The 169,242-nt window shown below is 41.8% G+C and carries 154 protein-coding genes, 1 riboswitch and 3 other annotated features; of the genes, 39 read left to right on the forward strand and 115 right to left on the reverse strand.

The genetic code is table 11. The annotated features are described in order from the left end of the window. Positions 1-587 precede the first annotated feature (587 nt). The 3 genes from B5Y67_RS13210 to B5Y67_RS13220 all read right to left on the reverse strand — a co-directional run bounded on the left by B5Y67_RS13210 (position 588) and on the right by B5Y67_RS13220 (position 3,666). Positions 588-1,286: a DUF1385 domain-containing protein gene (locus B5Y67_RS13210; RefSeq protein ID WP_088226906.1), complete on the reverse strand. Its 699-nt coding sequence runs from the start codon at positions 1,284-1,286 to the stop codon at positions 588-590. 64 nt (positions 1,287-1,350) lie between these two features. Further along, the gene (locus tag B5Y67_RS13215) at positions 1,351-2,475 is read right to left on the reverse strand and encodes a glycosyl hydrolase family 18 protein (RefSeq protein WP_088226907.1); all 1,125 of its coding nucleotides are present in this window, start codon (positions 2,473-2,475) and stop codon (positions 1,351-1,353) included. Between the two features lie 285 nt (positions 2,476-2,760). Continuing rightward, the gene (locus B5Y67_RS13220) at positions 2,761-3,666 is read right to left on the reverse strand and encodes a DUF1848 domain-containing protein (protein WP_242975968.1); all 906 of its coding nucleotides are present in this window, start codon (positions 3,664-3,666) and stop codon (positions 2,761-2,763) included. A gap of 237 nt (positions 3,667-3,903) precedes the next feature. On the opposite strand from B5Y67_RS13220, the gene B5Y67_RS13225 reads away from it, so the two are divergent. After that, entirely contained in the window at positions 3,904-4,818 is a 915-nt protein-coding gene (locus tag B5Y67_RS13225) for an RluA family pseudouridine synthase (protein WP_088226908.1), read from the forward strand. A gap of 12 nt (positions 4,819-4,830) precedes the next feature. Here B5Y67_RS13225 and B5Y67_RS13230 read toward each other — a convergent pair whose 3' ends face one another. From B5Y67_RS13230 to B5Y67_RS13240, 4 genes are all read right to left on the reverse strand, one after another. Further along, on the reverse strand, positions 4,831-5,190 hold the full coding sequence (locus B5Y67_RS13230; protein ID WP_088226909.1) for a PilZ domain-containing protein: 360 nt from the start codon (positions 5,188-5,190) through the stop codon (positions 4,831-4,833). A gap of 275 nt (positions 5,191-5,465) precedes the next feature. After that, positions 5,466-5,594 carry a hypothetical protein gene (locus B5Y67_RS26220; protein ID WP_282432779.1) on the reverse strand — a complete coding sequence of 43 codons (129 nt, stop codon included), beginning with the start codon at positions 5,592-5,594 and terminating at the stop codon, positions 5,466-5,468. 89 nt (positions 5,595-5,683) lie between these two features. Further along, positions 5,684-6,481, reverse strand: coding sequence for an HD domain-containing protein (locus B5Y67_RS13235; RefSeq protein ID WP_088226910.1), 798 nt, complete (start codon positions 6,479-6,481; stop codon positions 5,684-5,686). A gap of 255 nt (positions 6,482-6,736) precedes the next feature. Then, positions 6,737-7,090, reverse strand: coding sequence for a helix-turn-helix domain-containing protein (locus B5Y67_RS13240; RefSeq protein ID WP_088226911.1), 354 nt, complete (start codon positions 7,088-7,090; stop codon positions 6,737-6,739). Between the two features lie 270 nt (positions 7,091-7,360). Here B5Y67_RS13240 and B5Y67_RS13245 point away from each other — a divergent pair, with 270 nt between their 5' ends. Continuing rightward, positions 7,361-7,555, forward strand: a complete 195-nt coding sequence (locus B5Y67_RS13245; protein ID WP_088226912.1) for a DUF1858 domain-containing protein — start codon at positions 7,361-7,363, stop codon at positions 7,553-7,555. A gap of 92 nt (positions 7,556-7,647) precedes the next feature. On the opposite strand, the gene B5Y67_RS13250 is transcribed toward B5Y67_RS13245, so the two are convergent. After that, positions 7,648-8,037, reverse strand: a complete 390-nt coding sequence (locus B5Y67_RS13250; RefSeq protein WP_088226913.1) for a hemerythrin family protein — start codon at positions 8,035-8,037, stop codon at positions 7,648-7,650. Between the two features lie 621 nt (positions 8,038-8,658). Between B5Y67_RS13250 and B5Y67_RS13255 the strand changes: the two genes are divergently transcribed. After that, complete coding sequence (locus B5Y67_RS13255; RefSeq protein ID WP_088227044.1) at positions 8,659-9,036, forward strand: BlaI/MecI/CopY family transcriptional regulator; 378 nt, start codon at positions 8,659-8,661, stop codon at positions 9,034-9,036. A gap of 17 nt (positions 9,037-9,053) precedes the next feature. Then, positions 9,054-10,730, forward strand: a complete 1,677-nt coding sequence (locus B5Y67_RS13260) for a M56 family metallopeptidase (protein WP_088226914.1) — start codon at positions 9,054-9,056, stop codon at positions 10,728-10,730. A 74-nt stretch (positions 10,731-10,804) separates the two neighbouring features. Here B5Y67_RS13260 and B5Y67_RS13265 read toward each other — a convergent pair whose 3' ends face one another. Beyond that, positions 10,805-11,161, reverse strand: a complete 357-nt coding sequence (locus B5Y67_RS13265) for a helix-turn-helix domain-containing protein (RefSeq protein ID WP_088226915.1) — start codon at positions 11,159-11,161, stop codon at positions 10,805-10,807. A 202-nt stretch (positions 11,162-11,363) separates the two neighbouring features. On the opposite strand from B5Y67_RS13265, the gene B5Y67_RS13270 reads away from it, so the two are divergent. Further along, positions 11,364-11,939, forward strand: a complete 576-nt coding sequence (locus tag B5Y67_RS13270) for a flavodoxin family protein (protein ID WP_088226916.1) — start codon at positions 11,364-11,366, stop codon at positions 11,937-11,939. A 360-nt stretch (positions 11,940-12,299) separates the two neighbouring features. Here the strand turns inward: B5Y67_RS13270 and B5Y67_RS13275 are convergent, their stop codons facing one another. Then, complete coding sequence (locus B5Y67_RS13275) at positions 12,300-13,247, reverse strand: 2-dehydropantoate 2-reductase (protein WP_088226917.1); 948 nt, start codon at positions 13,245-13,247, stop codon at positions 12,300-12,302. Positions 13,248-13,427: 180 nt separating this feature from the next. After that, the gene (locus B5Y67_RS13280; protein WP_088226918.1) at positions 13,428-14,507 is read right to left on the reverse strand and encodes a cytochrome c3 family protein; all 1,080 of its coding nucleotides are present in this window, start codon (positions 14,505-14,507) and stop codon (positions 13,428-13,430) included. 189 nt (positions 14,508-14,696) lie between these two features. On the opposite strand from B5Y67_RS13280, the gene B5Y67_RS13285 reads away from it, so the two are divergent. Beyond that, positions 14,697-15,227: a NapC/NirT family cytochrome c gene (locus tag B5Y67_RS13285; protein ID WP_088226919.1), complete on the forward strand. Its 531-nt coding sequence runs from the start codon at positions 14,697-14,699 to the stop codon at positions 15,225-15,227. A gap of 216 nt (positions 15,228-15,443) precedes the next feature. Here the strand turns inward: B5Y67_RS13285 and B5Y67_RS13290 are convergent, their stop codons facing one another. The 5 genes from B5Y67_RS13290 to B5Y67_RS13310 form a co-directional block, all read right to left on the reverse strand. After that, positions 15,444-16,406, reverse strand: coding sequence for a LysR family transcriptional regulator (locus tag B5Y67_RS13290; RefSeq protein ID WP_088226920.1), 963 nt, complete (start codon positions 16,404-16,406; stop codon positions 15,444-15,446). Between the two features lie 468 nt (positions 16,407-16,874). Beyond that, complete coding sequence (locus tag B5Y67_RS13295) at positions 16,875-18,398, reverse strand: 2-isopropylmalate synthase (RefSeq protein WP_088226921.1); 1,524 nt, start codon at positions 18,396-18,398, stop codon at positions 16,875-16,877. A 40-nt stretch (positions 18,399-18,438) separates the two neighbouring features. Then, positions 18,439-18,718, reverse strand: a binding site (T-box leader). 204 nt (positions 18,719-18,922) lie between these two features. Beyond that, positions 18,923-19,609, reverse strand: a complete 687-nt coding sequence (locus tag B5Y67_RS13300; RefSeq protein ID WP_088226922.1) for a response regulator transcription factor — start codon at positions 19,607-19,609, stop codon at positions 18,923-18,925. Next, positions 19,606-20,814 (reverse strand): HAMP domain-containing sensor histidine kinase, encoded by a 1,209-nt coding sequence (locus B5Y67_RS13305; RefSeq protein ID WP_088226923.1) that lies wholly within the window; start codon positions 20,812-20,814, stop codon positions 19,606-19,608. Before B5Y67_RS13305 ends, B5Y67_RS13300 begins: the two co-directional genes overlap by 4 nt. A 149-nt stretch (positions 20,815-20,963) precedes the next feature. Continuing rightward, on the reverse strand, positions 20,964-21,656 hold the full coding sequence (locus B5Y67_RS13310) for a hypothetical protein (protein WP_170932692.1): 693 nt from the start codon (positions 21,654-21,656) through the stop codon (positions 20,964-20,966). Between the two features lie 321 nt (positions 21,657-21,977). Between B5Y67_RS13310 and B5Y67_RS13315 the strand changes: the two genes are divergently transcribed. Continuing rightward, a complete protein-coding gene (locus B5Y67_RS13315; protein WP_088227045.1) occupies positions 21,978-22,508 on the forward strand; it encodes a hypothetical protein in 531 nt (176 codons plus the stop codon). A gap of 70 nt (positions 22,509-22,578) precedes the next feature. On the opposite strand, the gene B5Y67_RS13320 is transcribed toward B5Y67_RS13315, so the two are convergent. The 3 genes from B5Y67_RS13320 to B5Y67_RS13330 form a co-directional block, all read right to left on the reverse strand. Next, entirely contained in the window at positions 22,579-22,920 is a 342-nt protein-coding gene (locus B5Y67_RS13320; protein WP_088226925.1) for an HIT family protein, read from the reverse strand. Positions 22,921-23,031: 111 nt separating this feature from the next. Next, the gene (locus tag B5Y67_RS13325) at positions 23,032-23,559 is read right to left on the reverse strand and encodes a nitroreductase family protein (RefSeq protein ID WP_088226926.1); all 528 of its coding nucleotides are present in this window, start codon (positions 23,557-23,559) and stop codon (positions 23,032-23,034) included. Positions 23,560-23,703: 144 nt separating this feature from the next. Then, positions 23,704-24,840 carry a bifunctional 3-deoxy-7-phosphoheptulonate synthase/chorismate mutase gene (locus B5Y67_RS13330; protein WP_088226927.1) on the reverse strand — a complete coding sequence of 379 codons (1,137 nt, stop codon included), beginning with the start codon at positions 24,838-24,840 and terminating at the stop codon, positions 23,704-23,706. Between the two features lie 181 nt (positions 24,841-25,021). Then, positions 25,022-25,273 (reverse strand) — a binding site (T-box leader). Between the two features lie 216 nt (positions 25,274-25,489). On the opposite strand from B5Y67_RS13330, the gene B5Y67_RS13335 reads away from it, so the two are divergent. Continuing rightward, positions 25,490-25,681: a hypothetical protein gene (locus B5Y67_RS13335; protein WP_088226928.1), complete on the forward strand. Its 192-nt coding sequence runs from the start codon at positions 25,490-25,492 to the stop codon at positions 25,679-25,681. Between the two features lie 4 nt (positions 25,682-25,685). On the opposite strand, the gene mutY is transcribed toward B5Y67_RS13335, so the two are convergent. From mutY to B5Y67_RS13350, 3 genes are all read right to left on the reverse strand, one after another. Beyond that, positions 25,686-26,912, reverse strand: coding sequence for an A/G-specific adenine glycosylase (mutY, locus tag B5Y67_RS13340; protein ID WP_088226929.1), 1,227 nt, complete (start codon positions 26,910-26,912; stop codon positions 25,686-25,688). An 11-nt stretch (positions 26,913-26,923) separates the two neighbouring features. Continuing rightward, entirely contained in the window at positions 26,924-27,349 is a 426-nt protein-coding gene (locus B5Y67_RS13345) for a hypothetical protein (RefSeq protein ID WP_088226930.1), read from the reverse strand. 188 nt (positions 27,350-27,537) lie between these two features. Further along, positions 27,538-29,937, reverse strand: a complete 2,400-nt coding sequence (locus B5Y67_RS13350; protein WP_088226931.1) for an ATP-dependent DNA helicase — start codon at positions 29,935-29,937, stop codon at positions 27,538-27,540. 262 nt (positions 29,938-30,199) lie between these two features. Here B5Y67_RS13350 and B5Y67_RS13355 point away from each other — a divergent pair, with 262 nt between their 5' ends. Genes B5Y67_RS13355 through B5Y67_RS13365 form a run of 3 tightly spaced genes read left to right on the forward strand, consistent with a single transcriptional unit; the run spans position 30,200 to position 33,604 of the window. After that, complete coding sequence (locus B5Y67_RS13355) at positions 30,200-31,399, forward strand: heparan-alpha-glucosaminide N-acetyltransferase domain-containing protein (protein ID WP_242975969.1); 1,200 nt, start codon at positions 30,200-30,202, stop codon at positions 31,397-31,399. 46 nt (positions 31,400-31,445) lie between these two features. Continuing rightward, positions 31,446-32,324: a phosphatase PAP2 family protein gene (locus B5Y67_RS13360; protein ID WP_088226932.1), complete on the forward strand. Its 879-nt coding sequence runs from the start codon at positions 31,446-31,448 to the stop codon at positions 32,322-32,324. Positions 32,325-32,383: 59 nt separating this feature from the next. Further along, the gene (locus B5Y67_RS13365) at positions 32,384-33,604 is read left to right on the forward strand and encodes a DUF438 domain-containing protein (RefSeq protein ID WP_088226933.1); all 1,221 of its coding nucleotides are present in this window, start codon (positions 32,384-32,386) and stop codon (positions 33,602-33,604) included. 58 nt (positions 33,605-33,662) lie between these two features. Here the strand turns inward: B5Y67_RS13365 and B5Y67_RS13370 are convergent, their stop codons facing one another. The 4 genes from B5Y67_RS13370 to B5Y67_RS13385 all read right to left on the reverse strand — a co-directional run bounded on the left by B5Y67_RS13370 (position 33,663) and on the right by B5Y67_RS13385 (position 39,700). Continuing rightward, positions 33,663-35,303 (reverse strand): long-chain fatty acid--CoA ligase, encoded by a 1,641-nt coding sequence (locus B5Y67_RS13370; RefSeq protein ID WP_088226934.1) that lies wholly within the window; start codon positions 35,301-35,303, stop codon positions 33,663-33,665. 461 nt (positions 35,304-35,764) lie between these two features. Continuing rightward, positions 35,765-37,075, reverse strand: coding sequence for a DUF362 domain-containing protein (locus B5Y67_RS13375; protein WP_088226935.1), 1,311 nt, complete (start codon positions 37,073-37,075; stop codon positions 35,765-35,767). Between the two features lie 33 nt (positions 37,076-37,108). Further along, positions 37,109-38,149 (reverse strand): MBL fold metallo-hydrolase, encoded by a 1,041-nt coding sequence (locus B5Y67_RS13380; RefSeq protein WP_242975970.1) that lies wholly within the window; start codon positions 38,147-38,149, stop codon positions 37,109-37,111. Between the two features lie 150 nt (positions 38,150-38,299). Further along, positions 38,300-39,700 carry a sigma 54-interacting transcriptional regulator gene (locus B5Y67_RS13385; RefSeq protein ID WP_088226936.1) on the reverse strand — a complete coding sequence of 467 codons (1,401 nt, stop codon included), beginning with the start codon at positions 39,698-39,700 and terminating at the stop codon, positions 38,300-38,302. 358 nt (positions 39,701-40,058) lie between these two features. Between B5Y67_RS13385 and B5Y67_RS13390 the strand changes: the two genes are divergently transcribed. Continuing rightward, complete coding sequence (locus B5Y67_RS13390) at positions 40,059-40,922, forward strand: hypothetical protein (protein ID WP_088226937.1); 864 nt, start codon at positions 40,059-40,061, stop codon at positions 40,920-40,922. Between the two features lie 277 nt (positions 40,923-41,199). On the opposite strand, the gene B5Y67_RS13395 is transcribed toward B5Y67_RS13390, so the two are convergent. The 9 genes from B5Y67_RS13395 to B5Y67_RS13435 form a co-directional block, all read right to left on the reverse strand. Continuing rightward, on the reverse strand, positions 41,200-41,988 hold the full coding sequence (locus tag B5Y67_RS13395; protein WP_088226938.1) for an enoyl-CoA hydratase/isomerase family protein: 789 nt from the start codon (positions 41,986-41,988) through the stop codon (positions 41,200-41,202). 67 nt (positions 41,989-42,055) lie between these two features. Next, on the reverse strand, positions 42,056-42,814 hold the full coding sequence (locus tag B5Y67_RS13400) for an alpha/beta hydrolase (RefSeq protein WP_088226939.1): 759 nt from the start codon (positions 42,812-42,814) through the stop codon (positions 42,056-42,058). A gap of 113 nt (positions 42,815-42,927) precedes the next feature. Then, the gene (locus B5Y67_RS13405; RefSeq protein WP_088226940.1) at positions 42,928-44,400 is read right to left on the reverse strand and encodes a 4-hydroxyphenylacetate 3-hydroxylase N-terminal domain-containing protein; all 1,473 of its coding nucleotides are present in this window, start codon (positions 44,398-44,400) and stop codon (positions 42,928-42,930) included. A 244-nt stretch (positions 44,401-44,644) separates the two neighbouring features. Then, the gene (locus B5Y67_RS13410) at positions 44,645-45,046 is read right to left on the reverse strand and encodes a MaoC/PaaZ C-terminal domain-containing protein (RefSeq protein WP_088226941.1); all 402 of its coding nucleotides are present in this window, start codon (positions 45,044-45,046) and stop codon (positions 44,645-44,647) included. Further along, positions 45,043-45,441 carry a MaoC family dehydratase N-terminal domain-containing protein gene (locus B5Y67_RS13415; protein ID WP_088226942.1) on the reverse strand — a complete coding sequence of 133 codons (399 nt, stop codon included), beginning with the start codon at positions 45,439-45,441 and terminating at the stop codon, positions 45,043-45,045. The genes B5Y67_RS13410 and B5Y67_RS13415 overlap by 4 nt, the downstream gene beginning before the upstream one ends. Positions 45,442-45,483: 42 nt before the next feature. Then, positions 45,484-45,681, reverse strand: a complete 198-nt coding sequence (locus tag B5Y67_RS13420; protein ID WP_088226943.1) for a hypothetical protein — start codon at positions 45,679-45,681, stop codon at positions 45,484-45,486. 19 nt (positions 45,682-45,700) lie between these two features. After that, positions 45,701-46,288, reverse strand: coding sequence for a hypothetical protein (locus B5Y67_RS13425; protein ID WP_088226944.1), 588 nt, complete (start codon positions 46,286-46,288; stop codon positions 45,701-45,703). 38 nt (positions 46,289-46,326) lie between these two features. After that, positions 46,327-46,623 (reverse strand): 4Fe-4S dicluster domain-containing protein, encoded by a 297-nt coding sequence (locus B5Y67_RS13430; protein WP_088226945.1) that lies wholly within the window; start codon positions 46,621-46,623, stop codon positions 46,327-46,329. Positions 46,624-46,636: 13 nt separating this feature from the next. Then, a complete protein-coding gene (locus tag B5Y67_RS13435) occupies positions 46,637-47,470 on the reverse strand; it encodes a 4Fe-4S binding protein (protein WP_088226946.1) in 834 nt (277 codons plus the stop codon). A gap of 329 nt (positions 47,471-47,799) precedes the next feature. Between B5Y67_RS13435 and B5Y67_RS13440 the strand changes: the two genes are divergently transcribed. Genes B5Y67_RS13440 through B5Y67_RS13450 form a run of 3 tightly spaced genes read left to right on the forward strand, consistent with a single transcriptional unit; the run spans position 47,800 to position 49,558 of the window. Continuing rightward, positions 47,800-48,372 carry a sigma-70 family RNA polymerase sigma factor gene (locus B5Y67_RS13440; RefSeq protein WP_088226947.1) on the forward strand — a complete coding sequence of 191 codons (573 nt, stop codon included), beginning with the start codon at positions 47,800-47,802 and terminating at the stop codon, positions 48,370-48,372. Beyond that, entirely contained in the window at positions 48,347-48,856 is a 510-nt protein-coding gene (locus tag B5Y67_RS13445; RefSeq protein WP_088226948.1) for a hypothetical protein, read from the forward strand. The genes B5Y67_RS13440 and B5Y67_RS13445 overlap by 26 nt, the downstream gene beginning before the upstream one ends. A gap of 21 nt (positions 48,857-48,877) precedes the next feature. Beyond that, positions 48,878-49,558, forward strand: coding sequence for a hypothetical protein (locus B5Y67_RS13450; protein WP_088226949.1), 681 nt, complete (start codon positions 48,878-48,880; stop codon positions 49,556-49,558). Positions 49,559-49,692: 134 nt separating this feature from the next. Here B5Y67_RS13450 and B5Y67_RS13455 read toward each other — a convergent pair whose 3' ends face one another. After that, a complete protein-coding gene (locus B5Y67_RS13455; protein ID WP_088226950.1) occupies positions 49,693-50,280 on the reverse strand; it encodes a hypothetical protein in 588 nt (195 codons plus the stop codon). 530 nt (positions 50,281-50,810) lie between these two features. Further along, on the reverse strand, positions 50,811-51,653 hold the full coding sequence (locus tag B5Y67_RS13465; protein WP_088226952.1) for a DegV family protein: 843 nt from the start codon (positions 51,651-51,653) through the stop codon (positions 50,811-50,813). 384 nt (positions 51,654-52,037) lie between these two features. Between B5Y67_RS13465 and B5Y67_RS13470 the strand changes: the two genes are divergently transcribed. From B5Y67_RS13470 to mglC, 3 genes are all read left to right on the forward strand, one after another. Further along, complete coding sequence (locus tag B5Y67_RS13470) at positions 52,038-53,078, forward strand: galactose ABC transporter substrate-binding protein (RefSeq protein WP_088226953.1); 1,041 nt, start codon at positions 52,038-52,040, stop codon at positions 53,076-53,078. Positions 53,079-53,235: 157 nt separating this feature from the next. After that, on the forward strand, positions 53,236-54,753 hold the full coding sequence (locus tag B5Y67_RS13475) for a sugar ABC transporter ATP-binding protein (protein WP_088226954.1): 1,518 nt from the start codon (positions 53,236-53,238) through the stop codon (positions 54,751-54,753). A gap of 14 nt (positions 54,754-54,767) precedes the next feature. Next, positions 54,768-55,793 carry a galactose/methyl galactoside ABC transporter permease MglC gene (mglC, locus tag B5Y67_RS13480; RefSeq protein WP_088226955.1) on the forward strand — a complete coding sequence of 342 codons (1,026 nt, stop codon included), beginning with the start codon at positions 54,768-54,770 and terminating at the stop codon, positions 55,791-55,793. Between the two features lie 331 nt (positions 55,794-56,124). On the opposite strand, the gene B5Y67_RS13485 is transcribed toward mglC, so the two are convergent. The 12 genes from B5Y67_RS13485 to B5Y67_RS13540 form a co-directional block, all read right to left on the reverse strand. Further along, a complete protein-coding gene (locus B5Y67_RS13485; RefSeq protein ID WP_088226956.1) occupies positions 56,125-57,363 on the reverse strand; it encodes an ROK family transcriptional regulator in 1,239 nt (412 codons plus the stop codon). Positions 57,364-57,395: 32 nt separating this feature from the next. After that, positions 57,396-58,499, reverse strand: coding sequence for a M24 family metallopeptidase (locus B5Y67_RS13490; RefSeq protein WP_088226957.1), 1,104 nt, complete (start codon positions 58,497-58,499; stop codon positions 57,396-57,398). Continuing rightward, complete coding sequence (gene galE / locus B5Y67_RS13495) at positions 58,496-59,482, reverse strand: UDP-glucose 4-epimerase GalE (protein ID WP_088226958.1); 987 nt, start codon at positions 59,480-59,482, stop codon at positions 58,496-58,498. Before galE ends, B5Y67_RS13490 begins: the two co-directional genes overlap by 4 nt. 13 nt (positions 59,483-59,495) lie before the next feature. Beyond that, complete coding sequence (locus B5Y67_RS13500; protein WP_088226959.1) at positions 59,496-60,656, reverse strand: galactokinase; 1,161 nt, start codon at positions 60,654-60,656, stop codon at positions 59,496-59,498. Beyond that, positions 60,647-61,639 (reverse strand): galactose-1-phosphate uridylyltransferase, encoded by a 993-nt coding sequence (gene galT / locus B5Y67_RS13505; RefSeq protein ID WP_088226960.1) that lies wholly within the window; start codon positions 61,637-61,639, stop codon positions 60,647-60,649. Before galT ends, B5Y67_RS13500 begins: the two co-directional genes overlap by 10 nt. A gap of 242 nt (positions 61,640-61,881) precedes the next feature. Further along, positions 61,882-62,217, reverse strand: coding sequence for a MazG-like family protein (locus B5Y67_RS13510; protein WP_088226961.1), 336 nt, complete (start codon positions 62,215-62,217; stop codon positions 61,882-61,884). A gap of 153 nt (positions 62,218-62,370) precedes the next feature. Next, positions 62,371-64,653, reverse strand: a complete 2,283-nt coding sequence (locus tag B5Y67_RS13515; RefSeq protein WP_088227048.1) for a molybdopterin cofactor-binding domain-containing protein — start codon at positions 64,651-64,653, stop codon at positions 62,371-62,373. A 15-nt stretch (positions 64,654-64,668) separates the two neighbouring features. Further along, positions 64,669-65,118: a 2Fe-2S iron-sulfur cluster-binding protein gene (locus B5Y67_RS13520; protein ID WP_088226962.1), complete on the reverse strand. Its 450-nt coding sequence runs from the start codon at positions 65,116-65,118 to the stop codon at positions 64,669-64,671. Beyond that, a complete protein-coding gene (locus B5Y67_RS13525; protein WP_088226963.1) occupies positions 65,103-65,906 on the reverse strand; it encodes an FAD binding domain-containing protein in 804 nt (267 codons plus the stop codon). Before B5Y67_RS13525 ends, B5Y67_RS13520 begins: the two co-directional genes overlap by 16 nt. A gap of 156 nt (positions 65,907-66,062) precedes the next feature. Beyond that, positions 66,063-66,164: riboswitch (purine riboswitch) on the reverse strand. A 138-nt stretch (positions 66,165-66,302) separates the two neighbouring features. Beyond that, positions 66,303-66,965, reverse strand: coding sequence for an SdpI family protein (locus tag B5Y67_RS13530; RefSeq protein WP_088226964.1), 663 nt, complete (start codon positions 66,963-66,965; stop codon positions 66,303-66,305). Then, positions 66,952-67,242 (reverse strand): autorepressor SdpR family transcription factor, encoded by a 291-nt coding sequence (locus B5Y67_RS13535; RefSeq protein ID WP_088226965.1) that lies wholly within the window; start codon positions 67,240-67,242, stop codon positions 66,952-66,954. The genes B5Y67_RS13530 and B5Y67_RS13535 overlap by 14 nt, the downstream gene beginning before the upstream one ends. Before the next feature lie 229 nt (positions 67,243-67,471). Next, positions 67,472-67,741 carry a hypothetical protein gene (locus B5Y67_RS13540; protein ID WP_088226966.1) on the reverse strand — a complete coding sequence of 90 codons (270 nt, stop codon included), beginning with the start codon at positions 67,739-67,741 and terminating at the stop codon, positions 67,472-67,474. A gap of 286 nt (positions 67,742-68,027) precedes the next feature. Here B5Y67_RS13540 and B5Y67_RS13545 point away from each other — a divergent pair, with 286 nt between their 5' ends. After that, positions 68,028-68,435 (forward strand): hypothetical protein, encoded by a 408-nt coding sequence (locus tag B5Y67_RS13545; RefSeq protein WP_088226967.1) that lies wholly within the window; start codon positions 68,028-68,030, stop codon positions 68,433-68,435. A gap of 40 nt (positions 68,436-68,475) precedes the next feature. Here the strand turns inward: B5Y67_RS13545 and B5Y67_RS13550 are convergent, their stop codons facing one another. Beyond that, on the reverse strand, positions 68,476-68,940 hold the full coding sequence (locus B5Y67_RS13550; protein ID WP_088226968.1) for a MarR family winged helix-turn-helix transcriptional regulator: 465 nt from the start codon (positions 68,938-68,940) through the stop codon (positions 68,476-68,478). Positions 68,941-69,215: 275 nt separating this feature from the next. Here B5Y67_RS13550 and B5Y67_RS13555 point away from each other — a divergent pair, with 275 nt between their 5' ends. After that, positions 69,216-70,217 (forward strand): methyl-accepting chemotaxis protein, encoded by a 1,002-nt coding sequence (locus B5Y67_RS13555; RefSeq protein ID WP_088226969.1) that lies wholly within the window; start codon positions 69,216-69,218, stop codon positions 70,215-70,217. Here the strand turns inward: B5Y67_RS13555 and B5Y67_RS13560 are convergent. The 8 genes from B5Y67_RS13560 to B5Y67_RS13595 all read right to left on the reverse strand — a co-directional run bounded on the left by B5Y67_RS13560 (position 70,212) and on the right by B5Y67_RS13595 (position 78,661). Continuing rightward, positions 70,212-71,807, reverse strand: a complete 1,596-nt coding sequence (locus B5Y67_RS13560; RefSeq protein WP_088226970.1) for an ASKHA domain-containing protein — start codon at positions 71,805-71,807, stop codon at positions 70,212-70,214. The two genes, B5Y67_RS13555 and B5Y67_RS13560, sit on opposite strands and share 6 nt — an antisense overlap. A 178-nt stretch (positions 71,808-71,985) precedes the next feature. Continuing rightward, positions 71,986-72,762, reverse strand: a complete 777-nt coding sequence (locus tag B5Y67_RS13565; protein ID WP_088226971.1) for an NRDE family protein — start codon at positions 72,760-72,762, stop codon at positions 71,986-71,988. Positions 72,763-72,802: 40 nt separating this feature from the next. Further along, positions 72,803-73,675 (reverse strand): GNAT family N-acetyltransferase, encoded by an 873-nt coding sequence (locus B5Y67_RS13570; protein WP_088226972.1) that lies wholly within the window; start codon positions 73,673-73,675, stop codon positions 72,803-72,805. Between the two features lie 227 nt (positions 73,676-73,902). After that, the gene (locus tag B5Y67_RS13575) at positions 73,903-75,198 is read right to left on the reverse strand and encodes a phenylacetate--CoA ligase (RefSeq protein ID WP_088226973.1); all 1,296 of its coding nucleotides are present in this window, start codon (positions 75,196-75,198) and stop codon (positions 73,903-73,905) included. Between the two features lie 379 nt (positions 75,199-75,577). Then, positions 75,578-76,489: a uroporphyrinogen decarboxylase family protein gene (locus tag B5Y67_RS13580; protein WP_088226974.1), complete on the reverse strand. Its 912-nt coding sequence runs from the start codon at positions 76,487-76,489 to the stop codon at positions 75,578-75,580. Positions 76,490-76,615: 126 nt separating this feature from the next. Further along, complete coding sequence (locus B5Y67_RS13585; RefSeq protein WP_088226975.1) at positions 76,616-77,236, reverse strand: DsbA family oxidoreductase; 621 nt, start codon at positions 77,234-77,236, stop codon at positions 76,616-76,618. A 62-nt stretch (positions 77,237-77,298) separates the two neighbouring features. Continuing rightward, on the reverse strand, positions 77,299-77,928 hold the full coding sequence (locus B5Y67_RS13590; RefSeq protein ID WP_088226976.1) for a hypothetical protein: 630 nt from the start codon (positions 77,926-77,928) through the stop codon (positions 77,299-77,301). 202 nt (positions 77,929-78,130) lie between these two features. Then, positions 78,131-78,661, reverse strand: a complete 531-nt coding sequence (locus B5Y67_RS13595; protein ID WP_088226977.1) for a hypothetical protein — start codon at positions 78,659-78,661, stop codon at positions 78,131-78,133. A 439-nt stretch (positions 78,662-79,100) separates the two neighbouring features. Here B5Y67_RS13595 and aspD point away from each other — a divergent pair, with 439 nt between their 5' ends. Beyond that, on the forward strand, positions 79,101-80,747 hold the full coding sequence (gene aspD / locus B5Y67_RS13600; RefSeq protein WP_170932693.1) for an aspartate 4-decarboxylase: 1,647 nt from the start codon (positions 79,101-79,103) through the stop codon (positions 80,745-80,747). Positions 80,748-80,895: 148 nt separating this feature from the next. Here aspD and B5Y67_RS13605 read toward each other — a convergent pair whose 3' ends face one another. Then, positions 80,896-82,029 (reverse strand): bifunctional 3-deoxy-7-phosphoheptulonate synthase/chorismate mutase, encoded by a 1,134-nt coding sequence (locus B5Y67_RS13605; RefSeq protein ID WP_088227050.1) that lies wholly within the window; start codon positions 82,027-82,029, stop codon positions 80,896-80,898. Between the two features lie 113 nt (positions 82,030-82,142). Continuing rightward, positions 82,143-82,390: a binding site (T-box leader), on the reverse strand. 129 nt (positions 82,391-82,519) lie between these two features. Further along, a complete protein-coding gene (locus B5Y67_RS13610; protein WP_242975971.1) occupies positions 82,520-83,137 on the reverse strand; it encodes an SGNH/GDSL hydrolase family protein in 618 nt (205 codons plus the stop codon). 362 nt (positions 83,138-83,499) lie between these two features. On the opposite strand from B5Y67_RS13610, the gene B5Y67_RS13615 reads away from it, so the two are divergent. After that, entirely contained in the window at positions 83,500-84,189 is a 690-nt protein-coding gene (locus B5Y67_RS13615) for an ElyC/SanA/YdcF family protein (protein ID WP_088227052.1), read from the forward strand. A 16-nt stretch (positions 84,190-84,205) separates the two neighbouring features. After that, positions 84,206-84,847, forward strand: a complete 642-nt coding sequence (locus B5Y67_RS13620) for an HAD family hydrolase (protein WP_088226978.1) — start codon at positions 84,206-84,208, stop codon at positions 84,845-84,847. 221 nt (positions 84,848-85,068) lie between these two features. Here the strand turns inward: B5Y67_RS13620 and B5Y67_RS13625 are convergent, their stop codons facing one another. Genes B5Y67_RS13625 through glgB form a run of 6 tightly spaced genes read right to left on the reverse strand, consistent with a single transcriptional unit; the run spans position 85,069 to position 96,862 of the window. Further along, the gene (locus tag B5Y67_RS13625) at positions 85,069-88,593 is read right to left on the reverse strand and encodes a bifunctional glycogen debranching protein GlgX/4-alpha-glucanotransferase (protein WP_088226979.1); all 3,525 of its coding nucleotides are present in this window, start codon (positions 88,591-88,593) and stop codon (positions 85,069-85,071) included. A gap of 55 nt (positions 88,594-88,648) precedes the next feature. Then, positions 88,649-90,091 carry a glycogen synthase GlgA gene (gene glgA, locus B5Y67_RS13630; RefSeq protein WP_088226980.1) on the reverse strand — a complete coding sequence of 481 codons (1,443 nt, stop codon included), beginning with the start codon at positions 90,089-90,091 and terminating at the stop codon, positions 88,649-88,651. 21 nt (positions 90,092-90,112) lie between these two features. Next, positions 90,113-91,249, reverse strand: a complete 1,137-nt coding sequence (glgD, locus tag B5Y67_RS13635; protein WP_088226981.1) for a glucose-1-phosphate adenylyltransferase subunit GlgD — start codon at positions 91,247-91,249, stop codon at positions 90,113-90,115. 24 nt (positions 91,250-91,273) lie between these two features. Further along, a complete protein-coding gene (locus tag B5Y67_RS13640; protein ID WP_088226982.1) occupies positions 91,274-92,467 on the reverse strand; it encodes a glucose-1-phosphate adenylyltransferase in 1,194 nt (397 codons plus the stop codon). Positions 92,468-92,510: 43 nt separating this feature from the next. After that, positions 92,511-94,958, reverse strand: coding sequence for a glycogen/starch/alpha-glucan phosphorylase (locus tag B5Y67_RS13645; protein ID WP_088226983.1), 2,448 nt, complete (start codon positions 94,956-94,958; stop codon positions 92,511-92,513). After that, the gene (glgB, locus tag B5Y67_RS13650; RefSeq protein WP_088226984.1) at positions 94,892-96,862 is read right to left on the reverse strand and encodes a 1,4-alpha-glucan branching protein GlgB; all 1,971 of its coding nucleotides are present in this window, start codon (positions 96,860-96,862) and stop codon (positions 94,892-94,894) included. The genes B5Y67_RS13645 and glgB overlap by 67 nt, the downstream gene beginning before the upstream one ends. A gap of 645 nt (positions 96,863-97,507) precedes the next feature. Between glgB and B5Y67_RS13655 the strand changes: the two genes are divergently transcribed. Next, positions 97,508-98,596 carry a trypsin-like peptidase domain-containing protein gene (locus B5Y67_RS13655; protein ID WP_242975974.1) on the forward strand — a complete coding sequence of 363 codons (1,089 nt, stop codon included), beginning with the start codon at positions 97,508-97,510 and terminating at the stop codon, positions 98,594-98,596. A 127-nt stretch (positions 98,597-98,723) separates the two neighbouring features. Here B5Y67_RS13655 and B5Y67_RS13660 read toward each other — a convergent pair whose 3' ends face one another. Next, complete coding sequence (locus B5Y67_RS13660) at positions 98,724-100,259, reverse strand: L,D-transpeptidase (protein WP_088226986.1); 1,536 nt, start codon at positions 100,257-100,259, stop codon at positions 98,724-98,726. A 153-nt stretch (positions 100,260-100,412) separates the two neighbouring features. Here B5Y67_RS13660 and B5Y67_RS13665 point away from each other — a divergent pair, with 153 nt between their 5' ends. The 7 genes from B5Y67_RS13665 to B5Y67_RS13695 all read left to right on the forward strand — a co-directional run bounded on the left by B5Y67_RS13665 (position 100,413) and on the right by B5Y67_RS13695 (position 107,122). Further along, on the forward strand, positions 100,413-101,165 hold the full coding sequence (locus tag B5Y67_RS13665) for an ATP-binding cassette domain-containing protein (RefSeq protein ID WP_088226987.1): 753 nt from the start codon (positions 100,413-100,415) through the stop codon (positions 101,163-101,165). Next, positions 101,146-102,066, forward strand: a complete 921-nt coding sequence (locus tag B5Y67_RS13670) for a SufD family Fe-S cluster assembly protein (RefSeq protein WP_088226988.1) — start codon at positions 101,146-101,148, stop codon at positions 102,064-102,066. The genes B5Y67_RS13665 and B5Y67_RS13670 overlap by 20 nt, the downstream gene beginning before the upstream one ends. Positions 102,067-102,498: 432 nt before the next feature. Beyond that, on the forward strand, positions 102,499-103,743 hold the full coding sequence (locus tag B5Y67_RS13675; protein WP_088226989.1) for an ABC transporter substrate-binding protein: 1,245 nt from the start codon (positions 102,499-102,501) through the stop codon (positions 103,741-103,743). A gap of 70 nt (positions 103,744-103,813) precedes the next feature. Next, complete coding sequence (locus B5Y67_RS13680) at positions 103,814-104,692, forward strand: branched-chain amino acid ABC transporter permease (RefSeq protein WP_088226990.1); 879 nt, start codon at positions 103,814-103,816, stop codon at positions 104,690-104,692. Positions 104,693-104,707: 15 nt separating this feature from the next. Continuing rightward, positions 104,708-105,706: a branched-chain amino acid ABC transporter permease gene (locus B5Y67_RS13685; protein ID WP_088226991.1), complete on the forward strand. Its 999-nt coding sequence runs from the start codon at positions 104,708-104,710 to the stop codon at positions 105,704-105,706. After that, positions 105,693-106,436 (forward strand): ABC transporter ATP-binding protein, encoded by a 744-nt coding sequence (locus B5Y67_RS13690; RefSeq protein WP_088226992.1) that lies wholly within the window; start codon positions 105,693-105,695, stop codon positions 106,434-106,436. The genes B5Y67_RS13685 and B5Y67_RS13690 overlap by 14 nt, the downstream gene beginning before the upstream one ends. After that, entirely contained in the window at positions 106,430-107,122 is a 693-nt protein-coding gene (locus B5Y67_RS13695) for an ABC transporter ATP-binding protein (protein WP_088226993.1), read from the forward strand. The genes B5Y67_RS13690 and B5Y67_RS13695 overlap by 7 nt, the downstream gene beginning before the upstream one ends. A 142-nt stretch (positions 107,123-107,264) precedes the next feature. On the opposite strand, the gene B5Y67_RS13700 is transcribed toward B5Y67_RS13695, so the two are convergent. After that, positions 107,265-108,560 carry a (Fe-S)-binding protein gene (locus B5Y67_RS13700; RefSeq protein ID WP_088226994.1) on the reverse strand — a complete coding sequence of 432 codons (1,296 nt, stop codon included), beginning with the start codon at positions 108,558-108,560 and terminating at the stop codon, positions 107,265-107,267. A gap of 4 nt (positions 108,561-108,564) precedes the next feature. Next, positions 108,565-109,953 (reverse strand): FAD-linked oxidase C-terminal domain-containing protein, encoded by a 1,389-nt coding sequence (locus B5Y67_RS13705; protein WP_088226995.1) that lies wholly within the window; start codon positions 109,951-109,953, stop codon positions 108,565-108,567. Between the two features lie 239 nt (positions 109,954-110,192). On the opposite strand from B5Y67_RS13705, the gene cax reads away from it, so the two are divergent. After that, on the forward strand, positions 110,193-111,227 hold the full coding sequence (cax, locus tag B5Y67_RS13710; RefSeq protein ID WP_088226996.1) for a calcium/proton exchanger: 1,035 nt from the start codon (positions 110,193-110,195) through the stop codon (positions 111,225-111,227). A gap of 28 nt (positions 111,228-111,255) precedes the next feature. Further along, positions 111,256-111,663, forward strand: a complete 408-nt coding sequence (locus B5Y67_RS13715; protein WP_170932694.1) for a DUF202 domain-containing protein — start codon at positions 111,256-111,258, stop codon at positions 111,661-111,663. 640 nt (positions 111,664-112,303) lie between these two features. On the opposite strand, the gene B5Y67_RS13720 is transcribed toward B5Y67_RS13715, so the two are convergent. The 3 genes from B5Y67_RS13720 to B5Y67_RS13730 form a co-directional block, all read right to left on the reverse strand. Next, positions 112,304-112,531, reverse strand: a complete 228-nt coding sequence (locus B5Y67_RS13720) for a glutaredoxin family protein (protein ID WP_088226997.1) — start codon at positions 112,529-112,531, stop codon at positions 112,304-112,306. Positions 112,532-112,735: 204 nt separating this feature from the next. Beyond that, positions 112,736-113,401 carry a response regulator transcription factor gene (locus B5Y67_RS13725; protein ID WP_088226998.1) on the reverse strand — a complete coding sequence of 222 codons (666 nt, stop codon included), beginning with the start codon at positions 113,399-113,401 and terminating at the stop codon, positions 112,736-112,738. A 24-nt stretch (positions 113,402-113,425) separates the two neighbouring features. Continuing rightward, positions 113,426-114,586 (reverse strand): sensor histidine kinase, encoded by a 1,161-nt coding sequence (locus B5Y67_RS13730; protein ID WP_088226999.1) that lies wholly within the window; start codon positions 114,584-114,586, stop codon positions 113,426-113,428. Between the two features lie 422 nt (positions 114,587-115,008). Between B5Y67_RS13730 and B5Y67_RS13735 the strand changes: the two genes are divergently transcribed. Next, the gene (locus B5Y67_RS13735; protein ID WP_088227000.1) at positions 115,009-115,512 is read left to right on the forward strand and encodes a CcdC protein domain-containing protein; all 504 of its coding nucleotides are present in this window, start codon (positions 115,009-115,011) and stop codon (positions 115,510-115,512) included. A 639-nt stretch (positions 115,513-116,151) separates the two neighbouring features. Continuing rightward, entirely contained in the window at positions 116,152-117,147 is a 996-nt protein-coding gene (locus B5Y67_RS13740; RefSeq protein WP_088227001.1) for a D-glycerate dehydrogenase, read from the forward strand. A 223-nt stretch (positions 117,148-117,370) separates the two neighbouring features. Here B5Y67_RS13740 and B5Y67_RS13745 read toward each other — a convergent pair whose 3' ends face one another. Then, positions 117,371-118,723, reverse strand: coding sequence for an MFS transporter (locus tag B5Y67_RS13745; RefSeq protein WP_088227002.1), 1,353 nt, complete (start codon positions 118,721-118,723; stop codon positions 117,371-117,373). A 179-nt stretch (positions 118,724-118,902) separates the two neighbouring features. On the opposite strand from B5Y67_RS13745, the gene B5Y67_RS13750 reads away from it, so the two are divergent. Further along, positions 118,903-119,445: a transcription repressor NadR gene (locus B5Y67_RS13750; protein ID WP_088227003.1), complete on the forward strand. Its 543-nt coding sequence runs from the start codon at positions 118,903-118,905 to the stop codon at positions 119,443-119,445. Positions 119,446-119,646: 201 nt separating this feature from the next. Here the strand turns inward: B5Y67_RS13750 and hprK are convergent, their stop codons facing one another. From hprK to B5Y67_RS13820, 14 genes are all read right to left on the reverse strand, one after another. Continuing rightward, a complete protein-coding gene (gene hprK / locus B5Y67_RS13755; protein WP_088227004.1) occupies positions 119,647-120,513 on the reverse strand; it encodes an HPr(Ser) kinase/phosphatase in 867 nt (288 codons plus the stop codon). Positions 120,514-120,559: 46 nt separating this feature from the next. Then, complete coding sequence (ptsP, locus tag B5Y67_RS13760) at positions 120,560-122,257, reverse strand: phosphoenolpyruvate--protein phosphotransferase (protein ID WP_088227005.1); 1,698 nt, start codon at positions 122,255-122,257, stop codon at positions 120,560-120,562. 9 nt (positions 122,258-122,266) lie between these two features. Beyond that, on the reverse strand, positions 122,267-122,539 hold the full coding sequence (locus tag B5Y67_RS13765) for an HPr family phosphocarrier protein (RefSeq protein WP_242975972.1): 273 nt from the start codon (positions 122,537-122,539) through the stop codon (positions 122,267-122,269). After that, complete coding sequence (locus B5Y67_RS13770) at positions 122,539-123,798, reverse strand: zinc-binding dehydrogenase (RefSeq protein WP_088227007.1); 1,260 nt, start codon at positions 123,796-123,798, stop codon at positions 122,539-122,541. The genes B5Y67_RS13765 and B5Y67_RS13770 overlap by 1 nt, the downstream gene beginning before the upstream one ends. Positions 123,799-123,889: 91 nt before the next feature. Beyond that, the gene (gene pfkB / locus B5Y67_RS13775) at positions 123,890-124,822 is read right to left on the reverse strand and encodes a 1-phosphofructokinase (RefSeq protein ID WP_088227008.1); all 933 of its coding nucleotides are present in this window, start codon (positions 124,820-124,822) and stop codon (positions 123,890-123,892) included. Continuing rightward, complete coding sequence (locus B5Y67_RS13780) at positions 124,823-125,263, reverse strand: PTS sugar transporter subunit IIA (protein ID WP_088227009.1); 441 nt, start codon at positions 125,261-125,263, stop codon at positions 124,823-124,825. Then, positions 125,260-127,305 carry a PRD domain-containing protein gene (locus B5Y67_RS13785; protein ID WP_088227010.1) on the reverse strand — a complete coding sequence of 682 codons (2,046 nt, stop codon included), beginning with the start codon at positions 127,303-127,305 and terminating at the stop codon, positions 125,260-125,262. The genes B5Y67_RS13780 and B5Y67_RS13785 overlap by 4 nt, the downstream gene beginning before the upstream one ends. A gap of 11 nt (positions 127,306-127,316) precedes the next feature. Further along, positions 127,317-128,735 carry a PTS mannitol transporter subunit IICB gene (locus B5Y67_RS13790; RefSeq protein ID WP_088227011.1) on the reverse strand — a complete coding sequence of 473 codons (1,419 nt, stop codon included), beginning with the start codon at positions 128,733-128,735 and terminating at the stop codon, positions 127,317-127,319. 339 nt (positions 128,736-129,074) lie between these two features. Next, complete coding sequence (locus tag B5Y67_RS13795; protein WP_088227012.1) at positions 129,075-130,256, reverse strand: DegT/DnrJ/EryC1/StrS aminotransferase family protein; 1,182 nt, start codon at positions 130,254-130,256, stop codon at positions 129,075-129,077. Between the two features lie 119 nt (positions 130,257-130,375). Then, positions 130,376-131,494 (reverse strand): DegT/DnrJ/EryC1/StrS family aminotransferase, encoded by a 1,119-nt coding sequence (locus B5Y67_RS13800; RefSeq protein ID WP_088227013.1) that lies wholly within the window; start codon positions 131,492-131,494, stop codon positions 130,376-130,378. A gap of 33 nt (positions 131,495-131,527) precedes the next feature. Then, entirely contained in the window at positions 131,528-132,301 is a 774-nt protein-coding gene (locus B5Y67_RS13805) for a DeoR/GlpR family DNA-binding transcription regulator (RefSeq protein ID WP_088227014.1), read from the reverse strand. A 126-nt stretch (positions 132,302-132,427) separates the two neighbouring features. Beyond that, positions 132,428-133,831, reverse strand: a complete 1,404-nt coding sequence (locus B5Y67_RS13810; RefSeq protein ID WP_088227015.1) for an FMN-binding glutamate synthase family protein — start codon at positions 133,829-133,831, stop codon at positions 132,428-132,430. A gap of 44 nt (positions 133,832-133,875) precedes the next feature. Beyond that, positions 133,876-135,267 (reverse strand): cbb3-type cytochrome c oxidase subunit I, encoded by a 1,392-nt coding sequence (locus tag B5Y67_RS13815; protein ID WP_088227016.1) that lies wholly within the window; start codon positions 135,265-135,267, stop codon positions 133,876-133,878. After that, on the reverse strand, positions 135,264-135,653 hold the full coding sequence (locus B5Y67_RS13820) for a c-type cytochrome (protein WP_348982304.1): 390 nt from the start codon (positions 135,651-135,653) through the stop codon (positions 135,264-135,266). The genes B5Y67_RS13815 and B5Y67_RS13820 overlap by 4 nt, the downstream gene beginning before the upstream one ends. A gap of 244 nt (positions 135,654-135,897) precedes the next feature. On the opposite strand from B5Y67_RS13820, the gene B5Y67_RS13825 reads away from it, so the two are divergent. Both B5Y67_RS13825 and B5Y67_RS13830 read left to right on the forward strand, forming a co-directional pair. Beyond that, positions 135,898-137,073 carry a pyridoxal phosphate-dependent aminotransferase gene (locus B5Y67_RS13825; protein ID WP_088227018.1) on the forward strand — a complete coding sequence of 392 codons (1,176 nt, stop codon included), beginning with the start codon at positions 135,898-135,900 and terminating at the stop codon, positions 137,071-137,073. A 330-nt stretch (positions 137,074-137,403) separates the two neighbouring features. Then, complete coding sequence (locus B5Y67_RS13830) at positions 137,404-138,702, forward strand: aminotransferase class I/II-fold pyridoxal phosphate-dependent enzyme (protein ID WP_088227019.1); 1,299 nt, start codon at positions 137,404-137,406, stop codon at positions 138,700-138,702. A 296-nt stretch (positions 138,703-138,998) separates the two neighbouring features. Here B5Y67_RS13830 and B5Y67_RS13835 read toward each other — a convergent pair whose 3' ends face one another. From B5Y67_RS13835 to B5Y67_RS13950, 24 genes are all read right to left on the reverse strand, one after another. Next, positions 138,999-139,907 (reverse strand): hypothetical protein, encoded by a 909-nt coding sequence (locus B5Y67_RS13835; RefSeq protein ID WP_242975973.1) that lies wholly within the window; start codon positions 139,905-139,907, stop codon positions 138,999-139,001. A 673-nt stretch (positions 139,908-140,580) separates the two neighbouring features. After that, a complete protein-coding gene (locus B5Y67_RS13840; RefSeq protein ID WP_088227020.1) occupies positions 140,581-142,203 on the reverse strand; it encodes a diguanylate cyclase in 1,623 nt (540 codons plus the stop codon). A gap of 52 nt (positions 142,204-142,255) precedes the next feature. After that, entirely contained in the window at positions 142,256-142,630 is a 375-nt protein-coding gene (locus tag B5Y67_RS13845) for a DUF1987 domain-containing protein (protein ID WP_088227021.1), read from the reverse strand. Positions 142,631-142,643: 13 nt separating this feature from the next. After that, positions 142,644-143,216 (reverse strand): SiaB family protein kinase, encoded by a 573-nt coding sequence (locus tag B5Y67_RS13850; RefSeq protein ID WP_140419097.1) that lies wholly within the window; start codon positions 143,214-143,216, stop codon positions 142,644-142,646. Between the two features lie 3 nt (positions 143,217-143,219). Next, positions 143,220-145,043, reverse strand: a complete 1,824-nt coding sequence (locus B5Y67_RS13855; RefSeq protein WP_088227023.1) for a SpoIIE family protein phosphatase — start codon at positions 145,041-145,043, stop codon at positions 143,220-143,222. A 240-nt stretch (positions 145,044-145,283) separates the two neighbouring features. Continuing rightward, positions 145,284-145,604 carry a hypothetical protein gene (locus tag B5Y67_RS13860; RefSeq protein WP_088227024.1) on the reverse strand — a complete coding sequence of 107 codons (321 nt, stop codon included), beginning with the start codon at positions 145,602-145,604 and terminating at the stop codon, positions 145,284-145,286. 225 nt (positions 145,605-145,829) lie between these two features. Then, positions 145,830-146,795 (reverse strand): MBL fold metallo-hydrolase, encoded by a 966-nt coding sequence (locus B5Y67_RS13865; RefSeq protein ID WP_088227025.1) that lies wholly within the window; start codon positions 146,793-146,795, stop codon positions 145,830-145,832. 231 nt (positions 146,796-147,026) lie between these two features. Continuing rightward, entirely contained in the window at positions 147,027-148,721 is a 1,695-nt protein-coding gene (locus B5Y67_RS13870; protein WP_088227055.1) for a M3 family oligoendopeptidase, read from the reverse strand. A 163-nt stretch (positions 148,722-148,884) separates the two neighbouring features. Beyond that, positions 148,885-149,439, reverse strand: coding sequence for a GNAT family N-acetyltransferase (locus tag B5Y67_RS13875; RefSeq protein WP_170932695.1), 555 nt, complete (start codon positions 149,437-149,439; stop codon positions 148,885-148,887). 85 nt (positions 149,440-149,524) lie between these two features. Continuing rightward, entirely contained in the window at positions 149,525-149,953 is a 429-nt protein-coding gene (locus B5Y67_RS13880; protein ID WP_088227026.1) for a thioesterase family protein, read from the reverse strand. A 136-nt stretch (positions 149,954-150,089) separates the two neighbouring features. Continuing rightward, positions 150,090-150,755, reverse strand: coding sequence for a CoA pyrophosphatase (locus B5Y67_RS13885; RefSeq protein ID WP_088227027.1), 666 nt, complete (start codon positions 150,753-150,755; stop codon positions 150,090-150,092). A 198-nt stretch (positions 150,756-150,953) separates the two neighbouring features. Continuing rightward, positions 150,954-151,241, reverse strand: a complete 288-nt coding sequence (locus B5Y67_RS13890) for a hypothetical protein (protein ID WP_088227028.1) — start codon at positions 151,239-151,241, stop codon at positions 150,954-150,956. 328 nt (positions 151,242-151,569) lie between these two features. Next, positions 151,570-152,241 carry a bifunctional phosphoribosyl-AMP cyclohydrolase/phosphoribosyl-ATP diphosphatase HisIE gene (hisIE, locus tag B5Y67_RS13895; RefSeq protein ID WP_088227029.1) on the reverse strand — a complete coding sequence of 224 codons (672 nt, stop codon included), beginning with the start codon at positions 152,239-152,241 and terminating at the stop codon, positions 151,570-151,572. 594 nt (positions 152,242-152,835) lie between these two features. Beyond that, positions 152,836-153,600, reverse strand: a complete 765-nt coding sequence (gene hisF, locus B5Y67_RS13900) for an imidazole glycerol phosphate synthase subunit HisF (protein ID WP_088227030.1) — start codon at positions 153,598-153,600, stop codon at positions 152,836-152,838. A gap of 1 nt (position 153,601) precedes the next feature. Beyond that, the gene (gene hisA / locus B5Y67_RS13905; protein ID WP_088227057.1) at positions 153,602-154,369 is read right to left on the reverse strand and encodes a 1-(5-phosphoribosyl)-5-[(5-phosphoribosylamino)methylideneamino]imidazole-4-carboxamide isomerase; all 768 of its coding nucleotides are present in this window, start codon (positions 154,367-154,369) and stop codon (positions 153,602-153,604) included. Continuing rightward, positions 154,347-154,976: an imidazole glycerol phosphate synthase subunit HisH gene (gene hisH, locus B5Y67_RS13910; RefSeq protein WP_088227031.1), complete on the reverse strand. Its 630-nt coding sequence runs from the start codon at positions 154,974-154,976 to the stop codon at positions 154,347-154,349. Before hisH ends, hisA begins: the two co-directional genes overlap by 23 nt. Positions 154,977-155,010: 34 nt before the next feature. Beyond that, positions 155,011-155,595 carry an imidazoleglycerol-phosphate dehydratase HisB gene (hisB, locus tag B5Y67_RS13915; protein WP_088227032.1) on the reverse strand — a complete coding sequence of 195 codons (585 nt, stop codon included), beginning with the start codon at positions 155,593-155,595 and terminating at the stop codon, positions 155,011-155,013. A 42-nt stretch (positions 155,596-155,637) separates the two neighbouring features. After that, the gene (gene hisC, locus B5Y67_RS13920; RefSeq protein ID WP_088227058.1) at positions 155,638-156,702 is read right to left on the reverse strand and encodes a histidinol-phosphate transaminase; all 1,065 of its coding nucleotides are present in this window, start codon (positions 156,700-156,702) and stop codon (positions 155,638-155,640) included. A 52-nt stretch (positions 156,703-156,754) separates the two neighbouring features. Beyond that, positions 156,755-158,047 (reverse strand): histidinol dehydrogenase, encoded by a 1,293-nt coding sequence (hisD, locus tag B5Y67_RS13925; RefSeq protein ID WP_088227033.1) that lies wholly within the window; start codon positions 158,045-158,047, stop codon positions 156,755-156,757. Between the two features lie 93 nt (positions 158,048-158,140). Next, positions 158,141-158,830: an ATP phosphoribosyltransferase gene (gene hisG / locus B5Y67_RS13930; RefSeq protein ID WP_088227034.1), complete on the reverse strand. Its 690-nt coding sequence runs from the start codon at positions 158,828-158,830 to the stop codon at positions 158,141-158,143. Positions 158,831-159,112: 282 nt separating this feature from the next. Continuing rightward, entirely contained in the window at positions 159,113-160,192 is a 1,080-nt protein-coding gene (locus tag B5Y67_RS13935; protein WP_088227035.1) for a 6-phosphofructokinase, read from the reverse strand. Continuing rightward, complete coding sequence (gene hisZ / locus B5Y67_RS13940) at positions 160,189-161,358, reverse strand: ATP phosphoribosyltransferase regulatory subunit (protein WP_088227036.1); 1,170 nt, start codon at positions 161,356-161,358, stop codon at positions 160,189-160,191. The genes B5Y67_RS13935 and hisZ overlap by 4 nt, the downstream gene beginning before the upstream one ends. Before the next feature lie 64 nt (positions 161,359-161,422). After that, positions 161,423-161,725 (reverse strand): YerC/YecD family TrpR-related protein, encoded by a 303-nt coding sequence (locus B5Y67_RS13945; RefSeq protein WP_088227037.1) that lies wholly within the window; start codon positions 161,723-161,725, stop codon positions 161,423-161,425. Positions 161,726-161,836: 111 nt separating this feature from the next. Beyond that, positions 161,837-163,777: a PAS domain S-box protein gene (locus B5Y67_RS13950; RefSeq protein WP_088227038.1), complete on the reverse strand. Its 1,941-nt coding sequence runs from the start codon at positions 163,775-163,777 to the stop codon at positions 161,837-161,839. Positions 163,778-164,300: 523 nt separating this feature from the next. Between B5Y67_RS13950 and B5Y67_RS13955 the strand changes: the two genes are divergently transcribed. Then, on the forward strand, positions 164,301-165,005 hold the full coding sequence (locus tag B5Y67_RS13955) for a hypothetical protein (RefSeq protein WP_088227039.1): 705 nt from the start codon (positions 164,301-164,303) through the stop codon (positions 165,003-165,005). Here B5Y67_RS13955 and B5Y67_RS13960 read toward each other — a convergent pair whose 3' ends face one another. From B5Y67_RS13960 to B5Y67_RS13975, 4 genes are all read right to left on the reverse strand, one after another. Then, the gene (locus B5Y67_RS13960) at positions 165,006-165,938 is read right to left on the reverse strand and encodes an HD domain-containing protein (RefSeq protein WP_088227040.1); all 933 of its coding nucleotides are present in this window, start codon (positions 165,936-165,938) and stop codon (positions 165,006-165,008) included. It abuts the gene before it with no gap. A 71-nt stretch (positions 165,939-166,009) separates the two neighbouring features. Further along, a complete protein-coding gene (locus B5Y67_RS13965; RefSeq protein WP_088227041.1) occupies positions 166,010-166,972 on the reverse strand; it encodes a WYL domain-containing protein in 963 nt (320 codons plus the stop codon). Beyond that, positions 166,959-168,155, reverse strand: coding sequence for a WYL domain-containing protein (locus B5Y67_RS13970; RefSeq protein WP_088227042.1), 1,197 nt, complete (start codon positions 168,153-168,155; stop codon positions 166,959-166,961). The genes B5Y67_RS13965 and B5Y67_RS13970 overlap by 14 nt, the downstream gene beginning before the upstream one ends. 473 nt (positions 168,156-168,628) lie before the next feature. Beyond that, a partial coding sequence (locus B5Y67_RS13975; protein WP_282432740.1) for a proton-conducting transporter membrane subunit occupies positions 168,629-169,242 on the reverse strand: 614 nt, incomplete at its 5' end.

Here is a 169,242-nt window from a genome sequence, read left to right on the forward strand (position 1 = left end):
AAACTCTCCAAAAAAGTTATCTCACTTCTTTAAAGAAGATGATATCTGCTCATGATTTCATGATTCTTTTGAAACTCTTGCGAGTTTCTCTCATTGGCTGTCCTTGTTGTTTAGTTTTCAAAGACCACGGAATTTCATCCTAACATTCTCTCTTAATACTGTCAACAACTATTTTCTTCAAGCAACAGGTTTGAGAGGATTTAAAAGGCGCTGTTCTCGAGCGCTTTGTTATAATACCACTTCTTCCTTAACTATGTCAACACTTTTTNGAGGATTTAAAAGGCGCTGTTCTCGAGCGCTTTGTTATAATACCACTTCTTCCTTAACTATGTCAACACTTTTTATTACTCTTTTTTCTTTTATCCAATCGTAAGACTCCCATTTCTACAAGTCAGATTGGTTCCCATCCCTTGCTTCGGTGGGGGTAAAGTCCATCCTTCAGCGCGATAACATTTGTTATGGGCCAGCACTTTCGTCACCGAAGCCCCGATGTTCAGCTTTTGCCGAACGAGTTCACTTTGTTATTTTGTATAAAGGCGGCTGACGCATGCTTATCATAGCCGATACGTATTTCACATATGATGCTGCTAACTGTATTCCATTGCCTTAGTCAAGGTAGCCGTGGACAATAGTATTTGTTCATCAGTCGGCTCAACGGTTACGATATATTTTTGGATCATCCCAGCAACAAACTTTACTGGCCTTAGACGAAATTTACGAAAACCCCGGTTAAATATCTCGTAACTGATTGCTAATGCTATCATTATTAACGGCAATGCTAAATTTGTAAAGGACAGCAAGAGGACAATTGGAATTGCAAGGACAGCCAAATTGGTTCCGCAATGTTCACTAATTCGACTGGCTCCTCGCACAGATTTTAATGAGAGTTCGCCACCGCTTACATAAATATTATAAGCTTTATGTTCTGCTCCATGGAACTGCCACAACCGTCTCAAGGAAACTACCAAAATAAGAAAAACAAAACAATAAGCAGCAATATTTTTCCATCCCGAATTAAAACCCCAAAAATCAGTTACCGGAAAGAGCCAATCCCATGGTATAACAAGAAATAAAATAACACACAGGAATAGCTTTATATCTAATTTTAGCAAAGAAGAAATACCGCGTACGAAAGAAATTTTGTCCATTAGCATAAAAATTCGAATTCCAGGTAATCGACGTACACGTATGGAAATCATTCCTTTTGACAATCTTCCGCGAACAACATGCGTATTTGTGGCAAAAGTGACTCCATTTATATGTGCCCGACCTCCTATAACCCCCAAAATCTCACCCTCATTTTACAACTCTCAGTGTGCTCAGAGAACTACTAAGATGATTTACATAGAATTAGCCGGAGCTATACTTTTTTAAAACTTCCGTCCATAATGTTGGATCTTCAATGCCTAATCGCCAAATAGCGACACCGTGCAGTTGGCTTTTTTGAGCAAGTCCAAGTTTCGCTGTAAGACTGCGAACATCTTCTAAATAAACTTCATGGCGTACATTACCAATTGTATAAGCAAAATGCGGAACCTGTTGATACTTATCGTACAAAATATTTACGTTTTGATTTTTAGCCAGACTAATGGCCTTATCATATGTTAAATAACTAGGTATAGTTGGTCTGTTAGAAGCCCAATCACTGGCATATACCGGTAATCCCATAATAATTTTTTCATTGGGGATTTTACCGGTTGCAAAGTCAACTACCCTATTAACCCATCCTTGAGAAGCTATCGGGCCTTGCGTTGTTCCTATACCATGTTCTTCATAGGTCATGAGTACAACTTGATCAGCTGCTTGACCAATTGAAGCGTAGTCAAATGCCCCTGACCATAAGTCGTTTGGAATATCTTGATATTTGGCAGGAATTGAGACATTAAGAATTTTATTTTTGGCTTTAAGGGAAGTATGTAACTCATCTAAAAATGCAGAGTAATTTTTCCGATCAGTAGCCAGAATCTTTTCGATATCAATGGCTACTCCGTCCCAATTATCATTAGTCGTGAGAAGGATAAGATTATTTATAAATTTTGAGCGAGTTGCTTTATTCGCCAAAACTTGATGGGCCAATTGGGAATTGAAGCCGTTAGCATCCATATTATGCACTAAAGCAAAGACTTTCGCTCCACCTTTTTGTGCTCTTTCTTTGAGATTTAAATCGACATTGCCCGCAGGTTTAACTAAACCTGATCCAGCAAAAGTATACCAAAAAAAAGCTACTTCATCGAGATGATTAATCTCGTTAACCAACGATTCTTTTGCTCGCTGCGAATCTGTATAAAAGCCTAAAACCACATGGCTGCCCGAATCTGACGTCTCCTGACGTGAAGCTTCAGCCTTCGGAGGTTGGTCCTCTCTAACCTCTGAGGACGGCGATATTTGAGGCACATTCTTAGAGCCTGTGCAACCAATGAGTGTCTGACAGAGAATTAAAATACTTATCATTATTAAAGCCAGGTACCTTTTCATCTGTTTGCTCCTTTGTCATATTTCGATATCTGGCTTTATCTTTCCCTCTCTCATATTTCATATGTAATTATTCGAGAGATTAAGAAAACAGGCTAAATACAATTTCTGGCCAATCGTAAGACTCCCACTTGTAGAAGTGAGAGTAGTTCCCATACCTTGTTTCGGTGGAGGTAGAGTCCATCCTTCAGCGCGATGGCATTTGTTATGGGCTAGGCGCTTTCGGCGAAAGTGTCCACGGCACTTTCGTCAGCGAATCCCCGAGTTCACTGATGTCAAAAAGCTCTCTCATGGAGAAGTTTCATATCTGTCGATAAGAGAAGGGGAATCTATATCATGACGCTGCTTTTGTCCTGATTTTATAGTTCCGGCATAGCAGTATGCACAGTCATAGAGACATGTATCGTAAATTCCTATGTCTTTACTTGGAATACAACCACATTCCGAGCGTTGAGATTTGTCCTTGATATTAGTTATCGCAAGGCCAAATACACGTCGAATATATTGATCATCAACACATTTTCCAGGTAAAATATTGTAGGGTTCCAAGTCAACAGTTTCGGCACAGCTGTATATTTCCATGCCGTTATCCCGGGCGAGCTCTGAGAATGCCTTCATTAATTCACCAATTTTAAAGTAATTTAATTCGTTACTTGGGATGACATTTATATTTTGGCCCTTAAGTTTCTTAAATTTGTATGTCGCCTTCCGATATTCATCAACAAGACTAATTACGACTCTCTTTGTTTTTCCTTTTAATAAGGCAGCGATTTGGGTAAATCGTTTTAAATGATAATTATAATCGGTAATATTGCTGATGAGAACAGGGTCATACCTCCAAATTACTTTTTCAGCCCCGATCATTGAAGCCAACTCTGAAAATGTCTCAATGGAAGTTTTTAATTGAGGAATATTAGGTTCAAGCTGAGGAGGGTATCCGTTAACGGTATATTGAAAATAATACTTAAATCCTCTTGCGTCTAATTCCACTATATGCTTCATTAGGGGACGAGGATTTTTGGTCCAGAATACGATTACATCAACATCTTGAGGCAGCAAAGATACTCTGCTTACTTGGCGGCGATTAAAAGGATTAAACACTGTGCAATATCCTTTTCGAATCCTATTCACAAACCATTGCGTATAAAATGCCGGGATATCTGTCCTTCGGCTAGCACTGATAATAATAGTCATCACTCCTATCCTGAAAAAACTGTAGATGTCAGAGGAAGAGAGCTTCACCCACAAAAGTAAACTTATCGCTTGTTTTTATATCTTCTCTTATGCTTATTATTCTTAAGGTAATAACCAATAATATGGTATTATTGATTGCAAAGATTCTCTATGATTGTGAATTAACGGTTTTCCCTAATCTATCAACAATTCATTCTTTTGATTTTCAAATAATTATTACGGATTGGAACTGGTGATATGAAAACGTATCTTTCCTACACGGTAACCGATGTTCATCAAGGCCTTACAGTTGAAGCTTATTTAAAACAAGTTCTGAACTATTCGGGCAGAACAATTCAGAAATTAACCCGAAAAAAGGGCATTTTATTGAATAAAAAAAACGCCTTTCTACAAAAGAACGTTAACTCAGGAGATGTCTTAAACATTCTCTCCCTCGAAGATACAACCTTCGGAGTAGAACCTGAGCAAGGTCCAATCGAAATATTGTATGAGGACAACTATTTAATTGTCTTGAATAAACCCTCCGGCCTATTGGTTCATCCAACTGGGCAAACTTCTCACGGTACCTTAAGCAACCACCTTGCTTATCATTATCAGCAGCATGGAACAGTTTGCACTATTCGCCCAATACATCGCTTAGATCGAGAAACCTCAGGCTGTGTCCTTTTTGCCAAAGATAGACGTACCCAAGCATACTTAGAGAAGCTTCTAAAAGAAGGAAAAATCAAACGAACTTACCATGCTGTAGTAATCGGAATTATTGATCCTCCAAATGGTACAATCAACCTGCCGATCGGTACTCATCCTGCCAAGCCAAACCGACGGGTTGTAACGGAAGCCGGAGATCCGGCGATTACCCATTATCATGAGATTTGCACCTCTTCAGGAGTCTCTCATTTAGAACTAGCACTCGAAACCGGCAGGACTCATCAAATAAGGGTTCATCTGAGCTATTTAGGTCACCCAATTGTCGGGGACAGAATGTACGGAAAACGTTCAGACCTCATATCCGGACAAGCATTACATGCCGTTTCGTTATCCTTCCCCCATCCCTTTGAACAGCGGGTTATCTCCCTGGAGGCTCCTTACCCCTCAAGTTATTTGCGAGTCCTTAAAGCTTATTCTTTAGGCTCGGAACACAATGATCATTAACCGATTTAGTAGTTAAATCCGCGCAAGAAATCTATTCTCCATTTTATAGATATGCCTGCTGAGTTTTCCGGTAATGTTGTTTATTCGCATTCCATATTTATAATTATTTTGATCTTTTATTATCCATAAAATCATAGCCGAAATTGATTTATATACTTTGTCCTCCAGAGTGATATCAAATTCGAGAAAAGCACCTTCTTTAAATTCTACTTCGGTCGTAATACACAAGCCTTCTCTGGAAATATTCGCAACCTTTATTTCTAAAGCTAATTCATAAACAGTTATTTTTCCTTCAGAGATATATTTTGAGCAATAAATTTCCGTACTGTACGGCAACCTTGAACTATTGCGCAACTCAGGTTTAGCAGACATTATCGGAAAACTCCCCTACACTTTATACCATTAAAAGGCAGACTTCTCTCTAATACACCATTTATTTATTCTTTGAACCTATACTTGACTAACTACCAATATTTGCCGAATGATCTCCGCCTTCCAGATAATCTTCTTCAATTATAATTATACCGAAAACGAGTAAACTGGGATACTCCGTTATTTAAGAGTATTCGTGGAATAGAAATCACTTAGAGCGAGACACCCGCCCAAAATCATATCTAGGCGGGTGTCTCTATATGACAGCAGTTTGTTTAAAGCTTTTCCTGAGGATTATTGGTAGCACTCGTGGGAACTTTCTTCTTATCGTTATCTGAATTGGGACGATTATCATTTAAATTAGCAGCATGAGTTCTCGATTTATCTGTTTTCTTATTTCCCATAAATATATTTCCCCTTTCCGCATCGAAATCCTGCGTGATTTAGGGTTCCCAATTTGAAAAACATGATGCACATCAGAGCAACAATTATTTTAGAACTGTTTATTAGCAGCTACTTTTTGCAAAAGCCTTTGCTCTATGTACCTGAAAACTTGCAGAGTATCCTGAGTAGTCGGAATAAATTCCTTAAGTCTTTCAAAATATTGTTTGCGTCGAGCGGTTTTCAAAGCAATTGGGAATGTTAGATCCAAGAGCCAGGACAATCGAACCAGCTTAATATCTAGGGGGTATTTTACAATCGAATAGGAAATTTGTTCTCCACTTAAAATGCCTTTAATGATATCTAAAGAATATCGTTGATCTTCATGGTCCTTCTCTATGGCTAGATATGGGGTTTTCCCCGGATTCTCGTAAAAATTAATGATCTGATCAAAAATGTCCAATTTGTCAGCATCTCGAATCATTTGGCAGAACTTCAAAGTAGTTCCGCAAATAGTTCCTCGAATTACTCTCTGATTATGGTTGACTATGGATTCATTAATAATTTTTATTTCCGATTCGTTTACTCTGCCAGTTAATATCTGTTCCCGTTCTAAAATAGACACACCCAAAATCGCATGATCTTCACTTAAATGATCCTTAAACGTATGATATCTCGCGTATTGTTCAAAACGACCGACATCATGAAAAAGTCCAATCACTTCAGCTAACTTCATTTGATCGGTATCATGCCGAAGATCTGCCCCTATCATTAACATATTTTCCCTAACTCTTTGGGAATGATCTTTTTTATATTGAAGATTAGCTTGGATTTCTAAGTCCCTTGAAGTATAACGATTTGTAAAGTTCTCAAACCAGGAAGTTAAATACAAGACCTCACTTTGAGTCATCGCAAATACTCCTTTAATACTCTTTTGGATTTTTCTAAAGCCATTAATTCAGTGAACTCGTTCAGCTAAAGCTGAACACCGGAGCTTCGGTGACGAAAGTGTCCTGTGGATACTTTCGTCGAAAGCGCCTAGCCCATAACAAATGCTATCGCGCTGAAGGTTGGACTCTACCCCCACCGAAGCAAGGTATGGGAACCACTCCCACTTGAAGAAGTGGGAGTCTTACGATTGGATAAATTTATATCTTGATATGACTTATTCTTTTCTTATTGGCTCCTGAATCTGCAAATCTTTTTGCAGTCCGACCCATTTAATCGACCACTTTTGCAACTCGTTAAACACAGGGATAAGGTCTTCACCTTTAGAGCTTAAGCTATACTCAATACGAACTGGCATTTCAGGATAAACCTCTCGACAAATGATTCCTTCACTCTCTAATTCCTTTAAACGTTCCGTTAACACTTTTCCGCTGACATTGGGTATTAGTTCAGTCAAATCTTTGAAGCGTTTCGGCCCTGTTTGTAAAACTCGAATAATTAATCCTGTCCACCGTTTTCCGATTAATTCAAAGGCAGATTCAAATTTTGGGCAAAGATGACAATCTTCCATGGTAGGGTACCCTCCGTTTCTGCTTTGATTATAGTTTAGCACATTCACTTACTTGACGGTAGTCATTGACTTATAGTATCATGCTTACATAAGGTAATTAATTGTTCTTTCGTTATAAAATTCCTTACCTTATCGGAACCTTAACAAATTATAATAAGCAGGTGAGGTGCAAATCTGGATTAATCTACCGTTTAAATTAAGAAATGATTCAATTAAAATCCAGGCATATTAAAAAGGGAAATGAAAATTAGATGAGGAGTTGATCGTCTTATGATTACTGGAGATATGTCAATCACTGAAATTGTTGAAAAGTACCCAAAAACTGCAGATATACTTCTAAGCTATGGCATGCATTGTTTTGGGTGCATGGCTGCACGTTTTGAAAATCTAGAGCAAGGTGCCTTGGCACACGGCATTGATGTTCCCCGTTTACTCAAAGACCTTAACGAAGCAGTTAAAAATTAAATACTTTTGCTATTGTTTTTCTTAGGAATTTTAATTATTAGAGCCTTCCGCTGCATAGCTGGAAGGCTCTTTTGCATAACTCTATCTTTGTTTTAAGCTCCAATAAGCATATCCTTTTTTAATATATGTTCGAGCACCCAGTCGAAGACGAAGGTTAGAATTCCTCTAATATGTTTGTCTTGGTCTCTATCGAGACTCTCGAGATCTATTTCTTCAATTTTTTTAATAAAGTCGTCATGCTCAACTTTTTGGCTAAAATATCTTGGATACTTTAGCTCAATCATGTAATCTTCTTCCGCTTGAAAATGATATTTTGTATAATCCTTTAATTCTCGGATAATGGCAACAATTCTATCATACTTGTCAACATATAGATAATTTTCGAGTAAATCATATATTTTATTTCCTATCTCAAATAGATGCCTATGTTGCTCATCAATCTGTTCAACTCCGATAGAATACTCCTCTTTCCATTCCAACATTTGAAATCAAACCTTTCTTAAACTAATTCTTAAATTGAAGGATCTTTTTATACCTAATTATACCATAAAGTGCGATCAGTCATATTGTTATTACAAATTATTTTTAGTTTTAGTAAAAAATACACAAATAAGAAAACTAAGTGAGTGAACTAGTTCAGCTAAAGCTGAACATCGGGCTTCGGTAACGAAAGTGTCCAGTGGACACTTTCGCCGAAAGCGCCTAGCCCATAACAAATACTATCGCGCTGAAGGATGGACTCTCCCCTTACCTGAAGCAAGGTATGGGAACCACTCCCACTTGTACAAGCGGACAAAAAAATACCGGCTGCTGCCGGCTAAACAAATATCGAAATTCTGTCAACGATTTTTCAAGGTAATATAGAGGGGCTCGAAGTGTTCTTTTTCTCCGACCGCTTCTTCATTTTCTCCTTGTTTTTAGGACTTTTATCCCCCATTTTAAAACCTCCCATCCTATATTTACCATAGTATTACTATTACAACCATTTTCCATACATCATGCAGGTTATAGATAAAAAATTATAGGAACAATTATCCATTTGACTTATCCTTCCTACAAGTGTAATCTTACTTTGGACTACATCTGTAGGAAGGAGCCTCATGATGAAACATACTGCATGTAAAATATCTGAAGCAGAATGGCAAGTAATGAAAGTACTCTGGGAAAAATCACCGTTAACCGCGACTCAAATTATCGGCTGCCTGAAACCGGAGACCCAATGGAACCCGAAAACTATTCATACCCTGATTGCTCGATTAGTAAAAAAAGAAGCCCTGGCTGTAAATAAAGATAGGAATTTATTTCAATACTATCCCTTAGTATCGAAGGAAGAATGCATGCGCGAAGAAACGAAGTCCTTTCTTCACAAAGTCTACGACGGTTCAATCCATCTACTGGTTGCAAACTTCGTCAAAAATGAGAGCCTATCTCCTCAAGAAATTGATAGGCTTCGCAAACTGCTTGATGAAAAAATCAATTAAGAGATGGGAGTGAGAACGTGCTTATAGCTGAACTTTTTCGTTTACTTGTCACCTTGTCTCTAAGCGGCAGTATTATGGCTTTAGGTCTGTTGTTAATCAAGTTTTTATTCAGGCAAAAGCTAAATGCTAACGTCCATTATTTACTCTGGTTTGTTTTAGTTCTAAGGCTTATTGTACCTTTCTCACCTCAAAGCTCTCTAAGTATCTTAAATTATATTCCCCACTCCACATCAACATCTGATTTAAGCCAAACATTTAGTCAAACGATTCACACACTCGCTCCGCCGCCGAAAGAGAACAGTTCCCCCCCTAAATCTTCATTAACAACTCCTTTGACAAGTAATAATAACCTCAATTCCACAGTTTCTTCGCCAGGCAAAACTGAAGTTGCCAATTCGCCCCTAGCTTATCTGTGGCTAACCGGTGCTGTCCTCATATTATTCTATATCTTTGTGATAAATCGATGGTTATTAGTCAAAATCAAAAAACTACCTGCCTGCGAGAATCAGGAGATCCTTAACATTCTTAAAGAATGCAATACACGCCTCAATATAACATCGAAAATAACGGTTGTTTGCGATACTGGTTTTAAATCACCGGCACTTTTCGGCTGGAGAAACCCTAAAATTATTATTTCTCAGCACATTATTGACAAATTATCTTCAGAAGAACTAAACTTTGTCTTTTTACATGAACTGAGTCATCTAAAAAGACGTGACCTTTTAGTCAATACCTTTGTTACTCTGCTTCAAGTTGTTTACTGGTTTAACCCTCTGATTTGGTACGCACTGCATCAAATGAAACGGGATTGCGAAATTGCTTGTGATGCCACTGCTCTTGCCGCTATTAAACCAGAGGAACATAAAAAATATGCCCAAACAATTATCGAACTGATACAACTCATGTCTGAGCCCTTCTGGATTCCTGGTACGATTGGATTTGTCAATAAATTCAACACAAGGAGGATTATCATGATTTCGTCATTTAGAAAAAGCAGTCTAAAATGGACCGCTGCCGCTCTGGCCATGACACTTATCGTAGGATGTTCAAGCCTGACCACTCCCTTAAAGCCAGCAGGAAACACTCAGAGTCAAGGCACTACCTCTGCAACGAACAATCAGCAAAATACCAGTACTGAAACTCAAACTTCAACTCCGACTCCGAATACTTCAACACCACCTGCTTCTTCCCAAACCACTCCTTCTCTTAATGCCGATTTGTCAAGTAAGGCCCTATTGCTCAATATGATGCAGCTGGCTCGCCAAGGAAAAATCCTTAATAGTGATTTCCCTGTAAAAACCACGACCATTGAAGATATCGAGAAAGTATTGGGACCCGCTGACTCAACTAATTATGTAGGTGCTGCTAAAGGACGCTACGCTACCTTCTCAAGTCATAAACTTGTTTTTGGCATTAACAAAGGTGAGCAAATTTTTGAGGCAAGATCCTTTGACAATCGATTATCAAGTCTATCTCTCAAAAGTGTCAAAGCAGTTTTAGGAACACCCGCCTATGATACAAACTACAATAGCCAAGAAATTATCGGCTATACAGCTAGTTCTGATTTCAAAATTGAAATGGTATTTCCGCAGCCGACGGCAAGCAACCCTAACCCCATAATGGATCACTATTCTGTTCTTTATCCACGAGGAACTGTAAACTATATGGCCGACGACCCCGGCAGGCAATGGTAATATAATATCGAAAATACTAAGAGGGGGCCAATGCAAAACGAGCTGAATGGTTCGCAAGCATTGGCCTCTTATTTTTATTCAATCTCTTTGCTTTCTTCCACCTGCTCAGATTCACTGGCGTAATTTAATCCCCATTTACAGAGGGTATCAAGAATGGGCAGAAGACTTTTTCCTGCATCCGTAAGGGAATATTCAACTTTTGGAGGTATTTGAGTATAAATAAATCTCTTGACTAATCCACAGTCTTCTAATTCTCTAAGCTGCTGCGTCAGCATCTTGGGTGTAATATTAGGTAATATTTTTCTCATTTCATTATATCTTAAGGTTTTATCGCCTAAATGCCAAAGTATTAATGCTTTCCATTTTCCTCCAATAAGCGCTAGTGTCAATTCCATAGAACATTGATACTCATTATTCTTGAACTTAATCATATTTCAAACTCCCCTTAGAAATTACTTCTGACCTAAGTTTGACTTCATTGAGCCTGTTTTTACATTAACAAAACCTATATACCAATTTAAGTATATAATCAGATACTATAACACATAAAAGTACGTACTTGTTAACCGAGTACATATTGTTTATTATTATACCAGTTTAGATTTTAAAAATATAGAATGGGAGCGTTAGATTATGAAAGTTGTTGCATTTAATGGCAGCCCTCGAGTTAATGGCAATACTGCACAAAGCCTTAAAATGGTCTTGGCTGAATTAGAGAAAGAGGGAATCGAGACTGAAATCGTTCAATTAGGGGGACGTAAGGTCTTTGGTTGTCTGGCCTGTGGCCAATGTGGAAATAATCAAGATAACCGCTGTGCCCGTAAGGACGATGAGATGAATACATTTATCGAAAAAATAGAACAAGCAGATGGGGTAATTATTGGTTCACCCACCTACTTTAGTAATGTGAGTACAGAAGTAAAAGCTCTTATCGACCGCTGCGGATATGTCGCGAAAGCCAATGGAGGGGCATTGTTAAGAGGAAAAGTCGGAACTGCAGTGGTTTCCGTCCGCAGAGCAGGATCGACCTTTACATACTCTGCCATTAACTTCTTTTTCGGTATAGCTGAAATGATTATCTGTTCTTCCAGCTACTGGAATATGACGTTATCTCGTGATCCGGGGGATGTCCAAAAGGACGAGGAAGGGATTCAGACTTTCCAAGTTCTTGGTCAGAATATGGCGAAGCTTTTAAAACAAGTTCGTTAAGAAACCTAGTACTCCCTAAGTGAACTCGTTCGGCTAAAGCGGAACACCGGGACTTCGCTGACGAAAGTGTCCTGTGGACGCTTTCGCCGAAAGCGCCTAGCCCATAACGAGCGCTAATCGCGCTGAAGGATGGAATCTACCCCGAAGCATGATATGGGAATTATTCCCATTTTTAGAAGTGGAAGTCCTACGATTGGATAAGGAGCTGTGTGAAAACTCAAGTCTAAAAATCCGAAGTGAGTAGCAGATAGCTAAAGGCGTTCTCGCTTAACTAGTATGACAGTGGAGCGAGAACGCCTTTATTGATTGATTAGGCAAGCGAAAGTGGGACTCAATGAGGTTGTCTTATATTGCAGATATTTATCGATGATAATTAAAATGTTCTTTAGCCATTACCATAGAAACAATAACTTCATTAACTGGAACAGGTATACCTGACTCTCGAGCGAGTTTTACCACGGCACCACTCAGGTATTCAATTTCTGTCCGGCGGCCACTTTGAATGTCTTGTAGCATTGAGGCATGATGAGCGGATGTCGGTGGTATCAAATTAGCATAGAAGTTTTCTAAGTAGCTTTGGGCATCAGGCCAAAAGGTTTCAATATGTCTAGCAGCCAAGACGTCAAAAATTTCTCGAATAATCTTATTTATAAGATCCCGAGTAAAGGGTTCATCAGCCAATTGACCATAACTCACTTCAAAAATGGCACCAAGAGAGTTAAGGGCTGAGTTATAAATAATTTTCCCCCAAATATATTTCATAATTTCATGAGAGGCCTTAGTGGGGATACCCGCTTTGTTAAAAATTACTGCATACTCTTCTAATAGCTCGTAAGATATAAGATTTTTCGGTGACCCCAAAACTACATCATCAGCTATTACTGTAACCATAGATTCTCCCGCGGCAACCAGCTCTGCCCCAAAAATTACTCGGCCCAAGAGAATTTTATCTTCAGAAATATAATTTGCTGCGGATTCAAAATTTCCATAACCGTTTTGGAGGAGAAACACATGAGTCTTTTCACCTACAAAACGAGAAATATCTTGAGCAATTTCTTCTGTAGAAAAAGATTTTACAGTAACAATAATCATGTCAAATTGATCACTAACGAGTTCTGAGATCTCGGAGACAACACAATTAAGTTCTGCCCTATGTTCTCCCCAAATGCCTGTAACCATAACACCGTCACGTCTAATCCTATTTATAGCTGCAGGTCTTCCTACTCCTGTCACTTCGTGTCCTGCCAGACTTAAAAAACAAGAATAAACAGTTCCTAACGCACCCAAACCAATCACTAATACCTTCACACTTGTTCCCCCCTGAAAAACAATTGTCCATATCGTTTCTCCTATAACGTATCATACTCTGTCTTATATGGAAAGCAATCGAGCAAAAAGCATGTAGAGGGGCGTAGTATGAGGGGGAGTGGAATAATTAAAAGGCTTGACCATATTGAAGGTCAAGCCTTTATTATCAGGGAAGGATTTTTACTTCGCCAGATCAGGTAATGCTTTCTTAATCATGTTAAGCACGGTAGGATCTGTGATTTCTACGTTCTTAGTCGTTGGATTGACTTTTGTAGCAGACTCGGGAACAGCAGTAAAGCTGTGGTCAGCAGTTATATGGCCGTGAGGGTCAGATTTGTTTTGCCACATAATCGTGTTAACGTCATAATTTTTACCCGCATGGCAAGTGGCGCAAATTTCATTTGGATTTGGATTCTTTAATAATCCGCCCTTGGCGTCTGGAGCGTGTGGTATGTGACAAGTCAGACATCCGTTAATCATGCCGGTCGTGTTATGCTTACTGAAAGTATAGTCACGTGTACCATAGTGGTTTGTTGTAATGATAGCCCCTGGGGTAGCTCCGGCTGTGGTATCCTTAGTCGGATCGCTCTGATGACACTTCAGGCAAGTTTGAGATGTTGGCAGCGGCATCGTTGCTTTCCTCTGATCATCTGATGTAGCAGCAATATGCGCACTACCGGGACCATGACATGATTCGCAGGTAATTGTTAAATCTGGTGAACCGGCTTTCCCCATGCCGGGACTATGGCATTCGAGGCAACTGTAATCTTCAGCAGACCAGTTCTGAGTTCCTTTTACTAAACCTGCACTTTGGATCTTATACGTTCCGTCCGGGTTTTTCGAAACACGTCCAACTCGATAGAACTGTTTAGCAAAACCAGCTGTTTTAGGAATTTCAGCAATTACGTAAGTATCCATTTGTACTCCGATGGCTTTGCTTAAATCAATTGAGGTAGATTTTGCATCATTGGCTGCACCATCATAAACAGTAACTGTCCCATACGTTTTGTCGAATTTGTAGGCCGACAGTGGTTTAAAGGATTGATGATGGGGCGTCTTATCATAATTTGCCTTCTTATGACATGATTGACAAGTTTGTTCGCCCACATAGGTTAGATTGGTACTCGCCGTTTGTGTTACATTGGGTGTCGAAGTTTGTGGTGTTGGCGCGGGTGCAGGTGTCTGGGTATTGCAGGCTGCTACGAGAGTGATAATGACTAATGTCAAAATTGATAAAACAAAAATTCTAAGCCGACGCACTAAAAATTACCTCCTTCACTGGTTCCTTAAACATCCATAGTTTACCGAAAAAAGATTCTTTTATACTCCACCGAAACGAATGTTTCCTTCAATTGCATTACATATTTTTCGAGAGTTTCTGCAACAATAAGACCGAATAATGAAGTAACAAAGGCAAACAAAAAGGTTTTCAAAAAGGGGATGATGACGATGGCACCGAACGAAGGGCAACCAGCCAAAGCCAGCAAGGCCCAAAGAACTGTGCTTATTGGATTACTTGTACTTGTAGTATTACTCGTTGGAGCATATGCAGGGATGCATTATACATCCCGTCCACAATTTTGTACTTCTTGCCATGAAATCGCCCCTCAAGTTGCTTCTTGGGAAAAGGGGCCTCACAAAACTGTAGAGTGCCTGAATTGTCATGCTGCACCAGGAAATATAGGCTACATAGTTCGTAAGGTGAGTAGTTACAAAGAACTGTATCTCCATTTTACTCATCAGGTTCCGTCTCAAATTCAATGGACCCCCCATATCGACGCTTGCTTATATTGTCATAGCGGAAAAGATAGCGCCTACCCAAATGCAAAAAACATAACTCTAGCCCCTGGTTCTGCACCGAATGCCCCGCCAATCAGCCACCAGCCCATGATTTCGGGTAATGTTAACTGTATATCGTGTCACGGAAATGTTGGTCATGGACCATCATCAGCCTCAACATCTTCTACTCCATCTCAGTAACTGAAACTATTGAATCCCTCTGGTTCACTTTACCCAGGCCAGAGGGATTCTTATTTAGAGAAACCATACTTAAATACCTAAAAAATTTCAAATATAAAAGCCTTCTTGTTTATTTAAGAAGGCTTTGTCCGTATCTCGTTATTCTTTTATAAAAGAATCATTAGTGAAAGAGATCATTAGTGCTATGCAACTTATCTTTCTATTATTCAATCACTTTTACTTGGCATTAAGTCCTAATTTATTATTGTCCTCTAACTCATTATAATCTTTACTTAATATTTCTGATAGTAATTCGCGATCATGAAGCAAATCAGTTAAGCGGCGTTCATCTTTTGTTTGGGTTGAATGAGCATTGGTCAAAATGCTTAGAGGACGATAAACTGGGGCATCCTGGATTTTCAAGGTCTTAAAAATTCTTTGATCATAATCTTTTCGAACGGTCAAGGACGAAATGATTGTAATACCTAATCCTGCGGCAACGACTTGTTTGATAGCCATAGTACTTCCTAACTCCATGGTGATATTTAACTGAGCAGGATCAAGCCCTCTCTCTTTAATTGCATTTTCCATGACTTTCCGTGTCCCAGAACCAACCTCTCTGGCAACCAACCGCTCATAGGGCAGTTCTGAGAGAGCAATACTTTTTCTTGTTGCCCAGGGGTGAAAATATGGTAAAACGACAACCAGTTCATCTTCCCAAAAGCTCTCCACGTTAAGATCCTTATGATGCGGAGCAGGCCCTTCAATTAAGCCAATATGAATTTTCTTTTCCAAAACATCTTGAGTTATAGAGCCGGTATTTGCAATTTTTACTTTAAAATCAACTCCAGGGTGAGTTCTAAACAAAAAGGCTAAGATATTGGGAAGAATATATTCCCCAATAGTTAAAGTTGCACCGAGAGTAATGAGTCTTCTTTGGTCTTTAGCCAAAGCACAAATCTGTTCCCTGGCATTTGCTAAAATCCCTAAGACACTCCGTACATGTTTATAAAATATTTCACCTTCTTTGGTTAAGGTAACGCCTTTATTAGTTCGATCAAAAAAACGAGCCCCATAATGGTTTTCTAGATTTTGAATCTGCAAACTAATACTAGGCTGACTCATATGAAGGTTTTTAGAGGACAAAGTTATATTTTTTGTTTCGGCCACTTCTTTAAATACAAGAAAGTGTTGTTCCATGGTGCAGTATCTCCCTTCATGATCCCTGAGTTCATTATATCAATTCATTTCGCTGAACTTCTTATTTTTCCTTCCCTCAATCCCGAAATATTAGGAGGAATTATCTTTAAACGTAAAAAGAGACAATCAAAACCTTGGTTTAGACTGTCTCTTTTGAGATTCTTCAGCAAATAAATGGCGAAGACTTTCATTTTATTTGTAAAACTTGACGTTATGAATTATATCTGATCTTTCTAAAGTACCTTAGCTCCTATAGTGAACTCGTTCAGATAAAGCTGAATATCGGGGCTTCAGATACAATAATGTCCAGTGGACATTATTGCCGAGCCGCCTTTCCCAATAGGAATACTTAGCGGCGAAGGAGGACTCTACCCCACCTGAAGTTAACGAAGGACTCACCCCCACTTATAGAAGTGGGGGTCTTAAAAACTGGATAAAGCTTCAATCACAAATAATTTTCAAATTATACTATATAGCAATAGAAGACGCTGCTGCAGGAGTTCTTTTAACTAAAGCATTAATATAGGCTTTGGCACTAGCTTCTATTACGTCTGTGGAAAATCCTTTGCCGACGACTGAATGCCCATCCTCGTAACGCAATTTGATAGTAGCCTCACCAAGCGCTTCGCTGCTTCGCGTAACTGATTTAACGTCATAGTATTCGAGTGTTGCTTTATTGCCTGTTATCCTGTCTATGGTATTAAAAAGAGCGTTAACAGGGCCATTGCCGCAGGCAGCATCAGTGGTTACTTTTCCTGCAAACTCCAAAGTTACTGTAGCCGTTGCCATTCCGACACCTGAGGTCGCAATAGACATACTATGAAAAACAATGCTGTTCTCCTTGTCATCTGAATCACCCATTAAAACATAGAGATCTTGATCAAAAATTTCTTTTTTCTGATCCGCTAAAAGTAAGAACCTCTGATAAACATCATCTAATTGTGCCCCTTCCACTTTATAGCCTAGTTCCTCAAGCCGAAATTGCAAAGCATGTCTTCCAGACCGGGCTGTCAGATTAATATTATTCTTAGGAACCCCAATAGTTTCAGGTTGGATAATTTCATAGGTTTCCCTGTCTTTCAAGACTCCATCTTGGTGAATACCTGAAGCATGATTAAAAGCATTTGCCCCAACTATTGCTTTATGGTCTGGAATCGTCACTCCGGTTATCCGAGAAACCAATCTGCTCGTCGCGGAAATTTCGCGGTGATTAATGCTGCTTTCTACACCGTATCCATCGCGCTGAGTAAAAATAGCCATTATAACTTCTTCTAATGAGGTATTCCCGGCTCGTTCTCCAATTCCATTTATGGTTCCTTCAACTTGACGTGCACCTGCTTTGATTCCTGCCAGAGAATTAGCTGTAGCCATTCCTAAATCATTATGACAATGGACACTAACGATTGCTTGATCAATATTTTTAACATTTTGGATGACAAAACTTATGAGGTCGCCATATTCCCAAGGACTTGCATACCCCACAGTATCTGGCAGGTTGACCACAGTTGCTCCTGCAGAAATTACAGCTTCAATAACTTTGGCCAAAAATGCCGGTTCACCGCGAAAAGCATCTTCAGCATAAAATTCGACATCACTGACATATTTTTTGGCGTATTTAACCGCGGAAACCGCCTGCTCAATGACTCGATCAGGGGTTAGGTTTAACTTTTTGGCCATATGAACAGGAGAAACTCCGATTCCGGTATGAATTCTCGGATATTCCGCTTTGCGCAAGGCATCGGCGCAGATGTCAATATCCTGGGCTACCGCTCGAGTTAAACCACAGATTGTAACTCCTTTTATCTCTTGAGCCATTGTTTGAACAGATTCAAAGTCTCCCGGAGAAGAGGCCGGAAAACCGGCTTCAATAATATCAACACCAAGTTTTACTAACTGGTGCCCAATTTCAAGTTTTTCCTTTACATTAAGGGTTATTCCTAGAGATTGCTCTCCATCACGAAGCGTCGTATCAAAAACATATAATTTTTTCATTAACAAAGACCTCCTTAAAATAATCAAACCCTTCGTCTCTAATTGAGACGAAGGGTTAATTCGCGGTACCACTCAAGTTGACAACATAAGTTGCCTTCTCTGCCAGATACGGGACCTTTTCGAGGTTTTTAACATGACTTCGATGATCCGATATCCTCTTCCTTGTAACGGTGGAAGATCCGTCCGAGCCTACTTTAACAATCAATTTCGGTCGGCTACTCGAGGAAGAGTTCTAATTCTATCCCAAAACTGCCTTGCACCATCCGGCAGCTCGCTGACATGGAAATCTGAATTGTAATAGTTCCTCTCATCGTCGTTTTAGCATTTTTTATTATATTGACACTACTTCATATAAATGTCAAGACTTTTTTAGAATTCTACTCAAAAAAATCGTCTGATCTATAACAATTCTCTTTGCTTTAAGGCCAAGATTCCTTAATTTAAGCTTTTAAAATGTTTCCAATTCAAAGAGAAGTGAACTCATTCAGCAAGGTATGGGAACCACTAACCCTTCTGCCAAAATATCAGCCATTAAAGCGATATCCCGCACCCCATAAAGTTTCTATATATTCAGGATTAGACGGGTCTCTTTCTATCTTTTTTCTGATCTTCTGTATGTGAACAGAAACGGTGGCAGTATCTCCAAAGTATGTATCCCCCCAAATCGTAGCGAGGATATGTTCTTTACTGAAAACAATGTTGGGATTCGCGGCAAAAAAAACCAAAAGCTCATATTCTGTGGTCGTTAGCAAAACCTCTTTGCCATTAACAAAAACTTTATGGGAAGCCGTATTTATTTCCAATCCTCGATGGTTTATCACTTCAGGAGCAACTATTTTACCCTTGAGCCGTTCATATCTTGCTATATGCGATTTAACCCTTGCCGCCAGTTCGGCAGGACTAAAAGGTTTCGTTAAATAATCATCGGCTCCAAACCCCAGCCCTCTGATTTTATCGATATCTTCATTTTTCGCAGATACAATAATTACCGGGATCTCATACTTTTCGCGTATTTCCTTGGTAATCTGGTAGCCATCTTTACTGGGCAGCATTAGATCAACGATAATTACATCGTATCGCCCGGTTAGAGCATTTTTTAAGCCCTGAATGCCATCTTGAACGATTTCAGCGTCATAACCATTTAAGAGAAGATAATCTCGTTCAAGTTCCGCAATATTCAAATCATCTTCAATAATTAATATCCGTTTCATTCTTTGCCTCCTTCTTTCGTTTTCTTCATTATCGGAAATTCTAGCGAAAAACAGGTGCCTTTCTGTTCAATGCTGGAAACGGTAATCGAACCTCCATGAGCCTGGATAAGCTCCTTGGCAATGGCGAGGCCAAGCCCAGTACTCATTAAGTCTTTCGTACGCTCGTTATCTATTCTGTAAAATCGATTAAAGATATAGGGAAGTTTATCTCCAGGAATTCCCGGTCCATTATCTTCAATGTCGATTGCAATAACGTTATCATTTCTTTTCATAGTAATACCAATGGCTAAATCTTTTTTCGAACCATATTTAACGGCATTTCCGATGATGTTTTTAAAGGCCTGATTTATTCGTTTCCTATCGAGATTAAGATCACAGTCATCTTCCATCTTGTTCTGATAGTAAAAATCGATGTTTCTTTCTTCTATCTCGAATTTAAATTCTTCCATTAGATCTTCCATAAATGCCCGAATTGGAATAACTTCAAAGTTAAACTCTAATTTTTGCATATCCAATTTGGAAAACAAAAAGAGATCATCGATCAGCTTATCGATATAAACGGTGTTTTGATATATCGTCCTAAGATATTTATCGACTTTCTCCGGTGAATTGCCAAAGCCATCCAATATTGCTTCGAGATATCCTTGGACAGAGGTAATAGGAGTCTTAAGGTCATGGGATATATTGGCGATTAAAGTCTTACGGTTCTCTTCATACTCCTGCTTCATTTTCTCACCGGCTTGCAGTTTGAGAGCCATGTCATTAAATGAATCCACTAATAACCCGATAAAACCTAGATCACAAGTCTTATCGCTCTCAACTTGAACATTATAATTTCCTTGAGCAATTTCTTCTACTCCGTTTTGCAGTTTACGAATAGGTCTAAAAATTCTCTGTTCTAATCTCCTAAGGAAAGAGAACTGTAAAATTTCCTTCACGACGATAAATACTGCAAAAAAAAGACTAATTGAACGTATTCCCAGCCATTTAAAAAGCAAATAGAGGATGATCAAGTTAAAGATGATACTCATAGGCCGAAAAAAGCGCAGAGACCTATGATCTTGAATGAATTGCCGGTGTTTTTTCTGGAATTCCTGCTGCTGCAGCAGCCCTCCATGCTGCTTATAAAAATCCATATGACGTTGCTGAAATTCCTGATGCTTTTTTAGATGTACTATCTTATGCTTCTTAATAATTAACGACATACGTTTCAGTAGGCTCCTAAGCACTTAAATCACCGTTTTCTTCCGTTTTGTAACAGGATACCTCAGATTCGTGTCCATGATACTGAGAATCAGGGCCCAAAACAATTCAATTGTTCTGTGCCCTGAATGTTCGCAGCTTGATTGGAGTATTAAGACAGCAGCAATTCTGCTGTAAGCTGAAGATTATGCAGCTCATCCGTTTCTTGAATTTGCTTACCCTTGACGGTTAACAAAGTTCGTTCTATTTCTTTTGCATTATTGATCCAGAGGTTAAATTGAAAGTCAGAGTCTTGAAGAGCAAAAAACTCGTTCATTAAAGCATGATGCTGATGATGCTCAGAGTGCCTGTGTTGACTTATTCTTTCTTGAAAAACCTTTTTCATTTCTTCAGGAAGCTCTTTTAAGCTTAGAGAAAGCTTAAAAGATTGATCCTCGTTCTCTTCCACCTTAATCTGATTAATAACATTAAGGATATAGGCTAACCTAGTTAACTTTCCACGAATTCCTATGCTTCTGAGGCCCTCCTGATCTTCAATACCACATCCGCCTTGATGATAAAAATGGTGATGATGATGTTTCATAAAACCATGACGCATATGTCCATGACACTCCGGAATCGTGAACTCCGTTTGGCTTTCATGTTTGAACTTCTTGCCATTATAGTCCAGTTCCGAATTAATTTTTACTTTTGTCTCTCCGCTGGATAAGTTTTTTTCAAACTCATTCTTAAAATCGACTATTTTTGTTTGATCTTTTGTCCCTACCACTTTTAACGTCCCGTTTATAACCTCCTTATCTTTCATGGTATTAATTACATCGTACAAAAGTTTAAATCCGCTCATCAAAATGACCTCCTTGTTTCTTAACTACAGTGGTCATTATAATTGAAGGCTTTAAACTCCCCTTTAAGCAATTATAAAAATTCTATAAAAACCCCAGAAATTTTCTAAGAAGAAAATACACATCTAAAGCAATAAGAAACTATAATCGGTGATTTTCAACAAAACCAACTATATTCATCAAACAATCTGTCCATGCTATTGGGTTCCAATTCAAAAGAATGCAAAAAGAGGCTTTTGGGAACAACTATTTGGGAACTACTAGTAAGATAACTATTTTTAAGATTAATTAAAGGGATCGAGGCGTTTTTAACAGTGACAATCATGAACATGTTATTAAACACCGAAGCGTTAATCATCGTTTCCCAATTAGGGTCTAATAATTTATTCATTACAAAAGTCTATGAACAGGATCACTTCTTTCATAATCCCAATCCTGCCCTGAATCAAAATCAAATTGCAGAGTATTTATCCTGCTCTAAGTGTTTTCCGCAACGAGTTAAAGAAATACGCGAGATGTTTATAGGCTGGGCAAGAATTAACAGAGAAGAAACTATTAAACTTATAGGGATCCATAATCAAGATCCTAAAATTTTGTTCATACAGTTTTCCCACGGCCAGCGATATTTTGTTTATCGGCGCGATCTTGAAGTGTTTCGGGAGACGGTGCTTGAGGAATTATTCAGCAAAAAAGATCGATTCAGATTGCGCCCATTAAATCAGAAGGATCAAGAGTACCTAATTACTAACCTTAAATTTAATGACAAAGCTAAGAAAGCGATTAGCTTCTACCCCCAGAAACGACTGGGTTATTCTTTAGTAAGAAAATCAAGGAAACCCTTGTTTTGCTCTTAGATCTTACTGGCATGGCATAGTTTGCTTTTTGAATCTAGTGGATCTACTAGATTGACTGTAAGTTTATTACTTACTGAATACGTTTAAGAACATCATTATCCCCCAGATAGCGAGGAATAACGTGAAGATGCATGTGAAAAACAGACTGACCGGCTACAGCTTCAATATTCACCATTATGTTATAACCATCAGGATGATACTCCCCATCCAGTTTCCCCTTCACCTGTTTTAACAGTTCCCCCATTGCTGCCATTTCCTCAGCACTGGCTTCAAAAATATTCCTCATATGACGCTTGGAAATAATTAAAGTATGTCCTTTGCTAACCGGATTTCTGTCGTAAATAACTCTAAAGTAATTGTTTTCCATAATTGTGGCTTCCGAAGGCAATCCACAGAATACACAATCCATCATAACTCTCCCCCTTACCATCTATCTCTATTTTACATCTTCATTCTTTCATAGAATTGCTGTCTGAATCCATTTAGCAATATTTTAGTATAAAATGCAGGCTTCGATAAGCTTCTATAAATGAACTCCATAAGTATTTGAATATACATTTTCATAATTAATATCTTCCTCTTTATAGGGAGATTTTGACTCTGCAGGGTATCCAAGAGCCATAATGATGGGCACCTTTAACTTTTCGGGAATTGCCAATATCCCACGCACATAGTCTTCTGCCGCTTCAGTGTCCGTACGTTGTCGTTTCCTAAGTTGAATCCAACATGATCCTAAGCCTAAAGATTCCGCCGTTAAATGGAGAATAGTGGCAGCAATAGCAGCGTCTTCGACCCAGACATCGCTTCGTTCAGGATCAGCCAGTATCACCACGGCTAAAGCCGCGCCCTTTAAATGCCCGGCCCCTTTCTTAGCTGATGCTAATTGGGACAATAACTTCGGATCGTCGACCACCAAGAATTGACAAGGTTTAAAGCCCCGGGAGGAGGGGCTAAGTAAAGCCGCTTGTAACAGGATTTTAACAGTTTCCGAATCTATCTTTGTTTCTGTATATTTTCTAATACTGCGCCGCTTATATAATAGATCTAACATCTTAATTACCCCTTTCTTATTTTCAAGCATTTGTAAAAATTTCATGACCCAATAATTAAGAATACCCTTATTAAGGGGAAAAAATCAATATTTAAAGGAAAAGAGACCTTCTCACCTTAACGGCGAAGAAGATCTCCATAACCTTTACTTGCCTCCTATCGGACAGAGGGATTCCAGTTGATCATCCCCAGTAAGTTTAGTCTTGATTTGGGATTGTACCGAAAACTCAAACACATAGGAATATATCCTTTTTACAAATTCGGGAGAAAGCTGCAATTCTTCTGCCAGAGGAACTAAGCGTTGGAGGATATCTCTTTCACGGCCAACATCCTTAACTTTATCCAGTCGTTTTTGGTCACCAATCTTTCTGACGATCTGCATTCGTTTAGAAAGACGTTCCACAATCGTATGATCGATGAGATCAATTTCAGAGCGCAAGGTTTCTAAAGTTTCCCTCGTTTCTCTACCAACAAAATTTCTTCCTACAGATTGAGCAACGAGCTCCAAGTCTTGAGCTAAGGTCATAAATTGCTCTGGGGTAAGAGACTGAGGTCCATCACTCATGGCCTCCTCCGGATTAGGATGCATTTCGATAAGCAAACCATCGGCACCGCTTGCCACTGCCGCTTTGGACAAGGAGGCGATTAAATCACGTCTTCCTGCTGCATGGCTGGGATCGACGATTACGGGGAGATGGGACAGTTCTTTGGCAGCTCCAACAGCGCTTAAATCCAGAGTATTTCTTGTACTAGGTTCAAACGTTCGGATTCCGCGCTCACATAGGATGACTTGAGAATTACCCGCCGCCATGATATATTCGGCAGCCAACAGCCATTCTTCTATAGTCGCAGACAATCCGCGTTTAAGAATAATCGGCTTATTTACTTTGCCTGCTAATTTTAAGAGTTCGAAATTTTGCATGTTACGAGCGCCAATTTGCAACAAATCAACTTTATCGGCGACCATTTCCAAACTTCTGAGATCAATAACTTCGGTAACACATAAAAGGCCTTCTTCTCTTGCGGCCTGTACCAGATAGTTGACTCCTTCAAGCCCCAGCCCCTGAAAACTATAGGGAGATGTGCGCGGTTTGAATACGCCGCCACGCAAAATTTTTCCTCCCGAACGTCGGACTGAGGCAGCGGCTTTCCCCATTTGGATACTCGATTCTACAGCACAAGGACCGCCTATGAGAACAATTTCTTTGCCGCCTAGACAAACGTCACCAACCTTAATAACACTTTTCTTGGACTTATCACCAGCTAATTTTAAGTCTTTCATATTAATTCCTCCTTGCAGTTTAAATAAAAAAAGTCCACGGTTCATCCCACTAGGGACGAAAGCCGTGGACTTCCGCGTTACCACCCAATTTGACCAAAATGGTCCTCTCAAAAAGGTACTGTCTTCAAACGCGACTTTGTTGAGTTCTGGGGGTTCAGCAAAATAAAAAGTTTCTCATCCCTGACGGGACGAGAAACATTATCTCGTGTTACCACCCAACTTTTGGCTATAAAGCCACTCGACAAGGTACGGGAATGATATCCGATACCCTCTTCCAGTTAACGGGGAAGAACCGTCCTAGCCTACTTTTTTTGTTCAGCCGGAAGCTCAGGAGGGAACTTCAGCTATTATCACACATAGAAGAGCTTGCAGTCATGACCCTTCCTCCCTGAACGATAATATATAGCCTACTTTTCTCCGTCTTTGCTTTTAAGGATTTAATTAATAGTATTATAACAGAAGCGTGATGTTTGTCAACTGTGTATATTAGAAAATTATTCGTTATTGACCTTTGTATAGCATGATCCCTTAAAGGAAAAAATAAAGAAATCTTAAGTCTATTTTAAGGTTAATGTTGTAAATTTACAGTGTACCACCGCAAATCTCTTTATAAATACCATACTGCCGTTAGTGGAAAGGAGTTTTGAATATGCGTTTTTCAATAGGGTTATTGGATTCACTTTTTGGAGAGAAGATTATTCTCCAAGGACCTGATGAAAAAGGAAATATCGTTAAATGCAAGGTTTCTAAAAAATGGCTTGAAAGAGCACAATTAGGGGACAGCTCGCTTTCGACGCAGGATTCACCGAACGATGACAATTGTTCAGCGTCAATGATTTAATTCCTTAAACACTGGTATGATTATTATCTTTTAAGAGTTCACGAAAGATTCCTCGAAATGCCACGGGAAGAGGAATAGCACTTATCTTATTAAGTGAAACCCAACACCTGTTTTCTCCAAGCAGGTGTTGTTTGTGTTCAGTTTCGTGTTGTTCACGTACCAACATCGGCAAAGATGGGTGCTGAGTCCCGGGAGTTTCGTTTATATCAAAAACAATCCAGAAAATTTTCCAACGCCGATGACTGAAATTATACCATAAGGGGCCCTGAAGAGAGACAGCTTGGGCCAACCTTTTGGCAACATCTTTATCAAAGGAGCGATCGTTGACCGCTTCATAATAAAGATGAAACAATTCATTTTGAGAAAAGGACAGCAAAAAATCCTTTTGGCGGTTTTCCTGCAAAATTTCCACACCAGGAAGTTCCCAGAGACTCGCCAGTAAACCATCAGACGGACGCTTTTGCAGGTATACCTCATCCCCTCTCCTCATTACAAACGTTAAACGTGTCACCTCTTGACGCTGAGCTTTAGGCCTTTTTACAGGGTAAAGAAGAACATTTTCCCCTTTTCTTCCAAGGCATAGTTTAAATAAGGGGCATTCACCGCAGCTTGGCCTTTTGGAAGTACATACCATAGCCCCAAGTTCCATCAAAGCTTGATTAAAATCCCCCGGATCAGATGTTGCTTGCCAAAGAGTAATAGACCGATCAAATCGGCGATAACTTTTGACGGATTCTATGGACTCTGGCCAAGCCAATAAACGGGACATTACTCTCAACACATTACCATCAATAGCTGAAACCTTCTCACCAAAGGCAATACTGGCTACAGCTCCGGCAGTATACTTTCCAATGCCAGGCACTTTCAAAAGTTGTTCATAATTGTCGGGCATTTCACCCTCTCTTTGAGTGAGGAGATATTGAGCTCCCTCCCACATCCGTTTAGCTCTTGAATAATAGCCTAATCCTCTCCATTCCGTCAGGACCTCTTCAAAGCTGGCCTCACCCAGTTTTTTCAAATTAGGAAAGCGTTGGAGAAATCGTTCGAAATAAGGAATTACTGTTTTTACCTGCGTTTGCTGCAGCATCACTTCAGACACCCAGATCACATAAGGATCTTTTGTCTTACGCCAAGGCAAATCTCTTTTTGTTGTATAAAACCAAGGCAATAAATACTCGGCTATACTAAAATCTGTTAAATTATCTTGCATCATAGTTCTTTCTGCTTCCATTTCTAATGTTCCTAGATGTTAATCAGGATTAATCCGGCGATGCACAAAAAAGCTCCCAAAAGTTTATACAACGAAAACCCTTCCTGAAAGAACAGTATACCAATAGGGATAAGGATAACGGCCAGAATAATGTTGGCAACTAATGAGCCAAGCCCAATATCCCAACCGACACGATAAGCAATCAAATACCCTACCTCTAGCCCAACAATCGCAATTCCTAATGCAAAGCTCGTCCAATTCAATTTTGAAAACGACTCCAGAAATCCCTTATCGGATTTATAGATGAAGCCTGCTGCGACCGTTAATAAAACAGCAGTTGTATAGGTGATCAGCAGCGCTGAAAAAGGGTTGACATTCTGAGGGGTAGTTTTTTGAGCTAAATTATAAACGACATTTGATAGGACAATAAGAACTATAGGAAATATATATTCCAACATAACTAAGCCTCATTTCCATACTAAAATGTTAATTTACGGTACATCCCTTAATTAGCGTTCTTTAAGGAGTGAACTCGTTCAGCTACAGCTGAACATCGGGGCCACTCCCACTTGTAGAAGTGGGAGTCTCACGATTAGATAAACCTTTAATCCTACAACTTATCTCAAATCCTAACAATTGATTTCAATTATAACGTTTCATTGTCCTTTTCAGGAACCATTGGAGGCCAAAAGTTCTCGATTGATTGTTGAATAGCCTGAATATCGGTCATGTATCGAATATTCTTCCATTCGGATGGGAGCAATCTTTTGTACTTCAGCTGAGCAAAACGTTCATCAATCAATACGACGACGCCTCTATCCTCTTCCGTACGGATAACTCGGCCGACTGCCTGCAGCACTTTGTTGATTCCGGGATATATATAAGAAAATTCAAAGCCTTCATGACTTACTTTTTCATAATAGTCGCGTATTATCTCTCGTTCAAATCCAACCTGGGGCAGGCCAACTCCCACTACTATGGCGCCAGAGAGACGGTCACCCATTAAATCTATACCTTCGCCGAAGATTCCGCCCATCAAGGCAAAGCCTATCAGTGTTTCTTGGGGATGTTCACTAAAATTTGCCAAAAATTCCTCCCGTTCCTCCTCCGGCATTCCTAACCTTTGCTGAATTACCTTAACTAAAGGATTTTGCGCTTGAAATCTCAGATAGACCTCTTGCAAATAGTCATAAGAAGGAAAGAAAACAAGATAGTTCCCCTCTTTAGGCAAGGTGACAGCGGCGATGGTTTCAGCAATTTGTTCATAACTAAAAGCTCGCTGCCGATACTTGGTAGAGATGCTTTTATGAATCATTACGTGCAAATTCTCAGCAGGAAAGGGTGACGATAATCTCAATTTGAACGAGGTCTCCTCTCCGCCCAAAACATTCATAAAATAATCCATCGGGCTCAGAGTGGCTGAAAATAAAATTGAGGTCCTTCCTCTTTCTAAGGCTTCTCTCAAACGAACAGATGGGTCGAGGCAAAACAGCTTAATTCTTAAATCTCCCTGAGATTGCAGACAGGTGACGTAATGTGAGTCAAAACTTTCTGCAGTTCTAAGGAAGGTCAGGGCCTGAAAATAAAGATCCAAAAGCTGTTCCTGCCATCCATGCGTTTGATCTTTATATTTCAGAAATAGTTCAACCGCTTTGACAAAATGCCGTAAAACCTTAATTAAATCACTAGGCAGCTCCTTTTCAACGCTCTCACCTTTCGAATTATCAGCCAAGCAAGCTTTTTTTTCTTTAATTAAAGCCATGTTAACTCGTGCTAAACTTTTGGACAGTTTCGGATCATCCACTTTGGTAAGTCGTTTAAGCTCGAGCCAATTTTCCTTCCTTATCTCTGCCGAGAACATCTCCCGAGCACGCTCCACTAAATTATGGGCCTCATCGACTAAAAAGGTATAATCCCCTCCGTCAAGAAAAAATCGTTTCAAATAAACCCGAGGATCGAACACATAGTTATAGTCTCCTATAACCACATCAGCCCAAGTTGCCATTTCTAAAGAAAATTCGAAAGGACAGATGGAATGCTTACGGGCATAATCCTCAAGCACTTGGCGAGACCAGGATTCTTCAGCAAAAATATCTTCCGCCGCCCCACGAAGGCGGTCGTAGTAGCCTTTGGCAAAAGGGCATTCCTCCGGCAGACACGAAGATTCCGGCAGAAAACACACCTTCTTTTTAGCAGTGAGCGTAAGCCGTTTAATTTTTAATCCTCGGGCCTGTAAATCCGTCAAAGCCTTTTCCGCCACAGTTCGTGTAATTGTTTTGGCAGTCAGATAAAAAATCCGAACCGTTAAACCTTCCCCCATCGCTTTGATGGCAGGGAATAAAGTACCCATAGTTTTGCCGATGCCGGTGGGAGCTTGGGCAAAAAGTATCTTGCCGGATTTAATCGTCTGATAAACGCCCACGGCCAACTCCCTCTGTCCCTTCCGATAGGCACTAAAAGGAAATTGCAGTTCCTGAATACTTAAATTCCGAAGACTATACCAATCTTGGAGCCGGCAAGCCCAAACAAGATATTTCTCTCCCAAATTAATAAAGAACTCCGATAGTTGTTCAAAAGCAAAGGATCTGTTAAATTTTCTTATTTCAGCAGTGTCAAGCTGATAATAAGTAAGCTGGACTTCCATCGTTTCTAAGCCTTCCTTGGCAGCGTACATAAAGGCATAACACTGCGCTTGAGCCCAATGCATGTCGCTTATTGATTCATCAATTAAGGTTAAATCCATAGCCGTTGTTTTTATTTCGTCGACGCAAACTCCAGATTCCTTTTTCAGGATCCCATCCGCTCTCCCCTTTACTTCCAGGCAGATATCTTCTTCGACACCTCTGATGATCTGCTTCACCTTAGGAACATAAAGATAGGACAGCGTTACTTCTGGCTGGTAGTCCGTGCCGCTTTGCCTTTGAACGAACTGATGTGCTTTTATGCCATCTTGAGTCCGAGCAGCCCCAATCGCAGCCGGCTTCAAGTCTCCCTTCTTAAGTACGAATTCAACTAATTCTCGTACAGATACTTTTACAATCTTCAATCTAATAATCCTTCCAAATAAATAAAACTACTGCCACACCCTAAGGTTATTATAATCCTCAGCCCTAAATATAACCTTCTCCTCTGAAATTCGACGAAGGCTTTTTGAATCCTTTAAAGAGCAAAAGTTCCCAGTTCTCAAAAGCATTTTATCTTCACCAATTCTTGATAACTTGTTCATTGTTTACGTAAATTTTCAATTTTATTGGGTAGTATAATTGATAGCCGGAGGCCTTGAGGAAAAACGAAATGAGATGATAATTATGAGGCTACGGTTTTTAGATCGCACACGCGGCTTAATTATGCTTTTTATGGCCCTAGATCATGCTTTATATTTTTGGAGCAGTGGACGAGTAAATAATGAAGGATTGCCACTCCTCATGAACGGGATTGTAACATTTAATCCCATAGGAAGTGCAAGTCTTCTTGGATTACTCGTAATGTTCTTATCCAGCCTATGTGCTCCCGGGTTTCTTTTTATAGCCGGATATGTTTTAGCCCTTTCTGTAAAAAAGCGACAAACCTTGGGCGCTTCAAATTGGAGTATTGACAAATATCTGCTGAAACGGGGACTTGTTCTTATAGGACTACAGCTTTTTATTGCTTCCCCGGCTTTCAATCTTCCTCTATTTGTTCAAGCACAATCGTTATTCTCCGTCCTTACGCCGGGAACCTTTTTCTCCTTTAGTGTCTTATCCGCCATCGGTCTGGGGTTTATTGTTCTTGTGGCGGGTCGCAGAATTTCACCTTGGAAACTCTTTAGCTTAACCGGCTTGCTCTATATATTGAGTCAGCTATTTTTGCCAGCAGTTGTAAGAAACTTTCCTTTCCATCAAACGCTCTATAAAGCCCTTCAGACTATTTTGCTTCTTCCCGTACCATTCTCTTCAACCTTATTAGTGAATAATAATTTCCCCTTGATTCCTTGGCTTCTGCCAATGATCCTGGGATGGTTGTACGGACAGACTTATCAAGAAGAACGAGGCCTGACTTATGAGGCAAAAAGGTTTGCGTTGTCGGGTTTATGCAGTTTAACTCTTTTCTTTGTTTTACGCTTTCTGGGAGTGGGTGATTATCTTCGTCCCGACGGGACTTTGCAGGGCTTCTTCGGACTTTCCAAATACCCGCCAAGTATCACCTTTTTCCTTCTCTACCTTGGGCTTGTCTTCTTGTTGGGTTATTTCTTTTTCAGATTGTCTCAGACTTCTAAGTTAGGTCAGGTATTGGAAAAGTTCGGACAATCACCACTTTTCTTTTATAACGCTCACCTCTGGCTTTATGCCGCAATACCGACAGCTCTGGCCCGTTTTAATTGCCTTTCTCTCTTAGCGGGAGTTGTGATCTGGATTCTGGGTATTGTAATCCTTTACCCGCTCAATCTTAAATACCAAGCATGGAGAGTAGCGCATAAATCTCATTATTTAACCAAAACTTATTCAGTCGGAACCCGACTGCACTGGTAAACTTGGCAATTTCACCATAAGTTTGGGAAAGGACTGATTCATACCCATGATTTCTTCAATGGATCTAAGAACAACGCGTTGGGTTAACTGGTCAAAAAAAAACCTTTTGCGTTTCTGTTTAGTGGCTGTCATACTGTTCGTTTTCATTGCCCCCAATCGTCCTGCCCATTATTCCTATCTTTTGTTAGTCGGAGCTTTCTGGAATATTGAACCTGATCGTTTGTCTGTTTCTTGGCAGCGGTTTTTGGTTATCGGTATACCTTTAGTGTTGTTCCCGATTCTGATGTGGCAATATTTCCCTCCTGTTTGGAATGACATTGTCTATTGGCAACTGGGAACTCGCGTACATCTGTTGGACTTAGATGCTTTCTTTAAGTCGATTCCCGGAAATAACGGCTGGATTTTTCGAGTTCTTAAAACCCCATGGCTGACAAGCTATTTCCGCTGGATTTACGCTAATGGTTTCACGCTTCCTGTACTCATTCCAATTTATCGCTCCTTTTGGGCTAAAGACTCTTTAAAAATGATTCGCTACAGCTTGTCGGCCCATGTTTTACAGTTTCTCTTAATTTTTCCTTTCTATTTAACAATTCACGTTAATGAAGTTTGGTATGTCTTAGGACAGCCTGACGGCATGGCCCGTAACCTTTCAGCAGCAGACGCCGCCGTCGTGGTAGTAAATTGTTTTCCTTCAATGCACACCTCAATAGCGTTTGCCATGCTGCTCTTAGCTTGGAGAGAAAAGGATAAACTCTTTCGTTGGATTTGGACGTTGTTTTGCCTTTCGATCATCTACTCAACACTCTATCTGGAAATTCATTGGATTACTGATGTCATTGCAGGCATTCTTTTAGCTCTAAGTACGGTTAAATTAGGAGATTGGCTTATCCTAAAAGTCGGCCTGCGGTGGAAGAAGAATGCATGAAAACCTCTCAATCGTCACAACCTTAAAGAGATAAGGTTTAAGGCGAAAGGAGAGATACGATGAGCGAACTCATAGGAAATCATCAACAACGGCGAGAAACCCTCAAGCAAATCATCCGTGACATTCACCAGAATAAAAATCCCCAGGAACTGAAAGAGAGGTTTCGTGAGCTCCTATCTGACGTTGGCGCAACAGAGATCGCTGCTTTAGAACAGGAGCTTATCCAGGAAGGCTTACCGGAAAAGGAAATTCAAAGCCTCTGTGATGTTCATGTATCTGTCTTTGAGGACAGTCTTGACCAACAACCGAAATCTCAAGAACAAGGCGGCCATCCCATTCAAACCTTTCGCCAAGAAAACCATGCTATTGCAGGCGTAATTCAAGAGCTGCGGCCCCTTCTGGAACAACTTCTTGATTCAACCCAAGGAACTATTCCCGAAGAAGGTCTGAATAAATGGCAAGTCCTTCACCGCCAATTGCTTGAACTTGAAAAGCATTACAGTCGTAAAGAGAATATTCTTTTTGCTTATCTCGAAAAGCATGGGGTAAGCGGGCCCCCTAAAGTAATGTGGGGAATCCATGACGAAATCAGGGCTCAACTTAAACAGATTTCCCAAAATCTTTTAGACCGTTTGCCCGATAAACAGTCTTTGCTGGAATTAATTCAGACTACCGCTTTGCCTGTTTTAAAAGCTATCGAAGATATGATCTACAAGGAAGAGAATATTTTATTTCCGATGAGTATGGAAACCTTAACTGAGTCGGAATGGGCTGCAGTAGCAGAACAGAGCGGGGAGATCGGCTATACGCTGATTCAGCCGGACAAAGGTTGGGTTTCATCCGCTCCTCCTGAACCAACCGTTGCGTCCCATCAGCTTCTTTCGTTTCCAACTGGCGGGTTGTCTTTAGAACAAATAAGTCTTATTTTTAACCACCTGCCGGTAGATATCACCTTTGTGGATGAATTTGATATCGTTCGCTATTTCTCCTTGGGGAAAGAACGTATTTTTCAACGCAGTAAAGCGATTATTGGCCGAAATGTTAAAGATTGTCATCCGCCGGATAGTGTGCACATTGTTAACAAAATTGTTCAAGATTTTAAAAGCGGCCAGCGCGATACCGCTGAATTCTGGATACATATGAATAACAAGTATGTTTACATACAATATTTCGCTTTACGGGATGAAAAAGGCGCCTACCGTGGTACTATTGAAGTCACCCAAGATATCCAGAAGTTACAACATATCCAGGGAGAAAAACGGATTTATTCCGAGGAATAACGCCCAAACAACGGACGAGGAATGCTCTTTACGTGCTTTCCTGTCCGTTGTTTAAAGCTTAACTCGTCACCGCCGTTTGCAGTTTAGCTGTTTCTTCCTCGACAAGCTGACGCCGTAATACTTTTCCTACGATACTTCTGGGCAATTCCGTTCTAAACTCGATAAGGCGCGGTACCTTGTAGGACGCCATCTTGTTTCTGCAAAACGAGATAAATTCCTCTTCAGTTCCTTCAATGTCTTCGTGCAGCACTATATAGGCTTTGGTAGTTTCCCCTCGGTAGGAGTCCGGAATTCCTGCAACAACGACTTCTTTCACCTTGGGATGCTCATAAAGCACTTCTTCAATGTCACGGGGGTAAATATTAAACCCTCCCGCAATAATCATATCCTTCTTCCGATCAATTATATAGAAATAACCATCTTCGTCCATTTTAGCAATATCACCGGTATACAACCAGCCTTCCCGCAGGGTCTCTTTTGTTTCCTCAGGTTTATTCCAGTATCCGCTCATAACCTGAGGGCCTCTAACACATAGTTCACCGATCTCCCCCACCGGAAGTGGTCTTGTTCCAGTTTCCAGATCCATAATAACGCAATCTGTGTCAGGAAAGGGGATTCCTATAGAGCCTTTGCGTGTAGGACGGTCCAATGGATTGCTATGGGTTACCGGTGAGGCTTCGGAGAGTCCATACCCTTCAATAAGATTTCCAGCTCCCTGGGTTACTTTGCTGAATTTTTGAGCAACTTCTAAAGGCAGAGGAGCTGAACCGCTGTTACAGACTTTGATTGCCGCTAAGTTTTCCCGATAATCAGCAATTCGAGGATGATTGTTTATAGCCATAAAAATCGTTGGTGCCCCAGGGAAAAGGGTCGGTTTATGATTTTTAATAACTTCCAGAACTTTATCTATTTCAAAGCGAGGCAATAGTATTTGTGTCGATGCACTCGCCACAGCATAATTTACACAGTTAGTCATTCCATAAACATGAAACACAGGTAAAATGGTTAATATTCGTTCCTCCCCGTATTTTAAATCGAAAGACCAAGCTATGTTTTGAATAGTATTGCAGATTAAATTGCGATGGGTAAGCATGACGCCTTTAGATATGCCTGTTGTTCCGCCTGTATATTGTAAAACTGCCAGATCCTTAACCGGATTTATTTCGATAACGTCCGAAATCAAGTCATTCCTAATCAGTACATCATAAGAATATATGTCTTGTGTCTGTTTAACAGAAGCGAGAAAATTAAAGGCTATGACTCGTTGTAATGTTGTTTCGTGGTAAATGTTTTGGACTCTTGGATACAGAGGTTCAAACACGATAATTGTTGTGGCTCCAGAATCATTAATTTGATAGGCCAGTTCACGTTCCACGTACATCGGATTTGTTTGTACGACTATCGCACCTAGTTTAAGCAACGCATAAAAACTAACAACCCATTGCGGACAATTAGGGCCCATCAGAGCAACTCGTTCACCTTTTCTTACCCCCAGATCGAATAATCCTTTAGCTAAACGGTTTACTTGATCTCCAAACTCTCTATAAGTTATCTTTTGATCCTCAAAAATCATAGCTAAAGTATCAGGGCTTTTGCTCACTGCATCATCAAGTAATTGGCCAAGTGTTATTTCAGGGTACTCAAGGCTTCGCTTTGTATAAGAAGGATAGCTTTTAAACCAAGGCTTTTCATGTAGCATGATTACTTAACCTCCTTTATAACCAATCCGAGGCTATTTACAATCTCAAAGGATCTCCCCTCAACAACTAAAAACAGTCCTGTTCTTTTCAGAACATTCACAATTATTCGTCTATTGTTTTGCTTTGCAATAACCGTGCCAGTTATTAAACAATTATTCTATCCTTCTTCTCATCTTTTCTCAGCCGAATAATCAGAAGATCTACTTCTAAAGAATCCAACCTTTACGGAGTAGTTAAAAATTCACAAGTAATTGTTACAATATCGCAACATATCGACCAACTAATTGTATACATAATATACAGATCTTAATTCTGAACCGAGTTACAAAAATCCCAAACCTGAATTGCTAAAAAAAGAGCCCGAAAGGCATTGATAACGTCCTTTCGGGCTCTTTTGCACTAACAGCTCCTCTATCGTTAGGTAACACTATTAGATGTTCACTAATTATTTCACAAAGTATTACTCAATAGACCAATCAGAAAGCTGATAATTCGCGTCGTTTTTGTAACGATCCATTAAATAATGGCGAAAGCGAACATATTCCTTATACTCACATTCAATTCCTTCTCGGGCAAGAGTATCAACAAATTTATTAAGATCAGGCGGGCATCCCCAAAGCGGAATTACCTTATTAATATTCGGATTATCTTTATTCAGGTGACAAGCACATTTGCCGAAAAGGATAGACTTTTCAAATCCCGGTGATGCCAATTGCTTCTTTCCGGAAACCACTTCAACATTAGGAAACGGCCGACCTTTATAGGCTGAAGAAAAGAGAATCAACATCGGATTGTATTGCACGGAACATCCTGTACACAACGTGCTGTCGTATTTGCGAATTGCTAAACCTGTAATACCTCGTTTTTTAAATCCTGCCGGTCCGGTATCTTCTTGTGACCACTCCCAATCATACTCTACATATTCCCGATGATTTTCAAGGGCTTCTCCTTTTATATCGTAATCAGCTAGATCCATGCTGTACCCATGGCGGTTCGCATAAATACTTAAATGTTCAACTTCATTTACGGGATAACCGAGAATAGCCGCACCCACCAGATCACAGGCAAAGGGATCACGCGAAGATATGAGCAAATTTTTGCGGAAGGCTCTTCCTGTAGGGCCTGGTCCTTTCTCAAGAGTGTATAGACCGTCAATAACCGTCAGAGCTACAGGAAGTTTTTCTATGATACGGGGAAACATGAGGCTGAGTTCCTGATTATCAATACCATGGCATAGCTGTTTTGACTTTCTATGAAGACATCCTTTTAAATTTTTAATCCCCAGAGAAACTTTAGCTTGATTGTGCGTTTTTAATACAGGTACGTTAATAATTTTATCTGCTTCTAAAGCTTGTTTAGCTATATCCAGCTTTAAGCCTTCTCCATAGTCAATCGTTTCAAAAGCTTCTAGATTAAAATCTGCAAGCTTTACCCCATATCTTTGCACCAACTTTTGATAGCCCAAGGCTTCGAAAACAGCTTCACTCTTAGGATTAAATACGGGCAGAGCACCTTCGCCAATTGTCAGTTTACTGAACCCGTGCTCAACAAGAACACGAACTAAAGCTTCGATCACAATACTTGTCGTTACGACACCGAAAGGAGGAAATGGCAAGTCAAAATCCCAGCTGACAATATTAGGCTTAATTAAAATCACATCATTGGTATCCAAGTCCGCTAGGCCATCACACAAATTTATACTTTCAAGAAGTGACTCATAAACATCCTTTACTTTGACAATCGATACGGTGGGTTTATCTTGTTTATCCATTTAACTCCCTCAATTCATAATAGAGTAAAATCCTCAGGCATAGGCCTTATATTTACCATTAGGATTCATAATAACCCTTCCTTGCTTGGCTAAACGCTGCAGATGCTTTTCTAACATTGTCTGCTCAAAAAATCGATATACTTTTTGGGGTTCAGGGTAGCGTTTAAAAATAATCTTCTTGTCCAGAAGATCTGTCATTCCTCTTGGAACTTGTAGATGTTTAAGAATAGTTTCGTCTCGTTGATTAATCATTTCAGCATAACTCTTTAGTCTCTCAGTAATATTGTCGGAAATAATTCCTTCATGACTGGTTACTATCACTTTAGGTTTTAAGTCGATTAGTCGATTAATGGAATCAACAAATTCCTCGAGATCAGAGAGCACATTGCCATACCAAGGGCCAAAAGGTGAAAGATCTATGTCCCCTGAAAATAAAAGGCTTGAGTGAGGCTCAAGGAGTGCAATATGCCCCTGGGTGTGGCCCGGCGTATGAATAACCTTTAAGGAAATCTCTCCAAACCTCAAGACCTCACCGTCTTTAAGTTCTCTATGCACAATTTGATTTGCCGGCCCGCCTGGAAAGTAATCAGGATTGGGAAAAGCGGAAAGTTCGCCATAACCCGAATAAGCCATAAATTTATTGAGAGAACGAATTGGTGGAGCATCGTAAGCATGTGCCCAAATCTCGGCCTCTGGAAAATACTTATTTCCATAAGCATGATCCAAATGAAAATGAGTGTTTATGATGATATCGATCCTGCCTTTTTCCAAAATCTTTTTACGCCGGCTTGGTCCAAAGCCAGTATCAACCAGAACCCTTTTGTCCCCATCAATCAAGAGACCATTACTGTATGGAAACCGTCCCCCTTGCTCACCTGAAACAAAATATAACTGGGGCAGTAAATTAACAAACATCACTTCATTCATACTAATCGCAGTTCTCGCCTTTAGCAGCAGCATTAATACTCTCTGCCGAAGAAAAAGTGCCTGCTTATCCTCCTTAAAAATAGTATCGTTTTTCGTTGCCTCACAAGGGGATACTTTATTTACTAAATATTGCAAGATACGTGCCAATTGCGACTCAAGCAAAAATCTATAAAGAAACCAAACTCTTTAATATCGAGTTTGGATTGTGTATGAATTTTATACAGTTTTCGAAGTACAAAGGTATTGAAAGCGCACATTCTAAAGCTAAAGCGTAAAACTTTGAGGCCACTCCTATAGCTATTCCTCAATACCATACCTGCGTAATTTGTCATAAAAGGCCCGTCTCGAAATTCCTAAGACTTCCATAGTCTTCGTTCGATTATTGTTATTGTTAGCCAGAGCAGAGGCTATAAGTTCCTTTTCCACTCTCGCTACAATTTCTTTTAAGTTATAAGTCTTATCTTTTAAATCAGCGGGTTGATTATTCATAGGGATAATATTGGCAGGTAAGTGGTGAATTTCAATGGTAGACCCATTGCACACAATGCTTGCATGTTCCAGAACATTTTGAAGTTCGCGAATATTGCCAGGCCAGTTATAATTTTGAAAGATTCTTAATACCTGAGGAGCCAAGCTTAACTCATGCCCAGCCTCCCGCGAAAACTGATCAAGGAATGTTTGGGTCAACGCTATTAAATCATCTTTTCGTTCACGCAGTGGGTTAAGATTCAGAGGAACAATATTTAAGCGGTAATAAAGATCTTTCCGAAAAGTTTTTTCGGCAATCATCGTTTCTAAGTCACGATTAGTTGCTGCTATTACTCGTATGTCAACCTTAATCGTCGCTGATCCGCCGACTCTTTCGAATTCCTTTTCTTGTAGAACTCTAAGCAATTTGGCTTGCATTGTTAAGCTCATATCTCCAATTTCATCCAAAAAAATTGTCCCGCTGTGAGCTAGTTCAAATTTCCCGAGTTTGCCCCCCTTTTTGGCACCCGTATATGCTCCTTCTTCATATCCAAACAATTCGCTTTCTATTAAGCTCTCCGGTATTGCTGCGCAATTTACTTTTATTAGAGGTTTGTTTTTACGACGGCTAGCGTTATGAACTGCTTTGGCCAGTACTTCCTTTCCCACACCGCTCTCCCCGCGAATCAAGACCGTACTGTCCGTTCGAGCTACCTTCGCTGCCAATATTAAGGTTTCTTTCACATTACGGTTTTGCCCAACATATTCCTTAAACGACAACGGCAGTTGTTCCCATTGGTCCAACTGCTCTTTTAAATAATCTGCAACGCCCTTTGTTTGCTGCAATTCACGGTTAAGCTCAAGTTCTTCGGTAACATTTTTGAACGTTGAAATGCATCCGATAATTTGTTTCCCCTTATACAAGGGAAACGCGCTGCCTATAACATCGATGCCTAGAGATTTCAAATGCTCTGAGCCTTTTATAGATTTTCCACTGTGAAGAGCTTTAATAGCTGCAGAATCGGGTTCAATTTTGTCCAGTCTGCGGCCCAGGACTTTTTCCACAGGAACCCCTAGGATTCTGGCATAGGCTTCATTGACATAGACAATTGTTGTGTGGGAATCAATAACCAATACCACGTCATGAATATTATCGAGGATTTTGAACAACAGTTCTTGATCCCAACGTGGAAAATCGATTGTAGTGACAGCATGAATTCCTGCACTCATGAAATTCCCCCATTTTTGTATCATTTGTAAACATTATACTAAAGGTAAGCAAGCGAAGTAAAGACTAATACCAAAATATTTTAAACATTCTAACTATTGTGGGCTAGCTGCCCGTGCCTCTCCAAATAGGATATATGTATTCTATTCCTGATAACAGGATAGAGCGAAGACTGAGATTATCAGTATTACTATCTCAGACTAAAATTCGAAAGTTAAGAGTTTTGATTTAGAAATGGCTTTGGATTTCTTGGATTTATTTGACAAATTAGAATAGATATTGTTTACTCCAAAAACTGATCCATTAATCTGGAAATGCCGATATTAGAATTGACACCTATTTCTTTAGGAGGAAAAGTATATGTCTATCGATAGTTTGCAATCTTATCCACCACTTTCTTATGACCAAACAAGTACTTTGTTACAGCGCAACAAACTTGATACTACTTCAACGATTGATCAAAGTGATATCTCTCACGAAAAATTCTTAGAAGGTTTTCATATTAACCCAGACAAGGTCGACTTATCCTTGTCAGCCAAAAGCTCAAATGGGATAACCTTAAATTTGCTGGATGACAGCCCTAACATCATTGATAGTAGTAATTTCGAATCTTTTTTAAACAATATGCAGAGTTTAAGTAAGGATCAAATTTCTCAACTTCAAAGCGCATTAAGTGCTGCATCTGAAACGATGGACAACAGCCAAACGGTTGGCGGTACTTATGGTATGCGCATCAGTCAAACGAATTTGGAATTCAAATACATATCAGAAAACCTAATACCGGAACAATATCAACAACAATTTAATTCATTCGTAGATAATTACACGAATCAATTGTCAACGAATTACGTAAACCTTTTAAAAGGTTTCGCAGATCAACTTGCCAATACAACCGACCCCGTACTTATTAATACTGGTTGGAAGGATAAAGGAACAAAGATGCAAGATGATTTGGAGAATGGTTCCTATTCTTTCCAAACGTCGGAAAATCAGTATCAAAGTCTATTTAATAGCGTTAATGTCACAGATTCCGACACCTTAAAAGATCAATTAGATTCTGTGTATAAAACCATATTATCAAATTACATACCTGATTCTGACGGTGCTTCTCGATCAGATCTTGTAAATGAGATAAAATATCTTTCTAATAGTTGGAATACATTTATGAATGCTGTCGGTGACCAAAAAAATAAACTTACTACATCTGTCGATCTTCACGCTTAGCTTAGCCTAGCCTAGCTTAGCTTAGCTTTACTTTACTTTACTTCGCTTTGCTCGGTTTGGCTATCTCAGCTCAACTCAACTCAACTTAAACTTAACCTAACCAATCTGAATTAACATAACATATCTAAAAAGAATCTTGGATCGATGAATCGCCCAAAGATTCTTTTTATTTTGCCGCAATTTGTAATCATAGTCTTCTTCTTTTAAAAAACTTAACTTAGACAACTAATGCACTGTTGTGACGAATAATGTACATCGACCAGTGAAATGATAAAGATCAGTTACCTGTGAAACTGGGTTTTCTTTTATCGAAAAATGCAGAGATTGCCTCTTTAATATCCTTTGTCCCGCAGCAATAGGTTGATTGGGCTTGTTCAAATAAGAGACCTGCAGCCACACTGCTTTCTTCAGCAAGATTAATGCCTTTTTTGGCAAAAGCAATACTGGAAGGAGGAAATCCAGACATTTTCTCAGCAAGGCGGATGGTAACCTCACGCAGTTTTTCAACAGGAACAACTTTCTCCACAAGCCCAATTTGCAGCGCCTCATGAGCCCCTATCTCCTCACAAGCCATTATAAGTCTCTTAGCCTGCCCTGTTCCAACAAGTTTTGTTAAGCGCGTTGTCCCTCCCATATCGGGGGATAACCCCAGTTTGACCTCTGGTAAACTTAATTTAAGGTTTTCTGCTGCAATTCTAATGTCACATCCTAACATTAATTCTACTGCCGAACCAAAACAAAATCCTTGCACCCCAATCACTACCGGTATTGAAAGGGTTTGCCAGAAACCATATAGTCCTTGTAACCATGTTAAAGCTGCTTTCACTTTTTCCGAACTAACTTCCTGAAGAAAATTCAGATCGATCCCCGCGGAAAAGTTGTCACCATTGGCAACAATGGCTAAAGCCCGCAAGTCCTCCATAGTTAGAATTTCCTGTTGCAGGGCTCCCAGTTCCTTAAGAAAATCATCTCCTACGACATTTAGTTTTTCCGCATTATCTAAAATAATAGCTCCACAATAATCTTGTCTTTCAAATTTAATTATCTCTCCATATTTTCTCCCCATTATGCGTCCGGTATTATAACCAGACTTTCACCTCTTATTCTTTTATAGTTGAAAGAATTAACAACTTTTATACTCTTAAATTCTCAAGAAAATTCCGGATTGCCGCGTTGACTTCAGTTGCTTTTTCTTGCATACACATATGTCCTGCTTCCTTGATAATTCTTAAGTTCGTATTGGTCAGCTTATCGGCCAAAAATTGAGAGTATTTCACCGGGGTCATCACGTCTTCCTCTCCGACGAGAATTAAAGTGGGAACTTGAATTTTTTCTACGTCATCTATTCGATTAAAGGTATTGCAAGCCTGAAAATCAGCCCAAAATACGTTTGCCGGAATCTTCTGCAGTTCTTTCATCTCCTTAGCTTTTTCCTCATCTGACGTTGCGGAACCATATAAATGATCGACATTCTTAAACGGAAACATTCCCGAAGCAGCAGCATCTAAGATCCCTTGGCCTACTCTCAGCCTTGCTCCGGTTCCAAGGAGAATAAGCCCAGTCACTTTTCCCGGATAGCGTAAAGTAAACTCCTGAGCAATTGCTCCCCCCATGGAATGCCCCGCTAAGGAAAATTTTTCAATACCTAAAGTTTGGACAAAATCATTTAGAAAATCAGCCATTGATGAAATATCTGCCAGCAAACTGCCGCCGGACTTCCCATGCCCGGGCAGATCCAGGGCAATCAGGTTTCCTTGCTTTTGTAATCCAGAGATTTGCTTTGACCAGCTTTGGCTTGAGCCTCCAGCACCGTGAATTACAATGAGAGGCAAAAAATCTCCGCCGGTAGACTCATAGAAGATATTTATTCCTTTAACTGATGCATAAGGCATTTAATCAACTCCTCTCAATTGGATATTGTCTATTTTTAACAATTGTAACAAATATTTTAGCTAAAACAAGAGATTCTCCCCTAACTTTTCGCCAGGGGAGCTCTTCTTTGCCTTTATTTCTTCCTCGGTGACATTCCGGCGATCTCACGAACAATGTCCTTCTTAGACTCCAAATCGTATTGAGTGGTAATGGCGATCTGCTCCATGATAGGAGACCCTCCTCCGTGATAAGCACCATATTGCGAAGTGCCTGCATAACCCGAAAGCCCAAAATCGATGAAATTAAGCCAGAATTTAATTTGATCCTCAATAGGAATTTTCGGGTTGCGATTTAAGTATTTCTCCAGTAGAGCCTTTGTTTCCGGATTCATCAAATCTTTTTCAAACGGGAAGGTTGCCGGCATTCCACCTGCTATATTACATAAGATTTCCTGTTCATGAAACACCGCCTCACCAGTTAGACAGCGGCCAACATTGGCATAGATTGAATTTGGGATGTAACTCCCTGGTCCATAAGGAACCATTCCCATACCGGGCATGTAAACCTCTGGTTTAGCCAAAGCCGAAGCCGTGTACCCGGCTGCATAGCCAAGTTCACCTGTCATGATTAATCTGGAAAGCATTTCGCGTACGTGATGCGTCTTGCCAATACCATTAATGTCTGCTGCCAGGCCTGCCATGCCAATAACGTAATCTAATGCTGCCGGTTTACAGCCTGAATAAGAATGACGATGAAATAGGGCAAAAAGCAAGGCCGCAATACCCCCGTGTTGAATCTCTCCGCACAGAAAAACCCGCTCCCAAGGAATAAAACAATCATCAAAAATAATGTAGGAGTCTGTATACCCTGTTTCAATTCCTTTTTGAAAAAAATCTCGTTTACGATTCAGATGATAATGAACAACTTGCTTAATCCCCTCATAATCTGAAGGCACCGCAAAACACACGGCATAAGATTCTTCACCTTTTTGCAGAGCTCTGTTCGGAACAACTAAGATTTCATCCGAAATTGAGGCTTCTGAAATATGAACCTTTGAGCCGCGAACTATGATCCCATCACTGCGTTCTTCCACAACATGAACATACATGTCGGGATCGATTTGTTCCGCTGGGCGCTTGAGCCGTTCTCCTTTGACATCAGTCTGCGCGCAGCTTGCCACAAGGTCTTCACTCTGGAACATTTCCAGCCACTTGAGGAAATTATCATGATAGGCTGTTTTCGCTTTAGGTGATTTTTGAGCCTCATAAGAAACAGCGTTGATGGCGTTGGCTGCATCAATTCCCATACAACGTTGAATACATCCTCCAACCTTATTGCATAACAAACGAGTCATATCTTGTTTTTTATGCAGATCTTCGGTATTTTGATGAATATGGTTAAAACGGTTAATAGTTTCCCCAGTAATATGGGAGGTTGCCGTACAAAGGTCTTTGCTGACAGGATCCCAAGCAGCATCAAAGGTCAACCCCATTACATTCAGAGCGCCTTCTTGGCGCGGATCAAGCCTGTCAATTTTTTCTCCGTTCGAATAGAGATTTCTGTCCATTTTGCTTAGCCTTTCTAAATACTGAGCTCTTGTTCTCATCTGGTTTTCCTCCTTCAAATCAAAATCAGGAATTTTAACGAAAATCTCTTATATCAATATCTATTTGCAAAATACATGCCAGCATATATTTTTATAAAAACGCCCCCTTAAGGGTGGTTAACACTCTTAGGGGGGATATAAAATGTATGGAATTCATACACCAGACAATTATCAACCAGTAACTGTAAAAATAACTTTCTCCAGTTACTGCTTCCTTTTAGAATTACTCTAGACTCTGTTTTAATTAATTTACTGTTATATGTGCTAAGCCCGACAATACTCTTTCGTCACGCTCATTAAAGGCCGCTAAATCACAGACTAAAACCTTTTCCGAACGTGCCCTTATAAAACCGGAGCACAAGATAGTATCTCTTGGACGCACCATTTGTTCAAAACGAACATCGATTTTCGAAATTATTCCTTCATCTCCAATCCAATCCGTCAGCATTGCCGCCATTTGGGCCATTAATAGCATGCCATGGGCGATGACCCCTCCAAGACCGGCTTGACGAGCATAATTGTCATCTAAGTGGATAGGATTAAAATCCCCGGAAGCTTCGGCATACTGACGGATTTGCATGGGAGTGGGTATCCACTTACGCACAGGCAGCCTTTCTGATACCTGACGATCAGACAAACGTTTCATTGAGCTTCCTCCTTTACCGGTGCAATAATTATAGAACTACTGGAAAAGACTAATTCTCCGGTTAAGTCATACCCAATCGTCTCAAGCACAATAAACGTCATTTTCCCGAGTTTACCGCTTCGATCATAAATATCTTTAACTCGTTTTTTATAGGAAATAGCTTCGCCAATTCGAAGTTGACGATAATAGGTTATTTTTTGTTCACCGTGAATCATCCCGACAATGGGCAATTCAACTCCAGCGATGGAAGCGTGCAACAGTGTACCTACGAATGTTGGCGGAACTCGATCATTATAAGGAACTCCCGTAGCCTCGGCAAAACGGCGCACTTCTTCGGGCTTAATCTTTACTACAACCGACTCACTCTCTCTGCCAATTAATTCTTTTCTTAGCAAAAGCCTTCTACCTTCCTTCTTACGATCGATACTCCCGGCAATTTAAAGACTTAATTTTTGTCTCAAGTCAATCAGTTTGTTCTGAACCGCCATTAACTTGGGATCTAATACATTTGCCATCAGATACTCATTTAAGGCCTCTGAGAAATTCCCCAATGACTCTTGATAAATCCCCTCTCCGTAATGCCTCAAAGCTAAACTTTCCGGATCAATGTCATCGTGGTTATGCCCAATATGCAACTTGAATACCCCCCTTTATTCACTGCGGCAGATAGGTAAACTCACAAATCCCCATATTGTCATTAGTGCAAGTTATATCTAATGTTATTCCGGTTTTTTCGGCTGCAGTTTTACTTGCAGCCAAACAAAACAGGCCACAATTTTTAACTCCTTTCTCAGCAAGAAGTTTGCTTAAACTGCAGTCGTAACTGCGCACTTTCAATGTCCTGGTGGTTGCCTCCGTGACCGTCCAGGCATCTCGGGGACGCAGCGTAAGTATTCCCAATTCAATGTACCTCTCAAATACATGGGGAAAACGTATACCGGTTTGTTGGGCAACTTTTTCAATCATCGCAGCAGTCCGATCCTGAAATCTTTCAGAATCGGCTTCTCTGATTAAAATAGTCATAAATTTTGTTCCTTGAATAGACAAGGACTCTTCTCCGGCGTTAGTTATTTGATTAAGCATATTTTCCATCGAAAAATCTTTATTAACTTTATAAATCAATTCCTTAGGCATATCATAAACATAGTCTTGTCCCGGGTTTATCTTCAAACGTCGATTAGGTGCCACCTCGAAACTGGGGTTACCCTTGATTTTTTGCAAGGCCTTAAAATCCAAAGCCATACCATACTCCCTCCATCCTGAAATAGCTTAATGTACAACTAACGTTCTTTTAATTGAGCTGCTCGTTCTTCCCGAAACTTACGGGCTAATTGTTCACGAGGGACAAAGTTAAGCTGAACAGCATTTGCAGGGCATACCTTTACACAATCACCGCAACCAGAACACTTGTCATAATAGCGGCCAAAAATTTTATACTCCCGAGAATCGCTTTCCTGACCTTTCCATACTTTTGTAGGCCCACAGACAAAAACAACAGAAGGGCAGACACTTAAACACTTGCGACAATTTAAGGGATCTCGACATAAGGCATAGTCAATATTTATTTGAGCAATCATTTAACTCCCTCCATTACCAATTTTCTGCTAATCCGGGCATACTTTGCCGATCAAGCAATTGTATAGCACCGCTTGGGCAGGCAGTCACACAAAGCCCGCATCCAAAACATTGGTCCAAATCGATATAAGCTTTACTTGTATAAACTTCCAGGTTTAGAGCTTTAAATTGGCAACGCCCTAAACAGCTTTTACATCCCGTGCATTTTTCCCGATCAACCTTGGCTACAAAATGCCCCTTTAATAAAAACTTAAAGTCGTAGTCTATTCTATTCCGAACTGCTACACAACCCGGATATTCACATTGGCATAATCCGCCAATGTAGGGCGTACCAAAAACGTCAACAGTTTGAACACGTCCTTCTTTGTGATTCATCATTGCCCATTCTTTTGCTTCAGCGGGAGTAACAAATTCTACACCACCTCGATAGGTTTCAGGCCAGCGCTCCCATTTATACATACCGGGGCCTATCCCCATACAGGTAAAGTTTTCTTCATCAGGCATACCTCGTTGTACACGGCGACACCCACAAGTCATTTTAGCCAAAGGGTAGGCCGTATCTAAAATCTGCAAATATTCGTCCAAGGTAACTACCTGTCCAAAATGTGTTTGATAAGCCTGCTCCAAAGCTTCCCGCTTAATTTCATTTTCCCATTCTCTGTCTCCACTGATCCTCGCTTTCACTAATTCAGCCACCACACCTGCTCCCATTCCCGCAGCTTGGGGGTCTGCATCTGCCCCTGCAGCCTCTTTACCTTCTTTGCGAATTTTATAAAGGCGGCGAGCGAAATTTTCTGGATTAAGATACCACTTCCCGCCCTTACCATATTTTTCACATACCCAACACATTTAGAAATCCTCCTTTTCGCTTAAACTACACATTTCCTCCCCAGTCAATCGAATTAACCATCTACAATGGGATTGTTTGCAATTTATATGCCAACAGTTTAGCTTCACCAAATGACTTAAACTCTTTATTGGCAAGGCCATAAACATCTGTTCGAGAATTATTTGTTTTATTCAGGTACACTATGTTTACTTGCTAAACACATTTCGTTTAAATCATACCCCTATCACTTCTGGTCACGGGCTGTCCGTTCTTTTAAAATTTTTTTCTGATTGTTGACGTATATCTGAGCTTTAGAACGTCTAATCAGTAGTAAGGCGGTGATAAATATTTGCAGGATAACGAATTAATTACCGGCATTCTGAACGGAAATGCAGGGCTATTTGCAGATCTCGTTGAACGTTATCAAACAGGAGTATACCGGACCGCTTATTACTACACTCAAAGCGTTGAGGAGGCCCAGGACATCACTCAGGAAATTTTCCTCAAAGCCTTTAACAGCCTTCCCAGATTCAAACAAAGCTCGGCTTTTTCTACATGGCTTTACCGAATCGCCGTTAACCATTGCCTTGATTGGTCTCGAAAAAAAAAGCCGCTCTTTATAGAGCCAGCTTCTTTAGAAAGTCGCTTTGATAAAAGTGTAGGTCCGGAAGAAATACTTCTTCGCCAGGAATCTTCCGTAGAGATTCAGGCAGCGGTTAGAAGTTTACAGGAGATCTACAGAACTGTACTTATTCTATACTACTTCCAAGACTTTAGTCCCCAGCAGATCGCAGATATATTGGATACCTCAAAAAGAACTATTGAAACCCGCTTGTTCCGAGCCCGCAAAATGCTGAAAGAAAAATTAAGGCTCTCAGTATTAGGAGGTGATGGTCATGACTTGTTATCTGAACAAGGATGATTGGCACAGTTATTATCAGAAAAGTTTAGATAGGCAAACGCTTGATGAGATGAACAGCCACCTGGCCCAGTGCTCTGAATGTCAAAATACTCTTTGGCAAATTCAAGAAACTGCCAAACTTTTAGCAAAGGGAAGAATCAATCTCAACCCTCCACCGGACCTCAAGCTCAACATCATGGAGGCCATTAATAGAAGCAGATATCAAGCAGACTCTAACAAAGAACCTCCTCAAAAAGAAACGGCCTCATCCCATCATTTTGAACTAAGAAATTGGGGCTTCAGTATGATGGCAGCTGGATTTCTTCTTTTCGCCTTGAACCTATCGTCCTTATCTCCCAATTTGATGACCACTCAAGTTACTCAATTAGATAGTGGATTTAGTAAGCAAATAATACTTCCTTTTACCAGAATGAATCAGCTGGCCCACACTCTTCTTATAAAAATAGATGTTTTAACAGACTCTCAAATTAAAAGAAACCAATAACCCGAAGGAGGCCTAATCTTAATGAAATGTAAATATCACCCTACTGCAGAAGCCCAAGCTCTTTGTGAAAAATGCAGAAACCCCATATGTTCAGAGTGTACTCTTCAAATAGATGGCAAAAACCTCTGCTATCACTGTATTCAAACAAATCTCTTCTCCGAATTGCCGCAAGAACACAAGTCATCCTTTACCGAGAAATTTTTATTTTTCTGTACAAGTCTGATTCCTGGTGCGGCGCATATGCAAATGGGGCTCATGCGGCGCGGTTTGCAGCTAATGATCCTCGCCTTGGGAGTAATCGTCATAGCAACTTATATTGATTTAGAGCTTTTTATCCCCTTGATTCTCATACCTACTTGGTTCTTTAGTTTCTTTGAAAGTCATAGTCTAAAACGAAGAAGAGCGGAAGGTCAATTACTGCTTGATCAAGATCTCTTTGAGCAGCAGATGTTTGATTACTCGCTGCTGTTTAAGAACCGCCGCATCTTAGGAATCATTATCACAGTCCTTGGGTTTCTTAGTCTCTTGCAAATTATAGAAAGATCTGATTTTGTACGTTTATTATTTAGGAATTGGAGTTATTACTATATGTTTAAAAGCAGCCTAATCCCCATTTTGCTTATCCTCTCCGGTATCTATCTCATTGTTAAAGCAAGGCAAAGCCATAAGACAAGTACTAATAACATCTCTAACGATCAATGACCATAGAGCCACATTCATGTCTTCACACTCTTACCCTATTTTTTGGCAATTCAGGATGGCCTAAAAATTGGACCTGGTTAACTATCTATCCCAAGAAAGTTAGCCAGGTCCCTCATTTTATTTACTAATATATTTCACCCTAATTTTGAGCTTAATTTAGGGTACAATCGTTTAGTACACTCTGGACAAATATCATGGGTAAACTCTGCTTCAGAGTGAGCTTCGATGTAAGTTTCAACGCGGTTCCAATAACCTTTATCATCCCGAATCTTTTTACAAGAGGCACAAATCGGGATTAAACCTTGCAATTCGCTGATCAAAGAGATGTCTTCGATAATAATCACAACGAAAGACTGATGCTTGTATTTGAATGGTGAAGCGCTTACAAATACTGAAGTTATTTCCCCCGAAAGAAACTCTAATTTACCCTTTGAACGCAGGGTTTTTCCCACCTTAACGGCTTCTAAGGCGATATTTCGGGTAAGGCACGATTGACAGAAGGGACCAAATCCACATCCTTTTTGATCATCTAGATGATGAATACATCCCAAAACCTCACCACAGCGTTGGCCCTGATAATCTCTTTGCTCTAACGTACAATTGGACAATGCCGCTTGGTTCATCGCATGTACTTCTAAATTTGAATCTAATACTAAGGCCAACTGAGGAATTGCATCAAAGAAGACTCGAGAAAACCCTTTATTCGCCAACAAATTTACCACAATGCATCTCTCCTTTCACAGCCCTTAAACTACTTCCAACCAACATTGAGAGATAATTTTAAAATATTCGACTAATTATCATATTTTCCTATTGATATTTCACGATAACAGAAAAAATTATCCACTTATTCTCTTCAAGCCTCATTTGCTTTAAGCCATTAGGATGAGCGCTGTCAGAAGTGAACCCGTTCAGCTAAAGCTGAACATCGGGGCTTCCCACTTGTAGAAGCGAAAACCTTACGATTGAATAAAAAAAACTCCGTTTCAGGAGTTATAGGCTAAAGTTCGCCGGAACTCTGCAACAGAGAGATTTAGAGCTGTCTTATTTAATTCTGCGCAATTTTGTTTGTCTTTTCAAAGGATATATTTTTGCGGCTTTCTTGACCTTTTTTCTTTCTGCTCGACGACGCGAATATCTCGACCAACAAGCAAAAAGCAAAACAATTCCTATCGCGATTGCCAACTCTATATACTTCATAGTCATCACCTTTAAGATGAAATCTTCATCAGTATTAATGCCTAATTCTTGACTAATCAAACTGAACAGCCGCACCTATTGTTCCCGGTCCGGTATGGACACCGACAACAGATCCAACCTGTGTGAAAACCGTTGTTTGAAGTTGACATACATTTTCTAAGGCTTCTTTTAGGTAATGGCCAGCTTGTTCAGCCGCTCCATGCGCAACAGCCAGTCGGATTTGTTTTCTCCCCTTCGCTAAATCCTGAAAAGCTTGGACAACACACTCAAGAGATTTTTTCTGGCTGTGGGCCTTAGCATAAGTATGATAGACTCCATCGTCTCCCACTCGAATAATCGGCTTTAGGTTTAAAAGAGATCCCATAAAGCCTTGGACTCTGCCAATTCTACCACCTTTTTGCAGATATTCTAAGGTATTTAACGTAAAAAGTGTTTCGATATTTTTCCTGACTTTCTCCAGATTATTAACAATCCACCCAGTATCATATCCATCTTTGATGTTTCGTGCAGCCTCGATTAACATTAAACCCATACCGAGACTAATGGTTTTGGAGTCTACGAGATGTATCTTTTCTCTGAACTTTTCTTTAGCCAGGTTCGCCACGTTAAATGTCCCGCTTAAAGCAGAAGAGATGTGTATGGAAATAATCTCTTGATATTCTTCCAGTAACCTACTATACATTCGTCGAAATACTTCGGGTGACGGTTGAGAGGTTTGGGGAAGCTTTTCTTCTATAGTTAAGCGCCGATAAAACTCATCGCTGGAAAGTTCATCATCTAAAAACTCCTGATCACCAAAGTTAACCTTCAAGGGGATGACGTGAATGTCATACTCTTTAGTTAGTTCCTCGGTCAGGTCGGCCGTACTGTCAGTGACCAGTGCGATCCTCTTCATTTAAAATCCTCCGTCTATTTTATTATTATTCTTTTCAAGATATCACTTAATTCGCCTTATCGTCACTATTCTCCTTCAACGGGATATGCATTTTATTTAATTATTTAATACTGTTTTCCGCAAACAAGAACGTTTTTGGCCTTCTTAGCTTAGGAGTGAGAGGCAAACACTATGGTTATAACTAACTTGGTTAATTTAACGAACTAATAATGTTTAGAGAGAGCTTAATTTTGAGAGGTTTTTGGCCCGATGTCCCTTTTTGAGCTTACCTAATTGCCTAAATAAAGTCCTTGACTACTCAGAATAGAGAACACTATAATAGACTTAAGAAATTAAATTTACTAAGTCAATTTTGTGAAAAAACTAATTAAAGGGAGGATTCTAATGAAAAAACTTCTTCCAGCGATGCTCGCCGGAGCCATGCTCTTTTTAGCCGGCTGCGGTGCAGGCTCAACCCCAACGACAAGTTCAAGTTCATCAGGCACCTCAGACAAACAGCCCACGATCGGTGTCGCTATCTACAAGTTTGATGACACGTTCATGACTGGTGTCCGGAATGCCATTTCCAATGCTGCTCAAGGGAAAGCCACTGTTGACATCGTAGATAGTCAAAACTCCCAGCCAACGCAAAATGATAAAGTAGACCTCTTTATAAATAAGAAAGTCAATGCTCTAGCAATAAATCCTGTGGACCTCACCGCTGCCGGGGTTATTATCGATAAGGCTAAAGCCGCAAACACACCTGTTGTCTTTTTTAATCGCGAACCTCAGACTAATGATATGAACAAATGGGACAAAGTATATTATGTTGGTGCCAAAGCCGAAGAATCCGGCATCATGCAAGGACAAATTCTCGTAGATTATTGGAAGGCCCATCCGGAAATGGACAAAAACAAGGACGGAGTGATGGATATTGTTATGCTCCAGGGTGAACCTGGACACCAAGATGCCATTGCCCGTAGCAAATATTCGGTAAAAGCGATCGAAGATGCCGGAATCAAAGTGAACATACTTGCTCAGGACACCGCAATGTGGGATCGTTCTAAAGCTCAGGACAAAATGGCTGCTTTCTTAGGTTCTCAAGGAGATAAAATCGAAGCCGTTCTTGCTAATAACGATGACATGGCTTTAGGTGCTATTGAAGCATTGAAAGCCAAAGGTTACTTCACAAATAATAAATATATGCCGGTCGTCGGTGTCGATGCAACAGCTCCCGGCCTGCAGGCACTGAAAGATGGAACTCTTTTAGGAACTGTTTTAAATGATGCCAAGAATCAAGGCGCGGCGACCCTTAACCTGGCAGCTGCCCTCGCTAAAGGATTGACTCCCAGCAAAGAAAATACAGGATACGATATTACTGACGGCAAATATGTGTGGGTTCCTTACAAAAAAATTACCAAGGCTAATATGGCAGACGCCCAATAATGCTCTTCTCCGAAAACCATTGGGCTCAATTATTCCATTGTATAAAGCAAGGGGGCAATGTTTCACGATTCCCCCTTGCTTCTTTAGATTTTCCATCTACAAAACTACGTTATATATCCATATATCTTTGGGAAGGACGGATCACAGGAGGGTAAAAATGCCTGAAAATGAATTCTTACTGCAAATGAAAAATATTTCCAAAGAGTTTCCCGGCGTTAAGGCGCTCGACAATGTCACCCTGCAAGTTCGCCCCGGAACGGTACACTCCCTAATGGGTGAAAACGGTGCCGGAAAATCAACTCTGATGAAATGTTTGTTTGGGATCTATAAGCCGGACGCAGGAGAAATCCTCTTAAACGGAAAAACCATTGAAATTGAAAATTCCAGAGTTGCTCTCGATCATGGAATCTCGATGATTCATCAAGAACTTCATCCTGTACCCCGCAGAAGTGTGATGGAGAATCTCTGGCTCGGCCGTTTTCCCCTCACCAAGATAGGACCCCTGAAGTTAATAGATGATAAGCGAATGTACGAAGACTCAATGGCCATATTTAAAGACCTGGAAATGGATTTGGACCCCCACGTGCTTGTGGGCTCTTTATCCGTCTCCAAAATTCAATCAATTGAGATCGCTAAAGCAGTATCCAATCAAGCAAAAGTGATTGTCATGGATGAACCCACTTCCTCATTAACCGGAAATGAGGTAGAACAACTCTTTAAGATTATCCGTTCTTTGAAGAAAAGAGGAGTTTCTATCATCTACATTTCTCATAAAATCGAAGAAATCCTGGAGATTTCTGATGAAGTAACGATTATGCGTGATGGTCAGCGTATTGGCTCTTGGCCTGCCTCCGAGTTAACGACTAATCTTATTATTTCCAAAATGGTGGGACGGGATTTAGCTCAGCGATATCCTGAACGTCATCATGCCCCGGGAGAAACAGTACTGCGTGTTGAAGGCCTAACATCACCCTTTCCCAAAGGATTCAAAGATGTGTCCTTCGATTTACGTCAAGGAGAAATCTTAGGCATTGGAGGGCTTGTCGGAGCTCAACGCACAGAATTGATCGAAGCCCTATTTGGCTTAAGAACGGTCTCTTCCGGAAAGATCTTTGTCAAAGGAAAACACATAAAAATAAAATCACCTATCGATGCCAAAAAACACAAAATTGCCTTACTTACGGAAGAGCGGCGGTCAACTGGAATTTTCCCCGTTCTTCCAATTGTAGAAAATACAGTGATGGCCAACATGAATCGGTATATCAGTCCCTATTTTTTGCTAAAGCAACAAGCGATGAGCCAGGACGTCCAGCATAGTATTGACCAGATGCGCATAAAAACTCCCTCTGCGAAGACGCAAATCAAGAACCTCTCAGGAGGAAATCAGCAAAAAGTATTGATCGCAAGATGGCTCCTAACTGAACCGGAAATTCTCATGCTTGACGAACCGACACGGGGAATTGACGTTGGTGCTAAGTTCGAAATCTATTCTATTATTACTGAATTAGTCCAACAAGGGAAAAGCATCATCATGATTTCTTCAGAGATGCCTGAACTTATCGGCATGTCAGACAGAATTATGGTCATGTGCGAAGGCCGAATGTCCGGTATTTTGGAAGGAGAAAACAAAACTGAAGAAGACATCATGCACCTCGCAACAAAGTTTATGGTTTGACTGGAGGTCTGTAAATGACGACAAAGGATGTCAGTTCAAAGAAAATTGGTAGTTTCTTTTTTCAGTATGCAATTTATTTTGTCCTTGTGATTCTTATTCTAGGTATTACGGTCATTGATCCAAGCTTCCTGTCCCTCAGCAGCTTTAGAGATATTTTATTACAGTCCTCCACCCGTGCAATTATTGCTTTAGGTGCGGCTTTTGTTCTAATCACAGGGGGAGTTGATCTTTCAGCCGGGCGCATGGTGGGATTTGCTGCTGTTTTGTCCGCTTCGATGCTGCAAATCCAAGAATATTCTCACCGCTTTTACCCCGGGATGCCTAATCTGCCTTTATTAGTACCTGTTTTAATTGCTATCTTTGCCGGACTTCTTGTTGGTATAATTAACGGCGCTATTATTGCATGGTTTAGCGTCCCTCCCTTCATTGCCACCTTAGGTTCAATGGTTGCTGTGTATGGACTAAACTCCCTTTACTTTGATATGAAACCCAACCAATCCCAGCCCATCGGTGGTTTAAGACAGGATTTTACCACCAACTTGGGAAGCGGTTATATTGGAACCGGCGTTTACTCGATCCCCTACATTGTTATCATAGCCCTCATCGTTGCCTTAATTGTGTGGATCATCTTCAACAAAACTCGTCTTGGCAAAAGCATGTATGCCATAGGCGGAAATATTCAAGCTGCTATTGTTTCCGGCATTAACGTCAAACGAGTCTTGCTCTATGTTTATGCCATCGCCGGAGCCCTTTATGGCTTGGCTGGAGTCATGGAAGCCGCCAGAACAGGCGGCGCCACGAATAATTACGGAAATATGTATGAGTTAGATGCCATTGCTGCCTGTGTTGTGGGCGGAGTATCTACTGCCGGCGGGATAGGTACTGTACCTGGAGTCCTCGTAGGAGTTCTTATTTTTGGAGTCATCAACTACGGGCTTACCTATATCGGAGTTAGCCCCTACTGGCAGCTCATTATTAAAGGCTTGATCATCATAGCTGCTGTTGCCTTTGACATACGAAAGTATCTAACAAAAAAATAATACTTAAGGTTCTTAGTGACAAGCTGGTTAATTAAGTTGGTAAACTCGTTCAGCTAAAGCCGCACATCGGGACTTCGGTGACGGAAGTGTCCTGTGGACACTTCCGCCGAAAGCGCCTAGCCCATAACAAATGCTACCGCGCTGAAGGATGGACTCTTACCCACCAAAACAAGGTATAGAACCACTCCTACTTGTAGAAGTGAGAGTCTTACGATTGGATAAAGAGAGTAAAATTGATAAGAGGCCGTTGCACACGAATTATTAGTCCGTGAAGCAATGGCCTCTTGTGATAATTCCATATTTATTTCCCATCAACATATTAGCTATTAACCTAGTAATTCACAGCATCTCCCAGACCTGTAGGCGTAAACAGTTTGTATAAGACCAGAGTGAAAGCCCCTATTGGAATCGAGTTGCTCCCTAACTCTGAGATAGCAATCTTCACGGTATTGGCTGGTTTGGTCAAAGCTCTTTTTTCAAGAGTATCAATCAAAGGATTAAGCAGATAATGTTCCGCTCTGGATACCCCTCCGCTCAGTATGATCAATGCAGGATTTAATAAATTAATAAGATTGGCAAGCCCAATACCCAAATAACGTCCAGTATCCCCTAACACTTCGGCAGCTACAAGATCACCATATCGGGCCGCCTTGCAGAGCATTTCACCACTAATCTCATCTAAATCCCCCTGAACCCACTCTTCCAGAATTGACTCTTTTCCTAAGCGAATGGCTTGCTGAGCTCTTCGAGCCAAGGCAGCACCGCCAACCAAAGTTTCCAAACAACCATAATTTCCACAGCTGCATTTCGGCCCGTTACTGTCAATAGTGGTATGCCCAATTTCTCCAGCCGTAAAGGAGGAACCCCGATAAAGCTTATTATCAATAATAATACCCGCTCCAACTCCAGTTCCAATATGCACACAAATAAAATTCTGAATACCCAGGCCCTTGCCGAACCAGCTTTCTCCTAAAGCTTGAGCCCGCACATCGTTTTCCACTTCTACCGGCAGCTGAAATCGATTTTCCAAGAATGATTTAATCGGGAGATTGCGTAAATTCAGATGAGGGGCAAACAAAGAAAGACCCTGCTCAGGATCTACCAATCCGTGCATACCAACCCCGATACCCAAGAATGATTCTTTCTGCCGATGAGTATTGTCCATAACATTCTGCACCGCTTTTTCCAGGGTCTGAAGAAACTGTTCGCGAGTTTGATTTGCCGCATACCTGGTTTCAAACTCTTCGATAATATGACCATCAAGGTTTGCTGTCACTGCCTTTAAACGTTTTGCTCCAGCGTAAACTCCGATAACATAAAAGGCAGAGGAATTTATCCTAAGCAAAATAGGTTTCCGCCCTCCCGTAGATTCACCTAGAGTCCCCTCAATAACGAGCTTAGACTCAATTAACTCACTCACGAGATTGGTCACTGTCGGGGGAGTTAACTTTGTCAGCTTGGCAATTCTGGCTCGAGAGATAGGACCATACTGCCTGACAACATTGAGAATCGTTGATTTATTCAGGGACTTCATTCCTTGAAAACTTCCAACAGGAATTGATTTACTCACTTTATCCTCCCCTCCTTTTCTCAATCTGTTTTCTAGCGAATGAGGATATCCGGCCGTTCATAGAGTTTTCCGTTTTTTTCAATCTGGAGATAATTCCATGTTCCTGTATGAGTTAAAAACTCGTTCCCATGGTCAGTAACCAGGAGAGTATCTTCGGACTTCAAACCCTTTAGCGATGGATTCCAGGCAAACGCTTGATCACAATGTACTACCCCCGGGGACTCTAAGTTTGCTAAAAACTCCCGAGAAGCATATCCCGTCGGCCCGCCTTGATGAAGATAACGCCAATCACCCGCATAACCCCATTGTTCATAGGCTTCAATGCCCTGTCGAAATACTTCTCTGATCGGCACTCCCGGCCTCGTAGCCAGATTAAAGGCCAGATCAATTTCCGCTAAGACCTTTCTTGTCTTCTGCAAGTCCTGCCCAAGAGCTCCAAAATGAACAAAGCGAGTTGCATTAGCGACTAAGCCCCATTTTTCTCCGCAAAGGACGAGCATGGCATATCGTTCCAGCTTTTTCTCTGTTGGAAGGGGATGGCGATAGGAAAAAATACGCTGATCGGCAGCCACTAGTAGAACGGGAGTCTGGATACCAAAGCCGGCAACTTTGGCAATAAGCGCTGAATAAATTTCAAATTCAGTCATACCCGGCATAATCTCTCGGCAAGTTTCTTCCAGCGCTTTAGCAACTCTCAAGGATAACCAACGGTAACGATCGATCTCATCCGACTCTAAAACAAAGCTTAGTTCAGCTAGTTCCCTGGCGATATTCCGGCCCTGGATATTAGCCAAAGATTCAGCGGGAACATCCATACCTATTGCCTTTCCCTGGCACAACTTGCCGATCGTCTCTTCCGTTCCCTCATACCACTCCGAAGTGATCCACTCCCAAGGGAACTCGGCTAATTCTTCTTCCAGCAAACGAGCGTGCTCCATCTTAGTAGTTATACAATAAACCGTATCTTTAAATATCAGGACATCGGCTGCACCAAGTTCCGTAGAGGTAACAATGAAGTTTCTTTTCCCATTCGTCAGCCAGGAAAAGCTTCGGCGCTGACGAAGAAGAACTCCATCTAAGTTCATTGCCGACATAAGAGTGCGGATTTTTGCCAACTTCCGGGCAACCCTTTTCATTTTCCATACCCCTTCGGATGATTTTTATGCCAATTCCAAGCGGTTTGTAAAATATGCTCCAAACTATTGAATTGCGGTTTCCACTCCAGCTCTTGTTGAGCCTTTTTTGATGAAGCAATGAGTACGGCAGGGTCTCCTGCCCGCCGCGGTGCGATTTTTAGGGGAATCGGATGTCCCGTTACCTCTCGGGCTTTTTCTACGACCTGCTTGACGGAAAAGCCCTCCCCATTGCCTAAATTATAAATAGCGCTTTCGTCAGTTCGTCTGAGCTTTTGCAGCGCTAACCAGTGAGCATTGGCCAGGTCAGAAACGTGGATATAATCGCGAATACAGGTTCCATCAGCTGTAGGATAATCATCGCCAAAAACAGCCAGTTGTTCTCGCTGCCCTAGAGCCACCTGTAAAATAATCGGGATCAAATGGCTTTCCGGTTGATGATCTTCCCCAATATGCCCGTTGGGATGAGCGCCTGCCGCATTAAAATATCTTAAGGCGACAAACTCAACCCCATAGGCTTGGTCACACCATTTCAACATCTTTTCAATAGCTAATTTGGTCTCACCATAGGGATTGGTGGGTTCTTTGCGGTCTGTTTCGCGAATAGGGATCGATTCCGGCTCTCCATAGGTGGCTGCAGTAGAAGAAAAGACAATCCTTTTAACTCCATGTTTAACCATTCCTGCCAAAAGATTTTGAGCAGTAATCACATTATTATCATAATATTTCAGGGGATCTTGAACGCTTTCCCCAACTAAGGAATCAGCCGCAAAGTGAATTACAGCCTCAACCTTATTCTCGGAAAATACCCGATCAAGGAGTTGCTGATCACGAATGTCCCCTTCATAAAACTTACCGGTCATGACAGCCTCACGGTGCCCCTTCTGAAGATTATCAAGGACAATGACCTCTTCACCTTTTGCCAAAAATTCCACAACGGTATGGCTTCCAATATAGCCAGCCCCGCCGGTTACTAATATTGACATCTTTCAACCTCCTTTAAAGTTCCCGTGCGCCATCACCGCAATCACAGACATAAAACTCCGGTATCAAACCTGTTCTGGCGCTATAGTTCTTGGTAACCTGAAATTTGAAATCCTTAACAGCACCCTGATGAACCAAGCTTACAGTGCACCCGCCAAAGCCGGCCCCAGTCATTCTCGTCCCGATACACCCCGGAACTTTTCTTGCCTCTTCAAACAGAGCGTCCAATTCCGCTCCCGTCACTTCAAAAAAATCTCGCAGTGATACGTGAGACTGAATCATAAGCTTGCCGAATTCTGTGAGGTCCCCCATTTGCAGAGCTTGGGCGGAAGCTATCGTTCTAGCATTTTCTCGGACAATATGTTCCAGACGTTTTTTAACTTTGAAAGATTCTATTGCTTCCCGAACAGCTTTCCATTGTTCCGTTGTCAGATTTCCTAAGGAACTAAATTCAGGAAGAAGCATTTGAAGTTTCTTAATTCCTTCCTCACATTCCAGCCTTCTTTGATTATAGTTCGATTCGGTCAGGCTGCGTTGTTTCTTGGAATTCGTGATCACCAGCTGATAATCTCCTAAGGACAAAGGAACATATCGATACTCTAAGGTATCGCATTTTAAGAGAATAGCCTGTCCGGCTTTCCCCATGCCCGAAGCAAACTGATCCATAATGCCGCAATTTACTCCCACGAATTGATTCTCGGCACGTTGTGCCAGCTGAGTCAAATCAATTAAAGCACATTCCAAGCCTTCAACAGCTTTTACCGCTATGGCCGTTGCCATTTCAAGGGATGCCGAGGAGGATAATCCGGCTCCTTTAGGTATATTCCCTGCAAATAAAATATCGCAGCCGGATAATTTGATCCCCAATTTCTTGAATTCTGCCAAAACACCTTTAGGATAGTTTGCCCAGCTATCTTGCCGATTAATAATCTCGTCGGCATTGAATTCGACCTTTTCCGGAAAGCTCGTCGAGGCCAGACGAAACATTCCATCTTGTCTGTGCCGTACTACCGCCCAAGTACCATAGGCCAAAGCAGCAGGCAAGACATAACCGCCCGTAAAATCCGTGTGTTCTCCGATCAAGTTCACTCGGCCCGGTGCAAAGAATATCCGGCAATCATTACCGGCACTGCCAAACTGGTGACTAAAGTTTTGGAGTAAGGTACTTAAGGACATTTGCCGGCACACCCTTCTTTTTGCAGATACGCTTGAAAGACCCTACGCAAATGTTCTGACGTTTCCTCAACAGATTGAGGATTCGCCGGGGCCCAAGCCCCCATTTCTGAAGAGGCATAATATTTTATTTTTCCTGCATCTCTCAAGGGTGTATAAAACTCAATATGAAAGTGATAAAATTCCCGAGCGGCGGAATCATGTACAGGGCGCTGATGAATTACCATCATATAGGGGAATAGGCGATTGAACAATGTATCCATAGCCCCGGTCATATATTTTAGCATCTCGGCCAGACTTCGCTTTTCCCCTCGGGAAAAATCGCTCAAAGCAGTTTTATGGCTTTTGCTGACAATAAATAAACCGTAGGGATAATCGGTAAAGAAGGGAATATAGGCGAGGAAATGTTCATTTTCATAGATAATACGCTTTTTAAAAGCTAATTCAGCGTTATTCAGATCGCAAATCAAACATGATCCCTTCGCAGTATGATACCTGCGGCAGTTTTCCAATTCCGTTCGAATCTTAAGTGGAATCCATGAATAAGCATAGATCTGTCCATGCGGGTGAGGCATCGTCACACCACATTCTTCACCCCGGTTTTCAAAGATCATAATATATTGATGGTTTGCTTCTTGGCTTAAAGCTACGAATCGCTCTGTCCATAAATCAATCAGCTTTTCGATATGTTCCAATGAAAGCTCCGGCAATGTTGTTGTATGATTAGGCGAATAGAGAATTACCTCACATTTTCCTAAGGCTTTTTCTGTCCGAAACAGGGAAGTCGCCACCGGATCCGGCTCCGGCGGGTCTGCCATTAAAGCAGGAAAATCGTTATCATATTTCAAAACATCATAGTGTTCCGGAACTCTACCTGACCCCGGACAAAAGGGACATTCCCCCCTCGGCATGTTCGGCCTGTTTTGTCTGTTTGACGCTACCATTGTCCAGTCCCCTAACAAGGGATTATAACGCAATTCAGTCATTACCAAACTCCCTTATTCACAAAAACTAAAACTATCTTCTGCCAGCCATTTCTTTTATTATAATATATTAAATTAAATTAATTAAGTAATTTGTCCAAAATATAACGCCAAAAGTCAATAAATTAAAAGGATACCAGATTAATCCCGTTAATCCGCGAAAACTTTCTTTTACTTCCAGTTATTGCTACGCGATCAAAAAATAAGCGAGAGAGCCTGAGGAAGATACTCCCCGAAGCTTCTCGCTAATCACAATAGCCCTTATGCCGCAGCTTCATGATATGCTCTTGCAAAATAGTCTCCAAATTGATTCCATATTGTTCCTCAAGAACAAACATCATGGTAACAGCAGTTTGAGCCACATCAACCAACTCACGAGCTACTCGTTGCATGGCTTCCTCTTCTTCGAGACGTTGTCGTTCACCGCTTAGTCCTCTGAATTTACCAATTGCTTGGGCAAGTTCTCCAGATTCCTCCATAATCTTTAACGCCGTACTCTCCAAAGAGGGGCTCAAGCGATTCAAGCGCGGCAGGGTCACAGTTTTGGTGGCACATTGTTCTTTCCCCGATTTATGATCCATTTCACTCTCGCACCTCCCCGCCATCAATCCCTTTGTTAATTATTATACCATTCTTCTGGAATGAACGCATTAGCTCTACCTAAGGTTCTTTGTCGACAGCAAATTATCATGTCATTTGCTGTCGAAGCAAAGCAATTTCAGACATAATTACTCTTACTGCTGTTTCAGCATTTCTAAAAAGACCTTCTCCGGAGTAACAGGCAAATGATGAACTTGAACTCCGACTGCATTATATACTGCATTGACGATCGCTGGAGACGGTGTATTAGCCACAACCTCTCCAATAGACTTCGCTCCGAAGGGACCTGACGGTTCATAACTTTCTTCAAAAGCAATGCGAACGTTTCCGACGTCTTGGCGGCAGGGAATCTTATATTGCATAAAGGTATTCGTCTCCATTTTGCCCAAGTTACTGTATCGAACTTCTTCGAAAAGAGCCATACCTATTCCTTGGACAATTCCTCCCTCAGCTTGAATTCGAGCCAAGTTAGGATTAATCATCGTCCCGCAATCCACAACGGCAACATAGTCGATTAAATCAACTTTGCCTGTTTCCACATCTACTTCCACTTCTGCAAATCCTGCCACATAAGGAGGCGGAGAAATTTGACTGCCATGGGTTGCCATTGCTGCCAACTGAAGATTTCCCATCCCTAAAATCGTTTGTTCGGCAATTTTAGCGAGACTGATCTCTCCCTCTCCGCCAATCCTGCGCACAGAAAGTTCTTCAAAAATAACGTCCTCTTTAGAAACTCCCAAAAACTTAGCGCCTTGAGCTAAAATTTTACCTTTTAACTCTTCCGCAGCTTTAATAACCGCAGTGCCGGCTAAATAGGTTGTGCTTGAGGCATAGGAACCGGGATCAAAAGGAGAAGTGTCCGTATCCCCCGCACTGACGTAAATCTTGTCCAGAGGGACTTCTAAAACTTCAGCTGCCATTTGACTCAAGATCGTATCGCAGCCAGTTCCCATATCCGTTGCCCCAATAAGCAGGGCGAAGTTTCCATCATCAGTTAGGCGTATCTCAGCGGAAGCCGTGCCGATATTGGCTATTCCTGAGCCCTGCATAGTGATAGCCATACCAACTCCCCTGATCTTTGCTCCGCTCATCGTTTGGCGCGGAAATTTTTCCTTCCAGCCGACCATCTCTCGACCTTTTTTAATACAGCGGTCTAAGGCCGTGCTGCCAAGCTGAACCCCATGACCAGTCAGAAAGGTCTCGCCCTTTTGGCTGATATTCTTCAGGCGAATCTCCGTCGGATCTATGGCTAGACGTTCCGCGAGCTTATTAACCGCTGATTCTAAAGCGAAGGTTCCCTGTGTAGCACCATATCCCCGGAAAGCTCCGGCCGGCATTTTATTGGTGTAGACAGCGTTTCCCCGAATCCGAACAGCTTTCGTTTTATTGTACAGCGGCAGCGTATATTCCCCCACACAGCTTAAAACAGTAGAAGCATGCTCTCCATAAGCTCCAGTATCCGATAAAACTTCAAGATCAATTGCTCGAATAAATCCATCAGCATCAGCTCCCAGTCTTACTTTAATTCTCATGGCATGACGGCTGGTCGTACAACTAAAGGTTTCCTGGCGATCATAGATAATCATGGCCGGTTTGCCCGTTCTTAAAGTAACTAAAGCAGCAAAAACATCTCCGGCTCCCGTCTGCTTGCCCCCGAACCCGCCTCCGATTCTCGGCTTAATAACCCGAATCTTAGCTGCCGGAATCTGCAGGGCTCGTGCCAATTGTCTCTTTATATGAAAAGGTACCTGGGTGGAGCTGACCACCACTAACCTCCCCATATGATCCTGATAGGTAAAGGATCGATAGGTTTCCATCATGGCGTGGGCCTGGGCCTGAGGATAATAGACATCTTCTACAATGAACTCACAGTCTTTTAGGACTTTTTCGACATCTCCCACGGCTTGTTCATGGGAAGAAACGATATTCTGTTCTTTATGCAAACCGATATCAAAATTACAGGTTAAATCCTCTTCGAAGTGAACCACTGAAGGATGGCCTATGGCCTTCTCAAAATCCAAAACCGGCTCCAGCACCTCATACTCAACGTTGATCAGCTTCATTGCTTTCAGAGCTGTTTTTTCATCCACCGCAGCAATAATGGCAACTTCATCGCCGACATAACGAACAACATTCTCCAGAATCAAGCGGTCATAGGGTGAAGGTTCAGGGTAAGACTGTCCGGCTAAAGTGAAGCGCTCCTTGGGTACATCTTTATAAGTAAGAATGCACTCTACGCCCTCAACCAACTCTGCTTTCGACGTATCAATACTTATAATCTTGGCAAAAGCATGGGGACTCCTGAGAATTTTCAGGACCAGGGCCTGGGGCATGGCTAGATCCTCTGTATAAGCAGGTTTGCCCATAGCTATTGACAGACCATCAATTTTCGGAATACTGTGACCGACGTTCCTCAAACTTACCTCTTGCACTTACGCCACCCCCAGATAGGTTTTGACTGCTCGGAGCTGCCCCATATAGCCGGTACAGCGGCACAAGTTTCCGGTTAAATAGTGAATAATTTCATCTTCCGTAGGGTTGTCCAGCTCATTTTTCATAGCCAAAACATTCATAATAAACCCGGGACTGCAAAATCCGCATTGTTCTGCCCCTTCAGCGGTGAGTATATGGGCAAACTCCTCTGCAGCCTGAGCAACTCCTTCAATAGTTGTGATCTTTTTACCATGCGCCCGCATTGATAAAATAGAACAAGATAAAACCGGTTTGCCGTCCATCCAGACCGTACATAATCCGCAGCAGCTTGTATCACAAGCTTTCTTGACACTAAGAAACCCGTGTGCACGAAGAGTATCCGCTAAAAACTCGTCTTTTTCAATATCCCAAGTTACCGATTTATCATTAACGATTAATTCGATTTGCATTGTAAAACCTCCATAATCCCTCGTTTAACCAACACTTGGCAAAGAGCTTTACGATAACCGGCTGTTCCTCGGGTATTGGTTCCAAAGGATAACTCATCTGCAGCGATTTTTGCGGCCGCTTCTAATTCCTCAGCGCTTAAATGTCCTTGGCTTAAGGCTCTCGAAGCAGTTTCTGCAATCACTGCTCTTCCCGGTCTTGCCCCAACTGCAATGGTCCATTGATGATCAAGACTTGAAACGGCCACATTCAAAACTGCAAAATCACTGGCTGATTTTCTGAAACTGGAAAAAGCGGCTGATCTTTGGCTTTTCTCAATTCTGAGTTGAACTAAAATATCTTTTTCATAAGGCTTTTGTAAAAAATCTTGCAGGGGCATTCTGCCGCCATTATATAATTCGACCTCGGTGTCCAAGACTAACAAGGCTGTAAGGAGGTCGGAGAAACCGTATCTCGAATAGACCGAAGCCCCCACAGTAACACCATTTCTGAACTGTACGCCAATAATATTCCTTACCGATTGGGAAAGGATGCCGCCAAAGGCGTCTCTTGAAAGGGCATTTGTTTCCAGATCTCTGAGGGTCGCCATAGCTCCGATTGCAATAAACCCATTGTCTTCCCTTATATAATCAAGGTTCAGTCTTGAAAGATCGATGCCGGTTCCAATCCGCTTTTTACTCATCTTTAAAAAGGCACAACCGCCAAGAATCGTATTATTTTTTCTCTTCGCAAGAATCTCAAAGGCTTCCTCTAACTTATCTGGTTGTGCCATATCAAGTACTGTAAACACCTTGTCAGTCCCCCCTCGATCATTTACCATCTAACAATTTGCAAAACAAAACTCAGGTGAGCGATTTCAACTCAAATTCACTGAGAGAAACCTCGCCCGCCTGAGCTTAAAGCCAACGACTAATAACACTTGCCCTTCATCAAGACAATGCATCCGTTTGCCAGGTATTTCGCTCATAGTCGGACCATTTACGGCAGTCCGGTAGAAACTTGCAGACCCTATCTCTGCGACTATATGAACATATTTAATTATCACAAGGGCTATTCTACTAAAATTTTCGCAGCAGGTCAATATGTATTTCGAACGATCCCACAAAATCAGCAAGAATCGTTCGATCTTTGTTGGCGCTCATTGTAACTAGGCCACCGTAATGTTTCACTGTCTCAACCAACTATTTTAGTTATGAATACCTAACCTATGATAGACTAAATAAGAGTATCCAATGGGTACTAAAGCAATAATAGCTAAAATAAGAATAAAACCACGCCCATTGAAGGTTATCCCGGCAAGAGCCAAAAGGATGTTCAGAATTCCGCCAAAAACCCACAGTGGTGCCGCCAATCTATGTGTTTTTCGCCATACTTCTTCGTTGGCGAGAGTCCAAGGAGTTCTGATACCTACAAAATAATTATGCTTAAATCTGCCCATAACATTCCCTAATAAGATGAAGAGCAGTGATACCATAACCTGAATCAAAACCGGTTGATTCATAACCCTACCTGAGGCGATTAATAAGGTAATTAATTGCATCCCCAGAAAAAAAACAACAAGTAAATATTTGAGAAACTGATAGGTCGATTCAAAGGCACGATAATTTTTTCGTTTGGGGTCTATAAAAGGCAAGGCCACAAACATAATGTACAACGCTAAAATAATTACAGGAATTCCAAAGGTCCCAAACAATTTGCTGCCATAACCATTAACCTGGCCTTGGGCATTCCAGTGGATTGGAACTCTGTTCGGAAGTGATGGATAGAAATAAATACCCATAGCAAAGCCCAAAACAATCAGGATCAGGATCGGCCAATCTTTTTTTAACAAACTGCTAACGTTCTTCATCGTTGTTTCCTCCTTCATTGACATGACCGGCATTAAAAAACCAATTAACAACTTCTTGAAAAACTGTCGTATTTAATGAATAGTAAATGTTTTGCCCCTTACGTTCATCCGTCACTAACTGGGCCTGTTTTAAAGTACTAAGATGATGTGAAATGCTGGGTTTCGTCATATTAAATTGGTCCGCGATTTCACCTGCAGTCATATCATGTTCTTTGAGCAGCAAAATTATCTTCCGCCTTGTGGGATCTGCCAGTGCTTTAAATGGTAGGTTAAGCATTCCATCGCGCTCCTTCAATAAACCCCTTAGATATTTAGATAATTATCTAACTGTTGAAATGTATTATACTCTTTTATAAAAAAATGAAAAGGCTTTTTTCCCAATTACAAAAAAATAACGATATTGCTTGCATCACCCCGGATACAAGCAATATCGTTAGTCACTTCCCTGCGCAACTTTGTCAGCTTAACCGCCTTTTCAAGGGATAAATCACTCTGCTGGGTGAGAGTTAGAGCAAGCAGCCGAGTAAAAGCCGCTGAATCTTTAAATATTTCGCCTCAGCCTCATCCTCATCGCTAAACCATTCAATCCCCTTTTCAGCCGACTTAATGTTGTAAGTATGTATTAAACCATCAGCAAGTACCTCTTTACCCCAGGCCACGAAAAACTGGGCCGGTGAATTTACCGGATTCACACCTGTGCCAAAATATACAGACATCCCGTCTATTTCTGTGCTTTCCAAAATATTCGCCTTTGTTGTGCCACAAGGATTTCCCATAATTCTCCCTCCCCATATATTAGATTTGGACAAACGACTTAAATCTAAATACCCTTAAATACTGTTTAAAGAATGCTTAGCTGCCGCTTGAAGACACTGTCTTCTTACTTATCAGTATCTGGCGAAAAGCGGCAGATTAGTTGCACATAAGCATCTTTTTTATGATAGAATTTAGAGAAAAACTAGGCCTGTACTTGATTCTAAACGAGAGTGTTTATTCTCTAGCCTTAACCGCTTAATTAAGTAGGAATAATATGCTCTCGCATTTATTATAAGGGGGATTTAAATGTTTACTCAGGCTTACACACCTGAACAATCTGCCTTTGGCAAACTCGAAAACGGCCGCGATGTCTTAATTCTCTACGTTAAAGAATTCAAGGAAACGATTAGAGCCATAAATAAAGCCGGTTTATCAAATTATACATATCATTGGTTTGCGACAGAACACCAAGACTCTTACGTTCTTCAAATGGTATATACTGATGACTTACACATTGCCATACGTTTTAATACCCAACATTTTAAATTAGTTGCCCAGCTGATGGAACCTAAGGATGTAATTCTGACCGCCACCCCCCTATCCGAACTCATGGAAAATGCTCAAAAAAATTCCTATAACTTTCTGGAATTCAAGGATGTTCTGACATTCAGCCGGTTATCCTTTACGGTCCCCACTCCCGAGCATCCCAATTAAGCTTTGACGCTGCTATTTACGAAGAAGCCATATTTCTTTTTTAGATTGACATATTGTACTCTTGTAAATTCGCCAATAACTCCTGATGGGTTTCCAGCAGACCTTGGATTTTTTCTGCAGATATATTTTCTAAAGCTGACTGCATCGCTTTATAAGATGAAGCATTCTGACAAGATTTCTGTGCTAAATTTAACCCTTCCGGCGTAAGGGTTAAATTAATCTCCCGACGATCATTTTCACTTGTTTTTCTCGTAATAAGTTCAGCCTTAACAAGTTCTTCGACATTGACACTGACTGTGCTTTTAGACATTTGCAATTTTTCAGTGACCGCTTTAAGAGTGGCACTAGGCGTGGTATAGATCGTATTGATAATTCCCATTTGCTGGATCGTTAAACCCAAGCTCGAAGCATTTTGCTGAGTGAAGCTGACGAGTTTTTTACTGATTACCATAAACGATTGAACAACCTCGGCAGCGAGTTTAACCTTGCTACTAGAATTATCCATAAGGCACCTCCGTATAAAATAGTTCATCTGAAAATAGTCCTTTGCTGAACCATTTTATACAGAGGCTTTTTATTTGTCAATGATTCTTCCTCACCTCAATTAACTTTAACAAGTGTCTTATGCTAAAACATCAACTCACTAAATATTATTAATCTCAATAGTTAAAAGAAATGCTTTGCAAAATTTCTCATCTGTCATATAATAAATTTTAACGTGGCAACGAAGCCTACCTGATTCTTTCCAGGTAGGCTATTTTTTTTGTGAGGTGTTTCAGCATGTCCAGCAACAATCTAAGTATCGATACTTCTGTTTTACTTAACGAACTGAAAGAAGCCAACCTGGAAATGAGCCAAGTTATTGATTCCATACGCCAAATCGCCCAACACACGAACCTTCTGTCTCTTAATTCGGCAATCGAAGCGGCACGAGCAGGCGAAGCCGGACGAGGGTTTAGCGTCGTTGCCGATGAAATTAAAAAACTTGCCACCCGAAGCTTAACATCTACGAAAGAAAGTACGACGATTATCCAAAACATTCAATCCAAAGCCAATGAAGTCATGGCTGTCCGAACGGCGGATGTAGCTTATGATACAATCGATAAAATTGATCGAAACCTTTTTGAACGCAATTGTGATGCTCAGGCATGGGCCACATTTGACAAGGTAAAAAACTGCTTGAGTTCCACCGGGACCGACCAGACAACCGTAACTAATGATCTTTTAAAAAAACTTGTTGATATCTATGAAGTCTATCTCGATTTATATGTGCTTAATACAGAAGGTAAAGTCGTTGCAGCCGGTGTTCATCATGAACTTATCGGAGAAGATATGTCCGATAAAGACTGGTTTAAAGACGCTAGATCCGCAGACGCCATCTCAGTAAGTGATCTTTATTTTTCTCAAGTCAGCAAGCTGCATACTGTCGCTTATACCTGTCCTATTCGCAGTGAGGAAAATCAATTGTTAGGCTATTTCTCCACAAGATTTAATTGGAATTTCATCTACGACATTATCGATTCTGCCCGTATCGGTAAGAACGGGGATATTTTCATTATCAACAAAGATGGTTATGTCATCGCCTGCCGGAGCCGCAAAGGAATCCTTACCGATAATTTAAAACAACTTAAGGCGGCCCAGTTTGCCATAAAAGGAGAAACCTACGGCTACATTTTTGATCAGGATGCAAGAGGAACAAAAATTTATGGTTACGCTCATACTCGCGGTTATAACGCCTATAAAGGCAAAAATTGGTCAGCCATCGTTAGTGAAACCTTATAGTACATCCATAGAGGAATTAAGTCGGCTTTCCAATTTCTTTCTAACGCTCGGATAGCGGTCTAGCTCCGTATGGGGAAGAAATTTGCTGCTTACGAATTTTTCCATAAAGGACGAATTAGCATTTAGTTCAAAATAAGTCACCTTAGAGGCAATAGCCTCAGCCTCATTACGCTTTGTGCGAGAGATCAGGACCTGCCGGGCAGCCTCACCTGAACTGTTGCCCAAACGGATAATGGAAGTTCGGGGGAGATCCGGATAAAGACCAATCGTAACAGCTGATTCTACCGGCAAGTATTGTCCGAAGGCTCCCGCGGCATAAAAATTGCCAATATCCTGCCAAGGACAGCCTACATTTTCCAGCAAAAGATCTGTCGCCGCGTTGACAGCTCCTTTGGTTGCCACAAAGTTATTAATATCAATCTGATTAACAACAACGTCCTTACCCATAGCTGTCTCTCCGGCAGGAACAATGACAAACTCCTCTCTGCCCTCAGTAAAGCGAGCTGTCCGGTCAATTATCCCGTTTAAAAAAAGCTCTGCTAAAATATCCACTAAACCTGAACCGCAAATTCCCCGCGCCGGTTTTCCACCAATGGTTGTATAGTGAACTCTTCCGCTCTCTCCATTGATTACCACATGATCGACTGCTCCAGGCTCGGCCCGCATACCAAACGTGGTCACCCCGCCCTCTAAGGCCGGTCCGGCTGCTCCTGCACAGGCCACAAGCCATTCCTCATTGCCCATAACTATTTCTCCATTAGTACCAATATCCACAAACAGGGAAACATCAGATTTCCTGTGCATGCCGCTGACTAAAACCCCGCCAATTACATCTCCGCCTAAGTAACTGCCAATACTAGGCAGACAATAAATCGGCGCTAAGGGATGGATCTCCAGGCCAAGCTCACCCGCAGGGATTAAACCTGGATTATTAACAATAGGCGTATAGGGAGCACGGCAAATCGAAGCGGGGTCGAGGCCAAGCAAAAGATGAATCATTGTAGTATTAGCTCCAATAGCTGCTGCAGTTATCTGACAGGGCTTTAGAGAGGAAGAACAGACAGATCTAATTAAGCGATTAAGAGTATCTAATACTAGGGCTTGCAAACGTTTTATACCACCAGGCTCAGCTGCCTGACGGATGCGGCTTAAAATATCCTCACCCAGGCTTATCTGACCGTTGTAATCTGCAGCATGCCCTAAAATATCTCCGTTACATAAGTTAATTAAGTAAACAACCACTGTCGTTGTTCCAATGTCTACGGCTAAACCAAATTGCTCCTGAGTCCTATTCCCTGGTTCTATATCGATAAGCTCCCAGCCTAAACCTTTTTCGGCCAAGGTAGCCGTTATTTGCCATTCTGAACTACGGCAGAGATTTGGAATTTTACTCATTAAAGCCAAAGGGATACACACTGGGTTAAAATTGTTTTCTAATTGCTGACGTACTTGATCCACATCAGCACGGTTATTCAAAGAACTTGGAGGAACAAGCGATAAAAATACCTTCCGGGAAAGTGGTTCAAGGTAAGTAAGAGTTGTCTGAACTTGATCAGCCAGAATAACTGGGGTATCTTGTTGGTTTGACATTAGATCAAAACCTTTCTTACTAACAATTTTGAATTTTCTCCAAAATACTCTTGTTTCTCTCCTACCAGTATACCATTTTTAAATAAGGATATGGAAAATATTCCTATTATTTATCGATCTGAATACTATATTTGTGGACTTGATGACAATTACTTCAAACTACAATAATTCATAGTTGTTATGTGTCTAATTTGAACTGATAAATGACTTCACTCCAAGACTTACTATTTCCGTAAAAGCTTCTTTCTTGAAAAAACATGTTTTGTTTTCGGTCAAGAAGGAGCACAGTAGAAGATCTGGTTCCATAATCCTTTCCTGCAATAAAAATTGGCGAAAGCATCTTTTCACGATCATGACTTATCCCTGTATCGGGCAACTCTTCGTCTTGAGCCGGGTTGGTGTCGGCAAGGATTTCAAAAAGACGCTCCGAAGCAATCACTCCTTCACGGTTTAATTCCAAATAATTAACCAAGGCATCTTTACTTTTGCGAACTTTCGGCCAGGGTGTATCCAAAAAATGATTGCTGAGGCCATAATATCCAGGTTTTAGGTCTTGAACTACAGGGCCTTGGTTACTGAAATACATTAAACATGAAAGATCCCCTACAAGAAGATTAAAGGGATTATATAAAGACTGGGTATGGTTAACGTTTTCCAGATATCTCTGAGGCGGCTCCTCAGACCTCAGGAAATCCCTGACAAGAAATCCCCTGGATCTTGGATTCCTGATTTGTGAGGCAGGGTCGCGAAAATTTGTCAAAGCAGCAAAACGTCCTGCTCTGGTAATCCCCATCCAAGTCCCCATCATTTCCAGATCCTGCCCGGCCAAAATCTTGGATTCGGGTTCCCAAAAATTCGCAGCCGCTGTCGGACGATAATAGAATTCATCCCTATTGGCCGCAAGAACAAGATGATAGTCGGGAAGAATGTCATAGGCAAAAATTATAAGGCACACTGTTAGTTTACCTCCGTTCTATTCTTCCTTAAAACTCTGGTCAGCAAAACTCGGCAACTTGCTTGCGATAAAAGTCATAGGCAAGCTCTATTCGAAAACCCATCCTTTGGTAAAGCCTAAAAGCACGATCATTTTTGCTGTCTACCTCAAGAGTTACTTGCTGCTTACCCTGGTTCCACAAGTTTTCCAGAATGAGCTCCAGGAGTTCTTCGCCATAACCATTACCCCTATATTCCTGCAGAATCCCCAAACCAAAAATCGAGGCTTCTTCAACAGTCAAATGATTCACTGAAGCTATTCCCATAGGTTTATCATCAACAGTGACTAGATATTGCTCTCGGGTTTTCGAATTAAGGCGATTCTGGATTAGACTCTTCGTATCATCATAATTGTCTTCAAATATCTCTCTGCTGAGCTGAACAAGTATTTCTAAGTCCTGAAGAGTAGCTTTAGCAAGAGACAATCGCTGCTTTCCCGGATTTAATTGTCCGCCTATGGCCAAACTCATATAGTATTCTGTATGTTCATATCTAGCTTTCAAATGATTAAGAACATCGTTACCTGAGTCTGAAGGTCTTTCACAGACAAAAAGAACTCCCGGGATGTTGTGGCTGCGTAATTCTTCAACAGCCTGTTCCAACAAAGCAGTAAAATAGCCATTCTGCCGGTACTCCGGTCTCGTCATTGCTGAAATTTCGACTTCCAAATGACTTGGCATGAACATCGATAACATGCTAATTAATGTTTGGCGCTCATAAAGAAGAAAAATGCCGGGGATTGCTTGGTTAAAATTTAGAGAAGTATCTAAAAAAACACTTCCCTTCAGCTGGTCATAATCGTTGCAAATAGTTTCAAGTTCTAAAACCCGGCTCATAACTGGCTCGTTTAAACTGTGATATTTTTTGATAATCATACATTCTCCTTATAATCATTCTCTAGGTAAAGAATACAATCTTTTTCTCTAATCATTATAAGGTTTTTATAGATATATGAGCAAGAATAGATCTAGCTGCTAAATGGGATCAAAACAAAGAAGCATACCAATGTATAACGAATTGATATGCTTCTTTAGTAAAGTTATTTTTCTACGTATCTAACGTAAACCGAAACAATATGATCTTTAATTAACCAATATGGATACTAATTCCGATAATCGAAGACCCTTTTGGCCTTTCCGGCACTTCGTTCAAGAGTTCCCGGCTGAACAACTTTTAAACGTACATTAATGGAAAGCACACCGTGCAATTTCTGCCGAATGTAAGCCGAAAAATCTTCAAGTTTTGAATAAGGTTCAAGCAAATCTTCCCGAGTCAACTCAACAACGACTTCAAGTTCATCCAAAAAATTATGTTTATAAATATTAATGATATAGTGAGGACTGATGCCCTCTATAGTCATCAAGACACTTTCTATCTGAGACGGAAAAACGTTAACCCCGCGAATAATCAACATATCATCCGTTCGGCCCACAACTTTGCGCATCCGGGCAGTACTTCGGCCGCACTGACAAGGCTCTTGGATGACACGCGAAATGTCTTTTGTTCGAAAACGTATTACAGGAAAGGCTTCCTTAGTTAAAGAGGTAAAAACCAATTCCCCTTCTTGACCCGGCTCGAGAACTTCACCGGTTTTAGGGTTTATTGTCTCAACAATGAAGTGATCTTCTGCAATATGATGCCCGCATTTGAACTCACATTCTCCGGCTACTCCCGGCCCCATGACCTCACTAAGTCCATAATTGTCAGAAGCCGATATGTGAAGTCTGGTTTCAATCTCCCTGCGCATTTCCTCTGTCCATGGTTCGCCTCCGAATAGGCCTATCCTCAGCTTTAAAGCAGAGATATCAATGCCCATCTTTTCTGCCACCTCGGCAATATACAGAGAGTAACTTGGCGTGGAAATTAGAACAGTCGTGCCAAAATCCTGCATGAGCATAAGTTGACGTTCCGTATTCCCGCCCGAAACTGGAACTACAAGAGCGCCCGCCCTTTCCAAACCATAATGCAGCCCAAATCCGCCGGTGAATAGACCATAGTTAAAGGCGATCTGAGCTACATCGTCGGAGGTAACTCCCGCCATAGTGACCATTCGTGCGGTAAGGTCGGTCCAGGTCTTCAGATCATTGGCTGTATATCCTACAACAACAGGCCGTCCCGTGGTACCGGAAGAAGCATGCACACGAATGATATCCTTACGAGGAACAGCAAAAAGTCCAAAGGGATAGTTATCTCTTAAATCAACCTTAGTGGTAAAAGGTAAGTGCTTTAGGTCATCTAAGGCTTTAATAGCCTCAGGCTTAATTCCCAATTCATCAAATTTCGCCCGATAATGCGGAACATTATTGTAAACCCTATTCACTGTCCACTTCAGACGTTCCAATTGCAGTTCTTTAAGCTGACGTCGGTTCATGCATTCTTGCTCTTTGTTCCAGATCACAAAATAACCAACCTTTCTGCTTATCTTAGAGAATTCCTGTTAAAAACAAAAAAAGCTACCTCAGAAGGATAGCTTACTAACAGCGCTGAATACCCCATGTTCAACCATCCTCCAATACTAATTATCCAACATTCTCCCCTGGTTCTCTTCATGACATTCTACCTTACTACACCTGTGAAAGGATCACAGAACTTCTACATCACTATTCTACCCAACTTTGTACCTATTGTCCATCCTTCAGCGCGATAGCATTTGTTATGGGCTAGGCGCTTTCGGGGAAAGTGTCCACAAGACACTTTCGTCACCGAAATCCCGATGTTCAGCTTTAGCGTAAGCGAGTTCACTTCTATCCTTTCGCCAGCATCGACACCAAGGGTATCTAAGAGTTATGTAAGTTCATCACTCGAGTGCTTTGATAGGTATTTACAAATTGATAAACTTCAAGAACATTTTGGGGAGTTTGAGCGCTTCCAAGGATACCGGCACTGCTGCCGAAGATGTATCCCCCTCCTTTGGATGTCACCTCTAACAAATTATAGGCTCTCTCTATTCTCTTCTCCTCTTCAAACCATCCTAGATCATAACCACCCATGAGGCAGACCCGATTTTCCGTTGCCTTTCTGACCTCAGATATCTCCTCTAATGATTGAAAGTCAAGAGAATGCAGCCCATTTATTCCTAAATCTATAATATCGTGTAATACCTTTCTTAAGTCTCCATCCGCATGGAAGAAAACCGGAGCTTTTTCACGTTGTATCATTTTAACCTGTTCTCTGAGACCAGGAAAAAAATTCAGGCGCAGAGCAGCCGGTGACACAAATGTCCCTCCATTATAGGCAATATCATCCGCTATGATAATTCCATGAGCGCCGAGTGCTAAGGCATCTAATCCCAATTCGAGGTTTGTCGCTGTCACCTGTTGGACGAGTTCCGGAATTATCGGATCCCCTTGAGCAATGGCTAACAGATAATTGGTAAAGGATGAAAAAAGTTTAGCCGTTCCCTGGAACGGGCCATCAATAAGGGCAAAAATAAAAAAATCCGTTTCGTCTCTCCAACGTTTTAATTCTGCCCAAACTCGGGCTTGGTTTCCTGATTCATTTTCCAAGCCAAAAGCCACAGCATCGAGTCCACAGCGTTCACAAGCCTCCACCCTGTCTTCAAAACTCACATCATTCCTAAGGCCCAGTAACTTAGCCACAAAATTGTCATCGAGATTAAACTCTCCATTGGGAACACGATCCACGTCTGCAAAGTTTATTGCCGCCAAAATTCGTTCAACTTTTGTCACATGGTTACATCCTCTCAAGCTAAACTTCAAGGCTGCAAAAAATTCTCTTGCAGCCTCGTTTTTTCGTTGCAGCCTTTTTTGATTGTCGCTCACATCTGAACATGACAATAGGCAAATTTATAGTATTTATTCTTTGAGTTTCAAATCCAGGGAAAGCCCATCAGAGGTTAATTTTGTGCCAAAAACAAGTTTCTCCAAATCCTCGTAACTTTGAACCCCAAAAGCAGTCCCGCCTTCAGCAACAAAATACGGAACCCCAGGGATTCTCAAGTCTTGAGCTTCCTCTAAATCTTGCAAAACCGCCGGTTCATAATCCTTCGAGAGCAATGCTTTCCGAAATTGTTCCGGATCAAGTCCGGCTTCTCCGGCCAAATCTGCTAATACCTCGAGATCATTAATGTCTTTCTGTTGTTGAAATTGGGCCGCAAACACAATGTTATGATACTGATCTCCCTTCCCATGCTCTTCCGCATACTTTGCACCTTGCAAAGCCAACCGGGAATGCTTGCTTTTATCATTAAATACCATCTTTATGCCATATTTGCGTCCCATAGCTTCAATGCCCGCCTTCGCCCGTTCCAGATACTCAGGCGGTTTAGGCGGAATTTCCACTCCCTCCGGCCTTAATTCGAAGGACTTCCATTCTACTTCCAAATTTTTATCCTTGGCCAACTGGTCAAGGGGGACTTTCCCAATCATACAAAAGGGTCACAAGAAATCCGAAAAAACAGTAATTTTGTTGGCCATTATTTAATCTCCTTTTAGTTCAAGAATATTGGCAAACCATATTATCCTTTATTACTGACACTTTATAGTTCAGTATAAAAAGGCATCTGCTCTCCGGTCAATGCCGCAATTTTCCAGAGATAATCATTGCCCATATTCTCCCGCTTATCTTCTTGAAATCCTTTGCCTTTGAAGAGGGCTAAAGTACTGCGATTAGCGGCATAACCAGATAAATACCTGGCGCCTTGTTCTTTGGCAAAAACTCTTAAATTATTAAGTACTTGATCAATCAATTCATCGCTGAGAATATCAAAATCTTCATTTTTGACGAGAACAATATCATTGATAAAGACTTCTTGCTTATTGAGTTTGGAAATATGCAGAGTGATCAACTTATCTTCATAACCTAAACTATCTTCCCAAAGAATTTGTGGTAATTCTACGCCAATTAAATCACCAAGTTCAGGCTTCCCTTTATTAGACTCATAATATTCATGCAGCAGTTCAACTAATCCCAAGCTATAAGCCCTTGCTTGCACAGAGATATTATATTGAGCAGGATACTTCGTCTTGATCTCCTCATCACGAAACACCTTAAGCCCAGGATTCCTGCCAATTTCTAAGGTTATCTTATCCAGCGGAAAGATACTGTTAATCTGCTCCTGCGAAGGACTCCACTCTTCAGAATAAATATGCCTTGGTTTTAGTGACATTTAAATTTCACGCCTTTCAATTATGATAACTTACGGGATAGTTAAAACGGAGTTAGTTAAGGTCCTTAAAATTTGGCTTATTCTCAACTATTTTTGCTAAAGTAATTCGGTATTGCCCTAATAATTCCTTCCTTTTTTGCAAAAGAAGTTTAATCGCAGAAACAAACGAACTGGAGGTAGTATGTCCAGTTCGTTATCGTTTCTAAATATGCGCTAAAATTAGCAGACCAAAGATACAAGAGATTACTCTATGGCTCATTCTACAAGTTTTCATACTAATGATCTTATGCCTGTACATTATGCCCGTGAGCAATACGAGAATCATCCCTGCCAGAGCAACAATACCGCTGAAAACATTATTCATTCTTGACGGCAGATTAACCAGATAAAAAGCACTGTGCCCAAGGCCAAAGGTAAAAGCTAACCATCCCAGAGTGACATGTGCTTCTCTCAAGCCCTTTATTGTTGAGCCGTTCACCCAAACTAAACTTCCAGGTTCTCTTTGTTTCCCACGAATTATCCTCTTTTTCAAGAACCAGAGCAAAACAGAACCCATCGTGAAAAACAAGGAGAAAAATCCCATGAGATTCCAAAACCCTCTTTGCGTCCTAAATGACCAATCGGCTATCCCATGATAGGAAACCCAAAATGATATCGCCGTTAGAAATCCACATATTAATACGTAAATGATCGTAGGCGGGAATTTTGTTCGGCCATATGTAAATCCGTCCATTTTTTTGCACCTCCGGAAACCATTATACTCATGGTTTCTTAAAAGAAGTTTAAGAAGATAAGACTAACTTGTTAAGATTTTTTAATTTACTGGCTCAGAGCAACTTAATTTCATTTCAGTTCGTCCATCTTCGACAGCCACAATAATAGCATTACCCTTGTTGAGTATTTTTCATCATCAGCTGATAGTGCTGCGTAACGGCATGTGGGTCTTCCCTGGGAAATAAATTTCCCATTCATCGGTGGTGCCGCTATGCGGCATAAAAGTCTGAGAGTACAAAAAGGTGTATAAATGCCTTAGTTAGCGCGCAGAGTACCTTTAGAATCAAATAATGACCCTAATCTTTATCTGCTAAATCCACTTGGAGAATATCTATATCTAATAAACAAAAGTAAAACTTAAAGCAAAATCAAAACTAATTCTATGACAAATGGAAGGAATGATAACTATTAATAACGATCAGACCCGTCGAGAACTGGAAATCGAGTACGAAAACCTCAGTCCCTTCGAACTCAAAAACAAATTAATCGCTCTCGCCGATAAACATCACGACACAAGTTTATGGGCGATGCTTAACGCGGGAAGGGGAAACCCGAATTGGATTGCCGCTACTCCCCGGGAAGCGTTCTTTAGCTTAGGGCATTTTGCCATCGAAGAAACCCGCAATACCTGGAAAGACAAGGACCTCGCCGGTATGCCTCATAAAGAGGGAATTGCTCTGCGCTTCAAAAACTATCTTAAGAAACATCCTGAGGCACCTGGAGTTAAACTGCTGGAAAATGTCCTCACTTATGGAACTCAAACGATGGGCTTTGAGCCCGACCCTTGGATCCACGAACTGGTCGATGGTATTGTCGGAGATAATTATCCCGTACCGGATCGTATGCTCAGACACCTTGAACAGGTGGTTCACAATTACCTTATCCAGGAAATGTGTGACGGGACTCCCCCCGCCGGTCGCTATGATTTATTTGCCGTTGAGGGCGGTACGGCCGCCATGTGTTATATCTTTGACTCCTTAATAGCCAACAAACTACTGTCAAAGGGAGACAAAATTGCCCTCATGGTCCCAACATTTACCCCCTACTTAGAGATACCGCATTTATCACGTTATCAATTTGAAGTAATAAAAATAAACGCCACGGAGATGGATGAAGAAGGCAACCATCTGTGGCAGTATCCAAATTCCGAACTTGATCAGTTGAAAGATCCTCATGTTAAAGCTCTTTTTACAGTAAACCCAAGCAACCCGCCGTCAGTGGCTCTCAAGACCGAATCCAAAGACTATCTGACAGAAATTGTCCGACTGCATAATCCTAATTTGATGATTATTACCGATGATGTCTACGGCACCTTTGTTAATGGTTTTCGTTCACTGATGGCAGACTTACCCTTTAATACTCTGGGAGTTTACTCGTTTTCCAAGTATTTCGGGGCAACAGGCTGGCGTTTAGGGGTTATCGCCTTGCACCAGGACAATGTCTACGATCACCTACTGCACGAACTTCCTCACACTAAAATCGAGGAACTCGCCGAACGTTATGAGAGCGTATCATTATATCCAAGTAAAATTCGCTTTATTGATCGTATGGTCGCCGATAGCCGGCAAGTAGCACTTAACCATACAGCAGGCTTATCCACCCCGCAACAAGTTCAAATGGGCCTTTTCGCGCTGTTCTGCTTACTTGACCATGAAAATCGTTATAAAAAATTGACCCAGGAAATTTGCCGCCGTCGCCAAAAATTGTTGTTTGAGGGCTTTGATCGTTCCTTGCCCGATGATCCATACAACGCTGCCTATTACAGTCAAATTGACTTAGCAATTTGGGCTAAACAAAACTATGGCGACGAATTCGTGAAGTACCTGCAAACCATCTATGAACCCACAGACATTCTCTTCCGGCTGGCTGAAGAATCTTCAATTGTCCTCTTAAACGGCGGCGGGTTTGGCGGTCCCGAATGGTCAATCCGAACCTCTTTAGCAAATTTAAATGATGAGGCCTACTGCGAAATCGGAACAACGGTTAAAAAGACCTTTGAAAAGTACGCCAGCGCCTGGAGAGGGCAAAAAGATAAAAAGTCCTAGTACCTAGTTTTAGGTAATCCACAGTGACGTCTTCTTTCCTCTTGCCGGCTGCAGCAGCACGCTTTACTAAGGCTTAGTTCAGAAACTAAACTAAGCCTTCTCTCTTACGCTGATATAAAAATTTATCACTTTCTCAACCTAGACTACACTATTTACTCCCCAGATTATAGAAGGATGAGTCAATTTTTTCATCCTGCAATTTGCTTTTTATCTGAGTTTGAACGCCATACTCGAAAATTAAGGGGTAAATCTTCTTAATTAAGTCTGAAGGCAGATTTAGCTCTTCAGCCAAAGTCATTAAACGCTGGATTATCTCTTTTTCTCTGCTAACATCCTTCACTCGATCCAGCCGTTTCTGATCGCTTAATTTCCTGACGATTTGCATACGTTCCGCTAAACCTTCAATTATATCGCGATCAATCTTATCGATCTGGGAACGCAGCGCTTCAAGCGAATCACCTGTTCCCATGTCAAAAGCTCTCCTGACCGATCGGGCAACCCCGCCCAATTCTCGAGCCAAACCCAAAAATTGTTCCGGCGTAAGTGACTGAGGTCCATCACTTACAGCTTCATCAGGGTTAGGATGCATTTCTATCAGCAACCCATCTGCTCCCGCAGCAATAGCAGCTTTTGCTAAGGAAGAAATTAAGTCCCTTCTCCCTGCAGCATGACTCGGGTCAACAATGACCGGAAGGTGAGAGAGTTCTTTAGCCACTCCTACGGCACTTACATCTAAGGTATTCCTCGTACTGGGTTCAAAGGTCCGAATACCACGTTCACAGAGAATCACACGGGGATTACCCGCTGATAAAATATATTCCGCTGCCAGCAGCCATTCCTCAATCGTTGCCGATAAGCCCCGTTTAAGAATAATTGGTTTATCAACCTTGCCGGCTAATTTAAGAAGTTCGAAATTCTGCATATTGCGAGCGCCTATTTGCAGCAAATCAACCTTATCAACCACTAAATCCAAACTTCGTGTGTCAACGACTTCAGTGACACAGAGTAAACCATACTCTTTAGCGGCCTGGACCATGTAGTTGACGCCTTCCAAGCCTAATCCTTGGAAACTATATGGTGAGGTACGAGGTTTAAATACTCCGCCACGCAGAATTTTCCCTCCTGCTTTTTTTACAGATGCAGCAGATTCCTGCATCTGAATACTTGATTCAACGGCACACGGTCCGCCCATCAAGATAATTTCCTCTCCGCCTATTTTTACTCCGTCCACCTCAATGATGCTTCGTTCCGAGTCAAGTCCTGCTAATTTCAAGTCTTTCATCATCATTTTCCTCCCTCAAATTTAAAATTTGCGGGTAATTTCTCTGCACGTCTCAGACAGCGTATAATCTCTGAGACCGAGAGTGGACTCAAAAATAATACGCCTGCCCTAATAATAAGGACAGACGTTAATCTGCGGTACCACCTTAATTGATGCACAAATTCATGCATCCTCTTATGCAGAGTGCCATCACACCCTTCGCCTTATAACGCTGGCTTAGCGTCGGAAACTACTACGGCTAATGCCGATTCGCTTCGCCCTCAGGGGCCCATTTACTCGCTCCAATACCTGTCAAGTTTCCACCGTACTCGACTCTCTGAGAGGTTGGTGTGCGCTTTTACTTCCCCATCAACGGTTTATACAATCATAGCACTCCAATCATTAAATTTCAAATTAATTTTTTGTAAATTTCTAGATAAATTTCCCGGCTTCTTTGATGATCTTACTTTAGTTATACCACCAAAGCAAGGAAATATAAGGATACCCCAGATTAAATTATTTTCCACTTCTTCCACGTTTGGGAAGCAATTTCTCCCATAAACATATATCCCTTTTTACTTGGATGGACTTCATCAACAAAAAGTTCAGCAGCTTGACCCCTATTGATTCTAAGACGAAAAGGAGAATAAAAATCAATCACGAAGATTGATTTTTCGGCTGCATACTCAACCAACCATTTTCGATAGTCCACTAAAAAGCGTTCTTCTTCAGGTAACAATGAGGGGGTTGGCAAACCTAATATAGGGATAATGTTCTTCCTTTGACTCGATTCAATCATGCGCCTAAAATTCTCGCTTACTTGATCCAGACTTACTTCCTCATAGGCATCGTTTGCCCCCCCAAGGACAATGACATGAGTGGGCATGAACGCTAGTACATCTTGTTCAAAACGTTCGAGCATCCCTTTGGTGAAATCCCCATTAATACCCTGATTTATTACCTCGCATTTTAATTCCCCAGCCAGATATTCAACCCAGGATTCCTGACGGCTGAAAGGATAACCTTCAGTAATCGAATCGCCAATAGCAACAAGTTTCATGTCCTTATACCTCATTTCTGAACCAATCCCGCTTGTAAAAGCGGGAGTCTTACGATTGGATAAATGCAACCGCCATATCCCCCTATAATCCTTAAGAATAATTGTACTATCCAAATATGTAACTATCAATATTTTACAGAGTTCCTTTAAACCCTGCCTTAAATTCCGCGAGTTGATCAAGGATATTGAAGTGAAGCAAGAAATTCCCGTTGTCGGCTTTCTGTAAGAGATAATACTTGCTCGATTATTAATTTACTATGGAAGATATCTATGAATTAATAGTAATAGATTAATAAAGGAAAATAGTGTAAAGTAAAAGTGATACATAAGTGCTGTAAAAAGGTTTCTGAAGAAATTTCCTGATACATTGGCGACATACTAAGGGGAGTTATGATATTATGTCAAGTTCGAGAGAAAAAGGATTGTTCAATATGAAAAAAGTCAAATTACTAAGAGTCCGTCTGGCTAAATTTGTCAGCCTCTTTCTTGTCATTCTAGTGCTTTTAGGGAGCACGGCTCTGGCTGTAAACAAGTATGTCGAGAAGGTCGGCTCGAACTACATCCTTAACCTAAAAGATATTCCTTCTGTAGATGCCATTCTTGTTTTAGGCGCATATGTTGCTCCAGACGGAACTCCGTCACCTATGCTTGGTGACCGTCTAACAGAAGGATATGAACTTTACGAACAAGGCAAAGCGCCTAAGCTATTAGTCAGCGGTGACCATGGGCGGAAAAATTATGATGAAGTCAATGCTATGAAGAGCTATCTGATGAATAAAGGCGTATCAAGCCGGGACATTTTTATGGATCATGCAGGTTTTAGTACCTACGAAAGCATTTATCGCGCCCGGGATATTTTTGAAGTTCACAAGGTAATCATCGTAACCCAGGAATATCATCTCATGCGCGCAGTTTTTCTCGCTCGGGAAATGGGACTTGAAGCCTATGGAGTGGCTTCCGACAAGCACGATTACGGACAAGTTATGACCGCTTACAACCTCAGAGAAATTGCTGCTCGGAACAAAGATTTTCTTTGGGTCAAAGTATTTAAACCTAAACCAACGTTTTTAGGCGACACAATACCCGTTTTTGGCAACGGCGATGCAACGGATGATAAATAACGAAAGGAGTCTGGCGATGCAACTTAAAGGATTCATTTTTGATTTAGACGGGACCTTGCTCAATACGCTGCCCGTTTGCTATACAGGTTTCCGCAAGGTCCTTTTAAAATATTTAGGCCGCGAATATTCCGATCAGGAAATCGCCGCCCTGTTTGGGCCTTCAGAAGAAGGGGTTTTTAAAAAAGTTCTTCCTGATAGATGGAAGGAAGGCCTCCAGAATTATCTGGAAGAATACGATCAAGCCCACACTGAATTTGCCAAGCCTTTCCCCGGGATAGAGGATACCCTGGAATTGCTTTTGCAGCGGGGAATTAAGCTGGCTATCGTTTCCGGCAAAGGTCCCGGAAGTATGTCTATCTCCTTAAAACATTCAGGTCTGGGCCGATATTTCGAGTTAGTAATTACCGGATCAGAGCAGGGTGCGGATAAACCTAAACACATTCAGGAGATTCTCCAAGCCTGGGACTTTTCGCCTTTTGAAGTTGCTTATATTGGTGATACGGCTTATGATATCATCGCTGCTAAAAATGTCGGTACATTCTCGGTCGGAGCAGTCTGGGCTAATACAGCTCAGATCCAGCGAGTGATGGAGTTAAAGCCATCTATCTGTTTCACAAATGTAGACTCTTTTAGACAATGGATCGAGCAATTAACGTAGTGAACTCGTTCAGCTAAAGCTGAACATCGGGGCTTCGGTGACGAAAGCGCCTAGTCCATAACAAATGCTATCGCGCTGAAGGATGGGCTCTACCCCCACCGAAGCAAGGCATGTGAACCGCTCCCACTCGTAGAAGTGGGAGTCTGACGGCCGGATCAAACAGGAACATGCTGGAAAATCTTTTATCCAGTCATGTTCCTGTTTGATTTTATTATCGAGGCTTACCTTTGGGCATTTCTGGCTAAAGACCGAAGCCAGGTCTTCACCTCTATTGTCAGCAAATTTTTATTTAATGCCCAGTTCCAATTCCCCTCAATAGTCCCAGGGACATTCATTCTGGCTTTCGAATCAAGTCCCAAAACATCTTGCATTGGGGTGATAACCCAAGCCGCCTGACTCATATATAACTTTTCAATAAGCTTACGGCACTCTCTTTTTAGCTCTTCCTCCCGGAATTTCTCATTTTCCAATTCCTGATTGCAGACAGATTCCTCACCGTTGCTAATCATCGTTGACTTGTACCATCCCAACAAAGTATCGTTGTCGTGAGTACCAGAGTAGTAAACAATATTCATGTCACCCTCGGAGTCAATGTCCTCAAGGGAAGTGAATTGGAGCACCTTCATGCCTGGAAACCCAAAAATCCTTTTTAATATGTTGACTTCCGTTGTTATAATCCCTAAGTCCTCTGCTATCAAAGGCAGCTCTCCGAATCTCTCCGCCAGACTCTCGAAAAACCGCTTGCCAGGTCCCTTCATCCATTGGCCATGAATTGCTGTTTCTTCCTTAACGTCAATCTCCCAAGAGGATTCAAAGCCGCGGAAGTGATCAAGACGCACATAATCAAAAAGCCGAAGGGCGAGTTCTATTCTTTTTTTCCACCAAACATAATCCTGAGCTGCCAAAGCATCCCAATCATAGACGGGATTTCCCCATAATTGACCGGTCTCACTAAAATAATCGGGAGGAACGCCCGCCACTTTTGTAGGAAACCCACGCTCATCTAACTTGAAGAGTTTGCGGTTTACCCAGACATCGCAGCTATCGCCGGCAACAAATAGGGGAATATCCCCAATTAATCTTATATGCTTAGCTGCCGCATATTCCTTCAGAGACCGCCACTGGAAATAAAACGTATACTGGACAAAACGCTGAAATTCTATGTCTTCTTCGAGCAGCTGAAAATACTCCGCAAGTTTCACTGGATTGCGGCAAGCTATTTCTGGTTCCCATTCATACCATGCCGTACCTGGAAAATATGCCTTTAATGCACGGTAGAGAGCGTAATCATCCAGCCATTCCCGGTTATCCCTTAGAAACCTGACATAGTTCTGATGAGAAAGATACTTAGAGTCCAGCCCATAGTATTCCGGGGCAGTTTTTTGAACCTGAACTCTAAAGGCCTTAAAGGCTTCACGGAGACAAGATTCTTTAAACCTTCCCGGAGATTGCAGGCCTTGAGAAAAAGTTTTAAACGCTGACTCCTGCAGGAGCCCCTCCCGGATCAAAAATTCCAGACTGATCAACCTAGAGTTTCCGGCGAAAGCAGAATCACTTTGATAGGGAGAATCCCCTAAGCCTACCGGATTTAACGGCAGGACCTGCCATAACGATTGCCCTGTATCCACTAAAAAATCAATAAAGCCATAAGCCTCTGCTCCAAAATCTCCGCTTCCGCTGCCAAAATCAGAGGGCAAAGAACTTATAGACATTAAAACCCCGCAAGCACGACAAAAATCATGCTGGGGAAAAGACAACCGGTTCTGTTTCTTTAACAGAACTAACGCGGATAAAGGAGCCAGTTTTATGATCTGAGGATTTTTAGCCGCTTCTCCGTCGAGAGTCTCACCGCTGAGTAAATTGATGCAAGAAAGGTTCAATTTATAATCAGCTGAAGAATTAAGATCTAAGGCTATCTCCCTTGACTGTATAAGGCTGCGATTAACCATAACTGTAATTTCCTCGTCTCTCCAGAACCGTCGAAATCCATAAATATCCGGTTCCAGAAAGAAGGAATGAAAATCACCGGCTTGAAAAACCTCATATTCGCGGCGCAAGCCGATAACCTTTTTATACCAAGTCAAGATTTCTTTGTCTTCTTGGCCCCAAGGAAATGTCCCGCGATTGTAAGGATCGCTATATCCTTCCATTCCGGCTTCGTCTCCGTAGTAAATACAAGGAACACCCGGGAAGGTCATTTGAATTAGGGCGAGAAGTTTCAATCTCTGTACCGCCAGCCGCCGAGCTCCTGCCGCAAGCTTATAGGTGCGTTTTTGGGTTTCTGTTAATGTCTCTTCGGGAGGAGCCTCTCCTAAAAGAGTCAGGATACGTTCGCGGTCATGGCTTCCGAGAAGGTTCATCGCACCACTAAAATTCTCCCAGGGGTAGTTTTCCAACAAACTCATCACACGCTGATGCACCATGCCAGAACTGAGTTTGCCGATAATATAGTTGAGAACAATATCCCGAAAAGGATAATTCATCGTTGCATCCAACTCATAACCCCAAAAATACTGGCGCCATTGACCATAGCTCTGTTTATTTGAGGCATCTTCCCATACTTCTCCGATGAGGACTGCCTCGGGATTAATATTTCTCATCAATTGCTTAAATTCCCGGATAAATTCATCCGGCAGCTCATCCGCAACATCGAGCCTCCAACCGGCAATCCCTTTTTTCATCCACTTCTGAAGGACCCCGCTGTCGGCGTCAAAGATAAAGTTTTGATAAGAAGGTTCCAATTCATTCACTTCCGGCAGCGCGTCAACATTCCACCAGCCCTTATAGTCCTTGCTGTTGTCCTTAAATCGATACCACTTATAATAAGGGGAATCTTCAGATTGATAAGCACCCAAATTTGGGTAATTGCCATAGCGATTGAAGTAGATACTGTCACTCCCTGTATGGCTGAACACGCCATCTAAGATGAGTGAAATACCATATTTCTTTGCTTCGAGGACTAGCTGCTCAAAGAGTTCTTCATCTCCGTACATAGGATCAATCCTATGATAATCGGCTGTATCGTATTTATGATTACTCGGTGCATCAAATAGCGGATTAAAGTAAATAACGCTGATACCCAATTCCTGAAGATAAGGCAACTTTTTTATAACGCCTAACAAGCTGCCGCCAAAAAAGTCCCAATAAGTTACTCTGCCCTCTTCGTCTTTGACATAGATAGGAGGCTCATACCAATTGGCATGTATTAGGGCATTTTTTCTGGGATAGGGAGGAAAGCCTTCGTCATGGGCCTGGTAAAAACGGTCGACGTAAATCTGATACATGATGCCTTTTTGGTACCACTCAGGAACTTTCAGGGGATGATAAACCGTCACTTGATAAGAAGGGGGCTCGTGATCTTCAAGCTGACCCTCGCCTCCCAATCTTCGGGAATTGCCATAAAAGTAACAATGGCCTCCGACGAAAAACTTAAAATAATACCAAATAAGTCCAGGTACACCGGGAACCTCATATTCTGTTTCAAATACTACCCTTTGTTCAGAACTCTCTAAAGCACCGGCAGCAGGAAATAACCTTTCGCCGCCCTGTTCCAAAATCTCAACAGATTTTACATCCATCAGGATTAAGCGTTCCTGTTCCTTCTCCCAAACTCTAAAGAAACAGTCCTCAACAGGCATAACCGAACATATTTCCAGGCGTAAAAGAATTGTCTGCCCACAGGTTACAGCTCCAAAAGGGGCGCGAAAGTATAACTTATGGGAGTTGTGATAGGCGAAAAGTTCCATTTCGACTCTCCTAGGAAGATTTTTAGAATTCTTTCACCTAAGGCCTTAAATAAGTTTAGGCTTTTAACCTAATAAGAGACTCGTATAGATTAAGATAGGCAGAGGCTGAAGATTTCCAACTGAAATCACACGTCATGGCGCTTTTTTGCAATCGGGCCCAAGCAGTTCTATCGGAGTCATAGATTTTTACTGCCCGCTGGACGGCAAACAGTAATTCATGAGCATTATAATTGGCAAAACTAAAGCCGTTGCCTTCACCCGTATATTCATTAAAGGGAATCACTGTATCCTTTAATCCTCCTGTTTCACGAACGATGGGAATTGTTCCATAATGCATGGCAATCATTTGTGATATACCACAAGGTTCAAAAAGTGACGGCATTAATAAAATGTCGATTCCAGCATAGATTTTGTGAGCAAATTGATCATTGAATTCTCTTCTGAAGACAAACTTATCAGGATATTTCTCGGCAAATGTTTGCAATTTCTCTTCATAAAGTTTATCCCCCGTCCCAAGGATAACCAGTTGCACGTCAAGCATCAGGATTTCCTCCATAATAAAGCAGAGAAGATCCAGCCCTTTCTGGTCAACTAGACGGCTTACCATCCCCAGAAGCGGTAAATTTCCCCTTTCGGGGAGTCCTAAGCAATGCTGCAAATCCTTTTTATTCAGGTCCTTAGCTTTAGGAGAAGAACCATAAGGGAAGGAAATCAGAGAATCTGTGTAAGGATCATAAACCTGATAATCAATACCGTTGAGAATACCAAGCAATGAATCTTTGCGTTTTTGAATAATCCCTTCCAATCTCTCTCCATAAAAAGAATATTGAATTTCCCGTGCATAGGTCGGACTTACTGTTGTAATCCGGTCGGCATAAAGCAGTCCTGCTTTCATGAAATTAACCTTACCATTAAACTCTAACTTTTCCTCTGTAAAATACTTTTCATTAAGACCAATAATATCTGTTAAAACTTCTTTAGGGAAAACGCCTTGATATTTAAGATTGTGAATCGTAAATACCGTCTTAAGTGAATAATATAGGGGTTCTTTAACATAAAATTCCTTTTGCAGCAAGGGAATAAGAGCCGTATGCCAGTCATGACAATGAATGATATCAGGCTTAAATTCCGGCAGATGAGTCAGACTTTCCAACACAGCACGTGAAAAGAAAGCATATTGTTCTGCCTCATCGTATTCTCCATAAATGTTACTGCGCTTAAAATAATACTCATTGTCAATAAAGTAGAAACGGACTCCCTTATAGATTAATTCTTCAAGGCCGCAATATTGTCTGCGCCATGCTAAAGGAACGTAAAAATGATTAATATGCTGGAACTGTTTGCGAAAATCTTCGGGGATATTACTATACTTTGGCATAATGACACGTACGTCGGCGCCTTTTCTTTGCAAGGCACTGGGCAGCGAACCTCCTACTTCACCCAAGCCACCGGATTTGACAAAGGGATCTGCCTCAGCAATAGCAAAAACGATTTTCATAGTACCCCTCTTTTCTCAAGCCTAGACCAAAGACCCTTTAAGGACGACCAAGGGAGAATTTTTATTTCCTTTTAATATATTTCCTGGATAAACTTGAACAAATTTATCCAGGATGACATGATCTAATCTTGAACCACTGGAAACTTTACATTTCTGCATGATAATACTGTTGCTTATGCTTGCTCCGGCTTCAACAATTACTTCGCGTGATAAGATTGAATTACGGACCTCTCCTTCAATAATACATCCACTGGAAATTATTGAATTTGCTGTGATTGCTTGATTGCCATGCTTCGTAGGAGGATTGTCCACAATTTTAGTGTGAATTCGATCATGTCCCATTAGTACTTCCCGGCAAATTATCGGATCAAGTAATTCCATGCTCCGATCAAAGTAATCTTTAACCGAATTTATGACTCCGAAATAGCCGGTAAAAGGAACTCCAATAATTTTTAAGGTGCGAATATTTTCTCGTATTGCTTCGATTAGATTTATAGCTTCAATTGAGCGATATCCATCGACAATTTCCAGAAGCAGCGTTCGCCGAATAATCAACATATCTAAGAAATAGTTCTGCTTTCGCGGACAAGCTATTGTTGAGTTCGTGTCGCTCACATCCAGGATGTCAAGAACATCTTGATTATCAGAGATAACAAGACGTTCTTTTCCCTTCATAGCGGAAAGATCTGTACTCTCTTTATATATCAACGTTACATCGGCTTTCTCATTCCTATGGCTTTCCAAAGCTTCATTATAATTTATATTAAAAATATGATTACATCCGCTGATAATTATATTTTCGGACAAGTCCTTCTGCAGATATTCAATATTCAGCTGTAAGTCTTTAAGCCGAAATTTTCCGTTTTCCCCGGATAGTCCGTGAATGGCTCCAGGTAAAATAAACAATCCTCCTGACTTACGATCCAAAAACCAATCTTTTCCTGCCCCCAAATGATCCAGAATCGACCTATAATGGCGGGGGGTAATTAACCCGATTGTCCATAATCCGGAATTAACCATACTTGATAGAGCAAAATCCAAAATTCTATAACGTCCTCCGAAGGGGACCGCCGCGATCGACCTCTCGGAGGTTAACCCTCTGAGACTAAGGCTATCAGAACCATTATTTCCAAATAGGATTCCAATGGCATTTTGCATCTGCTACCCTCCCCTCGGCAAATTTTAGCGGGTTGAATACAGATTACTGCCCGCATATATGACAGAGCCTTTTCCAAGTACGTAATGATCCTCTATGACTGTAATTCCTGCCTGGCGCACAACAGAATCCTCTTCGATTCCTATTGAACAATAACTCATTATTTTGGCATTTTCACCAACAATTGTTTTATTAATTTTTGCATGACCACTGACCCTGGCATTTGGCAATAAAATAGAATTTTTTATACTGGCCCCTTCCCCGACATAGGCTCCGGGAGCTAAAACTGAATAGCTGACATCTCCTAACACCACACAACCATTACTGATAAGACTGTTATTAATTCTTGCTTTCGGGCCAATATACTGCGGCGGCAAAATATCTTCATTGGAGAAAACCCTTTGAGCAGGGTCAAAGAGATTAATGGCCTCATCTCCCTTCAGAAATTCCATATTGGCATTGTAGTAACTTTCGATGGTGCCCACATCTCTCCAATAGCCTTGAAACTTATAGGCATACAATTTTCTTCCTAATTCAATTTGTTTAGGGATAATATTTTTTCCGAAATCATTTTCGGATACTTGATCCTGTTCATCCTCAAGCAAGGCTTGCTTGAGAATTGGCCAGTTGAAAATATAGATTCCCATAGATGCCAGATTGCTATCAGGATTCGCAATTTTTTCAGTAAACTTTATGATCCTGCCTTCTTCATTAAGAGACACGATACCAAAACGCGAAACTTCCTCCCAGGGAACTTCAATCGTGGAAATTGTAATTTCCGATCCTTTTTCCTTATGATAATTGAGCATAGAGAGATAATTCATTTTATAAATATGATCTCCTGAGATAATAAGCACATAGTCCGGATCAAAAAAGTCAATAAATTTTAAATTTTGGAAAATTGCATTGGCAGTTCCTTTATACCAACTTAATTCATGCTCCCCCACGAAGGGAGGCAAGATATGGACACCACCGAAAGGGTTGTCAAGATTCCAGGCAGAACCCAGGCCGATATACGAATTAAGCAGGAAGGGCTTATATTGAGTGAGAACCCCTACAGTATTGATGTTGGAATTTGCGCAATTACTTAAACTAAAATCAATAATTCGGTACTTGCCACAAAAAGAGACTGCGGGTTTAGCAATATTACGCGTCAAACTCCCTAATCTACTCCCCTGCCCTCCAGCCAAAAGCATTGCAATACACTCTTGCTTATGCATATTTTCACCTTTCTCTCTGCTTCCTGCATTTACGAATTGTCTGTTAATGCTTATTTTTAAAATGGGAGTTGATAGGGCGAAAACTAGTTTTCCAGATCTGATCGGCGTACTCTCTGATGGTACGATCACTTGAGAAAACACCCGACTTGGCAATATTAACCAGCGACATTTCTGTCCAACGTTTGCGATCAGAGTAGGCAGATTGAAGCTGCTTATATACTTCAAGGTAATCCGCAAAATCCCTTAAAACAAAATAGTCATCATTATAAAGCAAAAGAGAATCAAAGATAACCCTAAATTCTTCGCCGGCTGTTTCAAAAAAACCGTTGACCAGTTGATCAACACAACATCTTAGATCCTGATTAGCATAATAGAGATCTAAAGACTTATAGCCGCCTTCACTGGAATAGTGTAAAACTTCGTCTGCCGATAAGCCGAAAATAAAAAGATTGTTTTCGCCTACCGCTTCCTTAATCTCTACATTTGCACCATCTAATGTGCCGATCGTAATTGCGCCATTCATCATAAATTTCATATTCCCTGTTCCTGAAGCCTCTTTGCTCGCCGTAGAAATTTGTTCACTGACATCGGCAGCAGGGTATATTAGTTCACCTAAAGAAACATTGAAATTTTCTATAAAAATGACCTTAAGTTTGTCACGAACCCTTGGCTCCTTGCGAATTTTTTCGGCCAGGGTATTTATGAGTTTAATTATAGTTTTAGCATAATGATAGCCCGGGGCCGCTTTACCTCCGAAAATAAAAGTATGGGAACCGAGCACAGAATTTGGATCTTCCTGAACCTGATTAAATAAATGCATTATTTTCAAAATGTTAAGAAGCTGCCGTTTATAGGCATGGATCCGTTTAACATGGACGTCAAACATCGAGAAGCAATCAAGTTCAATTCCTTGGGTTTTTTTAATGTATTGAAGCAACTGCATTTTATTATGATATTTTGCCTTGGCAACCTTCTCCAAGAAACCTGCATCCTTCTGATAAATCAGAAGGTTTTCCAATTCCTCAGCGTTCTTCTTCCAGGTCGGGCCAATAGCCTCAGTAATTAGATCTGACAATACCGGATTCGCTGTTAAGAGAAATCTCCGATGATTGACACCATTTGTCTTGTTATTAAACTTATAGCTGAAAATCCGATAATAGTCTTTAAATACCTGTTGTTTGAGAATTTTGGTGTGTAACGAAGCAACTCCGTTAACAGAAGAACTGCCAATAACCGCCAGGTTAGCCATCTGAATATTATCGTCCTTGATTATCTGGGTATTCTGGATAATCCTTCGATCATCGAAGAATCTTTTAGCGCTGCGTTCCTTAAATCGTCGATCAATTTCTTCGATAATCATAAAAATTCTTGGCAAAATATGTTTAAATAATGTTACCGGCCACTTTTCTAAGGCTTCCGGCATAATGGTATGGTTGGTGAAGGAGATGGAATTTACGGTAATGTTCCAAGCCTGATCCCATCCCAAACCCTCCTCATCGATCAAAATCCGCATTAATTCCGGGATACACAACACCGGATGAGTGTCATTGATGTGAATTGACACCCAGCGAGAAAATTCAGCCAAGGATAGATTTCGTTTTTTAAAGCTTCTCATAATCGACCCTAATCCCGCTGCCACAAAAAAGTATTCCTGTTTCAGTCTTAATTCTTTTCCTGAACGGCTGCTGTCATCGGGATAAAGAATATAGGAAATCGCCTCAACGCTGGATCTTAAACTAACGGCCTGATCGAAATCCCCCCGGTTAAACGAAGCAAGATCCAACTCATTGCTTAAAGGTTCAGCGCTCCATAGTCTGAGATTATTGATATTCAAAGGATTATCGTAGCTTATGACAGGAATATCATAGGGAACCGCCAAAACAGGTTCATAGTGTTCGTGGTAAAACACTAATTTCTCCTTAACAACTTCTGTACGAACATGACCTTTAAATTTAACGACAATACTCTTTTCAGCTCTGCGAATCTCCCAGGGATAATCATTTTTCAACCAATTATCCGCCACTTCTGTTTGAAAACCGTTTCTGATCTTTTGTTCAAACAACCCGTATTTATAGCGAATACCGTTGCCATGGCCTGCTATTCCCCCAAAAGCCATAGAATCTAAAAAACACGCTGCCAATCTTCCCAGACCACCGTTTCCAAGTCCGGGGTCTGCTTCCTGCTCAAGCAAATCGTCAAGATCAATGTGCAATTCGGCTAAACCTTCTCTAACCAATTCTTCGACGCCCATATTGACCAAATAATAACGGAGAAGTTTGCCGATTAGAAACTCCATGGAAAAATAATAAACTTGTTTGGTGTACAGTGTGGAATTCTTAGTTAACGCTCTATTAAAGCTTATTGTTTCTTTTAACATCAAAACCAACGTTTTGTATTTGTCCCATAAGGAACTTTCATCTAGAGTTATACCTTCTGTTTCACTGATCTTGGTAAGGTATGCCAGTTTGAAATTATCTTTGTTGGTAAACATGCAACGCCCCCCCGCCTTAATTTGTATTTATACTGAGGTTTTAATATGATAGTTGCTAACGGAGGAACTTTAATTCTTAAAGAGAAAATCCTGCCATGCCATTGAATCCTCTCAGTAACCTTTGGGGCAGTATTCAAACAGTTTGAACCGCCAAAAATTTCCTGATCTGAATTAAACAATTCTTGATAGATCCCTCTGCGGGGAACCCCTAGGCGAAAATTCCCATAGGCAACAGGCTGAAAATTGATAACTATAATAAGAAAGTCCTTGGGATCTTTCCCCCGGCGACAGAAAATCAAGATACTTTGGTTCCTGTTATCCGCATCGATCCATTCAAAGCCTGACCATTCCTGGTCATTTTCCCAGAAAGCCTTTTCACGCTGATAAAGTTTATTGAAGTGTTTAATATACTCCTGAAACTTTTTGTGCATCTCATAATCTAAAAGCAGCCAATCCAGTTCTGCATCATAGCGCCACTCTATGAACTGAGCCAACTCACCTCCCATAAACATTAACTTCTTTCCTGGATGTCCCATTTGGTAACTTATTAAATTTCTTAAACCAGCAAATTTCTGCCAATAATCACCGGACATTTTATCAAGAAGGGACTGTTTCCCATGAACTACTTCGTCATGAGAAAGAGGCAAAATAAAATTCTCGGAAAAAGCATAGGTTAAGGAAAAGTTTAACAAGTTATGGTGATCTTTACGGCAGGCGAATTCATACTGCATATAACGCAAGGTGTCGTTCATCCAACCCATATTCCATTTGAAGTTATAGCCTAAGCCATTGACATAGGTCGGATAGGACACTAAGGGCCAATCGGTCGACTCTTCGGCAGCCATGAGGACCCCGGGAAAGTTATGAAACACAACCTCATTTAACCTCTGCATAAAAGCGATTGCTTCCAGATTTTCTCGTCCCCCCTGACTGTTGCGTTCCCAGCCTTTATCCGGTTTTTCAAAATCGAGATAAAGCATACTGCTAACCCCGTCGATTCGAAGTCCATCAATATGAAACTTATCAAACCAAAAAACTGCATTCGAAATAAGAAAACTCCAGACTTCAGGTTTCGAAAAATCAAAGGTATAAGTCCCCCATTTTCCATGTTCATCTTTTTCATAAACCGAGGACCCATTAAATTTACCCAAACCATGACCGTCCTTGCAAAAATGTCCGGGCACCCAGTCCAAAATCACTCCAATCCCTGCTTGATGACAGCAATCAACAAAACGCATAAAGTCATAAGGTGTTCCAAAGCGACTTGTGCAGGAATAATATCCAGTGATTTGATAACCCCAGGAACCGTCATAGGGATGCTCCATCAATGGCATAAATTCAATGTGGGTATAGCCCATCTTCAAAATGTAACGTATCAGTTCATCAGTAAAGTCCAGCCAATGATAAAAACCACCATCCCTTTTTCGGTGCCAGGAACCGGCATGAACTTCATAGATCAGCAGAGGTTTATCCTGTGGATGACTCTTTACCCGGCGCGATATCCAATGTTGATCCCGCCAATGATATCCCTCCAGAGAGTATATTTTCGAGGCAGTTAACGGCCTGAGTTCAGAACAAAAGGCAAAAGGGTCTGATTTCAGGAACATTTCGTCATTCTTAGTCAGAATTGCGAATTTATATAACCCTGTCAGTTTCTTGGGAATAAAAAGTGTCCATACACCGGTGTCTCCGGTTTCAATCATTCTATTCTGCTTTGTCTGCCAATCGTTAAAATCCCCAACAACAGAAACTGCCTTAGCGTCCGGTACCCAAACTGCAAAGTAGGTCCCAAGCATCCCATTATCCTCAATAATATGGGCTCCGAACTTTGAATAAGCCTTATAAAACTCTCCCCGATTAAATAAATAGATTTCCTCTGAATTTAGTAAAGCTAAGTGTTTCATAGATCACAACCTATCAGTCTCATTGTCTATTATCTACATAAGATGTATTCCGTAAGTTGAAAAATAGTAGTGACTTTCTAATGTGGAAATAATCTCAAAAATCTAAATATTGCTCTTACCTTAAGCCTAATATTGTTAAAAATGGATGTCTATAGAAAGACTAAATTTTAACAATTCATTCTTTAAATCATTAGCACAACATTAAAAAGCAGGCTGAAAACCATCTCGTTTTTAGCCTGCTTTTGCTTTTTACCTCATTGTTAATACGCCTCTTCACACATTCTCAACTTAAACTCCAAAAAAACTTCACATTTTGTACCATTTTGCTTCACAACTTTGAGTTATCCTTGAGAAGTACTCAGAAGAAACTTTGTATCATCGAACCAAAATAGAGGACTATCACTTTAGGGCGATCTCAGACGATATAATTTCAATTCTAATAGGAGGCATTCAACCATGGATGAAGAAATTCGCTTAACAACGACAGATGAGACAGAACAGGCACAACCTGAGAAACAGCCTGGCGAAAGCTCAATTCTTAATCAAGATTTTAACTCGTACCAGAATTTTAATTCACAATTTACTCCACCTCCACCCAAGAAAAAATCGACCAAAAAATTTGTTGCTACGGCTGGTCTTTGTGTTATGAGTGCCATCATTGGAGCTCTCTCAGCCGTAGCCGTCGTTCCGGCAATTTACCCCACAAACGCCCTATCAACTACTGCTGCCGCCAAGACAACAAGCTCTATAGCCCAAGTTTCTACTTCTTCCGCCTCTGCTTCCAGTCAAACGAATTTTCCCGTTGCTGAAATCGCCAAAGAGGTTGGTCCAGCTGTGGTCGGAGTTTCAAATTTTCAATCCACTCAAAATGTCTTCGGCGGCAGTTCGAACCTCCAGGAAGCCGGCAGCGGTTCAGGCTTCATTATCGATGCCCAAAAGGGATATATCGTTACCAATAATCACGTCATTGACGGCGCTCAGAAAATCACAGTCAGCTTAAGCGATGGCCGCAATCTTGACGCCAAGGTTGTAGGCGCTGATCCGCGCACAGACCTGGCTGTTTTACAGATATCAGATACTAAGAACTTAACGGCAGTCAAGCTTGGAGATTCCAGCAAGCTTCAAGTCGGAGAACCCGTAGTTGCCATCGGGAATCCCGGGGGCGCTGAATTTGCCCGTTCTGTAACAACAGGTGTTGTTTCGGCGACCGACCGCACCCTTGACATCCAAGGAGAATCCAGCTTCAATCTTATTCAAACAGATGCGGCGATCAACCCCGGAAACAGCGGCGGACCGCTTGTCGATTACCAAGGGAACGTTATAGGCATTAATTCTGCTAAATATGCTGAATCCGGCTTTGAAGGAATGGGCTTCTCAATCCCTATTTCAGATGCTCTGCCGACAATACAACAATTGATTAAAACTGGTGTAGCAACACATCCCGCTCTTTTAGTAACAACAAACGACCAATATCTCTCTTACGCCCAAGACAACAACCTCCCTCTTGGAGCCTATATTTCCGCTGTAACTCCCAATGGCCCTGCCGATAAAGCTGGAATCGTCAAAGGAGATGTCATTACAAAGATCAATAATGCTCAAGTTCAAAGCTCTTCTGACCTTGTTCACGATCTCTATCAATATTCTGTCGGAAGCAAAATATCAATAACTTTCGTTCGCGATGGAAAAACAAAAACTGTTCAGGCAACTCTTGGTGAAATTTCCTCAAATCAATAGTGAAATCATTCAGCTAAAGCTGAACATCGGGATAAATCAATGAGTTTACTCCGCGATAAGGCCTGGCAAGGAGCCGTGTTTCACGAACTTTTTATTCAAGAAACATCGGCTCCTTGACTTTTTGCCCTTACCCACCCCAGTGATAAAATGTTGGACTCTCTTCTTTGGAATAGTCTGACTGTCCATTAGGGCCCAAACAAAGAGCTGGAGGATTGTTCGGAGTCTTGGGCAGATTTGGGTTCTTGAAAATATTGACATTAGTATACAATGGAGTTAAGGTATAAAGGTCTTCCATTTGAGGATCATTTAAGCGAATACAACCTAAGGACACATCCTGACCAATACTTTCGGGAGAGTTTGTGCCATGAATGGCAAAGCTTGGATTTGACAATTCCATAGCCCTTGTTCCATAAACATTGTCGGCCTTAGGAACCCCTTTGTCCGGGTTGGCGATTCTTTTGGAAATCCATAAATTCCCTTCTGGTGTTAGGTTGTTTTTGCCTAGAGCTACAGTGTAGCTTCGCATTGTCTTATCTCCTGACATAACCATGAGCTCATGATTTTGCTTATTAATGTTAATCTGTATCGGCGCAAAGGGAAAATCGATACCCTTAGGAATAGCTGGCTTTAGTGCTTGGCTTACTGCGGAAATTAAATCCGTTTCAGATGAGACCCCTGAAGGTAAAAAAAGCCACCCCGCATCTCCTGACGGAGAGGTTGTGACGTCATTCTCCAAGTTATAAGGATTTAAGGGAAGTTCTGATAAATAATTTTGGGGAAAGGCCTTAGTCAACATCGTTAAATCCTTGGGCATATATCCATTGTGCTTAACAAATTGATACAAGGCACTTCTTACTACCGTAGTTGCCTGCCACAATTGATAGTTTTCCTCATCCCCTGCAGAGGAAATACTATCTATAGGATATATGTAAACTTCGATTTCTTTATCTTCACTCCCCCAATAAGCCATTCCCACATCCCGCTGATCTTCATCTTTAGCGACCACTAATTTGCCGGCAGTGGGATTTTTTTCGTAATCTTGTTTTAAAGTTTCCATCAGTTGATTTACGAGGAGCTGTTTTGTGATTGTTCCTTTAACCTGTATGGTTATTGGTATTAAGTCTGTTTGGGGAGTGGCCGCCGGTTTTTCCTCGAAAACTTCATAGGGTAACATATAAGTATAGCGATGGTTCTCCAAATACGTTGTCGAAGACCGATAACAAATTAAAAAAGCTATCAAAATTAAGAGGGCGATAATCACTGTCAAGAAAACATAAATTAGGGTTCTATTCTTTGGTATTAGTTTTTTCTTCACTGAACTTAGTCTTTTATCCGTCGAATGGATTTCTTCCTGTATTCTCAAAATCTCTGTCCGAGCCTTAAAATATCCCTTTCCCAAAGATCTCTGCATTAAATCTGAGGCCTCTTTTATCCCCTTTCGGTAGACTGCAAAGCAGCCTTCATTTCTAGTTCTTAGAAATTTTTCGAGACTTTTTTTAGCATTTCCCTCAATTTCCAGAGCTACATGATACATAGCCTCTGCATCTTCCGGTTTCCTCTTTAAGAGCTTTTGCCAAAATAATGGATCACTCTTAGCCAAAAAGTAACCATGAGAAATTGGTATCAGGTTGTCCTTTATTTTAAACTGAGAGATACTTTCCAAAAAATGCTCCCCCCTTATTCCTAAGTTATTTAAACTTATTCAGGGGCTTGTACAATAAGAACATAGTTTATTTTGAAAATAATTAGGTTACCCCTACAATATAATGTCGGATTATGTTATTGTTGAATCTAGATGAACTAAGGAGGAATAGCAATGCTTGAAATCCAGAACGTTTCTCTGGGCCTCAATGAGGACAAAGGGGTCGAGATCCTCAAAGAGATTAATTTGAAGTTTTTAGAAAAAAAGATATATGTCATAACAGGACCCAATGGTGGGGGCAAATCATCTTTAGCTAAACTAATCATGGGAGTTTATAATCCCACGGCAGGAAAAATTCTACTTGATGGACAAGATATAACGAACTTAAGTATTACGGACAGAGCCCGTTTGGGAATAGGATATGCCTTTCAAAATCCGCCTCGCTTTAAAGGAATAAAAGTAAAAGAACTTCTCAAAATGGCCGCATCCCATAACCCTGACCCGGTTAATATCTGCGATCTGCTCTATGACGTGGGGCTATGTGCACAGGATTATCTCAATCGGGATGTGGACAGCAGTCTTTCCGGCGGTGAAATGAAGCGAATCGAAATAGCTACAGTACTTGCTCGTAATCTCAAGCTGGCAGTGTTTGATGAACCGGAAGCAGGCATTGATTTGTGGAGTTTTCAAAAACTGGCAGAAACTTTCAAAAACATCCATTTAAAATACGATACTACTATTGTGATTATTTCTCATCAAGAACGCATCATGGAGTTGGCTGATGAAATTATTTTGATGTCTAATGGAATGATTAGTGACCAATCAGAACGAGACACAATTTTGGCCAGAATTCTTAATAATGATGCTTGTCTTTGCGGTTCAAACTGCGCGAAAGGAGTTAATCAAAATGCTCAATGCGCTGGATAAGATAATGCTGGAAAAAGTAGCAGACCTTCATGAAATACCACAAGGAGCTTTTAATATTCGCAAGAATGGAGCCGGGGTTCAGCGAAATACGACCGCCAATATTGATATTGTTACGAAGGCTGATAAATCAGGCATTGATGTGATTGTCAAACCTTATACTAAAGGAGAAAGTGTTCACATTCCCGTAATCGTAACGGAGGAAGCCATCAATGACGTTGTCTATAATACCTTTGAAATCGGGGAATATTCCGATGTTTTAGTCGTTGCCGGCTGTGGAATTCATAATTCCGGAAGTCACAAATCGCAGCACGACGGGATCCATAACTTTTATGTTCGCCGGGGCGCAAAACTTAAATATGTTGAAAAGCACTATGGCCAAGGGGAAGGAACAGGTGAACGGGTTCTTAATCCCAAAACCATTATTGAGGCCGAAGAAGGTGCCGTCGTCGAACTTGAAATGATTCAGATCAAAGGAATTGACCATACCAAAAGAGACACTGAGATTAGACTTATGGATAATGCCAAGCTTGTGATTACTGAACGTCTTCTAACATACAAAGATCAGGATGCGGAATCAAACATAACCGTTGAATTAATTGGAGCAGATTCTTCAGCCCAAATCATTTCCCGTTCTGTTGCCCAGGACAACTCGAAACAAGAGTTCTTTTTTGACCTGGTTGGACGGAATAAAGGCCGAGGGCACATTCAATGCGACGCCATTATTATGCATAATGCTCAAGTTCATTCCACGCCCAAAATATCTGCCCGTCACAGTGAAGCACAGCTGATTCACGAAGCAGCTATTGGGCGTATCGAATCAGAACAATTAATCAAGTTAATGTCCTTGGGATTCTCCGAATCCGAGGCTGAAGATACTATCCTCAATGGATTTTTGAAATAGTAAAGCTTTAACAAATCATCCAGCAGTTTCAGTTGTTCAAAGGTTAATACTTTGAAGAGGATTTTGGTCTACGGACTCTTCGGGGTCTGCAGTTATATTTTGAAACATAAAAAAAAGGGGGGTGCACTGCGAACTACTTAAGTTCGCAGCGCACCCCCCTTTTTTTATCCTTATATGTACGAATGAACTTAGCATATGGTTTGACGAAAATTGTATTACTACACATTAAAAAAGTATTGTCTGTTCCAAACTCAGCTGTTATAATCTTAACATGCTCTATACAATCTAAACATAATAACTTAATAATTCTTCGGATTGAATCCGAAGGACTTATAAACAGAAAGGAAGCATGGTAGAACGGCAAAAGCACTTTTTTGATTCCTGTTTGTTTCTGAAAAACAGCAACGTAAGAATGAGGATGGAGGAAATAGTATGGTTAGAATGGTAGGCAGAATCAAATCCAGCAGTTTAATGCGCATAGGATCTTTGCTTCTGACAACAGCATTATTGGTGACCGGATGTGGAAACAGTCCAACGACAACATCCGGCAAAAAAGCTATTAAAGTAGGTATCGTGGATACATATACCGGCGGTGCCGCAGTTTATGCCCAGGATTCTTTAGATGGCTTCAAATTAGCAGCCAAAGAAATTGCCGCTAAAGGCGGTCCGGAGATCGACATCGTAACCCGCGACGATGAGTTTAAACCTGACAAAGCGACAAGCTGGGCTAAAGAACTGGTCATGCGTGATCAAGTTGATTTCTTGGCCGGAACCACAAATAGCGCAGGATCTTTGGCTGTTTCTCAATACGCTAAAGAAAACAAAGTACCGTTTATTGATTGGGGCGGGATGAGTGACAAAGTCACTGGGGCAGCCGGTCACCGCTACGTCTTTAGCACCATACCCAATACCGCAATTATTGGCAAAGCCGGAGCCGTCCAGATCTCCAAAACACCTTATAAAAAGATTTGGCTCGCCGGCAGCGATTACGAATATGGTCACTCAGTTATTGATAACCTCTGGTCAAATTTGAAAAAAATTGAACCTGATGTCCAAAAAACCGGAGAAACTTGGTGGCAAGTTGGGGAAACAGATTTCACTCCCTACATCAACGCCATTCGCAGTAAGAAACCTGATCTTCTCGTAGTCGGCACCGGAGGGGCAGACATGGTAGCCTTTATGAAAGCCGTAAAGGCAACCGGTTTAGCACAGGAAATACCGGTCTGGGTTCACACCAGTATCGACCCAGCTACTTTGAGACCATTAGGAGATCAGGCTCCCACGGGAGTATTAGGAACAAATCCTTATCTCTCCAGTTATCCGGACACCGCAGCCAACAAAGCCTTTGTGAGTGCTTTCAAAAAGGAATATAATCGTGAACCTGCTGCTTTCGCATTATACGGTTATATGGCAGGTCAATTCCTGGGACAAGCCATTGAAAAAGCCGGAAGTACGGATAAAGAAAAGATCATCGACGCCTTGGAAGGTTTATCGATTGACACCCCCGTTGGTAAAGCCACGCTGCGTAAAGAAGATCACCAGGTTGCCATTCCTATGATCTATGGAGCCGTTGGCAAAACGGACGGGAAAATCGCTCCCACAGACCTCCACACGCTCAGCCCGGATGAAATAATGCCTTCTATAGATGATATTCAAAAGGCAAGAGCGAAAAAATAAACAACCAATTTCATGGGTGGTACCGCAAGGTACCGCCCATTTCTCAACCTAAAAGACAGGAGATAAACAGATGGATATAGCAACACTCTCAAGTCAATTGTTAATAGGCCTCAGCAGAGGGATGATTTTCTTTATCGTCGCTGCGGGACTAACTCTTATCTTTGGAGTCCTGAGGATTACAAATTTCGCCCACGGATCGCTTTATATGCTGGGAGCTTTTGCAGCTTACTCAGTTTCAACATCTTTAGGTCATGGCCATTATGGCTTCTGGTTGGCTTTGCTGGTCGCTCCCATTGCCGTAATGATTTTAAGTCTTATTATCGAACGCGGTTTGCTGCGTTTCATCTATAACCGAGATCACTTAACGCAAATGCTCTTAACCTACTCCCTCGTACTCATTACCGGAGATGCGGTTAAAATCATTTGGGGATCAGAATATAAATCCATAAATATCCCCGAAGGGCTCAGAGGTTCCATTTCGATCTGGGGAGCTTCTCTGCCTTTATACAATGCCTTCCTGCTCCTCATCGGACCCCTTGTAGCACTCGGATTATGGCTCTTTTTATCCAAAACTCATCTGGGCAAAATATGCCGTGCAACAGCAACTGACCGTGAAATGGTAGACATTCTAGGCATCAACAGCACTCGAGTCTTTGCTTTAGTTTTTGCCCTGGGAGGTTGGCTTGCCGGATTAGGAGGAACTTTAATCGCTCCCACAACAACAGTTTCTATGGGGATGGACGCGAATATTCTCATCTACGCCTTTTTGATTGTGGTTATCGGCGGATTGGGCAACATTTGGGGAGCCCTGATCAGTTCAATCATCATCGGAATGGGAGAAGCCATCGGTGTACTTCTCATTCCCAGCGTCTCAATTATACTGCCCTATATGATTGCAGGTATTTTGCTTATTTTTAGACCCTCAGGTTTATTAAAATCTGTCTGGTAAGAAAGGAAACCAAGTATGTCAGTAAATACTGAATCTTCATTAAAAACTACAAACAGAAAAATTCATAACTTATTGGGCTTGGGATTGGCTCTGATCGGAATCCTTATTCTCCTGATTGTTCCAACCCTCATCCCGCCCTATTATAGTTACCTCTTAGCCACTATCTTCACAACGGCCTTGCTGGCAACAAGCTTAAATCTGGTTTTAGGCTACGGGGGACTGCTTCATTTACATCATGGGGTATTTTACGGGATCGGTGCTTATACCGTTGCCATTATACTGACCAAAACCTCTTGGCCTTTTGCCTTGGCAGTCATTCTCGGGCCTATACTTTCAGCTGCTCTTGCTTTTGTGATCGGCTGGTTTTGTGTCCGTCTGCGGGGGCTGTATTTTGGCATGCTCACGTTAGCTTTAGGACAATTAGTTTGGGCTATAGTTTACCGGTGGAATGCCCTGACGAATGGTGATAATGGCATTCATGCCATTCCTGTCCCAGACTTCCTGACGTCTATCAGCTCTGTTTATTATACAACTCTTTTAGTTCTTCTCGTCTCTCTGCTCATTCTCTCCAAAATCACGAAATCTCCATTTGGCCTTACTTTACTGGCAGCTCGCGACAATCCGGTACGCTCTGAAAGTTTAGGAATCAACGTTAAACAACACCGTCTGATCGCCTTTGTTATTGCAGGCTTTTTTGCCGGTGTTGCTGGGGTACTATTTGTTCTCCTGGAACGTTCCGTAGCTCCGTCCCTCTTATTCTGGAATAAATCCGCCGAAATCTTAATTATGTGCCTAATGGGCGGCCTGACGGTCTTCTTAGGACCAACCTTAGGAGCGGCCATCTTAGTTCTTCTCTCGATGATCGTAGGACTTTACACTGAATATTGGCTTCTTGTCCTTGGCCTCCTTTTATTAATTCTCGTACTTTTCTTACCTCAGGGGATTCTAGGTTACATTTGCGAAAAGATAAAAGGGCGACGTCAGAGAGGAGGAAGTTTAGATGCTTCAAATTGAGCAGCTTAAAAAATCCTTCGAGGGATATCAGGCAATAGCGAATGCCAATCTTTCCGTTCCCCAAGGAGAAGTTGTAGCAGTCATTGGTCCCAATGGCGCGGGAAAATCCACCTTATTTAATCTTATCACCGGTCATTTAACAGCAGATTCCGGGTCAATTCGTTTTCAAAAAACTGATATTACTCAATGTACCCCCCATCAAATCTGTCACCATGGAATCGGTCGATCATTCCAGCTTATTAATATTTTTACCAGTTTAACGGTATTCGAAAATATCCAAACCGCTGTTCTTGCTAAGCACCGCCTTGAGCGGAAGTTATTTAAACCAGCCAAAAAGCTTCTCAGGGAAGAAACTTTAGAAGTCCTCAATAGTTTTGGACTTGTACGATATAAGGATCATTTATGCAGCTCCCTTTCTTACGGAGATCAAAAAGTCCTGGAAATTGCTATTGCCCTCGGAAGCAAACCAAAACTTCTCCTCTTGGATGAACCGACGGCAGGAATGTCTCCTGATGAAACGAGTCGTATCGTCCAACTTATTAAACGATTGTCACAAGATGAAGGCCTGACAATATTGCTCACGGAACATGATACTGATCTCGTCTTTGATGTAGCGCAAAAAATTATGGTTCTGCATCAAGGAGAGACAATTGCTCAAGGCCTGCCTGAAGACATTCGCAGCGACAAATCTGTGCAAAAAGCCTATTTGGGGGAAACTGAAGTATGCTAGAAATCAAGGATATTCACACCTATTACGGCATGAGCCATATCTTATTCGGTTTGTCCTTAACTGTCGCACAAGGAGAAGTAGTATCACTCCTCGGTCGAAACGGAGTAGGTAAAACTACAACCTTGAAAAGTGTTATGGGTATCGTTCCTCCCAAAAGCGGCGAAATTACGTTTCGCGGACAAACTATTACTAAAATCCCGACCAATCGTATGGTTAAATTAGGAATCAGTTATGTCCCTGACAGCCGCAGGATTTTTGCCGACCTCACAGTACGTGAAAATCTTGAAATTGCTGCCGGTATTCGCCCCGGTGACTGGACAATCGCTAAAGTTCACGCCTTGTTCCCCGTATTGAAGAAATACGAAAATCGCCGCGGAGGCAACCTCAGCGGCGGTGAACAACAAATGCTCAGCATTGGCAGGGCTTTGCTGGGTAATCCGGATCTTTTAATATTGGACGAACCAACAGAAGGGCTTGCCCCTTTGATTGTTCGTGAACTTGAAGAACAGATCTTAGAACTTTGTTCCACCGGAATCTCAATCCTCTTAGCCGAACAGAATCTCAAATCCGCCTTAAAATTAGCGAATCGCTGTTATGTCCTTGAACGCGGACAAGTCCGTTTTGAAGGAACCGTCGAATCCTTAGCCGAAAATGAAGAGGTCAGAACAAAATACTTGCTGGCTTAGTGAACTCGTTCAGCTAAACTGGCAAAGATTTCAACAAATCGAGTACTAAAAAGAGCCGTCACCCACTTCCCTTAAATAAAGAAGTGGTGACGGCTCTCCCTTTGTCTGCAGGCAGCGTTTATACTCTGACGGGTTTAACCTATTAAATCTTTATTCCCGTCTTAATTCCTTCTTTAGCTTCATAGGCCATCTCTAAGAGCTGAGCGGTGTGCATTACTCCCATTCCAGCCTCTTGACGGTGAAGTCCGTCCAAAATATGCATACGACAGGCAGAACATCCTGTAACAACTACCTCGGCCCCAGTTTGCAGGATATCCTCAACCTTATGATTATTGATCTTCGTGGAAAGCTCATAATGAGTCAAACTAAAGGAACCTCCGCTGCCGCAGCAGGTATCTGGCTTCTTCATTTCCAAAAATGCCACTCCGGGAATTTGCTTAATAATTTCTCTGGGTTGCTCTTTTACGTTTAGACCCCGTACAAGATGACAGGGATCATGATAGGTAACTTTAAGAGGTAATTCACCAATGTTCTCCTTAAAGTCACCCAGAGAAACGACCAGTTCTGTGAAATCTTTAACCATCTTCCCCAAGTGTTTAGCCCTTTCAGCATATCTCGGTTCATCCTGCAGCAACTCAGCATATTCCTCTTTCAAAGCTAAGCCGCAGGTCCCGCAAGCAACCACTACACTATCCACCTTTTCTTGCAAAAGAACGTCAATATTAGCCCGGGCCATTTCCCGAGCCGTTCCATAATCACCGTTCATCCGTACCGGAGTTCCGCAGCAATTTTGGAGTTTCGGAATGACAACGTCTATTCCCAAGCGGTTTAGAACATTAACGACTGCTCTTCCTGTATCCGTGTAAATATAATTGATCATACAACCAGTAAAAAACACCACTCGCAAACGAGGATTTGTGACTTTAACAACTTGCGGATACATTGCCTTTAAAGGTTTGGAAGCCAGAGGAGAAAGCAATCGTCTTTGATCAATCCCCAACGGCATTCTGGGCAGCATTCCTTGTCCTCCCGGACCAGGACGGAAAACAAGTTTCTGCAGGATTCGACCTGTACTCATTCCTGTGTCAAAGACCCAACGATTTTTTAATATGAAACGAAAGATTAGCTTTTTCAGCGAAGAGAGCCCTTTCTGATCCACAATTTCCTTGCGGGCAGCTTCCACAAGCTTGTCAACCTTGACACCGCTTGGACAGTTGGTTACGCATGCTTTACACATTAAACACAAGGACATCTTGGAAATAAACCCTTCGGTTAAGGATAGATCCTTAGTGATAACGCCTCGTATAAGCTTTACTCGACCCCTGGCAACGGTTGATTCAGCCTGAAGTTCTCGAAAAACAGGACAAACATTTTGACAGGAACCGCATCGAATACAGCGGATAACTTCTTTTTCCCAAGACTCAAATGAACGTTCCATTTCCTCACACTCCAAACATAACGCCGGGATTTAAAATGTTATTGGGGTCCAGAGCATGTTTAATCTTCCGCTGGATTTCCAGACCTATTTCCCCTGTCTGCAAAGTAATAAACTTAGACTTGGCTCGTCCAATGCCATGTTCTCCGCTTAAAGAGCCACCGAGTTCCACTGTTAAAACAAAAATCTCATCGATAGCCTTTTCTACTCTTGCCGCTTCCTCTCGGTCCATTTCATCGGTAAGAATGGTGGCATGCAGATTACCGTCTCCTGCATGACCAAGTATAGCGATAATAATATTATACTTCGCAGCAATTTCTTGGATTCGCCGTACTGCGACGGGAATTTGGCTGCGGGGAACCGTTGCATCTTCACCGATAATAGTCGGTTTCACCCGTGAAACCGAAGCAAAAGCTGATCGCCGGGCAAGCCATAAATCTTCCGCTTCTTCCTTTGTCGTTGCAACCCGAATTTGAACGGCACCAAGACGACGACAAATCTCTTCGACCTTGCCGATTTGTTTGGACAGTATCTCGGAATCTCCATCTACTTCGATTAGAAGTACAGCCCCAGCCTCCACGGGAAGCCCCACCTTGGCATACTCTTCAATATTTTTGATATAAATATTGTCCAGTAATTCCAGGGAACAAGGAACCAATCCGCCGGCTATGATTTCGGACACCGTCTCAGAAGCTTGTTCCATCTCAGAGAAAACGGCCATCATAGTACTCTTAGCTTCCGGCAGAGGAATGAGTTTAACAATGATTTTAGTAATCACACAAAGGGTACCTTCGGAACCGGTAAAAAGTTTTGTCATATCGTAGCCTGTGACATTTTTTATCGTTCTTCCGCCGGTCGTCATGATCTCACCCGTTGGCAGAACGACTTCCAGGCCTAAAATATAATCTCTTGTTACTCCGTATTTGACACCGCGGGGACCGCCGGCACACTCCGCCACGTTCCCTCCCATGGTTGACACAGCCAAACTTGCCGGATCAGGGGGATAAAAAAGGCCAAGTTTTTCCACTTTTCTTTGTAATTGTCCGGTAATCACTCCCGGTTCTACCACAGCAATGAGATTCTTCTTGTCAATCTCCAGGATTTTATTCATTCTCTTCAGGACAAGGACAATACAGTCTCCTATAGAAACGCTCCCTCCACTGACATTGGTTCCAGCTCCTCGAGGAACAACAGGAATTTTTTCGCGATTAGCCAGCATAAGGATCATGGAAATTTCTTCAACAGTGCCCGGATACACTGCGACACCCGCTAAATCTTTAATATCTGCCTTAAGAAATGATGCGTCATACGTATAGCAATATAAGTCTTCTAACGTTGTGTAGAGATTTTCCTCTCCAACTATTTTAGTCAGTTCTTGAATGATTTCTGGTTTCAATATCTTGCCTCCTCTGTTAGGCTCCGGCTCTGCGGCGATTATTCGGTTAATTTTGCCGCATCCTTACATATTTCGCCACACAGAGAAAATATCCTTTAAAACACCTTATTATTTAATAATCTGTTATATAGTATTTCCTTGGGTATTGCACGCCAGATTATCCTCCTTCATAATGTGTTTGATAGGAAGTTTTGTGTAAATAAGCCGTCACTATTTATGACGTTTGAGGAGGATAATTTGTGAAGTTCCTTAATTTATTTCTTTTAGCTATCCCAGTCAGCATCTTTTTTCATCTTGCAAATAGTTCACCCATCCTGACATTTCTGACAGCTTGTTTGAGCATTATTCCTCTTTCCGGCTATATGGGGAAGGCCACGGAAGAGATCGCCATTTATGTAGGTCCGAATATCGGAGGCTTATTGAATGCCACGTTTGGAAACGCCGCCGAACTCATTATCACACTCTTTGCCTTAAAGTCCGGCCTTGTCGAAGTGGTTAAGGCCTCCATAACTGGATCGATCATCGGTAATCTGCTCCTTGTTCTGGGTCTCAGCATGCTGCTCGGGGGGTTTAAATTTAAAACTCAAAAATTTAACAGAGCTGCTGCTGGCATGCACACCTCCATGCTGCTTTTAGCCGTTACCGGGCTGATTATTCCCGCGGTCTTTCTCAACAACCATTCAAATCCTGCCGCAGAACCTTTAAGTCTAGGTGTAGCCGCGGTTCTAATCCTGATCTATTTATTGAGTTTGCTCTTTTCTCTTCATACCCATAAAGATGTTTTTCGTCCCAGCCAAGAGCATTCAAGTACTCCTCAGTGGACAAGGCTTAAATCATTACTTATTCTCCTCGCCGCTACAATCTTTGTCGTCATCGAAAGTGAGTTTCTGGTGTCAGGAATTGAACCTGTCGTTAACACCCTGGGAATTAGCGAGCTTTTTATAGGAGTTATTATTATTCCCATCATCGGCAATGCTGCAGAGCACACCACAAGTGTTATGATGGCTTTAAAAAACAAAATGGAAATCAGCCTGGAAATTGCTATTGGTTCCAGCACGCAAATAGCTCTTTTTGTCGCTCCTTTGCTTGTCTTTATCGGCTATTTAAGCGGGCACCCAATTGATCTTCTCTTTACAAGTTATGAGCTTGTTGTCATTATTTTGGGTACAGTAATTACAGCCATTATTAGCATGGATGGCCGCTCAAACTGGCTGGAAGGCGCACAACTGTTAGCCTCTTACGTTATTATGGCTATAGCTTTTCTTTTTGTATGATTCACATTCACAGAGGAGGAAGATCACTATGTTAACAAAAGAAAATTCCTCTCAGAAACCCAATACTAATCGCCGTCTGCATCTCGCCAATGAACGAACGTTCTTAGCCTGGATCAGAACGAGTATCGCAATGATGGGCTTTGGTTTTGTTGTCGAGCGCTTTGCCTTGTTTCTTAAACAAATGTCCTATGTCCTTGGCAAATCAAATCTTGATGTTACCTTACCACCTTCTCATGGATACTCGACAATGATCGGCATCTTTCTGGTTGCTCTTGGCTCTCTTATGAGTATTTTAGCCTATCTGAAATATCGAAACGTTGATTTACAAATCGCTACCGATACTTATCAGCCTTCATCCTACCTTAATATCTTACTCAGTATCTCTGTTTTAGCCGTTGGCATGTTTCTGATATTCTATTTGCTCCAAAGCATTTAAAGACATTATCCAAACTTGTTACATAACTGCGAAATTGTAACAAGCTGCAAACAAAGGTGCTGAAATAAACAACAATGGGTTTATTTCAGCACCCGATAATTTATAATAAAGCTGTTAATTTAAGGGAATTAATAATATAAGAGCACGCAATGGTCTTATCTAGCACCAACATAGATAGTTTATCACCTAACAATAATCTTGCGACTAAGGCTAAGCAAGTTCCCACCTAAATTGATGGTTCGTTCGACTAAACAAGGTATCTACTGAGCCAGACATAACCTTACGGCTATATCTGACCTGCGCGTTCCTATACAGGCATATATCATTTAATATATGGTTGTATAAGTTCAACACCTTGCAAAATCTTAGCTCGACATTTCCTGATAAGTTGGAACCCTAAAGCAATCCTTAAACTGCTCTAAAGCTTTTCCCTACCAAAAAAAATCTTCCCGCCGACTATAAAACAAACACCTCTCAGCACCTGCATATAATCTTTGGCCAACTTATATACACCCGTTAAAGCATATATAAATCGTAGCTCGACCATTACGTACCCTTATGATTGTAGTATCACCTGATTACGTTTATTTATTCTGGAAATATATTCCTCGATCAAGCTGCATCCTTCTAAATAATACCTTCACTGAAGCAAGGACAAAATCTTATTCTTATTAAAGCCAACCACCGTATCATTACCGACAATGAATGCAGGAACTCCACTGATATTTTTGCTTTGCAGCTCGTTCAACGCCTCCTCATCGGTACTGATATTTCGTTCTTGAAATGAAATATTATGCTGCGAAAGAAACTCCTTCGCCATAGAGCAATAAGGTCAGGTATCGCTGGTATACATCGTTACATTTTTCATCCGAGTCCCTCCTTATTTTACTTAGATTAACTATAAGTATTGCATTAAGGATACATTTTTATCCATCGTTCTTCCTGTCTCTAATAATGTTTTAAACTCTTTATGATTCATCAGATCAGACCGCCACATCTCAGAATGAACTTGTTCAGCTAAAGCTAAACATCAGAGCTATGGTGGGGGTCTTAAATGAGGATAAAGGATAAATCACTTAACTAAACCGCCGCGTAAAGCCTTAACAACAAGTTGCGTTCGATCCTCTGCTCCAAACTTTTGCAACAGACGATGAATATGGGTTTTCACAGTTCCTTCTGTTATGAAGAGAGTTTCGGCAATTTGATCATTTTTTAAGCCAAAGGCCATCTGCTGTAAGACCTCTTTTTCCCGTTCAGTAAGGGGTTCCAGAAGCACAATTTGATTCTGACTCGCCTTAACTTCTGGAGATAAAGCCCTGACAAGAGCACCTGCGGCCAAACCTGTGCGGTATACAGCTTCTCCTCGGTAAGCAGCCCTAATGGTTTCCAGCATCACGTCCGTATCTGCGTCTTTAAGAAGATAACCAACTGCACCTGACCTAATTCCCTCATAAACATAATCCTGAACTTCAAATGTAGTAAGGATAACCACTTTAACCTCCGGCATATCTTTAAGAATCTCCCTTGTTGCTTTAATGCCGGAAAGTCCGGGCATTTGCACGTCCATCAAAACTACATCCGGCTTAGTTTCTAACGTTCGGCGCACCGCATCATCACCATTAGCAGCTTCACCCACAAGCTGCATATCCTTCTGCATTTTAATGATATAGCCTAAACCCTGTCTAATCATGGTCTGGTCATCAGCTAAGAGCACTCTAATCACACATTGAGCTGTCATTCTTGCGCACTACTCTCCTTCTTACTATAAATCCTGGGGAGGAATGGGTATATGAGTGATTATATTTAATCCCGACGGTTGAACTAGGTTAAACATAATACTCCCGCCAACTTCCTGTACTCGTTCCCGCATGCTTTTAATGCCATAGCCTTCCCAAGCACACCGATTCGCGCTGAAATTGCCATTATCCTTAATGGTCATGCTGCAATCCCTTCCTGTAACGGAAACATATACTTCCACTCTGGTCGCTTGAGAATGGCGAAGAATATTCGTCATGGCCTCTTGAAGAACTTTGAACAGCACGGCTCCTGACTCAGCGGGCAAATCCTCGGCCTGAGAGTTTGCGCTAAAAGTACATTCCAGCTTCGAGGTAGCGTTCGTTTTAGATACAAGGGCTTGCAGCGGAGCAATGCCTAACGCTGACCTATCAGCTGCTAAAGCATGTACAGAAACTCGTATATCTTGCAGACCTTGACGGGCCACAGTCAGCATTTCTTCCACCGATTGTTTAGCCTGAACCGGATCGTCCTCAATCATGAACCGCAGGGCTTGCAGCTGAACGATCAATGACGTCAAGCTGTGTCCGATGGCATCATGAATTTCTCGAGCAATCCTTGTCCGTTCGTCTAAGACAGCATGCTGCATGGTTGTAACCGCTGCCTGCTGAAGTTCTTTGTGAGCTTTTTCAAGTTCCTTAAGATGAAGCTGACTAAGTTTGTTGGCTTCCTGTCTGGTTACTCTGGCTCGAATTGAAACGGCAATACCAATAAAGAAAATCAGAATTGACAGCGATTGAGAATAATTATGGTGCCCAAATAACGTTAATAAAGAAAATATTTCCAACAGAATAATAAATAAGTAATAGAAATATGCTCTGTCCTTTAAACAGTACGATGCAGGAAATGTCAAGATAATCATCATATAAATACTAATCAAATTGTTTTGTAGTAACAAAGACATTACAACTAAGATGCTAACAGCAATAGTAGCCATTAAGATCCTTTTAAGGTTCCACCATTCGTGAGGCGGCAGCCAAAAACTGGTGTAAACTAAAAAAGTCAAACACCGAATTGCCACCAACAAGTAACTGCCATGAAACAATCCTGCATTAAGCATAAAAAAAAGCAGGATGAAGGTAATGGGCAGAGAGCGCCGCCAATCAAACCTAATCTTCTCATAAAACATCGTACTTCACCTTTATCCAATCGTAAGACTCCCACTTCTACAAGCGGGAGTGGTTCCCATACCCTGTTTCGGTGGGGGTAGAGTCCATCCTTCAGCGCGATAGTATTTGTTATGGGCTAGGCGCTTTCGGCAAAAGTGTACAGGACACTTTCGCCACCGAAGCCCCGATGTTCAGCTTTTGCTGAATGAATTCACTTTATCTTAGCAAACTAATACTATCATAAACTAACATTGAAGGCTTCTATCGAAAGATAGATATGCTTTTTAAAATGGTCTTCTGACAGCCTCTATCTACAGATAGAGGTTCTATTCTATCGATTTCATTCTTCAGATGGATTTATAAGTTGCGCAAATATCTTAAAATCAATAGAGTTTCAAGCGCAAAGATTTTAAACTAAAATCCATTTAGGAGGCAGGAAATAATGAATACTATTGTTCCCTTTATCGTTGCCGGAGTCATAGTAATAAGGATCATTTGGTCTTTAGCAAGACGCACTCAAAAACCTATTGGGAATAACGGATTAGCAATCTTTTATCCTCTAATTCTCTACCTTGCTCTCATAATGTTTGCAGCAAGCAAACTATTTGTCAATCGAATTGGTGTTTTGGTTTTACCCCAAGTATCACTAATTTCGGTATCTAGTACGATTATTCTCGGAGGAATATTAGCTATTCCAGTCTTATGGACTACTGATTATGAATTCAGACAAAATCAAATCTATATTAAGAAAAACAAGTTCTTCCTGTTTGTTTTCTTGGGTGTTATCATTTTACGTCTTGCCTTAAAAAATATTTTATATAATTTGATGCCTGCCATGAGTTTATTGTTTCTAACCTTAGTATTGGCTACCGTTTATATGATGATCTGGCGAGTAGGATGTTATGTGAAGTTTCGAAGGTTGGTAAAAAATGCAGGAATGAACTAGAAAATCGAAACAAAAAGGGACTGTGCCAAAACTTGTTTGTCCTCGCATTGCGTTCCCACTTTTGCTTCCCTAATCACTAAAGAAAGGCGTTGTCACTCCGCTATAGTAGCGAAATGATAACGCCTTTGGCTATTTGGCCCCACTTTGGGTTTTCTGAGTTAAGTTTTTACACAGCCCCTTTTCTGACTTTGTACTGAATTGCTTTTTTAAGAAAAATAACTCACTTTAATTTTAGCTCCGATTACTCTAACATGGATGAGCGATTACTGAATAAAGACTTAAAGTGCAAAGTAAATAAAATTTCAGCCTAGTTGCTACTTGACTGTAAACAGTTTGCAGAGCATGCTTTAATAAGGTAGTTCCGCATCTTAATCCTTTTTGACTCTGCCGCGCCTATTTTAGGGCCAGTAACTTCCCCCTTCTCCGACAAGAGTGAACTCATTGCATGGAGAAACGCTAAAACTCATTAATTACAAATCACTATTCAAATTCGATGATTGTTTGTAAGTTCTAAGGTACAAGGAACATAAACTTCGAACTCAAGCAAATAATACCTTATATTAGAAATCATAGTTAAAAACTATTAGTCTTAAAGTATAAGGTATTATTCCATAAAACTTACTTAATCGGAGGTCAGATATGCCTAAATGGAATGTTTATGTTACAAACGAAATACCCCAACCGGCTCTGGACATGCTGGCGGAACATTGCGATCTTGAAGTAAATCGCGAAGGAAAACCTCTCCCCAAGTCAACACTTTTGCAAAAAATTCAAGGACGGGATGCTGTTTTATGTTTACTGACTGATCAAATCGACGCAGAAGTGCTCAGGGCAGCAAACCAGGCTAAAATCTTCGCCAATTATGCCGTTGGTTATAACAACATCGATATTTCTGCCGCAACAGCACAGGGAATTATGATCTCCAACACTCCCGGAGTGCTGACTGATACTACAGCCGAGATGGCTTGGACGCTATTATTTTCCGTTGCTCGGAGAGTTGTCGAATCAGATAACTATACTCGAATGGGAAAATATGAAGGTTGGGGGCCGATGCTGTTTTTAGGACAAGATATCTTTAACAAAACAGTAGGCATTATAGGGCCCGGAAGAATTGGTCTATCATTTGCGAAACGAGCTAAAGCCTTTGATATGAAAGTCCTTTATACAGGGAAAAAGGCAAACCCACAGTTTGAACATGAAACCGGCGGGCAGTATGTAAGCTTGGAAAAGCTTCTCCAGGATTCAGATTATATATCCATCCATACTCCCCTTCTTCCTGAAACATTTCATCTTATCGGTGAGAAGGAATTCAAGCAAATGAAAAAAACAGCCATCTTAATTAACACGTCTCGTGGTCCGGTGGTTGATGAATTAGCCCTCGTCAAAGCTTTAGAGACCGGGGAGATCTGGGGGGCAGGTCTCGATGTATATGAATGGGAACCAAAATTGGCGGAAGGGTTAAGCAAACTCGACAATGTTACTCTCTGCCCTCATATCGCAAGCGCTACGATTGAAACCCGCACTAAAATGGGCACCATTGCAGCAGCCAACATTATAGCAGCAATGAAAGGAGAACTGCCGCCAAATTGTCTGAACCCTGAAGTGTACAAGTCCTCTACCATGCAAAAAACTTGAGCCCAAAAACAAAAACTGATGCCCTGAGGAAGTGATTTTTCATTAGATCACAGTCCTCAGGGCATCAGTTTATCCAATCATAAGACTCCCACTTCTACAAGTGGGAGTGGTTCCCATACCTTGCTCAGTGGGGCTAGAGTCCATCCTTCAGCCCGATAGCATTTGGTTATGAGCTAGGCGCTTTAGCTGAACGAGTTCACTGGCTGCAGCTATGTCTTCGCTTCTATTGCTCGGAGGCCAGCTTTTCCAAAGACTGTCCTTTTGTCTCTTCGCCTAAAATAACGACATCCAAAACGACGACGATCAAGACAATGGCAAAAAGGCCAAACACTGATCCCGTTCCGAGATGAAATTTCCCGATCATATCCCCAACGACGAGTGGTGCTAAAATGCCTCCAATCCGGCCAAAGCCTGCTGCCCAGCCTGATCCGGTAGCTCTGGCATGGGTTGGATAAAGTTCGGGAGTATAAGTGTAGATAATTCCCCAAGCTCCCAGATTAAAGAAGGACATCAGCGATCCCGAAATTAAAATTGCCGCGGCAGTGACTCCTTGTCCAAAAAAGTAAGCGGTAATTGCCGTTCCCGCAACATAGAGGGCGAGAGTCGTTTTACGTCCGATTTTGTCCACAAAATAAGCTGCGCTAAAATATCCAGGAATCTGGGCAAGAGTCATAATCATTACATAGCTAAAACTCTTAGTCAGGGAAAAGCCTTTAAGGGCTAACAGAGAGGGAAGCCAAGTAAAAATCCCGTAGTAAGAAAAGACGATCCCAAACCATAAAAGCCAAAGAAAAATTGTCCGTCGTAAGAATGCCGGGGAGAACAATTCTTTAAATTTCGCTTGATTAGACTGAGTTACTGATTCCGACAGCTGCTTTGTTTCCGTTTCAGATAAGCGCTTCTTACTTGATGAAACATTACATTCCTCTTCAATTTTAACTACGATGGCTTCAGCTTCCTGCATTCGCCCTTTGCTTAAAAGATAGCGCGGCGACTCAGGAATTGATCGCCAGAGGAATAGGACATATAAAGCCGGGAGAAAACCGATAAAGAAGGCGATTGGCCAGCCAAACTTTGGAATGATAAGGTAAGAAATTATGGAAGCCAACAGCCAGCCAAAGGCCCAGAAGCTTTCCAGTAAAACCAGAAATTTACCTCGATGTTTAACCGGTGAAAATTCGCTGACTAAGGTAACCGCAACGGGCAGCTGTCCGCCAAGTCCAAATCCAACAATAAACCGGAAAACCAGCAGAGACGTCAGATTCCAAGAAAGTCCACATAATCCTGTCGCTATGCTGTAAGCCACTAAGGTAAAGGCAAAGACTTTCTTGCGCCCGATCCTGTCTGCAATAGTCCCTGAAATTACTGCTCCTAACGCCATGCCAAGGAGTCCGATACTCCCAATGTTGCCGATTTGTTCCGGACTCAAATGCCACTCTTTCATCAAAACCGGAAGAATGAAAGACACAATTCCAGTGTCCATCGAATCGAACATCCAGCCTAAACCCGCTGTAATAAGTAAAACATAATGAAATCTCGAAACCGGCAACTGCTCTAAACGTTCACTGATCTTCATATTACTTCCTCTTTCTTCCTAAAACTATGGAACTTCTAATGTAGTGAATGAACCCTCCTTTAGCAAGAACTTGATTCATTGCTTACTTTGTTTTATCACAATATCTTTGCAGGTGTCAAGACACCATTTGACAATTTCTCAACTCCCGTATTAAAATCAACTATAAAGTAGGTGATGGAATGAGCCAAAAAGAAGGTTTATCGGGGCGAGAACGCCGGGATCACTTGTTAAAACTTTTAAAAAACACCCATGAACCTATCAAAGCTGCCTCTTTAGCCAAACTCACAGGGGTCAGCCGCCAGGTTATTGTTCAAGATATAGCCCTTCTCCGAGCTTCAGAGGAACCGGTGATTGCTACACCACAGGGGTATATCTATTCCTCGGATCTTCGCACAAAAGGCCTGCAAAAAATTATCTATAGTCGTCATTCGCCTTTAGATACGGAGAAGGAATTGAATATCTTAGTCGACCATGGCGTTAGTGTACTCGATGTCGGAGTGGAGCATTCTGTATATGGGAATATTTTTCGTCCACTCCAATTAAAGAGCCGCCTGGACGTGAAGAAATTTATGGCCCAAATGTCAGAAAACCATGCGCACTTACTGTCGTCTTTAACCGGCGGCCTGCATCTTCATACCATTGAAGCACCCACAGAGGAAGTTTTGCAGCAGGTTTGCGAGGTCCTGACACAAGAAGGGTTTTTGGTCGATATGAAAGATTAAATCAGACTCAGCGCAGCCACCTGCCTATGACTTATGCCTGGAAAGTATGCACGAAATATACGTTGTAATTGCACAAAAAGACTGTTATGGCCACCAGCTGGCTCATAACAGTCTTTTTAAATTAACCTATTTTGTTGCTGAGTACTCTCAAAATTCCTACGATATCACATCCATAAAAGCTCGAATTTAACGCGAAATTCCTTACATCCGTTTGCTTCGCAGGCGATTTTGCATGACAGCGACCTCAATAATGGACGCAAGCTGACGGCCGGGCCGAACCGGGATTGTCACTTTGGGGACGGGAATACCAAGTATGGTCGAAGTTTGAGGAGGATCAAGACCTAAGCGGTCATAATACTTCCCTTCTTTCCATTCTTCCAGCTCGACAAGAAGATGAATTTCTTTTTCTTCGCGGACAGCCCCTGCACCAAACAACTTTGTGACATCTAAAATTCCGAGACCTCTTACCTCAAGAAGATGCCGAATGGTTTGAGGTGCCCTGCCATGCAAATTCTCCTCATCAACCCGCTGCACCTCAACAGCATCATCTGCCACCAATAAGTGTCCGCTGCGAATCAATTCCAAAGCAGTTTCACTTTTCCCGATCCCGCTATCCCCCGTAATGAGTACTCCAATCCCAAAGACGTCGACCAAGACACCGTGAACCAGGGTGGATGGCGCCAACCGATTGGCAAGGAAACGAATGAGCAAATAGTAAAGCTGTGTCGTAGAGCGGTCAGATGTCAATAGGGGTATGCCCCTATCTTCAGCTAAGCGAACAAATTCTTGAGGAATCGCCAATCCCCTAGTGATGATAAGGCAGGGAACTTCCTGAACCATAACCTTCGCCAAATTCTCTTGACGCTCCTCAGGCGGAAGCTGCTCAAACAGGCCTAATTCCGTGCGCCCATAGATTTGAATTCTCTGGGGAGTCAAATAGGTCAGATAACCGACCAATTCGGCGCTGGGGCGCTTAAGACTGTAATCAGTTATTTTCTTATTCATACCCCTCTGCCCGGCTATAACTCTGAAGCCAAATTCCTCTACTAATTGATCAACAGTTACCAGTCTAAGTCTCCTCCTGAGTTCAAAATAACCTTTATGCCCTCAACTATCAGCTCGTCTTAGATGATTGAAGCACTTTAATTACCTCTGAGGTCCTGGCACAAGCAAGCACAGATTTAACCAATGTTTCTTGTTCTTCCAGCGACATCTCCATTTTTCCCAAAGCAGTTCGAACTTTAGCTAAAGAACCCGGTGCCATACTTAATTCTTTGATACCAACTGCTTTGAAAAAGGGAGCCAAAAGTGGATCTCCTCCGGCTTCGCCGCAAATTCCTGTCCAGATCCCCTTCTTGAGCGAAGCTTGACTGACTCGGGCGATCATCCCTAAAACCGCTGGGTGATAAGGCTGATTAAGCTCAGCCAATTCAGGATTTTCCCGGTCAGCAGCCAACATATATTGAGTTAAGTCGTTGGTACCGATTGAGAAAAAGTCAACCAGGGAAGCGAGCTTGTCTGCCAGCCAGGCTGCAGAGGGAATTTCAATCATCATCCCGACCTGAAGACCTCCAATCTCGTAACCGGCCTGCAATACTTCCTCACGAGCGGCCCAAAGGTTTTCCTTAGCCTCTTCAAGTTCCTCCGGAGTGGCAATCATGGGAAACATAACAGCCGTCGGCCCTGCAGCAGATGCCCGCCAAATAGCCCGCAGCTGCTGACGAAAAAGTTCAGGACGCCGCAGCGTGAACCTCAGGGCACGGACACCGAGAAAAGGATTTTTTTCTTGCGGAAGATTTAAGGCGGGGGCTTTTTTATCCCCCCCGATGTCTAAGGTCCTGATGACGGTCAAGTGGGGTGAACAGTCATCAATGACTTGACGATACGCTTCCAGCTGATCTTCTTCACTGGGGAGCTCTTCCCCCATAAATAAAAACTCCGTTCGATACAATCCAATCCCTTGAGCCTTAAATTTCCGGACAAGAGACAAATCACCCGGGCTGCCGATGTTCGCCGCTAAAATCATCCCTTGAAGTAAGGAATTCTCGCCGGAAATCACCTCATCTCCCGCATCAGTATTAGCAAAGATAACTTGATTTTCCGCTGATGACTGAACCCAGCCTTCCTCACCGTCCAATTCAAGCCATTTCTGAGCCGTTAAATCTCCCCACCCATCGGTTACCCCGACGAGAGCCGGAATGCCATAGGTTCGCGCTAAAATAGCAGCATGAGAAGTTTTCCCTCCCTGGCGAACGATAAAGCCAAGAACTCTATCCTTCGGTAAGGCAATGGTTTGAGCAGGTGTCAACTCATCAGCCAGAACGATATAATTTCCGCTTTGCGGAAAGAGATCAGAAACATCATCTTGAACATTTTGAAGGTTCTTCAGTAATTGTCCCAATACATCCTGGACATCCACAGCACGCTCTTGAAAATAGGGATCCTCTAAACTCTGCAGCATTTGCACAGCTTCTCCTGCTACCTCCCGAAGAACCTGTTCAGCGTTTAGTTGTCCCTTTTCTAAGCGCTGATAAGCTTCTCCAATAAATGAAGGATCACTGAGTAAAAGCTTGTGGGCAACAAATATTTGAGCTACTTCCTCACCTTGTTCAGCTCTTACCTTCTCTTCCAGGCCAGTTAAATTCTGCTCAGTACGAAGGACAGCTTGTTGCAAACGTACCCTTTCCTCCTCAATAGAACTTACTTGAGAAGTTTCTCCTGCCGTCTCTGCTTGGAATCCTTTCAAGTACCAAGTTGGTCCGGCGGCATGTCCCGCCGAAACCCCAAGTCCATGCCAAATCTTGTTTTCCATAAGATTTACCTACCTATCTTGGGTTTCAAGATCAATCATTAATTTTTCCAAAGCAACAATAGCTTCTGTTTCATCCTCGCCCTCGACTAAGAGTTCAAAAACGCTCCCTGTTGACAGGCCTAAAGAAAGGATGCCTAAAATGCTCTTGCCATCGACAACTGAATTGCCGTGTTTAATTTTAACGTTACTACGAAATCGGCTGGCTGTTTGCACCCACAGGGATGCCGGACGCGCATGCAGACCAGATTTGTTGTTGATCGTTAATTCACGAGTTAGCATCATTAAGCCCTCCATTTCTCAAGAAGATAGCGTTCTGCTTCAGCACACCAAAGCCCTTTATTGTTGGCAACGATATCTGCCAAACAGGCAAAATGCGTATTATTAGCACCCAGCTTGGCAAAATCCTCAATTGCCGTTAATTCCATATTAATGTGCGTATAAATCAGCTTTTTCCCTCCGGCGATGTGGGGTAAGTTTAAAACGGTTTCGGCCACGGCGTCCAAACCGCCAATATGAGTAACCATGACGGCAGGATTAATTTTCTTCTCTTCCGTCAGTTTCAGCGATTCCAGAAGATCCTCCGTATTCCCTCCGGTAGTACCCATAATATGAGTCGAACCATAGTGAACATTATACAAGTTCAAATGCGCTCCGAACTTCGGATCAGTCGGGCCGGCAAAAAAGTTAAGACAACCGTCACGTCCCAAAATCTGATCGCCCTGTTCAACGACGGGTTTTATAGGCGTAAAGACAAAAACATCATCAAAACCTGTGTCACCTGTCAAAGCTCGCAGCTTAGCGGGAACATCCTCAACATCCTTTGTATTGACAAATACCAACTCCACACCGCATTTTTTAGCTTCCTGTTCCGTAAAAATTGTGCGGGCCCGAGAAAGCTTCTCTTCATCAACATCCGTAACTACTAACAAGGAAGGACGGCGATCGACATGGAGAGCATAGTCGATGGCCCCTAGCCCCATCGGTCCGGCGGCAGCCAGTAAAGCCATTTTTCCGCCCTCAACAATCCCCATGCGATGTTCGTAACTTCCCATACTCGTATGATAGCTGGCATGGAAAGCTCCGATAATGCAGGACATGGGTTCTGCTAAAGAAGCTTCGTAGTAGGATTCTCCTTGATAGTTAAGAAAACAGCCAATTTCCATGACTTCCCGCGGAATTACATTATACGTGGCGTCTCCGCCAAAATAGCGATAAGAATAGCCGGGAGACCACATGGTGCCTTTATAGTTTAAAGCCGGCTGCAAGGCAAACTTATTTCCTTCCTTAAACTGGCCCTTTAATTTGTCTCCGACTTTGACGATATTGCCTGCGAACTCATGGCCTACGATAATCGGGTGAACATCGACATCTTGAGGCACCCGTTTGTGGTTCTTACCCAAAATAGCTGCTTTATAGGTTGACATGCAAACACTGTCGGAAATAACCTCCACTAAGATTTCTTCATCGGTTATCTCCGGTAGTTCAAACTCTTCTAAACGGAGATCATTTTCATTATATAAGCGTACTGCTCTGGTTTTCATTAATTACCCCTCCTGATGTCAAAATAGCAAATCTCAAAACTATCCGTCTGATGCGAAGCTATAACGATACCTGCTCTTAGCAATAGCTAATTCAAGCAAGTCTCTGATACCGAACCTGATCAAGATAAGTGAGTACCTTAGCTAACTCTGGCGGTTGAGTACCGGGAGTTATGACTTGCGCAGCGCTCGCGGCTATTGCCCAGCGAACCGCTCGAAGCAGATAATCCTCACCCGGCGGAACAAGGGTCAGGGCAGCGACCATAGCATCACCTGCTCCTACGGTGCTTTTGACTTCAACGGGCAATGCCTGAGCATGAATGACCTGCTCTTGATAGGCGAAAAGTGCACCTTCCGAACCCAACGATACGGCGATCACTTCCACCCCTTGACTCAGTAAATCACGGGCCGCCTTGGCAATGTCCTCCAAACCAGAGAGTTTTTGACCCAGAAAATGTTCAAGCTCATAATGATTAGGCTTTACCAGATATGGCTTTGCTTTAAGCCCTTCACGAAGCAGTTCGCCATCAGCATCTAAAAACGTTTTTCCGCCCAGGGCTTTTGCCCGTTCAAGCCAGCGCCGATAAATGGAAGAAGGCACAGAACTGGGAATACTGCCGGAAAGGACTAAGCTCGTTTCTGAATCAAAGTCTTTGAAGATCCTATCTTCAATCTCTTGAATAGCTGCCTCAGAAATCATGATTCCTGGCTCATTGATATCTGTGAAGGTTGAATTCAGCGGATCAACAATTTTTAAATTTGTACGGGTCTCCCCCTGAACAAAAAGAAAATCATGAGAGATACCTCTGTGTTCGATCTCAGCTTGGATAAACTCGCCATTGCGACCGGCTAAGACACCCAAGGCCATACTCTCGCCGTTTAAGGCTCGAATAACCTTAGAAACATTAATGCCTTTACCGCCGGCATCCATCTGAAGTTTCGTGATGCGGTTGACAGACCCCAAGCGAAAATCTTGAACTTCCACCGTCTTGTCCACCGCCGCATTCAAGGTGACAGTTTTAATCATCTATACATCACCACCAGAAAGGATTTCCAGGACCTTTTGCTTGCTTGCGGCTTGTTTAAGCTTTGTCACATTCTCTTCTTCCTGGCAAACCAAGGCGATGGTCGATAACAGTTCAAGATGTTCATCATCTTTACCGGCAATTCCAATTAAGACATAGGCGATATTGCCTTCTCCAAAATCAACACCTTCAGGGTATTGCAGCATGACAAGTCCGGACTTTTGAATATATTGAATATATTCCGGAAGCCCATGGGGAATGGCAATGCCATTTCCCACATAAGTCGTCAGACTCTCCTCTCGCTTTATCATCCCTTCCAGATATTCACTTCGAACATATCCGTTCTTCCTAAGAAGTTCTCCGGCTCTTAAAATGGCATCCCTCTTTGATTCAGATACCAGGCCAAGTTGTATATTGTCTTCGTTGAAGATCTCTTGATTCACGACTCTTCCTCCTTATTTAGGATTTCAACTAATTCACTGCGTATATCTTTCAAATCACCGAAACGTAAAACCTCAGCAAAATAATCATTCTCAACCAGAGCAACGCTGATTTTGCCAAGCAACTCAAGAATGTAATTGCTTTCGTCTTTGCGAGCCAGCATGACAAAAAACGTATCAACATTTTCGGAAGAGTATCCGATTCCTTTAATTTCAATAAAATGTTTAAGCCGAAAGGCACTGACAAAGGGTTCTGGAATTTCCTCCGCACGAAAGTGAATGAGAGCGATATGACGGCCGGGGATAATTACATTTCCTTTTTCTTCTCGTTTAGCTATCAAATTATAAATTCGAGCTTTGTCTGCGATAATATGAGCCGCGTGTATGCCTTGGACAATACCCTGAATCGTGTCTTGATAAGTTTCCGCTTGCAGAGAGTTCAAGTGAAACTTCTGCAGCATGACATTGACCGTTTCCAAATCTTTTTCCAGCTCGTCAGGTTCGCTGACGGGTAACGAGATATTCTTTTTTAGAGCACTCTCTTGGCCAGCCTTTGTTAAGGCTGCTTTCACTTTTTCAATATCCTCTTGCGGCAGAAACGGAGAAACGACCGTTAGCTCAGGCACAATTTCAGGCTCGATATTAACCGTCGAAACCACCATGGTATAGCCGTCTTTTATCTTAGCGTGCATATCCCGCAAAGAACAGATGTCAATGGTTTCTAATTCAGGGAATTCGTTGCGAATTTTATGATACAACATTTTAGCCGTGCTCATACCGTTGGGACAAATAATGAGCATCCTGTTCTTTTTTTCCAGCCTATTTTGTCTCTCAATAGCTGCACCAATATGCATGGTAATATACCCAACTTCATTACTGGGAATCGTTAAGTTATATTTCGAGAAAACATGCCGGCATGCATAAGAAACCGCATTATACAGCTGTGCGTAATAATGCCTGATCTCGTTAATGATTGGATTTCTTACTTCGAGTCCCATTGTCAAACGATATAAGGCTGGATTAAGATGCTGAGTTAACCCATTAAGAAGAGTTTCATCGCCAATGATTTTTTGATTAAGCTTTTTTTCAGTAAGATAAATCATTTCCCGAATTAAGTCTTCCAACTCGAAACCCAGCTTTTGGGCTTCATTCTCATCCTGAAACAACTTCCTATCGCCCTGTAAGTGAATTGCCAAATAAGCAAGTTCGCTCTCCGGGGGATTAATCCCGTAATCCTGAAGAATTTCCTGAACTTGAGTCATAAAGCCAAATTCCTTGGAGACGAGTATATCCTGCACCAATTGAGGAGGCAATTCAATGGGATTTTGGCTCTCAGTACGTTTAATAACCAACAGTAAGTGGATATACGCACTGAAAAACTTAATATCGTTTGCCAGAGACACATTTTCATTGATTTCATCCATGATATCTTTGGTTAAAGAAGTTAAAGCTTCTCCAAAGGTAACTTTGAAAAAGGCCAGCAACAGATAATCCTTGCTGTCTTCATAAAGAAACGTCAGTAATTCACTTAGAGGCTTATAATTGTAGATTAAATCAACAAAAGCGTTACGCTTATACCAGTCTGTGCCTGTGACTTCCAGACCATACCCTCTTTTACGAACCAGAGTCAGGTTTTTATCTTCCAGCCAGCTTTGAATCTTGTCCAGGTAGAAACTAATAGTCCCTTCAACCACGTTAAATTGATGACTAAAATAAGCTGATTTCAGAGGCTCATCAGCTAAGAGAAGCTGGGCCGTGATCAGGATTTGACGCTGCTCCTGAGTAAGCAGCCATAGAGTGGGGAATTCTTTGAAACTTTCCCTGACCTTAATTAAATCCTGTTCTGTTCCGTCAACATAGAGCTTACCTCCGCTTTCCGAGATACGTACCTTGTATTGCTTTAACCAATCATTTAGGGCAGAAGTCTCTCGGGAAATCGTCCTCTCGCTGACGTCAATTTGTTGAGAAAGGCCCTTAAGGGTTAGAGGACCTTTCTCCATCAGATTATTCATGATGAACTTTTGCCGAACAGTTAATTCTTCCACATTCTCACAACCTATTTAATTAAGCTGTTGACATACTTCACATACGTTGTTTTATCTAAAAAGTTCTTAACAGTGACGATTTCTGCCTTTGGTGCGACCTCAGCCGCACGGTTTGCCAGTCCTTCCTGGGTAAAAACAACATCAGCTTCCCCGGGAATCTGATTGACAGCCGTATGCCGCACTTCGATACTCAAACCTGCATCTTTAATTGTTTTCTTGAGAATAGACTCTCCCATTGCCGATGAACCCATACCCGCTTCACAAGCAAATATTATCAGCTTTGGCGTTTGTACGGCTTTTTGTACGTTACTTTGTCCTTTACTCTCAGCTTTCATTTGCGAAACCATTTCTTGAGCATTGACAAGGTCTTCTCCGCTGGTTTCAGTTTTATCCCGTTTTAAAATAACTGAAGCAATCAGGAAGGAAACTACTGCACCGACAGCGATCCCAAACATTACAGGCAAGAACCCGCCTTTTGGAGTCATGGCCATTTCTGCAAAAATACTGCCTGGTGACGGAGTAGCTACTAATCCGGCATGGGTCACGACGAAGGTAAAATCAGCGGCCATTCCTCCACCAATCACGGCGAGTAATAATAACGGCTTCATGAGAACATAAGGGAAATAGATTTCATGAATACCGCCTAAGAATTGAATAACGATTGCTCCAGGAGCAGATTGTTTGATCATACCCTTGCCATACAACCAATAGGCGGCTAAGATTCCCAGACCAGGCCCGGGATCCGTTTCCAGAAGGAAGAAAATGGATTTGCCCACTTCTTTAACTTGCTGAATTCCTAAAGGCGCTAGAACACCATGATTAATCGCATTATTTAAAAATAAGATCTTACCGGGTTCGATGAAAATCGATATAAGGGGAAGTAATCCTGCATTGGTAACAGCAACAGCCGCACCGCCTAAGACATTGGAAAAGCCCTGGACAACAGGCTCGATAACAAGGTAGGCTAGGATTGAAAGCAAGGCTCCTAAGATTCCGGCTGAGTAATTGTTAACCAGCATTTCGAAACCGGTTGGCACTTTACCCTCGACAAGCTGGTCAAACTTTTTAATGACCCAACCGCCCAGTGGTCCCATGATCATGCCGCCGAGAAACATTGGGATGGAAGCTCCCACAACGATACCCGTCGTGGCGATGGCACCGACAACTCCGCCTCGGGTACCATAGATGAGTTTACCGCCTGTATAACCGATTAGAAGGGGCAATAGATAAGAAATCATCGGGCTGACCACTTTCGCTAAATAAGCATTGGGCCACCATCCTGTCGGAATAACAAAAGCAGTGATCAACCCCCAGGCAATGAAGGCGCCGATATTGGGGATAACCATTCCAGCCAGGAAACCGCCGAATTTCTGGATCTTTGCTTTTGTCTTTCCACCGCCGCTGACAAGGGAACTTACATTTGCCGACATATCCATACCTCCTTTGATTTGTTAAATTCATCTTAAGCCCGGCCAGCTGATATTACAATTTAAAGAAAACCAATCTTGACACCGCATTTTACTGACAATTTTAATAATTTATTTTCTTCCAATATTCAGGAGACTTTTCGGCAAACCTTATAGAGCAACTCGAAGACACTGGCTTCCCAATTGTTCGCACCACGGCACTAAGACTCTGGTGAAAACGGCAAGTTAGTTGCTCCAATGTTCTGAAGGAAAGTATATGTCCAATAACATAAAAAAGCAGCTTGCACATAGAATGCGCAGGCTGCCTCCTTTTTAAGCGAAGGGCATCTTTCAATATTAACTTTATAATGATAATGATTCAATGCAGTCAATCAGTTCCTCGGCAACATACTGGGCGTCATCCAGAGACAACTTCGAATAAAGGGGTAAGGAAATTTCATTGGCATACTGGGCGTGGGCGTTAGGATAATCTTCAAGTCTATAGCCCAGGTTTCGATAAACAGTAAACATAGGTAAGGGCATAAAGTGTACATTGGTGGCGATGTCTTTTTCGCCCATCTTTTGGATTATACGGTCTCTCTTTTCTTCGCTGAAACCTTTGAGTCTTAAGGTATACAAGTGATGGCAGGATTCCATGACTTCGTTTCTGTCGAAGGGAAGAATCGCCCATTCCTTTTCACCGAGCACACTGCTATAAACCTGATGAAGCTCTGCTCGTTTCCTTAACATTTCATCATATCGGCGCAGTTGGACACGACCAATGGCAGCCATAATATCCGTCATATTGCACTTAAAACCATCGGTAAGGATATCATATTTCCAAGCCCCAGCTTGCATTTTGGCGAACGCATCCTTGTTCTGACCATGCAGCGATGTATACTTGAATTCTTTATATAAATTATCTTTCCCATGAAAACTATTGTCGTTATAGGTAATAGCACCGCCTTCCGCTGTTGTCAGATTTTTAATGGCATGAAAGGAGAAAACATGAAAATCCATCTGTCCTCCGACCTTTTGACCTTTATAAACGGCTCCGAAAGAGTGAGCTGAGTCAGAGATAAGGGTAATATCCCGCCGGTTTTTAGCATTTAGGACTCCCCTGATGGCTTCATAGTCAACAGGAACTCCGCCAATATCTACAGTCATGATTGCTTTAGTCTGCGGGGTAATCGCCTCATAAACCTTTTGTTCATCAATTGCGAAACTGTCTTTTTTCACATCAACAAAGGTAGGCATAATCCCCCGATGGAGGAGCACATTCGAAGTGGCTGTATAAGTGTAAGGCGTGGTGATCACTTCATCGCCCCGGCCAATGCCCAAGACTTTCAAAATAAGTTCCAAGCCTGCTGTAGCACTATTTAAGGCAACAGCATGGCCTGTCCCGCAATAATGAGCCAGTTCTTCTTCAAAAAGAGCTGAGTTTGGCCCCGTGGTGATCCATCCGGATCTTAAGACATCTGCTACGGCATTAATTTCTTCTTCCGTAATATCCGGCGGCGAAAAGGGAATTTTCTTAGTTGTCATGATCAAGTTCCTTTCAGTATTCTTTAAAACTGAGTTGAAAGTTTTATAAGTGAATAAAGGACATATCCCTATGTTGATTCTTAACGTATTTTGGTTACAGTCGATCTATAAAAGCATGATTATTTATAAAAAGATTTTATCGTCTTGCAGATAAACTCCACTTCATCTGTAGTGATTTCCGGATATATGGGAAGGGCGATAATATTTTCTGATACTCTCTCCGCGACGGGGAAATCTCCCTTTGCATAGCCCAAATAACTAAAACAAGGCTGCAGATGAAGGGGACGAGGATAGTAAATGCTATACCCTATTTCATTTTTAGCTAAGTGCTCTGCCAATTGATCTCGATTCTTAGCTAGGATGTTAAAAACATAGTAAACTTGTTTCTGATCCCCTTTTATCTTGGGCAGGGTTATTGCTTCACAATCGCTTAAGCTTTCAATATATTGCTTCGCAATCTTCTCTCGTTTGCTGATGGCATCATCAATATACTTCAATTTAACGCTTAAAATTGCGGCTTGCAGGGTATCTAAGCGTGAATTGTAACCAATATAGTCATAATGGTACTTTTTAGATGCCCCATGTACCCTATAAAACTTGGCTTTGCGCCCAAGTTCCTCATCATTGGTAACGATCATTCCGCCGTCACCATAGCCCCCCAGGGTTTTGGTCGGGAAAAAGGAAAATACACCAAAATCACCGATTGTTCCTGCATGCCGGTACTGTCCGCTTTTGCCTTTCCATCTCATGCCAAAGGCTTCCGCCGCATCTTCCAGCACTCTTAGTTGGTGATTCTGAGCAATATCCATAATTCTGTCCATGTCTGCCATTTGATCAAAGAGATGGATTGGAAGTATTCCCACGGTCTGCGGATTGATTTTTTCCTCGATCTTGTTAACGTCAAGGGCAAAGGTCTCTTCGTCAATATCAACAAATACCGGTCGTCCCTTATGCTTAGTGATGCAGGATGCCGAGGCTAGAAAGGTAAAGGGCGATGTAATAACTTCTTTACCGTCTTTAAAGCCAAGAATGTCCGACGCTATCGTCAGGGCATCCGTCCCGGAGGCAACTCCAATGGCATATCTAGCCCCTGTATATTGTTCAATCTCCCTTTCAAATTGAGCAACTTGCTCGCCCAGGATAAAGTTTCCTTTCTCGATAACAGACTGAACGGCACGATCAAACTCGTCCTTTTTAGCTAAGTACTCCCTTTGGGAGGTATAAAAACTCACCTTCACCTTCGACTACCCTCTTTCATGAACTCTTTCAAATTAATTCTCTTCATTCGCAACTAAAACTTTTACGCCGCTCTGTTGGATTTTTTCCAGTTCTTCATCAGGAGCTTCCCAATCGGTGATAAGAACATCCAAGTCTCTCAAATCAAGGGTTCGAGCAAAGAATTCCGTTCCCACCTTATCAAAATTCGCCAGGCATATTTTTCGCCGTGAGATCTCTGCCACGACTCTTTGGAAGATCGCTCCTTCCGGAGTTGAACTGCTCAAACCATGATTGGCTGAAATGCCTCCCCCAGTCAAAAACGCCTTATCAATCCGCAAGGTTCTGATAAATTCAGTTGCCATAGGATCAACGATTCCTTCTTCGCTTTTAATTTTGCCACAGACAATATAGGTTTCAATGTTGGCAAAATTTTTTAGTTTTTCAGCAATAATCAAGGCATTCGTAATGACCGTATAATCCCGATCGACAGGCAAATATTTCAAGAGTACATAATGAATACTTGCTCCGCCGATAAAGATCGTATCTCCTTGTTCGATGTAAGATGCGGCAAGCTTAGCAACAGCATTTTGATGCTCAGTTCCCTCACTAAATCTAATCTTCTCATCCATTGGAAATCTTCGAACTTTGGATAACAGCACCGCCCCTCCATGAGTCCTTTTTAAGAGGCCGTCTTCTTCCATCATCGTAAGGTCTCTGCGAATTGTATCAATGGAAACTTGAAATTCTTCCGCAAGTTCTTTGGCAAATACCCGTCTCATGGACTTGATTTTGGAGAGGATCTTTTCACGACGTTCCTCTGCAAACATATCATACCCCTTTTCCAATTGCCTAGGGACATAATATCACGTTTATGCCGTTTTGTTAAGTATTAAATACAGCTTAATGCAGTTTTTTGCCAGAAAATTAATAATAGCTGGTACCAACCGACATGCTCAGTAAATTCTTTTTACTCCGGTCACTTCAGCTGTCAAAGAATCTAAGGCAACAAGATCCTCCGGAGAAAGTTCTTTTAAGGATGATTTTCCAAGAGCGCGCATTCCTTCCTCCATTTCAAGAACCATGGAGGTTATAGTGTTCACAACACTCGTTGCTGCCTGATCGATATCAAGTTTACCCTTGGTGGGAGAGTCATAAAACACTAATGTCGTTGGAGGCTCCCAAGGTATTACTTTACCGACTTGATTATGGGTTAAAGCCAAAAGGGGAACTGTTGCCATATAAATGGCATCTGCTCCCAGAGCAATTGCTTTGAGACACTCTCCGGGCGTAAAGTACCCTCCGGCCACAATTAAACTGATCCGATTACGAACCCCAGCTTTATTTAAAAAGCGCACAGCCTGACATAAGGCAAAGAAGCTGGGGATGCCAAAATCATCTTGCTTGATGGGAGTTGTTGCATGAGAACCGCCTTGAGCTCCATCAATTATAACAGCATCAAAGCCTAATTTAACAGCAGCTTCCAGATCATTTTCAAGATGCCCCGTAGCCATGATTTTTAAGGCGATAGGCAGACCCTTGGACTGTCTTCGCAGTTGTTTCATAAACCCCGGCCAATCACTGAGCTTTTGAATCCCTGGCGGTGCAGGAAAGGCTACAGCCGGTTCGTCTGGCGCTAAGCCAGAAAGTTCCTGAGCTCTGCCCTGAAATTCTTTGGCTTCTAAACTAACACTTCCCATATCCGCGCCTTGTCCCATTTGAACTTCCAGCATATCAGCTGCGTCAATTTGCTCTTGAGTCCTGGCCCCCCAAGCCCAACGTGATATTTGTAAAGTATATTTTCCTGCTTCTTGGCGTTCTTCCGGCAAAAAAGGACCTTCTCCGGAACAGGTAGATGTTTGTAGAGTTTTTGCTGCTCTTGCCAAAGCCCTTTTGGCTTCCTCTGACAAAGCAATTCCATAAGCCATAGCTCCGATCATAATTGGAATATTGATGATCATCGACTTGGCAGCTTTAGGACCAATAGTCACCTGCATATTCATTGGAGTGTTCTCAGGCAGTGACAACCGTGTCATAATTTTGGGAGCAAACATGAGATTATCGAATCCGGGAAAATGTTTTGGCGAACCAAGGGGTCTAGTAATTATCTTACCCTGCTGGGCGCGAAAACCTATTTCCAGAATGTTAAGTACAGATACTCGTTTTCCGGCCGGCCAAACTTCCATAAGGTTCTGAGTATACTTATCCGAAAGAAGCTTGTCCATAAAATTGCTGATCTCTTTCCCTACTAAGTAACGAGTGATTGGTTTAATAATCACGATAAGCACCAAAGACAACTGCAGGACTAATAATAGAATTAGTAAAAAGAGCCAAAAAGAACTCGTTATTACGATCTGCATTATACGCCCCCATTTAAAGTTAGGTTAATGAGATGTGAAAACACTTATCGTTTCGGTAATTTTGTTTGCTTCCACGTTTTACAAATGAGCCAAAATAGAAAAAGATCGCCAAGGGCAAAAACCGCTCCCCCTAAGGCCCTTATAAACAAATAGAGATTCAACTGCAGCCGCACTTGTTCAAAATCCATACCCAAATATCGCCAGAGGTAACTCTCTTTGAGGCCGGCGGCTAATAAAGCCGAAGCCATACCCAGCAAACCAACATTTAGCAAAATGACCGCCAAAACGCCGCTTTTGTACCCTTTAAGGGTTGGTTCACTCCCTCGGCTAAGGATGTAATAACACCCAGATAAAACGAGAAAGCCAAGAGTTCCAAATAAAGCCAAATGAGCATGGCCGGAGGTAACATAGGTCCCGTGCATATATAAGTTGACCCAAGGTATAGTGATTAAGAGTCCCAAAAGAGACGCTCCCGTTATATGGTAAAAAACACTGCTTAACAACAGCCAAAGGGTCAGCTTTTCTCGGCGGCTTCTGTTTTTCTTAGATTTCAAACCCTTATAAGTCATGTGAACTAATATTCCCACCGGTATGACTTCTACGATGCTGACCAGGGAACCAATGACTAACCAAACAGCAGGAAAACCGATCCAATAATAATGATGTCCGGTCCCGTACAAGCCTCCAACAACAGCTAAAGAGGCCTCAAGATAGAGCCATTTTTCTACTTTGGCGCGATCTGCCAGACCTGAAACGACATAAAAGGTGGCGATAAAACCAGCAGAAGTAAGCTCAAAGGCCATTTCTTCCCATAAGTGAACAACCCAGAACTTAGTTGCCTCATCCGTAATAGGATTACTATAAAAAATAGTATTCGGCAGCAATAAGAGCAGCAGAAAGATTATCCCTACTGTCATAACTGCGGCCGCCGGCGTAATATTATTTTTAACCATGAATAAAGTTCTGATAAGATTGTAAGAGGCCAAAGCCAAGGAAATACAAATCCCCATATACAGGACAGGCAATCCTTCCAGGAATTCCCGTCCATTTCCAATTTTGAAGGATAAACTTGTAAAAATAGCCAAACTAAATAGAACAACAATCCAGTACTGCCATCGAGCCAGCGGGGGAGAATAGATCTCCCGATCAAGCTCTGCTGTAATGAAATAGTAGACCATACCCATAGTACCAATGAGCGGCCAAAGATCAGCCAGCCCTAAATGGATTGCCCTGCCGAACTCAAAAGGAATCGGGGACGGTAAATCAGGTATCACCAGATCTATGGCTCCGGTCACAGCCACTACACTTTGCAGGGCAAATAACGTTACTGCCGTAAAACAATATCTGCGGCTTATTTTTTGGGCTAAAAACTGCTGTTTTCGGACCACAGGTTTTTGCGTTTTTCCTAGGAAAGGTAAAAAGCTAAGCAATTTCATGATTCTTTTCCCGCCTTCTCTTTCTGAGGCGGCCAACCTAATGTTGGTATGGTACTGATAAACTCCAGATAATGTACCAGGTTTTGCGCGTCTTTTATAGCGAGGCCCGGATGATGAGTGTATTTATTCGGAGGAACCACCGGCGGCTTTATAAGATAGTTAACAATTTGGGACGGAGTCTCCTTCCGTGTGATATTTGTTAAGTCTTCTCCTACATATCCCCCATTGCCGAATAAGGTATGACAGCTTATACAGTTATGTTTTTGCCAGACAAGTTTACCCTCCACGGCCTGTTCCGGCATTGGAGAAGGAAGGCGAGATGATATCAGGATAATACCTACGAATAATGCAAAGGATAAGCTGCTGAGTAACAAAAAAGTTCGCATTTTCAAAGATTTTCCCTTCCAATTCTGTCCATTATGATTTATGGTAGTGTTAACCTTTGTTGCAAAAGTATACAGGTCCAAACTAACACACTAGTGTTAATTTACTTGAATTGAATACTGGGAAAAGGCTGCCGTAATCACGCAAAGACATAAAGCTTCTGTTAAGGGTTAAAAATATTAGAAACTTTGTTTTAAATAATGCTTCTTAGTCTTATTTTTAAATAAAATGCAAAGGAGCCACTCTATGAAACCGTTATTTGCTGAAAGAATGTCCCTGTTAGGTACAGAAACTGCCTTTGAAGTTTTGGCAAAAGCCAAAGCTCTGGAAGCCCAAGGAAAGGATATCGTTCATTTAGAGATCGGCGAACCTGATTTTGACACACCTAAAAATATTATTGATGCTGCTTGCTTTGCTCTCACAAACGGGTATACCCACTATACGCCTGCACCAGGTATTCCCGAAGTCAGAGAAACCATTGCCGAGTATATTCGCAGTCATAAACACGTCGACACATCACTGGAAAACATCGTCATAGTTCCAGGCGGAAAACCAATTATGTTTTTTTCCATTCTGGCAACTGTGAATCCCGGTGACGAAGTTATTTATCCTAACCCCGGCTTTCCTATTTATGAATCAGTTATCCGCTTTGTTGGCGGCAAGCCAGTCCCCATACCCCTGCGGGAAGAAAATCAATTTCGCCTGGACGTTAACGAACTGGCTCAGCTGATTACCCCTAGGACTAAAATGCTCATTATTAATTCTCCCGGCAATCCTACAGGCGGAGTACTCACTAATGAGGATGTCAAAGCTATTGCAGACTTAGTAAGAGGTCAAGAAATCCTTGTCCTATCCGATGAGATTTATGACCGAATCGTTTATGGGAATACACAACCCCTTTCCATTGCTTCATTACCCGGTATGCTGGATTGGACAATCATTCTCGACGGATTTTCCAAGACCTATGCCATGACAGGCTGGCGGTTAGGTTATGGAGTAATGCCTGCGGAGATTGCGGATCGGATTTCTCAGTTAATGGTTAATTCAAATTCATGTACCTCGGCTTTTACTCAAATGGCCGGTAAGGAAGCTCTCACTGGACCGCAAACAGATGTCGACAGAATGGTTGCCGAATTCAAACAACGCCGCGACCTTATGGTCAATGGCTTAAATTCAATCCCAGGAGTAAGCTGCCTCTTACCAGAAGGTTCCTTCTATGTTTTCCCTAACTTCAAATCCTTTAACAGAAACAGTAAGGAAATTGCCGACTATCTCTTGAACGATGCAGGCGTTGCCTGTCTGGGAGGCACCTCATTTGGCTCTTATGGAGAAGGTTATCTCCGTTTCTCCTATGCAAACTCCGTAGAGAATATCCAAAAGGCTTTAGAGCGAATCGAAACTGCTTTAGGCAAACTAAAATAAGATCGCCGGATAAGGGCCACCCCTTGAGAAAGAAAAAGCTCTCTGTGAACAAGGCTGGAAGCGTTAGCTTCCAGCTATAGTTTCTTTAGTACCTTTTATCCATTCGTAAGACTCCCCCAAAAGCATATAATCTCTAAAATTTTTATCCTACATTTAGTGGAGGAAACCGTCATTTTAGTGTAGAATTTAGTTACCTATATCATAACAACTCTAAATGATACTAGATTAATCTAGTTCAAATTCATACACTAATTCTAATTTCAAGCAAAATCGAAGTTTATTTCACTTTACAGCTAGAGATCGGCTTACTTAAGAAAGGGAGAAGAGTTCATGAACGAAATTGCTCAAGAGTTAAATGACCGCATAAAAAAGGAAAATCCTCATGTCTACGAATTACTGTCTGACCTTGGGAGGAATATGTATTATCCTAAAGGGATTTTAACTCAGACTGCGGAAGCGAAGCAGAAGGCCCATCGATTTGATGCCACCATAGGGATTGCAACGGAAGGGAATCAACCGATGTTCCTGCCCGTAATTCATAATACATTATCTGAGTATGATCCTAAGAATCTGTATCCTTATGCACCTCCAGCAGGCAAACCTGAACTGAGGCAGCTTTGGCGGAAGAAAATGCTTCATGAAAACCCTTCCTTAAAGGATAAATCCTTCAGCAATCCCATTGTTACAAATGCTCTGACCCATGGTTTAAGCATTGTTGCCGATCTTTTCATGAATGAAAATGATCCTTTAGTTTTACCGGAAAAATTATGGGGTAATTACAATCTCATTTTCGGAGTTCGTCGAGGAGCAAAAAACGTTACCTTTCCTTTTTATAACGAGCAGGGAGCGTTTAATGTTCAAGGTTTGAAAAAAGCTTTACTTTCTAAAAAGGAACACGGAAAAGCTGTCGTACTACTTAACTTTCCCAATAACCCTACCGGGTATACTCCAAGTGAAAAAGAGGCAACGAACATCATCGAAGTACTGAAAGAAGTTGCCCAGGAAGGTATGAACTTAGTTGTCCTTACTGATGATGCCTATTTTGGGTTATTTTACGAGGACTCCATCAAAGAATCCTTATTTGCCCGGATTGCCAATATCCATCCCAGAATACTGGCAATCAAAGTTGACGGAGCTACAAAAGAAGATTTTGTCTGGGGCTTTCGCGTCGGGTTTATTACCTTTGCCAGCGAGTCTCCGGCAGTTCTGGATGCCTTAGAAAACAAGGCCTTGGGAAGTATTCGGGGAGCAATTTCCAGTGCGTCTCATCCCGCTCAATCCTTTGTTTTAAATGCCCTTCAGTCATCTGAATTTCAAGTCCAGAGAGATCAAAAAGTTGAACTTTTAAAACGTCGTGCCACTAAAGTCAAAGAAATCCTTAGTCAAGGAAGTTATAACGATGCTTGGGATTATTATCCTTTTAATTCTGGTTACTTTATGTGTATGAAACTCAAACATGGCGTGAACGCCGAAGCCTTGCGCCTTCATCTCCTCGATCATTATGGCATAGGCGTTATTTCCCTGGGAGAGAGCGATGTGCGCGTTGCCTTCTCTTGTGTTGAAGTACAAGACCTTAAACAACTTTTTGACCTTATTTATCAAGGATTTCAAGATTTAAAGGGACAATGAATCTACATTTCATTTAGATCATAACTACTTACTTGACCAGTTTAACCAAATTAAAACAAGTTTTTAGCCAAGACAGAAAACTCCGCACCATCTTTCCATAACCTAAGTGATGCGGAGTTGTTGTTTTGCCCAAAAGAGTGACGTCATAGCATAGAGATGAAGGTCACCCAGATATTACCCGGAGAAAAGAAGAGAGAACCCTATAATTTGGGTTCTCTTTCTTCTAATGATGCCACATGTATAAGTCGCCAACTCAATGCTGTTGGAAATATATACCACGAGAGCGTTTCATAATATTACTTGCTAAAGATAGCATCTTCCTGGGCTTGAGTTATAGTTCCGTTTGTGACGAGGGCATCTATAGCGGTCTTAATTCCGTTGGAAGATCCTCCCTTAAACTCGCCTTTGGATACTCTTGTCTGCACCGCAGAGGTAACCGCGCTTTCAATAGCGGTTTCTTCATCCGAGGTTATTGTCCCAGAGGTTACAAGACCGTCTAGAGTAGTTTTAAACAGGTCGGAAGTTCCTTGTTTAAATTCACCTTTCGTAACACCCGTTTTAATCGCTGCGGTAATTGCATTTTCTATCGCTGTTTCTTGATCTGAAGTTATGGTTCCGGCCGTAACAAGGCTATCAAGGGCGGTTTTGAAGCCATTACTCTGGCCTTTCTTAAACTCACCTTGGGACCCATTTGTCTTCACTGCGGCAGTTACTGCATTTTCTATCGCAGTCTCTTGATCTGTAGTTATAGTCCCAGCCGTTACAAGACCATCCAGAACGGTTTTAAAGCCATCGCTCAAATCCTTTTTAAATTCACCTTGAGACACACTGGCCTTTACTGCGGCGGTAACTGCATTTTCTATCGCTGTTTCTTGATCTGACGTTATTGTCCCGGCTGTTACAAGACCATCAAGAACGGTCTTAAAGACATTAGTCCGACCTTTCTGAAGCCCACTACTGGATTCATTTGTTTTCATAACGGCACTTACCGCGTTTTGAATGGCATCTTCTTGAGACTGCGTCAGCGTACCTGAGGATACCAAACTAGCCAAATGACTTTGGAACCCACCTCTTGCTGCACGCGCAGAATTCTGAGCATGTACGGAACTGTTGCTTGGCGTGGCTGCATAAACAGCTGTTGCTGAAAGAAGGGTGGTAATAGCCGTAGCTATTACAATAGTTTTTGTTTTTGTAGATTTCATCATAGCAGGAACCAAACACCTCCATATGTTTTTACAATAACTCTGATCTTCGAAGTGAAAATAGGTTATCGCCTGCTATTAATTTACTACTTTTTAACGTCTAAGGTATGTGTTTCCTATGAACAAACTGTGGAAGCTTTATGAAAAAGTTGTCAGGATCGGTGGGAGTAGAGTTCATCCTTCATCGCGATAGCATTTGTTATGGGCTAGGCGCTTTCGGCGAAAGTGTCCACAGGACACTTTCGTCACCGAAGCAACAATGCTCAGCTTTAGCTGAACGGGTTCACTAAAGTACCTTAGCCCCTTCTAACGTTAGCCACTTAAAGAACAACAGCTTCCTAAGTTTAATTTTGATACCTTGATGTCCTTGTGCGACCCCGATTCTTGAGGAATAATATAGTTTTAGTGTCCCAATTTCTTGGAAATTAAAATTAAAAAGTTCGTTGGTTTCCGGTTCTCTCAGATAAATTTTCGGAACGTAACTACCTGTTACGTGCTCTGCCGAACAAGCTCAGCCACCCATTGACGGATTTAATTCCAAGCCAAGGACTACAGATGACGTTCTTTCCTGAAGATAGCGAAGTGCCTTTGCATCAACAGTTATCAAGCTACTAACCTCCTTTGGAATCAAACTGCTCCGGTTCTTGCTTTACAAAAAACTGTCGACTAAATTATTCTAGGATAACAGCGATGGTAGATTATTTACAAAAAGGTTCGTCAGCTGAGGATCAAACTGGGCGCCCGCACCTCGCTGCAATTCTTGACAAGCTTCTTCATTTGTTTTCTTGCTACGATAGGGTTGATCATGAGTAATAACGTCGTACACATCAAGTATGGAAATAATACGGGAACTTTGAGGGATTTGTTCTCCTTTCAAGCCATGCGGATAACCCTTTCCATTCCAAAATTCTCGAAGAGCCAAGATGGACTGAGCCAAGAGCGGTTCTCCCATGGAATGGGCCATCCGATAGCCAACTTCGGGATATTGACGTATAATTTTAAACTCGTCTTCAGTCAGGGAGGTGTTTTTCTTCAGGAGTTCGCTGGGAATTGCAACCTTGCCAATATCATGAAAACGAGCCAGCGAGATCAGCTGATCCATTTCTTGCGAGTTTAATTCAACACCCGGCAGCTTGACAAATGAACGGGCTAGGGCTTCAACTCGAGCATTGTGCTCCAGATAGGAAGGACATTTAATCTCTAGAACTTTCTCGACGCTGGAAACAAACATCTCCCTTGTTTTCTTCCGCTCAATTAATTTGTTATTATACATTACACGGTCCGCCACACCGATTAGACTGATTATATCAGTTTCCCAATTGTTGAGTGTAACTGATCCCAGGGAAGCGCTCTGATCAACAGGATCTGCGGGCAGGGTTTTAAACATTGACTTTATGTTATTGCATATTCTTGTGCAAACCTCCTGATTTGCGCCGGGGAGTATCATTATAAATTCATCTCCGCCCCACCGAGCTACAATGTCACTCTTACGGCAGCATGAGAGGAATATCTTTGCGGCATTAACAATAAGCTTATCACCTGTTTCGTGTCCAAAGACATCATTGACAAGTTTTAAGGTGTTTAAATCGGCCATAACAATACTTAAGGGAAGATTTGACTCAATTTGAAGTTGAGGAATGATGCTTTCAACATAGGCCCTGTTATACAGAGATGTTTGCTTGTCGTGGTAACTAAGAAATAAGACCTGATCAGCTGTTTTTCGTTTTTCAGTAATATCTGTCAGAACGACCATTAAGGTTTGATTTTGATGATCTAAATCATCAGAAATCATTTTGTATTTAATATTAATATAATTTCCTTGTATCTTTAACAAATTAGGAAGTTCATTAATATAAGACAACTGAACCTCCCCGGGAGGAAGATCAAAAACCTTATGCAAAACATCAGCAATGAGTCTGTTTTGATCTTCATTTTCGCTGCGCAGAAGATCCAATATATTTTTATGCACGACCTTGCGGCCAAATATCCTGATACATTCCGAACTATGCTCTTTATGAATCAGCAAATCTTTTCCAAAGGTTAGAAACCCTTGGTCTGAATGATCCAAGATATTCTGTATCTCTCGTTCTTTCCGCTTTAAGTCTCTGCTTTGTACATCGCTGATGCTGCAGAGCCGTCGAGTTATATTGATTAAACGGCAATACTGATTAATTAAACTATCAAATTTGACCATTAGGTCGGAAAACTTTAAATTGCCTTTTTTTAAAAATTCCCTAGCCTCTTGATAAACGGCCATTTCTTCTTCAAAAATATTGTTGAACGTTTTATGATCTTTCAAAGGACATCACCACTTTCTCCAAATCCCAGAAGAACTTTTTATTGAATAGCCATTAAACTAGTACTATTTCAAAAGGAAATGTATAGTCCTCTTGGAATTCTTGAGCACATTCCTGTTCATATTCATTTTCCTCATTACAAAACCATCTAAGATCGATGGTCAATCCATTGTCAAAGGACTCTTCCAAGGCATCTAAGAGCATCATGATGCACTTTGAACTGCTGGTATTAATATACGTCAAAGTAAATTCCAGAGAAACAGTTTTCGGATTACTTGCTAAATACTCTTTAACCCACTCTATTATAGGTTTAAAAAAAGCAAAAGGGTCTTCCGGATAAGATTGTCCTTTTAAAACGAGCAAACCCCTATCCGAATCGAAATCTACAAGGGGAGTACTTTTTGATTCCTTGATGAATAGCCTCTCCATCCTTCTCCAACTCCTAACCATTCACATTGATTTGAAAATAAGATAATTCCTCATTAATCGGATAGCTTTCGTACTCAATAGGTGATCTTGATTTACGAGCCATATGGATTAGACCTAAGCCTGCACTTCGTTCAGGTTCTTCAAGTCCTCCGTTTTTCATAACTTCTTTGTATAGAGTCTTTAAATCTCCTGGTTCAAGAGAATTAAGATGATCGATCTTTTTTAGGAGCGGCTGCAAGTCATTGTTATCAATAATATTTCCGGATGTCACAAAAAAATTTTCCCCATTTTTGCCTATGGTCACAATGCTCGATTCTAGAAATTGATCATAATTTTTATGACTTTTTTTCATTTGATTGTAGTTTATAATATTTTGAGCCTGTTCGACAAAAATAGAGATTACTCTCATAGGGTTTTGCTTTGTTCCTAGACCTTCGCTCAATTGTCCTTTGATAGAATCGCAAAGCTGTTCTACAATGCCTTGGGAGAATTGGCCCGAAAAGCAGATCAAAACACGGTATTCTTCAAGTGATTTTTTTAGCTGTTGAAGGTGAATCATCCCATTTTTCCCTCTTTCCATAATCATAATTTATAATTCTATACCTAGAACAGTAATATCATCTCTCTGAGGTTCCTGACCTTGATAAGAAGTAAGTTCTTTTTCCAGCCATTCGCCTTGTTTCGTTATTGGGAGATCCAAGGTGTTAAGAAGGTTGGTTCGGAATCTGCGTTTACTAAAGGAATAATTATGAGGGCCTCCGTTTTGATCAACATAACCGTCTGTTGTCAAATATACTCGGTCGCCAGCTCTAAGATTTACTATGGTATCGGAGATTTCATCATTAAAGATCGATTTTATATAACCAATTCCATTCCTATGACCTTCATAAACCGTCACCTGCCCGGAGGAAGCTAAATACATATTCATTTTAGCTCCTGCAAACAATAATCTTCCACTGTTTTCGTAACTTACAATAGCAGCATCAAGGCCATCATCTGTTGCATAATCACCTTTTTCCTTATTAAGAGCATCTTTTAATTGATGATTAAGGTCCTTGATCATGTCGGTCGGGCTTATTACTTCATTTTTAGAAACGATATTACTAAGTATTGAGTTAACTGCCATTGTCATTAAAGCACCCGGTACGCCATGTCCTGTACAATCACCTACTACTAAAATCCAGCCAATCTTCGTCTCTCTAAGCCAATAAAAATCACCACCGACTATATCCCTAGGTCTCCAGAGAACAAAGTGGTTACCTAGAATTCTTTGCAGAACTTCCGAGGAAGGCAAGATTGATTCTTGAATTGTTTTGGCATAATAGATGCTCTCCGTAATTTTTGAATTTTGTTCACGTAGTTCAGTAGTTCTTTCTTCAATTTCTTTTTCTAATTCAAGATTTAGTTGAAGTGTTTTCTTATAAGGATTAGCGATTCTTGAAGAAACCGTATAAAAAACAAGAATCAAGAAAATAAGAACTACGGCAACACTCACTAAGGTATTGATCATAATAGAATTAAGCAGTCCTAAGGTCTCTGATCGGTTAATTTGAAAGACCAGTATCCAATTACATGATTTTAACTTTTGAAAAACCAAATCCTTTTGTCCATCTGAACCGACATAACTAACAACCTTCAAAGACTCTCCATTGGAAGCATCATTTAAAATATCAGTGAATATCTCAGCAGGTAGGTATTCAGAGAGACGCCCCCCGCTTTGCTCAACATCGTCCGAGATACTTATTTTGCCGGTCGTATCAATAAGCCACAAATTACTCCCATTTCCTATTTTATAATTGCCAAATTCTTTGGAGATATCTTGCAAATCCACTCCTACTCCAGCAACCCCCGCCGGATCATGAGGATCACCCATCAGGGTATTAATCCATAAATTCGTTTGGTTAAGCACTATGTTATGATCTATATTCAGGTTAATTTTTTGGCCAGAGGACAGAGTATCATAAAACCAACGATCCGAAGTTTTATCTTTGCTCATAGTATCGGTAAGCAAATTAGAATTTGTCCAGTAATGACCTGTTCTTCGATTAGTAAAAAACACGGTGTAATTCAAGGTTTTAGCAGCATCTGTCATCTGTTCTATAAACAATTTTTTAAAGGTTTCGTCCGTTTCACCCTCTTGAAACCATTGTATAATTTCAGGGTTATCGGCAAGAATTAAGGACGTTTCCTTGGCTCTATCGATTCTATCATCAATTTGAGCCGAAATAGACTTCAAAATATAGACAAGATCTTGTTTCTGCAGTTTCTCGATCATGGCATTTTTTACGATAACATAGCTGGATATGCCTGTAATCATAATTGCGATAACAATAATAACACAAGCGAAAATAATGACATTCATAGTCCCTTTATTAATGATTCTTTCATACTTGCCAAAAGAAGACGTTTTCATAGCTAACTTTTACCTTTCTTGCTACAGCATTTATCACAATTCGCCAAATCTGCATGGACTCCTTCCTCTCAAAATAGGATTTAGTCAATATTTTTATATAATAAAACGATTTTCAGAAGATTAATCTACATAACAAAGCTGCACTTGCCCACGATCTGCAGAACAGCTTTTTATCAGCAAAACTTAGTTTTTTGTTTCCCTACCTACGTTCAATCCTCCAAAGTCCTTTCTCTGACCTTCTTATGAAAAACAGACTAATTTAATGATTGTTAGACATGACCATAAAAAAAGCATATAACAGTAGAAATAACCTAAAAACTTTTGGCCCTGTTGAATCAACAGATCTGAACAGAAGACTATCCCTAATACTGACAAGATGAAATCAACAAGAACAAACTTTGTGTAAACTGCTAAAGAGTCGCCCCTGAATAAAGTAACCACCAAATCCAGAGCTGCGAGAATGACTATGGTCATCAGGAATACATTTATAAGGATTGTCTGTTTAATCTTAAGTTCTATTCGTGAATTCATTTCCGATGCACTTACTTTGACGATAGACATTGTTTTCCCTCCTATAGAGATTTTATAATTTAACTATAATCCCACTTCCGGACATTTTTTTGTTACTATTGTTCATAACATCCGGAATCTTGGTTCTAATTTGTTAAGATAAAACAGGAGCCATCATTTCACAAAGTCTGTGAAATGATGGCTCCTGTTTTTACCATTTCCGATATTCCGTTAACTCTTATGAATGATTTCCTTTCCGTGTAAGACTCTTCTTTGTTATTTAAGCTGATAAAAAAGGGCCTCATCCTCCTCGATTCGCTCGACCTTCCCAATATGCGCCAGATGCTCTAAATGTGACAACGCTTCCCCTGAAGCAAACCATTTTTGCGGATGAGGAAAGTCCTCCCATTTTTTATAACTCAAATCCCAGTGCATCGAAGCAGCTACCTCGCCGGTTGTCTTTCTCCCTTCGCAGAGAATATCAAGGACCTCTCTGAGCCTTTCATCGTGGTGAGCAATGAGTTCTTTAATCCTTGAACGGTGGTCTCTTATTATCTTACGATGCGCGGTAAATAGATAATCGATGTCATACTCGATAACCTTATCGAGGCTTCGCAAATACGTTGCCAAAATATCCTGCTCGAATCCCCAGAAGGTGATGTTTGGGGTGATCTCATCGAGAATATGATCTCCGCAAAAAAACAGTCTGTGTCTTCGTTCGTAAAGGCCAATCTGTCCCGGAGTGTGTCCAGGAATATCCACGATCTCTAAACAATAATCTCCTATAATTAATTTATCTCCTTCAGCTAACGGCGTAAATTCCAGAGGCTCAGTATGCCTTTTACCAAACTCTTTACCGAACGCAGAAGCGACATCAGTTTTAAAGCCAAATATTTTGTTAAGGGTCTGAAAGAAAGCATCACGTTTGGAAGTTTGATTAAAAAGATCTCCGTCAACCTCACTGAAATATACAGTATTTACCCCCAGTTTCTTCAGAACAGGAGCTAAACCTGAGTGATCCATATGCATATGAGTAATTAATAGATCGGTCTTGCTCAGATCAACGTTCAATTCATTGAGACCTTCCAGCAAGGCGGTCTGGCATTCTAGGGTATTAAAACCCGTATCTATGACTAGATTTCTTGTATCCGAAAGCAGAATATAACTATTTATAGCCCTTAAGGGATTTTTGGGTAAGGGGATTTCATTTTTGTAAATCCCTGGATAAACTTCTGTAATCAAGCCCAAAGCCTCCAATTAAAAAATATTTATCGAGTTTTTAAGACCCCCACTTCTATAAGTGGGGGTGGGTCCTTCGTTAACTTCAGGTGGGGTAGAGTCCTCCTTCGCCGCTAAGTAATCCTATTGGGAAAGGCGGCTCGGCAATAATGTCCACTGGACATTATTGTATCTGAAGCCCCGATGTTCAGCTTAAGCTGAACGAGTTCACTTTCAAATCTATGGACGAGACTTTTATAGCTGGCTATCATCAACGTTATCAAGCCATGCCTCAATGGCCTGGATAACACCTTGGACACATCCGTTTTCAAAGGGTGACACTAAATCTGCTTCTTTGACTAAACCTAAAAAGGATTGACAGCCGCCCAAGCGACATAATTTCAAGTAATCTTGCCAAGCAGATTCACGGTTTTCCCTGGATTTTTTCCAGAACTGGAAAGCGCATATTTGAGCTAAGGTATAATCGATATAATAAAAAGGAGCACTAAATATATGACTTTGTTGATGCCAGTATCCGCCTTGTTCTAAGTATTCATTGCCTTCATAATTGCGATGGGGGAGATATTTTTTTTCGATTTGCCGCCAGGCACTTTTTCTCTCTAGTATTGTCGCTTCAGGTTTGGAATAAATAAAATGCTGAAACTCATCCACAGTTACTCCATAAGGAATAAAAAGGAGTGCCTCACTCAAATGAGTAAATCGGTATTTGTCTGCCGCTTCTTTAAAGAACGACTCCATCCATGGCCAGGCAAAAAACTCCATGCTCATAGAATGGATTTCACACGATTCATAGGTTGGCCACTGATATTCAGGTAAGGAAAAATTTTGGCTGCAATAAACTTGAAAGGCGTGACCTGCCTCATGGGTTAAAACATCAACATCTCCAGAGGTTCCATTGAAATTGGAAAAAATAAAGGGAGAGCGGTATTCACTAATAAATGTGCAGTAACCGCCTCCGGCTTTACCCTTTTTACTTACCAAATCCATAAGCTCATGGTCAGTCATAAACGTAAAGAATTCATCCGTTTCCGAAGACAGTTCCTTATACATTTTTCGTCCATTGTCCAGAATCCATTCCGGGTCACCCTGCGGTTTAGCGTTTCCCTGGGGAAAATTAATCTTTTCGTCATAATACATCAGAACATCTAAACCAAGTCGCTTCCGCTGCCGTTCCCGCAGCTTTGTTGCAGCGGGAACAATTTCCTCTACAACTTGTCGTCGGAAATTAGCTACCATTTCCGGGTTGTAATCGGAGCGTAACATTCGAGCATAGCCAAGCTCAATATAATTCTCATACCCAAGTTTTCGGGCGATTGTAGTCCTGATTTTAACCAGCTCATCATAAATTCTATCTAATGTTTCTTCATGTTCGGCAAAAAAAGCATATCGAGCTTCATTAGCCCTTTTTCTCATCGCCCGATCAGCCGACTGTTGGAAGGGACCAAGACCGGGTAAGTTACGCTCTTCGCCCTCAAACATAATGCTCGCTGAGGCAATCAGCTTTGTGTACTCAGTGACTAACCTATTCTCAATCTGTAATTCCTCAATAATTTCCGGTTTAAACGTCCTCAACGTCAACTCAGCAATGGTAAATAGTTGTTTACCCCACTTTTCCTCTAACGAACTGCGGAAGGAAGAGCTCACCAAGGCCTGGTAGAATTCTGAGATCAGCCCCTCGTAGACCGGCATCGTTTCATCAAAAAACTCTTGTTCCTTTTCATAATATGTATCCGTCGTATCGATGGTATGCCGAATTGAGGCCAATTGCGACATTGACTCGAATTCTCTGCGTAAAGTGTTAATTTCACTCATCACTGCATCTTGCTCGTTTAAACTCGCAGCTTGCTTAAATTTCTCTAACAAAGACGAGAACTTAGTTTTAATAACCTCGAGGTCAGGACGATGGTATGTATAATCTTTAAATTTCATAACTGCTTCACCTTCCCCTATTTTCATTACCTTTGCTTTATTATCTCCGAATATTAGAAAAATTTGCTCAAATAATAAAAACATTCGTCAAAATCAAGGTTAGACCTTCCACTCATAAAAATATATTTCTTATCAACTACATTCTTGATGATTTTACTGATTGTTATCTAACTCTTAAACCATGGTCAAACTGATTCTCTTCCTTTTGACTAGAAAAGTTCAGCGCCAATTTAGGCAATGCTTCATCACAAACTCTAAAGACAGTCCATTCATCCATTGGGACTGCTCCTAGCTGCTTATAAAACTCTATCGATGGCTTATTCCAGTCCAGGCACCACCATTCTAAACGTCCACATTGACGTTCAATGGCCAATTGGGCAAGAAAAGAAAGCATTATCTTGCCCAATCCCTTGCCGCGCATTTCCGGCTTTACGTATAAATCCTCCAAGTATATTCCAGGCTTCCCCAGAAACGTAGAAAAGTTATGAAAAAAGAGAGCAAAACCTATCGGCTGATTTTTGTATTCTCCAATAATGACCTCAGCCATCTTGCGTTGGAACAATGATTCCTTTAGGTCTTCCTCCGTTGCTACTACTGCCGAGAGCATTTTTTCGTACTCTGCCAGCTCTCTGATAAAACTCAAAATCAGTGGCACATCGTCCATTTCTGCAAATCTTAATTTAAATTCATTCAATCTCGTAGTTATTAAATGCGGCATATCCTATCTCCAATCTATTTTCAATCCTCCATAAGTCCGCAAACGACATGAGAGCTTTCTGATGATGCTGAATCTGGCTATTAATTTAAAAAGAATGCTTTTCCAACTCCTCAATACGTTGTCTAATTTCAGAAGGTATTTCTACCTTCTTTGAAGCATTATAATCATACATGACAATAACCCCTTCACCGAAAGCGGCAGCTCCAATTTTTTCGCTGACAATCAGGTATTCCATGACAAAACTTGACTTACTCATCGATTTTGTCTTAGCTCCAACAATGATTTGATCAGGATATTGCAAAGGTTTCAGGTACTTACATGTTGTCTGAGCCAGGATAGGACCTAGGTCTGTCTCTAATTTCATATCCATTAAGCCAATTTCTTGTAAATAATGAATTCGGGCTGTTTCAAAATATCTTAAATAATAGACATTATTGATATGCCCATAAGCATCCATCTCGCTCCAAGCAATTGGTATCGTTACACGAACGGGGAAATCTGATAAGTCCTCCATTCTGCAAACACCTCCTATAATCTTATTGTTAGAAATAGTTAAGAATCCTCATAGACCTTTTGGAACCAATCTTTCTGAATTCTCTAAAAAATTGAGCATTCCTGCTTTAGTAACCTATTTTTACCTCATAGCGCGCTCAAATTTCCTTAATTTTTCTCACAACATCCCTGATCAGCCGAGCTGTAATCCCCCAAATAGTAGCGTCACCGACCTTATAGACAAAAATATTGCTTTTCACATTTCCCCACTGTTTATGGTAGCGCTCCGGAAGACCAAGTTGTTTGGCAGGAAATGTTACTACTTCTTCACCTGCTTGATTAAGGTGAGAAGGATGAACTTCAAGGACTACTTGATATACCTCAGGTTCATTATTTTCAAAATGAGAAACAGGAACTGTAAAAATCCGCTCAACTTCAGAGAAATTTATCCTTAAGTCCTCTACGTCCTCTACATCAAGAATTCCTAAAAATGCATCCACAGTTGTTCCTATCGTGGCAATCACGGTATCTAAAGGACCAATAACTTTGATCTGGTCAGCCGTAATACCCAGTTCTTCTACGGTTTCTCGAATTGCCGTTTCCTGAAAGCTTTTATCCTTTTCTGAATCGAATTTACCCCCAGGAAAACAAAACTCGCCGGCCTGTCTAATCGAAGCCGCTCTCTTCTCGAAGACAAAATGGTACTCACCATTTATTAACATTAATAATACCAAAACAGCAGAATTAAAATATTCGTCTTTTCCATTAATTCCCGCTGCCAAAGGCAACTTTTTTGACAACTTTTCCAGCTTAAATTCTTCCATATTTTCAACTCCTTATCTAATAACATATCTTACAGCTCCTGCAAAGTTAACTAAAGTAAATATGGGAATCACTCCCACTTGCAGAGGTGGAAATCCTACGATTGAATAAACAATATTATAAGAATAAGGCCAGAAGCATTGCCTCTAGCCCTATTTTCCCTGCTTTTTTAATAAAAAACTTCTTTCAACACTAAACAACTACAATCGTTCATATTCGCCCTTATCATTAAGATACTGAATATCAAAGCAGCCATAGTACTCGCCATACATATCAAAAGGATCAAAGCCACTTTTTTTAGTATTATCATCGGAATATCCAATAAAATAAACAACCTCATCGACATCTCGCATGCGAAATTTATACTGAGGTCCCGCTTCAAATTGTTTTATCAATTGCTCAAATTCTTCCGTCCCTTTTTTAGCATCAGAACTAAAATACTCAACAAATTGCTTATTTTCAACACAATCTTCTGTAATCTTAAACACAACAGCCACCTACACTTTTTCTTCAAGTATCAGGTCAAATTTCTTTGCATGATTTACGAGTTCTTTTGTGTTTTCATTCTACTATATAATACTACATTATTCTCTAAATCCCAATCCCCAAATAATCTTTCATTGCTGTAGTCTACTTTGGCCAATCGTAAGACTCCCACTTCTACAAGTGGGGGTAGTTCCCATACCTTGCTTCGGTGGGAGTAGAGTTCATCCTTCAGCGCGATCGCATTTGTTATGGGCTAGGCGCTTTCGGCGAAAGTGTCCACAGGATACTTTCGCCACCGAAGACCCGATGTTCAGCTTTAGCTGAACGAGTTCACTTTCGCCTCGTGTATAGTTCCTTGCTGATCTCTTCAACACTAACCCCGCGCTCTTCCAGCATCACCAAAACATGATAGAACAAATCTGATACCTCATAGCGAATCTCATCTGGACTCGCATTCTTAGCCGCAATAATTACCTCAGCACATTCTTCCCCGACTTTTTTTAGAATTTTATCAATCCCTTTTTCGAAGAGGTACGTGGTATATGCACCTTCCGGCCGCTCAAGGTTTCGCGAATGAATTACCTCAGTCAATAATTCCAAGGTTCTTCCCAAAGGCACATCGGGTTTTACTTCAGGTTCTCCAACCTTCTTAAAACCATCCTTTTCCAAATTATAGTGAAAACAGGAAAAATGATTCTCATGACACGCCATCCCTGTCTGTCTTATCGTCAAAAGCAGAGCATCTTGATCACAATCAAATTTAATGTCCACGACTTCTTGAAAATGCCCCGAAGTTTCCCCTTTCAACCAAAGAGCTTGCCTGCTCCTGCTGTAATAGCAAGCTTTTCGTTCCTTCAGCGTCCTTCTTAAGGATTCCTCATTCATATAGGCAAGCATAAGAACTTCTTTTGTCTCCACATCTTGAGCGATCGCAGGCACAAGCCCTTGAGCATCCCAACGGATTCCGGATAAATCAAAAAGTTCCGTTTGATTTTCTTCCATTTCACATCTCTACCTTCCAATTTTATGCAAACAATTAGCATATCGTTTATTCATAATAAGACGGCGCACATTTATATGCCGTCTCCCAAGCACGTCTCCCCGTCCCCAGACCAAGGACGCAATGTGACAACAGCCCGACGTCTTTACGTAAACAGTCAGCAAACTCCGCGAAAGCGACAAACCCCAGATGCGGGACAGTGAACAGGGATATTCACTACCGCCATGGTGTGTCGGTGATGGTGTCAGTGTGTCAGTGGTGTGTCAGTGGGACGGTCCTACTGACACACCACTGTCACGCCCCACGTGTCAAAAGTGTGTTAAAAGGACCGTCCCCGCGTCTCGCACTTGCGACACATGCCCGCTTGTCTCAAGCCGGACGGCGCACATTTATGTGCCGTCTCCCAAGCAACCGTTCCCCCGTCCCCAGAGCAGGGACGCAGTGTGACAACAGTCCGACGTCTTTACGTAAGCAGTCAGCAAACTCCGTGAAAGCGACCGACCCCAGATACGGGAACCCCGCTCCCCAAAGCCGGTCGCTTGAACGGCTAGTTTGCTCTGCGAGCGTAGGACAGAGGGCTGTGTCACACAAGTCCCCTATCCAAGTCCCCGCACTAAAATTCCCCGTTCCGCCAAATACCTTTTCGCCTCGTTTATGCTGTATTCCTTGTAGTGAAAAATAGAAGCCGCTAAGACAGCATCAGCCTCTCCCAAAGTAAGCCCTTCAGCCAAATGTTCCAGAGTTCCCACACCGCCGCTGGCAATAACGGGGAGAGAAACCGCTCTACTGACAGCCCTTGTCAAGTCTAACTCATAACCGGCCTTTGTTCCATCCCGATCCATGGAAGTTAAAAGGATTTCTCCAGCGCCAAGTTTCTCGGCTTCCTCGGCCCACTCTAAAACGTCCTTGCCAGTTGGTGTTCTTCCCCCGTGAATGTATACTTCCCATTTTCCCGGAGCCGTGCTGCGGGCATCAATAGCAACAACAATACACTGACTTCCAAAAGCATAGGCGCCCTCTTCAATTAATCCGGGATTCTGAACGGCGGAGGTATTCAAGGATACTTTGTCCGCTCCGGCCCGCAGCATCTTGCGTATATCCTCAATAGTCCTGAGCCCGCCTCCGATGGTAAAGGGAATGAAGACTTGTTCCGCCGTTCGCCGGACAACGTCCACCATGGTCTCTCTTTTATCAGAGGAAGCTGTAATATCCAAAAAAACCAGCTCATCTGCCCCTTCTTGATCATAGAGAGCAGCGAGCTCCACCGGATCACCGGCGTCCCTTAATTGCACAAAATTAGTTCCTTTAACGACACGTCCGTCATGAACATCTAAACAGGGAATAATTCGTTTGCTTAACATTTTATTCCCCCCTGCTTCCTGTAATTTTCATCTGCGGATTATAATTTGCCGACTCTAAAGCTTCTTTTAAGGTAAAAGCACCGCTATAGAGAGCCTTTCCCGTTATAGCCCCTTCAATAGGAACCCCTCTTAAGTGTTCGGCCTGCAGACGCCGTACATCCTCTAAGGTTGAAATCCCCCCTGAAGCAATAACGTTAATGCGTGTCTCTTGAGCCAAACGAACCGTACTTTCAATGTTGGGCCCGCTAAGCATTCCATCCCGGGCAATATCTGTGAAAACGATGTGTTTAACCCCTACATCCTTCATGGCTTGTGCCAAATCAACAGCCTGCATCTCTGTAGCTTCGGCCCAGCCCTGTACGGCAACTCGTCCCCCTAAGGCATCGATTCCTACAATGATGCGTTCACCATAACGGCGGGCAGCCTCAGCAACCAATTCCGGATCTTTAACGGCAATAGTCCCTAAAATAACCCGTTCAACTCCTAACTCTAAAAGTTCGGTAATTCGTTCCATCGTACGTATACCGCCACCCACTTGTACCTTCAGGGAAACACTCCCGACAATCTTTCGAATCACCTCATCATTAACCGGTTTGCCGCTAAATGCCCCGTTTAAATCAACGACATGCAAGTGAGACGCACCTTGACCTTCAAAATTCATAGCCACCCCAACAGGGTTGTCAGCGTAAACTGTGGAATCTTCCATACGTCCCTGCAATAAACGCACAGCTTTTCCTTCTTTGAGATCAATTGCCGGAAAGAGCAGCATACTCATTCACCAACTTTCCAAAATTAGACAGCAGCTGGAGCCCCCAAGGACTGGACTTTTCCGGGTGGAACTGGGCTCCCCAGACATTTTCCTTGCCAACAATGGCCGGAAAGACAACTCCGTAATCACTTGTGCCAAGAATATCCTGCGAATTTTCGGGCAAAGCATAAAAGGAATGGACAAAGTAAAAGAACGATTCGTTCGGAATTTCTTCTAATAAACGCGAAGGTTGTAGCAAACTCACACTGTTCCATCCCATGTGAGGGACCTTTCTTCCCGTTGGAAATTTTACCACCCTTCCGGACAAGAGCCCTAAACCAGCGTGTTCGCCATGTTCTTCTCCAACCTCAAAGAGCACCTGCATCCCGAGACATATTCCCAGGAAAGGTCGGCCGGAACGGGCAAACTCGATGATCGGCCCGATCCACTCTCCGCGTTTCAATGCACCCATAGCATCAGCAAAGGCTCCTACTCCCGGCAGGATAACACCATCAATGTTCTGCAAATCTTGCGGGGCAGTCATGATCATGGCTTCAAAGCCTACCTTCTCCAACGCTTTTTCCACACTTCTCAAGTTTCCCCGTCCATAATCCACAATTCCTATCACTTTCCATACCTCCTGGAACGTAATTCGGGTCTCTTTAGAGAACCCCTTTTGTTGAAAGAATTCCACTAAAGCGTGGATTTTCACGTAAAGCCAGACCCAGGGCTCTCCCTACACCTTTAAATACTGCTTCAAGGATATGATGAAGATTTTTTCCGGAAATTTGCCGGATATGCAGCGTTAATCCACTATGTACCGCGAAGGCCCTGAAAAATTCCTCTGCCATTTCAAAGGGAAACTGGCCGACTGTTCCTTCAGAAGCCCTTATCTCCCATACCAAGTAAGGCCTGTTGGAAAGATCAAGAGCAACCTGAACCAAAGCCTCGTCCATCGGGAGAAGTGTCTCGCCAATCCGTTCAATCCCCGCCTTGTTGCCGCTGGCTTCCTTTAAAGCCTGCCCCAGTACGATTCCGCAATCTTCGATAGTGTGGTGGGCATCCACTTCCAAATCTCCAATGGCTTTTAGTCCAAGGTCAAAATAAGCAAATCGGGCGAAGGCTGTGAGCATATGATCAAAGAAACCTATCCCTGTCTCTACCTCAGCCTCTCCCGCCCCATCAAGGTTCAAGCGGACACGAATCTCAGTTTCTTTTGTTTTTCGTTCAATATACGCTTCCCGCATAATTTCCCCCCCTCAAAATTTCAAGTACCCCTGCGTTACAGCTTAAAGCAGATTAACTTCTGCAATGGCCTTTAAAAATTTCTCATTTTCTTCAGGCAAACCGGCACTGATGCGCAAACACTTGCCGAGGACCGGCAGTTCCCCCATATTGCGCACAAGAAAACCTCTCTGTAAAAGTTCCTTAGCCCAACGATCGGCATCCTCTGGTTTAAAAAGGATGAAATTTGCCTTTGTTGGATATACCTTAACCCCAGGAACTATCAATAACCCCTGATAGAGCTTTTGTGTTTCCGACTTAATGGTCTGAATCTGCTTTTGATATTCCGCCAGATACTCCAACGCAAGAATCCCGGTTTTCTGACTGAGAGAGTTTACGTTAAAGGGTGCCCGGACGCGATTTACTAAGTCTATTGTTCTGGGTTGACCGAGCAAGTACCCTAAACGAAGGCCTGCCATGCCAAAAGCCTTGGAGAAGGTCCTCAAGATTACTAAGTTCGAGAAATTTGCCAGTTCAGGAATAAGAGTTTCCCCTGAAAACTCCGCGTAAGCTTCATCAACCACCACAATTTTGCCGCTTTCTCTTACAAGCCTCAGTATGTCCTTCCGGGGGAACAAAGAACCTGTTGGATTGTTCGGATTACAAATAATCAGCACATGAACATCGGGAGACTGAGCCGCTTGTAACATTTTCTCCACGTCCAAATAGAGGCCCTCAAGCAGAGGAACTTCTAAAACCGCCGTACTCGTCAAACGAGCAGCGATTTGATACATGCTGAAGGTCGGCGGATGAATGACTAATGATTTTCCTCCTCCTCCAAAGGTAAGAAGGAGGAGCTGGATTAATTCGTCAGACCCATTGCCAACCAGGATTCCCTCGGGGGATAGCCGGACATACTCAGCGATAGCCTGTTTCAGCTCTTGTGCCATTCCGTCGGGATAACGGTTAAAAGGTATGTTGGCCGCAAATAATTTTTCCCGCATCCCCTCCGGCCAGGGAAAAGGGTTCTCATTGGCATCAAGAGTAATGCACTGGGGCATATGATTCGCTTTATAAGGAACGAGCTTCCGCACTTCCGGACGCAAAAGTTCCTCGATTTCATTTATCATCATTCCCATAGGATTATAACTCCTTCCTTAATACTTGTTTCCGTCTTATGTTCTACCGGGAAAGGCCGCGTTTAACTCGAACTTCAACAGCTCTGGCATGGGCTTCCAGACCCTCACGGCGGGCAAGCAGCGCTATCTGTTGAGCATCTCGTTTAAGAGCTTCCTCCGAGTAGCCGATAACACTTACCTTTTTCATGAAGGTATCGACATTGAGAGGAGAATAAAATCTGGCCGTTCCGCCGGTGGGTAATACATGATTAGGCCCGGCAAAATAATCTCCTACCGGCTCGGGGGAATACCTGCCTAAAAAGACGGCCCCGACATTTTTAACCTGCCCTAACCAAGAGTAAGGATCTTTGACCACCAGTTCAAAATGCTCAGGAGCAATTTCGTTCGCTAAAGCCATACCTTCACTCAAATCGTTAACCAAGATGGCCGCGCCATAGGTTTCCCAGGATGCACGGGCGATTTCTCTTCGCGGTAATTCATCCAGCTGTCTCTCTACTTCTTTCACAGTCTCTTCAAGAAGATCACGTGAAGGTGATACTAAAATTGCGGAAGCAAGACGGTCATGCTCGGCCTGGGACAACAGGTCAGCAGCCAACTCTTCTGCCTTCCCGCTTTCATCAGCTAAAATCAATATTTCACTGGGTCCCGCCAGCATATCAATATCCACGCAGCCAAAGACCTGCTTTTTGGCTAATGTTACATAAATATTACCCGGTCCGGTAATTTTATCAACCCGCAAAATGCTCTCTGTGCCGTAGGCCAGAGCAGCAATTCCCTGAGCTCCTCCGACTTTATAGATTTCAGTCACTCCTGCCTCAGCGGCTGCCACTAATACTTCGGGCAGCAGCGAACCGTCCGAACGAGGCGGACTAACCATTACAATTTCTTTAACACCAGCAACGACAGCGGGTAACGCATTCATCAGTACCGACGATGGATAGGAAGCTGTGCCGCCGGGCACGTATATCCCAACTCGCCGGAGGGGCAGTAGAAGCTGCCCTAAAATACTCCCATCGGATTCCGGGTCCAGCCAGGAAACTCGCTTCTGTTTCTCATGGTAGCCCAGGATGTTCCCCTTTGCCCTGCGCAAAGCCTGGATAAAATCGTCACCAACTTCTCGGTAAGCTCCTTGAAGTTCCTCTTCAGTAACCTTTAACCCCTTTTGACGCAGATTGACATGATCAAATTTCTCCGTCATCTCATAGAGTGCCTCATCCCCCTTTTCACGAACGCGCTCTAAAATCTCTGCAACACGTTGTTCAAGGGCCTTATCATCCCCATACGATTTTCGCGTGAGACGTTTTAAATCAATATCTTTTAAATTCTCCACTTTCATATCCCTGCATCCTCCTTATAAACATCAAACAATATAACAAATTCAAAACAACAAATTTGAAATTCAATTTCTTATTTTTTACTGACCTTCATGCTATAGTGACTGTACATCTAAAACTTCTTCGTTCATATCATTACGCAGTTTTCCAGCAATGTCTCTAATTCTTTCATATTTCATACGATAAGCCACTCGATTAACGATTAAACGAGAGGTTGCCTCAAGGATGGGAGCGACCTCAACTAAATGGTTTTCACGCAATGTTTTCCCAGTCGATACAATATCGACAATCATTTCTGCCAGGCCTACACAAGGTGCAAGTTCAATGTTTCCATGAAGTTTGATGGGATTAACCTGCATGCCTAACTCACTGAAATACGTTTCCGCCACTCTTGGGAACTTCGTAGCCACTCGTTGATGATTCAGGCCGCTTAAATCATACTCCCCATTGGCATGTTTCGGCGGAACACTCCCCTCTGGCATGGCAACAACAAAACGGCAATATCCAAATTTTAAATCCAGCAATTCTATGACATCTTTGTTTTCTTCTAAAAGGGTATCTTTACCAACAATCCCCAAATCGGCAGCCCCATATTCAACATAAGTCGGTATATCTGTTGCCCGACAAATAATGATCTTTACTTTACTATGCGGAAGATCATAGAAAAGCTTCCTTGAATCTTCATTAACGTGTTGACATTCTATCCCAATACGACTCAATCGTTGAATAGAGTCGATAAGCAGCTTCCCTTTAGGCAAGGCAATAGTTAAAAAATCGTTGTCCACTGAGTTTCCCCTTTCTTCAGTTCCATTTCTTTAGCGCTTTAGTTTGTTAAAGCGCTAAAATATAATAGTATTATACCAACCATCCTCTTCTCTGGCAACACTTTTAGGAAATTTAGCTTAACCTTTTAAGATGCCGGCTGTCTTCTCGCATCATAATATGCACCAAAATTATTCCAAAAGAGGTTATTCCTCTATTTATACTTTAAAGGTAATACTATAAAAACAGGTATGAGACAAGACAACCAAATGCCCTGTCTCATACTTTTATAAATTTCGGAGATCTTAGTCTCCCATTTCAATTCCCAAAGCGCGTGCCGTGATTAATAACGGATCATTTAGCGACACAAGTTTCAATTGGTCAACGGCTTGCTGAAGAGGAACTTGTATGATCTCCCTTCCCTGTAGGGCAACCATTATTCCAAATTTACCTTCAAGTACAGCATCTACTGCTGCCACACCATAGCGGGAAGCTAATACTCTATCGTAAGAGTTAGGGGAGCCTCCGCGCTGAAGATGCCCAAGCACCGTTACTCGGGTTTCCAGACCGAAATGTTTTTCTAAGTCGTCACCTAATTTGCTGCCAATCCCTCCCAATTTGACTGGATCTGACCGACCCGGGAATAATCGTTCAACCACCATCTCGCCGCCTGAAGGCTTTGCTCCTTCAGCCACAACAATAATACTGAATTTTTTTCCTTGTTTTGCCCGTTGCTGTACTGAATAGGCAATCCTGCTGAGATTATAGGGGATTTCGGGAATCAGTATAACGTCAGCACCTCCTGCCACGCCTGCATAAAGGGCAATCCAACCGGCATACCGTCCCATAACTTCCAGAATCATTACCCTGTGATGGGATTCGGCGGTAGTATGCAAACGATCTAAGGCTTCCTGCGCCGTTTCCACGGCAGTTTGAAAGCCAAAAGTCTGATCTGTAGCCATGAGGTCATTGTCGATAGTTTTGGGAATCCCAATAACCGGAAAATCTTTATTCGCAAATTTCAAGGAGATGTTCAAGCTCCCATCCCCACCGATGGCTAATAAAGCATCAACTCCGGCTTCCTTAAAATTCTTCAGGACATCCTCGGAACGATCAAGAGGCTGGTCAACCCCATTAACTTTTGTTATGTATTGAAAGGGATTATCCCGGTTAGTTGTTCCAAGGATCGTACCACCCCGAGGCAAAATTCCAGAAACATCCGCCAAAGACAAAGGAATAAAATCCCCTTCCACAGCTCCATGAAAGCCGTCCTTAATTCCCAGAACTTCAAGGCCATATTGGTTTGCGCTCCTGACAACAGCGCGGATTACAGCATTGAGCCCCGGACAATCTCCTCCCCCCGTAAGAACTGCAATTTTATTCATCCTCGCGAAACCTCCTCACCGGCTAACTTAATTTCCGAAATACTCTTTAGTCTGGCCAGAGCCTCGGCGGCATCCCTGTCTATAGTTTCCAGTGCCATTTCAACCTTCTTGCCCTGCAGCCTCAAGGCTCGGGACTCACGAATTATTTCTTGGGGATCGGGGCCATAGACTAAAATATCTGCTCCTGGGATTGACGGCAAGGGAAAAAGTTCTAACATACTGCCTAAGTGAATAGCAAATCCTGTAGCTGGCTGAGGAACTCCAAAATCGGCATATAAGGAATCATACCGTCCTCCCTCAAGTACAGGAAAACCAATCCCGGCAACATACCCTTCAAACACTGCCCCAGTATAGTAGGAAAACCCTCTCAATATGCCTAAATCCAGAGAGACATACTTTTGAACTCCAAAATAATTTAAATAACGATAAATACGTCGTAAACTCTCTACAGCTTCACGAATAGTTGGCAGGAAACTCCAATCCAGAACTTCGTCCAGAATTTCTTCGCCTCCATGAAAATGAGGTAAACGCAGCAGCAGTTCCTGAACTCGTTCAGGCAAACCGCTTTGTTGAACTAACCGTTCTACGCCCACCATATCTTTCCTGGCTAGAGCCTCTTCTAATTTTTGCCGAAATCCTTCCTCAACGCCGGCTTCCAACAAAAGGCCTGAAAAAATCCCCATATGTCCAAGGTTAAATTGGAAATTTTCGAGGCCAAGGCATGCTATGGATTCGACGGCAAGGGCGATTACTTCCGCATCCGCTAATTCCTGGTCAGCACCTATTAGCTCAACACCCACCTGGCGGAACTCACGATACCGAACAGACGAATTGCGGAAAACATCAGCACCATAACACAAACGAAGCGGTAAATTTGCTCCTCGCATACGTGTACTGACAAGGCGGGCAATAGGAGTCGTCAATTCGGGACGTAACGCTAATATTCGACCATCACGATCAAAAAACTTATAGAGTGAATCAACTTGTTCAACATCAGGTTGAACACAAGCTGTAAATTCCAAGGTTGGGGATAAGACTTTCTGGTAAGACCATTGCTGAAAAAGAGCTAGAACTTCACGTTCCAGGTTCTCCTGTAAAGCAATTTCCTCAGGCAGTAAATCACGCATACCTTCAGGGATTCGTTGTCCCAAATTTGTTCTAAGCATTCTTATAATTCTCCTTCGCTAAGCTGCTAAGTATAGTTCAATATCTCCTTGACTTTTTTTGATTTTATTCATTTTGCTCTTGTAGACGGCTTAAAATTAATTGATAGCCATCTGCTCCAAAATTCAGGCAGCGCTTGACTCGACTGATTGTAGCTGTACTCACTCCGGTTACTTTTTCAATGGCCGTATAAGTCTCATTTCGCTTTAACATCTTTGCTACTTCCAAACGCTGCGCCAGAGCCCTAATTTCAGCGATAGTTGCAATATCTTCAAAAAAACGATAACACTCTTCTTTAGTTCGCAAAAGCAAAATAGCCTCGAACAAGGCGTCCGTTAAAGGATTTTGCAAACGCTCATCGCTTGACATGGTATACCCTCCCCTGATTGCTTTCTCCCTTTAATTTATTAAAGCATTGCAGCCTTGTCAAGCTTCTTTCTTAATTCTTACTAAAAACATGATTAAAGCTATTTTGAATAGCTACTTGCCTTCGCTTTTCTTTAGATTGTTTAGATTGAATTTAACACTTACCCTTGATCCCGAGGAATCTGTATCAAATTCCATAACGGCGTCATGTTTTGCCGCAATGTTTTGGCATATTGCCAAACCCAGCCCCGTTCCGCGTTCCTTTGTCGTTAAAAACGGAGTGCCGATTCTTTCAAGCACCAGCGGATCAATACCTCCACCTTGATCAGCAACTTGAAGAACTACATAGTTACCGAATTCAAAGGTTTTGACCGTAAGAACCCCGCCGCTTTGCATAGCTTCGAACCCATTTCTGGCCAAATTTAAAAGAAGTTGACGGAGTTCATTTTCATCTCCCTTAATATCAGGGACTGGTTCTAATTCCAAGTTAATATCTTTATCTTGGTTAAGGGCATCTGCTCCTAAGAGGGGCATCAACGATTTCACAATTTTCTCTAAATTTACGCTGGTAAAATCCACAGTTTTTTCCCTTGCCAGGCTTAAAAAGTCCGTAATAATTAGATTTGCCCGATCCAGTTCTTCGATCATGATTTTAAAATAATCGCTATATTGCTGGACATTATCCCTAGAAGAAAGCAACTGCAAGAATCCCCTGACAGTAGTTAAAGGATTCCTAACTTCATGAGCAATCCCAGCGGCCATTTCGCCAACCAGATTCAATTGTTCCAAGCGGAAGTATTCCCGATCAGCATTTTTTCGGTCCGTTATGTCAATGAGCACTTTAAAATATAATTTCGTTCCATCAACATCCGTATATGGTTGGGTAAAAACTTCATATAATCTGTGATTATATAGACATTCATTTCCGGACTGCAGAGTATATTTTCCTACTGATGGTATTTCACAATCACTGCAGGGATCATTTAAACCTGCAGCAACAGTATAACAAAGTTGACCTACACACTCGCCAAACCGCTCTTTAAACTTGTAATTGGCAAAACGTATTTTGTAACTTTCTTCAACAACATAAATCAAACCCGGAAATGCATTAAACAATGTGTAGAGACGAAGATGCTCCTCCTCCACAACTTTTTCTAATTTTTTTTGTTCATCAATAGTGCGAATAAAAATTGAAATACCATTCTCTGTTGGGTAAATACTGAACTCAAGCCAATGTCCCATCAAGTCTGAAAATAGTTCGAAGCGTTTTGACTGTCCCTCTTCCATTACCTTCTGGCATGAGTTCCATAGCATTCTATCGTTTTGCCAATGGGCAGTCCCAAAAATAGAACCTACGAGCCGCCCATCAAGGCCACGTTTTTCAAGCGCCTGTATAATAGCCTTATTAGCGTAAGTTATGACCCATTGGTAGTTTACGGCTATGAAGCCATCACTAATACTATTTAAGGTGTTTACCAGAACTTGATCTGCTTTAGCTAATTCCTTTTCGGCGGTTTCTTTGCGAGTCATCTCAATTTGCAGCTGCTCATTAGCCCGTTCAAGGTCATTAGTACGTGATTTGACAAGGTCCTCTAAATGTTCCCGATACAAAGCCAATTCTTTTTGATCCCGTTCGAACTCCGAAATGTCCCAAACAGAAACGGAGATGAAACGTCTCCCGTCAAGTAAAAATTCAAAGCTGTCCGTATGAACAGGAAAACGACTCCCATCTTTTTTAAGATGAACAGTTTTATAAGCGCTATGTCCATTGTCATGGATTCTTGCCAAGATATCCGGCACATCTTTTCGACATTCTGGGGCAAAAAGATCATAGACTGTTCTGCCAAGCAACTCAGCAGACTCATAACCATGCATTTGCTCATAACTGGGATTTATTTTGAGAAGTTCTAAGCTTACAGCATCGCAAATCATCATGCCCCAATAGCTTTCTATAAAAATTCTATCCCAGATTTTGTTGTCGTTCTGTACTTTCTCTAAAGCGGCCTCGAGATCGGCAACCTTTTGTTCGAGCTCAATAACTTTATCCTTCAGCATTACTTGATCACTCTTCTCAAAGGAAACTTGATAATGGTTAAATAATTATTCCAATTTCAAACATCTCTGAAAGATATTCTATGTCAAAGCGAATTATCCCTTTAAAAGAATCCTTCGAAATAATGCAATTACAAACAAATTAAAGAAAATTACTCCAAATATCACTTTATTTAATTCTAATTCGATAAAAATTCCAATCTTATTTAGGCCAGGATTCCCAGGCCGTTTTAGCCAAAGCAAGTTCCAGACCCGATTCCTCGCCAAGGATTACGTGATTTCTCATATAGTTTAATGGTCCTGCAGGATCAAATTTACAACATGATCGTATCTTTGATCCATAGGTATTTCCTTTTTATATTGTATTTCTAATGAGGAAAGATAACAGTCTTGATAAATATGATCAGGAACAGCTTCCAGAATCCATTGGAGATATAGTCGGGATAGAACTATATTAACTACATAAACTACATTAGTAGGGTATTTTTTTCTTCTAACTATTTGATTATCAAGGGAGGCTCATTTGATGAATCGCCCAGAAAATAAACTCACCTCTGTTGCCGTCCACCCTGAATTCCGGCGAGTTCTGCTTGCAAATCCGACTTGTAAATCTCTGAGTACGATCATTGAATACCAACTCTTAGACCAAATCTTTGACTGTCCTGAGCAATCTCTGGTCGATGAAGTCATCAGGCTTTTACCCTATTGGGAACAACAAGCTTGTCAAGGCAACGAATTAATATCAACACTGATCCATTATCTGTCCATCTATTTCCCTTGTCTGTTTACCGGCAATACCTTCCTGAAATCCAATCTACAGCGTATTCGCATTCTCGCTGAAACTCCAGGGATATTTTCCTTCCCCCCCTGTGAAATCCAAGAAAATTTAATTCGTTTTTTACAAGCTGCAGATGTCTTGGCAGATTTACCCCAATTTGAAGTCATATCCTTTGCTCTTGATGAAATTAGACCCTTAGCCGCCGATTTAGCAAGATTCAACCTTACTAGACATAGCCGCCGTTACATTCAAAATTTATTTCATCCTGAGCGCTGTGAGGCCATCCTCTCTGTTCTGGCTTACATCGCCAAAGATTACCCTCTGCTCCGTATATGCCGTCAAGCCTATGCCTTAATGATTTCTCTTGATGACTTTGCTGCCTGGGGAAATCATCCGTTTTGCCTGCGCCTGGTAGCCAATCGTTTCTGGGAATATCAAGCAAGAAAGTCATGATTATTTTAAATAGAGGTAACGTTCCATACTATGGATATACGGGGACCATTCATCGCCGGGATGGTCATTTCTGGCCTGCTCAAACTGGTAAAGTTCTGCATCCATAATATCGGCATAGTGGATGACTAAAGCTTCCATGATCTTGGGCCGCTTCGGCGACTGCCATTCGTATTTCCCATGATGACTGGACACTATATGAAGAATCTTAGAGCGCAGTTCTTGAGGAAACTCCGGGATCTTGGAAATTTCCGCGGAAATAAGCTCCAAGCCCAGAATAATATGGCCCAGGAGCCTTCCTTCTGTCGTAAATTTAATGCCCCGATCATAGGAATACTCCCCGATTTTTCCTACATCATGCAAGAGTGCACCTGTAATAATCAGATCTTGATCAATACTTGGAAAATGTCCCCCAATCCCATCCGCTAATTCCGCAACTCTCACACTATGCTCCCAAAGGCCTCGCAGATAGGCTTGATGGATTTTCACCGCTGCAGGAGCTTGCCGATAGGCTTGGCCCCATTGGGGATGTTCTAAGAAATGGTTTAGCAGTGCCTGGAGAAATGGATTATGAATTTTCGTCTGGAGAGATTGCAAACGGCTTTCCAACTCGTTCTCGGAAACAGGAGAACTTGGCAGCAAGGTGGTTAAATCAATCTCTTCCTTAGGAATTAGCTGTATCTCGTCGATGGATAAGTCCAGAGCACCTCGATATTCAGAGGCTACCCCTCGGATATTAAAAATATCATGGCCTTCTTTTAGCCAGCCAAGGACCTGGGGGGGATATTCCCACATCTTCCCCTGGAGAACACCCGAACGGTCTTGGCAAGTTAAAGCGAGAAAAGCACCTGGCTTTTGGCGAAAGGGAACCTCTTTCCACTCATTTACTAGAACAGTTCCTGCAAACCGCTCCCCATTCTTGCATTCTTTCAGCATTACATTCATCCTCTCTATTGCAGTCCTTGTTATGTCAATTTTACCAGAGGATTAGGACACGAAATTGTTGCTTAGTAATTCTCTAATGTCTTACAAATCTGGTTAAAAATTAATTCACGCAGTTCATTAGACTCCAAAATCTCGGCCGCTGATCCGAAGCCAAGGATCCAATTAATAAATTCATTAGCACCGATGATCGTATCTTCAAAAATCAGAGAACCGTCATCCATGAAAGTCAGTTTACTCTTACGGTGGGCGACATCTTTGCGTACCTTGGCCAAAGTTTGCGAACGATTCAGGAATCGTACTTTGACCCGAATCAACTCACCATATTCTACTCCCCAGCGGGGGCCAAACCATGTCTTTAGAGAAAAACCTTCCGGATAGGTATAGGTTTGATCCATTTCACAGACTTCTATGATATTATTCAGATTATAATTTTTAATGGTTTCTCCCTGTCGCGCAACAAAATACCATTTTCTTAACCGGGAATAGTAAACAATTCCTAAAGGGTCCACGGTTATAGACCGGCCTTTAAAAATAATGCTTAATTTTCGGTTTGTCTGAACTGCCTTCTCGATAGAGGCAAAAATTTCACCCTTAATAGGCTCTAAAGGAGTATAGTCTCCTTTGATATAGCGATAAGTTTCTTCAGTACCCAGATCGAAGCCCGCTAGAATTTTTTGTTTTAGACTTTCTTTTAAGGAGTTTTCTTCCTGAAGAACTTCTAAAGCTCTCAAAACCCCTAAGGCTTCTCTAACATTAAGGTGTACCGGAGTGAATCGTTTCTCTGCCGTTCCCAGAAACCACTTGACATCTGGATTCAGCAGATCTTCTCCACTCTCATCATTGCTCTCATCATGATCTGTATACAAGGGAATTAAATGCTCTGGCGAAAGAAGCAAAGCCCTCAAATCTTGCTTCATAGTCCCCCAAGGAACGCCGCAGGCTTCCGATAGAGCTTTTCCCGTTAGTCCCTCCGGATGGACCTCGATCAATGCCATTATCTTCTCAAGACGTTCAATCATGTCCATCCGAATTACCTCCATACAAATACAAGAGTTGGGTAAACTGATCCTTAAGCTTATCCCTAAGCTCAAGGGGCTCAAGTACTTCTGCACCCGCACCGAACCCACGCAGCCATACAGCTAATTCGTCCAACCCTTCAACCTGATCAATCATCAAGAGACTTCCCTCTTCCTCAATTAATTGACAGGTTTGGCGTTGAGCAACTTCCATTCCAACTCGATTTAACGTTGAATAATAATCATAGAATCGAATCTTCACAAATCTGGGATGGTGATCCCGATAAACTCCCCAAGCGTACTGAAACCATTTTTGTAAGCTAAATCCTTCCACCGGTGAAAAGGTATCTTCAAGCCTCTCCACATCCAAGATACGGTTTATTTGATACGTCTTTATCCTTTGACTTTTTTCATCTTGCGCTACGAGATACCAATTGTCCAATACCCAGTAATATACAATCCCCAAAGGATTTAACATAATTTCACGAGCAGGTTCCTCTTCTTTGCGATAAAGGATCGTAACGCTGTTTCTGCATCGTGCAGCATCCTCAAGTTCCATACAGTATTTACTCCGGTGAATATCCTGGCTGGGAGTCCTGCCATGAACAAATAAAGTTTCCCGAGCCTTTGTTGTCTCCCCTATGCGAAGTTTGAGTTTAGCTTCAAGAGATTTCATTTCTTCGGGGATCGGAGCCAAGGCGCGTTCAAGTTGTAAAGCCTCGAAGAGAAGAATCTTTTCTTTCTCTGAAAGCTGAAGAGGGAGAAGCATTGACTCTGAATAGACCATGTAAGCTTCATTTTCATGCTTAACGAGATTCCTCTTCTCCAAATCTTTTACAGCTCGTTCCAAGGTCTTGCTGCTGACCTCTTCTTCGTCTTGCCGATTAAATCTCTGATAAAGTTCAGCAAGCGTTAATCCTTTAGGATTTGCCGTCAAAAGTCGTAAGATTTCCATTTGCCGGAGAGTCGCTTTATTGACCGGAGGCACCCCGTTCCACCCCCCCGTCTCCAAATAGAGAGCTCCTGCATGGTTCTGCTTAAAGATATAGCCATTATCCCTTAAATCTTCCAGATCTCGATGAATGGTAATCAGGTTGACTCCCAGTTTCTTAGCCAAACTCGAACTTGTAAAAAGCCATGGTTCCAGGGCAATATATCGGATTATGTCCTTTTGCCGTTTTAACTTATCCAAGAGCAAGATACCCCCAGTTCCTTAAACCATCTAAATTAAGTCCAGCCCTAACAAAATTATACAAGCAATAGCCAAATTCCTTTAAAAACCGAAGAAAGAGTATTATAAAATCCCTTTTACCTAAACTATCAAACTATATTCTCCAGAAATACAAAGATACCCCCCGGCATTTGAGTCTATAAACTTATACCGGGGACAATATCGAAAAGCAAACTATCTTTAGGCCCTTAATACAGCCCGTTGCTTAATAGCATATGTATACAATCTAAAAATAGCAAACCAGCCAAGAGCGATAATCTCTGGCTGATTTACTTGTATTGTAATTTTCAAATTACAAATAAGCTGTTTCTCCGTGAAGGCAACCCCTAGTGGTTTATCAAAAATCAGTGTAGATTTCCTTGAAAAAAACCGCTCGTATGTTAACGCTAGATATTGCCAATACACCAACCTAAATCGACGTTTCCGAACTAAGATTATTGAACCAAACTTTGTGCTGCCGCTATAGCCATTTGGGCCAAGGGAGTTGGATAAATCCCAATAGCGATAGTAATAATCATCGTGAATAACATTGTGAATTTGACTGCCCCATGAACAGGAATATCAGGAAGTCCTTCACCCTCTCCAAGGAACATGACTTTAACAACCGAAAGATAATAATAAACGGACACCATACTCATGACAAAACCGATATAGGCGATCGCTGTATAGCCTTGACCCATGACGGCAGAGAAGAGATAAAATTTCCCGACAAACCCTGCCAAAGGCGGAATCCCGGCTAAGGACAACAAGGAAGCCGTCATAACTACTGCTGCCAGGGGAGACCTTCGGGCCAACCCGGCAAAATCCTGAATTTCGTCGCTCCCTTGTTTTTCAGAAACATGCGTCGCCACGGCAAAGGCTCCCATATTAGCAAAGACATAAATCATCGCATAAAAGAGTACGCCTTTGACACCGGGAATAGACTCGGAGATGATGCCAACCATCAGATATCCTGCTTGGGCAATACTCGAATAAGCAAGAAGCCGCTTAATATTCGTCTGCGGTATGGCGACTAAGTTCCCGATAATCATCGTCAGGGCTGCCAGAA

Origin of the sequence: Desulfosporosinus sp. FKB, assembly GCF_002196705.1 — a bacterium.
Lineage (GTDB): Bacteria > Bacillota > Desulfitobacteriia > Desulfitobacteriales > Desulfitobacteriaceae > Desulfosporosinus.

Coding starts and splice junctions, on each gene's coding strand:
- B5Y67_RS13215 (WP_088226907.1), bottom strand. CDS start 2,475: ATGAAAAGGTACCTGGCTTTAATAATGATAAGTATTTTAATTCTCTGT.
- B5Y67_RS13220 (WP_242975968.1), bottom strand. CDS start 3,666: ATGACTATTATTATCAGTGCTAGCCGAAGGACAGATATCCCGGCATTT.
- B5Y67_RS13225 (WP_088226908.1), top strand. CDS start 3,904: ATGAAAACGTATCTTTCCTACACGGTAACCGATGTTCATCAAGGCCTT.
- B5Y67_RS13230 (WP_088226909.1), bottom strand. CDS start 5,190: ATGTCTGCTAAACCTGAGTTGCGCAATAGTTCAAGGTTGCCGTACAGT.
- B5Y67_RS26220 (WP_282432779.1), bottom strand. CDS start 5,594: ATGGGAAATAAGAAAACAGATAAATCGAGAACTCATGCTGCTAATTTA.
- B5Y67_RS13235 (WP_088226910.1), bottom strand. CDS start 6,481: ATGACTCAAAGTGAGGTCTTGTATTTAACTTCCTGGTTTGAGAACTTT.
- B5Y67_RS13240 (WP_088226911.1), bottom strand. CDS start 7,090: ATGGAAGATTGTCATCTTTGCCCAAAATTTGAATCTGCCTTTGAATTA.
- B5Y67_RS13245 (WP_088226912.1), top strand. CDS start 7,361: ATGATTACTGGAGATATGTCAATCACTGAAATTGTTGAAAAGTACCCA.
- B5Y67_RS13250 (WP_088226913.1), bottom strand. CDS start 8,037: ATGTTGGAATGGAAAGAGGAGTATTCTATCGGAGTTGAACAGATTGAT.
- B5Y67_RS13255 (WP_088227044.1), top strand. CDS start 8,659: ATGAAACATACTGCATGTAAAATATCTGAAGCAGAATGGCAAGTAATG.
- B5Y67_RS13265 (WP_088226915.1), bottom strand. CDS start 11,161: ATGATTAAGTTCAAGAATAATGAGTATCAATGTTCTATGGAATTGACA.
- B5Y67_RS13270 (WP_088226916.1), top strand. CDS start 11,364: ATGAAAGTTGTTGCATTTAATGGCAGCCCTCGAGTTAATGGCAATACT.
- B5Y67_RS13285 (WP_088226919.1), top strand. CDS start 14,697: ATGGCACCGAACGAAGGGCAACCAGCCAAAGCCAGCAAGGCCCAAAGA.
- B5Y67_RS13290 (WP_088226920.1), bottom strand. CDS start 16,406: ATGGAACAACACTTTCTTGTATTTAAAGAAGTGGCCGAAACAAAAAAT.
- B5Y67_RS13295 (WP_088226921.1), bottom strand. CDS start 18,398: ATGAAAAAATTATATGTTTTTGATACGACGCTTCGTGATGGAGAGCAA.
- B5Y67_RS13300 (WP_088226922.1), bottom strand. CDS start 19,609: ATGAAACGGATATTAATTATTGAAGATGATTTGAATATTGCGGAACTT.
- B5Y67_RS13305 (WP_088226923.1), bottom strand. CDS start 20,814: ATGTCGTTAATTATTAAGAAGCATAAGATAGTACATCTAAAAAAGCAT.
- B5Y67_RS13310 (WP_170932692.1), bottom strand. CDS start 21,656: ATGAGCGGATTTAAACTTTTGTACGATGTAATTAATACCATGAAAGAT.
- B5Y67_RS13315 (WP_088227045.1), top strand. CDS start 21,978: ATGAACATGTTATTAAACACCGAAGCGTTAATCATCGTTTCCCAATTA.
- B5Y67_RS13320 (WP_088226925.1), bottom strand. CDS start 22,920: ATGATGGATTGTGTATTCTGTGGATTGCCTTCGGAAGCCACAATTATG.
- B5Y67_RS13325 (WP_088226926.1), bottom strand. CDS start 23,559: ATGTTAGATCTATTATATAAGCGGCGCAGTATTAGAAAATATACAGAA.
- B5Y67_RS13330 (WP_088226927.1), bottom strand. CDS start 24,840: ATGAAAGACTTAAAATTAGCTGGTGATAAGTCCAAGAAAAGTGTTATT.
- B5Y67_RS13335 (WP_088226928.1), top strand. CDS start 25,490: ATGCGTTTTTCAATAGGGTTATTGGATTCACTTTTTGGAGAGAAGATT.
- mutY (WP_088226929.1), bottom strand. CDS start 26,912: ATGGAAGCAGAAAGAACTATGATGCAAGATAATTTAACAGATTTTAGT.
- B5Y67_RS13345 (WP_088226930.1), bottom strand. CDS start 27,349: ATGTTGGAATATATATTTCCTATAGTTCTTATTGTCCTATCAAATGTC.
- B5Y67_RS13355 (WP_242975969.1), top strand. CDS start 30,200: ATGAGGCTACGGTTTTTAGATCGCACACGCGGCTTAATTATGCTTTTT.
- B5Y67_RS13360 (WP_088226932.1), top strand. CDS start 31,446: ATGATTTCTTCAATGGATCTAAGAACAACGCGTTGGGTTAACTGGTCA.
- B5Y67_RS13365 (WP_088226933.1), top strand. CDS start 32,384: ATGAGCGAACTCATAGGAAATCATCAACAACGGCGAGAAACCCTCAAG.
- B5Y67_RS13370 (WP_088226934.1), bottom strand. CDS start 35,303: ATGCTACATGAAAAGCCTTGGTTTAAAAGCTATCCTTCTTATACAAAG.
- B5Y67_RS13375 (WP_088226935.1), bottom strand. CDS start 37,075: ATGGATAAACAAGATAAACCCACCGTATCGATTGTCAAAGTAAAGGAT.
- B5Y67_RS13385 (WP_088226936.1), bottom strand. CDS start 39,700: ATGAGTGCAGGAATTCATGCTGTCACTACAATCGATTTTCCACGTTGG.
- B5Y67_RS13390 (WP_088226937.1), top strand. CDS start 40,059: ATGTCTATCGATAGTTTGCAATCTTATCCACCACTTTCTTATGACCAA.
- B5Y67_RS13395 (WP_088226938.1), bottom strand. CDS start 41,988: ATGGGGAGAAAATATGGAGAGATAATTAAATTTGAAAGACAAGATTAT.
- B5Y67_RS13400 (WP_088226939.1), bottom strand. CDS start 42,814: ATGCCTTATGCATCAGTTAAAGGAATAAATATCTTCTATGAGTCTACC.
- B5Y67_RS13405 (WP_088226940.1), bottom strand. CDS start 44,400: ATGAGAACAAGAGCTCAGTATTTAGAAAGGCTAAGCAAAATGGACAGA.
- B5Y67_RS13410 (WP_088226941.1), bottom strand. CDS start 45,046: ATGAAACGTTTGTCTGATCGTCAGGTATCAGAAAGGCTGCCTGTGCGT.
- B5Y67_RS13425 (WP_088226944.1), bottom strand. CDS start 46,288: ATGGCTTTGGATTTTAAGGCCTTGCAAAAAATCAAGGGTAACCCCAGT.
- B5Y67_RS13430 (WP_088226945.1), bottom strand. CDS start 46,623: ATGATTGCTCAAATAAATATTGACTATGCCTTATGTCGAGATCCCTTA.
- B5Y67_RS13435 (WP_088226946.1), bottom strand. CDS start 47,470: ATGTGTTGGGTATGTGAAAAATATGGTAAGGGCGGGAAGTGGTATCTT.
- B5Y67_RS13445 (WP_088226948.1), top strand. CDS start 48,347: ATGACTTGTTATCTGAACAAGGATGATTGGCACAGTTATTATCAGAAA.
- B5Y67_RS13450 (WP_088226949.1), top strand. CDS start 48,878: ATGAAATGTAAATATCACCCTACTGCAGAAGCCCAAGCTCTTTGTGAA.
- B5Y67_RS13465 (WP_088226952.1), bottom strand. CDS start 51,653: ATGAAGAGGATCGCACTGGTCACTGACAGTACGGCCGACCTGACCGAG.
- B5Y67_RS13470 (WP_088226953.1), top strand. CDS start 52,038: ATGAAAAAACTTCTTCCAGCGATGCTCGCCGGAGCCATGCTCTTTTTA.
- B5Y67_RS13475 (WP_088226954.1), top strand. CDS start 53,236: ATGCCTGAAAATGAATTCTTACTGCAAATGAAAAATATTTCCAAAGAG.
- mglC (WP_088226955.1), top strand. CDS start 54,768: ATGACGACAAAGGATGTCAGTTCAAAGAAAATTGGTAGTTTCTTTTTT.
- B5Y67_RS13490 (WP_088226957.1), bottom strand. CDS start 58,499: ATGAAAAGGGTTGCCCGGAAGTTGGCAAAAATCCGCACTCTTATGTCG.
- galE (WP_088226958.1), bottom strand. CDS start 59,482: ATGTCAATATTAGTAACCGGCGGGGCTGGCTATATTGGAAGCCATACC.
- B5Y67_RS13500 (WP_088226959.1), bottom strand. CDS start 60,656: ATGTCCTTAAGTACCTTACTCCAAAACTTTAGTCACCAGTTTGGCAGT.
- galT (WP_088226960.1), bottom strand. CDS start 61,639: ATGACTGAATTGCGTTATAATCCCTTGTTAGGGGACTGGACAATGGTA.
- B5Y67_RS13510 (WP_088226961.1), bottom strand. CDS start 62,217: ATGGATCATAAATCGGGGAAAGAACAATGTGCCACCAAAACTGTGACC.
- B5Y67_RS13520 (WP_088226962.1), bottom strand. CDS start 65,118: ATGCAAATCGAATTAATCGTTAATGATAAATCGGTAACTTGGGATATT.
- B5Y67_RS13530 (WP_088226964.1), bottom strand. CDS start 66,965: ATGAAGAACGTTAGCAGTTTGTTAAAAAAAGATTGGCCGATCCTGATC.
- B5Y67_RS13535 (WP_088226965.1), bottom strand. CDS start 67,242: ATGCTTAACCTACCATTTAAAGCACTGGCAGATCCCACAAGGCGGAAG.
- B5Y67_RS13540 (WP_088226966.1), bottom strand. CDS start 67,741: ATGGGAAATCCTTGTGGCACAACAAAGGCGAATATTTTGGAAAGCACA.
- B5Y67_RS13545 (WP_088226967.1), top strand. CDS start 68,028: ATGTTTACTCAGGCTTACACACCTGAACAATCTGCCTTTGGCAAACTC.
- B5Y67_RS13550 (WP_088226968.1), bottom strand. CDS start 68,940: ATGGATAATTCTAGTAGCAAGGTTAAACTCGCTGCCGAGGTTGTTCAA.
- B5Y67_RS13555 (WP_088226969.1), top strand. CDS start 69,216: ATGTCCAGCAACAATCTAAGTATCGATACTTCTGTTTTACTTAACGAA.
- B5Y67_RS13560 (WP_088226970.1), bottom strand. CDS start 71,807: ATGTCAAACCAACAAGATACCCCAGTTATTCTGGCTGATCAAGTTCAG.
- B5Y67_RS13570 (WP_088226972.1), bottom strand. CDS start 73,675: ATGATTATCAAAAAATATCACAGTTTAAACGAGCCAGTTATGAGCCGG.
- B5Y67_RS13590 (WP_088226976.1), bottom strand. CDS start 77,928: ATGTCACTAAAACCAAGGCATATTTATTCTGAAGAGTGGAGTCCTTCG.
- B5Y67_RS13595 (WP_088226977.1), bottom strand. CDS start 78,661: ATGGACGGATTTACATATGGCCGAACAAAATTCCCGCCTACGATCATT.
- aspD (WP_170932693.1), top strand. CDS start 79,101: ATGATAACTATTAATAACGATCAGACCCGTCGAGAACTGGAAATCGAG.
- B5Y67_RS13605 (WP_088227050.1), bottom strand. CDS start 82,029: ATGAAAGACTTGAAATTAGCAGGACTTGACTCGGAACGAAGCATCATT.
- B5Y67_RS13615 (WP_088227052.1), top strand. CDS start 83,500: ATGAAAAAAGTCAAATTACTAAGAGTCCGTCTGGCTAAATTTGTCAGC.
- B5Y67_RS13620 (WP_088226978.1), top strand. CDS start 84,206: ATGCAACTTAAAGGATTCATTTTTGATTTAGACGGGACCTTGCTCAAT.
- B5Y67_RS13625 (WP_088226979.1), bottom strand. CDS start 88,593: ATGGAACTTTTCGCCTATCACAACTCCCATAAGTTATACTTTCGCGCC.
- glgA (WP_088226980.1), bottom strand. CDS start 90,091: ATGAAAATCGTTTTTGCTATTGCTGAGGCAGATCCCTTTGTCAAATCC.
- glgD (WP_088226981.1), bottom strand. CDS start 91,249: ATGCAAAATGCCATTGGAATCCTATTTGGAAATAATGGTTCTGATAGC.
- B5Y67_RS13640 (WP_088226982.1), bottom strand. CDS start 92,467: ATGCATAAGCAAGAGTGTATTGCAATGCTTTTGGCTGGAGGGCAGGGG.
- B5Y67_RS13645 (WP_088226983.1), bottom strand. CDS start 94,958: ATGTTTACCAACAAAGATAATTTCAAACTGGCATACCTTACCAAGATC.
- glgB (WP_088226984.1), bottom strand. CDS start 96,862: ATGAAACACTTAGCTTTACTAAATTCAGAGGAAATCTATTTATTTAAT.
- B5Y67_RS13655 (WP_242975974.1), top strand. CDS start 97,508: ATGAGTGCCATCATTGGAGCTCTCTCAGCCGTAGCCGTCGTTCCGGCA.
- B5Y67_RS13665 (WP_088226987.1), top strand. CDS start 100,413: ATGCTTGAAATCCAGAACGTTTCTCTGGGCCTCAATGAGGACAAAGGG.
- B5Y67_RS13670 (WP_088226988.1), top strand. CDS start 101,146: ATGCTCAATGCGCTGGATAAGATAATGCTGGAAAAAGTAGCAGACCTT.
- B5Y67_RS13675 (WP_088226989.1), top strand. CDS start 102,499: ATGGTTAGAATGGTAGGCAGAATCAAATCCAGCAGTTTAATGCGCATA.
- B5Y67_RS13680 (WP_088226990.1), top strand. CDS start 103,814: ATGGATATAGCAACACTCTCAAGTCAATTGTTAATAGGCCTCAGCAGA.
- B5Y67_RS13685 (WP_088226991.1), top strand. CDS start 104,708: ATGTCAGTAAATACTGAATCTTCATTAAAAACTACAAACAGAAAAATT.
- B5Y67_RS13690 (WP_088226992.1), top strand. CDS start 105,693: ATGCTTCAAATTGAGCAGCTTAAAAAATCCTTCGAGGGATATCAGGCA.
- B5Y67_RS13695 (WP_088226993.1), top strand. CDS start 106,430: ATGCTAGAAATCAAGGATATTCACACCTATTACGGCATGAGCCATATC.
- B5Y67_RS13700 (WP_088226994.1), bottom strand. CDS start 108,560: ATGGAACGTTCATTTGAGTCTTGGGAAAAAGAAGTTATCCGCTGTATT.
- B5Y67_RS13715 (WP_170932694.1), top strand. CDS start 111,256: ATGTTAACAAAAGAAAATTCCTCTCAGAAACCCAATACTAATCGCCGT.
- B5Y67_RS13725 (WP_088226998.1), bottom strand. CDS start 113,401: ATGACAGCTCAATGTGTGATTAGAGTGCTCTTAGCTGATGACCAGACC.
- B5Y67_RS13730 (WP_088226999.1), bottom strand. CDS start 114,586: ATGTTTTATGAGAAGATTAGGTTTGATTGGCGGCGCTCTCTGCCCATT.
- B5Y67_RS13735 (WP_088227000.1), top strand. CDS start 115,009: ATGAATACTATTGTTCCCTTTATCGTTGCCGGAGTCATAGTAATAAGG.
- B5Y67_RS13740 (WP_088227001.1), top strand. CDS start 116,152: ATGCCTAAATGGAATGTTTATGTTACAAACGAAATACCCCAACCGGCT.
- B5Y67_RS13745 (WP_088227002.1), bottom strand. CDS start 118,723: ATGAAGATCAGTGAACGTTTAGAGCAGTTGCCGGTTTCGAGATTTCAT.
- B5Y67_RS13750 (WP_088227003.1), top strand. CDS start 118,903: ATGAGCCAAAAAGAAGGTTTATCGGGGCGAGAACGCCGGGATCACTTG.
- ptsP (WP_088227005.1), bottom strand. CDS start 122,257: ATGGAAAACAAGATTTGGCATGGACTTGGGGTTTCGGCGGGACATGCC.
- B5Y67_RS13765 (WP_242975972.1), bottom strand. CDS start 122,539: ATGATGCTAACTCGTGAATTAACGATCAACAACAAATCTGGTCTGCAT.
- B5Y67_RS13770 (WP_088227007.1), bottom strand. CDS start 123,798: ATGAAAACCAGAGCAGTACGCTTATATAATGAAAATGATCTCCGTTTA.
- pfkB (WP_088227008.1), bottom strand. CDS start 124,822: ATGATTAAAACTGTCACCTTGAATGCGGCGGTGGACAAGACGGTGGAA.
- B5Y67_RS13790 (WP_088227011.1), bottom strand. CDS start 128,735: ATGTCGGCAAATGTAAGTTCCCTTGTCAGCGGCGGTGGAAAGACAAAA.
- B5Y67_RS13795 (WP_088227012.1), bottom strand. CDS start 130,256: ATGACAACTAAGAAAATTCCCTTTTCGCCGCCGGATATTACGGAAGAA.
- B5Y67_RS13805 (WP_088227014.1), bottom strand. CDS start 132,301: ATGTTTGCAGAGGAACGTCGTGAAAAGATCCTCTCCAAAATCAAGTCC.
- B5Y67_RS13810 (WP_088227015.1), bottom strand. CDS start 133,831: ATGCAGATCGTAATAACGAGTTCTTTTTGGCTCTTTTTACTAATTCTA.
- B5Y67_RS13815 (WP_088227016.1), bottom strand. CDS start 135,267: ATGAAATTGCTTAGCTTTTTACCTTTCCTAGGAAAAACGCAAAAACCT.
- B5Y67_RS13820 (WP_348982304.1), bottom strand. CDS start 135,653: ATGCGAACTTTTTTGTTACTCAGCAGCTTATCCTTTGCATTATTCGTA.
- B5Y67_RS13825 (WP_088227018.1), top strand. CDS start 135,898: ATGAAACCGTTATTTGCTGAAAGAATGTCCCTGTTAGGTACAGAAACT.
- B5Y67_RS13830 (WP_088227019.1), top strand. CDS start 137,404: ATGAACGAAATTGCTCAAGAGTTAAATGACCGCATAAAAAAGGAAAAT.
- B5Y67_RS13835 (WP_242975973.1), bottom strand. CDS start 139,907: ATGATGAAATCTACAAAAACAAAAACTATTGTAATAGCTACGGCTATT.
- B5Y67_RS13845 (WP_088227021.1), bottom strand. CDS start 142,630: ATGGAGAGGCTATTCATCAAGGAATCAAAAAGTACTCCCCTTGTAGAT.
- B5Y67_RS13850 (WP_140419097.1), bottom strand. CDS start 143,216: ATGATTATGGAAAGAGGGAAAAATGGGATGATTCACCTTCAACAGCTA.
- B5Y67_RS13855 (WP_088227023.1), bottom strand. CDS start 145,043: ATGAAAACGTCTTCTTTTGGCAAGTATGAAAGAATCATTAATAAAGGG.
- B5Y67_RS13860 (WP_088227024.1), bottom strand. CDS start 145,604: ATGTCTATCGTCAAAGTAAGTGCATCGGAAATGAATTCACGAATAGAA.
- B5Y67_RS13870 (WP_088227055.1), bottom strand. CDS start 148,721: ATGAAATTTAAAGATTATACATACCATCGTCCTGACCTCGAGGTTATT.
- B5Y67_RS13875 (WP_170932695.1), bottom strand. CDS start 149,439: ATGCCGCATTTAATAACTACGAGATTGAATGAATTTAAATTAAGATTT.
- B5Y67_RS13880 (WP_088227026.1), bottom strand. CDS start 149,953: ATGGAGGACTTATCAGATTTCCCCGTTCGTGTAACGATACCAATTGCT.
- B5Y67_RS13885 (WP_088227027.1), bottom strand. CDS start 150,755: ATGGAAGAATTTAAGCTGGAAAAGTTGTCAAAAAAGTTGCCTTTGGCA.
- hisIE (WP_088227029.1), bottom strand. CDS start 152,241: ATGGAAGAAAATCAAACGGAACTTTTTGATTTATCCGGAATCCGTTGG.
- hisF (WP_088227030.1), bottom strand. CDS start 153,600: ATGTTAAGCAAACGAATTATTCCCTGTTTAGATGTTCATGACGGACGT.
- hisA (WP_088227057.1), bottom strand. CDS start 154,369: ATGCTGCTCTTTCCGGCAATTGATCTCAAAGAAGGAAAAGCTGTGCGT.
- hisB (WP_088227032.1), bottom strand. CDS start 155,595: ATGCGGGAAGCGTATATTGAACGAAAAACAAAAGAAACTGAGATTCGT.
- hisC (WP_088227058.1), bottom strand. CDS start 156,702: ATGATAAATGAAATCGAGGAACTTTTGCGTCCGGAAGTGCGGAAGCTC.
- hisD (WP_088227033.1), bottom strand. CDS start 158,047: ATGAAAGTGGAGAATTTAAAAGATATTGATTTAAAACGTCTCACGCGA.
- B5Y67_RS13935 (WP_088227035.1), bottom strand. CDS start 160,192: ATGAATAAAATTGCAGTTCTTACGGGGGGAGGAGATTGTCCGGGGCTC.
- hisZ (WP_088227036.1), bottom strand. CDS start 161,358: ATGCTTAGAACAAATTTGGGACAACGAATCCCTGAAGGTATGCGTGAT.
- B5Y67_RS13945 (WP_088227037.1), bottom strand. CDS start 161,725: ATGTCAAGCGATGAGCGTTTGCAAAATCCTTTAACGGACGCCTTGTTC.
- B5Y67_RS13950 (WP_088227038.1), bottom strand. CDS start 163,777: ATGCTGAAGGATAAAGTTATTGAGCTCGAACAAAAGGTTGCCGATCTC.
- B5Y67_RS13955 (WP_088227039.1), top strand. CDS start 164,301: ATGAATCGCCCAGAAAATAAACTCACCTCTGTTGCCGTCCACCCTGAA.
- B5Y67_RS13960 (WP_088227040.1), bottom strand. CDS start 165,938: ATGCTGAAAGAATGCAAGAATGGGGAGCGGTTTGCAGGAACTGTTCTA.
- B5Y67_RS13965 (WP_088227041.1), bottom strand. CDS start 166,972: ATGGACATGATTGAACGTCTTGAGAAGATAATGGCATTGATCGAGGTC.